Source organism: Methanothrix sp. (assembly GCF_016706325.1).
Lineage (GTDB): Archaea > Halobacteriota > Methanosarcinia > Methanotrichales > Methanotrichaceae > Methanothrix.
The window spans coordinates 230,686-461,371 of record NZ_JADJJX010000002.1; the positions used below are offsets into that span (position 1 = coordinate 230,686).

At 52.4% G+C, this 230,686-nt stretch carries 212 protein-coding genes, 2 tRNA genes, 8 pseudogenes and 4 CRISPR repeat arrays (2 of these 226 running past the window's edge); of the genes and pseudogenes, 119 read left to right on the forward strand and 103 right to left on the reverse strand.

Annotated features, from left to right (window positions below; translation table 11 throughout):
- The 6 genes from IPI63_RS10760 to IPI63_RS10785 form a co-directional block, all read right to left on the reverse strand.
- Positions 1-1,260, reverse strand: the 5' portion of a protein-coding gene (locus tag IPI63_RS10760) for a heavy metal translocating P-type ATPase (RefSeq protein ID WP_292478381.1). It extends 225 nt beyond the left edge of the window; the window shows 1,260 of its 1,485 coding nt (coding positions 1-1,260); it begins with the start codon at positions 1,258-1,260; its stop codon lies off the left edge, out of view.
- On the reverse strand, positions 1,232-2,284 hold the full coding sequence (locus IPI63_RS10765) for a copper ion binding protein (protein ID WP_292478383.1): 1,053 nt from the start codon (positions 2,282-2,284) through the stop codon (positions 1,232-1,234). Before IPI63_RS10765 ends, IPI63_RS10760 begins: the two co-directional genes overlap by 29 nt.
- 25 nt (positions 2,285-2,309) lie before the next feature.
- Positions 2,310-2,840, reverse strand: coding sequence for a ferredoxin-thioredoxin reductase catalytic domain-containing protein (locus IPI63_RS10770; RefSeq protein ID WP_292478384.1), 531 nt, complete (start codon positions 2,838-2,840; stop codon positions 2,310-2,312).
- Positions 2,837-3,115, reverse strand: coding sequence for a glutaredoxin family protein (locus IPI63_RS10775; protein WP_292478385.1), 279 nt, complete (start codon positions 3,113-3,115; stop codon positions 2,837-2,839). Before IPI63_RS10775 ends, IPI63_RS10770 begins: the two co-directional genes overlap by 4 nt.
- Positions 3,116-3,400: 285 nt before the next feature.
- Positions 3,401-4,069 (reverse strand): hypothetical protein, encoded by a 669-nt coding sequence (locus tag IPI63_RS10780; RefSeq protein ID WP_292478386.1) that lies wholly within the window; start codon positions 4,067-4,069, stop codon positions 3,401-3,403.
- Between the two features lie 89 nt (positions 4,070-4,158).
- Positions 4,159-4,818 (reverse strand): transposase, encoded by a 660-nt coding sequence (locus IPI63_RS10785; protein ID WP_292478387.1) that lies wholly within the window; start codon positions 4,816-4,818, stop codon positions 4,159-4,161.
- A gap of 730 nt (positions 4,819-5,548) precedes the next feature.
- Here IPI63_RS10785 and IPI63_RS10795 point away from each other — a divergent pair.
- The 5 genes from IPI63_RS10795 to IPI63_RS10815 all read left to right on the forward strand — a co-directional run bounded on the left by IPI63_RS10795 (position 5,549) and on the right by IPI63_RS10815 (position 11,009).
- Positions 5,549-6,712 carry an Nre family DNA repair protein gene (locus IPI63_RS10795; protein WP_292478389.1) on the forward strand — a complete coding sequence of 388 codons (1,164 nt, stop codon included), beginning with the start codon at positions 5,549-5,551 and terminating at the stop codon, positions 6,710-6,712.
- Positions 6,713-6,798: 86 nt separating this feature from the next.
- Complete coding sequence (locus tag IPI63_RS10800) at positions 6,799-7,674, forward strand: hypothetical protein (protein WP_292478390.1); 876 nt, start codon at positions 6,799-6,801, stop codon at positions 7,672-7,674.
- A 146-nt stretch (positions 7,675-7,820) separates the two neighbouring features.
- Positions 7,821-8,960 (forward strand): inositol-3-phosphate synthase, encoded by a 1,140-nt coding sequence (locus IPI63_RS10805; RefSeq protein WP_214080021.1) that lies wholly within the window; start codon positions 7,821-7,823, stop codon positions 8,958-8,960.
- A gap of 208 nt (positions 8,961-9,168) precedes the next feature.
- Positions 9,169-10,374 carry a radical SAM protein gene (locus IPI63_RS10810; RefSeq protein WP_292478391.1) on the forward strand — a complete coding sequence of 402 codons (1,206 nt, stop codon included), beginning with the start codon at positions 9,169-9,171 and terminating at the stop codon, positions 10,372-10,374.
- Positions 10,371-11,009 (forward strand): DUF4130 domain-containing protein, encoded by a 639-nt coding sequence (locus tag IPI63_RS10815; protein WP_292478392.1) that lies wholly within the window; start codon positions 10,371-10,373, stop codon positions 11,007-11,009. The genes IPI63_RS10810 and IPI63_RS10815 overlap by 4 nt, the downstream gene beginning before the upstream one ends.
- Before the next feature lie 95 nt (positions 11,010-11,104).
- On the opposite strand, the gene mgtA is transcribed toward IPI63_RS10815, so the two are convergent.
- A complete protein-coding gene (gene mgtA, locus IPI63_RS10820) occupies positions 11,105-13,621 on the reverse strand; it encodes a magnesium-translocating P-type ATPase (RefSeq protein WP_292478394.1) in 2,517 nt (838 codons plus the stop codon).
- A gap of 215 nt (positions 13,622-13,836) precedes the next feature.
- Positions 13,837-14,961, reverse strand: a complete 1,125-nt coding sequence (locus IPI63_RS10825; protein ID WP_292478395.1) for a hypothetical protein — start codon at positions 14,959-14,961, stop codon at positions 13,837-13,839.
- A gap of 163 nt (positions 14,962-15,124) precedes the next feature.
- Between IPI63_RS10825 and IPI63_RS10830 the strand changes: the two genes are divergently transcribed.
- On the forward strand, positions 15,125-16,009 hold the full coding sequence (locus IPI63_RS10830; protein WP_292478396.1) for a fasciclin domain-containing protein: 885 nt from the start codon (positions 15,125-15,127) through the stop codon (positions 16,007-16,009).
- Positions 16,010-16,201: 192 nt separating this feature from the next.
- Here IPI63_RS10830 and IPI63_RS10835 read toward each other — a convergent pair whose 3' ends face one another.
- Positions 16,202-17,032 (reverse strand): hypothetical protein, encoded by an 831-nt coding sequence (locus IPI63_RS10835; protein ID WP_292478398.1) that lies wholly within the window; start codon positions 17,030-17,032, stop codon positions 16,202-16,204.
- Positions 17,033-17,168: 136 nt separating this feature from the next.
- A complete protein-coding gene (locus IPI63_RS10840) occupies positions 17,169-17,567 on the reverse strand; it encodes a hypothetical protein (RefSeq protein ID WP_292478399.1) in 399 nt (132 codons plus the stop codon).
- 141 nt (positions 17,568-17,708) lie between these two features.
- Between IPI63_RS10840 and IPI63_RS10845 the strand changes: the two genes are divergently transcribed.
- From IPI63_RS10845 to IPI63_RS10860, 4 genes are all read left to right on the forward strand, one after another.
- A complete protein-coding gene (locus IPI63_RS10845) occupies positions 17,709-18,317 on the forward strand; it encodes a 7-carboxy-7-deazaguanine synthase QueE (RefSeq protein WP_292478400.1) in 609 nt (202 codons plus the stop codon).
- 268 nt (positions 18,318-18,585) lie between these two features.
- On the forward strand, positions 18,586-18,969 hold the full coding sequence (locus IPI63_RS10850; protein ID WP_214064931.1) for a cyclophilin-like fold protein: 384 nt from the start codon (positions 18,586-18,588) through the stop codon (positions 18,967-18,969).
- A gap of 93 nt (positions 18,970-19,062) precedes the next feature.
- Entirely contained in the window at positions 19,063-19,191 is a 129-nt protein-coding gene (locus tag IPI63_RS10855; protein ID WP_292478401.1) for a hypothetical protein, read from the forward strand.
- A 34-nt stretch (positions 19,192-19,225) separates the two neighbouring features.
- Positions 19,226-19,297: transfer RNA gene (locus IPI63_RS10860), tRNA-Gly, on the forward strand.
- Between the two features lie 12 nt (positions 19,298-19,309).
- Here the strand turns inward: IPI63_RS10860 and uvrC are convergent.
- Positions 19,310-20,869, reverse strand: a complete 1,560-nt coding sequence (gene uvrC, locus IPI63_RS10865; RefSeq protein ID WP_214064932.1) for an excinuclease ABC subunit UvrC — start codon at positions 20,867-20,869, stop codon at positions 19,310-19,312.
- Positions 20,870-21,294: 425 nt separating this feature from the next.
- Between uvrC and IPI63_RS10870 the strand changes: the two genes are divergently transcribed.
- Positions 21,295-21,654 (forward strand): hypothetical protein, encoded by a 360-nt coding sequence (locus IPI63_RS10870; RefSeq protein WP_214064933.1) that lies wholly within the window; start codon positions 21,295-21,297, stop codon positions 21,652-21,654.
- A 58-nt stretch (positions 21,655-21,712) separates the two neighbouring features.
- On the opposite strand, the gene thiE is transcribed toward IPI63_RS10870, so the two are convergent.
- From thiE to IPI63_RS10895, 5 genes are all read right to left on the reverse strand, one after another.
- Positions 21,713-22,312, reverse strand: a complete 600-nt coding sequence (thiE, locus tag IPI63_RS10875) for a thiamine phosphate synthase (RefSeq protein WP_214064934.1) — start codon at positions 22,310-22,312, stop codon at positions 21,713-21,715.
- Positions 22,309-23,103: a hydroxyethylthiazole kinase gene (gene thiM, locus IPI63_RS10880; protein WP_214064950.1), complete on the reverse strand. Its 795-nt coding sequence runs from the start codon at positions 23,101-23,103 to the stop codon at positions 22,309-22,311. Before thiM ends, thiE begins: the two co-directional genes overlap by 4 nt.
- Positions 23,104-23,262: 159 nt before the next feature.
- The gene (gene serA / locus IPI63_RS10885; RefSeq protein ID WP_214080017.1) at positions 23,263-24,840 is read right to left on the reverse strand and encodes a phosphoglycerate dehydrogenase; all 1,578 of its coding nucleotides are present in this window, start codon (positions 24,838-24,840) and stop codon (positions 23,263-23,265) included.
- A 290-nt stretch (positions 24,841-25,130) separates the two neighbouring features.
- On the reverse strand, positions 25,131-26,363 hold the full coding sequence (locus IPI63_RS10890) for a DUF4139 domain-containing protein (RefSeq protein ID WP_214064936.1): 1,233 nt from the start codon (positions 26,361-26,363) through the stop codon (positions 25,131-25,133).
- Between the two features lie 87 nt (positions 26,364-26,450).
- Positions 26,451-28,382, reverse strand: a complete 1,932-nt coding sequence (locus IPI63_RS10895) for a S9 family peptidase (protein ID WP_292478402.1) — start codon at positions 28,380-28,382, stop codon at positions 26,451-26,453.
- 767 nt (positions 28,383-29,149) lie between these two features.
- Here IPI63_RS10895 and argS point away from each other — a divergent pair.
- From argS to IPI63_RS10915, 4 genes are all read left to right on the forward strand, one after another.
- Entirely contained in the window at positions 29,150-30,832 is a 1,683-nt protein-coding gene (gene argS, locus IPI63_RS10900; RefSeq protein ID WP_292478403.1) for an arginine--tRNA ligase, read from the forward strand.
- Between the two features lie 398 nt (positions 30,833-31,230).
- Positions 31,231-31,926, forward strand: a complete 696-nt coding sequence (locus IPI63_RS10905; RefSeq protein ID WP_214064940.1) for a PspA/IM30 family protein — start codon at positions 31,231-31,233, stop codon at positions 31,924-31,926.
- On the forward strand, positions 31,923-32,201 hold the full coding sequence (locus IPI63_RS10910) for a hypothetical protein (RefSeq protein ID WP_292478404.1): 279 nt from the start codon (positions 31,923-31,925) through the stop codon (positions 32,199-32,201). The genes IPI63_RS10905 and IPI63_RS10910 overlap by 4 nt, the downstream gene beginning before the upstream one ends.
- A gap of 31 nt (positions 32,202-32,232) precedes the next feature.
- Positions 32,233-33,168, forward strand: coding sequence for a cation diffusion facilitator family transporter (locus IPI63_RS10915; RefSeq protein WP_292478405.1), 936 nt, complete (start codon positions 32,233-32,235; stop codon positions 33,166-33,168).
- Between the two features lie 103 nt (positions 33,169-33,271).
- Here IPI63_RS10915 and IPI63_RS10920 read toward each other — a convergent pair whose 3' ends face one another.
- Complete coding sequence (locus IPI63_RS10920; RefSeq protein WP_292478406.1) at positions 33,272-34,612, reverse strand: NAD(P)/FAD-dependent oxidoreductase; 1,341 nt, start codon at positions 34,610-34,612, stop codon at positions 33,272-33,274.
- 346 nt (positions 34,613-34,958) lie between these two features.
- Between IPI63_RS10920 and gatC the strand changes: the two genes are divergently transcribed.
- The 6 genes from gatC to IPI63_RS10950 all read left to right on the forward strand — a co-directional run bounded on the left by gatC (position 34,959) and on the right by IPI63_RS10950 (position 40,458).
- Positions 34,959-35,240, forward strand: a complete 282-nt coding sequence (gatC, locus tag IPI63_RS10925) for an Asp-tRNA(Asn)/Glu-tRNA(Gln) amidotransferase subunit GatC (protein WP_214064944.1) — start codon at positions 34,959-34,961, stop codon at positions 35,238-35,240.
- Positions 35,241-35,242: 2 nt separating this feature from the next.
- On the forward strand, positions 35,243-36,661 hold the full coding sequence (gene gatA, locus IPI63_RS10930) for an Asp-tRNA(Asn)/Glu-tRNA(Gln) amidotransferase subunit GatA (protein WP_292478408.1): 1,419 nt from the start codon (positions 35,243-35,245) through the stop codon (positions 36,659-36,661).
- Positions 36,662-38,077 (forward strand): Asp-tRNA(Asn)/Glu-tRNA(Gln) amidotransferase subunit GatB, encoded by a 1,416-nt coding sequence (gene gatB, locus IPI63_RS10935; RefSeq protein ID WP_292478409.1) that lies wholly within the window; start codon positions 36,662-36,664, stop codon positions 38,075-38,077. It abuts the gene before it with no gap.
- 63 nt (positions 38,078-38,140) lie between these two features.
- Positions 38,141-38,476 (forward strand): heavy-metal-associated domain-containing protein, encoded by a 336-nt coding sequence (locus tag IPI63_RS10940; protein WP_292478411.1) that lies wholly within the window; start codon positions 38,141-38,143, stop codon positions 38,474-38,476.
- 240 nt (positions 38,477-38,716) lie between these two features.
- A complete protein-coding gene (locus IPI63_RS10945; RefSeq protein WP_214064946.1) occupies positions 38,717-38,914 on the forward strand; it encodes a hypothetical protein in 198 nt (65 codons plus the stop codon).
- Between the two features lie 764 nt (positions 38,915-39,678).
- Positions 39,679-40,458: an ABC transporter permease gene (locus IPI63_RS10950; RefSeq protein ID WP_292478412.1), complete on the forward strand. Its 780-nt coding sequence runs from the start codon at positions 39,679-39,681 to the stop codon at positions 40,456-40,458.
- Positions 40,459-40,553: 95 nt separating this feature from the next.
- Here IPI63_RS10950 and IPI63_RS13015 read toward each other — a convergent pair.
- Together IPI63_RS13015 and IPI63_RS10965 are read right to left on the reverse strand one after the other, a co-directional pair.
- A pseudogene (locus IPI63_RS13015) lies at positions 40,554-40,975 on the reverse strand (restriction endonuclease); the annotation flags it as partial.
- A 481-nt stretch (positions 40,976-41,456) separates the two neighbouring features.
- A complete protein-coding gene (locus tag IPI63_RS10965; protein WP_292478416.1) occupies positions 41,457-41,750 on the reverse strand; it encodes a ribbon-helix-helix domain-containing protein in 294 nt (97 codons plus the stop codon).
- A 319-nt stretch (positions 41,751-42,069) separates the two neighbouring features.
- On the opposite strand from IPI63_RS10965, the gene IPI63_RS10970 reads away from it, so the two are divergent.
- Positions 42,070-42,246, forward strand: a complete 177-nt coding sequence (locus tag IPI63_RS10970; RefSeq protein ID WP_214064948.1) for a hypothetical protein — start codon at positions 42,070-42,072, stop codon at positions 42,244-42,246.
- A 5-nt stretch (positions 42,247-42,251) separates the two neighbouring features.
- Positions 42,252-42,548, forward strand: coding sequence for a type II toxin-antitoxin system RelE/ParE family toxin (locus IPI63_RS10975; RefSeq protein WP_214064949.1), 297 nt, complete (start codon positions 42,252-42,254; stop codon positions 42,546-42,548).
- 760 nt (positions 42,549-43,308) lie between these two features.
- Here IPI63_RS10975 and IPI63_RS10980 read toward each other — a convergent pair.
- The 11 genes and pseudogenes from IPI63_RS10980 to IPI63_RS11030 all read right to left on the reverse strand — a co-directional run bounded on the left by IPI63_RS10980 (position 43,309) and on the right by IPI63_RS11030 (position 53,054).
- Entirely contained in the window at positions 43,309-44,862 is a 1,554-nt protein-coding gene (locus IPI63_RS10980) for an MBL fold metallo-hydrolase (RefSeq protein WP_292478417.1), read from the reverse strand.
- A 15-nt stretch (positions 44,863-44,877) separates the two neighbouring features.
- Positions 44,878-45,042 carry a hypothetical protein gene (locus IPI63_RS10985; protein ID WP_292478418.1) on the reverse strand — a complete coding sequence of 55 codons (165 nt, stop codon included), beginning with the start codon at positions 45,040-45,042 and terminating at the stop codon, positions 44,878-44,880.
- A gap of 121 nt (positions 45,043-45,163) precedes the next feature.
- Complete coding sequence (locus IPI63_RS10990; RefSeq protein WP_292478419.1) at positions 45,164-45,424, reverse strand: type II toxin-antitoxin system mRNA interferase toxin, RelE/StbE family; 261 nt, start codon at positions 45,422-45,424, stop codon at positions 45,164-45,166.
- Positions 45,425-45,429: 5 nt separating this feature from the next.
- Complete coding sequence (locus IPI63_RS10995; protein WP_292478420.1) at positions 45,430-45,594, reverse strand: hypothetical protein; 165 nt, start codon at positions 45,592-45,594, stop codon at positions 45,430-45,432.
- 59 nt (positions 45,595-45,653) lie between these two features.
- Positions 45,654-46,088 (reverse strand): annotated as a pseudogene (locus IPI63_RS13020) (restriction endonuclease); the annotation flags it as partial.
- A 436-nt stretch (positions 46,089-46,524) separates the two neighbouring features.
- Positions 46,525-46,782, reverse strand: coding sequence for a winged helix-turn-helix domain-containing protein (locus tag IPI63_RS13025; RefSeq protein ID WP_366851058.1), 258 nt, complete (start codon positions 46,780-46,782; stop codon positions 46,525-46,527).
- Between the two features lie 89 nt (positions 46,783-46,871).
- A complete protein-coding gene (locus IPI63_RS11010) occupies positions 46,872-47,315 on the reverse strand; it encodes a PIN domain-containing protein (protein WP_366851060.1) in 444 nt (147 codons plus the stop codon).
- Positions 47,303-47,593, reverse strand: a complete 291-nt coding sequence (locus IPI63_RS11015; protein WP_292478423.1) for a hypothetical protein — start codon at positions 47,591-47,593, stop codon at positions 47,303-47,305. Before IPI63_RS11015 ends, IPI63_RS11010 begins: the two co-directional genes overlap by 13 nt.
- Positions 47,594-48,009: 416 nt before the next feature.
- A pseudogene (locus IPI63_RS13030) lies at positions 48,010-48,419 on the reverse strand (restriction endonuclease); the annotation flags it as partial.
- Between the two features lie 398 nt (positions 48,420-48,817).
- Positions 48,818-49,948, reverse strand: coding sequence for a hypothetical protein (locus IPI63_RS11025; RefSeq protein ID WP_292478426.1), 1,131 nt, complete (start codon positions 49,946-49,948; stop codon positions 48,818-48,820).
- 19 nt (positions 49,949-49,967) lie between these two features.
- Positions 49,968-53,054: an Eco57I restriction-modification methylase domain-containing protein gene (locus tag IPI63_RS11030; protein WP_292478427.1), complete on the reverse strand. Its 3,087-nt coding sequence runs from the start codon at positions 53,052-53,054 to the stop codon at positions 49,968-49,970.
- A 96-nt stretch (positions 53,055-53,150) separates the two neighbouring features.
- Here IPI63_RS11030 and IPI63_RS11035 point away from each other — a divergent pair, with 96 nt between their 5' ends.
- The gene (locus IPI63_RS11035; protein ID WP_292478429.1) at positions 53,151-53,462 is read left to right on the forward strand and encodes a hypothetical protein; all 312 of its coding nucleotides are present in this window, start codon (positions 53,151-53,153) and stop codon (positions 53,460-53,462) included.
- A gap of 16 nt (positions 53,463-53,478) precedes the next feature.
- On the opposite strand, the gene IPI63_RS11040 is transcribed toward IPI63_RS11035, so the two are convergent.
- Positions 53,479-53,691, reverse strand: a complete 213-nt coding sequence (locus IPI63_RS11040) for a hypothetical protein (protein ID WP_292478430.1) — start codon at positions 53,689-53,691, stop codon at positions 53,479-53,481.
- Between the two features lie 152 nt (positions 53,692-53,843).
- Here IPI63_RS11040 and IPI63_RS11045 point away from each other — a divergent pair, with 152 nt between their 5' ends.
- The 8 genes and pseudogenes from IPI63_RS11045 to IPI63_RS11080 all read left to right on the forward strand — a co-directional run bounded on the left by IPI63_RS11045 (position 53,844) and on the right by IPI63_RS11080 (position 61,850).
- Positions 53,844-55,274 carry an MFS transporter gene (locus IPI63_RS11045; RefSeq protein WP_292478431.1) on the forward strand — a complete coding sequence of 477 codons (1,431 nt, stop codon included), beginning with the start codon at positions 53,844-53,846 and terminating at the stop codon, positions 55,272-55,274.
- A gap of 195 nt (positions 55,275-55,469) precedes the next feature.
- Positions 55,470-56,774, forward strand: a complete 1,305-nt coding sequence (locus IPI63_RS11050) for a phenylacetate--CoA ligase family protein (protein WP_214065696.1) — start codon at positions 55,470-55,472, stop codon at positions 56,772-56,774.
- 68 nt (positions 56,775-56,842) lie between these two features.
- Positions 56,843-57,277: an ACT domain-containing protein gene (locus IPI63_RS11055; protein WP_214065697.1), complete on the forward strand. Its 435-nt coding sequence runs from the start codon at positions 56,843-56,845 to the stop codon at positions 57,275-57,277.
- Positions 57,278-57,385: 108 nt separating this feature from the next.
- A pseudogene (locus IPI63_RS11060) lies at positions 57,386-58,478 on the forward strand (IS1 family transposase).
- A gap of 80 nt (positions 58,479-58,558) precedes the next feature.
- Positions 58,559-60,229: a 2-oxoacid:acceptor oxidoreductase subunit alpha gene (locus IPI63_RS11065; protein WP_292478433.1), complete on the forward strand. Its 1,671-nt coding sequence runs from the start codon at positions 58,559-58,561 to the stop codon at positions 60,227-60,229.
- Positions 60,226-61,077 (forward strand): thiamine pyrophosphate-dependent enzyme, encoded by an 852-nt coding sequence (locus IPI63_RS11070; RefSeq protein WP_214080494.1) that lies wholly within the window; start codon positions 60,226-60,228, stop codon positions 61,075-61,077. The genes IPI63_RS11065 and IPI63_RS11070 overlap by 4 nt, the downstream gene beginning before the upstream one ends.
- A 35-nt stretch (positions 61,078-61,112) precedes the next feature.
- Positions 61,113-61,274, forward strand: a complete 162-nt coding sequence (gene rd / locus IPI63_RS11075) for a rubredoxin (protein WP_292478435.1) — start codon at positions 61,113-61,115, stop codon at positions 61,272-61,274.
- A gap of 54 nt (positions 61,275-61,328) precedes the next feature.
- Positions 61,329-61,850 carry a ferritin gene (locus tag IPI63_RS11080; protein WP_214065684.1) on the forward strand — a complete coding sequence of 174 codons (522 nt, stop codon included), beginning with the start codon at positions 61,329-61,331 and terminating at the stop codon, positions 61,848-61,850.
- A gap of 72 nt (positions 61,851-61,922) precedes the next feature.
- On the opposite strand, the gene IPI63_RS11085 is transcribed toward IPI63_RS11080, so the two are convergent.
- A complete protein-coding gene (locus IPI63_RS11085) occupies positions 61,923-62,360 on the reverse strand; it encodes a hypothetical protein (RefSeq protein WP_214065685.1) in 438 nt (145 codons plus the stop codon).
- An 84-nt stretch (positions 62,361-62,444) separates the two neighbouring features.
- Between IPI63_RS11085 and tgt the strand changes: the two genes are divergently transcribed.
- The 16 genes from tgt to IPI63_RS11165 all read left to right on the forward strand — a co-directional run bounded on the left by tgt (position 62,445) and on the right by IPI63_RS11165 (position 76,391).
- Positions 62,445-63,806, forward strand: coding sequence for a tRNA guanosine(34) transglycosylase Tgt (tgt, locus tag IPI63_RS11090; protein ID WP_214080495.1), 1,362 nt, complete (start codon positions 62,445-62,447; stop codon positions 63,804-63,806).
- Between the two features lie 80 nt (positions 63,807-63,886).
- Positions 63,887-64,630, forward strand: coding sequence for a VUT family protein (locus tag IPI63_RS11095; RefSeq protein ID WP_292478438.1), 744 nt, complete (start codon positions 63,887-63,889; stop codon positions 64,628-64,630).
- Positions 64,631-64,824: 194 nt separating this feature from the next.
- Entirely contained in the window at positions 64,825-65,679 is an 855-nt protein-coding gene (locus IPI63_RS11100) for a bifunctional 2-polyprenyl-6-hydroxyphenol methylase/3-demethylubiquinol 3-O-methyltransferase UbiG (protein ID WP_292478440.1), read from the forward strand.
- A 321-nt stretch (positions 65,680-66,000) separates the two neighbouring features.
- The gene (locus IPI63_RS11105; protein ID WP_292478442.1) at positions 66,001-66,633 is read left to right on the forward strand and encodes a tetratricopeptide repeat protein; all 633 of its coding nucleotides are present in this window, start codon (positions 66,001-66,003) and stop codon (positions 66,631-66,633) included.
- A gap of 26 nt (positions 66,634-66,659) precedes the next feature.
- Positions 66,660-67,229, forward strand: a complete 570-nt coding sequence (locus tag IPI63_RS11110) for a tetratricopeptide repeat protein (RefSeq protein WP_292478444.1) — start codon at positions 66,660-66,662, stop codon at positions 67,227-67,229.
- 109 nt (positions 67,230-67,338) lie between these two features.
- Positions 67,339-67,959 (forward strand): hypothetical protein, encoded by a 621-nt coding sequence (locus tag IPI63_RS11115; protein WP_292478446.1) that lies wholly within the window; start codon positions 67,339-67,341, stop codon positions 67,957-67,959.
- Positions 67,960-68,032: 73 nt separating this feature from the next.
- Positions 68,033-69,259 carry a lyase family protein gene (locus tag IPI63_RS11120; protein ID WP_292478448.1) on the forward strand — a complete coding sequence of 409 codons (1,227 nt, stop codon included), beginning with the start codon at positions 68,033-68,035 and terminating at the stop codon, positions 69,257-69,259.
- A gap of 157 nt (positions 69,260-69,416) precedes the next feature.
- Positions 69,417-69,863 (forward strand): MBL fold metallo-hydrolase, encoded by a 447-nt coding sequence (locus IPI63_RS11125; protein WP_292478450.1) that lies wholly within the window; start codon positions 69,417-69,419, stop codon positions 69,861-69,863.
- On the forward strand, positions 69,857-70,078 hold the full coding sequence (locus IPI63_RS11130; protein WP_292478452.1) for a hypothetical protein: 222 nt from the start codon (positions 69,857-69,859) through the stop codon (positions 70,076-70,078). Before IPI63_RS11125 ends, IPI63_RS11130 begins: the two co-directional genes overlap by 7 nt.
- Positions 70,079-70,218: 140 nt before the next feature.
- Positions 70,219-70,794 carry a lipopolysaccharide assembly protein LapB gene (locus tag IPI63_RS11135; RefSeq protein WP_292478453.1) on the forward strand — a complete coding sequence of 192 codons (576 nt, stop codon included), beginning with the start codon at positions 70,219-70,221 and terminating at the stop codon, positions 70,792-70,794.
- A 14-nt stretch (positions 70,795-70,808) separates the two neighbouring features.
- Positions 70,809-71,705 carry a tetratricopeptide repeat protein gene (locus IPI63_RS11140; RefSeq protein ID WP_292478455.1) on the forward strand — a complete coding sequence of 299 codons (897 nt, stop codon included), beginning with the start codon at positions 70,809-70,811 and terminating at the stop codon, positions 71,703-71,705.
- Between the two features lie 518 nt (positions 71,706-72,223).
- Complete coding sequence (locus IPI63_RS11145; RefSeq protein WP_292478457.1) at positions 72,224-72,445, forward strand: hypothetical protein; 222 nt, start codon at positions 72,224-72,226, stop codon at positions 72,443-72,445.
- Positions 72,446-72,471: 26 nt separating this feature from the next.
- Positions 72,472-72,699: a hypothetical protein gene (locus IPI63_RS11150; RefSeq protein ID WP_292478458.1), complete on the forward strand. Its 228-nt coding sequence runs from the start codon at positions 72,472-72,474 to the stop codon at positions 72,697-72,699.
- Positions 72,700-73,626: 927 nt separating this feature from the next.
- Positions 73,627-74,259 (forward strand): DDE-type integrase/transposase/recombinase, encoded by a 633-nt coding sequence (locus IPI63_RS11155; RefSeq protein ID WP_292478460.1) that lies wholly within the window; start codon positions 73,627-73,629, stop codon positions 74,257-74,259.
- 422 nt (positions 74,260-74,681) lie between these two features.
- The gene (gene istB / locus IPI63_RS11160; RefSeq protein ID WP_213996866.1) at positions 74,682-75,389 is read left to right on the forward strand and encodes an IS21-like element helper ATPase IstB; all 708 of its coding nucleotides are present in this window, start codon (positions 74,682-74,684) and stop codon (positions 75,387-75,389) included.
- 57 nt (positions 75,390-75,446) lie between these two features.
- On the forward strand, positions 75,447-76,391 hold the full coding sequence (locus IPI63_RS11165; RefSeq protein ID WP_292478654.1) for a bifunctional methionine sulfoxide reductase B/A protein: 945 nt from the start codon (positions 75,447-75,449) through the stop codon (positions 76,389-76,391).
- A 240-nt stretch (positions 76,392-76,631) separates the two neighbouring features.
- Here the strand turns inward: IPI63_RS11165 and IPI63_RS11170 are convergent, their stop codons facing one another.
- Positions 76,632-76,967, reverse strand: coding sequence for a hypothetical protein (locus tag IPI63_RS11170; RefSeq protein WP_214065338.1), 336 nt, complete (start codon positions 76,965-76,967; stop codon positions 76,632-76,634).
- A gap of 167 nt (positions 76,968-77,134) precedes the next feature.
- On the opposite strand from IPI63_RS11170, the gene IPI63_RS11175 reads away from it, so the two are divergent.
- Positions 77,135-77,395 (forward strand): hypothetical protein, encoded by a 261-nt coding sequence (locus IPI63_RS11175; protein ID WP_292478462.1) that lies wholly within the window; start codon positions 77,135-77,137, stop codon positions 77,393-77,395.
- 161 nt (positions 77,396-77,556) lie between these two features.
- Here the strand turns inward: IPI63_RS11175 and IPI63_RS11180 are convergent, their stop codons facing one another.
- A complete protein-coding gene (locus IPI63_RS11180) occupies positions 77,557-77,703 on the reverse strand; it encodes a hypothetical protein (protein WP_292478463.1) in 147 nt (48 codons plus the stop codon).
- Between the two features lie 139 nt (positions 77,704-77,842).
- On the opposite strand from IPI63_RS11180, the gene IPI63_RS11185 reads away from it, so the two are divergent.
- Genes IPI63_RS11185 through IPI63_RS11195 form a run of 3 tightly spaced genes read left to right on the forward strand, consistent with a single transcriptional unit; the run spans position 77,843 to position 80,472 of the window.
- Entirely contained in the window at positions 77,843-79,384 is a 1,542-nt protein-coding gene (locus IPI63_RS11185; protein ID WP_292478465.1) for a hypothetical protein, read from the forward strand.
- The gene (locus IPI63_RS11190) at positions 79,317-79,967 is read left to right on the forward strand and encodes a hypothetical protein (protein ID WP_292478467.1); all 651 of its coding nucleotides are present in this window, start codon (positions 79,317-79,319) and stop codon (positions 79,965-79,967) included. The genes IPI63_RS11185 and IPI63_RS11190 overlap by 68 nt, the downstream gene beginning before the upstream one ends.
- Position 79,968: 1 nt before the next feature.
- Complete coding sequence (locus IPI63_RS11195) at positions 79,969-80,472, forward strand: DUF6125 family protein (protein WP_214065135.1); 504 nt, start codon at positions 79,969-79,971, stop codon at positions 80,470-80,472.
- 25 nt (positions 80,473-80,497) lie between these two features.
- Here the strand turns inward: IPI63_RS11195 and IPI63_RS11200 are convergent, their stop codons facing one another.
- The gene (locus IPI63_RS11200) at positions 80,498-80,965 is read right to left on the reverse strand and encodes a (4Fe-4S)-binding protein (protein ID WP_292478469.1); all 468 of its coding nucleotides are present in this window, start codon (positions 80,963-80,965) and stop codon (positions 80,498-80,500) included.
- A 122-nt stretch (positions 80,966-81,087) separates the two neighbouring features.
- On the opposite strand from IPI63_RS11200, the gene mscL reads away from it, so the two are divergent.
- The 10 genes from mscL (at position 81,088) to IPI63_RS11255 (ending at position 92,237) form a co-directional block, all read left to right on the forward strand.
- The gene (gene mscL, locus IPI63_RS11205) at positions 81,088-81,525 is read left to right on the forward strand and encodes a large-conductance mechanosensitive channel protein MscL (RefSeq protein ID WP_214065134.1); all 438 of its coding nucleotides are present in this window, start codon (positions 81,088-81,090) and stop codon (positions 81,523-81,525) included.
- Positions 81,526-81,763: 238 nt separating this feature from the next.
- Positions 81,764-83,071, forward strand: coding sequence for a hemolysin family protein (locus tag IPI63_RS11210; RefSeq protein WP_214080340.1), 1,308 nt, complete (start codon positions 81,764-81,766; stop codon positions 83,069-83,071).
- Between the two features lie 49 nt (positions 83,072-83,120).
- Positions 83,121-83,783: a 7-cyano-7-deazaguanine synthase QueC gene (gene queC, locus IPI63_RS11215; RefSeq protein WP_292478470.1), complete on the forward strand. Its 663-nt coding sequence runs from the start codon at positions 83,121-83,123 to the stop codon at positions 83,781-83,783.
- Positions 83,784-83,840: 57 nt separating this feature from the next.
- A complete protein-coding gene (gene hpt, locus IPI63_RS11220) occupies positions 83,841-84,407 on the forward strand; it encodes a hypoxanthine/guanine phosphoribosyltransferase (RefSeq protein WP_214065131.1) in 567 nt (188 codons plus the stop codon).
- A gap of 10 nt (positions 84,408-84,417) precedes the next feature.
- Positions 84,418-84,720, forward strand: coding sequence for a DUF357 domain-containing protein (locus IPI63_RS11225; RefSeq protein ID WP_292478472.1), 303 nt, complete (start codon positions 84,418-84,420; stop codon positions 84,718-84,720).
- Positions 84,721-85,003: 283 nt separating this feature from the next.
- The gene (locus IPI63_RS11230) at positions 85,004-85,504 is read left to right on the forward strand and encodes a hypothetical protein (protein WP_214065129.1); all 501 of its coding nucleotides are present in this window, start codon (positions 85,004-85,006) and stop codon (positions 85,502-85,504) included.
- A 56-nt stretch (positions 85,505-85,560) separates the two neighbouring features.
- Positions 85,561-86,967, forward strand: coding sequence for a dihydrolipoyl dehydrogenase (locus IPI63_RS11235; protein WP_292478473.1), 1,407 nt, complete (start codon positions 85,561-85,563; stop codon positions 86,965-86,967).
- Positions 86,964-87,935 (forward strand): radical SAM protein, encoded by a 972-nt coding sequence (locus IPI63_RS11240; protein WP_292478475.1) that lies wholly within the window; start codon positions 86,964-86,966, stop codon positions 87,933-87,935. The genes IPI63_RS11235 and IPI63_RS11240 overlap by 4 nt, the downstream gene beginning before the upstream one ends.
- A gap of 2,354 nt (positions 87,936-90,289) precedes the next feature.
- The gene (gene mtnA / locus IPI63_RS11250) at positions 90,290-91,306 is read left to right on the forward strand and encodes an S-methyl-5-thioribose-1-phosphate isomerase (RefSeq protein ID WP_214065125.1); all 1,017 of its coding nucleotides are present in this window, start codon (positions 90,290-90,292) and stop codon (positions 91,304-91,306) included.
- Positions 91,307-91,391: 85 nt separating this feature from the next.
- Positions 91,392-92,237: an MTAP family purine nucleoside phosphorylase gene (locus tag IPI63_RS11255; RefSeq protein WP_292478478.1), complete on the forward strand. Its 846-nt coding sequence runs from the start codon at positions 91,392-91,394 to the stop codon at positions 92,235-92,237.
- 33 nt (positions 92,238-92,270) lie between these two features.
- Here the strand turns inward: IPI63_RS11255 and IPI63_RS11260 are convergent, their stop codons facing one another.
- The 4 genes from IPI63_RS11260 to IPI63_RS11275 all read right to left on the reverse strand — a co-directional run bounded on the left by IPI63_RS11260 (position 92,271) and on the right by IPI63_RS11275 (position 94,951).
- On the reverse strand, positions 92,271-92,669 hold the full coding sequence (locus IPI63_RS11260; RefSeq protein WP_292478479.1) for a PKD domain-containing protein: 399 nt from the start codon (positions 92,667-92,669) through the stop codon (positions 92,271-92,273).
- Positions 92,670-92,871: 202 nt separating this feature from the next.
- Positions 92,872-93,501 (reverse strand): 30S ribosomal protein S3ae, encoded by a 630-nt coding sequence (locus IPI63_RS11265; RefSeq protein WP_214065122.1) that lies wholly within the window; start codon positions 93,499-93,501, stop codon positions 92,872-92,874.
- Between the two features lie 217 nt (positions 93,502-93,718).
- Complete coding sequence (locus tag IPI63_RS11270; protein WP_292478481.1) at positions 93,719-93,994, reverse strand: protease inhibitor I42 family protein; 276 nt, start codon at positions 93,992-93,994, stop codon at positions 93,719-93,721.
- A 45-nt stretch (positions 93,995-94,039) separates the two neighbouring features.
- The gene (locus IPI63_RS11275) at positions 94,040-94,951 is read right to left on the reverse strand and encodes a C1 family peptidase (protein WP_214065120.1); all 912 of its coding nucleotides are present in this window, start codon (positions 94,949-94,951) and stop codon (positions 94,040-94,042) included.
- Between the two features lie 260 nt (positions 94,952-95,211).
- Between IPI63_RS11275 and IPI63_RS11280 the strand changes: the two genes are divergently transcribed.
- From IPI63_RS11280 to IPI63_RS11290, 3 genes are read left to right on the forward strand one after another with little or no spacing between them, the layout of a single operon-like run.
- The gene (locus IPI63_RS11280) at positions 95,212-95,424 is read left to right on the forward strand and encodes a cation transporter (RefSeq protein ID WP_292478483.1); all 213 of its coding nucleotides are present in this window, start codon (positions 95,212-95,214) and stop codon (positions 95,422-95,424) included.
- An 18-nt stretch (positions 95,425-95,442) separates the two neighbouring features.
- Positions 95,443-95,988 (forward strand): hypothetical protein, encoded by a 546-nt coding sequence (locus IPI63_RS11285; RefSeq protein WP_292478484.1) that lies wholly within the window; start codon positions 95,443-95,445, stop codon positions 95,986-95,988.
- A gap of 17 nt (positions 95,989-96,005) precedes the next feature.
- Positions 96,006-98,864: a lipopolysaccharide assembly protein LapB gene (locus IPI63_RS11290; protein ID WP_292478486.1), complete on the forward strand. Its 2,859-nt coding sequence runs from the start codon at positions 96,006-96,008 to the stop codon at positions 98,862-98,864.
- 153 nt (positions 98,865-99,017) lie between these two features.
- Here IPI63_RS11290 and IPI63_RS11295 read toward each other — a convergent pair whose 3' ends face one another.
- Positions 99,018-101,174, reverse strand: a complete 2,157-nt coding sequence (locus IPI63_RS11295; RefSeq protein ID WP_292478487.1) for a DHH family phosphoesterase — start codon at positions 101,172-101,174, stop codon at positions 99,018-99,020.
- Between the two features lie 76 nt (positions 101,175-101,250).
- On the opposite strand from IPI63_RS11295, the pseudogene IPI63_RS11300 reads away from it, so the two are divergent.
- From IPI63_RS11300 to IPI63_RS11325, 7 genes and pseudogenes are all read left to right on the forward strand, one after another.
- A pseudogene (locus tag IPI63_RS11300) lies at positions 101,251-101,820 on the forward strand (tRNA (cytidine(56)-2'-O)-methyltransferase); the annotation flags it as partial.
- A 155-nt stretch (positions 101,821-101,975) separates the two neighbouring features.
- Complete coding sequence (locus tag IPI63_RS11305) at positions 101,976-102,365, forward strand: hypothetical protein (protein ID WP_292478491.1); 390 nt, start codon at positions 101,976-101,978, stop codon at positions 102,363-102,365.
- A complete protein-coding gene (locus IPI63_RS11310; RefSeq protein ID WP_292478656.1) occupies positions 102,260-103,051 on the forward strand; it encodes an ATP-grasp domain-containing protein in 792 nt (263 codons plus the stop codon). Before IPI63_RS11305 ends, IPI63_RS11310 begins: the two co-directional genes overlap by 106 nt.
- A 145-nt stretch (positions 103,052-103,196) precedes the next feature.
- Entirely contained in the window at positions 103,197-105,212 is a 2,016-nt protein-coding gene (locus IPI63_RS11315) for a CHAT domain-containing protein (RefSeq protein ID WP_292478492.1), read from the forward strand.
- 22 nt (positions 105,213-105,234) lie between these two features.
- Positions 105,235-105,558: a tetratricopeptide repeat protein gene (locus IPI63_RS11320; RefSeq protein WP_366851062.1), complete on the forward strand. Its 324-nt coding sequence runs from the start codon at positions 105,235-105,237 to the stop codon at positions 105,556-105,558.
- Positions 105,491-105,697, forward strand: coding sequence for a tetratricopeptide repeat protein (locus tag IPI63_RS13035; RefSeq protein WP_366851021.1), 207 nt, complete (start codon positions 105,491-105,493; stop codon positions 105,695-105,697). The genes IPI63_RS11320 and IPI63_RS13035 overlap by 68 nt, the downstream gene beginning before the upstream one ends.
- Positions 105,694-106,665 (forward strand): tetratricopeptide repeat protein, encoded by a 972-nt coding sequence (locus tag IPI63_RS11325; protein ID WP_292478493.1) that lies wholly within the window; start codon positions 105,694-105,696, stop codon positions 106,663-106,665. Before IPI63_RS13035 ends, IPI63_RS11325 begins: the two co-directional genes overlap by 4 nt.
- 34 nt (positions 106,666-106,699) lie before the next feature.
- Here the strand turns inward: IPI63_RS11325 and IPI63_RS11330 are convergent, their stop codons facing one another.
- Positions 106,700-106,828 carry a hypothetical protein gene (locus IPI63_RS11330; RefSeq protein WP_292478495.1) on the reverse strand — a complete coding sequence of 43 codons (129 nt, stop codon included), beginning with the start codon at positions 106,826-106,828 and terminating at the stop codon, positions 106,700-106,702.
- 60 nt (positions 106,829-106,888) lie between these two features.
- Between IPI63_RS11330 and IPI63_RS11335 the strand changes: the two genes are divergently transcribed.
- The 5 genes from IPI63_RS11335 to IPI63_RS11355 are packed head-to-tail and all read left to right on the forward strand — an operon-like array spanning position 106,889 to position 109,761.
- Positions 106,889-107,440: a hypothetical protein gene (locus IPI63_RS11335; RefSeq protein ID WP_292478497.1), complete on the forward strand. Its 552-nt coding sequence runs from the start codon at positions 106,889-106,891 to the stop codon at positions 107,438-107,440.
- A gap of 28 nt (positions 107,441-107,468) precedes the next feature.
- Entirely contained in the window at positions 107,469-108,134 is a 666-nt protein-coding gene (gene tpiA / locus IPI63_RS11340) for a triose-phosphate isomerase (protein WP_366851063.1), read from the forward strand.
- Positions 108,135-108,137: 3 nt separating this feature from the next.
- A complete protein-coding gene (locus tag IPI63_RS11345) occupies positions 108,138-108,404 on the forward strand; it encodes an acylphosphatase (RefSeq protein ID WP_214065917.1) in 267 nt (88 codons plus the stop codon).
- Positions 108,405-108,418: 14 nt separating this feature from the next.
- A complete protein-coding gene (locus tag IPI63_RS11350; protein WP_214065912.1) occupies positions 108,419-108,589 on the forward strand; it encodes a 4Fe-4S binding protein in 171 nt (56 codons plus the stop codon).
- Complete coding sequence (locus IPI63_RS11355; RefSeq protein WP_292478502.1) at positions 108,586-109,761, forward strand: NAD(P)/FAD-dependent oxidoreductase; 1,176 nt, start codon at positions 108,586-108,588, stop codon at positions 109,759-109,761. Before IPI63_RS11350 ends, IPI63_RS11355 begins: the two co-directional genes overlap by 4 nt.
- 58 nt (positions 109,762-109,819) lie before the next feature.
- Here the strand turns inward: IPI63_RS11355 and IPI63_RS11360 are convergent, their stop codons facing one another.
- Positions 109,820-110,143: a hypothetical protein gene (locus tag IPI63_RS11360; protein WP_292478503.1), complete on the reverse strand. Its 324-nt coding sequence runs from the start codon at positions 110,141-110,143 to the stop codon at positions 109,820-109,822.
- Positions 110,079-110,369, reverse strand: a complete 291-nt coding sequence (locus IPI63_RS11365) for a hypothetical protein (protein WP_292478505.1) — start codon at positions 110,367-110,369, stop codon at positions 110,079-110,081. Before IPI63_RS11365 ends, IPI63_RS11360 begins: the two co-directional genes overlap by 65 nt.
- A gap of 376 nt (positions 110,370-110,745) precedes the next feature.
- Between IPI63_RS11365 and IPI63_RS11370 the strand changes: the two genes are divergently transcribed.
- The gene (locus IPI63_RS11370; RefSeq protein ID WP_013720576.1) at positions 110,746-111,123 is read left to right on the forward strand and encodes a hypothetical protein; all 378 of its coding nucleotides are present in this window, start codon (positions 110,746-110,748) and stop codon (positions 111,121-111,123) included.
- Between the two features lie 131 nt (positions 111,124-111,254).
- Here the strand turns inward: IPI63_RS11370 and IPI63_RS11375 are convergent, their stop codons facing one another.
- Positions 111,255-111,515: a FeoA family protein gene (locus IPI63_RS11375; RefSeq protein ID WP_292478507.1), complete on the reverse strand. Its 261-nt coding sequence runs from the start codon at positions 111,513-111,515 to the stop codon at positions 111,255-111,257.
- A 483-nt stretch (positions 111,516-111,998) separates the two neighbouring features.
- On the opposite strand from IPI63_RS11375, the gene IPI63_RS11380 reads away from it, so the two are divergent.
- Positions 111,999-113,246, forward strand: a complete 1,248-nt coding sequence (locus IPI63_RS11380) for a Glu/Leu/Phe/Val dehydrogenase (protein ID WP_214065916.1) — start codon at positions 111,999-112,001, stop codon at positions 113,244-113,246.
- 74 nt (positions 113,247-113,320) lie between these two features.
- A complete protein-coding gene (gene hisF, locus IPI63_RS11385) occupies positions 113,321-114,154 on the forward strand; it encodes an imidazole glycerol phosphate synthase subunit HisF (RefSeq protein ID WP_366851065.1) in 834 nt (277 codons plus the stop codon).
- A gap of 226 nt (positions 114,155-114,380) precedes the next feature.
- Here hisF and IPI63_RS11390 read toward each other — a convergent pair whose 3' ends face one another.
- A complete protein-coding gene (locus tag IPI63_RS11390; protein WP_292478509.1) occupies positions 114,381-115,412 on the reverse strand; it encodes a hypothetical protein in 1,032 nt (343 codons plus the stop codon).
- An 11-nt stretch (positions 115,413-115,423) separates the two neighbouring features.
- Complete coding sequence (locus IPI63_RS11395) at positions 115,424-115,666, reverse strand: hypothetical protein (protein ID WP_292478511.1); 243 nt, start codon at positions 115,664-115,666, stop codon at positions 115,424-115,426.
- A gap of 574 nt (positions 115,667-116,240) precedes the next feature.
- Between IPI63_RS11395 and IPI63_RS11405 the strand changes: the two genes are divergently transcribed.
- Positions 116,241-117,059 carry a tetratricopeptide repeat protein gene (locus IPI63_RS11405; protein ID WP_292478513.1) on the forward strand — a complete coding sequence of 273 codons (819 nt, stop codon included), beginning with the start codon at positions 116,241-116,243 and terminating at the stop codon, positions 117,057-117,059.
- A gap of 129 nt (positions 117,060-117,188) precedes the next feature.
- Here IPI63_RS11405 and IPI63_RS11410 read toward each other — a convergent pair whose 3' ends face one another.
- Complete coding sequence (locus tag IPI63_RS11410; RefSeq protein ID WP_292478514.1) at positions 117,189-118,121, reverse strand: ribose 1,5-bisphosphate isomerase; 933 nt, start codon at positions 118,119-118,121, stop codon at positions 117,189-117,191.
- 252 nt (positions 118,122-118,373) lie between these two features.
- Between IPI63_RS11410 and IPI63_RS11415 the strand changes: the two genes are divergently transcribed.
- Positions 118,374-119,660 carry a HEAT repeat domain-containing protein gene (locus IPI63_RS11415; protein WP_292478516.1) on the forward strand — a complete coding sequence of 429 codons (1,287 nt, stop codon included), beginning with the start codon at positions 118,374-118,376 and terminating at the stop codon, positions 119,658-119,660.
- 164 nt (positions 119,661-119,824) lie between these two features.
- Positions 119,825-123,235: a CRISPR direct-repeat array (repeat unit 37 nt; unit sequence GTTTCAATCCTTGTTTTCGTGGAACTTGCTCTTGATG).
- Positions 123,236-123,402: 167 nt separating this feature from the next.
- Here the strand turns inward: IPI63_RS11415 and IPI63_RS11420 are convergent.
- The 4 genes and pseudogenes from IPI63_RS11420 to IPI63_RS11435 form a co-directional block, all read right to left on the reverse strand.
- Positions 123,403-124,053: a CRISPR-associated endonuclease Cas6 gene (locus IPI63_RS11420; RefSeq protein ID WP_292478517.1), complete on the reverse strand. Its 651-nt coding sequence runs from the start codon at positions 124,051-124,053 to the stop codon at positions 123,403-123,405.
- A 27-nt stretch (positions 124,054-124,080) separates the two neighbouring features.
- On the reverse strand, positions 124,081-125,196 hold the full coding sequence (locus tag IPI63_RS11425) for a hypothetical protein (protein ID WP_292478663.1): 1,116 nt from the start codon (positions 125,194-125,196) through the stop codon (positions 124,081-124,083).
- A gap of 171 nt (positions 125,197-125,367) precedes the next feature.
- A pseudogene (locus IPI63_RS11430) lies at positions 125,368-125,907 on the reverse strand (DEAD/DEAH box helicase); the annotation flags it as partial.
- 170 nt (positions 125,908-126,077) lie between these two features.
- Positions 126,078-126,737 (reverse strand): CRISPR-associated endonuclease Cas3'', encoded by a 660-nt coding sequence (locus tag IPI63_RS11435; RefSeq protein ID WP_292478660.1) that lies wholly within the window; start codon positions 126,735-126,737, stop codon positions 126,078-126,080.
- 291 nt (positions 126,738-127,028) lie between these two features.
- Here IPI63_RS11435 and cas6 point away from each other — a divergent pair, with 291 nt between their 5' ends.
- From cas6 to tnpC, 3 genes and pseudogenes are all read left to right on the forward strand, one after another.
- Positions 127,029-127,967, forward strand: a complete 939-nt coding sequence (gene cas6, locus IPI63_RS11440; RefSeq protein ID WP_292478519.1) for a CRISPR system precrRNA processing endoribonuclease RAMP protein Cas6 — start codon at positions 127,029-127,031, stop codon at positions 127,965-127,967.
- A gap of 574 nt (positions 127,968-128,541) precedes the next feature.
- Positions 128,542-128,841, forward strand: a complete 300-nt coding sequence (locus IPI63_RS11445; protein WP_292478520.1) for a hypothetical protein — start codon at positions 128,542-128,544, stop codon at positions 128,839-128,841.
- A gap of 1,183 nt (positions 128,842-130,024) precedes the next feature.
- A CRISPR array of direct repeats spans positions 130,025-133,252; the repeat unit is 35 nt; unit sequence TGCAAAGCACATCCCGACGAAAAGGGAATTGAAAC.
- A gap of 102 nt (positions 133,253-133,354) precedes the next feature.
- Positions 133,355-134,200 (forward strand): annotated as a pseudogene (tnpC, locus tag IPI63_RS11450) (IS66 family transposase); the annotation flags it as partial.
- Positions 134,201-134,317: 117 nt separating this feature from the next.
- Positions 134,318-137,323: a CRISPR direct-repeat array (repeat unit 37 nt; unit sequence ATTGCAAAGCACATCCCGACGAAAAGGGAATTGAAAC).
- Positions 137,324-137,359: 36 nt separating this feature from the next.
- On the opposite strand, the gene cas3 reads toward tnpC, so the two are convergent.
- The 4 genes from cas3 to IPI63_RS11470 are packed head-to-tail and all read right to left on the reverse strand — an operon-like array spanning position 137,360 to position 143,082.
- Entirely contained in the window at positions 137,360-139,753 is a 2,394-nt protein-coding gene (cas3, locus tag IPI63_RS11455; protein ID WP_292478522.1) for a CRISPR-associated helicase Cas3', read from the reverse strand.
- A complete protein-coding gene (cas5, locus tag IPI63_RS11460) occupies positions 139,716-140,462 on the reverse strand; it encodes a CRISPR-associated protein Cas5 (RefSeq protein ID WP_214064982.1) in 747 nt (248 codons plus the stop codon). Before cas5 ends, cas3 begins: the two co-directional genes overlap by 38 nt.
- Positions 140,463-140,471: 9 nt before the next feature.
- Positions 140,472-141,557, reverse strand: coding sequence for a type I-B CRISPR-associated protein Cas7/Cst2/DevR (gene cas7i, locus IPI63_RS11465; protein ID WP_292478524.1), 1,086 nt, complete (start codon positions 141,555-141,557; stop codon positions 140,472-140,474).
- Positions 141,558-141,570: 13 nt separating this feature from the next.
- Positions 141,571-143,082 carry a hypothetical protein gene (locus IPI63_RS11470; RefSeq protein WP_292478526.1) on the reverse strand — a complete coding sequence of 504 codons (1,512 nt, stop codon included), beginning with the start codon at positions 143,080-143,082 and terminating at the stop codon, positions 141,571-141,573.
- Positions 143,083-143,216: 134 nt separating this feature from the next.
- Between IPI63_RS11470 and cas1 the strand changes: the two genes are divergently transcribed.
- From cas1 to cas4a, 4 genes are read left to right on the forward strand one after another with little or no spacing between them, the layout of a single operon-like run.
- Positions 143,217-144,230 carry a CRISPR-associated endonuclease Cas1 gene (gene cas1 / locus IPI63_RS11475; RefSeq protein ID WP_292478527.1) on the forward strand — a complete coding sequence of 338 codons (1,014 nt, stop codon included), beginning with the start codon at positions 143,217-143,219 and terminating at the stop codon, positions 144,228-144,230.
- 31 nt (positions 144,231-144,261) lie between these two features.
- Positions 144,262-144,540 carry a CRISPR-associated endonuclease Cas2 gene (gene cas2, locus IPI63_RS11480; RefSeq protein ID WP_292478529.1) on the forward strand — a complete coding sequence of 93 codons (279 nt, stop codon included), beginning with the start codon at positions 144,262-144,264 and terminating at the stop codon, positions 144,538-144,540.
- A gap of 7 nt (positions 144,541-144,547) precedes the next feature.
- Complete coding sequence (gene cas4, locus IPI63_RS11485) at positions 144,548-145,159, forward strand: CRISPR-associated protein Cas4 (protein ID WP_292478531.1); 612 nt, start codon at positions 144,548-144,550, stop codon at positions 145,157-145,159.
- Positions 145,160-145,190: 31 nt separating this feature from the next.
- Positions 145,191-146,138: a type I-A CRISPR-associated protein Cas4/Csa1 gene (cas4a, locus tag IPI63_RS11490; protein ID WP_292478532.1), complete on the forward strand. Its 948-nt coding sequence runs from the start codon at positions 145,191-145,193 to the stop codon at positions 146,136-146,138.
- 224 nt (positions 146,139-146,362) lie between these two features.
- On the opposite strand, the gene IPI63_RS11495 is transcribed toward cas4a, so the two are convergent.
- From IPI63_RS11495 to IPI63_RS11535, 9 genes are all read right to left on the reverse strand, one after another.
- Positions 146,363-147,469, reverse strand: a complete 1,107-nt coding sequence (locus IPI63_RS11495) for a class I SAM-dependent methyltransferase family protein (protein ID WP_292478534.1) — start codon at positions 147,467-147,469, stop codon at positions 146,363-146,365.
- A gap of 20 nt (positions 147,470-147,489) precedes the next feature.
- Entirely contained in the window at positions 147,490-148,068 is a 579-nt protein-coding gene (locus tag IPI63_RS11500; RefSeq protein WP_292478536.1) for an FmdE family protein, read from the reverse strand.
- A 13-nt stretch (positions 148,069-148,081) separates the two neighbouring features.
- Positions 148,082-149,794, reverse strand: coding sequence for an ABC transporter ATP-binding protein (locus tag IPI63_RS11505; protein ID WP_292478538.1), 1,713 nt, complete (start codon positions 149,792-149,794; stop codon positions 148,082-148,084).
- Entirely contained in the window at positions 149,788-150,810 is a 1,023-nt protein-coding gene (locus tag IPI63_RS11510; protein WP_292478540.1) for an ABC transporter permease, read from the reverse strand. Before IPI63_RS11510 ends, IPI63_RS11505 begins: the two co-directional genes overlap by 7 nt.
- Positions 150,800-151,786 carry an ABC transporter permease gene (locus IPI63_RS11515; protein ID WP_292478541.1) on the reverse strand — a complete coding sequence of 329 codons (987 nt, stop codon included), beginning with the start codon at positions 151,784-151,786 and terminating at the stop codon, positions 150,800-150,802. The genes IPI63_RS11510 and IPI63_RS11515 overlap by 11 nt, the downstream gene beginning before the upstream one ends.
- A 73-nt stretch (positions 151,787-151,859) precedes the next feature.
- Entirely contained in the window at positions 151,860-152,291 is a 432-nt protein-coding gene (gene tsaA / locus IPI63_RS11520) for a tRNA (N6-threonylcarbamoyladenosine(37)-N6)-methyltransferase TrmO (RefSeq protein ID WP_292478543.1), read from the reverse strand.
- Between the two features lie 200 nt (positions 152,292-152,491).
- Complete coding sequence (locus IPI63_RS11525; RefSeq protein WP_292478545.1) at positions 152,492-154,075, reverse strand: ABC transporter substrate-binding protein; 1,584 nt, start codon at positions 154,073-154,075, stop codon at positions 152,492-152,494.
- A 157-nt stretch (positions 154,076-154,232) separates the two neighbouring features.
- Positions 154,233-155,006 (reverse strand): hypothetical protein, encoded by a 774-nt coding sequence (locus tag IPI63_RS11530; protein WP_292478547.1) that lies wholly within the window; start codon positions 155,004-155,006, stop codon positions 154,233-154,235.
- 213 nt (positions 155,007-155,219) lie between these two features.
- Positions 155,220-155,387, reverse strand: a complete 168-nt coding sequence (locus IPI63_RS11535; RefSeq protein ID WP_214065416.1) for a hypothetical protein — start codon at positions 155,385-155,387, stop codon at positions 155,220-155,222.
- 465 nt (positions 155,388-155,852) lie between these two features.
- Here IPI63_RS11535 and IPI63_RS11540 point away from each other — a divergent pair, with 465 nt between their 5' ends.
- Together IPI63_RS11540 and IPI63_RS11545 are read left to right on the forward strand one after the other, a co-directional pair.
- Positions 155,853-156,386, forward strand: coding sequence for a heterodisulfide reductase (locus IPI63_RS11540; RefSeq protein WP_292478549.1), 534 nt, complete (start codon positions 155,853-155,855; stop codon positions 156,384-156,386).
- A 1-nt stretch (position 156,387) separates the two neighbouring features.
- Complete coding sequence (locus tag IPI63_RS11545) at positions 156,388-157,758, forward strand: (Fe-S)-binding protein (RefSeq protein ID WP_214065418.1); 1,371 nt, start codon at positions 156,388-156,390, stop codon at positions 157,756-157,758.
- A gap of 55 nt (positions 157,759-157,813) precedes the next feature.
- Here IPI63_RS11545 and cofE read toward each other — a convergent pair whose 3' ends face one another.
- The 5 genes from cofE to IPI63_RS11570 form a co-directional block, all read right to left on the reverse strand.
- Entirely contained in the window at positions 157,814-158,968 is a 1,155-nt protein-coding gene (gene cofE / locus IPI63_RS11550) for a coenzyme F420-0:L-glutamate ligase (RefSeq protein WP_292478551.1), read from the reverse strand.
- A 4-nt stretch (positions 158,969-158,972) separates the two neighbouring features.
- Entirely contained in the window at positions 158,973-160,178 is a 1,206-nt protein-coding gene (gene folP / locus IPI63_RS11555; protein ID WP_292478552.1) for a dihydropteroate synthase, read from the reverse strand.
- 152 nt (positions 160,179-160,330) lie between these two features.
- Positions 160,331-161,116 carry an ABC transporter permease gene (locus IPI63_RS11560; protein WP_292478554.1) on the reverse strand — a complete coding sequence of 262 codons (786 nt, stop codon included), beginning with the start codon at positions 161,114-161,116 and terminating at the stop codon, positions 160,331-160,333.
- On the reverse strand, positions 161,100-162,080 hold the full coding sequence (locus tag IPI63_RS11565; protein ID WP_292478556.1) for an ABC transporter ATP-binding protein: 981 nt from the start codon (positions 162,078-162,080) through the stop codon (positions 161,100-161,102). Before IPI63_RS11565 ends, IPI63_RS11560 begins: the two co-directional genes overlap by 17 nt.
- A gap of 39 nt (positions 162,081-162,119) precedes the next feature.
- Positions 162,120-163,118 carry a hypothetical protein gene (locus IPI63_RS11570; RefSeq protein ID WP_292478557.1) on the reverse strand — a complete coding sequence of 333 codons (999 nt, stop codon included), beginning with the start codon at positions 163,116-163,118 and terminating at the stop codon, positions 162,120-162,122.
- Between the two features lie 473 nt (positions 163,119-163,591).
- On the opposite strand from IPI63_RS11570, the gene IPI63_RS11575 reads away from it, so the two are divergent.
- Positions 163,592-164,686, forward strand: a complete 1,095-nt coding sequence (locus tag IPI63_RS11575) for a hypothetical protein (RefSeq protein ID WP_292478559.1) — start codon at positions 163,592-163,594, stop codon at positions 164,684-164,686.
- A gap of 272 nt (positions 164,687-164,958) precedes the next feature.
- Here the strand turns inward: IPI63_RS11575 and IPI63_RS11580 are convergent, their stop codons facing one another.
- The 7 genes from IPI63_RS11580 to IPI63_RS11610 form a co-directional block, all read right to left on the reverse strand.
- Positions 164,959-165,765, reverse strand: a complete 807-nt coding sequence (locus IPI63_RS11580; protein WP_292478662.1) for a metal ABC transporter permease — start codon at positions 165,763-165,765, stop codon at positions 164,959-164,961.
- Complete coding sequence (locus tag IPI63_RS11585; RefSeq protein ID WP_214066348.1) at positions 165,765-166,526, reverse strand: metal ABC transporter ATP-binding protein; 762 nt, start codon at positions 166,524-166,526, stop codon at positions 165,765-165,767. The genes IPI63_RS11580 and IPI63_RS11585 overlap by 1 nt, the downstream gene beginning before the upstream one ends.
- Positions 166,523-167,449, reverse strand: coding sequence for a metal ABC transporter solute-binding protein, Zn/Mn family (locus tag IPI63_RS11590; RefSeq protein WP_292478561.1), 927 nt, complete (start codon positions 167,447-167,449; stop codon positions 166,523-166,525). The genes IPI63_RS11585 and IPI63_RS11590 overlap by 4 nt, the downstream gene beginning before the upstream one ends.
- 362 nt (positions 167,450-167,811) lie before the next feature.
- On the reverse strand, positions 167,812-168,729 hold the full coding sequence (locus tag IPI63_RS11595; RefSeq protein ID WP_292478562.1) for a hypothetical protein: 918 nt from the start codon (positions 168,727-168,729) through the stop codon (positions 167,812-167,814).
- Positions 168,730-169,167: 438 nt separating this feature from the next.
- Entirely contained in the window at positions 169,168-170,823 is a 1,656-nt protein-coding gene (locus IPI63_RS11600; protein ID WP_292478564.1) for an agmatine deiminase family protein, read from the reverse strand.
- Entirely contained in the window at positions 170,738-171,157 is a 420-nt protein-coding gene (locus IPI63_RS11605) for a nitrilase-related carbon-nitrogen hydrolase (RefSeq protein ID WP_292478565.1), read from the reverse strand. The genes IPI63_RS11600 and IPI63_RS11605 overlap by 86 nt, the downstream gene beginning before the upstream one ends.
- A 456-nt stretch (positions 171,158-171,613) precedes the next feature.
- The gene (locus IPI63_RS11610; RefSeq protein WP_292478567.1) at positions 171,614-174,025 is read right to left on the reverse strand and encodes an ATP-binding protein; all 2,412 of its coding nucleotides are present in this window, start codon (positions 174,023-174,025) and stop codon (positions 171,614-171,616) included.
- A gap of 494 nt (positions 174,026-174,519) precedes the next feature.
- On the opposite strand from IPI63_RS11610, the gene IPI63_RS11615 reads away from it, so the two are divergent.
- A complete protein-coding gene (locus tag IPI63_RS11615; RefSeq protein WP_292478568.1) occupies positions 174,520-175,914 on the forward strand; it encodes a cyclic 2,3-diphosphoglycerate synthase in 1,395 nt (464 codons plus the stop codon).
- Positions 175,915-176,207: 293 nt separating this feature from the next.
- Here IPI63_RS11615 and IPI63_RS11620 read toward each other — a convergent pair whose 3' ends face one another.
- The 5 genes from IPI63_RS11620 to IPI63_RS11640 form a co-directional block, all read right to left on the reverse strand.
- Positions 176,208-177,410, reverse strand: coding sequence for an iron ABC transporter substrate-binding protein (locus IPI63_RS11620; protein ID WP_292478570.1), 1,203 nt, complete (start codon positions 177,408-177,410; stop codon positions 176,208-176,210).
- Positions 177,411-178,598, reverse strand: a complete 1,188-nt coding sequence (locus tag IPI63_RS11625) for an ABC transporter substrate-binding protein (protein WP_292478572.1) — start codon at positions 178,596-178,598, stop codon at positions 177,411-177,413.
- A 64-nt stretch (positions 178,599-178,662) separates the two neighbouring features.
- On the reverse strand, positions 178,663-179,610 hold the full coding sequence (locus IPI63_RS11630; RefSeq protein ID WP_292478573.1) for an ABC transporter ATP-binding protein: 948 nt from the start codon (positions 179,608-179,610) through the stop codon (positions 178,663-178,665).
- Between the two features lie 5 nt (positions 179,611-179,615).
- On the reverse strand, positions 179,616-180,698 hold the full coding sequence (locus IPI63_RS11635; protein ID WP_292478575.1) for an iron ABC transporter permease: 1,083 nt from the start codon (positions 180,696-180,698) through the stop codon (positions 179,616-179,618).
- Positions 180,699-180,904: 206 nt separating this feature from the next.
- Positions 180,905-181,942: an FmdE family protein gene (locus IPI63_RS11640; RefSeq protein WP_292478577.1), complete on the reverse strand. Its 1,038-nt coding sequence runs from the start codon at positions 181,940-181,942 to the stop codon at positions 180,905-180,907.
- A 366-nt stretch (positions 181,943-182,308) separates the two neighbouring features.
- On the opposite strand from IPI63_RS11640, the gene IPI63_RS11645 reads away from it, so the two are divergent.
- On the forward strand, positions 182,309-182,554 hold the full coding sequence (locus IPI63_RS11645) for a hypothetical protein (RefSeq protein ID WP_292478578.1): 246 nt from the start codon (positions 182,309-182,311) through the stop codon (positions 182,552-182,554).
- Positions 182,555-182,595: 41 nt separating this feature from the next.
- Here the strand turns inward: IPI63_RS11645 and IPI63_RS11650 are convergent, their stop codons facing one another.
- From IPI63_RS11650 to IPI63_RS11660, 3 genes are all read right to left on the reverse strand, one after another.
- Positions 182,596-183,483, reverse strand: a complete 888-nt coding sequence (locus IPI63_RS11650) for a sulfide/dihydroorotate dehydrogenase-like FAD/NAD-binding protein (protein ID WP_214066000.1) — start codon at positions 183,481-183,483, stop codon at positions 182,596-182,598.
- Between the two features lie 2,966 nt (positions 183,484-186,449).
- Positions 186,450-186,605 carry a hypothetical protein gene (locus tag IPI63_RS11655; protein ID WP_214083709.1) on the reverse strand — a complete coding sequence of 52 codons (156 nt, stop codon included), beginning with the start codon at positions 186,603-186,605 and terminating at the stop codon, positions 186,450-186,452.
- A gap of 632 nt (positions 186,606-187,237) precedes the next feature.
- A CRISPR array of direct repeats spans positions 187,238-188,016; the repeat unit is 36 nt; unit sequence GTTTCAATTGGGCCACGACTTTTCAGCCATGGAAAT.
- 470 nt (positions 188,017-188,486) lie between these two features.
- Entirely contained in the window at positions 188,487-188,639 is a 153-nt protein-coding gene (locus IPI63_RS11660) for a hypothetical protein (protein ID WP_292478579.1), read from the reverse strand.
- A gap of 410 nt (positions 188,640-189,049) precedes the next feature.
- On the opposite strand from IPI63_RS11660, the gene IPI63_RS11665 reads away from it, so the two are divergent.
- The 5 genes from IPI63_RS11665 (at position 189,050) to IPI63_RS11685 (ending at position 193,812) form a co-directional block, all read left to right on the forward strand.
- Positions 189,050-190,126, forward strand: coding sequence for an ABC transporter substrate-binding protein (locus tag IPI63_RS11665; RefSeq protein ID WP_292478580.1), 1,077 nt, complete (start codon positions 189,050-189,052; stop codon positions 190,124-190,126).
- Between the two features lie 116 nt (positions 190,127-190,242).
- A complete protein-coding gene (locus IPI63_RS11670; protein WP_214065002.1) occupies positions 190,243-191,088 on the forward strand; it encodes a class I SAM-dependent methyltransferase in 846 nt (281 codons plus the stop codon).
- Between the two features lie 29 nt (positions 191,089-191,117).
- Positions 191,118-191,900, forward strand: coding sequence for a slipin family protein (locus IPI63_RS11675; RefSeq protein WP_292478581.1), 783 nt, complete (start codon positions 191,118-191,120; stop codon positions 191,898-191,900).
- Positions 191,897-193,027 (forward strand): iron ABC transporter permease, encoded by a 1,131-nt coding sequence (locus IPI63_RS11680; protein ID WP_292478582.1) that lies wholly within the window; start codon positions 191,897-191,899, stop codon positions 193,025-193,027. The genes IPI63_RS11675 and IPI63_RS11680 overlap by 4 nt, the downstream gene beginning before the upstream one ends.
- A complete protein-coding gene (locus IPI63_RS11685) occupies positions 193,024-193,812 on the forward strand; it encodes an ABC transporter ATP-binding protein (protein ID WP_214066389.1) in 789 nt (262 codons plus the stop codon). Before IPI63_RS11680 ends, IPI63_RS11685 begins: the two co-directional genes overlap by 4 nt.
- Before the next feature lie 113 nt (positions 193,813-193,925).
- Here IPI63_RS11685 and IPI63_RS11690 read toward each other — a convergent pair whose 3' ends face one another.
- Entirely contained in the window at positions 193,926-195,866 is a 1,941-nt protein-coding gene (locus IPI63_RS11690; RefSeq protein ID WP_292478583.1) for a cation-translocating P-type ATPase, read from the reverse strand.
- A gap of 770 nt (positions 195,867-196,636) precedes the next feature.
- On the opposite strand from IPI63_RS11690, the gene IPI63_RS11695 reads away from it, so the two are divergent.
- The 9 genes from IPI63_RS11695 (at position 196,637) to IPI63_RS11735 (ending at position 206,894) form a co-directional block, all read left to right on the forward strand.
- Entirely contained in the window at positions 196,637-198,289 is a 1,653-nt protein-coding gene (locus IPI63_RS11695; RefSeq protein WP_292478585.1) for an ABC transporter substrate-binding protein, read from the forward strand.
- A gap of 4 nt (positions 198,290-198,293) precedes the next feature.
- Positions 198,294-199,157, forward strand: a complete 864-nt coding sequence (locus IPI63_RS11700; RefSeq protein ID WP_292478586.1) for a class I SAM-dependent methyltransferase — start codon at positions 198,294-198,296, stop codon at positions 199,155-199,157.
- A 37-nt stretch (positions 199,158-199,194) separates the two neighbouring features.
- Complete coding sequence (locus IPI63_RS11705) at positions 199,195-200,193, forward strand: ABC transporter permease (protein ID WP_292478588.1); 999 nt, start codon at positions 199,195-199,197, stop codon at positions 200,191-200,193.
- Positions 200,190-201,173 (forward strand): ABC transporter permease, encoded by a 984-nt coding sequence (locus IPI63_RS11710; protein WP_292478589.1) that lies wholly within the window; start codon positions 200,190-200,192, stop codon positions 201,171-201,173. The genes IPI63_RS11705 and IPI63_RS11710 overlap by 4 nt, the downstream gene beginning before the upstream one ends.
- Positions 201,173-202,906, forward strand: coding sequence for a dipeptide ABC transporter ATP-binding protein (locus IPI63_RS11715; RefSeq protein ID WP_394357590.1), 1,734 nt, complete (start codon positions 201,173-201,175; stop codon positions 202,904-202,906). The genes IPI63_RS11710 and IPI63_RS11715 overlap by 1 nt, the downstream gene beginning before the upstream one ends.
- A 251-nt stretch (positions 202,907-203,157) precedes the next feature.
- Positions 203,158-204,144 carry an ATP-binding cassette domain-containing protein gene (locus IPI63_RS11720; RefSeq protein ID WP_292478592.1) on the forward strand — a complete coding sequence of 329 codons (987 nt, stop codon included), beginning with the start codon at positions 203,158-203,160 and terminating at the stop codon, positions 204,142-204,144.
- A 5-nt stretch (positions 204,145-204,149) separates the two neighbouring features.
- Positions 204,150-204,920 carry an ABC transporter permease gene (locus IPI63_RS11725; protein ID WP_214066394.1) on the forward strand — a complete coding sequence of 257 codons (771 nt, stop codon included), beginning with the start codon at positions 204,150-204,152 and terminating at the stop codon, positions 204,918-204,920.
- Positions 204,913-205,935, forward strand: a complete 1,023-nt coding sequence (locus IPI63_RS11730; protein ID WP_292478593.1) for a ketopantoate reductase family protein — start codon at positions 204,913-204,915, stop codon at positions 205,933-205,935. Before IPI63_RS11725 ends, IPI63_RS11730 begins: the two co-directional genes overlap by 8 nt.
- 53 nt (positions 205,936-205,988) lie before the next feature.
- Positions 205,989-206,894: an EamA family transporter gene (locus tag IPI63_RS11735; protein WP_292478594.1), complete on the forward strand. Its 906-nt coding sequence runs from the start codon at positions 205,989-205,991 to the stop codon at positions 206,892-206,894.
- 66 nt (positions 206,895-206,960) lie between these two features.
- On the opposite strand, the gene IPI63_RS11740 is transcribed toward IPI63_RS11735, so the two are convergent.
- From IPI63_RS11740 to IPI63_RS11770, 7 genes and pseudogenes are all read right to left on the reverse strand, one after another.
- Complete coding sequence (locus IPI63_RS11740) at positions 206,961-207,482, reverse strand: hypothetical protein (RefSeq protein WP_292478596.1); 522 nt, start codon at positions 207,480-207,482, stop codon at positions 206,961-206,963.
- Between the two features lie 68 nt (positions 207,483-207,550).
- Positions 207,551-207,697 carry a hypothetical protein gene (locus IPI63_RS11745; protein ID WP_292478597.1) on the reverse strand — a complete coding sequence of 49 codons (147 nt, stop codon included), beginning with the start codon at positions 207,695-207,697 and terminating at the stop codon, positions 207,551-207,553.
- 502 nt (positions 207,698-208,199) lie between these two features.
- Positions 208,200-208,634 carry a hypothetical protein gene (locus IPI63_RS11750; protein WP_292478599.1) on the reverse strand — a complete coding sequence of 145 codons (435 nt, stop codon included), beginning with the start codon at positions 208,632-208,634 and terminating at the stop codon, positions 208,200-208,202.
- 76 nt (positions 208,635-208,710) lie between these two features.
- On the reverse strand, positions 208,711-209,190 hold the full coding sequence (locus IPI63_RS11755) for a peptidylprolyl isomerase (protein ID WP_292478600.1): 480 nt from the start codon (positions 209,188-209,190) through the stop codon (positions 208,711-208,713).
- Between the two features lie 53 nt (positions 209,191-209,243).
- The gene (locus IPI63_RS11760) at positions 209,244-209,795 is read right to left on the reverse strand and encodes a peptidylprolyl isomerase (protein WP_292478601.1); all 552 of its coding nucleotides are present in this window, start codon (positions 209,793-209,795) and stop codon (positions 209,244-209,246) included.
- 84 nt (positions 209,796-209,879) lie between these two features.
- Positions 209,880-210,131, reverse strand: a complete 252-nt coding sequence (locus IPI63_RS11765) for a PRC-barrel domain-containing protein (protein WP_214066400.1) — start codon at positions 210,129-210,131, stop codon at positions 209,880-209,882.
- 80 nt (positions 210,132-210,211) lie between these two features.
- Positions 210,212-212,424, reverse strand: a pseudogene (locus tag IPI63_RS11770) (CDC48 family AAA ATPase).
- A gap of 158 nt (positions 212,425-212,582) precedes the next feature.
- Here IPI63_RS11770 and ade point away from each other — a divergent pair.
- From ade to IPI63_RS11795, 5 genes are all read left to right on the forward strand, one after another.
- Positions 212,583-214,298 carry an adenine deaminase gene (ade, locus tag IPI63_RS11775; RefSeq protein WP_292478602.1) on the forward strand — a complete coding sequence of 572 codons (1,716 nt, stop codon included), beginning with the start codon at positions 212,583-212,585 and terminating at the stop codon, positions 214,296-214,298.
- Between the two features lie 64 nt (positions 214,299-214,362).
- A complete protein-coding gene (locus tag IPI63_RS11780) occupies positions 214,363-214,638 on the forward strand; it encodes an amphi-Trp domain-containing protein (protein WP_214064613.1) in 276 nt (91 codons plus the stop codon).
- Between the two features lie 113 nt (positions 214,639-214,751).
- Positions 214,752-215,021: an amphi-Trp domain-containing protein gene (locus tag IPI63_RS11785; protein ID WP_292478603.1), complete on the forward strand. Its 270-nt coding sequence runs from the start codon at positions 214,752-214,754 to the stop codon at positions 215,019-215,021.
- Positions 215,018-215,263, forward strand: coding sequence for a hypothetical protein (locus IPI63_RS11790; protein ID WP_292478604.1), 246 nt, complete (start codon positions 215,018-215,020; stop codon positions 215,261-215,263). The genes IPI63_RS11785 and IPI63_RS11790 overlap by 4 nt, the downstream gene beginning before the upstream one ends.
- Positions 215,196-216,119, forward strand: coding sequence for a TIGR04013 family B12-binding domain/radical SAM domain-containing protein (locus IPI63_RS11795; protein ID WP_292478605.1), 924 nt, complete (start codon positions 215,196-215,198; stop codon positions 216,117-216,119). The genes IPI63_RS11790 and IPI63_RS11795 overlap by 68 nt, the downstream gene beginning before the upstream one ends.
- On the opposite strand, the gene IPI63_RS11800 is transcribed toward IPI63_RS11795, so the two are convergent.
- Positions 216,116-216,442, reverse strand: coding sequence for a hypothetical protein (locus IPI63_RS11800; protein WP_292478606.1), 327 nt, complete (start codon positions 216,440-216,442; stop codon positions 216,116-216,118). The genes IPI63_RS11795 and IPI63_RS11800 overlap by 4 nt on opposite strands.
- Before the next feature lie 50 nt (positions 216,443-216,492).
- Positions 216,493-217,854, reverse strand: a complete 1,362-nt coding sequence (gene mmp10, locus IPI63_RS11805; RefSeq protein ID WP_292478607.1) for a methyl coenzyme M reductase-arginine methyltransferase Mmp10 — start codon at positions 217,852-217,854, stop codon at positions 216,493-216,495.
- 882 nt (positions 217,855-218,736) lie between these two features.
- Here mmp10 and IPI63_RS11810 point away from each other — a divergent pair.
- The 3 genes from IPI63_RS11810 (at position 218,737) to IPI63_RS11820 (ending at position 220,186) form a co-directional block, all read left to right on the forward strand.
- Complete coding sequence (locus IPI63_RS11810; RefSeq protein ID WP_292478608.1) at positions 218,737-219,219, forward strand: metal-dependent hydrolase; 483 nt, start codon at positions 218,737-218,739, stop codon at positions 219,217-219,219.
- A gap of 44 nt (positions 219,220-219,263) precedes the next feature.
- On the forward strand, positions 219,264-219,524 hold the full coding sequence (locus IPI63_RS11815; RefSeq protein WP_214083658.1) for a winged helix-turn-helix domain-containing protein: 261 nt from the start codon (positions 219,264-219,266) through the stop codon (positions 219,522-219,524).
- Positions 219,525-219,868: 344 nt separating this feature from the next.
- Positions 219,869-220,186, forward strand: a complete 318-nt coding sequence (locus IPI63_RS11820) for a hypothetical protein (RefSeq protein WP_292478609.1) — start codon at positions 219,869-219,871, stop codon at positions 220,184-220,186.
- A 259-nt stretch (positions 220,187-220,445) separates the two neighbouring features.
- Here IPI63_RS11820 and IPI63_RS11825 read toward each other — a convergent pair whose 3' ends face one another.
- Positions 220,446-221,285, reverse strand: coding sequence for a CPBP family intramembrane glutamic endopeptidase (locus IPI63_RS11825; RefSeq protein WP_292478610.1), 840 nt, complete (start codon positions 221,283-221,285; stop codon positions 220,446-220,448).
- Between the two features lie 145 nt (positions 221,286-221,430).
- On the opposite strand from IPI63_RS11825, the gene IPI63_RS11830 reads away from it, so the two are divergent.
- Positions 221,431-222,915: a glycoside hydrolase family 57 protein gene (locus IPI63_RS11830; RefSeq protein WP_292478612.1), complete on the forward strand. Its 1,485-nt coding sequence runs from the start codon at positions 221,431-221,433 to the stop codon at positions 222,913-222,915.
- Complete coding sequence (locus IPI63_RS11835; RefSeq protein WP_292478613.1) at positions 222,912-224,768, forward strand: amylo-alpha-1,6-glucosidase; 1,857 nt, start codon at positions 222,912-222,914, stop codon at positions 224,766-224,768. Before IPI63_RS11830 ends, IPI63_RS11835 begins: the two co-directional genes overlap by 4 nt.
- A gap of 241 nt (positions 224,769-225,009) precedes the next feature.
- Here IPI63_RS11835 and IPI63_RS11840 read toward each other — a convergent pair whose 3' ends face one another.
- The 8 genes from IPI63_RS11840 to IPI63_RS11875 form a co-directional block, all read right to left on the reverse strand.
- Positions 225,010-225,696, reverse strand: coding sequence for a HEPN domain-containing protein (locus IPI63_RS11840; protein WP_292478614.1), 687 nt, complete (start codon positions 225,694-225,696; stop codon positions 225,010-225,012).
- Positions 225,697-225,901: 205 nt separating this feature from the next.
- Positions 225,902-225,986, reverse strand: a tRNA-Leu gene (locus IPI63_RS11845).
- Between the two features lie 47 nt (positions 225,987-226,033).
- Positions 226,034-226,828: a DNA-directed RNA polymerase subunit D gene (locus tag IPI63_RS11850; protein ID WP_214080006.1), complete on the reverse strand. Its 795-nt coding sequence runs from the start codon at positions 226,826-226,828 to the stop codon at positions 226,034-226,036.
- 3 nt (positions 226,829-226,831) lie between these two features.
- On the reverse strand, positions 226,832-227,221 hold the full coding sequence (locus IPI63_RS11855) for a 30S ribosomal protein S11 (RefSeq protein ID WP_214064782.1): 390 nt from the start codon (positions 227,219-227,221) through the stop codon (positions 226,832-226,834).
- A complete protein-coding gene (locus IPI63_RS11860; RefSeq protein ID WP_214064783.1) occupies positions 227,222-227,758 on the reverse strand; it encodes a 30S ribosomal protein S4 in 537 nt (178 codons plus the stop codon).
- The gene (locus IPI63_RS11865) at positions 227,667-228,311 is read right to left on the reverse strand and encodes a 30S ribosomal protein S13 (RefSeq protein ID WP_292478616.1); all 645 of its coding nucleotides are present in this window, start codon (positions 228,309-228,311) and stop codon (positions 227,667-227,669) included. The genes IPI63_RS11860 and IPI63_RS11865 overlap by 92 nt, the downstream gene beginning before the upstream one ends.
- A gap of 181 nt (positions 228,312-228,492) precedes the next feature.
- Positions 228,493-228,915 (reverse strand): UPF0158 family protein, encoded by a 423-nt coding sequence (locus IPI63_RS11870; RefSeq protein WP_292478617.1) that lies wholly within the window; start codon positions 228,913-228,915, stop codon positions 228,493-228,495.
- A 65-nt stretch (positions 228,916-228,980) separates the two neighbouring features.
- The gene (locus tag IPI63_RS11875; RefSeq protein WP_292478618.1) at positions 228,981-229,790 is read right to left on the reverse strand and encodes a class I SAM-dependent methyltransferase; all 810 of its coding nucleotides are present in this window, start codon (positions 229,788-229,790) and stop codon (positions 228,981-228,983) included.
- A gap of 268 nt (positions 229,791-230,058) precedes the next feature.
- On the opposite strand from IPI63_RS11875, the gene IPI63_RS11880 reads away from it, so the two are divergent.
- Positions 230,059-230,686: the start of an FAD-dependent oxidoreductase gene (locus IPI63_RS11880; protein ID WP_292478620.1), read on the forward strand. Its footprint extends 779 nt past the window's final position; 628 of the gene's 1,407 nt are visible here — the first part of the coding sequence; it begins with the start codon at positions 230,059-230,061; its stop codon lies beyond the right edge, outside the window.

Here is a 230,686-nt window from a genome sequence, read left to right on the forward strand (position 1 = left end):
TCTGGATATGACCTTGCGGCTGAGTTGAATAGCAGCCACAGCATCCAGGAGGTCATCTTTCATCAGCACGACATCCCCGGTCTCAATAGCCACGTCAGTGCCGCTGCCTATGGCTATTCCCACATCCGCCTCTGCCAGAGCGGGGGCATCATTGATCCCGTCTCCCACAAAGCCCACCCGGCTTCCCGCCTCCCTCAGCCTGCGCACCTCATGAGCCTTCTCCTCAGGCAGGACCTCAGCCAGGGTCTTTTGAATGCCAATCCTCTCTGCCACCCTGGCCGCGCTGCGGGGATTGTCTCCGGTGATCATCACCACCTCCAGATCCATCCCCTTCAGCTCCTCGATCGCAGAAGCAGCCGAGTCCTTCAGCTGGTCGGATATGGCCAGGACGCCCCCCGCCCTGCCATCCATGCCCTCCCTGCCTTCCACAGCCAGCAGCATGGCCGTCTTTCCCTCCTCCTCATAAGCAGCCGCCTTCTGGAGGAGGTCATCAGGAAAATCGATATTCATCTCCCCGAAGAGGATCCGGTTTCCTGCCACCACTCTCTTTCCGTCAACTCTGGCAACCACCCCCTTTCCAGGGAGGGCCCGGAACTGCTCTGCTGGAATGAGATCAAGCCCCTCTTCCTGGGCCCGGCGGACCACCGCCTCAGCCAATGGATGCTCACTGGGCCTCTCCGCCGAGGCGGCAAAGAGGAGCAGCTCTCTCTCATCCATCCCGAGAGCGAAGAGATCGACTACATCCGGTCGGCCCACAGTCAGGGTCCCGGTCTTATCAAATGCCACCAGGCTCAGCCTGTCTGCCGCCTCCAAAGCCTCGCCGCTCTTGACCAAAATACCCAGCTCAGCTCCTCTTCCAATCCCCACAGTTATTGCCGTGGGTGAGGCCAGCCCCAGGGCACAGGGACAGGCCACCACCAGGACGGATATGAGCGCAGTTAAAGAGAATAGAAGGGTATTGTGGGCAATGAGATACCAGTAGACAAATGCCGCAGCAGCGATTGTCAGGATGGTGGGGATGAAGTAAACCACCATCCGGTCTGCAATCCTCTGCATAGCAGGCCTTGAGCCCTGCGCCTCCTGGACCAGTGCTATGATCCCCGCCAGGACGGTATCCTTTCCCACCCGGGTAGCCCTGAAGGTCAGAGAGCCGTTCTTGTTGAGGGTCCCGCCAACCACCTTCTCGCCGGCGGACTTGAAGGCGGGGATGGGCTCTCCAGTGATCATGGACTCATCCACGTAGCTTTCTCCCTCCACCACCAGGCCGTCTGCTGGAACCCTTCTCTCCCGGCCGGACTAAGACCAGGTCGTCTACCATGACCTCTTCTGCCGTCACCTCGATCTGCCTACCCCCTCTCAGGATTGTAGCCTTCCTCGGCTGCAACCCCACCAGGTTCCTGATGGCCTCGGAGGTGCGGCCCTTGGCATTGGCCTCCAGGTAGCGGCCTAAAGTCAGGAAGGTGGCGAGCATCACTGCTGTCTCATAGAACATGAAGTCAGGGGTGAGAACGATATTGAATGTCCCCAGAATGCTGGAGACGTAGGCCACCCCGATGCCCATGCCGTACATGACATCCATGTCCAGGGTTCGATTGGAGAGAGCCCTCAGGGCGGCCTTGAAGATGGGATAGCTGACATAGGCGAAGACAGGGAGGGATACCACCAGCATGATCAGGTTCATGGGATTGGGCAGGGCAGTGAATATCCAGGGGGGGATGATCTGATGGAGAGGAAGATGCATCATGGCCATGAGAAGAATGCTGGCCGCAAAGCCGATGATTATCCTTTGCTTTTTCTCGGAGAGGTCCTTCTCCCGAAGCTCCTGTTCTCTTTTTGCTGCCTCTTCCGTCTCCTCTCCGGCAACTCCCAGGAACTGGTACCCGGAGTCGATGATGGCCTTCTTCATCTCCTGCAGGCCGACCATGCTGGGATTATAGGTGACATAGGCCTTTTCCGCCGCCAGGTTCACCCTGGCCTCCACCACGCCATCCAGGTTGCTCAGGGCTGCTTCTATAGCCCCGACGCACATGGCACAGGCCATTCCTCCTATCTTCAAGATGGCCTGCTGGTCGATCACCTCGTAGCCCAGATCGCGAATCACGCCCTCGATATCAACGAGCTTCAGCTTCCTGGGATCATACTCCACTGCAGCGCTCTCGCTTCCCAGATTGACCTGGACCCGGGAGACTCCATCCAGGTTCAGGAGGGCCTTCTCGACGGCTGATGTGCAGGCGGCACACATCATCCCTCCCACCTTCAGATCTGCCCTTTTTCCTTCCACCATGAACAGCCCTCAGCTCTCATCAGCCTTAAATGAACCTCTCAAATCTCTCCTTGCCCGCTTTGCAGATGGGGCAGATCTCGGGAGGAGCCTCTCTGCCGCAGAGATAGCCGCAGACAACACACCTCCAGACGGGATAGGATAGCTTCTGGCCAGGCAATCCGGCCTCTGCTCCTGATGCCTGTTTCCTGGCCTGCAATCTCTGCCTCTCCTCCAGTGATGGCCTCCTCTCGGGGATGGACCTCAACTCCTCCTCCCCCTTCAGGACGGCATTGGAGACATATAGAGCACAGTAGCAAGCCCCAAAATCGGTGATATCCGCATCTCTATAGTCGCAGGGGCAGATGATATCCAGATCCAGGGACTTATCCCCTTCAGCCAGCCGGCAGGGGCAGGCCTGATAGCCGTACCGCTGCGTGTTCACAATCAGCCCCTTCACCAGGCCCTTGACAAAATCCACATCAGGGTTGAGGTTGTACCCCCCCTGCTTTGCATCCTTGGCCAGGCGGGAGTACAACTGCTCTATCTCCTCCTGCGTGGGCTCATCAGACTCGCTCATATTCCCAGAGCCTCCTCGATCTCCTTCTCCCGAAAGCCTACGATCACCTTCTCTCCGACCACAAGGGTGGGAAATGAGGTGCTGGAATTATACTTCCTTAGATCGGCAATGGCCTTTGTCCTCTCCTCGCCTTTCAAAAGGTCCACATAAATGTAGTCGAAAGCGACGTTCTTTGAAGAGAGGTATTCTTTTGTCTTCTTGCACCAGATGCAGGTGCTCAATGCATACAGCATGACCTTGCCCACATCCCTGCCGGCTACATGTTCGAGACTCATAAAATCACTTTAAATCTGAAAATTATCTTGGGTAGATAAATAAGTGATTATTACAAAGGAAATCAGTGACTATCACAAAGGGATAAAAATATGAAATTAAATTATAAAAATAATAGCCTGGGAGAAAATATCACCTGCAGCTCAAGTAGCTGCAAGCGAATTCTTGGGGTCGGTCCCGCTCTTGGGAACAGTTCTGCCCTCGGAGATTCTCGGCGGTTTTTTTTCTCTTGAGGCCTCTAAGAACACCTCCAGCCTATTCGATGCTGCATCCTCATGCCTCACAGCTCACTTATAGGAGCTGCCTAGCTGGACGGAGGAGGAGGATGAATAGCTGTAGACGGATATCATCGGCTCCTCACGGTACGAATAGGGATATGGATAGGGATAGGGCGAAGGGCTGGGGGCAGGATTGGGGCTCACCCAATGACTTGGGCCGCTGACGTAGATGTAGGCATAGTTGCTCCAGCCGTTGCAGTAGAACTGGAGGATGTGCCAGCCAGGAACATCGGCGAAGAACCATCTCTTATACCAGCCTGGATTGTAGACATTTCCGGCATAATTGGTGACCAGCGCTCCATTTGGATACCACTCATAAAACCAGATGCTGCCCCTTCCCGAGATCTGCATCCATAATGGCAGGTTGGCATAAAGGTAGCATCCGGCGACGGTCTGAGGAGCATAGGAGATATAGAGGTTGTTTTGAGAGACCGCTCCTGGTGGATAGGTCGCCTTGGGGTAAGTCGGGCTGGTGGCAGTGGATCTCAGGCCCTGGGGGGCGGAGGAATAGGCGGCCTGCTCAGTTGACCTCATTAAGGTCTGACCGCTCTCCTGCACAGAGGGGGCCTGGGCGGATGTCGTAATAGATGTCGGAATCTCCACTCCAATGGCCTCGGGGCTGGCGGGCGCCGCCGGAATGGGCGCACCCCCCGTTGTGGTGGTGGAGTAAGCTGTCATCTGGCCTTGCGATGCAGTGCAAAGTAGCATGATCAATGCTATTGCTAATGCAGTCAATTTCATCTAGGATCACCTCTGAAAGTTGTGAACTACTGCGTCCTGAAGGGCGCAGCTTCCCACTTCATCGCCAAAGCTTGCATCACTGATATGCGATGTAGCAGTTTTGGTTCTATGGGCACTACGGGCTGTTCCATCCCTGTGATGAGTATGTTCATGGAAGCATTGCTCTCTCGATCACAGGAGGAGCCGCAATAAGGGCACTCATGTGATCGTATTGACGAATCTTTTTTTCCGATGCTTCCCCAGGCAGAACACCATTTAGTGGCATCTTTGAGATCCACCTTCATCAGCTTCCGGCCAGCGCCTTGAGCCTTGTGCGAAAGCGTGAATATGAGCTCTGACCAGGACGCATCATGAATACAGCGATGCATATCACTGTTAGGGCCTTTCTCTTCTAGACCCTTGATATCAAGATCCCCAGCACAGATGAGATCAAAGTCATTGATATAGGTGCAAGATGACTTCTGAAGGAGATCATCTCCCAGCCAGCCGATCCTAATTATGACATCTTTGATGTGACAGTTCACAATCTGTAGGACTTTGGAATAGAGCAGATTCAACCTTGGATTCACGAGCTTCAGAGAAGGAATCATGTTCTGGGTATCGCGGGTCTTGAGTTTGATGTCTTTTTCTCTTGCTTCATTCAGGTCCTGGAGAGGCCGATTATAAAACCACCTGCAGGCATCCAAACCCTCCGCTAACTTACATTGGGTCACCCAGCTCAGGATGATGGAATGGTTGGTGGGATGATGAGATGCCTGCAGCTTATAATCATACATTCTCCATTACCTAAATATGTATCACATTATTACTTTAAATAGTTATTGTTGGATCGAAATCGTCATGCCTGATCAGGCACCCATGAGGCATGAGAATGGATCCCGGCACAAGGCATACCCGGAAGGACTCCATTTTCATTCCCACCCTGAAGGAGGGGAAATGCTGCTCCGTCCTTTTCCATCCTGAAAATTAAATATATTTAAATAAACAGGGGGGGGCGGCGCGGGGTGGGGGCGTGTCCCTACAATTTCCATTGCATGAATCTTGTAGCCTTGTCCATGCAAAAATTTCTAAGATCAACTCGCATCCTTTTTAACTGCCTATCGTAGAATATTCTGTACCTAGGCACCATTACGATGTGGTAGGTTATGCCATAGCCATGGCTAAAACTGCGCCCAAGCTTATCACATCCTAGCCAAGGTGGCTGGCACCACCTTGGCTAAGGTTAAAGCCTCATTTAAAAGAAGAACGGTTTATTGAATTAGATAACAAGGCCTCCTGTAATAACGTTGCATTTTCCTGATAAAATCTATACGAGACATTACATGAGACACATGAGACACATTGCATGAGGCACATGAGACACATTCGCTCTGCATCCATCATACTTTTATTCGAATCATACCTGACCGGATATCTGTGATCAAAGGCAAGGAAGCCTATTTGAAAAAATTGACCGCCAGCATGTACATCCCCTCACAGGATGTGGGAAGGGAGCTTGAGGGCAGTACACCCCCTTCAGTCTTCATTGGCAGTTGGAACTATCCCCGCGTCTATGCCGGACCCATGATCTCTCCGCAGCATGGGGATACAATGATCATGGACCGACCTGAGTCCTGGATACCGGAGAAGAAATCCCAAGAAGAGATCATAAGATACCGGTTGAACCTGATAAGGGGCAAAAGAGAGGTGAAGGTCACAGAGCTTGACTGCCGCTTTTCGGAGATGCTTCGCGACATCTCCCTCTCTGCCTCCTCAATAGAGAGCGAGGCGCAGTTCATTCAGGCTCCCAGAGGGATGTCGTTTAGCGATGAGCATACCCCATTCGGCCCCAGTGCTCCTCTGGAGAGATTTGAGATCGGCAACAGCAGATGGGACCGGGATCTAGAGAAGGTTTACTACGATGGGGATCTGAAGGCGGCAGATGCAGTAGAGGATCTCCACCACAGCGGCCTGCCCTTCTCCAGCATCCAGAAAGCCTTCTCTGTTGGGGCCATGGGCACAAAAAAGAGGAGGAGGCTGGTTCCCACCCGCTGGTCCATCACCGCCTGCGACAGCATTTTAGGCGACCGCCTTCTTGGCAGTGTCAGAGACTATGACCCTATTGACTGCTGCCAGGTGAGGGAGTCTGCCGGCCTGAACAACTACTATGCAGTTATTCTTCTTCCCACCACATGGCAGTATGAGTGGATGGAGGCCTTCTTACACATCATGGGCAATGAGGAGCTGATGTTCTCTGATTTTGAGGGCAACAGCGGCAAGAGAGGCTACTCCCGGGTGGGGGGATGCTACTACTCCTGCAAGATGGCAGTCCTGGAGGCGCTGGCGAGAGAGAAGAAGCAGGCAGGAGCGATAATCCTCAGGGAAGCCTATAGAGGTTATGTGCCGCTGGGGGTGTTCAATGTCAGGGAGAACGTGAGAAATGCAATGCAAAAGAAGCCCCTTGAGTTCGAAAGCCTCAAAGCAGCACTGGGATATGTATCCACCCGGCTTGAGCTTCCCGTAAAGCAGTTCATCCGCCAAAGCGACCTTCTCAGGGAGGAGCTGAAAAGCCAGCAGACCACACTGAGCTTTTTTTCTTGATGCCCCTCTCACCATACACCATAGCCCTGATCGAATCGCCCCTCTGGCCGGAAACCTACTTTAAGCCCATAAGAGAATTACCTTCTATGCCATTCGATGCTACCAGGATAATGAGCGGCGATATGCCACCAGAGCTGAGGGAGAGAGTGGACCGAATCGCCGATGAGTTCTTGGCCATTCTCGATTCTCTGGTCGATGAACGCCATCTTCAGAGGGGAATTGCCAGAATCCAGTTGCCGTGCAGTATAGTGTTCATCCTTGACCGAGACTCGCTCTTTATCCTGGGCCAGTTCAGGATGGAGAACCGGATTGCAGGCTACTATCATAGGCCGGATACATCAATGACCCTTCAGAAGGTAGCCAGCAGCGCTAGATGGGAGTTCAATTTTGAGGATGCTTTTATAATCCAGCTTCCCGCCGATCTATTAGAGAAGAGCACTGAGCAGAGGCATAGCTCCCTGCAGGAGATTGCCTCAAAACATATCGATGCTGAGTTCCTGAGGCTGGCTCAGCTCCTGAGCCTGATACGCACCAGGCCGATATTCGGCCAGGCCATTCATCCTATGCAGCCTGGGAACATTCTATTGCTCCTTCCCCGTGATGAAAAGGCGAGAGAGAATGCCGATCGGATCAGGAGAGCAGTAGAGGCCAGCGGCCTATCAGGCGAGGAGAGCGAAGATATCAGGAACGGGAAGGCAGCCGTTCGTAATATGTGGCAGCGTATCAATCAAGCAGCAGTGATCTTGGCTGATCTGACGGGAACTGACCCCCAGGTCATGTACAGCCTGGGCATCGCTCATACCCTGGGCAAGGATACCATCCTCATTCACCCGCAAGGCTCAAAATACCTGGTCGATATTCCAAGAATAGAAAGCATAGTGTATGAGGATAGTGATCAGGGCAGGGAGAGGCTGGAGGAGCAGATCGGCGAGACTCTGCGCTCCATAACGGCTTCCCTTTAGGATTAATCGGACTTGAGCTCACCAGGATTCCGGGGCGGGGCATAATCATCAAAGCCTATAACGTTAAATATGTCCTGCCTTTATACGAAACTCCGAATCCTAACTCAGGTCTCCAGGCTTCACATGACCCAGGAGGGGAAAAGAGGTTGAAGAAGATAAGGTTGGCAATCGCGGGCATAGGAAACTGCGCAAGCTCCCTAGTTCAGGGTATTGAATATTACAGACATATTGGCAAAGAGGATTGCATCGGGCTGATGCATTATGATATCGATGGCTATAGAGCTGGTGATATTGATATCGTCGCGGCATTCGACATAGACGCCCGAAAGGTAGGAAAAGATGTGAGCCAGGCCATATTTGCCAAGCCCAATTGCACCCATGTCTTCTATCCAGATGTCCCCATAAAAAATGTCAAGGTCAAGATGGGGCCGGTCCTGGATGGCGTTGCCCCTCACATGATGAATTATCCTGAAGAGAGAAGGTTTATGGTGGCTGATGCTGAACCGGTGGACGTCAGCCGGGAGCTGGTGGAGAGCGGTGCCGATGTGCTGGTAAACTACATGCCCGTTGGATCGGAGGAGGCCACAAGATTCTATGCTCAGGCCGCTCTTGATGCCGGGGTGGGATTTGTCAACTGCATGCCCGTATTTATAGCATCCAATCCCGAATGGGAGAAGAAATTCCAGGAGGCAGGGGTTCCAATCGTGGGCGATGACATAAAATCCCAGATAGGAGCGACTATTGTACACCGTGCTCTGACCCAGCTCTTCAAGGACCGGGCCTGCCTCATGGACAGGACTTATCAGCTTAACATCGGCGGCAACACTGACTTTTTGAATATGCTCAATCGCGAGAGGCTCAAGTCCAAGAAGATATCCAAGACCGAGGCGGTGCAGTCCATCCTGGACAGCCCCCTATGTGATGATGATATTCATATCGGCCCCTCTGATTATGTGCCCTGGCAGAGGGACAACAAGGTCTGCTTCCTGAGAATGGAGGGCAGAATCTTCGGTGACACCCCCATCAATCTCGAGCTGCGCCTATCGGTTGAGGACTCACCCAATAGCGGAGGGAGCGCCATCGATGCCATCAGGATCTGCAAGCTGGCCAAGGACAGGAAGGTGGGCGGGCCGCTGCTGGCTATATCTGCCTATACCATGAAGCATCCTCCAGTGCAATATCCAGATGAGCTGGCACGGGAGATGGTAGAGAAGTTCATCCGGGGCGAGATCTCTGATCAGGAGATCGTTAGGCCAAAACTGAGGCAAGCAGCGACCGCTCGGTGATTGGCGCTTGATGATAGATGATTGGCCCGATGGGGGATGATTCTCTCGATGATGGGAATAAATGGGATCGATGGGGGGATGATGGGGCTACAGGCCCGTTCTGATGTGGAACACCATCATAATCATCATCTGTCTCAATAGCTTTTTTCCTCTCACTTTCGCTCCACAGGCACATCGGTTATAATCCATAAACCCCAATTATTTCTGAATGGTCACCCTGGAGAAGATCGCTCACCTGGCATCTGATTGCCAATTTGACTCCTTCGGCTCGGTCGACTCCCTCAGCCCGGGCAGCAATATAGACCTGGAGAAGCTCTCCATCCTTGGTGAGGGGACCCGGCATGATGTATGCGCATCCACCTATTCCCCCCGGAAATCCCCTCTTCCCGGAATCTGTCATGCCTTCACCCAGGATGGCAGATGTGTGAGCCTATTCAAGACCCTTTACACCAATCACTGCAGCCATCAGTGCAACTACTGCATCAATTCCACCAACTGCAGCCACAGAGTTCAGACCTTCTCCTACACCCCTGATGAGCTGGCAAGGGTCACCCTCTCCTTATATCGCTCCAACTACATCGAAGGGCTATTTCTCAGCTCAGGCGCGGGCAGGAATGAGGATCTGATCATGGAGAAGATGCTGGAAACGCTGGAGAGGCTGCGAAGGCGGTACGGCTTCTCCGGATACATCCATCTCAAGATTCTTCCTGGCTCCTCCCAGGCCCATATTAAAGAGGCTATGGAGCTGGCGGATCGGGTGAGCATAAACCTGGAGGCTGCAAGCGCCTCTCAGTTGGATGAGATCTGTGCCACAAAGAGCTACGAGAATGATATCCTGAAAAGGCAGAGGTATATTCGCGACCTGAGAGGGGAGGAGAACCTTCCCGCCGGCCAGACCACCCAGCTGGTGGTGGGTGCTGCAGGAGAGAGCGATCAGGATATCCTTGATAGGATTCTGTACGAGTACAGAGAGATCGGAGTGAGGCGCACCTACTTCAGCGCCTTTTCTCCTCAGAAGGGGACGGCCTTCGAGTCCCGCAAGGGCCAGCCCCTCTGGCGAGAGCACCGTCTCTATCAGATGGACTGGCTCATTAGGGTCTACCATTTCCCGCCCGGGGATATCAAGTGGGCATTTGATGAGGAGGGCTTTCTCTTCAACTCCGATCCCAAGCTGGCCATAGCCAGGGAGCTTTTGGACTCTCCTTTAGACCCCAATGAGGCCCCCTACCGGGATCTTATCCGGGTGCCAGGCATCGGCCCCCGGAGCGCAATGAGGATTGTGGCCCTGAGAAAGACCAGGAGGATCGCGGCCAATAGAGAGCTTGAGGCTCTGGGGGTGGTGGTCAAGAGAGCCGCCCCTTTCTTGAAGATCAACGGCTGGAGGGATGCCACTCTGAAGATGTGGTCTGGATGAGAGTCCCGGATGATCATTGCCGCTACCTGGCGATGCATGCAAAATCAAGCGAAAGGCTCCTCGCCCGGGCGAAGGGCTTCAAGGGCATGGATTTGGAGCTCACGGCCGATCCGGAGGGCGTACGCCTCAAAAAGATGGTCCGCGCTGTCAGGGGGGAGATATACAGGATGAAGGGCTTCATCAGGCTGAAGCCCCTGGGAGGCCAGGTCCTGTGGGGCTACATGAAGCCCAGGCATAGGATTGGAGAGCTTATCTGCGAGCACTTCGCCCGCAGGAACCCCGGGGTGATAGTGGTGCTGGGATACGGCAGCGAGAGCTGGACGGCACTCCTCTGGCAGGGCAGGATGATGCAAGACCGGGGAGCGGGACTGGATGAGACCTTAGGCAGGCTGAAGGCCGCCCTCAGGATACCGGAGAAAGAGAACGGGGAAGATGCAGATGGCGCCAATCAGGAAGGGAGCGATGCGGGCGCTCTTGATATGGATGACATCTGGCAGGCCTATTATGACAGCCAGTACTGTCCAAAGAGAAAGAATCTGCAAGCATTCCAGCAGAGGATGCCGGCAAGAGATCAGCAGTCTGCCGGGCTCAGACTCGTGCAGAGAAGAAAGGAGATGACCCTGGAGGACTTCTGATCAGACCAGCTTATTCTCCTCATTCTCCTCCGCCATGCTCCTGCCTCCCCAGACCGACTATGGTTAAGGCCGGAAGCTCTCTGAAGCCTGAAGCCTCAAGGAGGGTTCATCCGGTAGAAGATCCTCTTCGCCAGTTCAGCCGCTCCAATGTAAGCTCCCACAATGAGAGATATGACCAGGAGGAATTGAGGGGGGACCGATACAAAACCGAAGGGATCGGCCAGACCGCTGTAGGGCAAGAGGAGAGCAAGAACGCCGGATAGAAGGGTCATCATCAGCAGGGGCCTTCCCGGCCGGGAGGAGAAAAATGGCCTTCTGGTGCGAATGATCAGCACAACGAAGCAGGCTGAGATCACCGACTCCATAAACCAGCCGGTTCTGAACTGATCCACACTGGCCTGCAGGAGGAATAGCAGGGCGCCAAAGGTGATGAAATCGAAAAGGGAGCTGAGAAGGCCAAAGGTCAGCATGAAGTTCCTGATAAATCCAATCGACCAGCGCCTGGGGCTAGATATCAATTCCAGGTCCACTCGGTCCCTGGCTATGGTCATCTCCGGCAGGTCGGTCAATAGATTGGTGAGGAGCACCTGGGTGGGAAGAAGGGGGAGGAAGGGAAGGAATAAAGAGAGCAGGGCCATGCTGAACATATTCCCGAAGTTGGCAGATGTGGCCATGAATACATACTTCATGGTATTGGAGAAGGTCTTTCTCCCCTCTACCACCCCTTGCTTCAGGACGCCGAGATCCTTTTCCAGGAGCACTATATCTGCAGCTTCCCGGGCCACATCAACCGCCCCGTCCACAGATAGCCCCACATCGGCTGCATGCAATGCTGAGGCATCATTGATCCCGTCGCCCATATAGCCCACGACGCATCCGCTCTTTCGCAGAGCGAGGATAAGCCTCTCCTTCTGGTTTGGCTCCACCTCAGCGAAGATATCCACCTGCTGCACTATCTGTTGCAGAGCCTCATTGCTCTCCCGATTGATCTCAGCGCCGGTCAGGATCCGGTCTTTAAATAGTCCGATCTTGCTGCCTATACTCTTCGCCGCGAGCTGGTTGTCTCCGGTTATTATCTTGAGGTGAATTCCCATCTGGGAGAGCTCATTGACGGTCTCTTCAATCCCCTCCTTGAGAGGGTCGTAGAATATGAGAAAGCCTAAAAATGTCATGTTCTCTTCATCTTTGGCCTGGAGGACATCGATCTGGGAGAGCTTTTTGGCCAGCCCCAAGACCCTGTATCCCTGGCTGCTTAAATCCTGGAACCTGGACTGAACACGATCCTCGACCAGAGAGATATCCACCACCTCCTGGCCCAGCAGGGCGGAGGAGCAGACCTGCAGGACATTTGCCAGAGCTCCCTTGGTCAAAATGAGCTTCTCCGAGCCCATCGATACCAGGATGCTCAATCGCTTGCGGTTGAAATCATAGGGTACCTCATCTATTTTTTTTATGCCGGAGATCTCAGGCTGGCGGAAGCCCAGGATGGCCTGATCGATGGGATTGGAAAAGCCGGTCTCAAAGAAGGAGTTGATGTAGGCCAGGGCGAAGAGCTCCTCGCTCTCCCTGCCCTCAATATCCTGAGCGGAGTGCATCCTCACTCTTCCTTCAGTTAAAGTACCAGTCTTGTCGGTGCATAGAACATTCATGCTCCCAAAATCCTCTATCGATGCCAGGCGCTTGACTATGACCTTATGGGCGGCCATCTGACCTGCTCCATGGGCCAGATTTATGCTGATTATTGCCGGCAGGAGCTGGGGGGTCAGGCCGACTGCCAGGGCCAGGGAAAAGAGAAAAGAGTCTATGATGGGGCGGGAGAAGTAGACGTTTATGGCGAATATGGCCACCACCAGTATCATCGTTATCTCCAAGAGCATGTGGCCGAAGTGCCTGATCCCCCGTTCGAACTCTGTCTCGGGCTCCCGGACCTTCAGCCGCCCGGATACCCTGCCGAATTCGGTATCCTTTCCAGTGAGAACCACCACCGCTCTGGCGCTCCCGCTTACCACATTCGTCCCCAAGAAGAGGCTGTTGTTCCTCCTGGCAAGAGGGGTATCCGGCTCCAGCGTCCTTTCCATTTTCTCCGCCGGATAGCTCTCCCCGGTAAGAGCCGCCTCGTTGAGATAAAGATCCTTGGACTGGAGGATGCGGCAGTCTCCAGGGACTATATCTCCCGCTTTTAATATTATTATATCTCCAGGGACTATGCTCTCCACCGGGACCTCCATATCCTTCCCATCCCTGAGAGCAGTGGCTTTGACCTGGATTATCGAGAGGAGATCGTCCATGGCATCCGCCGCCTTTCTCTCCTGCCAAAAGCCCAGCAGGCCGCTTATGAGCAGTATGAAGAGGATGATTGTGGCACCTGTAACCTCATGGAGAAAAAAGGAGAGTACAGAGGCAAATATAAGCAATAGAATTATCGGGCTGCTGTACTGAGCCAGCAGCAGATGAATGGAGCTGGACCTCTTGCGGGGTTTGATCCGGTTTGCACTGTATTGCTTGAGTCTCCTTTGAGCCTCTGCCTCCTCCAGCCCCTCCTCTCGCGCATCAAGTGATCTGAGCAGCTCCTCAGAGGGAATGGACCAGAAGGCGGATAGATCAGGGCTCATAGACTCAATTCTCTATTCCATCTCTGAGGGGATAATCTTTTTCCAATGGCAGTCCATTGCCCAAGGCAAACCGATCTCTGACATTCGATATTCGATAGCCGCTATTCGATATTCGATATTCGATAGCCGCTATTCGATATTCGATATTCGATAGCCGATATTCGATATTCGATATCCGATATCCTGCAAGACAGAGCGAGAATGACAAAGCAGTATCAGCCTTCAGAGAGCAGATCACCTGATGCCGGCCCTCTCCTGGCGGTAGGAAGGAAGCTCGCTGCAATTCCCAGAATTGGGCCCAGGATCATTCCCGATCCTCCCAGAAGGGCTATGGTTCCAATCACTGCCAACAGAGATCTCTGCAGTATTCCTGCCTCTCCCCTGGCCAGGCGGATGGAGGCCACCCCGAGAATTGCATGGAAGAGGACTGTGGCCATGGTGATATAGATCTCTGGACCAAAAGGAGCGCGGGTGAGGCTGAAGACCATCTGAGTGAGGATCAGAGAGCTGGTGCCGAGGAACAGAAAGCCGGCCAGAGTTCCGGTCAGACTGAACGGGCTGCGGCGGCTTGATCGCCAGTATATGAGAAAACCGGCAATTATTGCCACCAGATAGGGGATGAGGATCATGGTAAGGCTCTGCCCCTCCCAGATATAGACCGATGCGATCCGGATTGGAGCTATCATCCTATCGGTGAAGCTGAACTCCTCCCGGTATCCTACCGCCAGGCTGTAGTGCCCGCCCCTTTTTCCGCCGGCTGCCCCTTCTGCTGCTGATGCAGCTGCCATTGATGCATTCTCTCCTCTGCCGCTTTTGTTGCTCTCATAGACCACAGCATAATACCGCCCTGTCCGGGGTGCAGAGATGTTGATCTCTGCCAGTTTTATGCGGCTGCTGGGCCAGAAGGGCTCATAGGTTGCCTTCTCCTCCCTTCCCTCAGCCTCCAGGACTCCCAGATCCTTCAGGGCCTCATGAGCTACAGAGCTGGCAAAAGGAGAGGAGGCATTGCCTTCTGGCTGCAGGGCAGATGAGCTCCCTTTACCCTCTATGCCCGGCCCTATCAAAAGCAGCTTTGGGAGGAAGCCCTCATCCTCCGGATCTGTGGATTTGAGCAGCTCAAGATGGATTCGAGCCCCCTCTTTGAGATCAAAGTCAAAATAATGAGCCGTTCCGTTCTCCAAGACGGCATGGATCGCCCATAGCTTTGCTGGATTGGAGATATGCAGGGAAGAGGATAGATCCTCATTTCCCCCTCCTATGAGTGGTACCTGGCCGGCGGCAGTGAATGCTAAGAGCAGCGTGGCCAGCGATAGAGCTAAGATGTTCTTGAGGGGCAGCACATCCTTCCGGTAACCAGTCTATCAGTATTGAATATTTCGGCTATGCAGAAGGTTTATCTTTTAGCCAGTTGATAAATTATTCAACGAAATGAGTGGAGGTTATGATATGGCAGGAAAAAATTGGATATTCCTGAGCCTGTTGTTCATTGCAGGATGGCTTTGCATGGGTTCATGTCTCGCGCAAAATAATACAACTGCTTATGGCGTTCTGGATGTCGCTGGAGAGATGGGCCTGACGGAGTTCTCAGAACTGGCAGAAAGCATCGGCCTTGCCAGTACACTTGACAATCAGGGGGTTCTTCTCATCGGCCCCGGATCGTTTGTGATCTTCGCCCCCAGCGATGAGGCTTTTGCCGCTGTTGATGATGCAGATATGAATGCCCTTATGGACAACCAGACGGAGCTGAGAAGGGTGCTCTCCTATCATGTAGTCTGGAATAGCGGCTACTTTGAGGATATCTCCGATCTGCAGAGCGCAATGACCCTGCAGGGAGAGAACCTAAGCATCAACAGAACCAATGGCCTGCAGGTCAATGGGGCCAATGTCACAGGGAGCACAAAATATGATAACGGCATCATCTATGTGATAGACAGAGTTCTCATGCCCAAGAAGAGCTCCATGGCAGGCGCAGCCGAGGCGGCAAAGGAGCTGGGAGCGAAGGATTTCGCCTCTGCCATTGTCGCTGAAGGGCTGGAGGAGAGGCTGAACGGCCAGGGGCTGATGGGAATAACAACCCTGGCGGAGGGGCCCTTTACTGTATTTGCCCCCAGCGATGGAGCATTTGATGCCTCCAGATCCACCATCGATGCAGTCAAGAAGAGGGATATGGGAATGACAGACCTGCTCAGTTATCATATGATTGAGGCTAAGGATCTTGTCAATATGACTGAATCCGGCTCTGTCAAGAGCCTGCTGGGAGAATCACTGGCCATAAACAGCAGCACAGGCTATGTGGGCACAGCCAGGGTATCGGGATCAGAGAGATACGATAACGGAATTATCTACCTGATAGACCAGGTCCTGATGCCGATAAGCCTGAGCGTGTGAGATCCAAATAGCTGGCCCTGAGCCTTTCATAGGTGGCGAGATCGGGACTGGATAGCCTGGAACTGCAACCGTCCATGATCTCAATCGCCCATGATCTCGCTAGATTGGATCCTGATTGGTCATGATCTATATCGATATCGACAGTGATCTATATCGACTGTGATTCAGATCGCTCATCTATCTTTTTTCAGTTCAATTGTATTTGAGGCAATTGAAGAGATCATCTGCCCTGATCGGCCTAGTCTCTGGGGGAATGAAGCTCAAATAGATGCTCTCATGGCCCAGCCAACCTAGCTCTTCCCTCTTGATGATGTGCTTGCTTTTGATGGTCATATTCTTTTTTATCTGAAATGTGCCGATGTACTCTTCTTCCATCTCCAGTGCCGGATCTTTCCAGGGCTTGCTTGCTTTGCCGCCGGCGATCTGGCCCGTCTCATCCTCAGATGATAGATCGGCCTGAAAAACGCCAATTCTCATCTTCCCTTCAGTGACAGTCTCATCGATCTGCATGCCAATGGAGGTCGAGGCCGTCCTGGTGGAGTCCTCCCCCCGGTAGCTTCTCTCTGATACTGTGTACTCCGATGAGCCTGAGATCGCCTGAGCGGACTGGATGAGGTGATGCAATGAGGCAGCAGATGAGCCCTTGTTGAGCACCTGAGTTCGTCTGGAGAGGGGAGAGTATAGGGCCAGGGGATTTGACGAATAATATCCATTGCCAGCTATAACCCTCACGGACGAATCGCTGTTATTGCTCTGGGTGAATAGCTGAAGATGAATAACTGAGCTGTTATATGAAGAATTGACAGCAGGCGAATGATGCTCAGATGAGGCGGCAGCTCCTTTCAGCAGCCCCTCTCCCAGCGCCTCTGCACAGCCCATCTGGGCTGCAGCCGGTGCCCCCAATGCACAAATGAAGAGTATGATGAGTATGATGAGAGTGCACTGCATTGCTTTGCGCCTGCCCGTCCAGACCATCTGGAGAGGATCAAGGGGGATCTTTCCTCTTCTTGCCAATTGCCTCATCCGCCAGTACTCTCTCTTGCTGGACATATATTTTGATCGGTCGGGTGCAGGGCTCCTGTGAGGGAGAGGAGGCAGTAATGAGAGGAGAGTTCGAGAATGGATTTGACAGGTGATTGTGGATCGATCTCCCAGAGGATCAATGATCGATCCAGGAGGGATAGATGACCAGATTTCTCTCGCGCGTCAGCATCTTTGATATGATCCAGTCCATCAGGTCTGGCAGCCGGCGGAGAGTATGCTCAAGGCGCGGGGATATGGGATACTCCTTCTGCCAGGAGGTTTGCCTCTTCCATTCATAGCCTGTTAAAATAGAATCGTTGATCCCGTCATCGAAAATAGATCTCAACTCCTTCTCTTCGGTCAGGGCGAGGCCGTCGATCATATGCGTTCTCACATCATCTCCCTGAGAGTCGCAGGTTTGTATGCACAATGCAGCCCGGCCGCCCTCAGATAGAATAAAGAAGTATCGGCCAGGGTTGTCTAAAAGGTCGTTGAGCAGCTTTCTGCGGCTGACCTCGATTCCTATCCTTATCATGATCCCCAGACTCCGTAGCTAAAAATATAACAATAAATGATGATCAATCAAAGGTTATATGTTTTTTGGTCACCGCCAATAGTGCTAATATATTTATATAAGTTTATAAGAAAAGCCTCCAATGGATGAGGATTTGATGGAATGAGGCTGATTGAGGTCTTCCGTTCGATTCAGGGCGAAGGACCGGCCATGGGAAGGCCGGCTCTCTTCATCAGGCTCTCGGGCTGCAATCTGAGGTGCGAGGGATGCGACACCGATCTTAAGCCATCCCTTGACCTCTCCGTCCGCGAGCTGCTGGAGAGGGCTGAGGGGGAGGAAGGAAGGAGGGTGATCATAACCGGGGGAGAGCCGACACTGCAGATGGATGAGCTGGGGGATCTGATCGGCGGCCTTCACCGCCTGGGGCTGGAGATACATATCGAGAGCAATGGCACCAATATCATTCCCCAGAAGATCCTGGAGAGGATTCACTGTGCAGTGATCAGCCCCAAGAGGGGATCGAACTGCAACCTCCCCTTTTGGGCCTGCAAGAGCAATGTCCACCTCAAATTCGTCCTGGGCAAGCCGGACTGGTGCTGGAGGGATGAGGAGCTGACAGAGCTCATATCCACCCTTGACCGGGAGAGGGTATGGATAATGGCCTATGGTGCCGAGCAGGGAATGAAAAATGCCATAGATGCCTGGAACCTGGCCCTGAGGCTGGGGGTAAACTACTCTGACCGCCTGCATATAAGATTGAGACAGAGATGAAAGGGGATGGACCCGCCCGCAGGGAGTAGTAAAAAGGGGTTTTTAGGCTCGGGCGGTCTAACTGATGATAGTACCGGTGGCTATGAATAGATTGGCCGTGCAGGGTGAAAGTGTCTCCAGTCAAATGGAATGAGAGAATGAGGTGGGTTCTATGAGGATGGAAGGGTTCCTGGGGAGGAGGGGGGGCTGGGGGGGAGGGGAGGGGGAGGGTCGGGGATGGGGAGGGTTCTAGGGGATGGGGAGGGTTCCAGGGGATGGGGAGGGTTCTATGAGATCAATAACAATCGAGGTCAAGGGCAAGGGAGAGGCTCTGGCAGAGCTGGATGAGCGCAATCCCATCATCAGAGAGGCCATATGGCAGGCTCTGCCCATAGAGGGGCGGGCCATCCTCTGGGGGGAGGAGGTCTACTTCGATCTGCCTATGCCGTTGAAAGATGAGAATCCATCACCTTCATCGCAGGCAGGAGATATCTGCTACTGGTCGCCCGGGCCAGCGCTATGCATATTCTTTGGCCAGACCCAGCCCTATTCCAGGGTCAATCATATTGGAAAGGTGGTGGAGGGCCTGGAGCTGTTCGAGGGGGTCAAGCCCGATGACATCATCATCCTGAGAAGAAGAGAGCTTCAGGCCAAGGGGGGCATGCAGATCTGAGCCCATCTGGAGCCATCACAGTCACAGAGGATATCACCAGAGGCTTGCGGGTGCACAGAGAGCCTCATTGCCCTGCCCCGGGCGGGAGCATGAATGAGCAAGGATGAGAAAGGACAAGCAAGGGCAGGCAAGGGCAGGCGAGGGCAGGCAAGGACAGGCAAGGACAGGCAAGGATGCGATAGGCCAGCGAGAGAGGAGATCGATTTAAATATGGGAAGCTGAGAATGGAAAGCACCTGGCAGGTCTGCAAGAAGGAGCGGCTGTGGTCCAGCGGTTATGACATGAGCTTCCCAAGCTCGTAACCCGGGTTCGAATCCCGGCAGCCGCACCTGTTTTCATATCATTCAGATAATGCCTTCTTCCTCAGCAGCCTGTTATAGGCCAGTGCGAATCTGTGCGCTTCATCCCTTATCTCCTGGAGGTATAGGGATGCTCTCTCACTCTTCTTGATATTCAGGGGCTCGGCCAGCCCGGGCAGGTAGATCTCCTCCTCCTTTTTGGCCAAAGATATGATGGGAACCTTAACTCTCATCTCCCTCAATTCCTTCAGGGCGGAGCTCAGTTGGCCTGCACCCCCATCGATGACGATCAGATCAGGAAGCTCCTTGTTCTCCTTTTTCAGACGGGAGTAACGCCTGCGCACCACCTCGGCGATGGAGGCGAAGTCATCTCCTCCCTGGACATCCCTGATCCTGAAGCGGCGATAGTTGGTCTTGTCCGGCTTTCCCTTCCGGAACTGGACCATCGAGCCCACAGCGAAGGAGCCGGCCAGATGGGAGATATCAAAGCACTCTATGACCTCGGGCTTCCTGGGCAGGCGCAATGCCTCCTGGAGGGAGACCAGCTTGGCCTGGTCGCCAAAGACACTGATCTCCAGGTTCTTTTCCGCCAGCAGGAGAAGCTCTCTCTTCTCTCCCTGCCTGGGGATGGTGACCCGAGCTTTCTTTCCCTTCAGATGAGAGAGAAAATCCACCAGCGAGCCGTCGATGGCCTCCGAGACGATCAGCTCCTCTGGGGGCTCGTTCTCAGAGTAATACTGCACAATAAACTCCTCTAAGAAGTCGTCGCTGGAGGGAAATTGATACTCCTCCTTTCCCGTCAGTGTGCCCCGATAGACCTTGAAGAGCATAAGGTGGACGCTCTCGCCATCTATCAAATAGCTGAGGACATCCTGGTCGTACTTGCGGTTCTGCTCCACCCTCTGCCTCTCCTGAAGGTGCTCAAGTGCATTGATCTCATCCCGCAGCTCCATGGCCCGCTCGAAATCCTGCCGCCCAGCCCGGATCGCCATCTCCTCTCTCATAGAGCCGATCAGCTCCGCCGTCCTGCCGCTCAGGGCGGATTTGGCCCGCTCTACCCTTGCCTGATAGTCTCTCTTGCTTATCTTGCCTATGCAGGGGCCTGAGCAATGGCCGAGATGATAGCGGAGACAGGCCCTTTTGGGAAGGCGCCTGCAGGTGCGCAGGCCGAAGGCTTTGCGAACGATCTGATAGACAAAGCCCCTCTCCTTGGCGGATACAAAGGGCCCGTAGAATGAGCCCTGGCCCTGGCCTTTGCGGGAGATTCTGATCCTGGGGAACTGCTCATCAGTCAGATGGATGGAGGCATAACGGGAGGAGTCCTTGAGCTTGATATTATAGCGCGGCTGATGCTTTTTGATCAGGGTGTTCTCCAGGAGCAGTGCCTCTACCTCAGTGTTGGTGACTATGAAGTCCACTCCCTTTATCGCCGCCACCAGGGCTGCCATCCTCGGACTATGGTTCTGCTTTTGAAAGTAGTTGGCCACCCTTTTTTTGAGGTCCCTGGCTTTGCCTACATAAATGATATTGCCCCATTCTTCGGGGCTATCCCGGAAGAGGTAGCAGCCGGGAAGATGAGGAAGAGAATCTAAAGATACCATTTCCGTTCTTCCATTAGTCGCTATTTCTCAATCCACTTAAGGCCTTTGCCTTTTCCTCCTTCAGCAAATGCCGGTCGTGAATCGATATGGATTGGCATTCGGCCTGCTGAAGAATTAGGCCTTATTGAATGCTCATTTGACCAGAATATCCCTCTCGGGCATGTTTTCCCTGCACTCTGATATTTCGCATTCCGATTCCATCAAGCTCAAACTTCATCTGCCACTGCTATAAGAAACGGCCCATAGCCTATATTATGGGCTTTGGGGCCGGTGAATTGCCGAGAATGAGTCGTTTTATTATCGATGGACAACCTCTGTTCCCAAGATATCGATCTTCATTCAAAGACTTTATATCCTATAATTTCTAAAAAGATGCCAAATATGATCCGATATGTAATGGAGGGGTAAAAATCGAACCAGATAATATGGATCCGGAAGAGAGATTTAGCGGAACATATACAGATGGACTGGGGTTCATAAGGAAAAAAAGGAATAACATGGGCATCGTCTTATGGATTGCAGTCGGTATTGGAAACCTGTTATTGGGATTTTCTCCGAGCAAATATTATATTTTGGAAGTTCTGTCCTGGCCTGTCTCGGCCTACTTATTGCTCATAGCCATACAGATGGCAAGCAGCCATGATATTAACACCTGGAGAGGAACTCCGTGGATCAAGCTCTGGATATTCCTGGGCAATTTGATTAGTGGACTGATTGGATTGATCATATATGCACTGCTGAAGTGGCGGGAGAAGAATTATCTCAAAAAGATGTTGAGGCAATAGGTAGATGCCAAGCGAATCCCGCCCGATAGATAGAGGCCACCAGATATCATTACAGCCTTCAGAACAGATCCTGGAACCTCTTGATCTGGGCGCTCACATCATCGCTGCCAACGACACAGGATATGGCACACAGTCCATCTGCTCCCGCTCTGATGACCTCAGGGGCATTGAGGAGATTGATCCCCCCAATGGCGATTAGGGGAATTTCGACCTGCTGGCGAATCTCTTCGATCAGAGATAGGCCTGCCGGCTTTCCTGCATCGGGTTTGGTCATCGTCTGGAATATGGGCGAGACCCCCAGGTAATCGGCTCCCAGCCTCTCTGCTTCCACTGCCTCTCTCAAATTGTGGACGGTCACCCCTATGATCTTCTCCCCCCCCAGAAGCTTGCGGGCAGTGGTGCAGGGCATGTCCGACTGGCCCAGGTGGACGCCATCGGCATCAACCGCCAGGGCGATGTCTATTCTATCATTGATCAGAAAGGTCAGGTCCTGGCAGATCTCCCTCAGACGCCGGGCCTCCTCATACATCTCCCTGGTCTCAGCACTCTTATTTCTGTACTGGACCACCTCAACCTTGCAGGCAGCAGCCTCTATCACATCGCTGATGTTTCCCGCCCGGCTCAGTACCGAATCGGTTATGAAATAATATCCTTTCACCCTTCAATCCTCTGCATACTTCTTACGATCCGGGAATCCATATTGTAGACGGCATCATAAAGGTGCTCCTTGAAAGATCCCGGTCCCGCTGCCAGCAGAGCGGCGAATTCCGCTGCCACCTCAAAGCAGACCAGCCCGGAGACAGAAGCGGCAACATAGTCCGGTTCGACAGCGGCAAACGTCCCAATCACCGATGTGGCCATGCATCCTGTGCCCACCACATCGGCCATCATGGGGTGGCCGTTATGCACCCATACTGCTCGATTCCCATCGGCCACAATATCGTCCTTGCCGGTGATGACCACAGTACAATCCCTCTCCCTGGCCAAAGATCCGGCCACCTCCTTAAGGTCGGCTCCGGTATCTACAGCATCAACGCCCCTGGTCTTGACATCCTCCCCGGCGATACGGGCGACCTCAGATGAGTTGCCCTTGATGATGCTCACATCGAGCTCATCCAGGATCTGCAGGCATTTCTCATCCCTGTACCTGGTCGCTCCTGCGCCGCAGACATCAATGACCACTGGTATCCCTTTCTCATTGGCGCTCTTTCCAGCGAGGAGCATGGCCTCAATGAACTCAGTGTCGAGGGTGCCGATGTTCAGGACCAGAGCAGAGGCCATCCTTGCCATATCGGCAACCTCCTCTATGGCATGGGCCATGACCGGGGAGGCTCCAAAGGCCTTGACGATATTGGCGCAATCGTAAATGGTGACCAGGTTGGTCAGGTGATGTACCAGAGGCTTATCCCTTCTCACCCTTTCCAGAGCTTCTGATGCATCTGCTATCATCTCAATAGATCCTATCTCCGCCTTCACTGATATATCCTATCTTCGCCCGAAATAAGAAGCGTTCGCCCTCAATAAGAGACGGGGAGAGAGCTTGCACTCTCCTCAGGCTTTTCCCGCCGGGCTCAGCAGCCCTCTGCTGCCCAGCACTCCAAAGCCGGATTACAGCTCCACCATCTTGGCGCTCTTCACCCCAGGGACCTGCAGGAGCCTTTTCATGATATCATCGGGTACCATCTGATCGACGCTCAATACCATAAGCTGTGGCTGGCCCTCATCCATGCGCCCCACATGCATTGAGCCGATGTTGATATTGCCCTCGCCCAGGACAACGCAGCAGGGGCCGATGATATTCGGCTTGTCATCGATGACGGCTATCACCATATCGCCCTCAGTGGGAATAAAGGTCCGGTAGGCATCAAACTGCACAATACGCTTCTCCTTGTTTCCGGTGACCGTCCCCTGAACCATATTGATAACCCCTTTCTTTCCCAGCCTCATGGTTATGGCATTGCTGTATCCATTGACCGACTCGGTCTTGCTCTCCAGCAGCTTTACGCCCATATCCTTCAGTATCCTTGAGGCATTGACGAAGTTGACGCTATCTGCTCCCATCAGGCACTCCAGCAGGCCTTTAATGGCGGAGATGGTCACCGGCCTGGTATCCTTCTCAGCAAGGGTTCCGCTGTAGATCATCTCCAGGCTCTCAAAGCCGCTGCCCACCATCTGCCCGAGCAGAGAGCCCATCCTTTCGGCCAGCACCATATAGGGCTCCATGACCGCCAGGGCCTCAGGGGATATGGCAGGCATATTGATGGCATTGGTGGGCAGTCCGCCTCTGGCTATGGCCAGGATCTGGTCCGCTACCGCCAAGGCGACATTGATCTGGGCCTCAGCAGTGGAAGCTCCCAGATGAGGAGTGGCTATGATCCCGTTCTGCTCCAGCAGGGGATTGCCGGTTGGCGGCTCCTTGGTGAAGACATCGACTGCTGCCCCGGCGACCTTTCCCTCGGCCACTGCACGGGCCAAGGCAGCCTCGTTGATGATCCCTCCCCGGGCGCAGTTCACTATCCGCACCCCGTCCTTCATTATCTTGAACTCATCCTCGTCGATCAGGTTGCGGGTCTCATTGGTCAGGGGAGTATGGACGGTGATGAAGTCAGCCTCTCGCAGAACTGTCTCCAAGGGGGCTAGAGTCAGTCCCATGTGCTGAGCCTTCTCCTCAGTCACAAATGGGTCATAGGCCAGGATCTGCATTCCAAAGGACTTCATGCGAGAGGCAACCTCTGCCCCCACTCTGCCCAGCCCGACGATGCCCAGGGTCTTATTGAAGAACTCGACGCCCGTATACTTCTTCCGGTTCCACTCCCCCTGGCGCAGAGCGGAGTTGGCCTGGGGGATGTTCCTGGCCAGTGCCAGCATCATGGCAATGGTGTGCTCGGCTGCGGAGATGGTGTTTCCACCCGGTGTATTGAGAACGATGATCCCCTTCTTCGTCGCTGCCTCTACATCCACATTGTCTATGCCCACGCCCGCTCTGCCTATAACCCTGAGCCTCCCGGCGGCATTGATGACATCTGCTGTCACCTTGGTTCCGCTGCGGATGACCAGGGCATCGTACTCTCCGATCTTCTGGATGAGCTCCTCCGGGGAGAGGTTGGTGATGACATCGACATCTGCACCAGTCTGCAGTCTCTTCACGCCTTCCTCTGCTAAAGAATCGCTGACAAGAACCTTCATGAATATTCCTTCTTTCCGGCCTAAAGACCTACAAGCATTTTATCCTTTCGAGAGCATACCTTCTGAGGATATTGGACCAAATCGGCCGCTGGATTGAGCCCTCATACTGCGAATGCCTGCAAACTACATATCAGCCCCCCCGGCCTTCGATACAATCCCTGAATCCTCAGAGAAGAGCTTCATCTCTGTCGTTCAGCTTCTGCAACTAACTCACTTGCAATAGACAAAAAAGGGGATGAAGGCCTCGAAAAAGGAGAGGTCTAAGAGAGGCCTGCAGCCGAATTGTGTCCTTATGCCTCCTTGAGGCTCTCCGTCGTCTTCACCTGGTAGGCATAGTTGATCTCCGTCTCCTGGCGGGGCGACAGATCCAGCTTCCACTTCAAAGTGGTGGCTGTTCTCTCATCCGGCTGGGGCGAGATCGAGACCACCACCGCCTCCTGGGGTACGTAATCGATCGCCTCCAAAGTCGCCGCCCTGTCCAGATTGCTCTTGATCTTCAATCGGTAGCTCCAGGTCTGGATGATCTCTTTGACAGTGCGGTTCCCCTCCGGAGAGCCGACCGCCCTGATCTCCTCCGTCTTATTGTAGTCGGAGAGCTTTCGCTCCAGCTTCAGATCGGCAGAGGTTCCAACCACAATGGAGGCATTGGTGCCCGCCGGGGTGTAAGGCATCTGGATGGTGGAGACGTACTCGCCATTCCGGTAGAGCATAGCCCTCCCCTCCGGCCAGGGGCTCTTTTGGGTGTTGTTCACCCGGATCTCCTCATCCGCCGGGCCTTCAGGCTGCCAGCTGGCATCCCAGGTGTAGATCCTCACCAGCGGAGAATCCTCTTCGAAGAGGGGAAAGCCGATCTCCTTGTTCATAGCTAGATCCTTCCGTCCCTCCAGCTCGAAGATATAGAGAGTCTCCAGTTCTCCCGTGGACGGAAGATCCCCGGCGGCTTTAGCCTCAAACGCCCCCTTCATGACATAACTGGCACCTTCAGCATTGGCAGCAGCCCTGGGGGCGGGATAGACGGTCACATCCGAAGATAAGCCGGCCACCAGCTTGAGGCGCACGTTCTTCAGATCCTCTCCACCCTGGTTGCTCACCACGGCATTGGACTTCACCAGCACCCGATCCTCTGAAAGGTGCAGATCGTATATGGGCTTCCAGGCAGCAGAGCGGTACATGAGATAGCTCAGATCGAATCTCTGCGATCCAGGGGAGGATATGTTCAGTGTATAGATGGGATCGGCCTCATAGACCACCCTCTCGATGCTGGCATTGCTCACAGAGAGGAGAACTGAGCTCTGATCGGCCTTATCCGGCACATTCACCACGAACTTGTGGGCACCCTCAGTCACATCCAACAACCCTGTCCTCTTGACTGTCATCAGGCCATCAGGATAGATGGTGACGGAGTCCACAGGAAGGGTGATGGCGGTTGTGGCCTCGACAGAGGAGCCATCGGCTGCTGCCAGGGCGGCTGGCAGACAGAGAGATGGCAGCATAAGCAGCAGGAGCGCTGCAATGGATTTCAAGTTTGACACCTCCTTATAAAATTGTGTCTCATTGCTATTATAGCTTATCAACGATAGAGAAAAAGAGATGTTTGAAGATATGAGCCGCTAGTAGTTCTCTATCGGCACTGGCTCTATGCTGTCAGCAGTCTGAAAGCGGAAGACCCGGGAGTAGAAATACAGCTCCGCATCCAGGGCCCTTTTGATGTTCTCTGCCCTCCTGAAGCCATGCTGCTCCCCCTCGAACTCGACTAAGGCAGTGGGCAGGCCCCGGGCTCGCAGGGCATCGAACATCATCCTGGCCTGATTGGGGGGGACGATCCTGTCCTCAGTCCCCTGGAAGAAGATCACCGGGCAGGAGAGCTTCTCCGGGAAGTGGATGGGAGAGCGATCCCGGTAGATATCGCGACGCTCGGGGTATGGGCCCACCAGGCCATCCAGATATCGCGATTCAAACTTATGGGTCTCCCGGGCGAGAACCTCCAGGTCGCTCACCCCATAGTAGCTTGCCCCGGCCTGGAAGGTACTGCGAAAGGCAAGAGCGGCCAGGGTGGTGTACCCGCCGGCACTCCCGCCGCGGATGATCAGGCGTTCGGAATCTACATCGCCCCTTTCTGCCAGAAAGGCGGCTCCATTTGCGCAGTCATCGACATCAACTATCCCCCATTTGCCCTTGAGGCGCTCTCGATAAGCCCTGCCATAGCCGGTGCTGCCGCCGTAGTTCACATCAAGCACTGCAATACCCCTGCTGGTCCAGTGCTGGATCATCAGGTTAAGGGCGCTGGAGGCTGCTCCTGTGGGGCCGCCGTGGCTGATTACCAGCAATGGTGGCCGCTCGCCGGGAGGGGCCTGGAAATCAGCATTCTTCGGCCGGTAGAAGAAGGCATGAGCCAATAGGCCGCCCCCGGTGGGGTAGTCTATCGCCTCCGGCCGGGAGATGTATCCCCGGTCGACATCCACCCGCCCCGAGCGGCGCAGCACTTCGATCTCGCCTGATGAGAGATCAAGCTTCACCACCGAGGTGGCCAGATCGGGAGAGCCGGCGATGAAGAGGGCATGATCCCGGCAGGCCTCAAGATAGGAGATCTCAGTGAAGGGCGTCTTTATTGGGTCGATCTTCAGGCAGGATGCGTCCAGGCGGGCCAGCTTCCAGATTCCGTCCTGAGCATAGGTGCAGATGATGCGGTCAGGGGTGAGAAAGGCATAAGTGGAAAAGCCGAATCGCCACTGGGGCCTGGACAGCTCCGCCTGGATATCGGTGAGGGCTAGGGCGTGGCCGTCCTGCCAGCAGTAGAGGTTGGACCAGCCCGTCCGGTCGGAGACGAAGTGAAGGACGCCGTCAGGCGACCACTGCGGCTGGAATATGGACTCTTCGGACCCTCCGGCCACCCTTTCCACGGCGCCCAGTGAGCCGTCCTTCTCCAGCTCGCCCGTCCACAGCTCAGTCCCATCCCAGGGCATCTGGGGATGATTCCAGGCCAGCCAGGCCAGCCTTCTTCCGTCCGGGCTGATGCGGGGAGAGGAGTAGAAGTCATATCCCTTTGCCAGGACCTGCATCTCCACCTCGCCATCCAGATCGATGGCCACAATGGTATTGAGAGCCTCTCTGCCCGGCAGGCGGTGATCCTCGCAGACGCATATGATGCGGCTGCAGCGGGCATCGATCACCCCGTCGGCATATCGGCGCCCGCCGGCGGGGGTGATGGGGCAGGGGGCCGAGCCCTGGTCAAGGCGGTAGAGCCGTTGATCGGCGAAGTTGGAGAAGATGAGAGTGCGAGCAAAGACCGTGTATGCCCCTCCGCCGTACTCATGCACCCGGGTCCTGGCATTGAGGGGGGCGGGTGTAATATCCTCTACCTCCTTTCCAGGGCTCTTTCTCACGATGACATATCTTCCACCCTCTGTAGGGCGCGATTCGATCCAGTAGATGTCCTGGCCATCATAAGCGACCTCTTCCAGGCCTATTGTCTCGGATGCGATCATATCAGAGGTGATGGGCGACTTCCATGAGCCATATGGGGCGAGCTTTTGCATGGACATCCTTTTTGCTTTTTTGTTTTGAATTGTGCAGAAGCCGTGGCCCCAATAGTTAAGTTTATAATTCATTTCCGGAGTCCATTTTTTTTCCAGTCTTGAACTTTTATGAATGTCCCATCGAAGTGCCCGAGATTTTCCTTGTGAGAATGTAGCGCAGGACCCTTTATTTAATACACAAACTATCAAGAATTCTGCCATCAGGTTTGCTGAACGGCCAAATGGAACAGGATTTAAGTTTGTCAGCGTCTTCACCTGTATGGTATGCATTTTATTAGCATCTTGGCTGTAGATAACTAAATCAATCCCCTTAGCATTTCTGCTGGTTGGCAGGCAATTCCAACCTTCTCTTGAGAGTACATAGCAGACATAGAAAAGACCAATATTTCCTACAAGCTGGTTCGGCAATTTTGGCAAGAGTTCATCATGCATAATTTTAGCTCCTTTGGCACTAAAGCCCGTTCAATATACATAGTTATAGGAAAGTTAAATCAGTGACCAATCTGATATCCTTCTCAGGATGATTGCCGCCATTAAGATTATTTTAAGCAGAAGGATTCGATCCAGCATATGGAGGCCTCATGGCCCTGATTTTGCCATATAGGATAATTATCTCTTTGCCAGTTCCAAGCGACGATTCATCCCATATGAATAAATCTTCTATAAATACAATTCTATGTTAAATATCCCATTAGAGGCTCTATATGCCCGCCAACGTAATCCTTATATCGATTCATCCTTTCTCTGAACTCAGATCTAATCATGGTGTTCACATGTTTCTTGATTTTATGAGCGAGGTCGAGGGCCTGCTGAAAGGCGCCCTCGATCGCTGCGGCTTCAATGTAGAGGAGGGCATAAACAGCCTGGGGCTTGATCTCTGCCCTCAGGCCGACCTGGCCTCTTCCGTCGCCTTCCGCCTGGCACCGGTGTTGAAAAAGAGCCCGGCTGCCATAGCAGAAGAGATCTATCAGGCGATCTGCTCAGAATACTGCAACGTGGAAAAAGTGGAGATTGCCGGCCCCTACCTGAACTTCTTCATGAACCAGAAGTTCCTGCACACGGTCTTGGAGCAGGCCCTGGCCGATGACGCCTGGACTGGGAGGATGAGAGAGAGGGTGATAGTGGAGCACACCTCCGCCAACCCAAACGGACCGCTCCATGTGGGCCATATCAGAAACTCAGTGATCGGCGATACCCTGGTCAGAATACTCCGCCGGGCGGGCTGCACCGTCGACGCCCAGTACTACATCAACGATATGGGCCGGCAGGAGGCGATGGTGGTGGTGGGCTGCGATCACTTCCAGCTCGATGATAGCAAAGCCGATCATGCCACCGCCCGGGTCTACATCGCTGCCAATAAGGAGATGGAGACGAACCCCGCCATCCGGGAGGAGGCTGACCGGGTGATCCAGCTCTATGAGGCAGGAGATCCAAAGATCACCGCCAAGATCCAGTCTGCCGTCCGCTATGCCATCAGCGGAATTGAGGAGACCCTCGAGAGGATGAACATCCGTCACGACAACTACCACTGGGAGTCGGAGTTCGTGCGGGATGGCAGTGTGGCCGAGATCCTGAAGCGGCTGGAGAAGACCGGCCTGGTGGCCTGGGAGGAGGGATCGCTTCAGCTGGATCTGAGCGAATACGGTTTTAAGAAGAAGTTGGTCTTGAAGAGGGGCGATGGAACCACACTGTACATCACCCGCGATCTGGCCTATCACCGCTGGAAGTCGGCCCACTCCGATCGTGTGGTGAACATCCTTGGAGCGGACCATAAACTGATCTCCGGACAGCTCAAGGCTGCCCTTCGCCTGCTGGGAATCCGCGAGCCGGAGGTGGTGATATTCGAGTTCGTATCCCTGCCCACCGGCTCCATGAGCACCCGCAAGGGAAAGTTCATCTCCGCAGACGAGCTGCTGGATGAGGTGGAGAAGCAGGCCTTCCTTGAGGTCAAAGCCCGCCGGCCGGATGAGAGCGAGGAGTTTTTGAAGGAGGTGGGCCGGCAGGTCTCCAGTGGCGCAGTGCGCTACGATGTGGTTCGTGTCTCCGCGGACAAGGCCACCACCTTCGACTGGAAACAGGCCCTGGACTTCGAGAAGCTATCTGCCCCCTTCATCCAGTACTCTCATGCCCGCGCCTGTAGCATCCTGCGCAAAGCGGATTTGAAAGAAGAGCTCCAGATCGATCTGCTGACCAGCGAGTACGAGGTCGCCCTGATCAAGAAGATCGCCCAGTTCGACCTGGTCATCGACAGAGCAGCGCGGGAGCTGAAGCCCCATCAACTGGCCACCTATGCCCGTGAACTGGCAGAGAGCTTCAATCTCTTCTATCGCTACAGCCCGGTGCTGGATGCCGCCCCTGAACTCCGGGATGCCAGGCTGGCTCTGGTCAGGGGGGCCAGAAATGCTCTGCGAGCCACCCTGGAGACCCTGGGAATATCCCCTCTGGAGAGCATGTAAGGCTCACTGAGCCGGTCTTGGGCCGGGGGGGGGGGGGGGGGGGGCACCGGTGCTATGAGAGGCGGCTCAGGATCACAGGTGTGTTTTGAATTGGGCTTGCTTCTTTGTTTTTTTATGATCTTCAAATCATCCGTGCTCGGATGACAAAGAGGGACAAAAGCAGAGTCAATATGATCTTTTTCATCTATTCACCTCCAGGTTCAATTCCGTCTCATCGTAGTTCATCCTTTTCCTCAATCCAGCCTCATACTATGCTCAGATGTTCAATTGCCCCACCTTGTGCACAGATGGCATCATACGCACAATAGCCTATAAATATCAAAAATAACATAAGTATGCGCAATTTGCATTCAATCATAAAAACAATGGAGAAGAGATAGACTGAATGGAGAATTGATATGGGTTTCTTAGATCGGATGAGCACTGTCGTGCAGGCGAAGATGAATAAGATCATGAACAGGATCGAGGATCCCAGAGAGGTCCTCGATGTCTCTTATGAAAAGCAGCTACAACTGCTGCAGAATGTCAAGAGAGGAGTGGCAGAGGTTGCCACCTCCAAGAAGAGGCTTGAGCTGCAGAAGGCCAAGCTGCAGATGAGCATCGATAAGCTTGACGGCCAGGCCAAGGAGGCCATCTCCGCCAACCGGGAGGACCTGGCGCGAAAGGCCCTGGAGAGCAAGGCCATGATGCAGGCCCAGTCAAATGCCCTGGACAGGGAGATCGCTGAGCTAAACAATCAGCAGCAGAAGCTGCAGGCTGCTGAGAGCCGTCTGGCCACCAAGGTGGAGGCCTTTCGCACCAAGAAGGAGACCATCAAGGCCCAGTACTCAGCCGCCGATGCTCAGGTCAAGATCACCGAGTCCGTCACCGGCATCAGCGAGGAGATGGCAGATGTGGGGCTGGCAGTTCAAAGGGCAGAAGAGAAGACTGAGGATATGAAGGCCCGCTCAGCCGCTCTGGATGAACTCCTGGAGTCCGGGACCCTCACCGATTACTCGGGTGGAGATGAGATCGAGGCGGAGCTGGCGCGGGTCAAGGCCAAGAACACAGTGGATGAGGAGCTGGCCAGATTGAAGGCGGAGATGAACAAATGATCATCAGAATCCTGGGAGAGGGTCAGTTCAGCTTGGATGAGAGCCGTCTGGGCGAGCTGAACATTATAGACAACAGGATCGTGGATCACGTGACGAGAGGCGATCAGGATGGCTACAGGAAAGATCTGGCCAGGATGATCGCCATGGTAAAAGAGCTGGGGAACCTGATCAGCGATGAGGAGATCGTCCCCTCGGACATCATAATCCCGCCCGCGGATCTCTCCTTTGAGGAGGCAAAGGATATCTTCTGCCATGATGGGCTGATTGAGGGCTAAAAGAGCCTGCTCGCATCCGGATGATCAAAGGATGAAGAACCACGAGATCAAGACAGTCGAGCGGCGGTTTCTCTTCGCCATCCTCCTCACCCTTGTCATCCTCATAGTGGAGCTTGTAGGCAGTTGGTGGACAGACAGCCTGGCCCTGCTCTCCGATGCCGCTCATGTCTTCCTGGACATATTCGCCATCGGCCTCAGCTGGCTGGCCATCCGCCTCTCGACCATGCCGGCGAACGAGCGCTATAGCTATGGTTTTCACCGTTTTGAGGTGATAGCCTCTCTGGCCAACGGACTGACCCTGGGATTCGTCTCCCTGGGGATACTGGTGGAGGCCTACCACAGGCTCTCAGAGCCAGCAGCAGTCAAAGGGCTGGACCTTCTCCTCCTGGCCATCTTCGGCCTGGCAGTCAACCTGATTGTGGCCTATATCCTGGGAGGCGGCCACCTCCACCGCCATGATCACCAATCCCATTCTGAGGACCTGAATATCAGGTCAGCGAGGCTCCATGTGCTGGGAGATGCTGCCGCCTCCCTGGGAGTGATCGTCGCTGGAATTGTCATCTGGCAGACAGGCTGGACCCAGGCCGACCCCATAGCCAGCATAATCATCAGCCTGATAATATTCATCAGCTCCTACCGGCTGATCAGAGACTCGCTCCGCATCATGATGGAAGGTGTTCCGGCATATATCAACCTGGAGGATGTATCCCGGGCCATCGGCAGTGTTCCCGGTGTGCTCCAGGTCCATGACCTGCATGTCTGGGGGGTATGCTCTGCTCACACCATCCTCAGCGCCCACGTAGTGATCAAGGACCAGATGCTCTCTTCGGGGGAGAGGATATTGGAGGGGATCAGAGAAAATCTCCATGAGCTCTTCGGAATTGAGCATACCACCATCCAGCTTGAGTGTGAGAGCTGCGGGCAGGGGAGCGTATCCAGGGCTTCTCTCGCCGAAGGTGAAAGATGAAGCAAGCACAGATAATGCCTAGATAATGCCTAGATAATGCTTGAGGGCTGAGAGGCTGCTGGCGGGGGCTGCATGGATGTGCCCCCAGCTGATCCTACTGATTCTAATGCAGCGCTCCGTCCGATCTCATGAGATCAAGACATCTGAGAACGGAGTAAGCTGAGCGGTTGACCCCGGCGCTCCTCTTCTCGGTGTCAGTTCCCACGCAATAGAGGTTCTTCACCGGGGTTCTCACATCCCCGAAGCCCAGGTTCAAGCCCCAGGATGCTTTCTCCGGTATAAGCTCCTGGTAGTGAATCATATCTATATAATCCTCTATATTCGGGACCTTCTGGATGATGGACTGGAAGGCCTTCCTCTTCATCTCCTGTATATCGTACTCCCCATCCAGGGTGAATGCTATGCCCACGAGCTGATTGCCCCTTGGGGCCAATGTGGGATCATAGTTGGTGGTCGGAACCACCCAGGCATATGGGTCTGAGTCCACCCACATCTCAGAGCCGTATTTGGGAAATAGCCTTCTGGTCAGGCCCAGCCATATGGTCAGGGACCTGACCTTCTTGATCGTGGAGAGGTTCTCAGTGTATTCCGCAGGCAGGCCGTCGACCAGAACGGGCAGCTTGGAGGAGAAGCCCGAGTACACCACCATATCGCATTCATAGCTATCCCGATTGCTGATAACCCGATCCGCCCGGACAACCTGATCTCCTCTCCTGGCTCCGTCGATCTTCAAGACCCTCTCATTTGTGATTATCTTCACCCTTCCCTCGGGGAATGAGGAGATGATGGAGTTGATTATTGATTGGAGCCCGCCCTTCGGATAGCCCTGATCCTTGGCTCCCTCGGTTATGAACAGATCGTACAGCTTTCCCACGTAGGGCACAGAATGGGTATTGTGAATCTTGTTGTCTATGAACCGGGAGATGGGAGCATTATCTGCTGATGTGCCCACCATGAAGTAGCATAGCCAGTCCAAAAATCTCCTGGTGGTGCTGGATAGATCATTGGGAAGAACGGCAGATAGGGGTATATTGGAGAAGTCCTTGCCCGAGTGCAGGAGATAGAGGGTATTGAAGAGCGCCCTCATCAAGAGCAGCCTGTCTGTCATGGGAATCAGGCTGAATGTCAGCCAGGAGTTGATGCTCCAGGGAAAGGGTTTGATCTCATCGCCCATTCGCACATAGTACTTTCCAAAGGGGACAAACTGAGGGACTACGCTGAAGTACCTGTCCATCAGCACCTTTAAGGGGCCGCTTTTCAGCCTGGTTATGGCATGAGGGCCGGTATCCAGGCGGTAGCCGTCCACCTCATAAGATCTGCAGACTCCGCCAATATGGTCCTCCTTCTCCAAGATCAGTACGTTCTTCCCTTCCCGGGAGAGAGCGAGTGCTGTCAACAAGCCGCTGATCCCTGAGCCTACGACCACAACATCATTCTTTTTCATAGATCATTATCCAATTTTTAATATCGCCTTCCACCTTATTGTATCAGTATGCTTAAGCCTTTTGGCCCGCTGGCAGGTTTCAGTGCAGGTCTCAGGCCGTCTTGGGCCGTCACAGGCCGCGGATCGCCTGGTGCAGGCAAAGCTGAGGAGGAAGATCGCATTTTTTCTGGAGATCGCAGGACTGGCAAAAAGAGCATTTATATCCAATAAGGTGATCTTTGGCCTGAAGGGATGGAATAGAGAAGAGATGGCATAGCGATCCGGCCTTCATAGGCAGTTCGTATCACTCTAAAACGAGAATCAAGATTCAGATGGAGAATCTAACGGGTTTAATGCGTGGGATAACATGATCACCAGGGAAGATGTGGAACACATAGGCTGGCTTGCCAGCATCAAGATCGAAGAGGAGGAGAAGGATGAGTTGGTGGAACAGTTCAATACCATTCTGGATTTCTTCCATCAACTGGATATGGTGGACACAGAGGGAGTGGAGCCCACTTACCGGGCGGTTGACCTTGTCAACATCTTCAGAGAGGATGTGGTAAGAGCCTCTCTCACCCAGGAAGAAGCACTTGCCAATGCGCCGCGACGGGAGAATGGCTACTTCAAGAGCCCGAGGATAGTGTGATCATGCTCTCCGATCTGAAGGAAAGCCTGCTGGCCGGTTCGGCGGAGGAGTATCTCGCCCGGCTTTATGAGAGGATAGAGAAAAGTAAGCTCAATGCCTTCACCACTCTGGCCAAAGAGAGGGCTTTGCAGGAGGCAAGAAGCTTTGATAAAGAGCCGGGCAACGGTCTCCTGGCTGGAGTTCCCATCGCCATCAAGGATTGCATATCCACCAAGGGAATCGAGACCAACTGCAGCTCCAGGATCCTGCAGGGATACATCCCCCCCTTTGATGCCCATGTGATCGAGAGGCTGAAGGCAGAGGGAGCGATAATCATGGGGAAGACCAATATGGATGAGTTCGCCATGGGGACCTCCACTGAGAGCAGCGCCTTCGGCCCAACCAGAAACCCCTGGGACATCGATTGCGTTCCGGGCGGCTCCAGCGGGGGGAGCGCAGCCTGTGTCGCTGGCGGCGAGGCCCCCTGTTCTCTGGGCTCGGATACAGGCGGCTCAGTGCGCGGCCCGGCATCGTTCTGCGGCATAGTCGGCCTGAAGCCCACTTACGGCCTCGTCTCCCGCTATGGCCTCGTGGCCTATGCCAACTCCTTAGAGCAGATCGGTCCTCTGACCCATACAGTAAGTGATACCGCTCTCCTCCTGGAAATCATCGCCGGCTATGACTGGCGGGACTCCACCTCCGCTGAGAAGGGAAGCCTCCTGCCGGACCGGGACCGGGAGGTCTCCGGCCTGAGGATCGGCATACCAAAGGAGTACTTTGGTGAAGGGGTAGATCCAGATGTAGAGAGAGCGGTCTGGGATGCCGTATCCGTCCTGGAGAGCCTGGGAGCGAGCTGGCAGGAGTTGAGCCTTCCTCATACCCAATATGCCCTGGCTGCCTTTTATATAATCGCCATGTGCGAGGCCTCATCCAATCTGGCCCGCTTTGACGGCCTGCGCTATGGCCTTCGCCTGGCAGGAGAGGACAGCGACTGGCATACCACCTCCTCTGAGATTCGCAGCAAGGGCTTCGGCCCGGAGGTGAAAAGGCGCATAATCCTGGGAACCTATGCCCTCTCCGCAGGCTACTACGGCCGCCACTATCTCAAGGCCCTGAAGGTGAGGACACTGATCAAAGAGGATTTTCTGCAGGCCTTCAAACAGGTCGATCTCCTCGTCAGCCCGACCATGCCCACCCCCGCCTTCAGGATCGGCGAGCGCATAAACGATCCCCTCTCCCTTTATAAAGCAGATATGTTCACTGTGCCCATCAATCTGGCGGGGCTGCCGGCCATATCCCTGCCCTGCGGGTTTGCCGGCAGGCTGCCCATAGGCCTGCAGCTCATCGGACCCCACTTCGGCGAGAGGGCCATCCTGCAGGCGGCACAGGCCTATGAGGAGGCGACACCATTTCATCAGAGGAAGCCAGAGGAGGTGGTCTAGATGGATGATGTCATCATCGGCCTGGAGATTCATGTCCAGCTCAACCGGCTGGAGTCGAAGATGTTTTGCGGCTGCTCGACCAAGTATCATAACTCCCCACCAAATACCCATACCTGTCCGGTCTGCCTGGGCCTGCCCGGATCGCTGCCGGTGATCAACCGCAAGGCAGTGGAGAGCGGCATTAAGGTGGGATTGGCTCTGAACTGCCATATCGAGGAGGAGACCCTCTTCTACCGCAAGAACTACTACTATCCAGACCTTTCCAAGGGCTTCCAGATCAGCCAGTATGACTATCCTCTGGCCACCAATGGCCACATCATGATCCTGGGCGATGATGACATTGAGAGGAATATCCGCATCAACCGGGCTCATATGGAGGAGGACCCGGGGCGGCTGGTGCATGCCGGGACTATAGATCGAGCCAAGTACACCATGGTGGACTACAACCGCTGCGGCATGTCCCTTCTGGAGGTGGTGACCGAGCCCGATCTGCGTTCTCCAAAGGAGGCGCGGGCATTCCTGGATAAATTGAAGAGCATCCTCGAGTACCTGGATGTCTTCGATGGCTCACTGGAGGGGGCGATGAGGGTGGATGCCAACATCTCCCTCCGGGGTGGGGATCGCTCTGAGGTCAAGAACATCTCCGGATTCAAAGGGGTGGAGAAGGCTCTATCCTATGAGATCACCCGCCAGAGGAACCTGGCCCGGAGGAACATCAAGGTGGTGCAGGAGACCAGGCACTTCGATGAGCTGCGCAATATCACCGTCTCCATCCGGAGCAAGGTGGGAGCACATGACTATCGCTACTTCCCCGAGGCCGATCTGGTCGCTATGCGCATCGCCTCCTGGGTTCCGGCGATCAGGGATTCCCTTCCTGAGCTGCCTGATTCCAAGAGGGAGAGGTTCGTCCGCCAGTACGGTCTCACTGATGATCATGCCAAATCACTGACCACTGAGATCAAGGTGGCCGATTTCTATGAGCTTGTGGCTGCAAGGACGGCACCGAAGATGGCAGCAGTCTGGATCGCCGATGTCCTCAAGGGGGAGCTGAACTACCGCAATCTGGGGATAGAGAGCTTCGATCCCGAGCACATGGTACAGATTGTGCAACTGCTGGAAGGGGATGAGATAACCGAGCACAGTGCAGTGGCAGTCATCCGCGACCTCCTGGACAAGAAGGGCAGCTCCCCCCAGGAGATCATAACCTCCCGCGGCCTGGGGAAGGCAGAGGATGATGTGGTCGAAAAAGCAGTGGCAGAAGCAGTGGCGGAGTGCAGTGCGGCCGTTGCAGACTACAGAGCGGGAAGTGAGAGGGCTTTGAACTATATTGTGGGGCAGGTGATGAAGAAGACCCGGGGGAAGGCCAGTCCGGGTGAGGTACATGACCTGGTCCGGGCCCGGGTGGAGAGGCTCTAGAGGGGATGGCAAAAGAAGGATAAAAGGAGACGGAAAACCCTCCTTTGCCATGCTCTCTCCTTGGTGAGGCCTAAGCATAACGATTTAACACAAAGGATTAAGGGCACAAGGGCAGAAGAGGGATATCGTCTCCGGCCAGCCCATAAGAGGGCAGCGAAGAGACCGAAAAAGGTAGGATTGGATATGTCTGGAAACAAGAGGATCGAGCTGAAGATCTCTGGGATGGCCTGCGGCGGATGCTCGGCTGCAGTGGAAAAAGCCCTCGCCGGGCTTGATGGCGTCAGCAGCGCCAGGGTTGATTTGGGAGAGAAGACCGCTTATGTGGAGTACGACTCAGCAAGACTGTCTGAGCAGGACTTCAGGCGGGCGGTGGAGGCTGCCGGATATAAGGTCGAATGATTCAGTGATTCTCTGAGAGGATGGCTTCGCTCTGGAACTGAATCCCGGGGCGGCAGCCGCATTTTTGTAGATTCCAATCTGGAGGCTATGGATGTATTCGGCATTCGGATGCATCTCAGCTCCCAGAGTTCAGACTCCTTTTAGTTGTTAAAGCAGCAATATGCAAACTTCTCGCAATACAGCCTTAACCTGGCAATAGATAGTTACTTATATGCCGGATCGCCTAATATTGGCCTGAAAATGGGATTTCTACTGGGAATGACATTGAGTGCCGCAGGCCTCTTGCTGCTGAACAGAGTCTTCAAAGAGAGCTTGGGCTCTCAGAAGGAAAAAGAGGGCGGCAAATCCAGGAATAGAGTCATCGAGATCCATGATTATGAGATCCTGGACGACATTCAGAGCCGGGCTTCTGAGGGCTACAAAGTGAAGATAACTTGAGACTTGGGACTAATAGAATCACACTCAGCCATATTTGATTTGTTATCTGCGGCATTGCTGACGAGGCTTGGATTCTGTTTCTCAGAGCCTATAGCATGGCATGCTGCAGGTTTAGGATTAATCACTGCTTTCAGGCCGTTGTCCACTTCGCCCGAAATGCAAGCTATAAGGGATTTCTCCACAGTTGGGAGTCTATCCAGTATTATAACTGAGTCGGATAGTAGCGTAGCCCTGTACTGATAAAAGAAGATCGGGTTTTGGGAATTAAGACGTCTTCCGGTGATATATAGCCTGGGCTGAGACTTTCATAGCAGGCGAGAGCCCGCCATAGCCTGCAGCCAGCAGCGGCTGCACCACCAGATGCATAGAGAAGTGATATTTTAATGTAAAAATTCTCCGGGCGGGCTCAGGCCAAAGCTTGAACTGCGTTTAAAGAAATTCAGCCTGCTGTTATGGCTAATTTAATTCAACGCAAACTGTTTTTTAGGCGCTGCGAGTCGGGCCTCCGCCCCTCCCGCGGGGCCTTGACCTCTTAAGGAACAGCAGACATATATGCATTCCAACCCAGCGCCTCTATGGCCTCAGCGACAACAGACTTCATAATCCATAGCCATTGATTACTCTCTTTCCTAAAATCAACAAGAACACTTGCTTTATATTTTGGAATGGGCTATCCGATGGGTTCTAGCTGCACCATCATATTTTTGAGAGCTTATTAGTATGAAAGATTATGGTATTGCCGTGAATAAAGATATTGAGGATGAATGAATCTGAATAGAATTAATCTGAATAATTTGCGGGTTGGAGCAGAGGGGGCTTATGCCATCCTCTGGTCCGACATGGTGGCATTGCGGCGCTGCCTCCTCAACTACCTGATAGCGACAGTGGTTGCCCCCCTGCTTTACATCGCTGCCTTTGTCTTCGGTTTGGGCAGGGATATCCAGATGGACGGCCAAAGCTACCTGCAGTTCGTGATACCGGGAATTATCGCTATGACAGCCATGAACAGCAGCTTCAACGGGGCTGGAACCAGGCTGGTCATAGATCAGATCCACTGGAGGAGCTTCGATGAGGTTCTCATGGCTCCCATCGGCCAGGTCTGGCTGCTCCTCGGCAAGGCATTGATCGGTGTTCTGAGGGGAATGGTGAGCTCAGTGGCATTTCTCGTCATGGCCGCGATCATGAGTCCCGGCTTTCATATCGAACCCCTCTTCTTCATCAGCCTTCTGCTCTGCTGTCTGATCTTCTCCTTCCTGGGAGTGCTCTCAGCCCTTTTGGCCCGCACCTATGATGATATGATAGTATTCAGCACCATCTTCATCATGCCCATGGCCTTTCTTGGCGGAACCTTCTTCTCCCTGACCTACCTTCCCCCATACTTGAAGTACGTCATCTACCTGCTGCCTCTAACACATGCAAGCATTTGCCTGCGATCCTCGCTCCTGGGGCAGACAGTTCCTGATGCCTCTCTTTTTGCCCTGGTAGCCTTCTTGACCCTCTTTTCTGGAGCATCTCTTCTGGTCTTGAGAAGGAAGGACGCCTGAGATGGGGAATAAGTCGATCGCGATATCTTCCTCATCTCATGCTGCTGCAGGATATCCCAGCACTGCTCCTCGGGATATTCCACTTCCAGGAATGGCTACAGATACTCTCGATATCTTCTCAGGATCAATATTGTCACACCAATTCCGTAGTCTATCATGAGCTCTGCAAGCTTCTCCCCGTTGATCAGAACGATCTTCTTCTCAATCCTGGTGACGTAATCCAGTGCATCCGCTGAATTGGGATGTCGTGATCAGCACACCTTTTCTGGCTTTATGCCCCTCCAGGCTGCCGGCAAAGGCCTGCACCACCTCTCTGCCACAGTTCCCTACCATCTCTTGGCCTGCAGATAGATGGCATCCAAACCGAGCCGGTCCTCTTTGATGATGCCGTCCACACCTCCATCGCCGCTTCCACCCGCTTTCCACCCTTCCACCCGCTTCCCTCCGCGTCTCCGGCGTCCTTGAGAGAGCCGCCGTAATCCATGGCCATCAACAGCTCCACCACCAGATGCTCAAAGAGGAATATTTTAATGCAAAAATTCTCCAGGCGGGCTCAGGCCAAAGTTTGAACTGCACATAAAGAAATTCAAGCCATTATTATGGCTAATTTAAATCAACGCAAGCTATTTTTTTACTGGGCGACGCGAGTTGGGCCTCCGGCCCTCCCGAGCTAGTGCCCTGGGCCCCAAGAGCGCTCGGGAAGGCTTGGATACAATCGAGGTGAGCCGTTGATGGGTGTCGATATACTGGAGATAATATTCTCCGATCGGGCTCAGTTGAACTGCAAGCTTGCTTTAAAAAGGATCGTCGCTTTGGCATTTTCAACCAGAGTAATGCTCTGAGCCTTGTGCCTGCCTGTCTTCACAATCACCCGTGGTCCCTCTATCTTTCTGGCCTCGGCATATATCTTCGAGCCGTGCAGAGCATCGCCTATATCATAATAATCCCCTATGCTTCCACCAGCCTGCCTTCCTGGCGCAGCTCTCCAGTCGCTTTCATCACCAGATCAAAATCAAGCTCAAGATCCCTTGCCGCTTCATCTGGATAGGTTTCCCTCTGGACCTGTAATAGCCCAAAATCTCTTTCTTGGCCGTCTGAAAATCGACTTCCCTGCATTTGATGATCTTGATTTCTGACAGTCTGTGCCGGATGGCGTCTCTGACAAAATCGGACTCGTTAAGGTACACGCCTGCCTCGATCAGCTCCCGGATCTGCGCTGCTTCAGCAGAGGCGATCTTAGCACCTATTGATACTGATGAAGGTTGAGGCTTTCTTTTATTCGAAGCGCCCATATGTTCTCTATGGTGAAGTCTGGTTAAAAAGGATAGCGTTCGGATCTTATACCAAGCTCAGAATTTCAACTGCAAGCTACATGCATCTTATTCGGGCAGGGTCAGGCCATCACTTAGGTGATCGGCTGAAATGAAAGGCGTTTGTATCGGCAATTGACGCATAGTATCATTTTCCCTCCTACATCCAATTGAATCAGGATACGAGGACTCTAAAATTTTACAGCATTATGGCTCGCTGCCCAGGAATACATTTAGGGATCTATAAGAAGGGACCATAAGCCGAAAAGGATATATCCGTTTCAGTTAGGATTATCTATTCATGGCAGAGGCAAAGAACCAAGAAGTCAACCATGAAGTAATCCCGGATGCAAACGATGCCGCCTTGCGGGAGTTTGAAGCGGGCCTTGCCCGAAGCATCAGTCAATACAAATCTGGTTTAGTTAAGACCTTCAAGACGAAAGAGGATTTCTTAGACCATTTGAAGAATCTTGAGTAAGCCTCATGGAATACGACTCCACGCCTGAGTTTGATGGGCAATTTTCAAAGCTCATCAGGAAGAACAGGGCGCTGGAGGTGCGACTTCTCAAGAAGATAAGGCAAATCCTTGATAATCCATCAATCGGCATCCAAAAGCGTCACCAGCTTAGACACGCTCGCGGCTCCCACGTGGATCCCTATGTAATAGTCTATGCAGTCAAAGGCGACATAATCACATTTTTATATGTAGATCATCATGATTTGGTCTATCAGAAGGCATCCGAAATCATGGCAAGATGGGAAAAGGAAATCGAGGATTAAACAATAATTTATGGAATATATGCAGAATACAATGATCTCCTTTAGCGCCTCATCCTTCAGGTCTCTGTTCTTCTTGGTCAGGCACTTGAAGTTCTAATCAAGCCGGGGCGATGAAAGCGGAATGTACGCCATAGAAATCTAAAGTTTTTCTACATGATCTATAAACTCATCTGCATTGCGAACTCGCTTCCCCAGACCGGCTCTGGTCTCATACCTGGGTTCCGGCCACTATTCTCGCATTCTCCTCTGGCGGCACCATCTTCTGTCCTGGCGAGAGCCGCCATAACCCATGGCCACCAGCAGTTCCATCACCAGATGCTCAAAGAACAGGGGCGATATTTTAATGCAAAAATTCTCCCGGCGGGCTCAGGCCAAGCTTGAACTGCACATAAAGAAATTCAAGCCGTTATTATGGCTAATTAAATCAACGCAAGCTATTTTTTTACTGGGCGACGCGAGTTGGGCCTCCGGCCCTCCCGCGCTAGTGCCCTGGGCCCCAAGAGCGCTCGGGAAGGCTTGGATACAATCGAGGTGAGCCGTTGATTGGATCGAGACATATCTGATATGATATTCTCCAGCTGGGGAGCATCTCCCTTCGATCGGATTCGGTTTTATTGAAATGGTGGTAGAGTGCATCTTCCCTCTCTGATCCCAAATGCTATTTATCATGCAGCTTACTTTTTTTGGCGCATTGTCTGATGTGGCCAGCAATTTGCTTATCCAAGAATAATGGGGAAACCAAGAAAGTCGTACCCTGTTCTCAGAAGTCATATGCTATCCCTTCATCTGCCAATTTTACATTCTCAAAATTTTTGACAAACCACTCTCTTGATTCTGTATGAATTGGAACTAAATAATCTGGATCTACTTGATCAATAATCCATTTAAGATCCTCGCAAGATACATGGCCAGAAGCATGAAATCGCTTATCAAAGGTTGGATAGTAATTACCACCATCTTTTTTCTCCACAGAAAACCCAACCGGATCTATCTTGAAATGATCCAGCCAATGCCAAAGCCGCACGAAATCGATCTCCATTTCCTCGCTGAACGCTTCGCAAGCAGAGTAGATGTAAGTGCCGCCATTCGGTTTTATATCGAGAAGATGTTTCATATCGAAGAATGAAAAGCAGAGAATAAAGTTATCGGGATTCTCTCGTATCGTTTCATGGTTAACATATTGATCAAAGAATATCGGTTGAACTACTTCTTGCTCCCACTTTCGCGACTTATTTCCAACCTCACTGTATACCCGCAAGGAATTCATTTTGCCTGCATTATCGATGCAAGCAAGAGCCTGGAGCATGTAAATGTCCTTAGCTAACACTACAAGCTCTCTGCCCATCTTCTCTGCAATATTTTGGAAGGATTCAAGACGCTCAAAGTTCCGGGCGGAGAAATCTGCGATAATAAGGCCTGACGCAGACTCTACCTCGTCTCTGCAAGCTTCACATACGGACTTCTCTGATGTTATTTCGTTATCTGGTGAATCATTCCGCCCGGCACGAGTTCCCTCTGTGATGAAGACAGATGCGTCTTTTGCCTTTTTAACAAAATCGCGAGTTGCGTCTCCATTCCTCCCGTGTAGCCTGAAGTCTCCTGTATATGCTACTGTAGTGTCTCCTTGCAGGATATAAGCGGTTGCCCCAAAGATGGAGTGATCCACAGGATGTGCTGAGATCTCGAATGGGTAGGCGTTATTATCATAGAAGCTGCATGTTCCAGGCTCCAATTTCTTTGCTCTCCTGCCGTCTTGTCCTGGCTTTCTTGATAGAAAGTTGGTCAACTCCTCGGATGGCTCCTTGGTGCAGCAGAAGTCTCTGCCCTGGTAGTTCATAGTGGCAACTGAAGAAAGATACAAACCCATCTCATCGGACGGCTGCCTGGGAGAAAAATAAGCTGTCTCTGCTTCTAAGGATGTGCTGGCGGTATCCTGCATTCCTTTCATGATGGCTATGGTTTCCGGCGAAGCTACAACAGGAATATCTTTTCGAAGCATTCCGATGTTTCCGCAGTGATCCATATGGGCATGAGAGAGGAGAACAGCGGCAACATTTAATGAGGGGTATTGGCTGATAGAAAGGTCGCTGGGAATGAGGTCCTGTCGATAGATATTGAGCTTAGGCACGAGGTCTAGATAAATGAGGTCATGGATACCGCGAGTATCACGGTTCTTTAGGAACTCTTCGTAGAAGGCTCCATACTTCCCGAAGTTTTTCCCAAAATCCAGAAAAACTCCTTTACCTTTTTCTTCAAGATAGAGCTTGTTTCCTCCTATGCCATTGGCTCCGTCATAAACCGTAAGTGATACCACTTTGTTTCCTCCTGATTACTTCGTGCTGTCTTCAACTATCTTTTTTTCATCCTCCGTCAGCCCATAAAGCTCATAGACCAGGGCGTCTATCTGCCTGTCGGTGGCCTCGATCTGCCGCTGGAGGGCGATCTCGTCATGGGGGGTGCGGGCCTCATGGAGCTGCTTGTGAAGGGCGAGCATCCGATCCACCAGGGAGACCAGCGGATCGTGGCGGGCGACATCGGCGGAATCGGTGCGATCAATTGATGAATTTAAAGATTACAGAATCTGCTTAATATTTGATGCATGCTCTCACTATATCTCATATTTCATAAGCATAATCATGATGATCAAAATTGACAAACCAGATTTCTGTGCCAACTGTTTTATAAATAACGATCCAATTTCCCACATGGCAACTCCGATAACCGGCTAAACTCTGGCTTAAAGTCTCTCCGATTTCGGGATTTTCCAGGATATCTCTGATCTTCTTTTGCACCCTATCCTTCAGGTCTCGGTTCTTCTTGGTCAGGCGCTTGAAGTTCTTATCGAAGCGGGGTGATGAACGCGGAATGTACGCCATCGAACCTAAAGTTTCTCTAGATGATCTATAAACTCATCTGCATTGCGAAATCGCTTTCCTAAACCTGCTCTGATCTCAGACTCTCCCTCCAGGGTGCCTGCCACTATTCTTGGATTCTCCTCTGGCGGTACTGCTTTCTTTCCAGGCATCTCGGCAACTTTCGCATTCATCTATCTAATCTTCAATCCAATTCGTTAAGCATTTTTCGGTGCTGATGCTAAGGGCTCCACTATGATTCCTCTTCAAAATGGTCCGCATCCAGCCTGTTGATCTCATAGGTCACCTCAACAGTCACACCAATCCCATAGTCTATCATAAGCTCTGCAAGCTTCTCCCCGTCGATCAGCACGATCTTCTTCTCGATCCTGGTGACATAATCGAGTGCATCCAGGCTAAATTGGGATGTCGTGATCAGCACACCTTTTCTGGTTTTATCCCTATCCCCCTCCAGGCTGCCGGCAAAGGCCTGCACCACCTCTCTGCCACAGTGGCCTTTCATCTATTGGCCTGCAGATAGATGTCCTCCAAACCGAGCCGGTCCTCTTTGATGATGCCATCGATTCCGCCATCGCCGCTTCCACCCGCTTCCCCCCGCTTCTCCGGCGTCCTTGAGAGAGTCGCCATAGCCCATGGCCACCAACAGCTCCACCACCAGATGCTCAAAAAGGAATATTTTAATGCAAAAATTCTCCCGGCGGGCTCAGGCCAAGCTTGAACTGAGCTTAAAGAAATTCAAGCCGTTATTATGGCTAATTAAATCAACGCAAGCTATTTTTTTACTGGGAGACGCGAGTCGGGCTCCGGCCCTCCCGCGCTAGTGCCCTGGGCCCCTCAACGCCGGGGTGGCTTGGATACAATTGAGGCCGGCCGTTGATGGGTGTCGATATACTGGAAATAATATTCTCCAGCCGGGCCAGGTGAAGATGAAGGCTTGCCCAAAGTCCAGTCCATCGCCCTTATTCTTCCATCGGCAGGGTCGTGTCCACCACCTGGCCTACCTGCCACTCTTGGCTTGTGTGTCCACCACACCTCCCCCGGCGGGGATCGTACTTCAGGTGAGATACTGTGCCTTTGGAAGAACAGATTTCTGCTACGGCATCTCATGATCTCTCGTGGGGTTCGAGCTGCATCGATGCCTGGATCATCGTGATTCTCACTTTGTCTTGATGGCCGGCGAAACTGGCAGAATTCTGGGTCGCCATTTCAAGATATCTCGCCTTTCTCAGGTTGACGTTGGCCCAGGCGATGCGGTTGTCAAACCGGGTCTGTCTTCCGCTGGGGAGCATCTCCCTTCGATCGGATTCGGTTATACTGAAATGGCGGGTGAGGGCATCTTTTGCCTCTCTTTGGTTGTGCAGGCCTTCTGGAGATGCTTATTGAGGGTGAGCATTCGATCCACCAGGGAGACTAGCGAATCGTGGTCAGCAGATTCCTTGACTTCGGGATTTTATGTGCCTATCACTTCAAGAAAATCTACTCGCTTGAAATCAGAATCGAAGGTTGCTATCTTGGCTATCTCGTGATATTTGCATGAAGCTGCAATTGCTGCATCTGCGGGCAATAGTTTGTAATTCCTTATCATATCGAGAATCATGGCTGGATCACCAGGAGGTGATATAACCCCTATTTGCATACTTTCTAAAAACGAAACCAATCCCTCTAAGAAATTAATTGATTCCTCATTCAGCCCTTTCTTTAGCTCGTCTCGAAGCTTGAAACCCCTGCAGCCATATATGATAGATAGGCCTACATAAGCTGATTCCTCGAAAATTCCCACTGTAATAAACATCTCTTCTTCTTTCAGAAGCTCGAATGCCGACCTTGCTTGACCTATTTTTTCAGAACGGTTTAGAATGGTTATTATTATATTGGTATCGATCAGTACAGCCAGTTGTCTTCCTCCAGATCTAAAATCTCTTCAGATGTAAGCGATTTGCTTGGCTTTAATATGCCTATATAGCTCTCCAGAATTGTCATCCTATCTTTTTTAAGACGTCTCTCTGCATTCTTCATGTCTCTCAATGACTCCGAAGCGATTTCTTTCTTAAGCTCCGGTTTTTTCATAAGAAGAGCCTCGATAGCATCAGATATAACTTCCTCTCTGGAGCTGTAGCGCTTTGATCTGATTAATGATTTTATCTCGTCTTCGGTGGAAGCCACAGTGATCAATTCTAGGTTAATGATTTAAAGGTATTTCAAACTATCTTAAAGGTAATCTGGATTGAGCTAGCAGACAACGGATATTATGTAGCGCCCTTTTGGCCGTGCGGGCCTCCATGCTCCCATAACACCGCGTCCGCGAGGAACAAACTATGCTGCTTTGCTCTTTATTCCTGGGCTGATTCGGATAATATCCAGACAGAATCGCCCTGAAGGGCAAATGCTCTAATCCAGTTCAACCGTATGCAACTAAAGTATCCGAAGCCCGCCTGGTGTCCAGCCTGCTGATACCAGCAGCGTACGAGGCCCCGAAGGGCAATCTCGCGGGCGTTCAGTAGGAATGTGCTGAAGTTAATGCTGAAAACCGAGCAATGTGTGAGGAGGCACATTGATTGTCTTCTTTCTGCCTGACCTGCGACGCCAGATCATAATTCCTCCTCAAAGTAGTCTGCATCCAGCCGTTTGATCTCATAGCTCACGTCAGAGGCCACGCCAATCCCATAGTCTATCTGCAAGCTTTTCCCCGTCGATCAGCACGATCTTCTTCTCGATCCTGGTAACGTAATCCAGTGCATCCGCTGAATTGGGATGTGGTGATCAGCACCCCTTTTCTGGCTCTATGCCCCTCCAGGCTGCCAGCAAAGGCCTGCACCACCTGCCTGCCAACAGTTACCTACCATCTCCTGGCCTGCAGATAGATGGCATCCGAACCGAGCCGCTCCTCTTTGATGATGCCATCGATTCTGCCATCGCCGCTTCCCCCCACCGCCTCTCCAGCATCTTTGCGAGAGCCTCCATAGCCTGTAGCCAGCAGCGCCACCACAAGATGCTCAAAGAGTAATATTCTAATGCAAAAATTCTCCAGGCGGGCTGAGACAATAGTTTAAACACCAGGCTGCTATATGACTAATTCAAAACCACACAGATTGTTTTTTACTGGGCGCCGCGAGTCGGGCCTCCGGCCCTCCCGCGGGAGCGCTCTGGGCCCCTCAACGCCGGGGAGGCTTGGATACAAACAAGGGAGGCCGTTAATGGGTATTGATATATTGGAGATAATATTCTCCAGCCGGGCCGAATTGAACTGTGGTCTCGCCCGTAGATCCAGTCCATCGTCCTTATTCTTCCACCAGTAGCGAACTGTAGCAGTGGCAGCATGAAGCTCTGATAATCAGGAACTGCCATTATCATACCTCATGATTTGAATAAGTTATTCTTGAGGACATGCAAACCTTCTTATTTACCGTCAATTGATCCAAAATCCTCACTAAAATTCTCTGCAATCCTGGTTATCCTTTCCAGGATTAACTCAATTACATCATTGGCCTTATCAAGCGTCTGGATATCTAATGTCGAGGTGAGAGTTTTCTTGCCGGTTTCCTTGAAAATGCCCGTGGACAATAATTGCCGACGCAGATCTTCCGCTAATTTTTCTGATATTGGGAGTTGGGCGAAATAGAAATAGAATGCGCCCTTTGGTGAACAATATATTACGCTTGCATACTTATTGAAAAAAGGAAAATACTTCCGCACAGAAAAGCCTGTTTTGGCCCAGTAAATCGAAAATATCTTTTCATTCGCCTGCTCTATCACCTTTTGGAAAAATGGTGCAAATTCACTCGGACATTTTTCCATGAATCCTTTTTCAGTGAGAACAGCTCCCTTTGCAGGCTTCTTATCCACAGGGCTCATTCCTATAACTCTGGGCACCATTGCCTTTTGTCCTTCTCCAAGATACTGCTTGATCTCGACAATAAGCACCTCAACATCCTTCATCTGCCTATTGAGAAATTCCACCAATCTTCGCAGTTCCTTTGGAGGATTATCGGTAACAAAAAGTAGCCTAACTTTATCGAATCGAAGATTTTCCTCAACCTGTTTCCAATACTCCTCAACATCGCCCTCATCTGAACCGAGCAGCCGCTTTATCTCCTCGTCAAGAGATTTGCTGCGATTGCCCGCCGTTTCAGCTGCAGCTTGACGGAGCCGGTCAATGCTCCAATACTCGATTCCGTTGGCAGCATAGTCGAGCATTTGGGCCACAATCTCCCTGCGAGCCTGTGTATTCGAAGATCGCTTGCACTCAACGAACGTGGGTATTCCATCCTGATCAAGGAATAAATGATCCAGACTCCAGCGATCAGCTTCAGCAATACCACCTGGTACTCCCAATTCGCGCGTGACAAGCAACCATTGGCGAGGATTCTCTGGATCTATCTGGTCCCCGGGCAAAAGATCAGGATAGCGAGCAAGCAAAATCTGCAGGTTTTCTTCAGTTACGAAAGGTGTCTCAACCATTTGCATCAGCCGATCTCCGTCATCATCCACAAGAAATATTTTTGCATTACTCATCTTGCATCCTCTCATTAATCTAAACTTTTAGATCTCATCTGGCTTGAGATTGTACCCCTTCCACAATCCTGATCTCCTCCTCCGTCAGCCCATAAAGCTCATAGACCAGAGCATCTATCTGCCTGTCGGTGGCCTCGATCTGCCGCTGGAGGGCGATCTCGTCATGGGGGGTGCGGGCCTCCTGGAGCTGCTTGTGAAGGGCGAGCATTCGCTCCACCAGGGAGACTAGCGAATCGTGGCGGGCGACATCGGCGGGGTCTGAAAAATCGATGGTGCGGATGGGTATTTGCGAAACATACATCGGCTTGTACTCAAAGTAGCCTCCCTGTTTAGTGGAGGAGATTGAATGGATAATGATATCCGCCACTTTTGAACTTAATATACCCAATAGATAAAGATCATCTGTGGGAATGATCGAAGTCTTATCGTTTGAGTAAATTCCCAATCGATCATAGGCATAAGATGCCGTTCTCACAATGGCAGGAACTATAATTTTTGGCTTTTCAAACTCTTCGTAGTAGTTAATCGTATCCTGAATTTCGTACCACTTATATGCTCCTGGTTTTCTTCCACTCCATGCTCCGCCCTTCCAGTCTTTTGGCCTTGGCTGGAGCCTCTGCTTGAATTGACTCAGGTATTTCTTGATTGCCGGATAATCATCAATGCTTATTCCGTGCCTGGTGAAAATCAGATACTTATCACCGATTGGTTGTCGGTATCTCTTGATATCCCTGCCTGCCAGGAAGGGCTTGATCAGCTCAGCGCTCTTCGGATCTTCCGCTATCAGTCGCTCTCGTGTTTGGGCATCGATTACAAAGGCTTCATTGAGGCCAGTCTTGATGCCATAGTAGATCTTTCCCCCAACATACTCGCCCAGGGGCACGCCCTTACCCTTCAGCTTGTCCAGCAGGGCCTGTGTGGCTTCATCTGCCAGCGACCAGCCGGAATCATCAAGAGTCAATTGATTAACTTTGTAGCTGTTCTCATTGACGTATTCGCCCAAATCATTGAATCCCAATGTCTTGACCTGCGTTGCCTGGAAGCTCGCCTGAGGTGGCCTCCTGACAATGCGTATTATGCATGGATAGGTGGTCGCCCCAAGGAATACGGGCAGATCTCCAAAATCGATTATCTCCTCAATGCACTGCTCTTTTAGCCATCTCCTCAAGGGCAGGCCGTAGTTCGCTCTCATCCACTTGTTGGCCACGATGTAAGAGAAGATGCCCCCTTCCAAAAGGAGAGAGACGCCACGCTCCATGAAGTATGCATACAGGTCTGCCGTCCCCTGATAGACCTGGAAATGCTTCTGGAAATAGCCTTTGAACTCTCCTAAACTCTCCTGCCGGACATAAGGCGGATTGCCTATCACCACATCAAATCCGCCCCTGGAGAATACCTCCGGATACTCCGCTCTCCAGTCAAAGGGATTGATCCTCTCGATCTCCTTCTGCCCCAGATTCGGATTGTCCTCCAGGATGTCCCAGCCGATCAATGAATTGCCGCACTTGATATTCCTGCTCAAATCCGGCAGCGCCCTCTCCGAAAAGAGGGTGAGCTGCTTGGAGATCGTCTCCTCATTCTCCCCCTCCAGCACCTTCAGGAGAAGCGAGAGCTTGGTCACCTCCACCGCCTGGCGGTCGATGTCCACTCCATAGATGTTGTTCAGGAGAATCCTCTTCTTCTCGGCGGTGGTCAGCCTCCACTCCCCGCCCCGGCCCTGAAAGATGGGCAGCTCCGGCCCCTTCTCCTTCTTCCTGCCCTTACTCGCCCCCTCATTTCCCGGCAGCATATGCCTTATCTGGACGGACGAGGGCCGAAATCCGCTCTGCAGCAACGGCACAAGCTTCTGCCCGTACCACTCTCTATGCCAGTCCAGAAGATGCTGGTAGGCCACAATCAGAAAGGAGCCCGAGCCGCAGGCCGGATCAAGGACGCTGATCTTCGACGCATCGGAGGGCGTCTTATCCTCCAGGGCCGGGCCCAGTGTGTTTTTCACAATATAGTCCACGATATAGGACGGGGTGTACTTGACCCCGCCCGCTTTTTTCACCTCGGGCTTGTCCTCCACCACCGCCCGGTGGCCGTCGGTGAGGCGAATGACCTTTCCTAAAAACTGTTCATAGACCTGGCCTAAGATCTCCGCCGGCAGGACAGAGAACTCATAAGGGCTGTCCGGATAGTAGAGCCGCCGGATAATGTCTTTTAAAGGTTTGTCATCGATATTCAGCCGCAGGCTGAGGGTATCCGGATTCTCCCTACCCTCCTCCTTCTCGAAATGGAAGATGCTTGAATTATAGCGCTCGTCCGCCCGCCTGAACAGCTCACAGAGCCTGGGGTAGACCCTCTCCCCTGAGAGGAGGTCCTCCATCTTCATCAACTTCTCAATTCCCCGGTCCTCACAGATCCGCAGGAAGATGATGCGGTTGACAGTCGCCTGGACGACATAGTTGAGGTCTTTGGTGTCAAGCTCCGGATTTCGCAGGGCGATATTCCTGGCCAGGACCTCCCTCCAGCCGGCGATCTCCTCCAGGAAGGCAGAGTCCACCTGGGCGGTTCCTCTCTTTCCCCTTTTATCTTGAGCATACCTGTCAAAAGAGCCCTTGAGGATGGCGTTCTTGGAGAATATGGCCTCGATCTCGTCCCACTGCTCCAGGTAGTCTTCGTAGGTCAGATAGAGTATCCGCCCTTTGGAGGGCTTATCCCTTTTATCCGGCTTTATGGTGCAGTCGTAGACCGAGAACTCCTCGAAGTCAGTGAGAATGGACAGGGGCAGCTTTGCCGTCCAGGCATAGCGCCGCAGCTGGAAGGCGGGGTAGATGTCCTCTTTTATGTCCACCGAGGGCTTCTTGGTCTCCAAAAAGAACTTGCGCTGGCCGCCGATGCGAAAAGAGTAATCCGGAGCCCTGGTGGTGCCGCCCACCTTGATGGCGTCCTCGTGGATCACATCCTTGTAGGCCTCGGCAAATCCCTGCTCGTTATCGATATCCCAGCCCAGGGCCTTGAAGAAAGGATCGACAAACTCCCTTCGCACCTGGGTCTCATTGTAGTGCCCTGATTTGTAGGCATCTCGATTATTCTGGAACCTCTCCACAAGCTGGACGATCTCTTTGGGTGCCGGCAAATCAGTCTCCCTCAAATGCCCCAACTACCTCACCCACAAAAAACCTTTTGGTTGCGCTTCCGAAGAAATGCACTATTTTGGCTCCTTTGAGTCGAGATGAAGGCCGGTGTGCTCAAAGGCCAGCTCCCCCCCCAGCCCTTCGCCCGCGGCACCGATCCGGTGAAGATGCTCTGGCTCAGATCAGGGTCAACACTCTGCTCATTATCTCCGGCTATGCGCTTCCCAGCAGGATCTGCGAGAGCGGCCGGCACTTACAGCTCTCAGGCTGATGCCTTAGAGGAGCTTTATGAGCAGGCCCAGAGGACGGGAGCAGAGGCGGAGTATGCGGAGGAGTATGTGGAGGAGTATGTGGAGGAGTATGTGTTCCTTCGTACTATTGGCAGCGTGGGGGCGATACTGCGCCATTGAAGGACTCTTCGATCCACTACCTCAATCCAATGGACCGGCAAAAATCGCTATAGGACCGGCCCTTGATGGCCAGGTGCATGAATATGCCTGACCATGCCCATACCGCCAGGGCAAAGACAATGGTGAACATGAGAAAGAATGTCATCATGATCAACAGGCCGAGGATGAAGAGCAGAATGGATATGGCAGCATACTTCAGGCGGGTGATTCTATCTACCTTTTCATACATCTGTTCTCCTGAATGGGAGATTGCAGGCTATCAACTTTACGGAATCCTCCCCATTCCCATCAAACATCCCATCCATTCGGGGCTTGATGGGAAAGGTGATTTAAGCCCTTGATGCAAGGCCATTCTGTATGGGATCGGGCTCTGCGGATTTGATGGATGAACATCAGGATAAAGAGAATGAATCAAGCAGCAAGGATCGCTACTTCGTCTTGCTCTTGGTCTTGACGGGCGTCTTTATGTCCGTTCTCGATGGCTCTGTGGTCAGCATCGCCCTGCCCACCATCACCCAGTACTTCCATGTGAGCATCGCCCAGTCGCAGATGATCATGACCGGCTATCTGGTGACGATCACAAGCCTGCTATTGATATTCGGAAAGATGGCAGAGCGCATGGGAAAGGCGCGGCTCTTCTCCCTTGGAATCGCCATCTTCACCGCCAGCTCTCTGGCCTGCGGCATCTCCACCAGCCTGGAGATGCTGGTCTTATGCCGGATCTTCCAGGCCACAGGAGGGGCGATGATGTTCTCCATCAGCGCAGCCATAATTTTCCTCGCCTTCCCCAAGAGCGAGCAGGGCCGGGCCATGGGCTACATCGGATCGACAGTGGCAATAGGCAGCATCCTGGGGCCGACTCTGGGAGGATTCATCGTCGACCTACTGGGCTGGAGCTACATATTTCTCATCAATGTGCCCATAGGAATCGCTCAGATGCTCCTATCAGCCAAGTATCTGAAGATCGAGGAGAAGAGGTTGATAGGGCTGGAGGCGGACTGGATAGGGGCCCTGACCCTGATCACCCTTATCGTCTCTCTGATGGCATTTCTCGGCCAGCTCTCATATGGCCTTGCCCCGACCCCGGCCATGCTCCTCTTGGCCCTGATCTTTGTCCTTTCCCTGATCGGATTCATCATCAACGAGTCCAGGGAGAAGGCTCCCCTGCTGGACCTCTCCATCTTCCGGTATCCCATGTTTGTCCTGCCCAGCATCAGTCTGATGCTCTATTTTGTGGCCAACCTGATGGTCTCAGTTCTCGGGCCGTTCTACTTTGAAGGGGTGAGAGGCTACACAGCCTCCCAGGTGGGACTGATCTATCTCATCATCCCCGCGATCACCGTCTTCGGAGCGCCCCTGGCCGGGATCGTATACGACAGGCATCAGTTCAGATACCTGGCCGCCCTGGGAATGTCGATCATGTCCCTTGCCATGATCATGCTCGGATACCTGGCCTCCAGTATGACGACCGATATCCGGCTGCTTTTGACCTGCTTTGTCTTCATGGGATTGGGCGGGGCATTCTTCCAAAGCCCCAACAACACCGAGCTGATGAGGGCCCTGCCCATCTCCAAGATCAACATCGCCTCCAGCTTCACCGCTACCATCAGAAACCTGGGAATGGCCCTGGGAGTCTCCCTATCCGGCCTTTTGGTCTCAATGCAGATGGCCCAGTCAGGCTACTATGGAAGCATATCCGAGGCCTCGCCCCTGATCCTCGCGAGCAGCATCAGTGATGTGATGATGATCGCCGGAGGCTTATGCTTCATGGGCGCCACTGCAGCCGTATACAGGGGGATGAGATCAGAATGATTCTCAGGCCAGGGGCCTTTGAGACTGAAGCCATTTCCAATATCGGTCTTCAGCCCCCGTCCAGTTGATCGCTCAACTGTTTCCGATTGCCAGGAGAGATGCAGCCCGGCAATCGCAAAATTCGCCTGGTCATGAGAGGAGATCATCGATTCCTTTTTATCCGCCCTTGCCCTCATCCAATCAGGTTGATCATCAATGTCTGGTTACTGGGACCCTCATATTGAGCGCATGCCCCTGGAGAACCTTCATTCCCTCCAGGAGGACAGGCTCAAGTCCGTAGTGCGCTACGTCTATGACCACTCCGCTTTCTACCGGCAGAGGTTCAAGGAGGCCAACATCATGCCAGAGGATATCAAGAGCCTGGCAGATGTGACCAAGCTGCCCTTCACCAGGAAGGCAGATCTACGGGACAACTATCCCACAGGCATGTTCAGCGCCCCTAAGAACCAGTTGGTGCGCTACCATGTATCCAGCGGCACCACAGGCAAGCCCACAGTGGTCGGCTACACCAGGGGCGATATCGAGACCTGGTCGGAGTCCCTGGCCAGAGCCCTGACCTCCCTGGGCCTTTCCCGTGATGATGTGGTTCAGGTGGGATACGGCTACGGCCTTTTCACCGGCGGCCTGGGGCTGCATTATGGTGCAGAGCGCATTGGTGCTGCCGTCCTGCCCGTGGGCACCGGCAACACTGAACGCCAGATCGAGCTGATGCAGGATCTGGGCACCACCGCTATTGCCTGCACCCCATCTTACTTCCTGCACATGATGGAGGTGGCGGAGAGGATGGGCGTCTCCATCAAGAATGATACCCGTCTCAGGGTGGGCATATTCGGGGCGGAGCCGTGGTCCATAGAGACCAGGGAGAGGATCGAGAGCAATACGGGGATTGATGCCTATGACATCTACGGGACGAGCGAGATCTCCGGACCTTTATTCACTGAGTGCCAGGCGAAGAATGGTATTCACGTCTGGGGAGATATGTTCCTGACTGAGGTGGTGGATCCGAACACCGGCGAGCCAGTGGCCGAGGGAGAGAGGGGGGAGCTGGTGTTCACCACATTGCACAAGTTCGCCCTACCCCTCATCCGTTATAGAATTGGTGACCTCTCTGCAATAAGCTGGGAGGCCTGTGAGTGCGGCCGCACCCACCCGCGGATCATGAAGATCATGGGCCGGACGGATGATATGCTCATCATCAGGGGCATCAATGTCTTCCCCAGCCAGGTGGAGTCGGTGCTGATGAGTATTCCCGAGGTGGGGGATCACTGGGAGATAGTCGTCGACCGCAAGGGACCTTTGGATATGATGACTGTGCGAGTGGAGCTGACTGAGTCCGGCTTCTCCGATAAGATCGGCGACCTGATGAGGCTGGAGAATAAGGTCTCCAAGGAGCTGAAAGGGGTGCTGAACATAGCGGCAGAGGTGGAGCTGGTCGAGCCCGGAACCATCCCCCGCTCCATGGGCAAGGCCAAGAGAGTGACTGACAACAGAAAGGTTTAGGATACATTCTGATTCATTTGGAATAGAGGTCATGATAGTTTAGGATAAGGTTTGGGAGGTTACTGGAGATGTCAGAGATAAAGCAGATTTCGCTCTTTGTGGAGAACCGGCCGGGACGGACGGCCAAGGTTGCCAAGACGCTATCGGATGCCGGGGTGAACATCCGCGCCCTAACCATCGCCGAGGCGGGCGATTTCGGTGTCATCCGCATGGTCCTGGATGATGCCGAGAAGGGATATAAGGTCCTGAAGGAGAACGCCTTTACGGTCTCCATGACCGATGTCCTGGCAGTGGAGATGAAGGATCAGCCCGGTGGGCTTTATGAGATCGTCAATACCCTGGGAGAGAACGATGTGAATGTGGATTATGCCTATGCCTTCGTCACGGCAAAGGCGCAGAGGGCCATGCTCATCCTGCGGGTGGACGATATCGCCAAGGCCCGCAAGGTTCTGGATGATAAGAAGATCAAGATCGCCACCAAAGAGGAGATCCAGGCGATCTGAGATCCTGGATTCATATTTTTTTTGTCAGGCTTCATATTTCGGTCGTGAATCTACAATCGGCTGTTATTTATATAACCTATTCCTATATGCTACATGGGGTGTAGCAAAATGGGCAAAAGAGGTCCAAAGCCTCGATTCTTGGATGTAGCATGCCCGAATGAGCAGTGCAATCTATTTGGAATTGCTGGGAAAGGAAACGTCACTGTGTACGGAACTTACAAGATAAGCTCCGGCAAGGTCAGGAAATATATTTGCCACACATGTGGTACCAGATTCTGTGATAGAACTAACACTGCATTCTATGACACAAGAACAAACGAAGAAAAGATCAAGCTGGCTCTAAAAATGGCCATGCGTGGAATGAGTGTCTTAGGAATAGCTGAGATCCTTGAGTCAAAACCATCTACTGTAAGCACTTGGATCTCGAAAGCAGCAAAGCATAGTGAAAAAGTCAATGAAGTTGTCTTGAAGGATGTAGAGACCCCAAAGGTAGAGATGGACGAGGCATGGACTTTTGTGGGGAAAAACACTACCCAGAGAAGGTGAATACGAAGATAAAGGAACTTGGATCTGGATAAGCATGGCTGCAAATTGCAGGTTGGTGCTTTCACATGTTATCGGTGAGCGATCTCAGGAAAATGCAGATCAGCTCGTTTCAAATACTGCCAAAAGACTCAGATCAATGCCGCTCTTTGTGACAGATGGATTAAGACTATATGCAGCAGCTCTTCGAAAGCAATATGGAAAACTACAGCCGTTCGCACCAACAGGCAAGCGAGGGCGACCTCGAAGTCCTAAATTAATCGTAGATGAACTATTACAATATGCTCAAGTCATTAAAATGAGGGTCAACGGTAGACTAAAAAAAGTGGTCAAAGAGAATCATATTTGGCAAAGATATAGACCACAAAATGATATCTACCAGCTACATTGAACGGCAAAACCTGACATGCAGACAAGATAATAACCGCATATCAAGGAAAACCATAGGTTTCTCTAAGGAGACTGCAGAATTGAATAACCAAATGACCCTATATTTCGCGCACTTCAACTACTGCCGAAAGCATCGTGCTCTAAAATATAGAAATGAGATGGGCATAACGAAGTTCAATAGTCCCGCAAGCAAGCTGGCTTAATCGATCATGTCTGGAGCTTGCAGGAACTCTTGACTTTTCCATATTACAAAACTCAAACCCATTAGAGGCTCACGACCGATGCGAGGGCTTTATATGATCAAAGACAATTACAGATGTGATAGATGAGGGAAATAGGGAGGATCAGATGGAAGAGTTTTCAGTTCTCATCGGCGGCATCGCCGGTGATGGCATAAACGAGGCCGGGCAGACAGCCGCCCGGCTCATGAGCCGCCAAGGCTATCGCATCTTCATGTACTATGACTATCCCTCGCTGATCAGGGGCGGGCATAACTTCTCAATAGTCCGGGCCTCGTCAGAGAGGACTGGGGCCTGCAGGGATGAGGTGGACCTGCTCATTGCCCTCAATCAGGATACCCTGGATAGACATGCCAGCCGCCTCAAGGAGGATTCGATCATCATTTACGATGCCGATAAGGTCAAAGATAAGGTTCCGGGAGAGAGGAGTTGCGCCATTCCCGTAACAGAGATCCTGAAGGAGGAGCAAGCTCTGCCGGTGATGAAGAATAGCTGCATTCTGGGGTCCTTCTGCCGGTCCACGGGCATAGGCTGGCCGGTCATGGAAGAGGTCTTGAGAAAGCATATCCCAAAGAGGACGGAGCTGAACCTGAAGGTCGCCCGGAGGGGATATGATGCTGCCAGCGAGTTCTGCAGGATCGATAAGCTGGCGGGCAGTCCGGAGCCCATCGCCTCCGGCAATCAGGCCATCAGCCTGGGCCTGATCCGGGCGGGCCTTGAGGCCTATGTGGCCTATCCCATGACCCCCTCCTCATCCATCTTAGACAGTATGGCCCACTGGGCAGAGGAGTTCGGCCTGAAGGTGCTTCATCCGGAGAGCGAGATCGCTGTGATCCTCATGGCAGAGGGATTCGCCTATGCCGGGCGGCGATCAGCAGTGGGAACCTCGGGAGGAGGATTCTGTCTCATGACCGAGGCCCTCAGCCTGGCAGGGATGGCTGAGATCCCCCTGGTCATCGTCATGGTCCAGCGGACTGGCCCCTCCACCGGCCTTCCCACCTATACTGCTCAAGGCGACCTGAATTTCGTTATCAATGCCGGTCAGGGGGAGTTTCCCAGGCTGGTGGTGGCTCCCGGCGATGCCGAGGACGCCTACCTCTGGTCTGCCGCCGCCCTGAACCTGGCCTGGAGGTATCAGGTTCCCGCCTTCATCCTCTCGGACAAGATCGTCAGCGAGAGCCTGTACAGCCTCCCCTCAGACCTTGTCGCAAAGGCTGAGCCTCCCGCAGCGCCACTGCTCTGGGATGGGCAGGGGATCTACCATCGCTACCGCCACTCCGGTAATGGGGTCTCCCCCCTGGCCTATCCCCCTCAGAGGGGGCAGGTGATAAAGGTGGACAGCTACGGCCATGATGCTGCAGGCATCACCACTGAGGAGGCGCAGATAACCAGAGAGATGAGCGAGAAGAGAAGGCTTAAGGCCCTCTCTTTGGCAGCGGAGCTGCAGGGGTACGAGACGGTAGCGCTCTTCGGGAAGGAGGAGGGGAAGACATGCCTATTGTTCTGGGGCTCGAACAAGGGGGTATGCAAAGAGGTGGCAGAGAGAAGGGGACTGAGGGCAGTTCAGATGCTGGTTCTCTGGCCGTTCCCTGAGAAGAGAATGAGAGAGGTCCTTCAGGGCGTGGAGAGGCTGATTGCTGTGGAGTGCAACTGCACCGGCCAGATGGCGGCTTTATGCCGCCAGCATGGCATCGATGCAGACGATCTTATCCTGAAGTATGATGGCCGCCCCTTCTCCCCGAAGGATCTTGAGCTCGAGCTGGAGAGGAGGGGAGCATGAAGCCCCAGGATCTATCCACTGCCGCCCGCAATACCTGGTGTCCGGGCTGTGGGAACTTCTCCATTCTGAATGCCATAAAGGCAGTTCTGGCCGGCATGGATGAGGAGGGCTATCCCATAGAGAATACAGTGCTGGTATCGGGCATCGGCTGCCACGGCAAGATCGTGGACTATCTGAATGTGAACAGCTTCTACTCCATTCACGGCCGGACCATTCCCGTGGCCACGGGCATGAAGCTTGCCAACCCCGATCTGAATGTGATCTGCTTCTCTGGAGATGGAGATAGCCTGGCAGAGGGCATAGGCCATCTGATCTTTGCTGCCAAGAGGAACATCGATATAACCCTGATCCTGCATGACAACCGGGTCTACGGCCTGACCACCGGCCAGTATACCCCCACCTCACCGCCTGGATTCAAGGGCAAGTCCACTCCAGCCGGATCTATCGAGCAGCCCGTTAACCCCCTGGATCTGATGCTCTCTGCCGGGGCCACCTTCGTTGCCCGGGGCTACTCCCACGGGATCGATCAGCTCCAAAGCCTCTTCAAAGAGGCAATAATGCATAAGGGCTTCTCCCTTGTGGATGTCTTGCAGGTCTGCGTCTCTTACTTCAATATGTATGAGAGCTACAATAAAAGAACCTACACTGTGGAGGGAAATGATATCACCAGCCTGGCGGAGGCCAAAAAGATTGCAAGAAGTTGGAACTACAATGATCTAAACTCTCCGATACCCCTGGGCAAGTTCTATCAGGTTGATGCACCTCGGTTCGATCAGGCCTTCAGCGGGACGGGGCCGCTCATGGCAAGAGAGGATAAGATCAGCTCCAAGCTGGAAAGTTTCATCTAGCTAGAGGCGGAAAAGAGAGGAATGGTGAGGAAGATATGGATAAATACGTATGCACTGTCTGCGGATATATCTACGACCCGGAGAAGGGAGACCCGACCTCTGGCATAGCTCCAGGCACCTCATTTGAGGATCTGCCCGATGACTGGACCTGCCCGGAATGCGGCGTTGGGAAGGAAATGTTCAATAAGGTGGAGTGAGGGCGGGAGAGTGAGACTGCAGCTTGGGCTGCTTTGAGCTTGGAGGATCAAATCATGCTCAGCGAGAGGATGAATGAGGCCCTGAATGTGCAGGCAAACCGGGAGCTGTACTCCTCGTACCTGTACCTTTCCATGTCCTACTACTTCCGGTCCACCGGATTTGAGGGGTTCGCCGGCTGGATGAGGGTTCAGGCAGGAGAGGAGCTGGTTCATACCATGAAGCTCCTTGACTACATTGCCGCCTCGGGGGGCAGGGCGAAGATGCTGGCGGTGGAGGCACCTCAGCAGAGCTGGGAGTCGCCCCAGCAGGCATTTCAGCATGTCTGGGATCATGAGCGGGCGGTGACCAGGATGATTCATGAGCTGGTTGCAGTGGCAGAGAGCGAATCGGATGCTGCGACCAGAGGCTTCCTGCAGTGGTATGTGGACGAGCAGGTGGAGGAGGAGGAGTCCTCAGATGATGTCCTGAAGAGGGTGCTGGCCGCCGGGAGCGATCCCGCTGCCCTCAAGGCGGCGGATGAAGAGCTGGGCAAGAGGGGCTTCAGGTTTCCCCGAGGCTTTCAGATGTTTCCCTGATACAGAGATGATATGAGGCATCTTTTCAGCCTCAAATCAACATCTGGATCTTGATTCTTTTTTTCCCGGTATCTAGATCAGCCCAGGCTGATCGGCTGGAACGACCACATGCCACCGATCGTCTTCCAGGCCGTTGCCCCGGACATCGCCGGGCGAGCTATCCTTGGAATAGAGGTAGAGCGGCCAGTTTTTAAAGGTGGTCTGCTTTGAGCCATCGGCTCGCTCGATGACAGAGAAGTGGTATGGATTGAGGCTCTCAGGCAGGCTCAGGTTCTCGACATAGAAGGGCGGCCACATCTTCGCACACTCATCATCACAGGCGCTCATTCCATGGACATTGCTATCGTTCAGATAGTAGTATAGGGAAAACCCCGTCTCATTTACCAGGTAGCTTCCCAGGAACTTGTTCACAGAGATATTCACACTATAGCTCTCATCCTCTGCCAGTGCACCGATAGAGAGAAGAGATATGCACAGAAGCAGGAATGCAACCGTTCGACTCTTTGACATGTATAACACCTCCCCATCATAATTCATACTGATAATTAAGCCTGACGAATACATTAATGATATGTCAGAGGGATGCAGACCGGGATGAACGGATTTTCCTTTGAGATCCTGGATCGGGATCGAGAAAGCAGCGCCCGAGCAGGTCTGATAAGAACCCGGCGGGGTGATATCCCCACCCCCTATCTGGTTCCTGTGGCCACCCTGGCCAGCGTGCGCGCCCTGGGCTCAGATGATCTGGCCTCATTGGGAGTCTCCTGCGCCCTGGCCAATACCTATCATCTTCATCTGAAGCCCGGGGATGAGCTGATCCGCCGGCTGGGGGGGCTGCACCGGTTCATGGGATTCTCCGGGCCGCTCTTCACCGACTCGGGCGGCTTTCAGGCCTTCTCTTTGGGCTTTGGCAGGGAGCATAACATCGCCAAGATAGGCAATATATTTCCCCAGGAGCTGGACCCCACTCCTCAGAAGAGAGGCTCTCCGGCCATAGATGGCGAAGGAGAAAGCAGGATGGATCCTCTGGAGGGCGAGATTCCCAGATCAAATCACGGTGAAAGCTATACAGGAGCTGGGGAGAGGGGCGGGGTCGGAACCACAAGATCAGAGGGCAAGGAGCAGGAGAATGCCAGGAGGGAGAATCTGACCCTGATCACTGAAAAGGGAATATCCTTCAAGTCACCAGCCGATGGGAGCTGGCATTTCCTGGATGGGAAAAAGTCGATGCAGATCCAGTCCAATCTGGGTTCAGATATAATCATGGCCTTTGATGAGTGCACCTCTCCTCTCTCTGACTACGACTATACCAGAAGAGCGATGTACAGGACGCATGAATGGGCAGTGGAGTCCATCCATCACCATGACCGGAGCCAGGCCATATATGGCATAATTCAGGGGGGATGGTTTGAGGAGCTGAGGCGCATTAGCACCGACTTTGTCATCTCCCAGCCCTTTGACGGCATAGCCATAGGTGGATCTCTGGGCAACAGCAAGCAGGATATGCATCAGGTCCTCGACTGGACGGTCCCCAGGCTGGACGATCGACCCCGGCACCTCCTGGGGATTGGGGAGATAGATGACATCTTCGAGTGTGTGGCCAGGGGAATAGATACCTTCGACTGCGTATCCCCCACCAGGATCGCCCGCCGGGGGAGCCTCCTTCTCTCCCCCCAGTCCGGGGGATCGCGGCAGAACAAGTTCCGCCTGAACATCAAGTCCGCCCGGTTCAAGGAGGATGATCTGCCCATAGATCCTGCCTGCTCTTGCCCCACCTGCCGCAGGCATTCCCGAGCCTATCTCCGCCATCTGTACGTATCAGCAGAGCTCTCCTACTTCCGCCTGGCAACATTGCATAACCTCCATTTCATGCTCCGCCTCATGGAGAGCATAAGGGAGAGCATAAGAGCTGGCAGCTTCATGGAACTCAAAAATAAATGGTTGAGAAATGGTTGAGAAATGGTTGAGAAATGATCGAGAAATGATCGAGAAATGGTTGAGAAATGATCGAGAAATGATCGAGAAATGGCTGAGAAATGGCTGAAAGGGATTTAGCGGGAGAGATTCTGGAACGGAATGGATCCGGGCTTGCTGGAGGGTGGTGGAGGATCGATAAGACTCAGGCTACCATAATCCTCTGCGGCTTTTACCTCTTCTTCTCCCTGGCCGGCAACATCGCTGCCACCAAGGTCACATACTTCGGCAGCCTGGTGATGGATGCCGGGTTCATCTACTCTCTCACCTTCACCTGGCGGGACCTGATCCACAAGCAACTGGGGGAGAGGGCAGCCCTCACCACCATCTGGCTGGCGGCAGGCTTCAATCTAATTGCAGCTATGTATTTTCAGCTCGTGGTCCTCCTGCCCGCCCAGACCGATTGGGCAAGCAGCGGCGGACAGGCAGCCTGGGCCTTTCTCTTCGGGATTCTGGACCCCTCAGGCCAGGGGTGGCAGTCCCTATTTTCACTGCAGATGAGAATCGTCCTGGCCTCCATCCTCACTGCCCTCCTAGCTGAGCTGATCGATACCAGAGTCTATCGCATCTGGACCCAAGGAAAGCGGAGAGGCTGGCCCCAATGGACGCGGGTCTTCGCCTCCAATGCCGTCTCCATACCCTTGGATAGCCTCCTCTTTCCAGTAATCGCCTTCACAGGGATTGTGGGAGCAGAGGGGCTGATGCAGATGGTCTGGACCAATATCTTCGTCAAGGCGGCGATCACCCTTCTGGTCTTCTGGACCATCTACCTGGTCCCGGAAAAGCCGATCTATCAGGAAGGCTGACGCTGATCTGCATCAGTGATCGCTTCGCCCTCATCGATGCCATCTCTTTTTCATCGATACCATCCTTCTCGCCCTGATTGGCGTATTGGCCCCGAGCGCTGGCTATAATTCCCTAAAGCCCAATAGTGCCGGCCAGATGAGGCCTAATTCACCATTTCGTGCTACGGCCTGGATGAGCAGAGGATGCTGGTATTATGATCAACCCGGAGAAGGATATCGACTGGAATGAGATCTGGAAGAGCCAGATGAAGCAGAGCAGAGAATCAAGCCCAGGCAGGGATTGCGCCTGCATCTGGAACAGCCGGGATAGCGCTCTTAAATTCTGGAATATGTGCCAAAGGGAGCAGAGCCGGATTGAGAGAACCATCTGGGAGACAGAGATGACAGATAGATCTCGCATTCTGGATATCGGTGCCGGCCCCGGCACCCTGGCCATACCCTTCGCCAAAAAGGCAGCCCACGTAACTGCAGAGCCGGCAGATGGAATGTGCACAGTAATGAGAGAGAAGATGTCCGAGCACTCTGTCGAGAACATCGCCATCGTCCAGAAGCGCTGGGAGGAGGTGGATGTGGCCCATGATCTGGAGGCTCCATATGATGTGGTGATAGCCTCCTTCTCTTTGGGGATGTTCGACATCCGGGATGCTGTGGAGAAGATGATCCAGGCATCGTCAAGATACATTTATCTGTATCACTTCGCCGGGGAGACCTCCTGGAGCCGGCAGTGGAAGGAGCTATGGCCCAGGCTGCACGGCCGGGATTATATCTCCGGCCCGATGAGCGATGTGCTCTACAATGTGCTCTATCAGATGGGCATCTATCCCAATATCATCACCTTCCAGATGAGGCATGATCAGCGTTATCATACCCTGGAGGAGGCAGTTATTGAATTGGCACCCCAGGCCCGGGCAGAGACCGAAGAGCAGAAGGCTGTGCTGCGGGATTACCTCGAAAGGGCAATGAAATGGGAGGAGGGGGCTTTTGTGTTGCATGGCTCATCGACCCGGGTGAAGATGTGGTGGGAAAAGCAATCGGATGACAATAAATGAATGAGCGAAAATAAATGATTGAGTAAGTGAATGAACGAATAAGTGACCGGGAGAATAAGTGATTGAGCGAATAAGTGAATGAGAAAACCCCTTAAATTGACTCGCAGGCCGATGCAGAACGCCCCAACACCATGTCTTATATATCTCCGCCTCGAAGATATTGCCCTGGAATAGGAATGAGAGATGATCGAAAGGGAATGGAATGGGCATGGAACTGCAATCCTCCGAATTGCTCATCTCCCGTTCAGATCAATCAGCTGACAGTGGGGGATGCCTATTAAATCCGGTCTCGTCTGTATCATATCGATCGCTGTGGCGATAATGGCTTCGATCCCTGGCTCTGCCAGTGAAAAACATGAAGAGCAGACTGCCGAACATTGGAGCCGGCTGGGAGAGGAGTTGCTGAGAAATGGCTCATATTACGCTGCCTTGGAGTCCTTCAATCGGTCGATTCATCTGGATAGTGGGAATGCCACCACCTGGATGAGAACGGGCCAGGCATTGACCGGCCTGGGCATGTATGCCGAGGGGCTGGGGGCTTATGATCGATCAATAGAATTGGAGCCATCATTGGCCGAGGCCTGGTACCTCAAAGGCCTTCTTCTCAACCGGATGATGATGTTCAATGCCTCCATTGAGGCTTTCGAAAAGGCCACTGATCTGCAACCTGCAGGCGCTCTGCCCTGGTACAACAAAGGCCTCGCCCTGGCAAACCTCGGCCGCTACAACGAGTCCGCCATCGCCCTGGAGAAGGCCACTGAGCTGGATTGGGATCTTCCTGGGCCCTGGTATGCAAAAGCACTGGTGTTGACGGAGCTGGGACGAAATGACGAGGCTTTAGAGGCATTGAATAGAACAATTGAGATTGAGCCGGAGAACGAGGAGGCCTGGTACAATACGGGCCTGATACTCCTCAATGTCGGGAGATTGGGGGAGGCCCTCGGGGCCTTTTGACCGGGTGATAGAGCTGGACCCGGGGCATGCCAGAGCCCTGGATGGGCAGGGGGGAGATATACTCCGTGGAGGGAAGATTCGATGAATCAATAGCTGCCTATGACGGCGCCATTCAGGCAGCATCAAATGAATCTGAAGCCTGGGCAGGAAAAGCCCTGGCCTATCAGGGTCTGAATAATTACAGTGCATCCCTGATCATGATTGATAAAGCAATCGAGATCGATGGAGGGAATGCCAGATACTGGAGCAGCAAAGGCCTGATTTATAAAAAAATAGGCAATGACAGCGAGTCGGCTGCAGCCTTCAACAGAGCAGCTCAGATCGATCCAGACTGTGCATCATGCTGGAATCATCTGGGTCTGGCCCTTTACAGGCTGGGGAATTACACCGATGCATTAGATGCCTTCGAGAGGGCTATAGAGATCGATCCAGACTATCTTGATCCCTGGAACAATAAAGGGATCGCTCTGGTTAAAGGATTCGCCGATCTGGAAGAGGCAATCAGATGTTTTGATCAGGCCATAATGATCGATCCCGACCGGATGCAGGCTTATGTCAACAAAGCCAATATCCTCTACCTGAGAATCGCACTTTGAGGCAGATGAGGTCATGCAAAAGGCCAGAATGCTGGGCTATAAGGGCTGATTTGCAGATGCAATGCGCTTCCCAAAACAGCTTTATAATCATCCCGACCATTAAAAAGCTATGAGAGCCAATCATTTCCTTCTTCTTCTGGCCATCTTTCTATCTTTCGCAGGCCAGGCAAATGCATCGTACTGGTTTAAAGTGATCGATATCACACCAGTGGATATGCTGGCAGATAGCCAGTCCAACTTCACTGTATCGGTCAAGGGATTGGGCAGCGAAAGGGCCTATGTGGAGCTGGTCTTCAGGAATGTCTCCGAAGGGCTGACCATCATCTGCCCCAAGAAGATCCAGAACGTCTTTCCTCAGGGGGTGACTGAATATGACTGCATTGTGATGGCGGGAGATCTCGCCCCCGGCAACTATTCCTTTGTAGCGGATGTAGTCGCCGCCGGCGCCCCTTCCGGAAAGATGACCGGCTACGTCAATATAATGGGAGAAGATGGCAGTTATGCCGGCGAGACTGTGAGAGGGGATCAGGCAGCCCTGAGGGGAGCTGAAGAACTAAAAGAGGCTGAGGAACCTGAAAAAGCAGAGGAACCTGGAGAGGCCGGCGAGAATGCACCAGAGCCTGCTGCCCGGCCCATTGAGAGCGAGAAGAAGAGCCCCTGCTTCAGGGGCGCTGGCCGCAGGTCTCGCCCTATTCCTGGCCTCTTGGAGGATGAAAAGATAAAGATGTGAAGGGAGAGTGATCCATTGCCTGGCCTCACCCAGACCAAAAGCTCCATCAATCTCCTCCGTCATCCTTCCTGCCATGTCTATTCACCCCATGGAGTTCAGATATGGCACAGAGGAGATGAAGGCCATCTGGGAAGAGGATTTCAGGCTGCGCTGTCTCTTCCGGGTGGAGGCCGCCCTGGCCCGAGCAGAAGAGGAGCTGGGAATGATTCCTCAGGGAGCGGCAGCTGAGATCGCCCGGGCAGCGGAGATCACCCCTCCCCAGAGGGCAAAGGAGATCGAGGATGAGATCGGCCATGATATGATGGCCACGGTTCTCGCTTTTAGCCGAGAACAGCCCAGCTTTGGAGAGTGGATCCACCTGGGGCGACCTCCACGATATCCTGGATACTGCTACCGGCCTGCAGATCAAGGCCTCCCTGGATATCCTGGAGGAGAAGCTGAAAGAGCTGCTCTCCTCCTTCTTGACCTGGCCATGAAAAACAAGGATCTGGTCTGCGCCGGCCGGACGCATGGCCAGATTGCCGTGCCCACCACCTATGGACTGAGGTTTGCTATCTGGGCCTCAGAGGTGGGGCGCCATATCCAGAGGCTAGGGGAGCTGCGACCCCGGGCGGCTGTGGGCAAATGTCCGGGTGCAGGAACCCAGGCCGCCTACGGCCAGTTCGGCATGGATATTCAGGAGAGGGTTATGCGTCACCTGGATCTTTTTCGGAGGTGGATGTATCCAATCAGGTTGTGCAGAGGACCGGCATGCAGAAATGATCTGCTGGATGGCTCTTGTTGCCTCCACCTGGATAAGATCTTCATAGAGATGAGGACCCTGCAGAGAACGGAGATCGCTGAGGTGGAGGAGGGCTTTGGCAAAAAGCAGGTGGGCTCCTCGACCATGCCTCACAAGAGAAATCCAATCAAGTCTGAGCAGATCTGCGGCCTGGCAAGGGTGGTGCGGGCGCAGCTCATCCCCGCCTTCGAGAACATCCCCTGGGACGAGCGCGACCTGACCAACAGCAGCTGCGAGAGGGTGGTCTTCCCGGAGGCCTTCATCTTCACCGATCACATTCTCACCCTGGCTGCTCGTACCCTGGCCAGTATGCATCTCAGGCCGGATAATATCGAGCGCAACCTGATGCTTCTGCGCGGCCTGAACATGGCTGAGAATGTGATGGTGGAGCTGGCTCGGAGGGGGGTGGGCCGGCAGCAGGCTCATGAGATCATGCGTCAGAGCAGCATGATAGCCTTTGAGGAGAGAAAGGACCTGAAGGATGTCCTGCTGGAGAACGAGTCGGTCAGGGATGCCTGAAGCCCGAGGAGATCAGCTCTCTGTTCGACCCCATCAGTATATCGGCACTGCAGTCCAGCAGGTGGAAAGGCTCAACGATAAATTGAGGAAGCTCTACCTGGCTTGAGCGAGCGCCGGCAAGGCGGGCCCGGGCCGGGATGATTTGAGTGCAGGTGGTATGAGATCCGATAAGATTCAGCCGAGGGTCTATCTTCTCAAGACGGGATCGATCCTAAGGGACCAGGCGGGCAATATCCTGGATGCCCGCTCCTCAGTGACTCTGATTGAGAGCGAGAGGGGAAGGATCATAGTGGACACCGGTCAGGAGGGGGATGGGGAAGAGATACTGAAGGCCCTGGCTGAGCTGGGGCTGGATGGTTCGGATATCGATATAATTGTGAACACTCATTCTCATCCCGACCACTGCGCCAACAACTGGCTGTTTCCCCGGGCTTTGAAGATATCTCCCAATGATGGGGAGGAGATCGCCCCCGGGGTTAGAGCCCTGGCCACCCCTGGCCACAGCCCGGATAGCATATCCATAGTGGTCGATGCTGCCATCCATCATGCTGCCAGCCATCTCCCGAAGGGGATGAAGCGGAGCTGGCCACCCAGAGGGTGGTGATAGCAGGAGACGCCCTGCCCACATTGGGCAACTTCAAAGAGGACCCTCCGGCATTGCACTACGACCGCCTCCTGGCTGTGGCCAGTATGGATAAGATCATAGCCATTGCGGATATGGTCATACCTGGCCACGACCGGCCGTTTTATGCAAGGGAAGGGGAAGGAGGGTCTCTTTCCATTGAAAAGCATTTAGCTACTGAGGCCGATCGTGACTGAATTCTATAAACTGGAGGCCAGGAGAAAAGATCTCAGAGATCATTGAGAATTGCTTTTCGATGTCCTTCGACTAAAAAAGTCTTGGGGTTGCGCATAATCGAAACATTCAAATAGGAAAAACGGCAATAGTCATGATTAATATGGATAATAAAATGGGTAAGGAGATCATTAATAACTACCGCAAGTATTTTAATGAAATAAATAGTGGCGAATTATACGAAGCTGAAAATACTCTAAAGTCTATTGTAAAAAAGGAAGAGGCTGGAGAAGGATACCTCAATGCCCGCAGATACCTTGGAATGCTCTATTTAGAGATGGAGAACTTTGATAAGGCAATCTCTGAACTGTCAATGATTGTTAAGATAAAAGAGGCAACTAAAAAAAGAAGTTTCGCAATCTGGCTAAAGAATGTCCTTGAAGGTTTTGATAAGGAAGAGGAGGAGAGAGGTCATTTAGCTTGGGTCTATCATGATCTAGGGATGGCTTATCTGGGAAAGGCAGACTGTGAAATGGCAGAGAAATACCTCTTGAAAGCTTATGATATATCTAAGGATAAGAAGAATATATTCAGAAACGATCTTGGCTGGCTATACTACAAATGGAACAAGCCCGAAGAGGCGATAGAGAAGTTTAAAGCATCTGTCAATCAAGGAGATAACAGTGGTTTTCCCATTTTTATCTCGGCCTGGCTGAAATCAAGGCCGGGAGGCTTGTAAGTGCTAAAGAGTGGTTGAATGAGGCAATCAGCATATTTGATACAAATGCGCATGACCCCTATGATAAATCAAAACGCATCTTCTATGAGCTGATGAAGGCCTCCGCTCTTAATAACTTGGGCCGGATCGAGATGGACAATGGAGAGTATCGAAAATCTAAGAGACTCTTTCTCGAAGGCTTAGCCATCTGTGAGAGACAGGAGTGTCAAGAATACATCAAAGGGCTTTCACCTCGCAGAAAGACGAAAGAGAGCATAACCATCGCTGCACTTCATAACAATTTAGGGCTTTTGCATTATAAACAGGGATTTCTGGACGAGGCGGAAAAAGAGTATATCGCTGCATTGAAATTCGAGGAGCTTCCTGAGACCTATAACAATTTGGCAGTGGTATATCATGAAAAGGGGGTGAAGGAAAAAGCTGAGAGCTACCTCAAAAATGCTCTGCGATTGGACTCACAGACAGAGGTTGCAAGAGCCAATCTAAACCGGTTGGTGGGAGGGGGTGCAAACTGGTGGGATTGGTGGTTCAAGCCAGGAACATCGGGATCCAGTTTGCATAAGGGCGAGTGGCCTCGGAGGATTGTGGGATCTTTCCTGGTCTTTGCCCTGCTGGTTATGGTTTGTAGCATGGTGTGTACCTCCTTTTCTGGATCAGAGATATCAGTTCTTGGAATTAGCCTATTGTCCTTTGGCGAACATGGGGTAAATACGGTTCAAGAGGATATCTATAGCTATAAGGTTGGCGACAATAGCACTTCACGAGTCAGGGAGACTACTAGCACCAAAACAACAACTACCACTACTGCTAAGAATGGATCAAATTTGATTGATAAGATTACGATCGCAGCACTGTTATTCTTCTTCTTGGTTCATCCACAGATTAAGATTTTTTTCGTTTGGAGCGGCTAAGTTCGAGATGGAAACGGCTAGCATCTCGGGATCCCCCCATGTGTTGCGCGGGCACACCATCCAGTTGCTACAATTGGAGATATTCAAAGATGCTTCAGATTAAGAATTTATTGGAGATTTCAATGGAAGTAATCGCCGACGGATGTCTGGAAAACGGAGCGATAGTCGCCGCCAATTCATTTAAAATTATTATTCTTCAGAGGCTAAAAACTATTTCATGTTTGGCCCAGGGACGGCTCATACATATCAATCGCATCTGATATACTAGGGCTTGAAACATCCAAGAAAATTTTTTAACTGGTGTCTCAAGAGGGCGGAGGGTTTCAGGGATTCGGGCCTGTTTTTTGAAAGTATATGTGAACGGGCTCAAGGCCCATAATGGCTTCCCAACCCGATCAGACAGGATCTCATCTTTCGCCCTGTGGCACCACTATCAAGACAACCTTGAAGATGCCAGGAAATTCGAGGACCTCAAAAAAAGGAGCTGATGGGCTTGCACGGATCTGAATGCAGACTGCTTGGATCTGGTGGCAACCGATCTTTGGGAGGAGAGGCTTGCTTTTCCAGACCTTGCAGAGAACTTCACTTACTCTCTTGCCGCTTGCATAAGAGGGCTCAAATGCGCAGGTGAAATGATCCCCGAAGAGGCTGATAAGTGGTGGGAAGTTGCCGAAGAGATGAGAATGAGACTGGACGAGCACTTCATTGATGACCATTTTGTCCGCCCTTTGGAAAGCTGATTGACAAGCGGATCGATGCCTCAGTCTTGGCCCTCGTCTATCCATTTGCGATATACGAGGCCGATGCCCCCGAAATAGTCTCCACTGTCAAAGAGATCGAAAGCCGTCTCGTTGTTGATGGCGGGGTGCACCGCTACGAGCATGACGAGTACGATGGCTGGATGTTCGAAGGGATGCACCGAAAGAAAGGAGCTGGTGCCTGGCCGATCCTCAACTTCTGGCTCTATATATTGGATCCAAAGAGGCGATACTAGAAGAGCGAAGCAGTTTTACGACTGGGTCATTGAAAGGACGGACGGACATATCCCAGAGCAGATTTTCGACAATGGCATTCAGATTCTCAGTCTCCCCCTTGCTCTGGTCTCATGCGATGTTCGTTATAGCGTCCAGCTTGGGATACAGGTGAATTACCTCGTGCTAGGAGGCGGCCGTCCGGATCGAGCTGCTGAGGAGAAGGATCCCAAAGAGACTCGCATGGAGATTCGCAGGGATTCACAGAGGGACTTGAGAGACAGCTCATGATTGACAGCCGTACAGCCGGAAATCTATAAACAATATCCTGGACGATAATAAGCTTATGAGAAGAGAAGATGCCTCCCAGGATTCCAAAGCAGTCTCCAAGAAGAGACTGACGCCCTGCAGTATCATGTCACCCAGAGGGCGGCACTGAACCCCTGTATTCGCCGACTCAATTTGACCCCCCTATTTGAAACCCATCGTTTGACCCCCCAAAAGGAGCCTCCCCCCTCCAAGTACTCTGAGAGGGGCGGTAAGGTGAAAACGATGGCAGATGTACGTAGAATCGTAGACCTGTACGAACCCATAAGTCCTACAAAAGTAGTCCGCGAACTGAACATATCCCGAACACTGTGAAAGTATTCATCAGGTCAAAGATGCAAGAAGGATTGGCGGAGGAGATCATTCCCAAAACCGAAAGATCGTTCAACCCTCTCGCTCACTGATCTTGTCCGTCAGAAGATACATCAATATCTTGAGTCAAACATGGGATGCCCCAAAAACAACGACTCACGGCAAAAGAATCTGGGAGCTTCTCGTCCAGGATGGTCATAAAATAGGTTATACCACGGTCAAGGACGAAGTTGTCCGCTGGAAACGCACTAATGCACCCCGAGAGGTTTATCTTTGCAGGAGCCGCGCATTGGTCAGCGTGCAGAATTCGATTGGGGCGAAGTCACACTCAAATCGCCGGAGTATGGCAGAAATTCTACCTTGCGGTCTTCGTCTTGCCCTTCTCGCTCTATCGATTTGCTCGCCTCTATAACAGATCAACCCGTCTGGAAGTGATCCAGGCCCACATCGAATTCTTCCGCGAGATCGGCTCAGTTCCCGAGGCGATATTCTATGACAGAATGGCTGCTGTATACGATTCTCGAAAGCAGCAGTTCAATGATAAATTTCTGGAATTCTCTATGCATTTCGGTTTTCAGCCCTGTGTCTGCAATCCAGCTTCACCTAACGAGAAAGGGACAGACGAAGAAAGTGTAGGCTATGTCCGGCGTGCCACTTTCAGCGAAAGGAGTTCATTTGCATCCATAAATGAGGCTGCTGAATGGCTAAAAATGCGCCTTGGCGAGATAAACGGCCATCCTGTCTATCGTCGATCCGATGTGCCGGTCCAGGGCCTTGATCAAGAGCGAGCCTTGATGCATCCATTGCCAACACTCGAATTTGAAAACTGCGAACTGAAACGTGCAACTATTTCGCGGTATTCATTGGTAAAATTTGACGGGAACTTCTACTCACTCGGATACATACCGTCCTCGATATATTACACTGAAGATGTTGGTGGATAGGATCGAGTTCCTTGATGGAAACGATATCATTGCAGTTCATCGTCGATTGGCTGGGAATCAGAAGTATTCGCTTGATATCGCTCATTACATCAAGACTTTTCATCGCAAACCGGGTGCGCTCCCAAATTCCAGAGTTTTAGCTCAGGCAGATGAACTGATTCGGGATGCTTTCAATCGCTATTATGCGAATGATCCAAAAAATTTCTGCCTATTCTTGACCTGATAAAAGAGACCTCCCCTGAAAAATTTTCAACCGCTCTTGCGATCCTAAAAGAACAGAACATCCATCCGACCAGCGATAGCATTCGGTTTTGCTTCATCAAACCAATGCTCTGATGGTTGAGCCCTTTGACATCGAGGGTGGTTTCGAGGTCCTGGAGCCGGATCTCACCATATTCGATCAGTTTATGGAGGGATAGACTGTGGAACCGAATCTTGCAGATCTATGTAAACAGTTGCGACTGAGCGGAGTCTACAACTACGTCCTGGACTATCAGCCTGATAATGAGGATATGCTGCAGTTTCTGACTTCAGCATTGCAGTCCGAACTCGACAAGAGACATCTGAACCGCCAGATGAGAGCGCTTCGGCAAGCCGGCTTTCCGACAAAAAAGAGGTTCGAGGATCTATTGATGGATGATTTGCCGCAAGATGGGCGAGAGGCTATTCCTGAACTAAAAGCGCTTGCGTTTCTTAAAGAAAGGAGGAATGTTATTCTCATCGGAAATTCAGGAACCGGCAAGACTCATATGGCTATTGCGGTAGGGATCAAAGCATGCGAGGAGAACTATCGAGTTGTATTTCGCTCCGCAGCGGCATTGGTCAATGAGATGATCGAAGCGAGAAAAGATAACAGGCTCTCAATTTATATCAAACAGTTTAAAAAGGTTGATCTCCTCATAATTGATGAGCTTGGGTACGTAACATTTGATCTCGCTGCTGCTGAATTGCTATTTCAGTTGCTTGCAGCACGATATGAGACTATGAGTACTATCATTACCTCGAACCTGGGATTTTCAGATTGGGTGAAGGTATTCCATGACAGGACTCTAACCGCAGCAATTCTGGATAGGATTACCCACCACGCGCTGATACTGAACATGAACGGAGAGAGTTTCCGCAGAAAGTAGCGAGACGAACTTTATACTCTATGAGTTAGGTTAGTCGTCTAAGGGGGTCAAAATCGGATCGGCGCGGGGGTCAAATTTGGACCGGCGGATACAGAACCCCCCTTCCAGAACGAATTCTGGAACAATAAAAGGCCTGGCATCTATGTGGATGTGGTCTCGGGAGAGCCCTTATTCAGCTCAAAGGATAAATTCGATTCCGGGACAGGATGGCCGAGCTTCGCAAAGCCGCTGAAAGAGGGGAGCATAGAAGAGAGAGTCGATACCAGTTATAATATGAGGCGGATTGAGGTTCGCAGCAAAGAGGCCAACTCCCATTTGGGCCATGTATTCGATGACGGCCCCGATCCGACGGGTCTGCGCTACTGTATCAACTCTGCCTCCCTGCGTTTTATACCAGTGGAGGATCTGGAAAAGGAAGGATATGGAGAATACCGGCCCCTCTTCCAGGAGGATGAGCCCCGGGGCGGGCAGAGGGAGGCTTCCGGGAGAGCCGATCAGGGCTATGAGATTGCCACCTTCGCCGCCGGCTGCTTTTGGGGAGTGGAGGCGCTCTTCCAGCAGATCCGCGGAGTGCTTCGGACAACTGTGGGATACACAGGAGGAACAGTCCCTCATCCATCCTATGATCAGGTTTGCACCGGGACTACAGGCCATGCAGAGGCTGTGCAGATAGAGTACGATCCCCAGATCGTATCCTACAGAGAACTGCTCAGCTTATTCTGGAGAATGCATAATCCCACCACACCCAACCGCCAGGGACCTGATATAGGCACCCAATATCGATCGGCCATATTCTACCACAATGATGAGCAAAAGGCAGCAGCAGAGAAATCACGGGATGAATTCGATAGATCTGGTGCCTATCCAAGAAGATCTGTCACTCAGATCGTTCCTGCATCTGATTTTTATGAAGCGGAGGAATATCATCAGCATTATTTCGCAAAGCGGGAAGCAGCAAAGCAGAAAGCAGCAAAGCGGGATCAGAATAATGCCATGTATTAAGAAAAAGAAAAAAGTAGGGCCCAGGGCAGAAGCGTTCATCTGTTGATAATATATTTATTTTTTCACACTTGCTGCCATGCGCCATGCTTCCATTGCTCACGCTTCTGGTCGTCATCATTGCTATCAACACTATACTGCATATCCGATCTGTTCGCGCATCAGCGGATATGCATATGGCCGGTCTGAGTATGAGGATTTCGAGAATTAATAGAATTATGGATAGAAGCGGTGCAGAAGTGACTACTCCTCGATTTCAATTCCACGATTCTGAAAGAACTCTCTTAACGCCTCTTCGATCACCTGGCTTTGAGCACGCATGCTGCTTTTAGTTTGAACAGTATAGATCTTCAAGGCTTTTGCGACTGGTTCTGATAAAGTCAAGGTAGTCTTTGGCATAGCCCCATAATTAGTTCTTACACATATATACTTTATGGTATATTGATTTATACTGTGCAGGCTGCTGCTCTTACCCAGGCATTCAATAGCGTTTGATGAAAATAGACTGCAAGCATATCGATGCAATCTCTCCTGCATTCGATTGTCGTCTTCGAGAATGCCTTCCATGCCATGGCTCATTTTCAAGCCTCATGGGTGCCCGGCCAGGTATGACGGTTTCAATGGGCGCACTGAGACCTCTTTGATTCCAGGGCCATCATTATCCCGGAAGAGGGTTTCTGGATGCATCTGCCCATGTCCTGCAGTGATCTGAAAAGCTTATCAATCTAAAGCGACTTGCAGTAGATATGAGACTCAATAACCAATCCAAGGTCGGCCTGACATGCGTAGCCTGCCTGCTTGTCCAAGGTTATATCTTCACCTATGTTCTTTTTGTTGAGCCTCATCCTTTGCTCTCAATTGTCCCCCTGTTCCCCTACCTTGTTTATGTCTATGCGCGAGGAAAAAGGACGTGGTACTTCAATAAACCCTTCTACTGGATAGGATTAATAATAGCCATAACATTGCTTGATATTCTGCCTTTTGCAGTGGCTTCTATGCGTGCCTGATCATCATTCCCGGCAGAGGCTTGGGCTCTTTCTCATTTTCTGTGCAAGAGCCTGGAGATTCCGTCTCTCGCATCTCGCACCTTTGTGGCTCAGATCCTACTTGATGAAATCAAGATGCTTGGGCCTTACCAGAGACAGGAGTACAAAGGAAGGGTAAATATTCATAATATCACTAATACTGCCTTTGCTTTTGAAAGATAGCGACCATTTAAGAAGAAGCGGAATTTCAAGGAGGAGGATAGGACTTGAAATACCGCTCCTTTGCATTTTATACGATAATTAGGAGGCCTTTTTATTATCTCATCCATCTAATCACACCTCATTATATTTAACTTTATTGGTATATTAAATTAGTATGAATTATACCCGGCGGCGAATGACTCTTCCAAAAAGCGAAGGATAAATGTAGCAGCATTTATGATTGATATCATCCAAAATTCAAAGAGGTTGAGCGGCATTAAAAGAACAAGATCGATTGATGCTGATGGCATCGCAGAGTATGAAAAGGCTCTGGAGATATGCGAGAGGATGCTGGCCTTCAAGATGGACCCAGTGCAGGAGAGCAATATATACCGAAAGATAGGCGACAATTGCCTTGGGATATTCATAGAAAATAATGATTTACAGAGCTGCGATCGTGCCATTCAAGCCTATAAAAAGGCACTTGTGGCCTATACCCGGGAAAGCTACCCCTATCTTCGTGCCCGGACAATGAAAAGCCTGGGATTTGCTTATATGAACTTTTCCGATCTTTTTGATCGAAAAGAATGCCTAAAGCAGGCCATCAGTCTCTGGCAGGAGGCCCTGACCATCTTCTCCAGGTCGATCTACCCCTTGGACTACGCCTCTCTTCAGGATGAGCTCTGCATTGCCTATCGAAAGCTGGCCGAACTGGAGGAGGGGATGGCTAACAGCCAGCAGGCAATTGAGGCTGGCAAAGATGCTCTCAATGTCTACAACTCAAAAGATCATCCTCGAGCGTTCGCAAGAGCGATGGCAAACCTGGGCAGCGCATATCTGACCCGCGCCCAGATCGCGAACAGGCCCCTAGATCGGGCAGATGACTGCAGGCAGGCCATTGCCTCCTACCAGGAGGCTCTGATGGTCTATAAGCTCGATCGCTTTCCAGAGGAGTTCGCCCTGATCAAGAACAATCTGGCTATAGCCTATCTCGCTCTCTCCGATGCCCTGGAGGGAGGAGGCGGAGAGAGGAGGGGCGAGGATAGAGCGATCGATGTGCGGGAGGGAGAGGGGAGAGAGGTAGAGGAGAAAGAGGGCGAAGAGAGAGTGATAGAGGATGAGGAGGCCGAAAGGAGAGAGGTAGAGGGAGGAGAGGTAGAGGGGGGAGAGGCCAGAATAGAGCTCTGCAATCAGTCCATTCAGGCATGTCGCGAGGCTCTTCTCATCCGGACAGTGGAGAATATGCCACTGGCATATGCTGCAACCCAGAACAACCTGGGCAGTGCCCTCCTTGCCCTGGCTGAGGAGGTAGAGAGTCTGGAGAACTGCGACCTTGCCCTGGAGGCCTTCGGGAAGGCTCTTGCAGTCTACAAGAGCAGGCAGAATCCAACCCTCCATACAGCCACCTTAAACAATTTGGGAAGCGCTTATCTGCTCCGAGCCCAGGTCCTGGATCGCTCTGATAACTGTTTGAAGGCCATTCGCGCTGCTCAAGAGGCTTTGAGTATTTCCAGCCAGGAGAGCTCCCCAGGAGGCTATGCTGAGTCGCAGAGAATTCTATGGCTGAGCTACCTCACCCTGGGGGAGACCGAATGCCGGGCTGAGAGCTGTCTATTGGCCCTGGAGGCCTGCCAGAAGAGGCTGGCAGTCTATTCTGCGAAAGATCAACCCTGGGATTTTGCCTCCTGCCAGAAGGAGCTGGCCATCACATACAGCATGCTCGCAGAAGCGGAAGACTCAGTTGAGGCCAAGGCAGAGGACTGCAGGGAGGGCACAGGCAGCAATAGAAGCTCTGGCCTTCTTCACTGAGAGGGAACATCCCCATGAGCATGCTGAAGCGCAGCTCCTTCTCTGGTCGGCATATTCCGCTTTGGCAGAGGTCGAAGATAAGGTGGAGAACTGCCGCCTGGCAATTGATGCCTGCCGGGCGGCTATCCGGATCTATGAGGGGCATAGCCCGGCAGAGCATGCTGATGCTCATAAGAGCCTGGGATACAGCTTCATCACCCTGGCAGAGGCAGTGGACAAGGCGGATAACTGCCGAAGGGCGATTGACGCCTACAGTGTGGCCATGGAGTATTACACTGCCGATCTGGCGCCAGGAGAGCATGCTGAGATCTTAAGAGACCTGGCTTATGCTTACATCACCATCTCTGAGGTGGAGGATCGGGAGAAATGGGGCAGAAAGGCTCTTCGAGCCTATAAAAAGGCCTCCAGGATCTTTGAGGCTCTTTCCCTGGAGCTTGAGGCAGAAAATGACCCAGAATCCGCAGAAATGAGGAAATGTGCCGAAAGATGCCGCCGTTCTATGGAGTCCTGCAAAGGAATTCTCAAGGCCAGCCGGAGAACGGGGAGCAGAGCTTCAACTGCAGGAAAGCAAGGGAGCGGGTAACATGAAGGATTTGACAGAGATGGATAAGACGGAGTACTTCCGCCGTTCCTACCGGGCGGTGGACGGCCTCTGGTTCATGATGATCGAGAAGAAGCATGGATTTGATGAGGCGCTGGAGCTGGACGAGGCGGTCTGGCGGGTCCTGCCCAAGATCCAGGCCCGGAGCATCAAGTCCATGCTGAATCTGGATTATGGACTTGACGGGCTGAAGGAGGCTATTGCCACCCGTCTGGCCCTGGAGGAGTTCGATTACGATCTGGAACCAGAGGAGGACGGATTTACAGTGGAGATCCGGCGCTGTCCCTGGCATGATATCATGCTCCGCTCAGGCAGAGAAGGGCTCTCAGAGAGGGTGAGCGAGGTCATCTGCCTGGCGGAAAACCAGGTCTGGGCGCAGGAGTTCAGCCCGAAGGGCATTGAGGGGGAGGACAAAGAGATAGGGTTCGAGAGGAGGGAGAGGATCTGTCAGGGTGGCAGCAGATGCAGATTCCGGTTCGGCTGGTAGGTGGAAATAGCCTGCCGGAGCCATCTCATCCCCGGCCTCTCTCTGCATCATCGAAGTCCGCATTGATGTGGCTTCCATCGCAGAATGGCTTTTTCCTGGAGGCTCCACACCTGCACAGGGCATAGACCCCCTCCCGTGCTACCTCATCGCCACTGGAATTGAGCAGGCGGCACTTCCCTTCCACCAGCAGAGGGCCACTCTTCACCACCTTGATGGAGGCATATGTACCATCTGATACATCCCCTTCCCCGGGCTGGGGCCCCTCCTCCTCGAGCGGGGGCTTTCTTTGTTTGTAGCTCAAAGCACCGGAAGGGCAGCGGTCTATCACCCTCATGATCTCCTCCAGGCTTGCGCCCCGCATATCTATCCAGGGTTTGCTATCGCGGTTGAAGACACCAGGCAGTCCCTTTATGCATTCCTGCGCATGTATGCACTTTTCCGGATTCCATTGCACTGTCAGCCCTTCACGGGTGTACTCTTTCATTGCCATCATATGGGCCCTCTTTCTACTTGGCCTTTCCGGCAATTCAGAAATCAACATCAGCTTTGTCCAAAAGGATTTATATCTTAAGAGAAGGAAACAATATAGTGTTTCATCTATTGGAGTGATTCTCTATGGGAATTATTAGCGAATTTAAGGAATTCGCAGTGAAGGGCAATGCTGTGGATATGGCGGTGGGCATAATCATTGGGGCAGCATTCGGCAGCATAGTCAATTCGCTTGTGAATGATATTATTATGCCGCCAATTGGCATGCTGACCGGAGGGATAAACTTCGCCGACATGTTCGTGGCTCTTGATGGTAAGACCTACGCCAGCCTGGCAGAGGCGCAGGCGGTATCTGCTCCCACTCTCAATTATGGTCTATTCATAAATGCAGTAATCAGCTTTATCATAGTGGCTTTTGCCGTGTTCATGCTGGTGCGACAGATAAATGCTCTGAAGAAAGCACCGGCGCCTGCTGATCCTACCACCAAGGAATGCCCGTACTGCAAAGAGAGCATCGCCAAGACAGCGACCAAATGCAAGTACTGCACCGCCGATCTCAAATAAATCGGCCCTTTTTATTTTTATTATTTTTGACTTTTATTTCTCCTTTTTATTTTTCCATGAAGATCTTCGATACCAATACAACCGGTCCGCCCTCGGGGGATTGGCCCTCTGTTCAGGTAAGTTATAAATAACCATCAGATATCCAGTCCTGTCAAGATGAGAGAATCAGCTCATGATCTCGGGGAATTATACAAATCATGAATAGACCGGACGCACTATCATGGAAGGGTATTAGCCCATGTTGCATGAGATCTTAGTCATCATCATTCTTATACTGGCAAATGGCGCCTTCTCCATGGCGGAGATGGCAGTCGTCTTATCGCGAAAGACCAGGCTCCGCCAGATGGCAGATCAGGGGGATAAGGGTGCCAGCATCGCTCTGGAGCTGGCAGACAACCCCAATCTGTTTCTCTCCTCTGCTCAGACAGGGATGACTCTGATAGCCACACTTACCGGGGCCTTTGGAGGAGCGACAATATCCGATGAGGTGGCTGGATATCTGCTCATAATTTTTCCCGCTCTGACCCATTACAGCCATGGAATTGCTCTGGCTTTAGTAGTCCTGTCTATTACCTTCGTCAATCTGGTCATAGGAGAGCTGGTACCAAAGAGGATCGCCCTCTCCAATCCGGAGCGAATTGCATCCTGGTCGGCATCTCCGTTGAGTACTTTTTCCAGGATTGCATCCCCGGTGGTTCTTCTCCTGAGCAAATCCACAGAGTTTGTCCTCCAGGCCCTGGGGATCAATTCCAATGCCGAGCCGGAGGTGACAGAAGAAGAGATAAAGATCATGATAGACCGGGGGACAATGGCCGGGGTGATCGAGGAGGATGAGCAGGACATAGTGGAGAGGGTCTTCTCATTGGGAGAGAGAAAGGTCAGCTCCATTATGACCCCCAGGGGAAAGATAGTCTGGCTTGACGTTCATGAGAGCCTCCAGGAGATCCAAAGGAAGGCTGCCAGTGTGCCGTACACCATCTTTCCGGTCTGCAGCAGGAAGCTGGATAATGTTCTGGGAGTGATCCAGTCCAAGGATGTTCTGAACTGCGAGCTCAATAGAAAGCCGATCGATCTGAGGCCATTGCTGCTGCCACCCCTATTTGTCCCGGAGAGCATGAGGGCTTTGAAGGTGCTGGAGAAGTTCAAGCAGACGGGAATCCATCTGGCCATTGTGCTGGATGAGTATGGCACAGTGCAGGGGGTGGTGGCGCTGGTGGATCTTCTGGAGGGGCTGGTGGGAGATATCCCCCATATCCATGAGCTGAGCGAGCCCCAGATCCTGCGCAGAAGCGACGGCTCCTGGCTGGTGGACGGGGTTATGCTTGTGAGCGAATTCAAAGATAAGCTGGGCATCGAGAGGCTCCCTGATGAGGATGATGGAACCTATCAGACCATGGGCGGTTTCATGATGACCCACCTGGAGAAGATCCCTGTCACAGGAGACAAATTCGAATGGGGTGGATATCGCTTCGAGGTCGTGGATATGGATGAGCGCCGGGTGGACAAGGTGCTGGTAGCTCCTCTTGCTCAGGATGTGGCCGGCTAGGGCACCTGGATGGCAGTCTTATGCTCAAGAAAAGGGAGATAGGAATGAAATGAAGGCGGTTTTAATATACTCCGGTGGTCTGGATTCGAGCACATTGCTCTACAGATTGCTGGCCGATGGCTATCAGGTTGATGCCCTCACCTTCAACTATGCCCAGAGGCATAAAAAGGAGATAGAGTGCGCAAGAGTCATCACCTCCAGGCTGGATATCACCCACCACATCATCGATCTCTCCTCTCTGGCTGCATTTCTGGGGCAAAGCGCACTCCTGGGGAAGGGGGAGGTGCCCAGAGGTCTTTATACTGAGGAGTCTGCCAGGCAGACGGTAGTGCCAAACAGAAATATGATAATGCTCTCTGTGGCTGCGGGCTATGCCGAGGCCCAGAGAATCCCGGAGCTGTTTTATGCCGCTCACAGGAATGATCTGACGATCTATCCCGACTGCCGGCCGGAGTTCGTTGATGCCCTCAAGCCCGCCATAAGGCTGGGCACAGCCTGGCATCCCGTCCAACTGCGAGCACCCTTTTTGGATATGACCAAGGCAGAGATCGTGAGGATGGGCCTTGAGCTGCAGGTTCCCTATGAGCTCACCTGGTCATGCTACCTGGGAATGGATAAGCCCTGCCGCTCCTGCCCCACCTGCATTGAGAGGGAGGAGGCCTTTGCCCTATGCGGTTGCCGGGACCCTCTGGTGGAGATGGACGGCGCATAGCCCTGTTCAACCCTCAGATCGAAAAAATATAAGATGGTGTAACGCATAGGCCCGAATATGCTGGATAGGCTTAGGAGATCATTGCTGGAGGCCCCGGTATTCAAGCGGGGAGGGTATGATTACTTCATTCATCCAATCACAGACGGCGTTCCTGAGATCAGGCCGGATCTGATCCGGGAGGTCACGGCTAACATTGTGCGGATCGCCAATCTGGATGTGGACAAGATTGTGACAGTTGAGGCGATGGGAATTCCCATTGGCATAGTGCTTTCCATTCTCTGCGATATTCCCCTGGTGATTATCAGAAAGCGTAAATACGGCCTGCCGAATGAGATCGAGATAGATAAGGCTACCGGCTACTCCAGGTCTCAGCTCTTCTTGAATGGCATAAAGAAGGGGGATAGAGTGATTGTGGTCGATGATGTGATCAGCACTGGCGGAACCCTCAAGGCCACACTGGACTCGCTCAAGATGGCCGGGGCAGAGGTGATGGATGTGGTGATTGTGGTGGAGAGAGGTGATGGCGCAGAGCGGCTGAGAGCCCAGGGCTATGAGCTGAAGACAATGGTCAGAGTCAAGGTGGAAGATGGCCGGGTCTCTGAGGTCATAGAGAGCAGAAGATAGAGATGATACAATGGAAGGCCCGGATGGTAGAAAGAGGAACCTGGAAGCTGACCTTTTAAACGAGACTGCTAAGTGGCGGGAGAGGGGAGAGTCTCTCTTCGAGCAGCTATCCGGGGATGAAGATATGCTGGAGAACATCTCCGCCTATCTATCTGATTCTCACTATTTTCTGGAACAGGATGATCTGATCAGAGCCTTTGAGGCGGTCATCTGGGCCTGGGCCTGGATGGAGATCGGCCTGGAGAAGGGTCTATTGCATCAGGACCAAGCTGAAGGAGGATCTGCTCTTGCAGAGACCTCATTGAAGGGCTGATGGGAGGCCACTCTTGAAGAATGATCCAGTCTGACCTCCCATCCAGTCTGACCTCCCATCCAGTCTGACCTCCCATCCAGTCTGACCTCCCATCCAGTCTGACCTCCCATCCAGTCTGACCTCCCATCCAGTCTGACCTCCCATCCAGTCTGACCTCCCATCCAGTCTGATCTCTCATCCAGTCTGACCTCCCATCCAGACTGACCTCATCCAGACTGACCCGGATTTATACTAACCTTAGGTTACTATTATATACTTAGACGTAGCCACATAGTGGCTTGAAATGAGAACTGATTACATCGGCCGCCTGGATGAGGCAAGATCCCTGGCGGACATATTCGAGGTGGTAAAGGCCCTGGTAGAAAAGAGCATGGGCAAATGTAGGGGCGGATTGATGCTGGGCATGGCAAACCTGGGAAATGATCCCCAGGGCTTTCTGGGTGGCTTCTTCACCACAGGCTCCAATGTCATTGTCCTGAACAAGATACCACTGCAGAGGATTATGGAGACCCGCCCCGAGCTTTACAAGCCCTATGCATTCCATGTTCTCCTGCATGAGTACATCCACTCCCTGGGCTATCTGGACGAGTCTGAGGTGAAGAGAATGGTCTATCGGATCAGCAGGGAGGCTCTGGGCGAGGAGCATCTGGCAACCCAGATCGCAGCCAGCACATCTGGGTTCATCAAGCATCTCACCTATCCCCATGTATCCTGGAAGGCGGACGATGAGGGAATCGAGCTGGTGGCGGGCTTCGACCGCTCCAGCACCTCCTATATCGCTTAGATTGGCTCATATTTTTAAGCGATCAGCGCCATTTAGTATCCGATATCATGAACAGCATGGAAAAATTTGATCTCATAGTCATCGGCTCGGGCGCTGGGGCACTGGTGGCAGCTCAAGCAGCTCGCGCGGGAAGAAGGACGGCATTGGTAGACCAGGGCCCGATGGGCGGGACCTGCCTGAACAACGGCTGCATTCCCTCCAAGATGCTCATCCATCCGGCGGACATGATCAGGAGCATCCAGGAGGCGGGGGCGGTGGGGGTGCACGCCAGGATCGATAAAATCGATTTTCCTATGATCATGAGAAGGATGCATCAGGTGGTGGATGGGGGGCGGGCTCATATGGAAGAGACCATCAGCTCCAGGAGCAATCTCACCTATTATAATGAGAAGGCAGAGTTCATCGAGGATTATATCCTTAAGGTGGGATCGAAGACCCTCACCGCCCCCCAGTTTGTCATCGCCAGCGGTTCTCGCTCCCTTGTTCCGCCCATCCCCGGCCTGGAGGAATCGGGATATCTGGACAATGTATCTCTTCTGGAGCTGAAAGAGCCCCCCAAAAGCCTGATCATCATTGGAGGAGGCTATATTGGCTGCGAGTACGGCCACTTCTTCTCTGCCATGGGAACTGAGGTCACCATCCTGGGGCGTGGCCCCCGGCTCCTGGGCAACGAGGATCCGGAGGTCTCAGAACGGCTGCATGAGAGCCTCTCCCGCTACTGCCGGGTCCTCACCGGCCATGAGGTCCTGATGGTCGAGAGAAGCGGGAAAGGCAAGGTCGTCTCGGCAAGAGAGGCCAAAGATGGCCAGATCAAGCAGTTTGAGGGGGAGGAGGTCCTCCTTGCCGCTGGCCGCCGCTCCAATTCCGATCTTCTCCATCCAGAGGGGACAGGGGTGGAGACCGACCGGGGAGGATGGATCAAGGTGGATGAATACCTGAGGACCAGCAAGGAGGGCATCTGGGCTCTGGGCGATGCCACTGGCAAGCACATGTTCCGCCACACCGCCAACTATGAGGCCCGCACTGTGGCCCACAACATCCTCCAGGCGAAGGATGAGTCCGGCTGGATAGCAGCAGACTACCATGCTGTTCCTTATGCTGTATTCTCCCATCCTACTGTGGCCGGTGTGGGCATGAAGGAGGAGGAGGCAGCAGCCAAAGGCCTGAAGGTGCTGGTGGAAAGGGCGAAGTATACCGATTCGGCCAAGGGAGTGGCCATGGCTGAGGAACAGGGCTTTGTCAAGATGATCCTGGAGGAGGAGACAGGAAAGATCCTGGGGGCGAGGATCATCGGCTCCTCCGCTCCGGAGCTGATCCAGCAGGTGGTATATCTGATGAACACCGACCGCCAGGACCTGGCAACTGCAATGAGCTCTCAGATCATCCATCCCACCATCAATGAGGTTTTGGGAAGGGTTTTCGCCAGGCTGGAGCGCTCCCTTGTCCGAGAACCATTATCATGAGATCGTTCTCCCCCCGGCTGGCGGCCAGGGCTCTGTGGCAGATGAGAGTCAGAAGAAGGCCCTATGTCCTCTCCCATGGGGTCAACGCCCGCTGCAACCTCAGATGCTCCTTTTGCCAGTACTGGAAGCATCCCGCAGGGGAGATGAGCCAAAAGGAGATCTTCAGGATGCTGGATGAGGCAAGCTCCTTTGGCATTGGAGTCTATAATGCCTGGACCGTCGAGCCCCTGCTGCGGGAGGATCTGCCCCGGATTTTAAGATACGCCAAATCCCGCGGCCTCATCACCAGCCTGGTCACCAACGGCCTTCTCCTGGCCAGAAGGGCGGATGAGCTTTCTGATCTTGATTATCTCTCCGTCTCTGTGGACGGTATCAGGAGCTACAAAGAGCTGCGGGGGGTGGAGCTGGAAAACATCCTGGCCGGGATCAGGGCGGCAAAGAGGGCGGGCCACGAGATTCTGATCAACTGTGTTATAAGCAGCAAAAATGTGAGCGAGCTGGAGGATCTGGTCCATCTGGCAGAGAGGCTTGGCACCTGGATCTCCTTTGAGCCATTGCATGAGTCTGCTGGGATCTCTGACTCCGTCTGGAGGGATCTGGGGATTCGGGATCGATCCGGATATGAAGAGGCAGTGAACGGATTGATGGATCTGAAGAGAGCTGGTGCACCGATCATCAACTCCCTGACCTACCTGGAGATGATATCCCATCTGCAGCCCCGGTTCAGGTGTCATGCCAGCGAGATCATCCTCCATGTTGCGTCCGACGGAAGCATCGAGAACTGCCGGGTGCACAGCCAGCCCCTGGCCAATGTGAAAGATGGATTAGCGGAGGCATGGCGGGCCTCAAAGAAGGGAAGGGAGGAGATCGCTGGATCCTGCCCAGGATGTCTGTTCTTCGGGTATGCGGAAAACAGCCTCCTATACGAGTTTGTGCCTGAGGTTTTGAGGCATTATGAGTGGATGTAGCTTCATGGAGAGAGCCATAGGAGCATGATGATAGGAGAATGATAGATCTGTCCAATTCAGGCAAGCTATCGTTTGCCCTTGACTATTGCCTCGACCTCGTCCATGAACTCGGGCTTTTTTCATCTCCTCCAATTCCTCGATCGTGAAAAATTCCTGCCATTTCTTATAGGTCACTATCGAAACGGAACGCCCATTTCTGATGTCCTTCTCGATCTTTATCAGTCCGTCACGCTCCAGCCGCTTTTCGGAAGAGTAGACTTTGCCATGGGACCAGCTTATGGACTTTGCCAGCTCATAAGCTCATATATACTGTAACCGGAATGACTTTCTATCCATTGATAAAGCTCCTAATCAACAGCCTCGGCCAGCTCAGGACGCCTTCGAACGTTAATTGTGGGCTCCGGGATGGGTAGTTCTTCCCCTCCGGCCTAGAGACGGGATTCTTTTGCCTTTTTCATGAGCCCCTCAATCTCGTCTTCAGTCTCGCGGCGGCGACAATGCTGGGAGCACATTCATCAAGAGCTAAACCGACATCTGTGTAGTCTTAAATGTTTTCGGGACTACACATTGTTATTTGGGTGAACCGCACCTCATTTGCCCTGGGATTGAGTCCAAGTATAATTATATAAATTCGCCTGCTTATAAGCAGTGTGAGTATAGCGATCCAGAAAAAGGCTTCAATCACTTGCGGATTAGTCGCAGGAACCACATCTAGCTCATACTTGCTATTGAGTTCCTTGAACAATATCTCAATTTCCCATCAGGCACCCACTATTCAATAGCCATGGTTGCCGTCTCCCCGGCCAAGCTGGCGGCATAAACAATCGAAAAAGGGATGACACGGATAGGATGGGGCAAAGGATATCCCCGCATCAACTCCCGAAGGTATGAGCTATCCAGTCCGCCATCTCGTCCCTGACTCTCCGGAAGGCGAGAAGCTGTTTCCCCTTTGATCCCGTAGCTGCCGTCGGATTCTCAAAAATTCTGTTCATGACCTCTGGCCTTCGGCAAGTTGCTGGGAAGCTCAAGCCTGGTGCTGCATTTGGGGCAGGCCTCCCTGGCCCGGGCGCAGCATGCCAAGACGTCATTTGAGATACAAAAACTATAATTATCATATGATACAACTTTGGCCAAAAACAAAGTGATCGCATTTATGCGATTTTGCAGAAAAATCGTTATCGGGAAAATTGACAAGAGTTAGAGGTTACACATGCGGGATGTGGGCTATAAAAGATAAGACATAATTTTAATTAATTATGCCTCCAAGTTCCCTTTTCATATCTAAACGCTAAGTTTAATATGAGGGTAACAATCAAGAAGATCCAAGCTACGGAATATGTTGCACCAATATACCAATAAATTGTACAGGTTATTAAAAATATCATAAAATATTTAAATGTGGTTCTTGTTGATGTAACATGCGTTTTATATTCGTGGTTCAACATCACATCCCATGCCCAATAGAAAAAATATATTATTGGAAAAATGGCTAAATAAAGCAAAGTATTACTCCTGGTGTATATGAGTGCTGCATATAAAAATACGATTGCGAGGTCCATGAAGAACCGCCTCGATCCCCCGATGCCAATCTTAAATGGATATTGCTCCATTGTTTTATGATAGCCGATCCAACTCAGTATGATTGAAATGTATGCAACAAATAGGGCGAAATTGGAAATGGTAAATATATAATTGGAAATGGTAAGGATATTGACCCAACTATTAGGAATTGTTATATTCGTGTCGATACCAAAAACGGTAGGGATACTCAATCCAAATACAACGCCAAAGACAATATCAACTAGAGATACCAAACGATCAGATAATTTTTTTTCCAATGAAAGACTATCAAGTTCTGTCATCTTTGTACGCTTCCCCACAATACACACTAATGCTATTTAATGCTACGGGAGCGCGGAGGGTCACGAATTCTCCATCCTTTAGGTTGGGGATGAAGTGAACCCTCGCCTGGATTTCATGTTTTATTGAGATCGATTAGCAGGGCCATCGTGCAATCGAATGCAGATACGCAATTATTCTTATGATCATATCCAGGAAGCCGGAGCTTCAGTTGTTTCTGAAATCCGGCCAACCTGGGCGCGCGGCCCGAAGCATACCCCATCCCTTTAGGATGGGATGGCCGCGTGCAGTTTAATTTTATGAGTCTTTAATAATTGCATCTCGGCGGAATCAAAGTCTCCGGCAGCTTTTGGGCAGAAAGTCATCTCAGACCGACTGACAGTTATGGCTTCCGCTCAACCGCCCGTCCGGCTCCCTTCCGCCTCCTTCACCAAAGCCAGGTCAAGCAAAAAATAATAATATCAGTATGACTATTATCTATTGGTGAACTTCCTTTGCATTCGACCGAGCCCAGAACCATCTGGTGGGACGAAGGCCTCTGGCTTATCGATCAGACCCAGCTTCCTGAGAGGTACATTCCCCTGAAGATCGAGAGCATAAGGCAACTGGTGGCCGCCATCAAGTCCCTGTCCGTTCGCGGTGCCCCGGCTCTGGGTGCCGCCGGGGCCTACAGCATCGCCCTGGCCGCTGAGAGATCCCATGCCGGCAACGCTTTTGATATGATCGCCGAGCTGGAGGTGGCCGCTGATATGATCCGCCGCTCCCGGCCCACAGCAATCAACCTCTCCTGGGGGGTGGACAGAGCCCTGCGGGAGGCATCGGAGGGAGAGAGCATCGATGAGATCCGCGAGAGGGCCTTGAGGTCGGCAGAAGAGATCGCAGAAGAGGATATTCGCATCAATCATGCCATCGGACGGAATGGAGCAAAGCTCCTGGAGGATGGAGAGACCATCCTCACCCATTGCAATGCCGGAAGGCTGGCCTGCGTGGGCTGGGGAACTGCTCTGGGAGTTGTGCGCTCTGCAGCAGAATTGGGGAAGAGGGTCCAGGTATTCGCCTGCGAGACCCGCCCTCTGCACCAAGGCTCCCGCCTGACCGCCTGGGAGCTGAAGGAGGATGGAATACCTGTAACCCTTATCTGCGAGAGCATGTCCGGCAGCCTGATGCGCAAAGCCAGGATCGATAAGGTCATCGTGGGCGCTGACCGGATCACCAGGGATGCGGTCTTCAATAAGATCGGGACATATAATCATGCCGTCCTGGCCAAACACCATAAGATTCCCTTCTATGTGGCTGCACCCCTTTCCACCTTCGACCGGATGAACGGAGAAGAGGAGATCATCATAGAGGAACGGGATCCGGAGGAGATCTGCACATTGGGTGGAGTGCGCCTCGCCCCCCTGGGGGTCGACGTCTACAATCCGGCATTCGACGCCACTCCCCTGGATCTGGTCTCTGCCCTGATAACTGAGAAGGGTGTCTTCCGCCCTCCCCTCATGCCCCCGATATAGGCTCTATCCTGGCGAGCTGGCGGGGCTGTAACCGGAGTAGATCCGATACGGAAAGGTAGTTCAAGCTTGAAGAGCAGCTCATCTCATGGATGCAGAAATCGCAGTCATCGGTGGAGTGGGCTTCACCTTAGAGGGGGTAGCCGATGAAGTGGAGACCGCTTACGGCCCCGTTCCTGCCTTCCGCAGCAGGATAAAAAACCAAAGGCTCGCTTTCATCCCCCGCCATGGCACTGGACACCTGCCGCCCCATAGGATAGACTACCGGGCCATCATCTCTGCTGCCAGGAAGACCGGCGCTAAATGGGTCATATCAGTCAACAGCGTGGGGGGGATGGCATCCCAGCCTGTGGGGAGCATCTTTTTCCCCTATGACTTTGTCGAGTTCACCAAATGCCGGCTCAACACATTCTTCGAGGATCGAGCAGTGCATATCGACCTGAGGGAGCCCTATTGCCCCCATCTCAGAGGCCATCTTCTCGCTGCTGCCCAGTCGCTTGATCTGAAGACCTCAGAGGGGGTCTATGTCTGCGCTGAGGGTCCCCATCTGGAGTCGCCCGCCCAGATCAGAATGATGCGCCAGTTCGGGGATGTGGTGGGGATGACCGGATATCCAGAGGTGGTCTTGGCCCGGGAGGCGGAGTTATGTTACGCCTCCATCTGCATTGTCACCAACCCAGCCGCCGGTATGGAGGAATCCGGTATGGAGGAATCCGGTATGGAGGAATCCGGTATGGAGGAATCTGATATGAATGAATCCGATATGAATGAATTCGGATCGAAGGGGAGGGGGGGCTTTTCTGCCAGCGATATCCCTGGGCGGGTGGCGAAGTGCCGCGAGGAGGTCCGGGAGGTGATATATCAAGCAGCACAGGGGCTGGAGGAAAAAGGGTCCTGCCATTGCAGGGAATCCCTATCCAGGGCTGCTCTCTGATGGCTGGCAGATATCAGCTCTTAAGGGATCTGTTCACATCACCTCAACCTGAACGCTCCCCTCTCCGGACCTTCCTCTCTCATCTGTCACCTTGAGGATGATGACATGCCTGCCCTTCTCCAGCTTTGCGGGATTGTACTTGAAGGAACGGCTGGTGGAGAGCCTTCCATTGATGCTTGAACTCCACTCATAGCTCAGCTTTCCTTCACCGCCCTCAGCAGAACCATCAAAGCTGATATCCTCTTTGCCTTGGATGATCTGTCCAGCGCCAGGTGAGGTGATGATCACTTTCATTTTCACCGGGCTGCCTGCTCCTGTCGGCTCCGAGGATCCGGCAAGGGCATCTCTTCCATTGCCACTGCTTTTCTCCTGTTCCATGCATCCTGAAAAGAGAAGGGCAAAGCAAATCACCAGTATGACGATCAACTTCATGTGATGTATGATGGCATTAATAGATTATATTTTTTTCTATAGAAGATTTTATAGTTGGAATAAAAGCAATGCTGGCTGTGGTACAGATGACGAATTCTCAGGCCAGCGCGCGCCCCTCTCGCCAATGGCAAGAAAGGCGCCGAGCTGATGCAGAAGGCTCCAATTGGTGAACTCAGGTGAGCTTTGATGGGATCTGGCAGGTTTAAGAGGCCGATGGTGCTGCGGGCGGGACCGGCCCAGAGCCAGAGAGTGCAGGCTCAGTCCTGATCTCAGTCTTTCGCACCTCTACCCTTCTCAGGGGGTAGATCATTTTAGCTTCCTTATAAATGTCCAGGGAGATCTTTCCACCCACAACATCCTGAATGAGCTGGTTCAGGTCCAGGTTCTTTGACCTCTCCACAACCACATTCTTTGAGAGATCCCTGATGCACTTGACCTGGTTGGCCCGGGCCCTCTTCACTGTAAAGCAACTGGGCTTGATCCGGACGGTGTAGCCGTCGGTGGTGGTTACGTCTACTGTGGTGTCGATGCGAGAGGTTCTCCTCTTGACCAGTGAGCGCACATAATCTGTGGTCATCTCATGGCCCAGGAATTTGGTGTATGCTGAGTCGCCAGCCACCCGATCCACTCTGAACTTGAGCTTGGTGTTCTGCTTGGAGAAGTTGTTTGTGAGGTCTCCCAGGGTGGTCTCAATGATCCTCCCCACAATTCTCTCAGGATCGTTGGCGATCGTCTCCCCAAAGGGAACTCTGCCGAACATCTCCGGGCTTACAATCTTATACCATTGTTTGGCCTTTCTGCTATCAGCCTTTCTCTGTGATCTTCTAGCCAATAAACATCCTCCGAGATAATATCAGTCCGAGCTTCGTTCAAGCTCACTATATTTAAACCGATCGCCTAAGAGCCCCTCATCCCGAGGATGGCACCTCCAGGAACAGCGTCTCTCAGGGTCAGTATTCCACCAGGGTGGTATTCCTCAAATGGCGCTCTTTCCAGCGCAGCATTTCATTTATTCAGCCATCTTCGATGCCATTCCCTCCGACTGTATTTCATTTTGCGATCTCGACCGGAATTGATCTCTCCTCCAGGGGGCTGCTCTCCCATGCCCTCTTGCGAACCATAGTGATCTCCGTCTTTCCCGCCTTGATCGGAAGGAAGGTGAATATCTCCATTCCACCAGCACCGACCGATTTTTCATCAAATGCCTTAAAATCCTTTTTTTTCAGATCCAGAAAGGCGCTATCGAATATCGCCTCCCAGACATATCCGGTAGTGGGGTTCGACTCCAGCGACAGCATAAAATCCTCATTCAGTCTCACATTCATCGGATCACCAGAAGGGATGAAGACAAAAAAGAAATGTTCTTTCCATTATTCAAACTCGAACTGCCCGGAATCGACCCAGGATCCCTTTATGAGCGTCCACCAGTCGTCTGCCAGACCGGTCAGGACATAGTCGTATGGCAGCCAACCATATCCACGATCGCCCCAGGATACCCCCCAGGAGTTTCTGATCCTCAGAGCACCAGTGGTCTCTGCGCCACAATTGTTGTTCTTGATCTTTATCTTATCATCATAGCCCATGGCGACGATGGCATGGCCACCCATGACCCTTTCATTCTTGCAGGGATAGGGGATCTTGCCGGTCTTTGCAGCCTGATTGATCGAGTTATAAACAGTGAATCCGAAGATCGCAGGAATGCCCGCAGCCAAATTCGTCTTGATGCTGGCAAGAAGCTTTGTGGGCGAGGTTCTGGGTGGGTCGAGGTTCACATACTTGAGGGCTTTGTAATTGTCTGCAAAACCGAAGAGGAAGGCAGAGGGCTCTTCATCGAACTTCGGTATATCATATGGCCAGTACCTCTCTGGAGGGACGCCAAATAACACCATTGCCCCCATGGTGGTACGGATATAAGCGCCGGTATCTCCTGTCTCCTGCATCAGGTTTCTCGTCACCTTATAAAGGAACAGCCTGGAGGCGTCGATATGGTTTCCGAATGCCCTTCTCTCGAAGTACTCAAAGACCCCCACGCCAGCATTGGCAGTGCACGAGCCCAGCTCTCCTTGATCCTCAATGGGCGAGCACCATTTCTCGAGATTAACCGATGCGGGCAGAGTGGAAACCGCCGCTTTGTCAAGCTTGAGGGGGGCGAGAATATCTGCGACCTCGCTGCTCAGGAGGGTATAATCCCTTAAATCAGGAAGCTCAGGACGCCAGCCCGTCCCCTTTATATTTTCTCCTTCCTTCGGCTCCATTCCTAAATCCGTTAGCAGTATAGCCATTGCTTTTTCACCATCACAGTATTTAGATATTATCACTCATTACTATTTAAATATTTCGAATTGTAGAGGTATCTCGCGCGTAGATATCTGCAAAGAGGCAGAGCAAATGATTGTGCTGATATCTCTTGATCTTTACTGTTGAAGGCTCCTCCATACGGATTGGCATTCAACCATCAGCCTCGTGGCTGAGAAATTATATATCGCATCCGGCTATATCAAGCATGATGGCCTATTATGATACAGTTAGGCGTACTCTGATAATGATATTAACGCTAAATCTATCAGTAGCCCTTCTAAAAGGCAGCTACGGCCTTCTCACCAATTCCCTGAGCATGAGCGCAGACGGCCTGCATTCCCTCTTTGATAGCAGCTCCAACATCATCGGATTGGTGGGAATCACCTTGGCCTTGAGCCCTGGGACGAGGCTGCCCGGGCAGAAAATGAGAAGGTATCAAACATCCACCAACGGATGAATCGCTGAGGTTGAGCAAATGAAAAAGGATATTTTGATTGAGGTTTGGGAGACGGGCACTGCCGCCACCAAAGCCTTTGAATTTAATTTAGCAGTGGAGGGTGAGGTGGTCATGAGCAGAAGGCTCACTCCAGTCCAGACTCTGGAGATCAGGGAGATATCTGCTCAGTATTCCTCATTATTTGCTGGCGGCGAAAGAGGGAAAAATGGCTATCTTCATCTCCTGGGCGAGAGCCTATTCCGCCTCTTTATTCAGCCTGAATGGCAGCAGATAAGCACAAAGATCCCATCTGGGGGGCGGCTGCTGGTGGCATCGAGCATCCCCGAGGTTCTGCAACTCCCCTGGGAGCTTCTCCTCCTTCCTGATGGCAAGGCTCAAACCGCGGGCCTATTCAAGGATTTTGCTGTTCTCCGCCTGCCGGTGCAAAGAGCCCGTCCCTCTTCCTCATCCTCCTCTCAACCATCCTCCTCTCAACCATCCTCCTCTCAATCATCCCTCTCTCAACCATCCTCCTCTCAATCGTCCCCTCTCAACCATCCCCCTTCCTTCCCTCTCATGAGCTGAGAGCCGGTCCCCTGAGAATGCTCTTTTTATCCACCGATCCCCAGCATTTTGAGGAGGAGGATCTGTCTCTTCTCCGGGCGGTGCAGGGACTGGACATTCGTCTGCAGATAGGAGAGACCGCATCCTTCGAGGAGCTCAAGGAGAGCATCAAGTCCCTCCAGCCTCACCTGGTATATCTCTCTGGGGAGGCAAATCTCTCCGCCGGCGCCTCTGGAAGGGAGGCGGGCTTCGCCTTCATGGATCCTGCAGGCAAGCCCGATATGCGGTCGGCAGAGGAGATAGCCCGTGCTCTGGAGGGGGGCGGAGTGGAGTGCATCATCCTCGGCGGGGGGAGAAGGGGGCCCGATCCAGCCCGGGATCTTCTCTGCCAGAGGCTGGCGGAGGATCTGTCTGTGGCAGTGGCCTGGAATGGCTCCTTTGCCCCTCAGGGGATCATCTCCCCGCTTTCACAGGGCCTGGCGGTGCATGAAGCCATTTGGGGCAGGGGTCGGGAGATGCTGAAGAAAATCCTGGGAGGAGATGAGGATGGAAAGGAGGGAGCGATACAGGCATATCCTTTCATCTATCTCGTCCGGGAACCAAGAGGCCTCTTTGATCCCCACAAGGAGAGAGAGGAGGAAGAGGCAGGATATCAAATGCTTCCCCCTATGCCAGGGATGACAGAAGGGCATGCAGGTGGATTTGTCAATAGAAGACGGGATCTGCACCGCCTCTATCCCGATCTGAGGCAGGGTATATCAAACACTCTTATAATCACTGGCGAGCCTGGCAGAGGAAAGAGCGCTCTTGCCAATCGCCTGGCCAGAATGCTTGCCGCCTCCGGCTATCTTGTGATTCCGCTTGGGGGAAGCATCCATAACCCCATAACCTCGGCCCGGATATTGGAGGCGGCAGGCCGGCAGTTGGCGGCAGCAAGTGAGCTTCAGGGGCGGGAGAGAGCGAATGGGCTCTTGGATTCAGCATTGTCTGCCGGCGAGAGGCTGGCTGCCCTGATGGAGCTTCTCCGCTCCAACCGCATCCTCATGCTCTGGGATGACCTCGGCCTGGAGGAGGGGACGGGCATGATCTCCGATCCCCATCTGGGCGAGCTTTTTCAGCAAATGGTCAAGGGCCTGCGTTCCAGCCGGGCGATCATCACCTGCTCTGAGGCCCCGGCGGACGTTCCCATTCTCCCCCGCCTGGCCAGGAGCTGGAGGCTGGATATGCTCTCCCAGGCGGCCTTCCTGCGGTTCGTCCTCCAGGATAGGGCGACAGGCGAAAGATACCGCAATGGTGAGCTCTCTTTTGATGCTCTGGCCGACCTTTACGCCCAATACAAGAGAGATCCCTCTGGGCTGGAGCAGATCCGCAGTGCTCTGGCAGAAGGTCTGCCCTCCGGGGGCGATCCCCTATCCTGGCTCCTTGAGAGCCTAAGCCCTGAATCGCTTCTTACACTGCAGAGGATGGCGGTCTATGATGTGGCCATGAGCGCGGAGGGATTGGCCGCTGCAGCTATGAGCAGCCCTGAGAGGATAATTGAGAGCCTGCCCCTCTGGGAGGGGCTGTCGCTCTGCCATAAGGCCGGTGAGCTGTGGGCAGTTCATTCCTCCGCCCGCGCCGCCCTTCGAGAGGGGCTGAGCCTGGAGGAGAGGAGGGATGCTCATAAGAGGGCGGGAGCATTTCTGGAAGAGATGGCGGAGGCAGGTCGCAGCCAGGACTTATCATTGCTCCGCCTCGATGCCCTCCTGGAGGCGCGGGGACATTATCTGGAGGGCGGCGACCTGGCAGAGGCGAGGAGGGTGACCTTCAGGATCAGCAGCTATCTGGACCGGCGGGGATACCACAGCGAGCTGATCAGATTGAACCGGGAGATAGCAGAGCGGGAGGAGGAAGAGGGGAAAGAGCAGGGGGATGGGCCGGAACCGGATACGATGAACTGGATCGCCCAGGCCTATTCCAACCAGATGGATCTGGAGAATGCTGTCCGGTGGTACAGAAGAGCACTGGATATCGCCCCCAATGCCATCAGCTATCAGGGTCTGGGAATGATCAATCTCAGCCAGGGCGAGTACGATCAGGCAGAGGAGAATCTGCATAAAGCGGAGCAATTCTATCTGAGCCGGAATGACCGGCAGGGGAGGGCAGCAGTTCTGCAGGCTCTGGCCTCAATCGATATGGCACAGAAGAGCGGCTCAGCAGCCAAAGAGAAGCTGGAGAGGGCTGCCCGGATCCTGGAGGAGCTGGGAGATAAGATGGGTGAGGCGGCAGTTTTGCAGAAGATGGCGGGCATTGATATGATGCGGCGCCATTTCGATTCTGCCCGGCCCAGCCTGGCCAGATCCCTGCAGCTGGCAAGAGAGATGGGCGACCGGTCGGGGGAAGCTGTTCTGCTCTTCAATCTGGCTGATCTTGACCGGGAGACGGGAGAGCTGGCCCGGGCAGCTGGGGAGCTGGATCAAGCTCTGGCCATCACCCGGGAGCTGGGCGACAGCAAAGGCACTGCTGCCAGCCTGCACGGCCTGGGAATGATCTTCTCTCAGGCGGGGGAGAAGGAGAAGGCAGCAGAGCATTTCCGCGAGGCCTTGAGCACCTATCAGGAGTTAGAGGACAAGCCGGGCGAGGCTGGAGCCCTCTTCCAGCTCGGCGCCCTGGCGGTGCAGATGGACAGGATAGGGGAAGGGCTCCGCCTCATGGCTCTATCTGCAGTGGTCTTGAGAAGCATCAATAGCGATGAGGTCAAGAGCATCGAGCCGGTGGTGGAGCGGCTGGCCTCGCAGCTCAACTACAGCCAGGATCAGTTTGTAGCTATGCTCCAGGAGGTCATGCATAGCTATGTTAAAGACAGGGGCATGGGGCTGGTGAAGAGGACCTTTGAAGATAAAGGGAGTATCAAATGACCCAGAGCAAATAGAGGCAAACGATAACTATCAAACGATAACTATCAAATGATAACTATCAAATGATAACTATCAAACGAAAACGATCAAACGAAAACGATCAAATGGAGACGATCAAAGGGAGAAGATGCAGATGGTATCTTCAGTTGGCAGTCACATCGCCTCTGCACCCAATGCCTGCGCCTCCACCGGAACCTCCTCCACCGGGCAGGCGGCGATCTTCTCTGCCAGCTTCGCCAGGACCTCTTTTCTCATCCCGCCCACGAACTTGATGGAGCCAACGACTAGATGGCCTCCCCCTGAGACCCCTCCATTGGGGATCTCCTCCATCAGCTCCTTGACCATCTGGGGGATGTTCATCCTCACCCCCCGGCTGCGCAGCACTGCGAAATCCGGGCCGTAACCTATGGTGACCACCGGTTTTCCATCGTACTTCTGGCATAGTCGGTCGTGCACCTCGCCAGAGGTCTTTCCCGGCGGGGGGAAGGTGAACTTATGGGCGAAGTTCTCCACATCCAGGACATTCATGATGATGCCATTGGGAAGCTTGGTGCTCTTGACATTGCCCATGCTCGCCCGGAGCTGCTCGTCTATGGCAGAATTGGCCTGCTCGCATAAAAGCTCCACGATTTTTTGATGGCGGTCGAGCCGGCCAAGGCATAGGATGTCGTTTATCATTCCCCGGCCGTCATTGAAGCGCTGCCAGAAGGCCTCAAAGTCCAGGGCAAGGGCGATCTTCTTCAGATCATCTCTGGAGAAGCGCTCCTCCACCAGGCGGATGTACTCCTCTGCCTCCGGGGCCTCGCTGCGATCGCCCACGGCAGATACGGCAGGGAAATGGAGGATCTTGTTCTCAATCCCGGGTTGGATCATGCGGGCGATCTCTGTGGCCAGCATGCCAGTGGTCAGGCCGAAGTCCCCACCAGCATGGGCGGGATTGACATGGGCCACCAGGAACTGGTCCACTATCTTGTGAGGGTGGTGATGGTCGACCACCAGCATCTCCAGGCCGTAGACCTGGGCCAGACGCATAGCGGGAACATCCTCTTCAGTCGAGCCGTTGTCCATCAGAACGATAAGAGGCATCTTCTGGCCGTGCCGGTTCTGATCCTCCAGAGCGAATGTCAGATCCTTGGTCACATCCTCCAGCTCGTAGAAGGGGGCTTTGCTGGGGGCGCGGCGGTAGTTATGGTACTCGGCATCTGGGCCGCCCACCTCGGCGATCAGAGGGAGGATGGCCATCTCAATGGCCACTGCAGCGGAGATGCCATCGGCATCAGCATGATGGCGGACGACTATTGGCTGGGACTTGAGTATAGCACGGCGGATCTCTTTGGCCACCGCCCTCATCGCCGGACGCAATCTCTCCATGATCTCGCTTTCGACCAGAAACTCCGTCTGCGCCGGCTCGGCCCGAAGATCGATGGCCTTCTCGATCTGCTCTTTCACCTGGGAGGCCTCCCCTCCCCAGAGGCGTTTCATGGATTTTATCTCCACCTGGACCTGGTTGTTGCGCAGTGTGGCCTCGCCGATCACCCGGACCATCATGTCGCTATCGATATCTGAGTAAGCCCGCACCCCGGCCCGCTCGAAGGCGGCGCAGAAGACCAGGCCGCTGTCATCGGCCAGAGTGAATATGGTCGGGCCGCCGGTCTGTTTGACCTGGATCACCTCTCCTTTGATCATGATCGTCTTGCCCACCAGGCGGTGAAGGTCTGCTGCCTTGGAGAGAGGAAGCTCCTTTTCCACCTCCACAGTGTTGTACTCCTTCAGCTCCACCGGCTCCAGCTCGATGTTGCCATTGGGAAGGATGTTCCTCACTATCACCAGGATGCTGTCGCCGGCCTCAGGGCGGCTCTTGAGGTACTTATTGTGGGCAAGGCCGCGCACGGAATCGGACAGATCGACAAAGGCCCCGAAGTTCGCCAGGCCGGAGACCTTGCCCTGATAGATATCTCCCACGGAGATGTCTCTGATATCGCAGGCCGGATCGAGGATGTGAACCAGCGGCTTTTTGGCGCATCGCTCACAGAACTCTTTCTTGCTCTCCAGCTTTGTCCCGCAGACCACGCAGAGATATTCCCGGCCCAGGCCGTGGCATTCAGGGCAGCTCTCGGTGAGGGGGATCTTGCCGCTGCCATGACAGACGCTGCATGTTGCCGAGCCGCTCTCAATCAGAGATTTCATGTCATTGTCCGAAGCCTCTCCCAGGGAGATGGACTCGGTCGTTCCCTTGCCATTGCAGTTGGGACAGGGCTTCTCCCCAATCTTGAGCACTCCACGGCCCTGACATCTCTCACACTGATTCATTGCCCGTGAGATGGTCATAGAGGAATTTATAGCTTCGGGAAGGCTCTAAATAAGAGGGGCCATATTCTTGCCGCCCGTGCGAGCAGTGGTTTTACGCCTGGGGCATCGGCCGGAGAGGGACAAGAGGGTCACCACCCATGTGGGCCTGGTCGCCCGCGCCTTTGGGGCGGAGGAGATGCTTCTTTGCGGTCGCGACGCCCACGTGGAGGAGAGCCTGGATGATGTGGCCAGGCGGTGGGGAGGAGACTTCCGCCTCACAGCGGATGCCTCATGGAAGGGGGAGATGGTGCGCTGGAAGGAGAGAGGGGGAGGGGTGGTTCATCTCACCATGTACGGCTCTAATCTGCCCGATGTGATCGATGAGATCAGAAGAAGAAAGGAGATCATGGTGGTGGTGGGGGCAGAGAAGGTTCCAGCAGAGGTGTATGAGCTGGCGGACTGGAATGTGGCGGTGGGAAATCAGCCCCATTCTGAGGTGGCGGCGCTGGCGGTATTCCTGGATAGGCTCTTTCAGGGGGAGGAGCTGGCGCGGGAGTTTGAGGGAGGCCTGAAGATCGTGCCCTCCCCGCGGGGAAAGGAGGTCCTGTATCCGGAGAACGGCCTCGATGAGGAGGAAGGGGGCAGGGATAAGGAGGAAGGCGGGGATAAGGGAGAGAGGATGAGGGGGGGGATAAGGAGAAGGGTGAGGAGGATGATATGGGCAACGTGGGTGAGGAGGAGGATGGGGACGGAGGCGGAGCGCTCCCGGGCGCAGAGGCCGGCCTCCTCTTATGGAGATAGCAATGCAGTAGTCTGAGAGCGATGAGGCTTCTGATAATTGGGATCAACATCCGGCATATCGCCTGTTCCGCCTGGCGGGCGGGGCATGAGGTCTATGCTGTCGATGGCTACTGCGACCTGGACCTGGAGAGCTGCGCCTGTGATATGGCGCCCTTGTCCAGGGATGGAATGGAGGGGCCAAAGGGAGAAGGTGATCCGGTCTCTGAGCATATCGAGAGGGTTCGCCCTGATGCTATCATCCTTGGGCCGGGGCTGGAGGAGGTCAGGGTCAGGGGGTGCCGCGCTTCGACAATTCGCCCGATAAGGTGCGCAGGATCTCAGACAAGCTCTGGCAGGCCCGCTGGCTGGAGAGGAATGGCTTTCCCTTCATCAGGACAGAGGCCTCTGCAGAGGGGCTGGACTTTCCGGTAATGATCAAGCCCAGGCGGGGGGCGGGCGGTGTGGGCTGCAGAGTGGCCAGGACTCGCAGCGAGCTTGACTGGGGGGAGGGGCTGATCTATCAGGAGGTCGTTGCCGGCCGGCCGGCGAGCGTCTCGGTCATCAGCGACGGAAAGGAGGCGCGGGCGCTGGCGGCGAATGAGCAGCTCATCGGCGAGAGCTGGACGGGAGCCGCGGGCTTTCGGTACTGCGGGAACATCACCCCCCTGGAGCCTCACCCTGAGAGCGATATAGCAGGCATGGCGGAGGGCATCGTCTCCCGGCTGGGGCTGGTGGGCAGCAACGGGGTAGATTTACTGATCACTGAGGAAGGGGCGGTGGTGGTGGAGGTCAACTGCCGCTTTCAAGCAAGCCTGGATTCTGTGCAGTGCGCCACAGGGGTCAATCTCTTCCAGGCTCATCTGAATTCCTTCCGGGGAGTGCTGCCCGAAAGGCCCGCCATCATCTGCTCTGCTGGAAGGGCGATCCTCTACGCCTCCCGCCCTCTGAAGATCAAAGAGAGGCTGCTTTTTCCCTGGACGGCAGACGTCCCCCGCCCGGGATCGAGAGCGGAAAGGGGCGATCCCTTCATCTCCGTCCTGGCCAGGGGGAGTAATAGGGAAGAGGTTGTCAGCAGATTGAGAGAGAGGGGGGATTTGGTCAGGAAGGCCCTTCACTGAAATATGCGGGCGATGTATTGCAGACAGGGCGAAAAGATAAGTTAGAGGCAGATCAGATCTCATCCTCTATCCATAATCTGGACGGGCGCTGGCCCATCAGATTGAAGATATCAAAGGGAAGTATACTTGCAATTCTGGAGAGCGGATGCCCTTGGACCCAACCAGCGGTGAGAATGCGGCCCCTGGATCAGAGAGCATCATCATTCAGGCAGAGAATGTGATGCTTCAGGCGGCCCAGCAGGCAAAGAATGAAGAGCGCGACCCATCCAGTATGCTCCGGGTGCTGGCCCTCCTGGCCGCTCCCGTCCTTGACCCAAAAGATCCTGCCCAGCCTCCTATTCCACTGGATCTGCACCAGGAGTGGCATGTCCTGGCTCATGAGGTGCGGCAGAGCAATGCTCCCATCCTGCTGGCCCGGCTGCAGCCTCCTACATTGCAGGCGCTGCGATCTGCTCTCTCCCCCAGGGCGGGGATGCAGGAGCTCTTTCCCCATATCCTCCACTTCAGCGGCCATGCCTGGAGGGAGGGGCTTCTTTTAGAGGATGATCTCGGCCAGGTCCATCCCGCCAGCACCGGGGAGATACTGGATGCTCTGAATGGTCTTCCCCAGCCCCTGGACCTGGTGGTGCTCAACGGCTGTGAGAGCGCCGCCGATGCCCGCTCAGTGGCACAGGCCCTGCTGGATGGCGGACGGGCCAGGGCGGTGGTGGGCCACGAGCGCCCTGTCCTCGACTCTGAGGCGGTGGCCTTCGCCGGCCGGCTGTATGCAGAGCTTACCGGCGGCTTTCCTCTGAAGGATGCAGTTGATCAAGCCCGCAGAAAGGTGACCACTCACGAGGTTATGCTGCTGGGGGATGACGGACTGCGCTTTGAGATGCTGAACAGAGGAGAGCCGGTGATTGACCGCCGGCGGGCGGCCGCGAGCCTCCTCTCCGCCCAGATCGGTCCCTTTCTGGGCAGGGGGAGTGACCTGGTGCAGATCTCAGGGATCTTGAGCCATCCCCCGGCGGTCGTTGTTCTCTTTGGCCCGCCGGGCATCGGCAAGACCAGCCTGATCCTGCAGGCTGCTCTTCGCAACCAATGGCGCTTTCCCGGCGGGGTGGCATATGCCTGCGGCCCCAGGTCCGGAAGCGGCACTGCTACCGAAATGCTCAGGGATCTGGCAGGCGGTCTGGGGCTTTCCCCTCCCGCAGGCAGGGAGGAGGAGGTGCTGCGGATACACACTGCCAGCCATCCCACCCTCATGCTATTGGACAACCTGGAATCCCTCCCCCAGGAGGAGATGGAGCAGTTGAGCGATTCTCTGCGCCATCTGGGAGGGGAGAGCGCAGCCCTGCTCGCTCTGCGGCCATCCAGCCAGACTCTGGAGGATCTGCCCCTGGCCAGGTCCATATCTCTGCATCATGGGCTGGCCGGGGCAGAGGCAGAGAGATATGCCCTCTATCTTGCCAGGCAGAAGGGCATTCCCCTGGACGGGGCCGACGCCCGGCTAATCGCCTGCTCTGTGGACGGCCATCCTCTGCTGATAGAGAAGATTGTGGCCCAGGCGAGGCGGGGAGACCTGAAGGATCTGCTGGATGATGTGATGAGGCGCCAGGGCGATTTTGCCGCCCAGATCGGCAGAGTCTATAAGTGGTGCCAGGATCGCCTCGATGATGAGCGAAGAGATGCCTGGGCCTCTCTGCCCCTATTTCCTGCCGGCGCTGCTCCGGAGACTCTTTTAAAGGCGGCAGCCGGCAAGGGCGGCCCTCAGGCCCTGAGGGAGGCAGCCCTGGCGGACTTCGACCCCGAGGGGCAGGCCTGGCGGTGGCATGCCACTGTGGCCGAGTACGCCAGCAGCCACTGGCCCATCCCTCCCGAGGAGAGGCAGAAGCGGCTGCTGGCGCTCGCCCCTGCCTGGACATTGTGGCTGGAGCGGCTTTCCGGTGGGGAGAAGAGCATATCGAGGATTGAGGATCAGCATCTCAACCTGGATTTGATGGTCCAGGCATCTGCCGGCGGCTGCCAAGAGTGCCGGCCATTTCTGGAGGCACTAAGAGAAAAGCTGCCCCCGCCGGATCGCACCCCTGATCCTGAGGGAGCTGATAGCCAGGCTCCGCCAGGCCAGACTGGAGGGGCTGGAGCCTGGGGAAGAGGAGGAGAGGGCCAGACGGCTGAATGACCTTGGAATTGCCCTCTCCGCCCTGGGCCGGCGGGAGGATGCGCTGGCCTCTGCTCAGGAGGCCGTTGAAATCCATCGCAAGCTCGCCCGTTCCAACCCTGCTGCCTTCCTGCCCGACCTGGCCACAAGCCTCAACAACCTTGGCAACCGCCTCTCCGCGCTGGGCCGGCAAAAGGAGGCGATGGCCTCCGCCCAGGAGGCCGTTGATATCCATCGCCATCTCGCCCAGTCCAACCCCTCCGCCTTCCTGCCCGACCTGGCCACAAGCCTCAACAACCTTGGCGCACCGCTTCTCCGCGCTGGGCCGGCGGGAGGAGGCGCTCGCTCCCGCCCAGCAGGCCGTTGAAATCCTTCGCAAGCTCGCTCAGTCCAACCCTGCCGCCTTCCTGCCCGACCTGGCCACAAGCCTCAACAACCTTGGCATATTCCTCTCCGCACTGGGCCGGCGGGAGGATGCGCTCGCTCTCACCCAGGGAGGCCGTTGATATCCCTTCGCAAGCTCGCTCAGTCCAACCCCTCCGCCTTCCTGCCTGACCTGGCCACGAGCCTCAACAACCTTGGCACATTCCTCTCCGCGCTGGGCCGGCGGAAGGATGCGCTCGCTCTCACCCAGGAGGCCGTTGATATCCGTCGCAAGCTCGCCCAGTCCAACCCCGCTGCCTTCCTGCCCGACCTGGCCCGGAGCCTCAACAGCCTTGGCAACCGTCTCTCCGCGCTGGGCCGACTGGAGGAGGCGCTCGCTCCCACCCAGGAGGCCGTTGAAATCCGTCGCAAGTTCGCTCAATCCAACCTCGCTGCCTTCCTGCCCGACCTGGCCACAAGCCTCAACAACCTTGGCGCATCCCTCTCTGATCTGGGCCGGTGGGAGGATGCGCTTGCTCCCGCCCAGGAGGCCACTGAAATCCTTCGCAGGCTCGCTCATTCCAACCCCGCCGCCTTCCTGCCCCACCTGGCCACAAGCCTCAACAACCTTGGCGCATTCCTCTCCGCGCTGGGCCGGCGGGAGGATGCGCTCGCTCCCGTCCAGGAGTCCGTTGATATCCATCGCCAGCTCGCCCGTTCCAACCCCGCCGCCTTCCTGCCTGACCTGGCTGGAAGCCTCAACAACCTTGGCGCATCCCTCTCTGATCTGGGCCGGCGGGAGGATGCGCTCGCTTTCGCCCAAGAGGCCGTTGATATCCGTCGCAAGCTCGCCCAGCCCAACCCCGCCGCCTTCCTGCCCGGCCTGGCCAAAAGCCTTGGTGCATTTGGCAGTGTATTGAGCTCCCTTGAGCAGCACGAGAAGGCAACCGGGATCTTTGCCGAGGGATTGCAGCACATCGCACCCTTCTACCAAGAGCATCCCGATGCCTTTGCCCCCCTGGCCGGGTCCCTGCAGGATTCCTACCTCCAGTCATGCCGGGAGGCGGACATCAAGCCGGATGAAAAGCTGCTAATTATGAGAAAAAAATAGTTAACTCTCGATCAAACCACTAAGAGGCAGAGTGCTACCAGGATATGACCCTGTAGACCCAGTTGGCCAGCAGCGTCCAGGCCTTGACGCAACCTGAACCCTTCTCCAGCTTCTCTTTGTCTTTCTCAGAATACCTGACCTTATCCTTCATCCATGAGTCCATGATGATCTCTCACCTCTCATTTGAATATAACAATATCGGTTCACAGGAGAGAGCAGGCCGGTGCAAGAAGAAAAATTCATCTCCTGGAAGGATCATAGAGCCGAGAAGATGAACGACCTTGCCCCTTCCGCAGATCTCATATCCCTGGCGCAGGAGTCTCTTGCCAGCAGAGAAGAGGCGATGAAAAGAGAGCTGGCGGCAAAATACCTTCTCTGCGAGGATGAGGCCTCGGATATAGTCTCCTCATTCTTGCAGAGGTCTTATGGCCCGGCTTTCGCCCTAACGGAGGAGATCGCCAGAAGAGAGGGAACGGTGCTGCTTTTCATCGGCAGAAAGGACTGCGCCATCTGCCAGCGCTGCCAGCCGATATTGAACGAATTCATCCTCGAGCACAAGGATATTGAGCCGGTGATCCTTGACTACTCCCAGCCCGAGGGGTTGCTCTATCACCTGATCCATAGAGATGAGCAGGGAATGCTGCCTCTGATTGCCTTCATCTCCTGCGGCAAGATAATGATGAAGAGCTGCGGGGAGTGCGCCGCCATTCAGATTTATGACGAGCATTATCGCAACATGAGTGAAGAGTGCAGGCAAAATATATATGTTCACTGAGATCGCACCGATGGGTGCGAGGAAGAATATGACCAAGATTGTGCTCAACTTCAAGACCTACCGTGAGTCAACCGGCCGGGAGGCCCTGCGCCTGGCAGAGATCTGCGAGGATATCTCTCAGGACTATTCTGTGCAGATGATAGTGGCACCGCAGGCGGCAGACATTCGTGCCCTATCCCAGGGGGTCAGAATCCCGGTCTACGCCCAGCATGTGGACGGCGTCGGCTACGGAGGATACACCGGCCACATAACTGCTGCCTCCCTGAAGGCTGCAGGGGCCAGTGGAGCGCTCATAAACCACTCTGAGAGAAGGCTCAAGCTGGCGGATATGGAGGCCTCCCTCTCTGCTTGCCGCGACTTTGGCCTCAAGAGCATCATCTGCACCAACAATGTGGCCACCACCCGGGCGGCAGCAGCCCTTGAACCCGATTATGTGGCAGTGGAACCCCCAGAGCTGATAGGAAGCGGCATTCCTGTATCCAAGGCCAATCCCAGTGTGATCAGCGATTCAGTCAGCGCAGTCAAGAGGATCGCCCCTCAGGTGGGAGTCCTGTGCGGCGCGGGAATAACCCACGGAGAGGATCTGAAGATCGCCCTGGATCTGGGATCGGAGGGCGTCCTTTTAGCATCGGGGATCATAAAGGCCAAAGATCAGCGTCTGGCTTTGGAAGACCTGGTGACCGGGGCAAAATAGATGATGGCGGTGCATGTCAGAGTCTCAGGCCGGGTGCAGGGGGTCTATTACCGCGCCTATACCCGCGACCGGGCCAAATCCCTGGGAGTCAACGGCTGGGTGCGAAATATCCCTGGCGGAGGGGTGGAGGCGGTGCTGGAGGGGGAGAGGCATCAGGTAGGAGAGCTGCTCCGAGCTATGAAGACCGGGCCTTCCGGCTCTGCAGTCCTGGGAATGGAGCTCTCTGAGATCGAGGCCAAAGGCTATAATGATTTTGAGATAAAATATTAATCGGATGTGATCTATTGCTTACCATCAACAGATACAAGTGCTGCTACTGTGGTGCCTGCGTCAGTGTATGCCCGACATGCGCCCTGGAGCTGGTGGAGACCTGGCTGGAGATTTCCGCAGACTGCAAAGAGTGCGGCATCTGCACCAAGATATGCCCGGTGGGAGCGCTGGAGGTCGAGGCATGAAGTGCGATGTGATTGTAGTGGGGGCGGGCCCGGGCGGCTCCATGGCTGCGAAGACGGCGGCAGATGCCGGCCTTAATGTGGTCCTGCTGGAGAAACGGCAGGAGATCGGCGATCCGGTGCGCTGCGCTGAGGGGGTGGGCAAGAGGTCTCTGTGCAAGATGGTCAAGCCCGAGCCGGGATGGATTGCTGCTGAGGTGAAGGGGGCTAAGATCTTCTCTCCGGATGGAAGCCATATAGTCATGTCCGAGGACAGGAGCGGCAGCGAGGTGGGCTATGTTCTGGAGAGGAAGGTCTTCGACCGGGGCCTGGCCATGAATGCCGCCCGCGCCGGAGCACGGGTGATGGTCAAGACCCGCGCCACCGGCCTGCTGATGAGGGATGGCGTTCCTTATGGGGTCAATGCCCTGCAGGTGGGAGAGCCTTTGCAGATCGAGGCCCCGATCATCATCGGTGCAGACGGCGTGGAGTCCAAGGTGGGCCGCTGGGCGGGGATTGACACCACCCTCAACCTCAAGGACATAGAGTCCTGCGCCCAGTTCCTGATCTCAGATCCCGGTGTGGACAAGGACTACACCAGGTTCTATCTGGGAAACAGCATTGCTCCATCAGGGTACGCCTGGTCATTTCCCAAGGGGGAGGGGCTGGCCAATATCGGCCTGGGCGTGCTGGGAAGCAGGTGCAAACCTGGCGAAGCAGTCCGCCTGCTGCAGGAGTTCACCAAGACCCACTTTCCCAATGGCAAGATCGTGGAGATGGTGGTGGGCGGAGATCCCTGCTCCGGCCCCATCGAGTCGACCACTGCTGATGGGGTGATGCTGGTGGGAGATGCTGCCCGGCAGACAGATCCGCTGACCGGAGGAGGGATCCTCAATGCCATGCAGGCAGGGGTCATCGCAGGGGAGGTGGCAGCAAAAGCCATCGCCGCCGGCAATGTGAGAAAGGAGGGGCTGAAGGAGTATGAGGAGCGCTGGCGGGAGAGCATGGGCAAGCATCTGGCCAGAAGCCTGGAGTTCAAGGAGTTCTTTGTTAAGCTGACCGACAAGGATCTCAATATGCTGATCGGCTCTCTGGCAAAGGAGGACATGTCCAAGATGGACCTGCCCGGTCTCCTGCGGGTGCTATTCCGTTTGAATCCCAAGCTCCTCTGGGAGCTGCGCCACCTGATAACATAGACTCAGCAATCCTTCAAAGATCGAAGATCTGGCTTTTAGGGATGAATTTGGCTTCGGCCTACTCCAGGGTGGAGCTGCCGTCTGCCCTCTTTGGCAGCCTCTCCAGGTCAAAGCCGATCCTTATCCTCTCCTTATCTGCATCGAGCCTTGCCACACCCATATGGAAGATGTAGCGCATTGTCCGGCGGCCATCGGGGATGCGCAGCCTGTGCTCCCGGCGGAGGATCATAGCACTGGCGGCCTGCAGTGCCGGGCCGCTCTGCAAAAAGAGCAGACCGGGAAGGTTGAGACGCTGATGGCCAGTGGTAGGATATCGCTCATCCATCAGCTCGGCCAGCTCTTCGCGACGGATCCAGACCACTTTTTTCGCCGCTTCTGACAACGATCTGCCCCTCGTCGGCATGCACCTCATCGATATGGGAGTGAAGGGCACAGAGAACATAGCTATTCCCCCGCCCCCTGTTCTCTGGGGGCAGGAGGGCCTCCAGCTTATTCATAAAGGGCTTGAGGAGGGGGCTGGCCCCAGAAAATAGTGCTCCCGGGAGGTTTTTAACCTTGGTCTTTGTCAGCTCATCCAGATCCCTTCTGCCAATCTCGATGGCTATCATAGAGATCTACAGGCCCTCAGGGCATATATCCATATCGGGATGAATAAATTTTAGATATAAAAAAATTTACATGTTCATACTAAATTATTCTCCCTAAATTAATTATTTAACTCTATTCAGCAGTTCCTTTCGCAAAAATGGCAAAAAAAGGCCTCAATTCAAGGGATCTAATGGCCCCATCTAAAAATTTTCATAATTATAAATTCTTAATATGGATGATCTCATCTTTAAAAACCAACAAAATGAAAATGTCAATTGCTTTTTGACTTATTATCTAAAGTATTAGTCTAAATTAGAAAGATTAAAAGAGCAAGCCTTTCAAAACAAATTATTTATATCATTAAGTATTAGTGGCAAGAAAAATATGGTGACGATTATGAGAGAGTCGACTGTAAAGATCCTGGATGATAAGGATATGGAATTTGTGGAGACGCTCCGCTCCCTGGGAGTGCCACGCAATGTAGCAACTCTTATCACATTCCTGGCCAATGTGGATGAGGCCTCCTCAAGGGAGATTGAGATGGGCTCCGATCTTCGGCAGCCTGAGGTGAGCATTGCCATGAGAACCCTGCGCGACAACAACTGGATAGAGGAGAAGGAGATCAAGCGCGAGGGCAAGGGAAGACCGATGAAGGTCTATTCATTGAAGGCGGGCATTGAAGAGGTCATAAAGCACTTCGAGGAAGAGAAGCTGCATGAGTCCGCCCAGGCCATGGAGAGCATCCAGAGGCTCAAGCAGCTCATATCAACATAAATATCCAGGATCGATTATTGTCCGATCGAGGATTGTTCGATCGAAGATTGACCAATCGAGGATTGTTCGATCGAAGGCGGTTCGATCGAAGATCGCCGGATCGAATACTGCTCGATCGAAGGATGAGGCTTTCAGATCTTTTTCTTGACCTGAGGAGATGAGAGCACCTCAACCTCAATTTTTGCTGCTATTCCCCGCCCCAGAGAGATCTTCGAACCGTTAAGCTCGATCACCACCGGCCCGCCAAAGGGATGGCAGGTTATCTTGCGCACGCGACTGCCTCTTCTTATTCCCAGGGAGTCAAACCTCCTCTGCCAGCCGTACTCGCCTTTGATGGAATGAATCTCCAGGGTCTGGTTGCAAGGGGCCTTTGAAAGCTCTATATATCTCATCTCTGATCATCAACCTCATCGGCTTCATCTCCAGAGCAGCGGATAAATCTTGCGCAGCAATGATACAGTGTGGTATACTGTTCTATTAATATCTCATTTGCGCTATTAATATCTGATTTGCCGTCTATTCATGACCATTCATAATTTCAGTCCGTCCGGCGGAAAATACCTTCCTGCGAAGCAGCCTTCTGGCCGGGTGCATGAACGGAGAGCTCCATTAATTCCTTTTTTAATATGAAAATTCGTTTCATCATAATTTTCATATCCTTGAAGCTTTTCGGGGGCCTGACTTGCAAATCAATTTTTAATTTATTTTCTGAGATTTATTTACTGAAAATCTTCAAATAGGTCGACAATTCGCCTCCGTCCCTCGTAATTGTATATTAATTTAACTCACAAGGATTAAATAGACAACGATGGAGATCATCCACCACCAGCTCATAAATGAAGATTTGGGTAGCTGCTGAATGGAGATGCAATATAATGTCCAAATCGAATTCTTTTGAGATAGCTCAAAGACAGCTTGACGATTGTGCAAAGATCCTGAAGCTCGATCATGGAGTGCATGAATTCCTCCGTCACCCCCAGCGAGAGTTTCATGTATCGATTCCCGTGCGTATGGATGATGGCAGCATAAGGATCTTCCAGGGCTTCAGAGTTCAGTATAATGATGCTCTGGGCCCCTGCAAGGGCGGCATAAGATACCATCCGGATGAGACCATAGATACCGTAAGGGCTCTGGCCGCCTGGATGACCTGGAAGACCTCCCTTCTCGGCCTGCCCCTGGGCGGTGGCAAGGGCGGAGTGGTGTGCAATCCCAAAGAGCTATCTTTAGGAGAGCAGGAGAGGCTCTGCCGGGGCTATGTCGATATGATCTGGCAGAGCATCGGGCCGGAGAAGGACATTCCTGCTCCTGATGTCTACACCACCCCCCAGATGATGGCCTGGATGATGGATGAGTACTCAAAATTGACCGGCTCGAACAGCTTCGGCTGTATCACCGGCAAGCCGCTATGCGTTGGAGGCTCCTGTGGCAGAAGCGATGCCACCGCCAGGGGAGGGATGTATGCTCTGAGGGAGGCGGCAAAGGAGTTCAAAATCGATCTATCCCGGGCCACTATAGCCATTCAGGGATACGGCAATGCCGGCAGCTATGCTCATAGCCTGGCCAAGGAGCTTCTCGGGAGCAAGGTGGTGGCGTTGAGCGACTCCAAAGGAGGGGCCTTCAATCCCGCCGGGATAGAGCCAGCAGAGGCGTCGAGCGTAAAAGCGGGAACCTCCTCGGTGGCCAATATACCCGATGCCAAGAAGATCAGCAATGAAGAGCTCTTGGAGCTGAATGTGGACATTCTCATCGCAGCCGCTTTGGAGAACGTCATCACCAGGGAGAACGCTGGAAAGATCAAGGCCAAGATCGTCTTGGAGCTGGCCAATGGCCCCACCACCCCGGAGGCAGATGAGATCCTCTTCCAGAATAAGATACATGTCATTCCCGACTTCCTGGCCAATGCAGGCGGTGTCACTGTATCCTACTTCGAGATGGTGCAGAACATCATGCGCTACTGCTGGTCCTTCGAAGAGGTCTACCAGAGGCTGGACGAGAGGATGACCATGGCCTATCAGGGTGTCCTGGCCGCCTCCAAGCAATATAATATCAACATGCGTCAGGCAGCCTACACTGTGGCCGTAGCCAGGGTGGTAGAGGCCATGAAGACCCGCGGCTGGGTATAAGAGGGGTATAAGAGAAGATCTCAATGGATGAAAGATAAGAGTATATCGAAATAGGTCCACAGGAGGAGTCCGTCATATTCGATAATAAGGGAGATAGTTATGCTAAGATCGTCCCCTGCCTGGACGTCAAGGTGGTGGATGGCCGGCCATCGGTGGTCAAGGGTGAGAAGTTCGTTGATCTGAAAAGGCAGGGCGATCCAGTGGAGCTTGCCCGGCGTTATCAGGATCAAGGGGCTGATGAGCTGATCTTCCTGGACATCACTGCCTCTCACGAGGGCAGAAAGACCATGGTGGATGTGGCTCGCAGGGTGGCAGATGCAATCGATATCCCCTTTGCTGTAGGAGGGGGCATCTCCTCTCTGGATGGGATCGAGCAGATCCTGGAGGCGGGAGCAGATAAGATAGGAATCAATACCGCTGCAGTCAAGAACCCCGATTTTGTGAAGGAGGCTTCGGCTGTTTTTGGATCAGAGAGAATAACTGTGGCTGTGGATGCTCGCCGGAACACGAATATCCTGTCAGATGTCAACGTTCACCAGATGGAAGACGGCACCAGAGCCTGGTTTGAGCTGGTGATCTATGGCGGCAGAGAGGCTGTGGGGATAGATGCCATCGAATGGTGCCGGAGGATGGAGGAGCTGGGCGCGGGGGAGATCCTGCTCACCAGCATGGACCGGGACGGGACGAATATTGGATACGATCTGCCCCTGACCAAGGCCATCTGCGAGGCTGTGGCCATCCCGGTCATAGCCAGCGGTGGGGCCTCCACACCGCAGCATATCCTGGAGGCCTTCACTGTGGCCAGGGCCGATTCAGCACTGGCTGCGGGGATGTTCCACCGGGGCGAGTATACTGTGGGCCAGGTAAAGGACTACCTGGAGAGCAGGGGAATCAGGGTAAAAAGGTAAGTCAGGATCTGACTCTAATTTAGAAAGGATGATTCCTTCCATCTTCAAAAGAGCATGAGTCGGCGACACCGGCCATTGGGAGAGCTGGCCGATGTCCCATCAAGCCTTTTCCGATCATTCCTTTTCCGGTCATTCCTTTTCCGATCATTCCCGGATGAGGTGAGCTGCCCGGAATGCTCTACGGCCCGGCATGCTCTACGTCTGCAGAGCCGCCCTTGCCTATACCCTACACCGCCTCCACATAGATCTCTTTGGGCACTCCCGCCTCGAAGTATATGCTGTTCTCAAACATCCAAAAGCCATCCCAGACGCTTATCACGTGACTCTTGCCTCCTTCGAGGCTGAGGTTGTATATGCCGTCATATCCAATGCCCACCAGCGCTCCATCCACATAGACCTGGAAGGCGGTTTTGGCCGGATAGAGGATCGATACTGGTGTATTGCCTGCTGAGGGTGTGGCTGAGGGGCGTGCTGCTGGTGCTGCCGGGATATACTGTCCAGATTGCCCTGTTGCTGCAGGATAGGCGGACGGCTGAGATATCGGGGCCTGAACAAAGGCATCGATCACTATGACATTGCTTGGCTGGTTGTTGACCACAAAATAGAGCATATGCCTGCCCACCTCATCAGGGCGGTATTTCATGCTGTTGTATCCCGGCTGGAACTGATAGAACCTGGAATTTTGGATGCTTGTTCCATTGGAGATGATCTCAAAGAATTCGCCAACCCCCCCTGAGGGAACGTTGCCCACCAGCTCCAGAGCGACACCCACCGGGCTTACCAGATACTGGGTCCAGTTCTGTGCTCCCCGGATCCAAAGGTCATTGGCCTGAGGAGAGGTGATCAATAGATACTGAGAATAAGCCAGCCCCTGGCCGCTTCCATAGTGCAGATAGGAGGGTGGCGAGCGGGCTATATCGAATTTGGCCGGATTGCTGATTATCTCGCTATCCGCTGGCATGGCCTGCCTTGAATAGTACTCTTCATAAGGAGCGAATGCCGATGGTGCTATCATCTCTCTGAATACAGTCGGGTTTACGTCATAACGGGGGTAAGATGGAGCTGGAGCATCCAGCCAGCGAACCATGCCTGCAATACCAGGGTCCATCAATGAAGCCCGGTCGATGGGGGTGACATATGCTCCTTCCAGCCAGTCCACTGGATATAGCTGGCCTACAGTCGGGGCTGGTCCGCCGTCGGCAGACAGCGCCTGAGGAACAATCATTGCGGCGATCAAGGCCGTTAATATCAATTTCATGAAGATCGATCTCATATTTTAACCTCATTTGCATCAAAATTCTTAAAAACAGTGCAGCAGGCATGACCTGAAATATGGAATACCGCAGGAGGCGTGATAGGGGCGTGGCAAGGGGCATTGTATGCAGTAATGATCCCTGAGTTATCGATCTCTGAGTTGCTATTCCCAGAGTTGCTGATCCCAGTGTTTCTGAAGAGATAGTTGAGTTCAAGATCGGCAGCATAACGGGTCGAATTGCTTAGTATATCTGCCATAGTTTCTGACTCCTGCTCTTGCTTTTTTTCAGAGTATTGGGCCTGCAGAAGCTATCTTCAGCTTTGCATGCAAATCTCCACTCTCAGTTTTAGGGCATTATATGTCAGATTATTCAATAATGCCCAATTATTACTGGTTCGCTTGGACTTCATCTAATTTAAAACTATTCTATTAAAAATTTTTAAATGTATTGAAGGAATTGATATATATTCGGAGTTAGTGTCCCGAGATTGCTGTAATCTTGTAGCTATCCTGAATCCTGCTATCATTACTCTAAGTTCATCGTTGAATACTTTTCACTGTTAACCACCCTTCATTTATTTTCATCATGATATGTCCTGCTGATCTCATCAGGGATTGTTCGCTCGGGAATGTTCCTCAGGTCTGCTTCCGCCCTTCAAATCCTTATTGATGCGCTCAATATGTCTGCTATCGAAGGTTCACTGCACCACCGGCTGCCCTCTCTTTCTCTCCCATTGAGATAAAAACAGAAGTTGGAGGGTGCAGAAATTATTTCCGTCAAAGATGCCAATTGGGCTTTTATGGATCTGGCGGCGTTCTCTTGGAGAGAAGATGATGAAAGAAGCTCATAAGGCCTCCCCCACTGCCCGGGAATGGACCGCTCTGGGGGACGACTTATACCGGCAGGGATTGTTTGCCGAGTCTGCAGAGGCATATGAGAGGGCTTTGGAGATGGATCCGGAGGATAAGGAGTCATGGAACAGCAGAGGCCTTGCCCTCTGCCGCCAGGGGATGTTGGACAGGGCGGTGGAGTCATTTGAACGAGCGATCGAGATCGATGATCAATACCTGGATGCTCACAACAACATCGGCGTAGTTCATTATCGGAATCATAGTCACCAAGAGGCCCTGGAGATATTCGATACCATCCTGAAAAGGGATCCAAAATACATCAGAGCCTGGTACAACCGGGGGGTGGTCTTGGAGAAGATGGAGAGGTTTAAAGAGTCCATAGAGAGCTACGATAAAGCGATTCAAATAGATGCCGAGAAGCCGAGGATCTGGAACAACCGGGGAGCAGTCCTGGGCAAGATGGGCCGCTATGATGAGGCATTGATCTGCATTGACCGGTCGCTGGCCCTCCAGCCGGAGAACGCTGAGGCCTGGAACAATCGAGGTGCGGCACTCAGTATGCTGGGCAGATATGATGAGGCATTGGAGGATTTCAACCGGGCAATAGAGATCGATCCTGAGGATTGCGAGGCTTTATGCAATAAAGGCGAGGCCTTGCGCCAACTGGGCCGGCATGCTCAAGCATTGGAGTGCTTTGAAGCCGCCATCAGATTGGATCCAGGCCATCAGAGGGCACGCAATGGAAGGCTGCTGGCTCTGAGAGAGGCACGAGAGAATGAAGAGCTGAAGGCCTCATAGATTGAAGATCGAAGATCGGAGATTGAAGATCGAAGATTGAAGAAAAAGGTATTCTGTTCAGCTTTATTCTCAGATCCCCCATTCTCAGATTCTCTCTTCTCACATCTTCCCTTCCCAGACTCTCTCCTCTCAGATGCTCTCCTCTTCCATATCCCAGCCCAGCCGCTCCCGGATGATCAGATAGCTCATCTCCGGCGGGATTGCTCCTGCCTCGGTGCAGATCAGGTCGATATACTGATGAGGGGTGACATCGAAGGCTGGATTGCGCACCCGGACGTGGCGGTACCTGGAGATGTCGGCCAGCACCTCCGTCGCCTCTCTCTCCTCGATGGTGACCAGCTCTCCCAGGATGGTCATTGGGCTGAACTTATAGGTCTCGGCGGCCACCATGAAGCTTGTTCTGGCCTCACGGGCGCAGAGGGCGATCTGGGCGGTGCCGATCTTGTTGACCAGGGTGCCGTTGGCAGTGATCACATCCGCCCCCACCACCACCAGGTCCACATCGTTCATGACTGTTCTCACTGCCGAGTCCACAATCAGCTCCGTCTCTATGCCCATCTGGTCGAGCATGCCGATGGTGGTGATTCCCTGAAACCGGGGGCGGGACTCTGTGGCGATCACCTGGATATTCTTCCCCGATCTGTGGGCAGCGCTGATCACAGAGATGGCAGCATTTGAGTTGCAATGGGTGAGAATGGTATCCCCATCTCTGATCCTACGGCTGCCGATCTGGCCGATCTTTTCCACAGCCCTCCGGGAGTTCTCAATGAAGCGGTCGGCATTGCTGGCTATGGCCTGCCGGGCGTCATCGATCTCCTCTGCCTCATACTTCATCACCATTCTGATGGCATTGGAGAGGGAGACGGCTGTAGGCCTGGTCTTGAGGAGCAGGTCTGCAGCCTGGGCGGCCTTCTGGTTGAGGTCATCGAGGCTCTCCGCCTGGACGGAGAGAGCATACTCCTTTAGAGAGGCTGCAGCGGCGGTGGCTATCCGCCCTGCTCCTCTGATCTCCATGCTGCTGATCCTCTCTGCAGTCTCCCTGACCTGATCTATTGGCTTCATTCAAGGGTTATCTTCGCGGGATGAGGTTAAATCTATTTCCTGTGGTCAGGATTCCCCCCGCCGGCCAACGGGGTGTTCGCTTTGAGAATAACGGGGGAAGAGTGTAAAAAGATATATCAACATTGAAGTTACATTATGTGATGAGGGATCTTTATGAGAATGGTAACTGCACTGACTGCAATTTTTATTCTATTTGCATGCATAAATGTATGCTCTTCGACAAATCAATATGATAGTAAAATATTATCAAACATGAATAATTCCAATACCGCGACAAAGCTCCTGGCATTTGCATCAATTGCAGATAGGGGTGATGCTGGCCTTGATCTAATGGCCCGGGGGTTCAATTCAGATGATGTGGATTTCAAGGCTTCTGCCTTCATCTGGATGAACATAGTGGAGATGGATAATCCCAGGGCATTGGAGCTTCTGGCCGAGTCTCTATCGGGCGGAGATGAGGATACAAGGATTCTGGCAGCTCTTTCTCTCGGCTGGAAAAGAGATCCAGCGGCTGTGGATTCTCTCATAAAGAGCCTTGAAGATGAGAGTGTTGCTGTCCGAACTCTCTCAGCTATATCCTTGGGATGGATGAGAGATCCTGCGGCTGTTGATCCTCTCATAAATGGCCTGCAGGATGAGGATGATGATATGCGAATTGCCTGTGCCATGGCTTTGGGCTGGATTAAGGATCCAAGGGCAGTAGATCCACTCATAAAAAGCCTTGGTGATGAGAATAATGCCATCTGTATCTCTTCGGCTATGGCCTTGGGATGGATAAGAGATCCAAGAGCTGTCGATCCGCTCATAAATGGCCTGCAGGATGAGGATGATGATATGCGATCTGCTTGCGCCATGGCTCTGGGCTGGATTAAAGACCCAAAGGCGGTCGATCCCCTCATTCAAGGGCTGACGAATGAATCCTCTCCTCTATGCATTGCACCGATCTCTTTAGCATTCATCAATGATACCAGAGCAATAGAACCAATGATTGAGTTGCTTGGCAGTTCAACATGCAATGATGATATGATTGCAGGGGCTCTGGCATTCATGGGTGAGCCGGCATTGTACCCGTTGATAGATGTATTGAGTGACATCGATGAAAATCCTGAGAAGAGAGCTGCTGCAGCCTCTGCACTGGGGGCTTTAGGTGATATCAGGGCGGTGGATGTCCTTATTCAATCGCTCACAGATGATGAGAGCAATATTCGAGCCAGCTCTGCAAAAGCCCTGGGCGATATTCGAGATAATCGAAGCACTGATGCATTGATTTCAGCACTGGATGATGAATACTGGTTCGTCAGATCCAATGCTGCTATTGCCCTGGGAATGATTGGCAGCTCCAAAGCCTCTGATGCATTGATTGATCATCTCATGTATGATTCTGATCCATTCGTCAGAGTGAGTTCAGCAGAGGCATTAGGGAGGATTGGCGGCCCAAAGGCAGCAGATGCGCTCATTCAATCGCTCCAGGATGAAGAGAGCTATTATGTCAAATCGAAGCTCTCTGTGGCATTAAAGAATATAGTGAAAAATATGTAACTACATTCAACCCCAGGTATGAAGCAACCCAGGTATGAAGGGCCACTGATATCAGACCATGACCTGCCTTCGGGCGGAGATGAAGTGGCCCCTCTATTTTTTCATTTTTCATTTTTTTAAATATCTTGCCGGTTTATTCCGGATTCGATTTGAAAGGGGCTGCTGTTTCAATCCTTGTTTTCGTGGAACTTGCTCTTGATGGATAATATCATCGAAATCGCGAAGGAGAATGGAGGTTTCAATCCTTGTTTTCGTGGAACTTGCTCTTGATGCCACAAGGCCAACACCACAATCTCCAGAAAAGAGAGTTTCAATCCTTGTTTTCGTGGAACTTGCTCTTGATGTGCTATTGTCCGTTCCGATTGAGGGTCTTTTACTGAAGTTTCAATCCTTGTTTTCGTGGAACTTGCTCTTGATGACGGTGACACGCGGTTAGAGAACGCTGGATACGTGAAGTTTCAATCCTTGTTTTCGTGGAACTTGCTCTTGATGCTAGCCGTTGGACTGGTAGGGTGCAATTTATCGTGGTTTCAATCCTTGTTTTCGTGGAACTTGCTCTTGATGACGGTGACACGCGGTTAGAGAACGCTGGATACGTGAAGTTTCAATCCTTGTTTTCGTGGAACTTGCTCTTGATGACGGTGACACGCGGTTAGAGAACGCTGGATACGTGAAGTTTCAATCCTTGTTTTCGTGGAACTTGCTCTTGATGTGAATTTATACCTGATGGTGCTGATATGCCGTAGTAGTTTCAATCCTTGTTTTCGTGGAACTTGCTCTTGATGCTAGCCGTTGGACTGGTAGGGTGCAATTTATCGTGGTTTCAATCCTTGTTTTCGTGGAACTTGCTCTTGATGTTGAGCGCCCAGGAGCTATATGTTTTATCTTTGTTACGTTTCAATCCTTGTTTTCGTGGAACTTGCTCTTGATGCCTATACTGCTTCCATACTGACTTACGACATCCGAGTTTCAATCCTTGTTTTCGTGGAACTTGCTCTTGATGCGGGAAAATACATGAATTTCATTATCCACATAGATGTTTCAATCCTTGTTTTCGTGGAATTTGCTCTTGATGATTGATAGGTGGTGATCAAAATGAAAAAGGAATCTGGAAAGATGTTTCGATCTTTGTCTTCGGGGAACTTGCTCTTGATGTTCCGGTTTCATACATCAATATATGCGTACATACTAGTTTTAATCTCTGTTTTCGTGGAACTTGCTTTTGATGTGGGTTTGTTACCTGTCCTTATTGTCATACCAGCGGTTTCAATCTTTGTCTTCGTGGAGCTTGCTCTTGATGATGGGCGGACGGAATTCGAAATTTATGGTGAAATGGAGTTTCAATCCTTGTTTTCGTGGAACTTGCTCTTGATGCTTTCTTGGGTTGGAAGAAGCAGAGGTTGAAGAATTGTTTCAATCCTTGTTTTCGTGGAACTTGCTCTTGATGGTTATTGTTGGGTATGCTCTACCACAGGAGGAGTGAGTTTCAATCCTTGTTTTCGTGGAACTTGCTCTTGATGAAAGGCGTTTATATTTTACGGCCCTGGACGCAGCGGGTTTCAATCCTTGTTTTCGTGGAACTTGCTCTTGATGAGCGTTTGCAGGCCAACCGGGGGAGGGAGAGGGTCATTGTTTCAATCCTTGTTTTCGTGGAACTTGCTCTTGATGTTGATCACCAGCCAATCCACCCTTTTCGTGAATCTGAGTTTCAATCCTTGTTTTCGTGGAACTTGCTCTTGATGGGAAGGTATTGGCTGGTGACAAATATCTGTATATGATGTTTCAATCCTTGTTTTCGTGGAACTTGCTCTTGATGCTCAGGTGATATAGCTAGTATACCAAATGCTGCCAGAATGTAGTTTCAATCCTTGTTTTCGTGGAACTTGCTCTTGATGAGACGGGCAACTGACCGCAGAAGAGTGGGCGGGGATGTTTCAATCCTTGTTTTCGTGGAACTTGCTCTTGATGGAAAAACGGGCAGCACTGATGACCGATACGGGTCTGGTTTCAATCCTTGTTTTCGTGGAACTTGCTCTTGATGCGTGGAACTGGGGCCGCCTTGTGCCAACTGGCTGTGTTTCAATCCTTGTTTTCGTGGAACTTGCTCTTGATGTATATAAAATACAGCTACATACAATATTGCTAGGATGTTTCAATCCTTGTTTTCGTGGAACTTGCTCTTGATGGGTGGCCGCACAGATCGCCAACAGCGACCTCTATGGTTTCAATCCTTGTTTTCGTGGAACTTGCTCTTGATGCGAGAAGCTCCGAGACAGCGCACGCTCCGGAACGATGTTTCAATCCTTGTTTTCGTGGAACTTGCTCTTGATGATTTTCATTAAATCTTCATTAATATAATATTCCATAGTTTCAATCCTTGTTTTCGTGGAACTTGCTCTTGATGGTCAATGGATCCCTGACAGCAACTGGGTTCGTTGTGTTTCAATCCTTGTTTTCGTGGAACTTGCTCTTGATGATTTGACATGTTTACACCATTTACACACCAAATTGGTTTCAATCCTTGTTTTCGTGGAACTTGCTCTTGATGTATAGAGGAAGGCGATCTAGAGAATCTTAGGATCGAAGTTTCAATCCTTGTTTTCGTGGAACTTGCTCTTGATGTTGACGACAATTTTCTGCATTGGCTCTTGCATCTGACGTTTCAATCCTTGTTTTCGTGGAACTTGCTCTTGATGGGGAACATCTCTACGCTGAAGTCCCCGATCTTCATAGTTTCAATCCTTGTTTTCGTGGAACTTGCTCTTGATGGGGAACATCTCTACGCTGAAGTCCCCGATCTTCATAGTTTCAATCCTTGTTTTCGTGGAACTTGCTCTTGATGCTTTGCCTCCGAGGCATGGCAAATCTCAGATCATTTGTTTCAATCCTTGTTTTCGTGGAACTTGCTCTTGATGACATTCACGCTATCATTTCCAGAATCGAGAGCTTCAGGTTTCAATCCTTGTTTTCGTGGAACTTGCTCTTGATGGCAAGATATTACTTCTCGTGCAGGAATAGGAATTAGTTTCAATCCTTGTTTTCGTGGAACTTGCTCTTGATGTTTGGGCATACCCCAAAATACCGAAAGCAGATTTCTCGTTTCAATCCTTGTTTTCGTGGAACTTGCTCTTGATGGATGGACTCCGGAACCAGGCAGCGTCTGCAAATATTGGTTTCAATCCTTGTTTTCGTGGAACTTGCTCTTGATGTGATGTCTATATGGATGGCGGCGTTTCAAACGTAGAGTTTCAATCCTTGTTTTCGTGGAACTTGCTCTTGATGGCAAGATATTACTTCTCGTGCAGGAATAGGAATTAGTTTCAATCCTTGTTTTCGTGGAACTTGCTCTTGATGTTTGGGCATACCCCAAAATACCGAAAGCAGATTTCTCGTTTCAATCCTTGTTTTCGTGGAACTTGCTCTTGATGGATGGACTCCGGAACCAGGCAGCGTCTGCAAATATTGGTTTCAATCCTTGTTTTCGTGGAACTTGCTCTTGATGTGATGTCTATATGGATGGCGGCGTTTCAAACGTAGAGTTTCAATCCTTGTTTTCGTGGAACTTGCTCTTGATGAGCAGCTTTTTTTCGTCCTTTTCCTCATTTGACCCCTTTAAACCCTCCTTTTTCAGCCCCCTTCTGGCATGAATGTAATTTATCAGATGCCTTATAAATTCGTTCCGGCCAGGGAGCCCCTTAATATACTCGGCCCGTAAAAGAGGTTACATGTTGCATATATCTATTTAAGCCTCAAGCAGGACAAAACCCCCGGAGCCCGCCCTTCCCAGCCCCATGTGATCAGGAATAGCAAAACAGGTTGTGAACTCTCCTCGAAAGCCTGTGACCTTAGTTCCCTTGAGCATACAGATCTCATCCTTCATCATCCCCAGGTCAAGCCTGATATGCTCCTTTGCCACATACCCCAGGCCTTTGGACGCTGAGAGGATATTGCCCACCAGGATCCTCCTCAACAAATCCCTCTTCTCCTCCTCTGACGCTTCCTTATACCTGACATAGTTCTCCTGGCTGAGGGCTATCCATGGAGTTGCAAACCTGTAGCTGAGAATCTCTTCTGTGCAGCCGAACTCCTCGCTCTTTACAGTCACCCCCCTCTCCATAATGCAGTAGCAGCGATCTCCCAATTTTATCTCTTTGAATTTATTATATATCTCTTTCAGCACCTCCGCCCCTTCATTGATCCCCAGCACTAAAGGAGAGCCATTGAGCATCTTGTATTGGATCAGAGGATAGCGATAAATCAGCTTATCTGTGATATGCTGATGCAATGAGGGATATTCATTGAAGCTGGTGGCGAAAAACCCGCGCAGCTTTGCCCCATCCCCGCGCATGGGGGTGTCGGAGTGAAGAGTCAGACGTAAGATCTTCAGTCTCATCTTATTGCCTTCCTTTTTGCCAGGGGCTCATATTATCATGGAACCTTCCCCTGCCCCCTCCCGTTTGAAGCCCGTTTCCATATCATAGTAGTAGGGAAGCTCTGCTTTAGATATATATCCGATCTCCGAATCTTCATAGACAAGAGAGCGGGCAAATTTCTCTGGAACTGATATCACATATTCACTGAATTCCTTCTTAATCCTCAGCTTCTTGTCGATTCTTTCTTTGAGATTCTTTTCCATTCTCATATCCAGATATCTTCTCCAAATGTCTTCCGCCAGATCATCAACCTCAATAAATACATCCACCCTTGGATAATCCTCCTCGATCAATTTAAATCTCTTGCTCAAATCCTTGAAGGCAAGCTGGGAGAGACATGAGAGGTTCTCTTGCGACTTGCCATCACCCATACCCTTCTTTACTGCTTTGAAATATCTATTATTCAGATCCAGGAACTCTGATTCTCTAATTGGGTCGCTTACCTGCTTTAAGATATCAAGAGTCTTGTCTATTAAAAAAGGATCATAGATGTATTTATGGAATTCTCTTCTATCATCCCTTAATATGAAGACTGAAACCGTCCCCTTATGAGATCCAGAGTTTCTGTTGCACCTTCCTGCTACCTGATTAATAGAGTCCATGGGGGCGAAATCCCGATAGACGAAATCGGCATCAATATCCACGCTCGCTTCAATGAGCTGAGTGCTTACGATGACCTTTCTTCTCCTTGAAAGGCCGTCAACTGCCCCTCTCCCTGAAGATCTCTTTATATCCTTTGTATCCTTTATATCCTTTGTATCCTTTATATCCTTTGTATCCTTTATATCCTTTGTATCCTTTATATCCTTTGTATCCTTTATATCCTTTGTATCCTTTATATCCTTTGTATCCTTTATATCCTTTGTATCCTTTATATCCTTTTTATCCTTTGTATCCTTTATATCCTTTATTCTCTGTATCCTCTCCTTTGGAACTACATTTGTAGATAAGTAAAAGGTCTCTGTATCCTCAAGCTGCAGCCCTTGCACAGATCTGTAAACCTCACTGGCCGAGGATATCGTATTCAGAACAATCAGGAAATCCTTATCAGGATGGGCGATCAGCTCCTCTCCGACCAGAGCCTTGAACTCATCAAGATTCAAAGACCTATCAATCCTGAGAATCAGTTCAATCCTGTCCAGCCCCTGGAAGTACTCATTCTTTTTCTGCACAATCTCCTTTATCTCCCCGCCCGCCTCATCGAAGATGAGCGGCTCAGTTGCAGTGACAAAGATGACATAGCTATTGAATTTTTCACAGAGAACAGTTATGGCATCATGAATCAGCTGCCAGTATTGATGAGGGACCGCCTGCACCTCATCCAGGATGATTATGGAGTTAGCGAGCTTATTGAATTTTCTGATCAGCTTGTTCTTATTGGAGAAGAGGGTGTAGAAATACTGCCAGAAAGTGGTGACTATTATCTCTGCATTCCAGCCTTCCAGAAGCAATAAGCTTTCATCGCTCTTATACTCCTCATTATCTGCTCTCTTATAGCTGACCTCCGCCAGATGATGATGCTTGAGAAGGAGCCTGGAATCCTCTTGATATCCTCCCCGAGCCAGCACATCTTCAAAGACGCTGTAGTTCTGATCTATTATGCTCAAAAATGGCAGAGCATAGATTATCCTGGGAGTGTATCCCTTCTCTTCATTCAGCCTCCCTCTGAGCTTAAGGGCAAAGGAAAGAGAGGTCAATGTCTTGCCAGTCCCTGTTGGAACATTCAAGGAGAGCACCCCTGTCCTCCAGGTCCCAACCCCTAACCCCAGCCATAGCATCCTCATATATCTGATTCCGCAGAGGATTGATGCCATTCATATTGGAGATAAATCCCCTGCTCTCTCTGTACCTGTCCACTAGATCTTCTGGAAGCTCTAAGCGATCTGAATCTGGATCTGCTTCGCCTAGACCAGCATCAGTCTTATCTGCATCTAAAAGGACGGAATAGAGAAACTGAAACACAAAATAAAGCTGCAGATCCGTCTTATCTCCCAGTCTCCTTATAAGCCGCTTCTCCCTTTCTGCCGATATCCCTGATAGCGCCTTTTAAAATATAAGATGTTATACTTTCCAAATCTATTTTAAAATTTTTTAAATGCATCCCCTCATCGGAGATGAGCCGCCTGAGAATCTCATTCAACTCAGCTTTATCATTATCCATCGATCTGATCTGCTCTTCTGCTACCCTTATAATCCTCTCTCCTTCAGAATCCACCTCTTTCACCTCATCCATAGCATTGATGAGGTTCCCGTGATGTCTTCTCACTGCAAGGAAAGAGAGGACCGGCAGGTAATCTGTCATCCCTCCATCTCTCTTCAACTGAATGCTCGATACAGCCTTTGATCCTGTCTCTGATTCAGTCTTTGATCCTGTCTCTGATCCTGCCTTTAACTCAGATTCAGCTATTAATTGATTCAGATATTCTTTTATTATTGCATATGTAAAAAATGCCGATAAGAGGCCATGACGGGTGGTCTCCTTGGATCGCATGGATCTCTTTTTTCTCTCATCCTCCTCTTGTATATATTCCTGAAAAAAGCGAGTGGCTTTTCCCAGGTCGTGGGTCACGCCCATGAGATATGCCACATCCTCCAAGATCTCCTTCTCCTGATGCCCCAAATTGAGGGCCCTCTCTCTGATCATACCTCTGCTCAATCGCCCTACCCGTCCGAGATGATCCACCAGGAGCTTGTCCGGATGAGACCTGAACTCAACCGCAGGCCAATGGATCACTGGCCCCGGCACGGTATCCCATTCCGGCTGGAGTAAGGCTCTAAGGTCTCAGTGGAGAAGATTATCTTTTATCTGGCTTTCCGTTCGCCTCGTGTGAGCCCTTGTCTGGGCTGATGAGCGTTTCATCGCAACATTTTTGCCCTCTTAAATCATCCTCCTCTCATGGGTGATCTCTCGTTATCTCAGTTCGAGGCAAAGATAATGTTCAGCTCGGAGGCCGATCTCTCCCGCTGGTCGGGAAATACATTACGCAGCGGCTTTGGTGCCCATCTCAGATCCCTGGTCTGCATCCATGGGGCTGAAGCGGGGGAAAGAGAGGCAGCAGCTTGCGAGAGCTGTCTGCTCCAAAGGTCATGTGTTTATGATTTCTTCTACAACAGCCGCCCTCCGGAAGGAGTGAAGGTGCTGCGAAAGCAAAGTGATATCCCCCGGCCATTCGTATTCGACCCACCGTTCTCTGGCCGGCATTCTGCTGGATCGACAAACGACTTCAGGTTCACCCTGATTGGGCGGGGCATGGAGTATCTCCCCTACTTTCTGCTCGCTCTGCGGAATCTGGGCGAGAGCGGAATGAGCCGGGGATACCGTCTGGGCTACGGCAAGTTCTGCATAGAGGCTGTAGATTGCATCGGCTACGGGGCCCGCAATGAGATCTTCTCCGGAGATACTGTCTACAACCGGGCGATCCCCATGAGCTATCAGGAGATGCTCAAAGCCTCTGCCGAGCACAGAGGAGATCTCACAGTGCGCTTTACGACTCCGGCACAGATCAAGGAAGGGGATAGATACACTGCTGCTCCCAGCTTTCGGGGGTTGATCTCCAGGCTGCTCTTCCGGGCCAATGCCCTGGCGGAGTTCTATGGATCGGGAATGCTCTATGACAACGAGCAGGTGCTATCCATCCTCGGCCACTGCCGGCAGGTGAGCATAGCCAGGGCCAATACCGAGGAGATCAGGACAAAGAGATACTTCCACAAGCAGAAGATGAAAAAGCAGAATCTTCCCCCATCCTTCGTCGGCGAGATAACCTATCGGGGAGAGTTCCCCCGGGAGGTCATGGCTCTTTTAGAGCTGGGCAGGCTCATCCATGTGGGGAAGATGGCAACCTTTGGGAATGGTATGTATGAGGTTGAGGTTTGATGCACAGAAGATTTTTTGTATGTGTTTAGCTGGCCAGTCTTATGGTCAGCATTTGGAGATAATTCAATTCTCACTGCCCCCATGCTGGATTATAATTAAAGCAGATCTATTCAGGCTATTTTTGTGGGTGCCGCAGGTTGATCTGCAGCCTTCTCTCGCTAATGACTGCATCTTCTCAAATCCGGGAAGGCCTGGATATATACGCCCTTATTGTTGATGTATTTATATTTATTTTAAAATTATTATTTTAAGCGAAGCCCGATGCTGAGCTGTCTCTGCTCTGGAAGGAATCCATAACGCATGAATCTGTTCCAGGGATTCATAGAGGCTATAGATATTGATTACAAATGCCCTTCGCCAGAGTTTAAATACCCCCTTGCATTCAATAGGCTGGCGAAATGACCCCTATTAAAAGGACCATCCAGGCGTAAGGTTTAAGCCAATTGGGCTCTTTTGAGGGGCTATTGCAAAGCTCATCCCGACGAAAAGGGAATTGAAACGCGCGACTCAAACAGGTCGTGCTTATGCTGGAAATTGCAAAGCTCATCCCGACGAAAAGGGAATTGAAACATGAATGCCATGGCTCGCTACTCCAGAAAGGATCTTTATTGCAAAGCTCATCCCGACGAAAAGGGAATTGAAACATATTCCGAATCCATTCAGTAACCTAAGAAGCATTGCAAAGCTCATCCCGACGAAAAGGGAATTGAAAACTAGAACCATGGCATCGCAGTTTCGGACTGTAGATATTGCAAAGCTCATCCCGACGAAAAGGGAATTGAAACTTGTACTGCGGACCGCGATCCACGCTCAGTACGGCATTGCAAAGCTCATCCCGACGAAAAGGGAATTGAAATTTACCGGCCTAAGATGATCCGCCGACAGGCTCCAATTGCAAAGCTCATCCCGACGAAAAGGGAATTGAAACTGGTTAATGTCCATTTATTTAGAAAAGGTGCAACCCGCGTGATTGCAAAGCTCATCCCGACGAAAAGGGAATTGAAAACATTGAAACATGCATTTGAAACACTATAGGTGAGAATTAATTGCAAAGCTCATCCCGACGAAAAGGGAATTGAAACGAAGTCCCTCGGATCTAGGTTCGTTACCAACTTCCTGTTATTGCAAAGCCATCCCGACGAAAAGGGGAATTGAAACATAGTGTTATAACAGTTAGCCTGGCGCTATTATGTTGCAAAGCACATCCCGACGAAAAGGGAATTGAAACATCTCACTTTATCACCTATCCGATATTTATATCTCTTCATTGCAAAGACATCCCGACGAAAAGGGAATTGAAACACACTGCGAATGCCATAATATTCATACCGAAATATATAAGATTGCAAAGCACATCCCGACGAAAAGGGAATTGAAACGGGAACCGCGGGGGCCATTAGATCTTTGGCTGAGAATGATTGCAAAGCACATCCCGACGAAAAGGGAATTGAAACTATTATTCGACGAGTGGCACTCCAGGTGGAAAGATGCGTGGATTGCAAAGCTCATCCCGACGAAAAGGGAATTGAAACTAGTATCCATCGAAATCACAATTATAGAAATAGCAGTATTGCAAAGCTCATCCCGACGAAAAGGGAATTGAAACTGCGGGATTCGGGATGTATTTCGTATTTTAGCATTGCAAAGCACATCCCGACGAAAAGGGAATTGAAACGCTATCGCCCCATTTGAAAATATCCAGATTAGATACATTGCAAAGCACATCCCGACGAAAAGGGAATTGAAACTATATTGGTGATAGACAGCTTTTGGGTCAATGGCCATTGCAAAGCACATCCCGACGAAAAGGGAATTGAAACGTTTTCTCATGCCTATTGCTCGAAGAGCATCGCGATATTGCAAAGCACATCCCGACGAAAAGGGAATTGAAACCTGGAACGATTGCCACACATGACGTTAAAGATATTATTGCAAAGCACATCCCGACGAAAAGGGAATTGAAACTAGTATCCATCGAAATCACAATTATAGAAATTTTCCATTGCAAAGCACATCCCGACGAAAAGGGAATTGAAACAGTAATGCACAAACCCAGCAGAGCTGCATTGACATCACGAAAAGGAATTGAAACTTTCAAGCGTGAGGCATACGAACTCATAGGAAGAAATTGCAAAGCACATCCCGACGAAAAGGGAATTGAAACCCTAAATTAAAATGTCTATCGTTCGTAAATGTCAACATTGCAAAGCACATCCCGACGAAAAGGGAATTGAAACTAAGAAGTTGCACCTGTTATGTCCATTGCACAATGAATTGCAAAGCACATCCCGACGAAAAGGGAATTGAAACTATTCTAGGATGCTGGCAGATTGGACACTGTATCTCTCCGAATTGCAAAGCACATCCCGACGAAAAGGGAATTGAAACTAACCATCTTATGTCATTTTATCTTTAAGTTCAAAGCTCATCCCGACGAAAAGGGAATTGAAACCGAGAGGCGTATATCGCGGAACACGACGATAAAAATATTGCAAAGCACATCCCGACGAAAAGGGAATTGAAACTTAGTCTCCTTATACCATCAATATTAACATTCATCATATTGCAAAGCACATCCCGACGAAAAGGGAATTGAAACTGTCGCTGACTACATCTTGGTCAAGCTCCATTAAGATTGCAAAGCACATCCCGACGAAAAGGAATTGAAACAGCCACCAGGAGGGAAGGCAGGGCCGGGGAGGGATTGCAAAGACATCCCGACGAAAAGGGAATTGAAACTTATGCCGGCTGGAGGCGACTGCTAAATGGCCGGGCATTGCAAAGCACATCCCGACGAAAAGGGAATTGAAACCTCTTGATCACTGCTTCGAAGTATTTGTACTCTGCAGTATTGCAAAGCACATCCCGACGAAAAGGGAATTGAAACTGTAGCAGCCCAGGTACCCCCAAGTTTCTAATGAGTCTGATTGCAAAGCACATCCCGACGAAAAGGGAATTGAAACGGTCGCAGTTTCAAGGGCCTGGTTCAATAGCCGGGCCGATTGCAAAGCACATCCCGACGAAAAGGGAATTGAAACATTTTATGCGCTTCCGACTGAGCATTAAACTTAGCATTGCAAAGCACATCCCGACGAAAAGGGAATTGAAACAATTGGAAAGATACTGGCATTAGGCTATCTCCACATTGTATTGCAAAGCACATCCCGACGAAAAGGGAATTGGAAACTTGGACAGGCGATGAGAGCTTGTTTCCGATCATGGTAATTGCAAAGCACATCCCGACGAAAAGGGAATTGAAACTTTAATGCTACTTATACGGAAGTAGAATATAAATAATTGCAAAGCACATCCCGACGAAAAGGGAATTGAAACGACTACATCCGATGGTTCAGGCAAGGTATGCCTAGGATTGCAAAGCACATCCCGACGAAAAGGGAATTGAAACATCAGGCAATTCGGGATGAATATGATATTACAGATTTCATTGCAAAGCACATCCCGACGAAAAGGGAATTGAAACGTTAACAACTGTGATGCGTGTGAACCCAACGATCCTGATTGCAAAGCACATCCCGACGAAAAGGGAATTGAAACTTCAATGTGTGCCGATGACGATATTAATATAAAAGAGGATTGCAAAGCACATCCCGACGAAAAGGGAATTGAAACTGTTGATAACATCTAGCATATGATGATACATTTCTTCGAATTGCAAAGCACATCCCGACGAAAAGGGAATTGAAACGAGGAGTTCCAAGTCGCCATTAACACAAATGTTACGGATAATTGCAAAGCACATCCCGACGAAAAAGGGAATTGAAACATTCCCGCCCACTCAAATACGCCTCAAGCGCTGCGATTGCAAAGCACATCCCGACGAAAAGGGAATTGAAACCAAAAATAGCCCCAAGCGCCACAACTCGACTGGTGCTATTGCAAAGCACATCCCGACGAAAAGGGAATTGAAACCTGAAGACCATCGACCAGGAGGATAAGTACTTCACAATTGCAAAGCACATCCCGACGAAAAGGGAATTGAAACTATAGTACTCTTTATTCTGGTGCCATACTTGGAGAAATTGCAAAGCACATCCCGACGAAAAGGGAATTGAAACACTGTATACCTCGATGCCAGAGGCATACAACGGCATAAATTGCAAAGCACATCCCGACGAAAAGGGAATTGAAACGATTGGAACTTCAAATTGTAATCTGTAATTATATATTGCAAAGCACATCCCGACGAAAAGGGAATTGAAACCACACGCCGATTTCAGCTGAGTCCCCATTTGGGTAGTGAATTGCAAAGCACATCCCGACGAAAAGGGAATTGAAACGCTCCATTGAAGCCTCAGCTATCTTCCTTGAAGTTTTATTGCAAAGCACATCCCGACGAAAAGGGAATTGAAACAGCTTTAGACGCTGGAGTCGAGACGCGCTCATGGCATTGCAAAGCACATCCCGACGAAAGGAATTGACAACCCGTTGATATCCACTTCAGCCCGGGAATTGAAACCGAATACAGCTCCTGTCTGAGGCGGTTTCGTATTGCAAAGCACATCCCGACGAAAAGGGAATTGAAACGGTGGAGCCGTCAGGGCTATGCTGGATTTTTACGTCTATTGCAAAGCACATCCCGACGAAAAGGGAATTGAAACGGAAGTGGCCATAATGTCAATGGATATCGAAATTATAAATTGCAAAGCACATCCCGACGAAAAGGGAATTGAAACGGAGACAAGTCCGGTACTGGTGGCTGCGCCTAACCCAATTGCAAAGCACATCCCGACGAAAAGGGAATTGAAACGGCCTCCAGATGATATGATCAGGAGCATTGAGGAGATTGCAAAGCACATCCCGACGAAAAGGGAATTGAAACGACCCTCCCGGATGCTGATAGGCGCCTCTCTGGATATTGCAAAGCACATCCCGACGAAAAGGGAATTGAAACCATGATTACATATGCTCCGGTTGATGAAACTACGGATAATTGCAAAGCACATCCCGACGAAAAGGGAATTGAAACTCTAATCCTAGATTTTACACTATTTATCTTGATAGTCTTATTGCAAAGCACATCCCGACGAAAAGGGAATTGAAACCTTGTCCATTCTGTTATATTGCTGTGTCTATTTCCAAGGATTGCAAAGCACATCCCGACGAAAAGGGAATTGAAACGGAAAGATGTACGGCGTGGTGGTATCCTGGCTGAAATTGCAAAGCACATCCCGACGAAAAGGGAATTGAAACGATCACGACAATGGCTACATATCCCACGAACCACATTATTGCAAAGCACATCCCGACGAAAAGGGAATTGGTACGTGTTTAGCTCTCACATGGTTCTTAATATTTTCCCACCACGCCGAAATAAATTAGACCGGAAAAATTAAGTAATATTATGTCAATAATCTTTAATTGAGAGTATGGACCAATCAGAGATCATCCGTCAACTTCAAGCTCAAAATGAGCAATTAAGGCTTGAGAATGAATTTCTCAAAGCCAGGATCCGTGAGCTGGAAGCCCGTTTAGCTCAATATGAAAATGCCCATACTCCGCCAAGCCTGCGACGTGGCCGCAATCGCAAAAAGGATAAGACCAACAAGGAAAGCCGGAGCCAAAAGTCGGGCGGTAACCAGACCCTCAGCTATCCCGGATAGCCAGGTTGAGGTTACAGCCGATCGATGCCCGGATTGCGGAGCAAAGCTTGCCCTTCCTTTTCGATTTGAGTCTAAGATTATCGAGGAAATTCCTGAACCACAGCCTGTCACAGTCACTGAATACAAAATAGCCCATTACGTTTGTCCATGTTGTCGGAAGGAGGTCGTTGCATCCGATCCAAATTGCCCACATGAAGGCAAATTCGGAAACAACGTTATTGCGCAGGCGACGCTTATGAGATACGCGGATAGGTTGCCTCACAGAAAGATTCAGGATGCTCTGAAGAGAATGCATGGCCTGGTATTAAGCCCTGCTACGATATTTGATCTGACTCGTCGCGCTGGGGAAGCAGTTAGGCCGGAATACGATGCCATCTTGGAAAGGATTCGTGGTGCTCCGATTCTTTACATAGATGAGACGGGGATTCATGTTCAGGGAGAAAAGCACTGGATCTGGGCGTTTACTACTCCGTTTGAGACCTTTTTTGTCATTCGAAAGAGTCGAGGAACGAATGTCCTGATAGAAGTCCTTACGCGGAAGTTCAAGGGGATAATTGTATGTGACGGATGGAAACCTTATGCTAGATTCACAAAAGGTTGCAGCGATGTTGGCTGACAACATGGGGACAGAGAGGATTGGATTGCCTCCAAATGCTAACCATAAGGCTGGCCAGCTAAACACGTACGGGAATTGAAACCTCTCCATCCCGAGGGTAACAAATGCCGCCAATTGTATTGCAAAGCACATCCCGACGAAAAGGGAATTGAAACTATTTGTAATGTTGATGTTACTTCAGAGTTTACCTGTGAATTGCAAAGCACATCCCGACGAAAAGGAATTGAAGACGAGTCTTAGCCCACGATTGCAAAGCACATCCCGACGAAAAGGGAATTGAAACTGCACTTGCAGGCCTGGAACCCCGCGCGTCTATGCGATTGCAAAGCACATCCCGACGAAAAGGGAATTGAAACAGGTCCAACATATTTTGAACTGTATCCGCATTTAGCATTGCAAAGCACATCCCGACGAAAAGGGAATTGAAACTCGTCTACAAGTTGGCGACCTGGCGTCTGGCAAAGTCATTGCAAAGCACATCCCGACGAAAAGGGAATTGAAACTAGACCCAACAATTGCCGCGATGTGACAGATTGTATTATTATTGCAAAGCACATCCCGACGAAAAGGAATTGAAACATTTCCCGTCGAAATTGGCCCAGCGTTCACGAACTACATTGCAAAGCACATCCCGACGAAAAGGAATTGAAACCAAATCTGGAGTTATCTTGTCAACAAGCTTACGCTCCTATTGCAAAGCACATCCCGACGAAAAGGGAATTGAAACTGCGTTGTTCCTTTCGCAGAATGTTTATGTGCACCACCTAATTGCAAAGCACATCCCGACGAAAAGGGAATTGAAACTTTTTTCCAGTGGCATACAAATGAAACCAACTCTGGTGATTGCAAAGCACATCCCGACGAAAAGGGAATTGAAACATGAATTGGCGTTCCCGAAGACACGCCAACTATCAAGTCAATTGCAAAGCACATCCCGACGAAAAGGGAATTGAAACGCGAATATTTTTGATGTATCCAGTTTTCAAGTTTATATTGCAAAGCACATCCCGACGAAAAGGGAATTGGAAACTTTTTTCCAGTGGCATACAAATGAAACCAACTCTGGTGATTGCAAAGCACATCCCGACGAAAAGGGAATTGAAACATGAATTGGCGTTCCCGAAGACACGCCAACTATCAAGTCAATTGCAAAGCACATCCCGACGAAAAGGGAATTGAAACTGGATGATCCGCCATTGTCCTTGAACCCTTGGAATTGACCGATTGCAAAGCACATCCCGACGAAAAGGGAATTGAAACAGAAATATCCAATCGGCAGGATAAAGAGAGACTCTATTGCAAAGCACATCCCGACGAAAAGGGAATTGAAACAGATGGTCTGAAGGCTGATCACGCAAACCTCTTGGTACCATTGCAAAGCACATCCCGACGAAAAGGGAATTGAAACACCTGCTTGCCGCAGACGTCTTCCGTATCTACAAGAATTGCAAAGCACATCCCGACGAAAAGGGAATTGAAACGAGGATCCAAAGGCTATACGGATGTTGCCCAGGTGCTCGATTGCAAAGCACATCCCGACGAAAAGGGAATTGAAACTTGTAAGGATCCTTGGTAATGCTTACGATTTTGTTGAATTGCAAAGCACATCCCGACGAAAAGGGAATTGAAACGGCCCGACCTCATAGCCCATATACAGGCCAAAACAGGATTGCAAAGCACATCCCGACGAAAAGGGAATTGAAACGTGACGTGTTCAAGATCGCCCTGCCGAACGTGATCAGGATTGCAAAGCACATCCCGACGAAAAGGGAATTGAAACCTTCGAGCTGGCTTGGCGACAAGCCGCTCAATTGCTGAAATTGCAAAGCACATCCCGACGAAAAGGGAATTGAAACTTTCTTACTCACCTCATAGATGATCTTTAGATCTTAAACATTGCAAAGCACATCCCGACGAAAAGGGAATTGAAACTGGCAACTTCTGTGGCTTGTTTGATGAGCACCGCCGTTCCGGATTGCAAAGCACATCCCGACGAAAAGGGAATTGAAACGCCCGTATGGCTATTATCCCGGATACGGCAATATTATCTATTGCAAAGCACATCCCGACGAAAAGGGAATTGAAACGATGACTCCGGGACAGACATGATAACCAAAGGGGTGAATTGCAAAGCACATCCCGACGAAAAGGGAATTGAAACTATGAGTTGAAGAACGATAAAAGTTAATGCGGTTATCATTGCAAAGCACATCCCGACGAAAAGGGAATTGAAACTCTTCTGCAAGCAGATGCGCTTACCCTTTCCGAAGCTAATTGCAAAGCACATCCCGACGAAAAGGGAATTGAAACTTCACGTCGAGGTCGCATACGACACCGACACCAGGATTGCAAAGCACATCCCGACGAAAAGGGAATTGAAACCCGTGGAGAGTGGAGGATATGCCTCGGAAGAGGCAATTGCAAAGCACATCCCGACGAAAAGGGAATTGAAACTCAGTTGTATAAGACCGTACAAAGTTCTTTACTTCAACATTGCAAAGCACATCCCGACGAAAAGGGAATTGAAACAGGTACCACGAGGGGATGATGGGCGGTATCTATGGCATTGCAAAGCTCATCCCGACGAAAAGGGAATTGAAACTTTGGCTGTTAATAATGGCGTTCACTTTTGGTTTTGTATTGCAAAGCACATCCCGACGAAAAGGGAATTGAAACATCGTTCCAAGCCTGGAGGTTTTGCCCGCGCCGGCCAGATTGCAAAGCACATCCCGACGAAAAGGGAATTGGGAAAATAGGCGTGCTGTAGCGCGCCGGCTCGATGATTGCAAAGCACATCCCGACGAAAAGGGAATTGAAACTAATATCCCAGATGGAGGACCAGTAATGAGTGTACCATTGCAAAGCTCATCCCGACGAAAAGGGAATTGAAACGGATTCAAGGCGATATGAATCACGGGATCGATGCCATAATTGCAAAGCACATCCCGACGAAAAGGGAATTGAAACAACACAGCAACAATCCACAGCCGGACACTTATTCAGGAGAATTGCAAAGCACATCCCGACGAAAAGGGAATTGAAACAGATCTTCTTATCCTCCCTGGCTAATCTGGATCTCAACATTGCAAAGCACATCCCGACGAAAAGGGGATTGAAGCACCGGGAGGGGGATGAGCACAGACAACCGAATTATTCTAACTGCGCCTCAAGTCAAGGCCAAATTCTGAGCTATAATCGGCATCAACAATCTTTATCTTTCTATCATCATCTTCGTGGGCCTGTCCTTTATTCTTTAATCGCATAAACTGGCTCCATCGAATTGAAACAAGCATCTGGCTTGCCTCTAATGGGCTGTCTTCAAGAGCTTTGTCGTATTCGCTCGATAGACATGCAGGTAATACTTCAACACTATCAAACGCTCGATAAAACTCATCCTCTAGCCCTTCATCTGAATTGAAGGCACGAAGATTAAGCAGAACGCCTTCCCAAAACTCATTATACGTATCCTGGTATTCATTATTCCAATCTTCTGCAATTTCGCCTTGATAGATTTCATCAAGCCAATCGGACAGTTTGGCTTCGTCGATAAGCATACCGTTATTTTTTTCCAGAACTTTCAATGATGCTTGTACCAATGCTTCATCATAGATCATCTGACCATCTGCAGGCTCTCGGAAGACATAAACCGGCGAGAACGATTTCAATCTCCGTCGATTCACCCGTCCAAAACGTTGCAGCAATGCCTCTAGCGGAGCAGGATCCGTATAAATCACATCTAAGTCGATATCCAGGCTGACCTCGACGACCTGTGTTGCTATCAGTAAAATCGCTTCTCTTTGGCTAGAATTCGATCCAGTAGCCTGGCGCACTTTTGTCTCCTTGTCCAGCCGATCCTTCCCATTGAAACGACCATGAAGCAGGACGATCTCAACTTCAGAACCTGATTTCTTTAGTATATTATTAAGCTCGGTATATGCGTCCTGCGCTCTCCTAACCGTATTGCAGCATACCAATATGGATTGTTCTTCTTGGATAGACTTGGCGATTTCATTTAATATCCCTGGACTTAGCAGATCACCATCCCTCAGTACGAGTCTATGGCGCTGAAATCTAGCATATAAGTCCGCCGATGCATGGCTCATGGAACATTCTCCCAGGGCATCCTCCAAACGATTGCGCAATAGGCTTGGCAGAGTTGCGGACATTACTAAAAATCTGGCACCAAAATTTTCTCTGAGATATTTTACAGTGGCGAGGATCAATGCCAATCGCTTAGCTTCATAGGCATGAACTTCATCTAAGATGAATACTGCATTAAAACAATCTGAGAGCAATGATTCATATCCCTTTAGGCAATAAGGCCCTTTCAGAATCTGGTAAGGGCTTAGAACACGAACCGGGTAATAATTTAGACGGGCTAAATTGTTGAGCCATTTTGCAGAACGTGCGGCTTTTTCGGGAGATTTATCTTCAAGCATTCTCCTGTAGTATGCTAATGTACTTCTGCTGTGCTCCAGGCCAACTTGACCAGGGAATACACCATTTTTTGAATTATTCAAACGATCATACATGGCATTCATGCTGGCCTGAAAGGGCAAGGTGTAATAAAGACGGGGAACCGGTTGTCCATTCTCAGCTTGAGCTACTGCCCAAAGCAATGATGCTTCTGTCTTGCCGCTACCTGTAGGCGCCATCAGTATTGCCGATCCATGGCATTTCATACAATCTGTTTGATGAGAATAGGGACTGTAAGACGCTCCTGCTGCAGAGCTCCACAGCTCTAGCAATTTATCGGGTCCAGCCAGGTTTGATGAAGGCAATTCTCCTGTGTGAGCAGATGCGAGATGGTCAGAAGATATGATATACCCTCTCAATGCAATCGTGCTTATGAAAACAGGCTGCTCCCCTCTTCGATCGATGTTTCTGATCCAACGCTGATATGTATTTAGCCATTTTCGGATGCTTGCTGGACCCTGACTTTTTATGATGCCAATTGCCTCAGACTGAGGCGGCAAAGCAATAGCTTTTATTCCTCTTTTATTGAGATTTAGATCATCGATCCAAGTCTGCTGGCATTTTATCAGCCAATCCCACATCCCGATTAATGTAGCATCATCAATTTCTGCAACCATATTAGCCAAAAAATTGTTATAAGGATCGCTCCTTTCGCTGTATGCAAATTGAATCTCCTTTGCATCTTTATGATGTGAAACAATGGCCGCTGCCACCCAAATGCGTTCTTCATCAGTTAACCCTTCAGCTATCCATTCAAGAAACATTAGCGACAGCACTTCATGCCGATGAGGCCAACGCTTGCCACCTCGCAGCATTTCCTGAAAACCCTTTGCAGCCTTGCCAAAGTCGTGAAGAAAACCCGCCCAGAAAAGACAGTTCCAGAGATCTGGAAAGCCAATTTGCTCTGGCAAATTTGGGCGCAAATAAATTGTCTCTGATAATCTCTCCAGCAGGCTCCAAGTATGTTGGGTCAGAAGCTCTGGCTTTTCATCCCGCCCCTTCAATGCACTCTTTGCCCAGATGTCACTCATTCCATCAGGCCAAACTCGGCTGATCATCATATTCTCCAACAAAATTATGGAACCACAATCCAAGATGAGCATTTTCTATTTGTGGCGAAGTGGGATCGATCAAGAAATTGTTATACTCTGGATGATCTTCGTATCGAATAAATTCCGTATTATTTATACGGCGGTTGAGTATCACGTACCTTGCAAAGGTTGGCTGCCTGCCGTTTGCATAGTCGAGATATCGAGGCATTAATGCCACGTACCCTCGCCCCATCCTGAGCATCATCTTGTAGGGCGCAAGAGTGTGTTCAAAATAGGCTCTCTCCGCCTTTTCCAGTTCTAATACGCTAACGCTGGTATACGAAAATAAATCCTGCGATCGTCCTAAAACCACTGGATAGAATGGGCTTTTAAAAGCGCATTGCCATTCAGGTTTATTTAAGTATAACACCAATTTGGGCTTGAAAAGCATACTTCGCTTAAAAGGATTGACTGTACCCGCCAGAACCTTTGGAGTCTTCGTTCCAGGAAGGTTTCCAGTGGACGGCGCCAGTACGTGAATATGTTCAACATCATCAAACGAGCCTTTATGCGAAAAATGATAGGCAAACTCTATCCCATTTGGCTCGATCCACTCGCCCATTGCACTGCATATAAGCCCATAAATGGTTGCAGGTGGTGGCATTTCGAAAGTAGGATGGATGCCCTGCATGAAATGAGGGTAGCGGAAAGATGTCGTCAATCCTTCCGCTACTATCTTTAATACCTTCATCTGAGACCCTCATTCTAACCAGACTGAGTTTTCTGGTTTTTTCATTTCTGCAATCAAGTTTTTAAAGGCTTCACGCGGATGGCCCAGTTTTATCTCCTTTCCATTTTCAGTTTTAGCCTCTGTAGTTTTTGCGAAAGCCTCGATCTTATTTCGTTCCTCCTCAGAATATCCACGAACCCATCCTATAAAAATATCCGATACTATTTCATCATTGAAGATTTGCAATGATTCTTTTAGCGCCTCAAAATTAACCTCAGGCCGTCCCTTATTCTCACCAATCACATGGCTGAAGATATGGTTGCCGCCCTTTGTTACTGCAAGAATTACTACAACGGGGGAAACATCAGTATAATGAATAGATAGCTTCGCTCCACCCTCTATCTTAGCCATCCCTTCAAATAGCGATGTTATGCGCTGTAGACGTTGATCTTTTGGCAGGCGGTAAGCCTTTTCATCCTCAAGGAGCTCTAAATTTTCTGTTTTTGCCTGATCAATTCTGACATCATCAAGATTTCTGAATCCCGTCTTTTTTTTATACCAGAAAGTGCCGCTCGACTTAAGGCTCAAAGAGAATAATCCTTGAAGAGTAGTGCGGTAAAATTGATGCTCATGCGGCACTGGATCGCCATCTTGTCTGGACATGACACCAAAGTCATTAGTGGGGCGCACTGGAGCTATTGATACGAGCGTGCTCACACGAAAAGGCGAAGTGCGGGTAATTGTATCTGTTGTTTCTGTCTCGCCCATTCTTGAAGAGTCAGCTTCCCTTTTTGCTTTTGCAGATTCGCGTTTAGAGGGTGCTCGCATATATCCAAAGAGATCATCATCCCACCACTTGATTGGATTAGCATCTGTGTATGCGATTTTTTCCTCTCGATAAACTGGAGCCGATTTCCAGCCAAAATCACTTTGTTGGAGTGTCTGCCTTAACCAATAGCGGAATGCTTGAGCGGAAATGTAAGGATAGAAGCCCTCATTGGTTCGAATCACTTTGACGCCAGTACTATTATCATAACGCTCTCCTTCAATGGCTCCGAGGTTATTTAATGCAGATGCATTCGCATCGATTAGGAATAATCCTGTCACGTAGGTCATAATTTAGCTCTCCTTATTCTGACGCATTATCGTTTTTGTCTTCTTCAGACATTTCTCCGACATTCTTTTCGATCCATTTTAGATCGTAGAGGCGTTCAATCATGCGAATGAGAACTAGATCGCGTGCAAGGCGCCAATCAGATCGACCATTATCATCCAGATCCTCGAACACCTCCACAAAAGGATCGAATCCGATAATTGGAGGTTTGCCCTTTTTGAGTCTATATCGATTTACACGAATCAAAGCATTGCGAATAACGTCATAGCGACTCTGCTCACCATAGAATGTCGAGAAAAATTTTTTATCATTCTCTTCATTTATATAATCAGCTAACTGATCGCCAATTTCACGAATACGATTAATTCGGCTTTCTTTCAAATGCATCACCTTCTTCAAGAAAAGCTCAGTGAGTTTCCATGATACAAGACTTGCATCATCCTTGAGTGAGTAAGCTCGTCTGGGATCATCGCTCGATGCATTTCTGGTTGGTATGCGCAGAAAATAGCTGCGCACAAACCTGGGTGCTTCTTGCGGCAACCGGAAAAGATCCTCATAAATATAATTGCGACGACGTAATGTATCTTCTTTCTGCATCTCCCCTTTCTCTTTTTTGCCTTTCTTTGGGCGGGCAAGTTGCCAGGCGCGTTTTGCTACATTATCCCACTCAGACTTGTATTCTCGACTTTTAATAGACCATAAAAAATCTAATATATCCATGGGCAAATGATAGATCTCAAGTGGTGGATTGCGTGCATCAAGGGGATTGGATTGACCGAAATTGCTGAAGTGGTATGCGGTCAAAGATGCAGGATTATGTTCTTTTTCAGCATTGTAGCGCTCCTCATCTGCAAGTAGCAATGTCTCTATCAGAATGGTTTTGGCGGGACCTGCCTCGGGAAGCTTGCTTTCATTTTGCTCATGTGCTAAAGTTAGTGCCTTCCGATTTCTCTTGAGAAATTCTCTAGCAAAAAGTTCAATTATCTCGGAATTATCAGAATGAACTGCCAGAAGCTTGCCACCACATTTGGCGCAGCCCAGTGGCATGGCCTGAATGCACAAAAGAGCCTTGCCCGATATAGGTAAGCCCGAATCTCCATCAGAGAAAAAATTGATCTGACCTTCTCCCAAGACAAGAGGCAAATGCTGCCGGAATACCCTTCCAGGGGGATACCCTTCTTTGTCGCTCAATGCTAGTCCAATTGTTGGCTCTCCAGTAAACACACAACGTTCTTCTGAATTTGTTTCACCTCGAAAGCTTCTTGTGACAAGTTTGGCGTATTCAGATCTTTTTTCAGGGTTCTTTTCGAATGCGGGTTGAGTGAAACCAGAGTTGGGAAATGCTACAGTCAAAAATGATTTCATTGGATTGATAATATATTCTTTTGATATAAAGTCAGCCATCTTGTCGAAGTCGGCTTCATTGAGATCGGAGATCTCCCTATTGTGATTTAATGGAGTCTGGCAGAATGCCAAGATGGTAGCAGCTCCAACATCGAATAATGGGTGCCCAGTATACTTTAGCATCTTACACACCATATTACTACTTTATTATTCTTGCATGACTAACAATTTTGTTTTCAGCTTGCTCATGAAACCAAATAAAACTTTCCCCTTGTCCGCCGAAAGTAATATCCCCTATGAAACCAATATTTCTTCAAATGTCGCGCATCATCCTCTCCGACCGGGGCACCTTCCTGGGCAAATCCAGCGAGCAGTTTCGCATCACCAGAAGGGATCTGCCCGATGTGCTCGTTCCTGCCAGAGGGGTAGAGCAGATACTGGTCCTGGGCAGTGGCATCTCCGTCTCCTCCGATGCCATTCAGATGGCGGACGATCTGGGGGTTGAGGTGGTCTTCGCCAGCTACTACGGCAAGCCCCTGGCCAGGCTCATTCCCGCCAGCTTAGGGGGCACAGTGAGGACCAGAAGGGAGCAGTACTATGCCTACAACGACTCTCGCGGAACCGATCTGGCCTGTTCCTTCGTCCGGGGGAAACTGAAGAATCAGGCCTCCCTCCTGAAATCATTCGCGAAAAAATGGAAAGGCCAAAAGGAGGACTTATGGCGAGAATTTCGCGCGAACTCAAGCCGGATCGAGGAGCTGATCCCCAGGCTGGATCTCATAAAAGGGCAGGTGGAGCTTGTCCGGGGAGAGATCATGGGGGTGGAGGGAATGGGAGCAGAGATCTACTGGAGGACCTGGGCCCGGCTGATCCCGGACGACTGGGGATTCCCCGGCCGGGACTACCCTGCAGCCAGGGATCAGATCAACTCTCTCCTGAACTTCGGCTACTACGTTCTGGAGCAGGAGGTCTGGGCAGCAACCCTTTATGCGGGCCTGGACCCCTATGCCGGCTTTCTACATGCCGACCGGCCGGGCAAGGAGAAGCTGGTCTACGATATGATGGAGGAGTTCAGGCCTTTAGTGGTGGACAGAGTGGTGGTGAGCCTGGCTAAAGAGATGCGGCCCGGCCACTTCCAGGACGACTGTCGCATGACCAAGGATGGCATAAAGATCGCCTCATCGGCATTCTACGGCCGGCTTGATGAGAGCATAACCTATCGGGAGAAGAGGCAGATCTTAAGAAACATCATCCGCTCTCAGGCATCAGCAGCAGCAACATTCCTCCGCGGGGAGAGACCATGCTACGAGCCATTCACCCCTCGATGGTGATTGAGATTGAGGTGATTCTCGGAGGGAGCGGGTGGACACCATAATCATCTACGATATCAGTGAGAACAGCCTGAGGACCCGTGTGGCCAAGGTGCTGCTGGACTACGGCTGCATCCGCATCCAGAAGAGCGCCTTCTGGGGCGTTCTGAATCACAACACCCAAGATAAGCTCCGCCTGCGCCTGGAGAGGATGATGCAGGGAAAAGAGGGAAACATCCAGTTCTATCCGATGTGCAGAAAATGCTTCTCCCTGAAAGAGAGCATCGGCGAGATCTATGAGGTTAAGGAGGAGGACGTCTCCGTCTTCTAGATGAGAGATGATCACAGTAAGCGATGTCAAGCAGTACCTTTACTGCCCAAAGATAATCTACTTCGACCACATCCTTCACATTACCAAGCCTGCTGATGAGAAGCTGAAAACAGGTAAGGATAAGCATGATTCAATCACCGCCAGGGAGAAACGGCGCAAGGGGGCGATCTTCTATGATCCGGAGCTGGACGGTGCAGAGAAGATGTTCCGGGTGGAACTGGAGAGCAGTACCCTCGGATTAAGGGGAGTTTTAGACTACCTGGTGAGAACTGATCGAGAGTTCATACCTGTGGACTACAAGTTTGGCCACTCTCATAAAGGAAGCGTCCAGCTAAACCACAAGTATCAGCTCGCTGCTTATGCTCTCCTGGTGGAGGAGAGCTTCAAGACTGTAGTCCGGCGGGGTTTCATCCATTACAGCAGGGATCCTATCAATGTGCGGATTGACTTAGATGACGAGATCCGCAGGCGCACTCTGAAGGTCATCAGGGAGATAGCTCAGATAATCGAGGATGAGATTGAGCCCGCGGGAACGAGGAATTCTTCCCGATGCATAGATTGCGAATATAGAAAGTATTGCATCGGACACATCTCGCCCAGACCAAATCCGGAGAAATAATAAATTGATCTAGTATATTATTGGAGGGCATATGTATTTCTTTTCCGAAGAAGAGCGGAAATATCTCTTAAAAAAGCTCATCCCGAGCTCTCGGGAGAGTGGAATAGCAGAGGAACTCCGGGGCTGGAACTGGCATTGCTCTGAGCTATCGCCGCCACATGATATACTCCTGCCTGTCTGGGAGATCTCGGACAGATACTGCGAGACCGGTCGGGACACCTATCTGAGGCATGTGCAGAAGGTCAGCGTCCCGGCGAGTGAGGAGATGGTGGCAGGACGCATCTATCATCAGGCCATGGCTGAGCTTTATCCCACTGCCAAGAGGCTCATCTATAAGGAAGGCATGAATATCTGTGCTCAGCTTTCCGATATCCTGATGGGGCGCCTCGATGATGCCTTAGTCGAGGCTGCAGAACAGCTCTCACAGGCAAAATGCTCTTCATATGAAAATATCGGCAAGAGCGTCAGCGATAACCTGAGAAAGCTCTGGTCATTCGAGGTGAGCAGAATTGTCTCCTCCATCTTTTCTTACCTCTCCAAGTACAAGTATCTGAGCGATGATTCTCTGATCAATCACGCTCTGCCTTTTGTGGTGGAGCATAAGCTGGATGGCAAGTATCTGGGCCTGAGCCGTAACCTCTCTGCTGATGCCATAAATATGGGCGGGATGCTGATATGCGACCTCAAGACCGGGCAGCAGAGAGATTTTCACCGCCTTTCTGCCACCGGCTATGCTCTGGTCTATGAGAGCCTTTATGAGGTTCCCATCAACATCGGCTGCACAGTCTATCTGAGCTTCCCCAAAAATCATCCGACTCCCCATATCGAGAGGGATTTCTTCATCATCAGCGATGAGGTCCGTCAGTGGTTCATTGAGGAAAGGGACAGCAAACAAGACCTTATATTTTATGAGCGCGATCCTGGAAGGTGCCCAAATCCAGGAAGCTGCAGGTACAGAGAATTCTGCTTTCAGCAATAGACAAAGCCGATGTGGCTCTCGGATCGGGCAATAAGTAATAAGTCAGCCTGCTCTACTGTTGGCCCTGGCAGTTATGGGTGAAACCCGAGGGCCGCTGCCCATCTCGCCTTTGTGCCTTCAAAAAAAAGAATCATGCTGTTTTGTGGTGAAACCGGAATGCTTGAGCCTCATCACAATGACACCAGGCACAAAGGGAGATTCTCGCAGAAAAGGACCAAAGAATATTAATCCGGATATACAGACTTACACACCCGGAAGTCTATCACCACATTATGCATGTGCGGGGCATAGCTTCTCACCATATTGCAGTAGAGCACCTCCGCTCTTGCTCCCTGCCTCTCCGCCGCCTCCCTGATCAGCAATTCATCCCGGCGAAGATCCTCCTCCGGCGCGATGCAGTAGTAATGGACTGTTCCACCATCCTTCGCCGCCCCAATGGCCGTAGGAAGGAAGAGGGATGCACTATGGGGAAGGTTCATGATCACATGGTCGGCAGCATTCTGGTATTGCAGTGCAATCTCATTTGCATCCCCTTCCAAGATATCGATGTTCTCGATCTTATTCAGGCGGGCATTCTCCTGCAGATATCTGATGGCGACGGGATTCTTGTCCACAGCCACCACCCACCGGCACCTTCTGGCCAGGAGCAGGGCAAAGGGCCCCACCCCGGCGAACATATCCAGCACCATATCGTCCGGCCCGACCAGCCCTGCTACTCTCAACCTCTCCGTTCCCAGGCGGGGGGTGAAGTAGGCCCCCTCCAGGTCGATCCGGTAGCGCATCCCGTGCTCCTTATGGATGGTGGTGGTCCTCTCCTCTCCTGCCACATGCCTGAAGCGGCGGGTGCGATACTCCCCCTCCACATCAGAGAGCGGGGCAATCACCGTCTTGATGCTCTTGTTGCAGGCCATGATGGCCTGAGCCACCCTCTCCCCCTCCGCCTCTGCCCTCTCATGCCCTGCATCCTCTCCTGTATCCTCTCCTCCATCCTCTCCCCCATCCTCTCCTCCATCCTCTCTTGCATCCTCTCCCCCACCCCCTATCAGGGCTATATCGCCCACGATCTCAAAGCTGGGCCGGAAGCCCAGAATATCCTCCGGCTTGAGGATGGGCTCTTCGCTCTCGAAATTCAGCCTGATGATCTCAAAGTCCGCAATCTCTCTCAGCCTCGAGATGGAGGGGCTGGATGCCTCCAGAATGGGCAGATAGACAGAGGATCCGTCCGAGATTATCTTCCGGCTGCGATCAAAGGCCCCCGCCTCCACCAAAGCCCGCCTGAATCGCTCGCCGTGCTCCCGCCCAACCCTTATTCCCGGGGATTCGCCTGCCATCAGAGTGAGCAATTGATCTCTTATCTTGTTATCTTCTCGAAGCAGTCCAGGCATACCACCTTTCCATTGACCGTCCGGCCGCAGACCTCCATGAACCCCTCATGGCAGATCTGACACTGCAGAGAGGGATGAATCTGCGCCTTTCTGGGAGGCGGAATCTGCACTGTGCTCACTGTGAGCAGCTCCTCGTCCGGTGATTTTATGATCCTCTCTATCTCCTGGGCCCTCATGCTCTCAAACTCTCTTTTCTCCTCCGGGGAGAGCTCCCCTTTGAAGTACCGCTCTCTGATCCCATCCATGCCATCGGACAGATCCCCCCTGAAGTAAATTCTCATCGCCCGGCCATCATCTCTGGAGAAGAAGGTGAAGACCTGCTTTCCGTGATCCTTGAAGATCAGATTTCCCTTGCCTGCAGTACACCCTAAAATCTCCTGCACAGCATCAACACTGCAGGATCTGTTCTCAGCTATGCACACCAGCTCCTCATCCTCTGACCGGGGATAGTGCTCACGAATGTACTTTGCCACTCTATAGCCTATGGCCAGTCCCGGACATAGATGCCCGTGGAACTCAACTGCCTGCTTCAAGTCGTCGTCCATAACTCCTCTATATTCATATCTTGATCTCGATCCTCGATCTGGCCGGGGCCAGCTCCAGTGAGCCTCCTCCTTCTCCGGGATCGAGCCTCTCGCTGGCGCTCTCTATCAGAGTCTGGGTGTAGGGATGACTAGCACTGATGAGGATCTCATCTGTAGCCCCTTCCTCCACAATCCTCCCCTTCAGCAGCACCACAATGCGGTCGCTCACCTTCCTGGCCACGGCAATATCATGGGTGACCAGCAGAATGCCAAGCCCCATCCTCTCCTGCAGATTCAAGAGGAGCTTGAGGATCTTGGCCTGGACGCTCGGATCGAGGGCCGAGGTGGGCTCATCTGCAATCAGGAGCTTGGGCCTGAGGGCCAGGGCCCTGGCTATTGCCACCCTCTGCACCTCTCCCCCGCTGAGCTGATGGGGATACTTGGCCAGGAATCTATCGTTTACTGGAAGCTCCGCCTGCCTCAAGACCTGCTTTGCCCTGGCCACCCTCTCCTCCGGGCTCCCCCTCTGCATCACATTCAAGGGCTCGAGGACAGCATCCAGAACAGTCATCCTGTGGCTCACAGACTCCTTGGGATTCTGAAATATCATCTGCACCCGGCTGTAGAAGGAAGCATCCCTCTTCCCCACCCTCTCTCCCTCCAGGAAGATCTCACCTGATCCCTCCTGACAGAGGCCCATGATGGCCTTGGAGAGGGTGGTCTTTCCCGAGCCGCTCTCCCCCACCACAGCCAGAGTCTCTCCCTCATACAGAGTGAGATCCACCCCGGATAGAGCAGGGTAGCTGCCAAAGGAGACGCTGAGCTCTCTGACCTCGAGCAGGGGCACAATCCCTCCCCGGTGGCAGGCGACAAGCCTTCCTCTCACCTCTTCCAGCAGCGGCACCTCGGTCTTGCAGATCTCTATGCGCTGAGTGCAGCGATCATGAAATGGACAGCCTGCCAGTCCATGTCTCATCATTCCCGGAATGCCCTGCAGATCTTTGGCCCGGCAAATGGCAGGATAGGAGCGCACAAGGCCGCGGGTGTAGGGGTGAGCGGGACTTCCCAGGATCTGGGAGGTATCTCCGACCTCCATTATCCTGCCGGCATATAGCACCGCCAGACGGTTGGCAAGCCTTTGCGCCAGCGAGATATCATGGGTGATCAGAAGGGCCATCCTTCCATGCAGAGCCGACTGCAATAAGTGGATGATATCCATCTTGGTCATGGCATCCAGGGATGCTGTGGGCTCGTCCAGTATGATGAGATCGGGATCATTGGCCAGGGCCATGGCGATGCACACCCTCTGCTTCTCCCCCCCGCTCAACTGGTGAGGGTATGACTCTGCCTTCTCTGCACCCAGCCCCACTGCCAGGAGCAGACGCCTCATCTCTTCTGCAGAGGAGGCCTTCCGATGAATGGATATAGCCTCTATGATCTGATCTCCCGCCCTTTGCACCGGATCCAGAGCGTCCTCGATATTCTGGAAGACCATGGCCATCTCCCCCCCGCGCAACCGGCGAAGCTCATCCTCATTGAGCTGGAGGAGATCCCTGCCGTTCAGCAGCACCTCTCCCTTGACCGTCCCCGAAGAGAGCAGGCCCATAATGGAGAGGCCAAGGGTGCTCTTGCCCGCCCCGGACTCGCCGATGATGGCCAGGCAATCACCCTTATCGATATCCAGATCTATTCCCCTGAGGATCTCCGTCCTCCCTACAGAGACCTCAAGGCCTCTGATGCTCAGCATCGTTCGGCCTCCATAAGGGCAGCATTCTCATTCTCATGTGCTTCGATCTCATACTGCTCCATCTCATACAGCCCGATCTCGTCCTCCTGATCCAGGATATCATTCTGATCAACCCCACGCTCATGATCGTACCCCTGCTCACGATCGCATCCATGCTCATGATCGTACCCCTGCTCATGCTCATGCCTGCACAGCCTGGGGTCCACCGCCGCCTCAAGGCCTACGCCCAGGAAGCTGAGGCTCACCAGGGTGAGGGATAAGAGAATGCCAGTCGGTAGCAGCCACCACTTCCATACATCGAGATAGGTGAATGCCAGCGCCTGATGCATCATCTTACCCCAACTGATGATCTGGGGATCAGATACCCCGAGAAATGCCAGCCCCGCCTCCATGAAGACAGCTCTCCTGGCATCCTGGATCATCATGGAGGCGATGATGGGGGAGATGTCGGGAACGATATGATTTTTGAGTATGTGCCTTTGGTCTGCTCCAAAGGTGCGGGCGGCATAGATATGCATTCGTTCCTTGAGGGTGAGGACCTGGGAGCGGACTATTCTCGCCCCCCCCGGCCAGGAGAAGACAGATATCAGCAGGATCAATAATGGCAGGCTTGGCCTGAAGTAGGCAGCAATCAGAATCATCACTATGATGGTGGGAAGGGAGATCATCACATCCACTGCTCTCATCCAGAAGCGCTCATAAAGCCCTCCTACTAAAGCGGAGGAGGCTCCAATGAGGACGCTCAGGGAGGAGGCGATCAGGGCCACAGATACAGCCACCAGGAGAGAGGTTCTCGCCCCGAAGAGCAGTCTCGCCCATATATCCTGCCCCATGGAGTCGGTGCCAAAAAAATGATCCATCGAGGGGGGATTGAATATCCTGCCGGTGTACTCAGTGGGAGAGTAGGGGGAGAGCAGGGGGGCGAAGACGGCCATGAACAGGATGAGAGCCAGCACCAGGATTCCCAGGAGCGCCATCCTGTCATGCCTGATCTCATGGCGGATATCAATGTGCATATCTCACCCTCGGATCAAGCCTCTGATAGATACGGTCGACGAAAAGGTTGGCGGTGAGGACGGTGATCGTCACCAGCAGGAGTATCCCCTGGATGAGGGGGTAGTCTCGGGCATCCAGTGCAGTTCTGAGCATCAGCCCCAGCCCGGGATAAGAGAAGATGATCTCGATGAATAAGGCACCGGTGAATAGCTGGGGAATGCGCAGGCCGGTGGCAGTGGTCACAGGCAGCAGGGCGTTTCTTCCGGCATGGCAGTAGCGCAGACAGAAATCAGAGCAGCCCTTGGCCCGGGAGGTGAGCATGAAGCCCTCCTTCAGTATGGTGACGACTGTGTTTCTGGTGAGAAGATAGATGCCGCCCAGATCCACCAAGACCAGCGCCGCCAGGGGGAGGGCAAGATGTCTGGCGATATCCATGAGCAATCCCAGACCTTCCAGGCCGGAGTAGGGGGTAATGGCGCCAGACAGGGGAAATAGGTTCAGGCTCACCCCGAATATGAGGAGCAGGACGATTCCCAAGAAGAAGTCGGGAAGGCCGCCCAGAAGCATGAGCCCGGCAAGCAGCCACCGGTCTATTCGCTCCTTCCGGCGGTATCCGGACTCGATTCCCAAGATCACCCCTGCCACTGTGGCGATCAGCAGCGAGAGGCCGACCAGGAGGAGTGTCCAGGGCAAAGCCCCCATGATGACTGAGGAGACATCATCCTTATAGTAGTAAGAGAAGCCGAGGTTGCCGTGAAAGAGGGCGATGACATAGGCGATCAGCTGTTCGGACCAGGATTTGTCCAGGGCGAAGAGCTCAATCAGATGCGCCTCCATCTGAGGGGTCATGGCCACCAGGGCCTCTTCTCCGTAGATGGCCTGCAGAGGATCGCCGGGCATCATGCGGGGCAGGATGAAGTTGAGGGCAAATATCGTCAGCAGAGCTATCAGGTAGCTCAGAGTTCCTCCCCCTCTTTTAGATCCATTATTCTGCATCTCTCAGGGATCACTCCCGTCCGGCATTATTCCCCGCTGAAAAGCCATCGCCCTTCTGACCTATCCGCCCTGTTCAGTCTGCTTTTTTCTGCCAGCCAACTCGAGCATCGGCAATGGAGTCCATATCTGTGAAGTAGGGCTTGATGTCCAGGAGGACAGAGCCATCAAGGGCATCCATTCCCTTCACTGTGAGCCGGCTTCCCTCAACGCCCAGAAGCTGAACGATATCAATCGCAATTGGATTAGGCCTGTTGGGAGAGCGGGTGGCAAATACTCCATGCTCTCTGTCGCTGATCGGCGGGGTGGCAAGGAGCCTCTTTCTATCCCCCAGATGCAGCCAGAATAAGACGAAGAGGTGGGTGCACTGATCGACATCCTTTAAACCCTCCTCAAAATCAGGAAAAATCTCGATCTGGCATATCTCCTCGGAGAGACGGCCCTGGCGAGGGATATCCTCCCGTCTCTTATAAGGGGTATGGATCACTCCTATAGGAATGAGCTTCATGGGACTTATCTCTTCAGACATTTGAATCATCGTTCTTGTTTTTTATGTGAATGTTCCCTTGAAATTTACATTGATTGCGATCAACAAAATGAATTGGGCTATCATTTAAGACTTTCGAGGTGAAAATGAAGTCCGCAGCTCAGAGAAAAAAATATGCTGCGGCCTGCGCGCCGCAGTCTCCTCGCAATAGCCTCTCTGCACTAGACGAAGGCCATCTTATTGATGGCAATGGGCACTCCGCTTCCAACCCCGCCATAGGTGAAGTAGAAGCGCACCAGATCATTTGAGGCCCAATAGCTATTGGTATAGTAGAGGGGCAGGGCAGGAAGATCCTCAGCGATCAGCTCCTGAGCAGAGTCGACCAGATCCTCCCTCTTGGCCGGATCCATCTCTGCCAGCTGCTCATTCAGGACATCATTCAGCTTCGGGTCCTGATCGTACCGGGCGCTGTTGAAGCTGTTCATATCCAGCACCACCTTGTTCAGGACAGCCGGATCGGCGCCCAGACCGCCATGTCCGCTCAGGGCAAGATCATACTTCCACTCCATGACCAGGCTATCCAGGGTCTTGGAGTCGACGCTGCGCAGATTGATCCTGATGCCGGCATCATCTAGATGCTTTCTGATCAGCTCGCCCTGGCGCTCTGTATCTGCAGTTACCAGAAGCTCTATCCCATCCGGATAACCCTCGATGGCATACTGGCCCTTTTCATCCCTGGCATATCCCATCTCCTCTAGGAGTTCGCCTGCTGTTGCCGGCTGATAGGGATACTGCTCCTGGCCCGGATTGTACCACTCATTATCCGAGGCGTAAAGGCCAGCGCTCCCTTCCAGGCCAAAGCCTCTCAGGCCGGTCTGGACCAGGTCCTCTCGATCGATGGCATAGTAAAGGGCCTGCCTGAATTTGACATCGGAGAACGGCTCCTTCCTGTGGTTTACCATTATCTTGGCCAGCCAATCGTGATGGCCCTCGATTACAGTGAAGCCCTCATCCCTGAGCTTATCCACCATCTCCCCGGGAACAGAGGCTGCATCCACATCTCCCTTCTCCAGGCTCGCCGATGCCATCTCCTGGCTCACTTTAACAAACCTTATCTCCTTTGTCCGGGGGGAGCCCTGATAGTAATCCTCATTCGCCTCATAAAGGTAGCTGCCTTGAGCCTTATCATAGCTCTTCAGCTTGTAGGGGCCAGTTCCGGTTAGGGCTTCGGAATCGGTGAAGCTGGCCGGATCGCTTACCCCCTCATAGACATGCCTGGGAAGGATGGGCAATGTTCCAGCCACCTGATCCAGGAAGGGGGCATACTCCCGGGTTAGAATGATCTTGACTGTCTGCTCATCTATGACCTCTGCTGACTTTATGATCCTCGAATCAACCCACTGATAGGGGTGATCGCTGAAATAGCCGATTGTGAAGGCCACATCCTGGGCGCTGAACGGCTCCTTGTCGTTCCATGTCACCCCCTCGCGAAGATGGAAGAGGTAGGCTGTCTCATCCGGCAGATACTCCCAGCTTGTGGCCAGGGCGGGGACAAATCCCTTCTCATCCTTCCAGATGAGGGTATCGAAGATCAGGCTCATGCGGATATAGCCTGGTCCGCGGGAGTAGTGGCCGAAGGGCGAGGGATAGCCCCAATCTCCAGTGGAGTCGGCTATGGTGATAGGCTGAACTATCTCATCATCTGCCCCTTGAGCTGTGCCCAATACGAGCAGCACCAGGGCTAAAGCAGCCAGGATAAAGGTGGCGGGCTGCCTGCTGCAAAGGGTTTTGATGGTCGAATTCATAAGTCGTGCTAATTTCATTTAGATTTCTCCTATGATAAGATAGTATATTCATCATCCATAAGAGTTTTTCTAAAATCTCAGATATTTAAAGATAAATCGTATTTCAATCAAAGCTTATTTTAAAAAATATAGTTGAAGATGCTCGCCGAAGGCCTTCTCAACTCTTCTTTGCCACAGGCAGCACTTCGCTGAGGGATTGAATGGTATTGGTAACTGATGTGTTGGCGAAATTTCTAGCCCCCTGAATTGCGGACCCTATCGTCTCCAAGTTCTCCTCGATCTCTGCGGAAAGGCGCAAGATCTCCCCATAAGTCTCATCGGTCTTATTCAGGAACGCCGACGCCTGGGCGGCACTGGCTGCAGATGCTTTCGCCTCGGACTCTGCCTTCTTCTGCATGGACTGAATGCTCAGCTCCTTCTCATTTATCTTCTCCAATAGCTCCTTTGAATTATTGATCTCCGCCAGCACAGATCTGCTCTTATCGATCTCCTCCAGCAGCTTCCTGGTCTCGCTGTAGATCATCATCGTCTCATTGCGCAAGAGCATTGCCTCTTCTCTTGCCGCTACGGCTTCGTCTCTTGCTGCTATTGCTTCATCTTTGGCCGCTACTGCCTCTGCCAGTATGATCTTGGCCTGATTGACCATCAAGCTGCTGCTCAAGGCCATGGTCTGAGGCTTCTTGGGAGAGACATAGCCGGGAGATGAGAAGCTGTAGTTCAAGCTGGTCAGCCTCTTCGCTGAGCTGAGGTTTACGGGAGATGAGAAGCTGTAGTTCAAGCTGGTCAGCCTCTTCGCTGAGCTGAGGTTTATGACCTGCTCTCCCAGTCCGCTGCCCAGATGGACAGGCTCTCGATGAAAGAGCTCAGCTCCTGCGGATTGCCAGACCATCGCGAGAAGCACCAGGATCGATACCACTGTTTTAAGATTCATATCAGGATTCACCCATTTCACATAGGGTTTTTTCTAGTACATAAATATTTTTATTATTTGCATGTAATTAATAATTTTCCCTTTACATATATGGGCGAATCCTGATAGCTATCGCAAAAAAGTGGTTGGAATTGGCCTTTTCGCAAAGAGTCATTGAGGTTATTTCTGAGCCTTAACAGACTAATTAATAAATTATCATCCATCACTATCTATTTAAGTTATCCGACTGGGTAGACCCTGGTCCTTGCAGGTCGATTGAGATTGGATGGCGGCCAGGCTATTGAAGGCAAAGCAGCCCTGCAGCTCTCTCTTCTGGACCAGCAGCCACTGCGCGAGAGATGCATATCTGTCCGCTCTGGAATGGATGGGCTTATTTGGCATTCGGCCTCACTTGTCACTGCTGATTTCAAAGTTTTCTGAAGCTGGAGGGTGGAGAAAGAGGCGATCCTCATCTCATACATATAAGGATGCCACATTCTTACTTCAGATAGGTATATTCTTCAATCCCGGATAGGATTTCAGCCTACGGCTAGGGAATTATTTAAGTATTAGTTCTCAGGTAAATGGGTCACAAATGATGGTCGTAACGCATCGATATAGCGATAAATACCATGAGGAGGATTTGAGATGGCATTCTACACGTTGGGCCTTACCTTTGAAATTATGATACTCCTGACAGTCACTGTTCTTGCTGTTTGGGCATATGGTATATATTTTAACTTTAAGAGATGGGGCCTCGGATCCACTGGCTACCACGACCCGTTGCGCAGAAGCTTCTGGCTATTCCTTGCTACCTGGATTCATGAGGCATTTAAGGACGGTATTTGGGTATTTTTAAGGACAGTAGTGCTTGATGTTCTTCTTCTCAGAAGGACTCTTGCCAGGAGCCCGGTGCGCTGGGTCATGCATATGTCCATGTTCTATGGATTCCTGGTTCTGGCGGCACTCTCCGGTATCAGCCTTCTGCTCGATATTGTGGAGCACTATAATCTGGCCGGATATGGCCATGAGGCAGTGATGGCCAAGGATATGATGGCACTGCCTTTCGATATATTCGGATATCTACTCTTAATCGGTGCCACCATTGCCATATCCAGGAGGATCCTGATCAAGTTCGTGCGGGATAACACCACAGCATACGATGCCCTCTTGATCGGCTCTGTCTTCTTGATTACCGTCACTGGATTTTATGCTGAATGGATGCGCGGCAACTCTTTCCTGGTCGGGGATATGTTCGAGTATTCCATCTACGCGCCCCACTTCGCACTGATCCACACCCTGCTTGCCCTTGGTCTCTTCGCCTTCATTCTGCCCTGGAGCAAGTATATCCATGTGATTGCCACACCAATGACCCTGATCGCCAACCGTGGAGGAGAGTAAAATGGCAGATAACAGAGAATCAAAGCCTTTGATGACGGGCTATATGATGTCCACCCAGCTCTTGGAGGTAGATGGCTGTAACCGTTGCCAGGAGTGTATGAAGTGGTGCCCCACCTTTGCTGTGAGACCGGACCGCCCGGGCATCACCCCTATGTATAAGAATGCCCGCTGGAGAGAGCTATTGGCCAAGAACCACAGCCTGCGGGCGAAGATCTTCGGCGGCAAGCCGCTCAACGATGATGAGATGAAGCTCTTCACCGATGATACATACAACTGCACCACCTGTGGCGTCTGTGGAACGGTCTGCGAGGCGGGGATCAGGACTGTGGATCTGTGGGAGGCAATGAGGCCCAACCTGGTGGACAGAGGAGATGGCCCGGTGGGAAAGCAGTCCTTCTTCCCCAAGCTGGTCAAAGCCGACAGAAATCCCTATCAAGCCAAGCAAGATGACCGCCTGTGCTGGGTTCCCAAGGATGCCAAGGTCGACCAGTCCGGCGAGATAGTGTACTTCGCAGGCTGCACTGCTGAGTTCAGGCAGCAGGCCCTGGCTGTGGCCACAGTGAGGATCTTGAACAATCTGAATGTGGACTTTGCGATGCTGGGCAAGGATGAATGGTGCTGCGCCTCCGCCATGGTGAGAACAGGCCAAAGAGAGGTGATGGCCGAGCATGCTGTGCATAATGTCGATGCCCTGAAGGATGCAGGAGCGAAGACCGTCCTATTTGCCTGCGCTGGCTGCATCAGGAACTCCACAGTTGACTGGCCCAGGTGGTATGAGGGCTACATCCCCTACAAGAGCACGCCCCTCTCAGTCTTCCTGAGGGAGAAGCTGAGAAAGGGGGAGGTGAAGTATAAGATTCCCCTGAACTACACTGTAACCTATCACGATCCCTGTCATAACGGCAGGCATCTGATGCACGAGATCGGAAGGGATTGGGCCTATGAAGCATCCAGGGATTGCTTGCAGTCCATACCCGGATTGAAGCTGGTTGAGATGGTACGCAACCGGGAGCTGCAGAGATGCTGCGGTGCAGGAGGCGGGGTCAAAGCAGGCATTCCCGATCTGGCACTGGATATGGCCAAGGCCAGAGTCGTCGATGGGGAGCAGGTAAATGCCGATATCATCGCATCCACCTGTCCCTTCTGCAGAAGGAACATCATGGACGGCAGGACTGATGCCAAGTCCAGTATAAAGGTCCTGGACGTGGTTGAGCTGATGGCAGCATCCATGGGGCTGGACATGACCATCCCTGAGAACCCCTACACCAAGTACCAGGAGCAGGATATCCTGGTCTGCGGACCGGAGAAATGCGAGGTTGATACCCTGGAGCGGCAGGCCCCAGGCAAGGATCTGGTGGGCGAGGCTCACTGAAGAATATCAGGATGCCGGAGCTCCCGGACATCCCTTTATTATTTTTAAAATAATCTTACTTGAAGCACCGACCGGTAAAGGCCTGAGGAAGAAGGTCGCTGGTGGAAGCTGTCAGTGCGTCCCCTTTGCAGTTGGCCATTATCACCAGTATATCCTCACCGAACTCTATCAGGCTCTGCCTGCAGATGCCGCAGGGTGATACAGGCTCGCAGCCATCTCCAACAATTGCCACTGCCTCGAATTCCCTCTCTCCTGAGGCTATGGCCTTGGCCATCGCTGCCCTCTCTGCGCAGATGCCCGCCCCGGTGGAGGCATTCTCTATGTTTCCTGCTGAATAGATGTTTCCGCTCTTGGTGAGGAGGGCAGCGCCCACCCGGAAGGAGGAGTATGGAGCGTAGGCTCTGGCCATGGCTTGGCCGGCGCATTCAATCAGCCTGTCATACCCTCCAGAATAAGGCCGGGGGCCGATGCCCAGAGCGCCGATGTACATGCATTCTGCTGGAGGGATGGTGGGAATCTCCCCGCCCGCCTCATTGATGGGCACGCCGGAATCCCTTATTATCGCTGCTGGAATCCCCTCATCCCCCTCTCCCATCACAATCTGAGCCGCTGAGACCAGGTTATCAGCTATGGCCTTGCGGGTGATCTTGAGCTCTCTGCCGAAGAGGTCCTTCTGCCCGCGGGCGTCCTCCACCGCCTCCAGCCCGGAGCAGGCCAGGGCCACACCAACGCAGCCCAGCCGCAGAGGATGAGTTCTGCTGTCTCCGATTATCACCCCAATCCTCTTCCCTTTCCCCATCCTCTCCCTGATGGCCGTGGCAGATCCCTTGGGGTCAGCAGGAAAGAGGACCACATGCCCCGGCGGTGCATTGGAGCTGTCTATTCCGGCATTGGGAAATAGGAATCCCTTGTTCAGGGTCAGGACCACCCCCGGAATCCCTCCCACGATCTCATCCGACTCCCTGAGGATCAGCTCCATCTCTCGGGGGTCTTTCTCATACCGGCTGGCCAGGGATCTGGCTAAGTCTCCGGGCTTGATCTCTTCCAGATTGACCACCCTTCCCTCAGAGGTGGCGACGATGCTCTCCGAGATCACCAGTATATCCCCATCCTGCAGGACCTGAGCAGACCTATTCATCGCTCGGGTCAAAAATTCCACCAGGTCGTCCCCTGGCCTTACCAGATCCGTTTTAATACCTAAAACCTGCAATAGATCACCTGTAACGTTCTGGGCTGTCTATCAGCTCTAAAGATTCCTTTATGATGGCGGCCAGTTGGCTCAGCCGGAAGGGCTGCCTCTTCAGGTTTCTGATCAGGCTTGATATTTGAGCATGAGTGCCGAGGATTAAAATCTCTTGCGGCCGCTCATCACAGCGCAAAGCCAGCTTGGGGATGGCGGCATCTCCTCCCCGGGCGAGCATCTCCTGCTTGATTATCAGGGCCTCCATGCTGCTCAAGCCCCGCACCATCAGGAGCCGAAAGGAGCCCTTCCGGGATAAGAGCTGGTATGCGCCCTGCTCCACCTCCATCCTCTTCAGATGCTCTGCCAGGTCCATGCCCTGGCCAAGATAGCCCAAAACCTCGACCTCTAAATCTCCACTGGAGGCCTCTGCCGGGCGGCCGCGGATGGCTGTGGCCATGGCGATAGCCTCCCGGCTGGCGGATATATCATGTGTGCGCACAATATGGGCTCCCTGGTATACTGCCACAGCCGTCGCGGCCAGGCTTCCAGCGAGCCTCTCTCCCGGATCTGGTATCTTGAGGCTCTCTCCGATGAAGTTCTTGCGGGATAAGGCGGCCATCACCGGCCGTCCGATGATACGCAGCCGATCAAAGCCATCCAGAATGGCCAGATCCTGAGCGGCCGTCCTCTCGGGCATCCACTTGCCGATTCCAGGATCGATTGAGATCTTATCAAGATCAACTCCCGCCCTTGTCGCCTCCCTCACCCTCTCTCCCAGGTGGGGGATGATCTGACTCAGAGCAGGCAGGTCTCCTGGCCTTTGATCAGAGGCCATGATGATCAGAGAGCCATCATATTCTGCCACTTTAGAGGCCATATCGGGATCGTGCAGGCCAGATACATCGTTGATGCAGGCAGCGCCACAGGCCAGGGCCTTCTCTGCTATCTTTGCCCTCTGGGTATCAGCAGAGATGACGACATCCAGATTGTCAGCGATCTCCTTCAGGGAGGGAAAGAGCCTCTCCCTTTCCCTCTCTTCGCTTATGGGGGGAGAGCCAGGGGCAGTGGAGACCGCGCCCAGGTCGATGATTTCTGCTCCCTCCTCCTGCAGGCGCCTGGCTGCTGCCAGAGCCTCATTCGGGCTGACCACTGAGCCCTTGTAGAACGACTCCTGGCTCAGGTTGATGACCCCCATCAGCCGCACAGGCTCAAGATCTCCAACCTTTATCCAACCCATCAAGCCTTCAATCACTTTCAACACCACTAGCACTATACACAGTCGATACACATCCGATGGCTATCTGATCCACATCCGGTGGCTATCCGATGCACATCCGACGGCTATCCGATGCACATCTGATGGATATCCGATGGATCTGTCCGGATCTCCTATTCTGAGAGCCGGAGCAGAATTCCTGTTCTCCTCGCCCGGTTGATGGCCCGGTCGAAGAGGATGAGCCCCAGCAGCAGATATAAAGCGGCCAGGGATAGGCCAACAATGAGATGATGAGGTCCGGGGATAAATACTGACCTGTAATACTCCAGGAAATAGGTCAGGGGGATGGCTCTGGATACCGACTGCAGGAAGGCAGGGAGGACATCCACTGGATAGTATATGCCACTGAAGAGGAGGATAAGGCCGCTCAGGCTCCAGGCAGCGACATCAGCCTTCTGGCCGAAGATGAGGATGGATATGCAGACCACAATTCCTATGATCGCAGCCATGGCAAAGACCCCGATCAGGAATATAAGAGGCGGGATGAGGCCGCCTGTCTGGAACTTGAATCCAAAGAGATAGAAGCTGACTGATGCCAGGATGGCAAATACCACTGATCCTCTCATGATGCCGAAGAGCAGTGATCCGAAGATCAGATGCCAACTGTGCACCGGAGCGATGAATGTGTTCTTGATGCTCTTGGACCACATATCAAAGAGGAGGACATAGGCCACATCCATCTGCGCTACCTGGTGAATGGTGAGGGCAATGGAGCCCACCAGGAGGAAGGAGACCATTGATTCGTCCACCATCAGGAATCGAGTGAGCAGGCCTATGGATAGCAGACTGACCAGGGGCCAGAAGAAGATCTCAAAGAGGGTGAAGGCATTTCTTTTGGTGATCACCCAGTTCTTGTAGGCAGAGGCCAGATACCGGTTCAGCTCACCTTGCCAGTTCAATGAAAACATCCTCCAGATCAGGCTCATCTACATCGATATCCAGAATTTTAGCATCTTGAAAGCTTTTCAAGATCCTGTCCAGGCAGTCCTCCTTCCTCTCGATCAAGATATCAACCCTTCTCTCCAATCCCTCACCTGCCCGCTCATCCATCTGTCCACCTATTATCCAGTGACTGCCATTGACCCCGATGACCCCCTCAAATCTCCTGATGGCTTCAAGGTCAACCTGGCCCCTATACCTTATCCTCACCCTCTGCCCCAGGCCAAGGTGGTTCTTCAGATTCTGCGGGGTATCCATGGCTGCTACCTCGCCCCCTCTCAGAAAGGCTATCCGGTCGCAGAGCTCTTCCGCCTCGGGCATGTAGTGAGTGGACAGTATAACTGATATCTGCTCCTCCTCATGGATCCTCTTGATCAGTTTGCGGGTCTTGGCTGACATATGCGGATCCAGGCCGGTGGTCGGCTCGTCCAAAAAGAGGAGACGGGGGTGGTTTAGCATGGCCTTGGCCAGGGAGAGGCGTTGCTTTAATCCTGTGGAGAGGTTCTCGAACTTCACATCCCTGTACTCGCCCAGCTCAAAGGCATCGATCTGGTCATCCACCATCCGGGTGAGGGCAGAGCCATAAAGGCCGTAGAGCATCCCATAATGGACCAGGTTCTCTCTTATCGTCAGGCTCCAGGGGAAGTTGGGCTTGGCAGTACAGATATTGATTATCTTTCGAATCTCTCCTCGATCCCTTCTGGCGTTCAATCCCAGTATGGAAAGGCTTCCCTCCTCCGGGTAGATCAAGGTGGAGAGTATGGAGATGAGGGTGGTCTTCCCTGAGCCATTGGGGCCGAGCAGGCCGAAGATCTCTCCCTGTTCTACATCCAGGCTTATCCTTTTGAGGGCTATCTTGGTCGGGCCAAAAAGGCTCTTGTATCTCTTGCATACACCCTTAGCCTGGACCGACATCTCTCTCATCCTCCCAATCAATCCTCCTTATTCTCCACTCTGATGCCTCTATAGCCGCCTGATTTTTCTCTTCCGACCATAAAGAAGCTTCTGTCTGCCGGGAATGATAACAGCCGCGGCCAGAAGGATCAGAATGGCCAGAAGGGCCAGGGGGGCGATGAAGGGGAGGGCCCGGTGCAATGAGAGGCGGCCTGACCCCCTCAAGCTAATCTGGAAGGGGAGGACCAGATCCATCTCCTCCGAGCTCAGGCTCAGGCCGAGTTGATACCTATCCAGGCTGGCATTTCCATCCACCCCCACCCGGAAGCTGGTCAGGGCCATCTTCCCAGGCGCCAGGTCTCCCAGGGAACAGTCAGGCCCGATGGCATGAAAGGGGGGGGCGACCAGAAGGCGGGCTGAGCAGTTCGAGAGGCTCTCCACTCCAGTGTTCTCCACCACAATCAGCAAAGCCCCAGATCCTCCTGGATGAAGATCAGACTGCACTCCTGCAATGCGCAGGTCGCCTCCGTCCTCTGATATGTAAAGCCGCAGGTTCAGGCTCTGGTCTGCTGGCTGCAGGAGAGGAAAGGCCTGGCCATCGCTCACGCTCACATCCACCTGACGCACATACTCCACCCTCAGGGGGAGGTCATACCAGCCACTGGCCCTCTGATCGATGCTCAGATTGAACTGCAACTGCTCTGCCTCTCCTGCCGGGAGAGCGGCGATATACTGAGGGGCGGAGGTCACATTGATGGGACCTGCGGGCTCAAGAGCCGCCCTGATCTCCATGGCCCGGGAGCTGTTCATCTCCTCCTTGATCTCCATGAGGATATCATCGGCTGAGCCGCTGCTGCTCACCGGTATGAGCTCTTTGATCCCGCCCTGGTTGGCAAGGCTCACCTTGAGGATGCGATCTCCCGGTGCCAGGGCGGGATTCACAGCAGAGGCATTGAGCAGGACCTCGCCCGAGGACTTGTAATGATCATCGGCAAAAAGGATGATATCCCCTCCCTGGCTCCCTCCGAGCAGGATGAGCAGAATGCAGATGATCTTCAGTGGCGTCATCCTTTCTCGGATAGGTTTGCATCCTTAATTAAGTCTATCTGAAGGGCAGGCTGGAAGGGGAACAATTCCGCCATATGTCGTAAGATTTAACATCATCGCGCCCATACGAAATAATAGATGTAATAATGCCTGTTGGCTGCAGCGAGCACTATCATAAATCATTGATAAAAGCCTGGAAGACGAGAAATAAACAATGTGAAATATTGGTTAGATGAACAGATAAAGCCACGAAAACGCTAGCGTTTGAGATGAGCGAGCGGCTGGTAAGCGAGTGAATGATGAGCGATGATTATATAACAATATTCCCTGATCCCAGAACCACAGATTAAGAAGTGGACCATGTTAGCTGAACAGACCATTGGGGCAAGCGACATATGCCGTCATTCAAAAATGCATCCGAAATCGGTGAAGGCTTTAGGTGAAAATAAGGTTTCAGGAGGACTTTAAAAAAATAAATTATAAGTATTATATAAATGCTAATGGAGAAGGCAAAAATGGTTTCATTACAGCAATATTCACCAACAATGACCAAAGATTACAGCCGGATTTCAGATACGGCCCGGGCAATGAATGCTATGGTACTACCGCGAATGCTGTCTTACATACGGCGTATATCGCCGCAGATAGCTGCCATGAGTGCCGACGAGATGTTTGTGATCTCCGATTTCGGCGCTGCGGATGGTGCTAATTCGAGCAAACTATTTGAAGCAGTCATTCGCCGGATCCACGATGTGAATCCAATGTTGACCATCAAATTGGTCTACATCGATCTGGCGAATCCAGCCAACTTCGAGGCGTTCTGGGAGACCTCGACATTAGCGAAATTAAATAACGTGGAGGTCCAATATATCCAGCGATCTTTTTATGAACCCTTTCCTGAGATAGAAAATAAACTTCGGATCGGTTTTTCATCTACTGCTCTGCACTGGATGAATGCCAAAACGGTTGGAACTGACTATTTCCAGCATCCTCTTTGTATACAGCCCAACCAGTTGCCTGATCTAGAAAGAAGGAAATTTGCAGAAAAATGGATCGCGGATTGGCGATCGTTCTTGAAAAAATGCTCGACGTCTCTGGTTAAAGGTGGTGCTTTATTTTTTGCTAACCTTGCCAATCTGGGTGATGGCCGGTGGCCAGCGTCATCAGGATATAACAATCTTATGAAGATTTGCCAGGAGCTATTTGAAGAGAAGAAGCTTTCCGAAGCAGAGCTAAATTCCATTTTCATACCAAATTACTTTGCCACACCCCATGAAATGTCACGTTTGCTGAATGAAGACGATCTCAAGTGTTTCGCCGTCAATGCCTGTGATTCCTTGACAGTCCCGTGTGCTTATTTTACCAAGGCGCAGCACAAGCTGGACAACCCACAGGAACGGTCTAGGCTCGCCGCTACATTGGCTCATGTAACCAGAGCCTGGAGTGAATCTTCTATGCGGATCGGACTTAAAGCAGATAACAAAGAATTGATAGAAGATATTTATCAACGGTTACAGCAGAAATTTTATGAAAAACCCGAGGGCTTGTCATATCAATACTGCCTGCTTGAGCTGGTAAAACAGATCTGACGAGAACGATTGAAATTTGGCGACCTTACCATTCCCTGTACACCCCAGCATATGGCGACGAGTAATGGATGCTGCGGACCATACTATCTCCCGTCTCTTCCAGCGGGGGAGATCAAAAGTCAGCTTTTTCCGGTTCTTATTGAGCAGCGCCAAAGAGCTCATATAATCATGCTCGCAGTAGCCTTGCAGCTCCATCGTAGGTGTGAGACTACTCCACTTCATACCCCAGGTGGCTTTGCAGCTCCGCCTAGAGCCCATCGATTTTCGTCACTCTATCTCGAATACACTGTGCTCAGGAAGAAGAATGCTGCCGCAGTGAGGATTATAGTCGCACCTGATGGCACATCCAGCAGGTAGGATACCAAAAGGCCCACAGTCACGAATATCGCCCCCAGGACCACAGATCCGGCCATGATGGCGGGCAGCTCCTTGAGATGCTGCCGGCTTATGGCCCCAGGGATGGTGAGAAGGGCGATCACCATTATGATCCCCACGATCTTGATCAATACCACAACGCTGAAGGCCACCATGGCCATGAGCAGGAGCCTGAGGCTTTTTACCGGCAGGCCGATGGCCTCTCCGTAAACCGGATCAAAGCTCATTATCAGGAATTCCTTGTAAAGGATATAGGTCAGGAATAGTATGACCAGGGTGAGAGCGGATATCAGCAGAACATCATTCACAGTCACAGCCAGTATATTGCCGAACAGATAGCCATAAAGGTCTCTGGCATAACCCTCAGAGAGGGTGAGGAGCATGACCCCCAGGGCCATTCCCGTGGCCATGAAGACACCAATGGCAGTGTCCTCGGATACCCGCGCCCTCCCGCTCACCATTCCAATGCCGATAGCAGTCAGAATGGCCGAGCCCACACCGAATAGCAGGGGGTCGAAGCCCAGGAAGTAGCCCAGGCCTATGCCCCCAAAGGCAGCATGGGCTATGCCATCGCTGATGAAGACGATCTTATTTAAAATGACATAGATCCCGATTATGCCGCAGAGAACGGCGCTCGCCAGGCCGGCTGCCAGGGCCACTCTCATAAAATCATACTGGAAGATATCCAACTGCAGCTCAATCATCAATCATGCTTCCTCAAGACCCGGTGGGGCGTTCCATGAGCAATCAAATCCACTGGACAGCCGTAGGCCTTCTCTATATCCTCGCTTGTCAGTTCCTTTGATCCATGATAATAAAGCCTCTGGTTCAGACAGGCGATCTTGCCCACATATTTGGAGACGGCTGTGATATCATGAGAGACGAGGATTATTGCTATTCCCCGGTCCTGGTTGAGGTGGCAGAGAAGCTCATAAAACTCCGCCTGTTGGGCGGAATCAATACCCGCCGTGGGTTCGTCCAGGAGGAGCAGCTCCGGATCAGATACCAGAGAACGGGCCACAAATACCCTCTGCTGCTCCCCTCCGGAGAGGGCGCCGATCTCCCGCTCAGCCCGGTCCTCCATTCCCACCGCCTCCAGGGCACGGAGTGCTGCATCGCGATCAGCAGGGCCGTAGCGGCGGAAGAGGCCTGTCCGGCTGAACCGTCCCATCTGGGCCACCTCCAGCACCTTGACCGGAAAGCTCTGATCGAAGATGGTCTTCTGGGGCAGGTAGCCTATCATTCCCCGAGCAGCCTCTGGCTGCTGGCCGAAGATTCTGATCCTCCCTTTATCCGGCTTTATCAAGCCCAGCATCAGCTTGAGAAGGGTCGATTTTCCTCCCCCATTCGGGCCGATCAAGCCCAGATAATCAGCCCGGTTCAGCCTCAGATTTATGTCCTCCAGAATGACATGCTCACCCCGGAAGAGCCAGAGGTTCTCGATGGAGACGATTTCCGAGGTCATTTCAGGCTCTTAGAGATCTCCTCTCCCGTATGGCGCATATTCTGCAGGTAGTCCTCTGCTAAAGGATCAAGGACCACTATCCTCGCATTCATCTCTCTGGCTATCACCTCTGCCGATTTGGGATTGAACTGAGGATCAACGAAGATGACAGAGATATTGTTCTCTCTGGCCATATCGATCAGCCCTGCCAGGTACTTGGGACCGGGCTCCTTCTCCTCCTCCATTATCGGCACCTGGACCAGGCCGTAGTCCCGGGCGAAGTAGCTCCAGGCCGGGTGGTAGACGATGAACGTCCTGTTCTCTTTGGCGGCAAAGGTCTGCTTCAACTCCCTGTCCAGTGCTCTCATATCCTCTAAAAAGCTATCTTTATTCTGGCGGTAGTATTCAGCGTCCTTCCGGTCGAACTGGATCAGAGCATTGCATATGTTCTCCACCTGAATGGCTGCATTCTCCAGAGACATCCAGATGTGGGGATCGGTGTGCTTGCCATCCTCATTCAACAGCTCCACCCCTTGGGAGGAGTCGACAACCAGCATATCTTCATTGACCAAGAGAGCCTTTTCCATCCAGAACTCCAGACCTGCGCCGTTCATGATGTATATGTCAGCATCAGCGATCTCTTTCATCTGGGAGGGGGCGGGCTCATAGGCATGGGGTTCGGCCCCGGGCGGGACTATCACTGCTACTCTGACTCTGTCTTTTCCCACGGCGGAGATGAGGCCTGCCAGGGGGGCGATGGTGGTGGCGGCGGATATGATATCATTCTTCCTCTCATCTCCGGCGCCTTTGAGGCTCTCATCTGCTGTAAATCCAGTAGACTCTTCCTTCTCTGAGATGCATCCGGATAGGATGACAGCAGCGGGAATGATGGCAGTGGCCAGGATTATAATAAATAATGATGATTTTTTAAAATCGCTCAACATATTACTCCCTATTTGCTCTCTGTGCGTCAATCAGATGATCTAGATGATCTTGAAACGCTTTTGGAATCACAATTTTCTTATGTAATTCGCTTTAAATAAAGATATTGGCCAATGATAAGGTAGAAGGTAGAAGCTAGATATTCCAAAAGGTGAAGGATGCGGCTAATGAGCGAAGCTCGAGATAGGAAGATGAAGCGCAAACGCAAGCTGGACGAGTTGAAGGCAGAAAAAATATTGAGAGCATGCAAAAGGCCGGTGATCCGCAGAGTTTGCTGATAGATAGGGCAGCCGCCCTTTTTTCATTGTTGAACTCAATCTTTCTCATTCAGGGCAAAAAAGTGAGTGCAGCGGAAGGTGGCGGCCTAGATATGGGCCGTTGTTCCCTCTTCCACATAGATGGTCTTGGTGCTTCCCGGCTCGAAGAACATGATCTTGGGATAATTGGATTGACCATCATAGACCCTCACCAGATGGTTCTTGTTTCCGACGACCTTGAAGCTGAACCTTCCATCCAGGGCATCTCCTTCTGTTCCCTCAGTTCCAATGTAGACCCCATCCAGGAATACCTGATAGCCGCGCATTCCCTGAGATACTATTATGACTGTGGAATCCCCAGTGGTTGGCGCGGAGGGTGCAGTGGCGGAGGAGGGTTCTGGAGTGGTTATTGGGGCGGCAGCAGAGGAGGGGAGGGGGGCCGCGCTTGCATACTCAGGAGAATAGTATTCACTTGCAGCCGGTGATGTAGTTGGTGCTGCAGTGGGTGCTGTGGGCGGTATTGCTGGTGCTGCAGTGGATGCTGCGGGCGGTGTTGTTGGTGCTGCAGCGGGTGCTGCGGGCGGTGTCGCCGTCTGCATATCGGTGGGCCCTGCTGATATAGTGGTTGCAGCTGGCGGGGAGGGGGTATATGCCACTGCTCCTAATGGATAGACCCTTATCGAGGACTTGGTCTGAGCATATTCCAGCGTCTTGGCCCAGTCCTTGCTGTATACTTGCCATCCCGCTCCATAAATGGGTGTCCAGCCTGCGGCGGAGTAATAGTAGGAAGGATAGTATGTATATGCTGCATAGGGAAGGGAGTAAGCTGATCCTTCTGCAGTGTACAGAGAATAGGTGGGATAGGGATAATCCAGCCATCTCTTCAAGCCAAAGATGGAGGGATCATCGTAGGGACCATAAGAGCTCACATAACCTCCAACCAGCCAGTCCTGTCCTTCTGATAAGCCGATGATCAAGCATAAGCCCAGGGCTATCAGATATGATGAGGTTTTTCTATTTATCATATTATCTCACAGAGGAGCATCAGCCCTTATGGAATTTAATACTATCCATAACTTGTGTTAACTGATTATTTAATTTATTTGATATAATTCAGGGAGGATACTTTGCATATTGCTTCAGATTGGAAAATCTATTAAAAATACTGTCTGCTGGCTCTTCTTCAGTTGCTGACTCTCCTCTGTTTGTTGACTCTCCTCTGGTTGCTGGCTCAGCTCTCCAGAAAGCAAACTCAATGCCCCCCTGCAACCTTTGGTCCCTCTCAGCACGGATTTATGGGATTGCCCTGTCCTGTGCCATCTCCCCACCAGTTGTTTGCGGACCCCTTATCCTGGCTCTCCCCGCCTATACAGGCATATTTCCGAGCAGAAGCAAGCTATTGTGGATGGAAATTCGCGAAATAAAACCCTCTCCTGTCCCCTCCCATCCACAATTCCTGCCTCTCACTTAACCCTTGGCTGCTGCTGGCTGATGCAGTGAATGGTACCCAGCCCTTCCACCAACTCGCGGCAGTCGATTCCCACCACCCTACGGTCCGGGAAGAGCCCCTGAATGATCTTCAATGCCTTCTGGTCGTTCTCATCCCGAAACTGTGGAACCAGGACGGCATCGTTTCCGATATAGAAGTTGGCATAGCTGGCAGGCAGCCGGCCGCCATCGTTCTCCACTGGACTGGGCATGGGCAGCTTGATGACCTTCAGGGGATTACCATCCTGGTCGGTCTCTCTGGAGAGCTGCTCGTAGTTCTCCTTGAGGGGCAGATAGTTGTCATCATCAGAATCCTCCTCATAGGCACAGAGCACTGTGGTCGGATCGACGAACCTGGCGATGTCATCCACATGTCCGTCTGTATCATCCCCTGCTATCCCCTCCTTCAGCCAGATGATCTTTCTCACTCCCAGGTACTCCTGCAGATATCTCTCTATCTCCTCTTTGCCAAGGCCTGGGTTTCTGTTGCGGTTGAGCAGGCACTGCTCAGTGGTAAGGAGTGTGCCCAGGCCGTTCACATCGATGGATCCTCCCTCCAGGACGATTCCCGGAACGAAGCACTCCATCTTGAGGTCGTCATTGATCAGACAGGGGATTTTGGTGTCCCTCATCAATCCAGGATACTTCTCCCCCCAGGCATTGAATGTCCAGGCGACCATGGCGATCCTGTCCCCTGCCGGGCCGTCCCCACGAGCCACCACGAATGTGGGTCCATAATCCCTGAACCAGACATCGGCATAATCCATCTCATGGAATCTGATCCGGCGCAGGTCCACATTCCACTCTCTCAGCCGCTCGACAACGGCGCTGAGCATCATATCATCCCTGACCAGAAGATTGACGATCTCGCTCTTATGTATGGCCTTGATGATGGCGAGGTATGCCTCCTCCACCCTCTCTATCTGAAGAAAGGTATCCTGGTCGTAGGGCCAGGAGAGCCAGATCGCTTCATGCTCCTCCCATTCTGCCGGCATATGAAATCCAAGTTGCTGGGGCGTGTCCACCAGGCAGAGCTCCTCACCTTTTGCTGGCTTTCTCTTCAGGCCGGTCCCCTCTCCTTTCTCAGGCGCAGCTTCCCTCACCATCTCGATGATGGGCCAGTAGATATCAGGCCGGCGGTTTCGGAAAAAGCCCCAGCCCTCCCGGACGGACTGGTTCTTGGAGAGATCAAGATCTGCCAGAAGAATCTCCTCCCTCTCACTGCTTGCCTTTGCCAGGATATTGCCGAATGAGTCGGCCACAAAGGAGCCTCCCCAAAAGCACAGGCTCTCCTCTCTGCCCACCCGGTTTACAGCAGCGACGCATATGCTGTTGGAGATGGCATGCCCCCGCTGTACAGTCTCCCAGGCATCATGCCAGTCTCCTTCTGGCGGCTCCCCCTGGTCTGTGATATGGCCGATGGCTGTGGGATAGAAGATGATCTGGGCACCGCCCAGGGCGGCCACCCGTGCGGGCTCCGGGAACCATTGATCATAGCAGATGAGAACGGCAAACCGGGCATGGCGGGTCTCATAGACCCTGATCTCATCCCCTGGCGAGAAGTAGCTCTGCTCGTAAAAGGGGGTCGTAGGGGATGTGGGTCTTGTGGTAGGTCTCCAGAAGGCTGCCATCGGAATCGATTACAGCAGCAGAGTTATAGTAGTCGTCCTCCGTCTTTTCATAGATCGGGATGATGATCACTATCCCAAGCTCCCGGGCGAGGGCGGAGAAGGCCTCTGTGGACTGGCCTGGAATGCTCTCTGCCAGACCTGAGGCATCCATTTCATCCCACTGGGGAAAATAACGGGTTCGGTAGAGCTCAGGCAGGCAGACGATCTTTGCACCCTTCTTCGCTGCCTCTCTCGCCATCTCGATGGCCTTTCTCAGGTTCAGCTCTCTGTCCTCGGAGATGGTGCTCTGAATCAGTCCTATGGTGACCCTCTCGTTCTTACTCTCTGCTGCCATTCCTCTCCTCTCCTCAAATGGTCTTGATCTGTCGGATATATTGCAGAATTTTCTGGGAGAAGATGTACATCAAAGTATATCAAAGTATGTCAAAGAATATCAGGATATGGGCGATGTGGTGTGATGAGGCCTCCTCAGTGCCTTCAATGCTCTTCTCACCTTCCCACTTGCTCTTCTTCTTACCTTATCTTTTTCTCACCTTACCATCTTCTCACCTTACCATCTTCTCACCTTATCATCTTCTCACCTATCACCTATCTGCCAGATCTGGAGCTTGAACTCCCCCAGCTGTCTTATGGCGATGAGGAGAAGGACCAGGGCCAAAGCTATTATGGATAGGTCAATGGCATCGAGCATTCAGGATCCTAAAGCCCCCCCGAGAGGCGGCATTGGCGGCAATATCAACTGCCCTCTCTTCCTCTCGCTCTCGCTCTCTCATAGCAGCTCAGAATTCGTTTATCCCACAGGAATCCACAGGACGCCCACCTCTTCCACATCTATGTCTGTCTTTTCCAGGGGAATCTCGATCTCTTCGATCTGACCTGCCATGCCTTTCCACCGATCAGAGATGGAAGAGATATCCTCTGCCAGCCTGTTCTCGAGCTCTTCCAGCTCTATCTCCCTCTCCTTCTTCTTCTCCTCTGCAGAGCGCAGCCGCTCCTGAGTGCGGACTGTCATTGAGCGCCGGGAAGCTGCCCGGCCCAGGTTTATGGAGCGGCGCCGGCCGCCCAGAAGTCCTGAGAGCAGATCGCCTGCACCGCCAAAGATCTCCTCCTGCTGCCTCTGGCGGGCGTCTGCAGAAAGCTCTCGAACCCTTCTATCGGCATTGCTGAGCTGGGACTTCATCCGGCTGAAGGAGGCTGCATACTTATCTTTCAGCTTTGCCATCTCTCTGTCTGCCTTATCCTCTGCCGCCGCAGCACACCGTCTCTCGAAGTCAGGCCGGGGCTCGCCCACCCTGGAGTACAGTCCCAGAGCAGGGTTGCGGAGGATACTCATTCTGCGATTCCTCAGGAGGTGCTCTCGCAGAGAGGCCTTGACCTCTTTGAAGTAGGAGGGCCTCTCCAGATCTGCCCGGGGCAGGATGTAAACGGCCTTTTCAGGTGGCAGACTGGAGAGATCTCGATTGTCATAATCGACGTTAATCGCCTTTCCCGGATCGAAGCGTTTGCTCAGAGGAAAGAAGACCGCCTCCCACTCCTCTGTATGATTGACTGCTGCTTTGCTGTCATCAAATGTGAGATGGACGCGGGCGACAAGGCCTGCTTCCAGCCTCCTCCCGCCGGGCACAGACCCGACCTGTGATGCCCAGGGTGCAGATGAATTCAGATAGTAGACTGCAGTGGCCGGATCCACCCGCGGTGCCACCTGGCTCTCATCCCCGGCAGTCTCCTCCTGGAGAGCGGGATTCATTGCCCAGGCCTCAGCGGAGGTCCTCTCTCCTCCTTTCTCCAAGCTGCGGGCCAATCTCTCGATCTGGGTTCTATCCAAAGGTCCGGCCAGATAAGAGATCGACCAGCGGCTGGTGAATACCACTGGCTCTTTGAGCCTGGCTGATTGAAGCACGAACTCCCGCTTTCCCAGGTTTGAGATCAGCCGGTCGAAGAGCCTGATATCCGTCTGGCCGGAGACGGACTTCATCCCCTCCAGGATTCTGGCCTTATCCCTCTCCGTCTGCAGCCGGCCTATCATCCATGTTCCGGCGTTGGACATCGCTTTGTAGTCCAGGTCGACAGGATTCTGGGTGGACAGAAGCATGCCCACTCCATAAGCCCGCCCCTGCTTGAGAATAGTCAGGATCTGCTTTTTTGAGGGCGGCTCGGCTGTAGGGGGAGCGAAGCCAAATACCTCATCCATGTAGAGCAGCGCCCGGAGATCGGGGCTGCCGGGCTGTCTTCGCATCCAGGTTATCAGCTTGGAGAGGATCAGGGTTACCACGAACCCCCTCTCGGCATCGGAGAGGTGGGCCAGGTATATTATCGAGGCCTGGGGCAGGCCCTGGGGATTGAACAGCATCCTCTCGATATCAAGGGCCGGACCCTGCAGCCAGGCGGCAAAAGAGGGTGAGGCGATCAGGCCGTTGAGCCTCATGGCCAGGCGGTCTCTCTCCTTTTGAGGATAGAAGCTCTCCATCTCGAAGACCCCCAGCTTTCTCATGGGCGGATGCCTTACCTGGGCGATGAGGGAGGCCAGGTCCATGTCCCTCCCCTCGCTCCAGGCCTTCTCAATGATATTTGCCAGCAGGATGTGCTCCGGGCTGGAGATGGGGTCGGCATCGATCCTGGCCAGCACCAGCAGAGAGGAGACCAGCCCCTCGATCTCATCCCTCCCTATCTCCGCCTGGGAGGATACAGACCAGTCCAGCCTCGGGGCAATAAGCGATCCCACCACATTGACCGGAATCCCTGATACAGAGCCCGGTGTGTATATGACATAATGCGAGGATTCGGCAAGCTCCTGCATTCGCTTGGGGCCTATCCCCCACTCCTCCAGCCCGGATCTCCAGCCGGCAGCGGTCTCCATTGCCAGTTGCTCCAGCTCGATTCCCCGCCTCCGGGCCTCAGCCGGGTCGATCCAGGGGAGGAAGTCGGAGGGAGAGAGGGAGGGGAAGTTCAAGAGCAGGTTGCCCATGTCGCCTTTTGGATCCAGTATCAGACAGGGGATGCCCGAGGCCAGGGCTTCCTCCAGCATGACGATTCCAAGGCCTGTCTTGCCCGAGCCCGTCATTCCTACGATGATGCCATGTGAGGTCAGATTGCGGGCATCATAGATGACCTCGCTATCAGTGCTTCTGCCGCTGGCCGGGTCGATGCCCCTCCCCAGATACATCTCACCCCGGCGACCACTTCCCATTGCTCTTCTGGTCATGTCTCTCTTATCTCCCTCTCTCTCTTCTCTTGCATCTCCCTTCTCTTCTCTTACATCTCCCTCTTTCTCTTCTCTTACATCTCCCTCTCTCTTCTCTTACATCTCCCTCTCTCTTCTTACATCTCCCTCTCTCTTCTTACATCTCCCTCTCTCTTCTTTCTTTTATTTTTTATGTCACCATCTTTGCGCATGCCAGAGCAGGCCTCTTCAGGCGCCGTCCGCCTGCTCTCATCAAAGATCGCTCAATTCAGCCGAGCTCCTTTTTTTTGTTAAGATCAAAAGCCTTTTGGCGATAGGTTAACCCCACCCCGGATTATGATATTTGAGTGCCTCCCGGCGATTGATCCCGAGCGTCCACCATCCAGGAATGGTCCATGATAATTCAAAACAAAACCTATATTATTATCAGAGGAGGCTACTATTTAATAGCATTTAATAGCCTATGAGTGCATTGCCGGCCTTGCAAGATGGCCAGATATCGATGGAGGATGTTGATGGATTTCGGAAACGAGAAGAGAGAGCGCATTCTCATCCTGGGCGCTGCAGGCAGAGACTTCCATAACTTCAATGTATTCTTTCGCAGCCAGCTCCAGTTTGAGGTGGTAGGATTCACTGCAGCTCAGATCCCCCATATCGCCTGCCGCCTTTATCCTCCAGAGCTCTCCGGCAGCCTCTATCCGGCCGGCCTTCCCATCTGGCCGGAGGATGCCCTCGATGAGATAATCATCAAATGCCGGGTGGATAGATGCATCCTCTCCTATAGCGATCTGAGCCACCAGGAGGTGATGCACCTGGCGGAAAGGGTGCTGGCCAGGGGGGCGGACTTTGGATTCCTGGGACTGAAAAATACCATGCTCCGATCTACAAAGCCAGTGATAGCAGTCTGCGCAGTCAGAACCGGTGCGGGAAAGAGCCAGGTGGTAAGATACATTGCCGAGATCATCCGCCAGGCCGGGCTGAGAGCAGTTGTGGTAAGGCATCCCATGCCCTATGGGGATTTGGCCCGGCAGGCGGTGCAGAGATTCTCCTCCCGGGCGGATCTGGATGCTGCTGATCTGACCCTTGAGGAGAGGGAGGAGTACGAGAGGCATATAGACAGAGGGACAGTAGTCTATGCGGGAGTGGACTATCAGAGGATCTTAGACCAGGCCCAGAGCGAGGCGGATGTCATTTTATGGGATGGGGGAAACAACGACACCCCATTCTTCCAGCCAAATCTCTGGATCACTGTCGCCGATGCCCTCCGGCCGGGGCATGAGATATCCTATTATCCCGGGGAGACGAACTTTCTGGCGGCAGATCTCATCCTGATCAATAAGGCCAACTCAGCGGCTGAGGAGGATATCATAGCCATCCAGGCCAATGCATCCAGGCTGAACCCGGGGGCAGAGGTGGTGGTGGCTGGATCAGAGGTCAGGGCAGTGGATCCAGGGATGATATCGGGCAAGAGGGTACTGATAGTAGAGGACGGTCCCACCATAACCCATGGGGGAGTGGCCTATGGCGCGGGAATGGTGGCGGCGAGGAGGTACAATGCCGCAGAGATAATCGATCCCCGCCCTTATGCCACGGGATCGCTAAAGGATATCTTCATCCAGCACAGACATATTGGGAGGGTTCTTCCTGCTATGGGCTACTACCCCCAGCAGATCAGGGAGCTGGAGGAGACCATAAACAACGCCGATTGCGATTCCGTAATCATCGGATCTCCGATCGACCTGGGCCGCCTCATCGAGATCAATAAGCCCTCCACCTATGTTCTCTACGATCTGGTGGACATGGGCCGGCCGTATTTGAGGGAGAGGATTGAGGAGTTCATATCCCAATCAATGCAGAGGTCTGCAGAAAAGGGGGTTGAGGCTGGCAGGATCGAGGGATCTTGCCCTTGACAGAGACCTTCACCACATTCTTTATGGGAGCCCAGCAGGCCCAGGCGATCTCACCTTGCAGCACAATTACCCGCACAATCTAGAGAAGGGCCATTAAGTGGATGGAGACTCGCATCCACGCACGTTCGCCCTTCCCTGGATAAGAGCCTCTCTTCAGATGCTCTCTTTGGAATCTTATTCAGAAGCTTTCTTCAGACTATCTTTTCAGATATTCTCTTCGGAAGCTCTTCAGATACCCTCGTCAGAATCTCCTTTCAGAGTTTCTCTTCAGAAGTTCTCTTCAGATACTCCCTTCAGAAGCCCTCCTCCTCCATCCAGTCGAGCCATTGAACCGAGCGGAGCTCTCTGGCGGTCGCCTCGTCAACGCCGTAGACCTGCTGATAGAAGTCCAAAGACCATTCAGCTACGTTTATGTCTGCAAATCGTTCTGGATAGGCGGCCTTGGCGATGATCATGGCCTCGATCGGATACTCCAGGCGCTTTGCCCAGTTGTAGGGAGTCCAGGGCAGAGCATAGACGCGCCCGTTTTTCACTGCTGAAAGCTCCTGTAGATTCTGGTAGTAGGGAGCAGTATACAGCTCGCTCGCCGGGTGGTAGCCCTGGGCGGTCGGGAGGACTATGACATCAGGATCCATATTCAGAATTTGTTCTGTGGAGACCACAACGAAGGCGCCCGTCCCATCGTATGCATTCTTGGCATTTGCAATATTCTCAATGAAGTACGACTCTATGGTATCCAGGCCCCAGGCCATGCCGGCACCCCCTCCCTCCCTTGCCCTTGGCGAGAGCCCCAGCTGCATCATACGAACCTTCTCATCCTCTGGAATATCCTTGGTACGCTTGCGTATCTCATCGATTTGCGATTCCAGGTAAGAGGCGATATCACCGGCATCCTCCTCTCGAGAAAATACCTCGCCCACCAGCCTGATCTCATCTCCGATGCGATCCACTGTTGGCTGCTCCTGAAATGGCGGGCCGACCAGCACTACCAGCGGTATTCCGAGTGATTCAATCGATGCGATGGTCTTCTCGATCTTCTCATCAGATCCCGCAGAAAATGCCCATGACCCCTCCCGGAGGAAGACCACATCCGGTTCCAGGGAGGCGAGTGTCTCATAGTTGACGGCAGTTGCGCCCTCGACCAGGACCGGGAGTTCGACCAGTTCGGGTATGAGGTATTTGACAGGATTCATGCCATTCTTGAATTCGTAGCTGCGGCCGTCCACCGTCTCGAAGGAGTAATTGAAGTCGGTCCGGCAGCAGGGAGCGCCCAGAGCTACAATCCTGTCCTGGATGCCCAGACGGTACATGATGCCCTCGACAAAACCATCATCTATGGCGATCACCCGTTCGATGCTCAATGGAACTTCAACATTCCGTCCGAGCATATCGGTTACGGTCTTGTGCTCCTCTGCTGAGATGGGCAGTGCCAGCGAGAGGCCCATTATCATCAGAAGAAGCAGAAGCAATTGCGTCTTTCGGTTCTTTATCATCATTCATTCCTCCGTTGTCCAGTCCATCCACTGGGCTGATCGCAGCTTTTCAGCTGTCTCCCGGTCCACTCCATAGACCTTCTGGTAGAAGTCCAGCAGCCACTGGGTCAGGTCTATGTCCTGGAATCGGTCCGGGTATGCAGCCTTGGCGATGACCATAACATCGATTGGATACTCCAGCCGCTTGGCGCAGTTGCATGGAGACCAGGGAAGAGCAGTAACATTCCTGTCCTGCACCGCCCTCAGCTCTTGCAGGTTCTGGTAGTAAGGGGCCTCATAGAGCTCTCGCGGCGGATGATATCCGGATGCTGTGCAGAGAACTATGGCATCGGGATCCAGGGCCAAAAGCTGCTCGGCATTAAGGGTCTTGAAGTAGCCCGGATCCCGGAAGGCATTCTCAGCGTGAACCAGATCCTCAATGAAGTAGGACTCTATGGTATCCAGGCCGAAGACCTGTCCTGCACCGCCCTCCTTCCGGGCAGAGGGAGACAGCCCCAGGATGAGAACTCCAGGCTTCTGCTCTTCTGGAACATCCGCAGTCCTCTCTCTCACCAGATCCACCTGGCTCACCAGATATTCCGCCAGCTCATCTGCCTCGCCCTCCTTGCCAAATAGGCTGCCTATGATTCTGATCTCATCGGATATGGTGGAGATGTCCTTATGCTGCTCCTCATTGAAGTTGTGAGCATAGAGCACCACCAGGGGTATTCCTAAAGACTCGAAGCTGGATATGGTCTTCTGGGCGGCCTCATCATTGTACCTTAAGGAGCAGTCGCCTGCTCTAAGGATAACCACATCCGGCTCCAGCTCGGCGATGGCCTCGAAGTTTGGTGCGGCATCGCCTTTGGCGACAATTGGAAGCTCTCTTAAACGGGGATACAGGAAGCTGACTGGATTTTCCCCATCCTTATAGACGATGGGCTCGCCTTTCACGCTCTCATATGTGTAGTTCCAGATCCTGGGAAGACAGGTGGAGCCTATGCCCACGATCTTATCCTCCTCTCCCAAGACCAGCATCGTCCCTTCTATCAGGCCGTCGCTGATGGTCACCACCCGATCTATCTCTGCCGGAACGGTCACATCCACGCCACGGCCATCCACAACTGTCCTCGTCCCCTCCGCTGCCAGGCAAGTGCTCATTAAAAGGAATGCACAAGCCAAAAAGACCGGCCATTTCTTCAGCAGTCTCATTCATCCCACCTTCTTTGTCTCTTGATCCGCCTCGACTGTTCCTTTTCCCTCAGATCCCGCGCCTTCAGGCCTCTCCAGAGCGGATCTGCCTCTTATCAACCCCACACTCCCCCAATCGATGGCTCAGGGTCTGAGAGAGGATAACACTCTCCTTTTTCCCGCCCCGCTGCAACCGATCCCAACCCTCATCAGAGGCCCCAATCATCCCCACAGCTCTCTTTCCAAAGCCTCTCATCTCCTCCCGGAGCGCCACATCCCTCGGCAGCACCACTCTTATCCCCCCAAAGCTCCTCACAGAGCGGACATCCTGATAGATCTCATCCATCGTCTCCTCGGTGATGACATTTCTTGAGGATCCTTCCTTGATGATGCGGTTGTCCTTCATCACCACCACCTTGTCGCAAAACCAGCTCACGTGATTGGGGTCGTGGCTGCAGGCCAGGATGGTGACTCCCCTCTCTGCGACCATCCTCATTATCCTCCAGATTCTGATCTGGTTGCTGAAGTCCAGAGCTGATGTCGGCTCATCCAGGAACATGAGCGGCGTCTCCTGGGCGATTGCCCTGGCCATCAGTATCATCTGGCGCTGGCCTCCTGATAGCTGATTGTAGGGATGATCGGCAAGCTCTGTCAGCCCCAGAAGATCCAGGGCCTCAGCAGCCTTCATCTTATCATCCCTGCTGATACCAAAGAATCCATTCAGCCGGGGGGTTCTGCCCATCAAGACCACCTCCCGGGCCAGATAGGGGAATGGAGGCTTATGCTCCTGGGGAACATAGGCCACTATCTTGGCCATGTCCTCGACCTTCAATTTCTTGATATCCTTTCCGTCCATACGGATAGACCCGCGATTGGACTTCAGAAAGTTCAGGCAGCACTTGAATAGGGTTGTCTTTCCGCAGCCATTGGGGCCAAATAAGCCACATAGCTCACCCTCGTTCACCTCAAAGGACACCCCCCTCAATACCGGGGTGTCTCCATAGCTGAAGTGAAGGTCTTTGACATCGAGCATTGGCGTCATCCCAGCATCGCCTTGCCTCTGGTCCTGAGAAGATAGAACAGGTATGGTGCTCCGAGGATGGAGGTGATGATTCCTACTGGGATCTCAGAGCTGGTGAGCGTTCGCGCCATGGTATCACAGACCAGAAGATAAGATCCCCCAAGAATGGCCGATGCAGGGATGACATATCGATGATCAGGTCCCAGCATCATTCGCGTGGCATGGGGCATCATCAGGCCCACCCAGGCGATAATTCCCACTGTGGACACTGCCAGGGAGGTTACAAGCGTGGCCAGGGTGATGAGGATGAACTTGTACTTCTCTGGGTTGACTCCAAGGGCTCTGGCCTCGTCATCGCCCATGGAGAGGATGTTCAGCTTCCAGCCCAGGGCCCACATGATCAGGAAACAGGGAATCATGATCGGAGCGAGAAGGCGGACGTCGCCCCATGTGGCATAATAAAAGCCACCCATCAACCAGAAGACGATCTCCCGCAGGGCAGCATCTGTGGCGATATACTTTAGGATGGAGACCATTGCAGAGAATATTGAGCCGATGATCACGCCAGCCAGGATCAGAGTCACTATGGGCGTCTCTTTCCTGACGCGGGCCAGGAAGTATGCCATGGCCACGGCCAGAGAACCAAAGATAAATGCAGAGAGCTGGATGGACAGGAAAAAGCTGGAATAGACTATGCCCATAGCGGCGCCAAAAGCAGCCCCAGAGGAGATGCCCAGGATATAGGGCTCGACCAGCGGATTTCTGAAGCAGCCCTGGAAGACTGCGCCTGCCGTGGCCAGGGCTGTGCCTACGATCACTGCCAGGAGGACTCGGGGAATTCTGAGTTCCCAAACGATGGTGTTATGAAGCTTGGTGACGCCGGTCACATCTGCAAAGGGAGATATATGGACCAGTACGATTCGATAGACATCGGCGATGGAGATGTTATAGGCTCCAAAGGTTATCGCCACCCCGACTGTGATGAGAAGAAGTATCAAAAGAGCTGAGAGTATCAGGATCTTGCGGCCTTCCGAGTAACCAGATGAGATATCGAAGCCCAGCCGCTCCAGCAAGCCTATTTTCCTGATTGTATCTGCCAATATTGCACACCATCCCCTTTTTCAAATCCGGTCATGATCACAGCCACAGCACACTTCTTATAATGATTAACAATTGATGTGAATCATGCCAATTATAGTAGCAAAAGATGCTTATTTCATATATATAAGGCTGCTGCTGAATGCCAAAACCGCCATGAATTGAGCAGTTTCATAAAAAAAAGAAAAAATGGTCGGCTCAACAACCCTCAGGTTAAGACTCCAAGGACCTTCAGGGGATGGACTCCAGCGCTCTGGAGGGCGACAAGCTCGTTGTTATTCGAGAGGCTGAACTCCTTGATGGTGGAGACGAAATCCTCTGGAGAGTCGATGGCATCCATCAGGACGACGTCCTCCTTCAGCCTGTAGGCCCAGCTCGGCCAGATGTCTGCATTGCTCATGCTCTCTGCCTTGCTGAAGTTGAACCCGAGGACCAGGCCGTCACCGGACTTGGATGATGCATCCCAGCGGATGAATATCCCTGCGACTCTGGTGCCGTTATTTTTCTCGGTCAAAGCGCTTGTCTCGTCTGCAGTGAGGGACTTGACGAAGAGGCCGCTCTTTCCAGGAGTGCAGTCCCAAGCTATCTGGAAGTAGTCATCTTTGCACCAGTTGGGACAAGCGATCACTGAGTAGCTCTGGCTGGCAGGATTCTCTATTGGGAGCTCCCTTTCCATATATTTCGCAAGCAGGAGGCCACTGGAGACTCCAGGGCAGAGGTGGTCATGGAGCTGGACGGACTTCATGAAGGTGTATGAGGTTTTATCATGAGCCCAGATATTGGCGATGGGCAGCATGTGGCTGAAGTTGCCCGGATCCCAGCTATCTACATTGGCGAGGATGGTCTCGGTATCGATCTTATCCTTATCCTGGATCTCGAAGCCGGAGGCGTCAGCCTTCACCTTCATGTAGACAGCTTCTCCGGTGTTTTTATTGAAGAAGCCGAACCAGAGGGGCTTCCAGGGAGCACTCAGGATGTTGGCCAGGTTCTCCTTTCCAGGAGTGCAGCCGGAGATCTCCATCACAGCATCAAGGCACAAATCTGTTGTCTGGCCATTGATCACCGGGTATCCGGCATTGGTGACGGCCAGGACGTTGGCATCTCCCTTCTCGAATCCCAGTTCTGTCATGGCGTAGTTCGTTGCATCAGCTCCTAGCTGGTACATATCCACCCCATCTCCCAGGGCCAATCCTGGCACCAGGAACATCAGGAGCAGAACAGTTACTGCAAATCTGTTTATTCTCAATTTATCTCCTCATCTTGTTCTGATAGCCTGCAATCAGCGAAGAGTTGCAGGTACAGAGATCCTTATATCACTGCAGGTTTATAACTTTTATGCAGATTATTCATACAAAACATGTCTTTATATAGATATTGTATATCGAATTCAGGCCAATGTAAACCGCAAAGGCGGCTGAGAGATGACCGCCCAGGCCTGCCCCAGAGTGCAGGGAAGGGCCCCTTGCAGAAATCACCTGCTATGAGTGCTGAAGGCGGCGATTTCATCATATAGTCAATTGTATCTTAGTTGTACTTTTTATTATGTAAAAATGGTTTATTGATATTGTTTTTCAGCAAAGGTACTTATCCTTATACGTAGTAGTTGATCTGCATGGAAGGACTGACTGCTGTCATGGGGAAGCTGGCTCGCCCCCAGAGATATCCCGTCGACCGCCGGGCAGATCAGATGGCTTTGGAGCTGCAGGCGGCAAAGGAGATCCTGGCTGAGGTCTTCAGAATAAAGATGACGGAGGTGGATGAGATGATCCTGTCTCGCCTGGATGAGGCCACAATCCCCCGGGACCGTCCAGAGGGGGATGGGCTCTGGCCGCGGGAGTTCCGGCTGGAGGATGGCTGAGGGCTTTTGGCCGCCGATTCCGGCCGTTCTCATCCTCAGCCCTATTCCAGCACCATCTCTCTCTCCTTTTTTCTTGCCTCCTCTTCCATCTTGCACTGATGGATCTCAGTGATCCCGTGGACCTCCAGAGCCTGCATCTCCTCATCCCGGTAAGAATGCAGCCTCTCCATGAGCAGATCGAAGTTCACCTTGTGGCCATCGAACTCCGGCCCCTCCACACAGGCCAGCCTCATCTGGCCGTCAACCTCCACCCGGCAGCTTCCACACATTCCCGTGCCATCGATCATGATGGGATTCAGGCTGACTGTGGTCTTGATCCCGAGGGGTTTTGTGATCTCGCTTACCCTCTTCATCATGGGGACCGGGCCGATCGCCACCACCACGTCCGGAGTCTCCCTCTCCAGCACCTCAGCCAATAGGTCGGTGACCAGGGCATTGCGTTCGGTGGTTCCTGTATCTGTGCAGACCAGCAGCTCATCTGAGACCGCCTCCATCTCCTCTCGCAGGATGATCAGCTCCTCATTTCGTGCGCCGATGATGCTTATCACCCTGCTCCCCTCGTTTTTGAGCTTCTTGGCAATGGGATAGAGAACGGCAACCCCCGTCCCCCCGCCAACGCATATCGCTGTGCCCGCCGCTTCCACCTCAGTGGGCCGGCCAAGGGGCCCGACCACATTCTCATAGGAGTCTCCTACCTGAAGGGTCTTGAAAAGGGCAGTGGACCAGCCCGCTACCGAGAATATGATGGTTATTGTCCCTTTGCCGGGATTTATATCCGAGATGGTCATCGGTACCCTCTCCCCAGACTCATTTGCCCTGAGCATCACAAACTGACCGGGCTGGGCCACCCGGGCGATCTTCGGGGCCTCAATCTCATTGAGGACCATCCTGCCCCCTGCCATCTCCTCTCGCCTAACTATCCTGTTCATCCTGCCACCTGTGATCCATCTTTCTGCTATTACGATTACTACAGAAGAGATGAAACCGATTCGATGATTTAAAAGTAGTGTATCCCGTCATTGGATATAACAATTGGCCTGGATTGAAGAGAAAAGGAAGCGGTGCGAGGATCATGCTGTGCGATCGCCTCACCCTAAAGGGATCAGAGAGCAGAGGAAGATCCTCTTCTATGCCGTGGCGAGCCTTTATTCCCTGGCTGGACGACAGAGAACCCTGATTATCCGTCAAAGACAGAAATTCATACAAATCGACACGATATAGTTAATTGTGATCCCGTAAGAAGCCATTGGAGAAGCATATTCTGCGTACTGATATCCTTTGTTGCATCCTTAAGTGCGGCCTCGGGCGATCAGTATGATGAGAGATCTGCATGATTGCATAAATAAGATCAAAGAGGAGGTCGATAAGATACCTCTTGATGATAGACCTCGTGTCCTCGTTGCCCTGCCCCAGCCCGGCGGGTGGGCCCGGCTGAAGGTTGGAATAATATTTAAGAGATCCTGGCTGTTATCGAGGTTGATTCGAGACCATACAGACTGTTTTTTTCTGGGTGCCGCGAGTCGGCCCTTCGGGCCTCCCGCGCTAATGCCCTGGGCCCCCTCAACGCCGGGGAGGCTTGGATACAATCGGAACTGGCCGTTGACCGGTTCGAAATGAAACAATACAAACATTAATTGTATGTGAAATGAACGAACAATGTGAAAATTGATGATAAGATATAATGCCATCACATTTTACAATTAGTATTAAATTCATAAGGTGGACTGGGCCACGACTTTTCAGCCATGGAAATTCAGCCGGAGAACGGGTAAGTCAGAATCCAACTTACGGTTTCAATTGGGCCACGACTTTTCAGCCATGGATACGGCAACTGTACGCAGGGTACTCAATGCGCCATGGTATCGTTTCAATTGGGCCACGACTTTTCAGCCATGGATACAAAAGAGACGGTGGTATGGATGATCCAAGAAGTAAAGTTTCAATTGGGCCACGACTTTTCAGCCATGGATACAGCCACCATATTTCGGCCTTTACTGCTATCGAAAAAAAGCCGATTTTCACGAACCTCCTTGACTTACACCTATATCTTAATGGAGTTGACCTTGTCAAAGAGGCTTTTTCGATATGCACGGACGTTTCACGCACCTCCCAGGGTTTCAGACACCACCCAGGTGCGTGAAACAGGGACGTTCTCCGTCCCAGAAATCCATCCGTCTGGCCCGGATGGCCCTGCTGGGCAGGGGGCCTGCTCCCAAATTAAGCAGTTCTGTTCTTATTTCTCAATGTTTAAATCTGTTACGGTTGCTTTTTCTGACGATCAGACGACAATCGCTCCTCGTTCTGATTCTTGTGGAGTGACTCCGATAGATCCGGCTCTGCCCATAACTGTACCATCCTCCGGCCCAAGGTCAGTAATCATAATCCTATCCTGATCATGTCTTATCAACTCAAACAGTGCAGCCTATGTCTCACCGGTGAGGGCCGATCATCCCGATATCACCACAGGGAAAACAATGGCACATTTGCTGGAAATAAGTTGCCTGGAGCTGGAACTTAAGTATTATAACTTGTAAAACCTCAGAAAATATCGCATATTGATGGTTTCAGGGTTGTTATATATTAATGCAAAAATTCTCCGGACGGGCCCGGTTGAAGGTTGGAATAATGTTCTGGAGATCCAGGCTGTCATCTAGGCTGATTAGAAACCATACAGACTGTTTTTTTTTCTGGGTGCCGCGAGTCGGCCCTCCGGGATGCTGATGAAGGGGCCCCACGAAGCCAGACAGATCGGACTGAGGAAGTCGATGGTTTTAGGTTGCGATATATTAATGCAAGAATTCTCCAGGCGGGCCCGGCTGAAGGCTGGAATAATATTTAGGAGATCCAGGCTGTAATCGAAGTTGATTCGAAACCATACAGACTGTTTTTTCTGGGCGCCGCGAGTCGGCCCTTCGGGCCTCCCGCGCTAATGCCCTGGGCCCCCTCAACGCCGGGGAGGCTTGGATACAATCGGAACTGGCCGTTGATCGGTTCGAAATGAAACAATACAAACATTAATTATATGTGAAATGAACGAGCAATGTGAAAATTGATGATAAGATATGATGTCATCACATTTTACAATTGGTATTAAATTCATAAGGTGGACCGGGCCACGACTTTTCAGCCATGGAAATTAAGTTCATGGACTCGATGCAACCTCTACTGCAATCGGTTTCAATTGGGCACGTCCTTTCAGACATGGATAAAATAACGTCCCTCTATTATGGGACGACTCATGTTCTATGTTTCAATTGGGCCACGTCCTTTCAGACATGGATACTATATGCAGCTAGCTATGGCTGCAGGCAACACTCCGGTTTCAATTGGGCCACGACTTTTCAGCCATGGATACGTCGGGAAATGGAAAGTGTCAAAGATCCGAAAGGTAAAGTTTCAATTGGGCCACGTCCTTTCAGACATGGATACAGAAATAATAGTTCTTTTGAGGTGAAGATAAAAGAAGTTTCAATTGGGCCACGTCCTTTCAGCCATGGATACAGCCGCCATTTTTCGGCCTTTGCTGCTATCGGAAAAAAGCCGATTTTCGCACATACCGTCAACTTTTATGAATACTTTTAGAAAGTAGGTCTCTGTTCAAGACCATTATCGATATGTGCTGGCCTTTCGCGCATCTCCCGGGGTTTTGGACACCACCTCGATGTGCGAAATTCGTTAGAAAAACGGTTATAATTTTACCCATCCGTCTGGTCGAATGGCCCTGCACAAATAGGGTGCCTGCTCTCCAGATACCTGCATTCTATTATTTCTCCCTGGGGCTATATATTAATTGTGCCACGATCAATGTAGCTGCAGACCGGACTGATTGCAGGTACGATTTAGCTCAATCAGCCGGATATCGCAGTGATAGATGATGATTATATGTTTTATGGCCTCAGACTATGACTGCTTTGGGCGAGGAATCCTCCGCTCTAACCCCGATGAACTCAATTCTATCATCCGCTCCGCCATCCGCCGGTCCCAGATCAATGATCATGATCCTGTCCTGGTCATGCTTGATGAGGCCAGTAAGGACAGCGATCAATTCCACCCGGCCTCTATCGAGGCTGATTCAAAGCTATGAAGGCTGTTTTTTCTGGGCGCTGTGATTCGGCTCTCCGGGATGCTTGTTAGGGGGGCCCACGAAGCCAGACAGATCGAAATGAGGATGTCGATGGTTTCGGGATGCGATATATTAATGTGAGAATTTTCCGGACGGGACTGGCTGAAGCATCGAGGCTGATTCGAAACCATACAGACTGTTTTTTCTGGGCGCCGCGAGTCGCCCCTCCAGGATGCTGATGAAGGGGCCCCATATAGCCAGACAGATCGGAATGAGGATGTTGATGGTTTTGGATTGCGATATATTAATGCAAAAATTCTCCGGGCGGGCCTGGCTGAAGGCTGGAATAATATTTAAGAGATCCGGGCTGTTATCAAGGCTGATTCGAGACCATACAGACTGTTTTTTCTGGGCGCTGCGAGTCGGCCCTTTCGGGCCTCCCGCGCTAATGCCCTGGGCCCCCTCAACGCCGGGGAGGCTTGGATACAATTGAAGCTGGCCGTTGATCGGTTCGAAATGAAACAATACAAACATTAGTTGTATGTGAAATGAACGAGCAATGTGAAAATTGATGAGAAGATATAATGCAAACGCATTTTATAATTAGTGTTAAATTCTTAAGGTGGACTGGGCCACGACTTTTCAGCCATGGATACAGGAGGATAAAGATGAGAACGATGATCGTCGGAGCGCTCGTGTTTCAATTGGGCCACGACTTTTCAGCCATGGAAATCTCAGGCGAAATGATGAGAGCATCTATGGATTTAACCAGGGTTTCAATTGGGCCACGACTTTTCAGCCATGGAAATTGGGATTTGGTAAGCACCCATCCTGAGATCGGTGACTTGTTTCAATTGGGCCACGACTTTTCAGCCATGGAAATGATGCCTCTTTTGGGGCTGATAGAAAAAAGTCTCTCCAGTTTCAATTGGGCCACGACTTTTCAGCCATGGAAATGAAAGAGGATGGCCGCCAACCCAACTAACCCAGTGATCGTTTCAATTGGGCCACGACTTTTCAGCCATGGAAATATTATTATATCATCTCAGATTTCCGAAATATAGCTCATGTTTCAATGGGGCCACGACTTTTCAGCCATGGAAATTCTTAAGAGCCTGGGATACGTCTTTGTGCTCTTCAGAGAGGTTTCAATTGGGCCACGACTTTTCAGCCATGGAAATTAGTAGTACATATCATGTACTCGCTTGAACTGGTAATAGTTTCAATTGGGCCACGACTTTTCAGCCATGGAAATTCGTCAACGGCGTGGACAAATCCACGTCAACAATAAGTTTCAATTGGGCCACGACTTTTCAGCCATGGAAATATAAAAACAAACTGGATTTCAGTCAAACGACGATAAGTTTCAATTGGGCCACGACTTTTCAGCCATGGAAATGGCGGCCATTTTTCGCCTTCTACTGATATCGAAAAATTGGCCATTTTCGAGAGGTACGCCAACTAACGTAGAGTTGTTTACAAAGTGCGTCAGTCATCACAGGAGTAATCGCTATTGGGGGACGCTTCGAGCGCATCCCGGTCCTCCCGGAACCACCTAACCTCTCGAAAGACCTTTTGCTATTATTATTATCTTTCGCTTAAGTGATGTACAACCCGGCTCCAGGAGGCGCGGGAGACCTCGCAAAAGAGAGAATGCAGGCATCCAGTGGATCTGAGCCCAGCTCTCCTCGCAGGCGCAGATGCGCGAGAGCCTCTCTGGGCGGGCCAAGAGAGATCTGGCTGTGGTGTGATATATTCCTAAACGGCCTGATGCCGGCTATGATAAGCATCATCGGGGCGGTCCCCAGGCGAAGGGGCCAAGGCCGAAAATGGGCGCCCTGGCCAAGCTCGATTGAGGCTCTTGCTGCCTCAGAAAGCTCGATTTTTGATTCCGAATCCATAGCCATCTTCGCTCTCAATCCTCTTTCCCTCCCCCTGGTCATGGGTGCTTTTCCAGCTTCCAGTTGAAAGCGGGGGGCAGACCCGGCCAGGGCAGCCCTCCCGGAAGAGACCTCTGCTCAAATCGCCCTAAGCATTCTCTTGTCTTCCTGGCCCGGCCATTCGAATATCCGCCCGGGATCAGAAAGCCTGCCCCATAATCAGACCCATGCCGCTCTCGCCCCGGAGAGGCAAAGACAGGCTGAATGGAGATTGTGGCTCCAGGTCAGTCCACAGGAGAACAGAGATGCCTGTCGATCTCTGCGCTCAACTAATTTCACTATAAGATTTCAAACTTTATCTATCATGATAATGTATTAATAACGAAAAGTCTTAAGTACAAGCTATAATTTAACATCAACCAGGTAATATTGCAGATTTCGGATGACTGTTGTGCTCCGGCAATCTGATTGTAAAGAATTGGAGGAAGATGGATGAAGAAAAGAAACCTTTGGAAGCCAATATTGGCAATGCTGATATGCTCTTTATTTTTCATGAGCTCAGCTGCCCTGGCATCGTACCCCAAGACCTTCACCGATACCCAGGGCCGGGAGATCACCCTGGATGAAGCCCCGCAGAGGATAATCACCAGAGCTCCGGACGAGGCGAGAGTCGTAATCGCCCTGGGATACGGGGACAAGCTGATCGCCGGGGAGCAGGCCACAAAATCCTGCCTCTGCCCCATGACATTCGGCAACGTCGCTGAAGGATGCCTGAACTGCTATGAGACGATCATCGATGGGCGAATGCCCGACCTTCCCGAGATCAGCACCAGATACGATATCTATTTCGAGGAGATCGCCAAGCTGAAGCCTGATCTGATCTTCTGTGGAAATCTGAAGGATGCTGAGGCCTTTGAGGACAAGATCGGCTGCCCAGTAGTGGTCCTGGGCGGATCGGGATGGAACTTCGGCGAGGATGGCTATTACGATAGCATCCGTGTGGCCGCCGAGGCCCTGGATGCCGAGGAGGAGGCAGAAGAGCTGATCTCTTTCGCCCTGAACAAGGTAGAGATGATCGAATCGGTGACAAAGAATGTCGATCCCGAGAAGAATCCAAAGGTCTACTTCGCCTCCAGAGGCGCTGGAACGGGATTCTATGATCCCAAAGAGGGAAGGGACTTCACCAGAACCGAACCCAATTACGATCCCCTGGTCATGGCCGGCGGCAGGAACGTCGCCTCTGAGATCGAGGGCAACACAGTGAATGTTCCCCTGGAGCAGATCATAGCCTGGAATCCCGATTACATATTCATATCCAACAGCGCAGCCGGGAACAATACAGGGCTTGAGTTCATCAAGAACAGCCCCGATCTGGCCTCCATCAACGCCATAAAGGAGGGCAACGTCTACAATTGCTTCTATCCCCACTGCCGCGGACAGCCTCCAGACAGAAACCTCCTCAATATGATGTACATGGCCAAGATCATGTACCCGGAGGAGTTCAAGGACCTGGACCTGGAGAAGGAGGGCAATGAGATATTCAAGGCCTTCTTGGGAGTGGACGGGGTATTCACTGAGTATGCCGACTATATGGTCTGGCCCAGAGAGTACCTGGACAGCCTGAAATAGGTGCAGTAGGTGCATTAGGTGCAGTAGGTGCATTAGGCGCAATAGACGCAATAGATGCAACAGATGCAATAGATGCAACAGGTGTAATAGGTGCAATAGGTGTAATAGGTGCTATCATGCCGGGAATCATAGACTGGGATGAGCTGTGGAGGGCCACCCATGCAGGCGGATTTCACCACCATCATGGCCGGGACGGCCAGGATCTGGTATCCCACTGGGATAGCCGGGCCCGGGGGTTCAACAAGAGGGTGATGAAGAACACAGAGAGGGCGGCAAGCCAGGTGGCCACCCTCGGCCTCCTCCCCCATGAGACTGTTCTGGATGTGGGCGCCGGCACAGGAAGGCTGGCGATCCCCATGGCTCGATTGGCCAAAAGCGTGACCGCTCTGGATCAATCCATAGGAATGCTGCAGTGCCTGGAGGAGAACATGGCCAAAGAGGGCATAGAGAACATTCGCTGCATCCATAAGAGCTGGGAGGATCTGGCTGAGGAAGAGATCGAGCCACATGATGTGGTCTTATCCTCCAACTCCCTTGGGGTGTTAAATCTAAAGGAGTCCCTGGCCAAGATGGACTCCCTGGCCAGAAGAGCAGTCTATATCTTCACATTCGCCGATCGGAGAAGAGATGATGGGCTGGCCGATTTTCTGAGCCGGGGAAAGAATGTCCGGCGCCGCCATAGCGGTCCTGCCGACTATCTGGTGATATACAACCTTCTTGCTGATATGGGAATCTACGCCGACATCAAGATCTTGGACTGGCAATCCTCCGAGTACTACTCAAGCCTGGATGAGGCGGTTGCGGATCTGCGGGAGATGTACGAGATACCGGCAGAGAGAGAGGCCGAGCTGCGAGAGTTCCTATCCGGGAAGCTGACCCAGAGCGAAAAAGGACTGGGCATGCACCGCCGTCACCGCCAGGCTATGATCTCCTGGCAGAAAGGGGAGCCTGTCTCCACTTAATGTGATTGTATGATTTTTAGGAGGTAAAAATGGTCTCTATTCCCGTTCTGGCCGGATCGGCTCTTTTGATAGTGCTGCTGGCTGCATCCATCCGGGTGATCAGACAGTACGAGAGGGGGGTGATATTCCGCCTGGGCAAGATCAAGAAAGAGAGAGCTCCAGGCCTCTTCGCCCTCATCCCTCTGGTGGATAAGATGGTCCGGGTGGACATGAGGGTAAGAGAGCTTGATGTCCCCAAGCAGACGGTGATCAGCCGGGACAATGTCACCCTGGAGGTGGATGCAGTCATCTACTACAAGGTGACTGATGCCTCGAGGGCGATCGTCGAGGTGGAGGACTTTGAGGCGGCCACTCTTCTTCTCGCCCAGACCACTCTGAGGGATGTCCTGGGGCAGAATGAGCTGGACACCATCCTCTCCGACCGGGATGATCTCAATATGAGGATCAAGGAGATCCTGGACTCGACCACTGTTCCCTGGGGGATGCACGTGGTGATGGTCACCATGAGGGATGTCTCATTGCCTGAGAACATGCTGCGCGCAATCGCCCGCCAGGCAGAGGCGGAGAGAGAGAAGAGAGCCCGTATAATCCTGGCAGAGGGAGAATACCAGGCCTCAATGATGATGAACCAGGCTGCAGATATGTACGAGGATAAGCCCAGCGCTCTGAAGCTGAGGGAATACCAGACCCTGACTGAGATCGCTAAAGAGAAGAACTTGATTGTGGTCTCCACTGGATCGGACGATGGCTGCAAGAACTCAGATCTTCCCTTTTTCTTGGGCTTGGCCAGGGCGGCTGTGAGCAATAAATGACCAGCTTTCGGGCACTCTTCTTCCGGGGCAAGCCCGATGCTGGCCACACTCGGTCAAGAAGGTCAGGCAAGAAGAGCAGCCACGAGCTAGCCCATGAGAGATTCAAGTTCATCAGAATCTTATTCGTGCTGGGCATCGTTGCTCTCCTGGTCCTCCTCACAGGGATAATAATCACCCTCGGCCCCCTGAACATATCGGTGTCCGACTCCTATTATGCCCTTCTGGGGCGCTTTTGGCCGCAGCACTTCTATGTGGATGAGCTCACCAGCCGGGTGGTCTGGAACATCCGCTTTCCCAGAATCCTGGGGGGGATAATGGCCGGCTTCGGGCTGGGGATATGCGGCTGTGTGATGCAGGCGGTCTTAAAGAATCCTCTGGCCAGCCCCTTCACCCTGGGTATCACCGCCGGAGCGCAGTTCGGCATATCTGTAGCTGCAGTTGTGGGCTTCTCCTTTCTGGCCGGCCCCTACTTCATCATCGGCAATGCCTTTCTCTGCGCCCTCTTCTGCTCTCTTTTCATCATCGGCCTGGCCGCCATCAAGGGAGCGACCTCTGAGAACCTGGTCCTGGCAGGGATCGCTGTCAACTACTTCTTCACGGCTGTAAGCCAGCTTCTCAAGTATTTCTCCACCGACGAGCAGCTCCGCCTCATGACCAACTGGGGAATGGGGGATCTGGCAGCATTCTCCTGGACCAACTCCCAGATACTATTGGCAGTCTTCATCATCTGCATCCCTCTGCTTATGACCAAGTGCTGGGACCTGAACATCATGACGGCAGGAGACGAGACCGCCAAGAGCATTGGGGTCAATGCCGAGAATACACGCATATTCATAATGGTGGTCAGCAGCCTGCTGGTTGCCACCATCGTCTCCTTCATGGGGACCATCGCCTTTGTGGGGCTGGTTGCCCCTCACATGGCCCGGATGGTCATAGGGGGAGACCACCGTTTCCTCATTCCCGCCTCCGGAGTGCTGGGCGCACTGGTCCTTATGTCTGCCGATGCCGTGGGAATGAATCTGATCGCCCCTACCATCATACCCACCGGGATCATGACATCGATCGTGGGAGTGCCTTTCTTCATGTATCTGATGATGAAAGGAAAGAGAAAGGAGTTTTGGACATGATGATCAAGCTTCAGGCCAAAGATATAGATTTTGGCTATAGCAGCAATAAAATACTTGAAAATGTGAACTTCGAGATCGCCCCCTCAAAGCTGGTCACAATAGTGGGGCCCAATGGCTCTGGCAAGTCCACTCTGATCAAGTGCATAGATAGAATCCTTGCCCCCCAGGGCGGGAGCATTCTCATCGACCGGAAGGATGTGACCAAGATGGACAGAATGGATATGGCCAGGTATCTCTCCTATGTCCCCCAGAGCTCAGTGAGGATCTTTCCCACCAATGTCTTTGACACCATCCTGATGGGCAGAAGGCCTCATATCGGCTGGCTGGGAAGTGAGAGAGATGAGAATAAGGTCTGGGAGGTGATGAGGCTCCTTGATATTGAGAAGCTGGCCATGAGCAACTTCAGCGAGCTCTCAGGCGGCCAGCAGCAGAAGGTCCTGATCGCCCGAGCATTGGTTCAGGAGGCAGAGGTGATGCTCCTGGATGAGCCCACCAGCAATCTGGACATCTGGCATCAGCTGGATGTGATGAACATCATCCGGGATGTGGTCAAGAAAAAGGGGATCACTGCCATCATGGCCTTGCATGATCTGAATCTCGCCTCCTACTACTCCGACCGGATCATCATGATGAAGAGGGGCAAGATAATAGCTGCTGGCGATCCCCAAACGGTGATCACCGAGGAGAACATAGCAAAGGTCTACCGGGTGGAGGCGGCGATAAGGAGCATGTCCGACCGGCCGGTGATAATGCCCTTGCGGCAGATCCGGGGAGCAAGGGCCTGATTTTTCTTTTTTCTCTTTTTTCTCTCGTTTCTCTTTTGTTTCTCTTTGTCTCTCTCTCATTCCTTTTTTTCTTTTTTCCCTCTTTCTTTTTCCCCCCCCTTTCTTTTTCTCAATCAAGCCTTCGGCCCATATGCAATGATCCTCATGGAATTCATTATCACCGGGATGGATGACAGCTCATGCAGGAGGGCTCCGGAGACCGGATTGAGAACTCCCGGCACTGTCAATACAACTGCTACCGCCAGCACCCCAAGGGAGAATACCAGGTTGTGCTTAATGGTCTTGATCGCTTTTCTTGAGACCTTGATCAGATGGGGCATCTTGGAGAGATCATCTGAGAGAAGGCCAATGTCCGCCGTCTCCATGGCCACATCAGTTCCAGCAATGCCCATGGCTATTCCCACATCTGCCTGGGCCAGGGCCGGCCCATCGTTCACCCCCTCGCCAACAAATGCCACCTTGCGCCCCCTGGATTGCAGCTCCTTTACTATCTGAACCTTCTCCTGTGGCATCTTCTCGAAGAACAGCTCCCGGACCCCGATTCTGCTGGCCACCCTTTCTGTGGCTGCCTGGTTATCGCCGGTGACGATCACCACATCCAGGCCCAGCTTCTCCAGCTTCTGCACGACATCATCTGCCTCCTGCCTCAGCTCGTCCTCGAATACAAAGAGCCCCTCTGTCCGGCAGCCTGCAGCCATCAGTATAACGCTGCAGCCTGCAGCCTCCAAAGATCGCGCCCTCTCTTTTACATCCTGATCGACGCTGATCCCCTCCCGTTCCAGGCTGCTCGCCCCCCCTAAAAAGATCTCCTCGCCCTCCACCCTGGCCCTTACCCCCAACCCGGGCAGAGCCTCGAAGGACTGGGGATCGAGAGGATCCAGGCCTCTGCTCTTGGCCTCATCTACCATTGCTCTGCCCAGGGGATGCTCGCTGAACTTCTCTCCCCTGGCCGCCTTCTCCAGCAGCTCTTCTTGCGATGACTCTCCCAGGGGCACAATGGAGAGAAGCTTCGGCTTTCCGGCAGTCAATGTCCCGGTCTTGTCGAATATCACTGTATCCACATTGGATAGAGCCTCGATCGTCGCCCCCTTCTTGACGAGGCTTCCTCTCAGGGCGGCATTTCCAATGGCGGCAACAAGGGCCGTCGGCGTGGCCAGCACAATGACGCAGGGGCAGAAGACGATGAGCATGGTGATGGCTCTCATCACATCCCCGCTCCACCACCACAAGAGCCCCCCGGCGATGAGGGCTGTGGGCATATAGATCTTAGCATAGCGGTTCAGCAGCCTCTCTATGGGCGGCTTGTGGGCCTGAGCCTCCTCGATCAGAGTGCGGATCTGGCCCAGGGTGGTCTCGCTTCCTGTTCCAGTGACGAGCACCTCAATCGCCCCCACCTCCAGAAGGGTTCCGGCAAAGACCTTATCCCCTGTCTTCTTCTCCACCGCCAGGCTCTCCCCAGTTATAGCTGCCTGGCTGACAGAGGCCAGTCCGGAGATGACCTCGCCGTCCACTGCAATCCTCTCCCCGGAGCGGACAAGAAGAGTATCCCCCGTTTGAATCTCCTCCAGGCAGACGATCAGATCCCGGCCCTCTCTGCGCACTGTGACGCTATCGGGCAGGAGGCGGGAGAGCGATTCCAGAGATTGATTGGCCCGGGCGGCGACGAACTCCTCCAGAAGGCCTCCTACGAGAAGGAGGACGGCCACCACCGCTGCTGCTGCATACTCGCCGATGGCAATCGCGGCCATAGTGGCAATGGATACCGGTATATCGGCGGTGAAGTCCTTCTCTCTTATGCCCTGCAGAGCAGACCACCAGATATAAGAGGAGCCGACCAGGGCCGCTGCCAGATAGAGGATGCTTCCACTCTCATGCACCTCACCATGATACAGGCCGCCCGGATCGGTGATCACAGCCAAGATCAGGAGAATGCCGCTGGCTAAGGTGAAAATGGTTCCGGGATCGACAAGAAAACTCCTGTAGCGATGCAGCCAGTGCCTGCTCTTGCAGGTAGCGGCTCTGGAGGCCGGATCATTCATATTATTGTCAAGCATCTTATCTTAATCTCCTATATCTCCTGATTCCCGTATGCTTTTATATTACGTCTGTTGATGGCCGTAACAATCAGGCAGGAGACGGCTTGATAAATAGTTATCGAGAAACCTGGCTGCATTGCGCCTGCAACCTTCATAGGAGCATACTGGCTTTTTTCATCGGCTGTTACCGCTCCCGGCGGTGGTTAGAACTGGAACGTCGGCATCCCCTTCTCAATTCTGAGATCCTGCATCGCCCCCTGGGCGGCACTGCCCCTCAGCGCTTCCATTGCTGCATTGTCTGCCATGGCCAACCGGAATCAATGCCAGTAGAAGGATCATGTTACTGTCTGATACCTTATTTTCCGGCGAATTCCTTCGCCGATATTCATATGGTATTGAGTTATTTAAGATTTTTGCTTATATTTGTATTACAAAGTGAATGCAATGAGTTAAGGATAATATGGAGTTGATACTTGCTGTATAGAAGTTGATACTTGTTGTATAGAAATTGATATTTGTTGTATTTATAGCTGATATTTGCTGTATAAACGCTAATAGTTGCTGTATTTATAGCTTAAATTTGCTATATTTTGTTCATAAAACTGATTTTAATATATCATTTTTAAATTCATATAAAAAATAAGTGGGGCCAATAGCTACTTTCTACAGAAAAGTTAATAAAGATTGGGTTGAATCCACAACCATTGTGTGTCGTAATCACAAAAGTGAACAATTGTAAATAAATTGTGAAAACAGTCAAAAAAGGTTGATTAGAAGAGAGGAGAAGGATGATGATGCATAATCTACCAGATGCTAAGCCCTGCAATCTATGGAAAGAGGCCTTAATCGGAGTCGTACTCGCCTGCATCTGTGCGGCACTGATCTGTCCAGTATGTCTGGCCCAATCAGGCGATGCGAAGGGGTCATCCCCCAGGAGCGTGGATATCATTCACCTGAGCGGTGGTGACTCCGGCTATCCCACGCCATTCATGCACTATCCCCGAGGTCCTGGAATATACAAGATGAACCTGATCTTCGATTGCCTGATAGAGAGGGATGATAAGGGCCTGATCCCCTGGCTGGCAGAGAGCTGGGACATCAGCTCTGACGGGAAGGAGTATACATTCCATCTGAGAGATGATGTCAATTGGGCTGATGGCGAGCCCTTCACTGCAGAGGATGTGAGATTTACCATCGAGTACGAGAAAGAGCACTCACCAGCATCAGCCTATGATCTCTCATTGGTCTCGGATATGAAGGTGATCGATGAGCACACCATCAAGTTCATCCTCAGCCAGCCCATGGCTCCTTTCCTGGACGAGATGGCCTCAGTGCGGATAATCCCCCAGCATATCTGGGAGAAAGTTGATGACCCCAACGCCTTCGACGCTCCAGAGGCGGTAATTGGCACCGGCCCGTATACACTTGAGGAGTACAACAAGGAGCACGGCACCTACAGATTTGCCGCTAAAGAGGACTTCTGGGGACCGACCCCCAGGGTAAAGAGCATCGAGTTTGTGCCCGTCAGCGATGCCACAGTGGCCTTCCAGCAGAGTGCAATCGACTTTGTGGGCCTCTCTGCTGACCTGGTGGATATGTTCAAGAGCGACCCTGAGGTCTACATCTTCCAGCAGCCGGCCGTCTGGGGATATGAGCTGACATTCAACATGGCCAAGAATCCAATTCTAAAGGATAAAGCAGTACGCCAGGCATTTGCCTATGCCATCGACCGGGAGGAGCTGGTGGAGAAGATCGGAAGGGGTGCGGGCAAGCCAGGAAGCATGGGAATTCTGCCCCAGGATCATATCTGGTACAATCCAGATCTGCCCGAGTATGAGCACAATGCCGAAAAGGCGATGAAAATCCTGGAAGAGGATGGCTGGAAGGACAGCGATGGCAATGGGGTGATGGATAAGGATGGACAGGAGCTCTCATTCGATATAATCCTCTCCAGCGACCAGGCGAGAATCGGCGAGCTGGTCAAAGAGAGGCTGAAGGAGGCTGGTATCAGTGTCAACATCCAGGCGATCGAGAGCAAATCCAGAGATGCAAAGCTTGGCAGTGGCGACTTCGAGATAGGGATCAACGGCCATGGTGGCTGGGGATTTGATGCCGACTACCTGAGAGCCAAATTCTGCGGCGAGTCATTTGGCATAGAGGGAGCAGGCCACGGAAGGCCGCTTACCGGGTACCAGAACGATAGGGTGGATGAGCTCTGCCTGGCCCAACTGGGCGAGATCGATGAGCAGAAACGCAAAGAGATCGTCTATGAGATTCAAGAGGTCCTGGCAGAGGATGTGCCGAGCATTCCCCTCTATTATACTGCCAGCTACAATGCCTATCGTCCCGCAGTCTATGATGGCTGGATGAACATGTTCGACCATCATGAGATGACTCACAGCAAGCTGTCATATCTTGACCGCAGCGAATTGGAGAATTGATGAGATGGTGGGTGCAAACGAAAATACTGCCTATCTGGCTGAGCACTGGAGAAACCTGACACAAAACAGGAGAAGAGGGCCTCATTCCGCCCTCTTCTGGGACAGAAGAGCAGAAGGATACTCCCGGGGTGTCTCCAAGGAGAGAAAGCAGAATAAGTCGGATCAGTTCTTCGATCTGATAGCCAGCACCGGTCTATCCCTGGATGGAGCTGAGGTTCTCGATATAGGCTCTGGGCCGGGGACCCTCGCCCTGCCTCTCGCCGAATTGGGGGCCAAGGTGACAGCAATCGACATCTCAGAGCAGATGCTGGCCCACTTGAAGAAGAGAGCGGCAGAAGAGGGATTGAATATCGAGAGGAGCATTCACTCTGGTTGGAGTGAGATAGATATCGATTCCCAGGGATTCCGGGGTCGCTTCGACCTGGTGGTCGCCTCCATGACCCCCGGGATCGATGGTCCCGATTCCTTTGAAAAGATGATGGCCGCATCGAAGGGCGTATGCTACTACAGCAACTTCGTCGCCCGGAGGTGGGACCCTTCCTACTACGAGCTATACCGGATGCTCTTCAATGAGTCGTATCCAGAAGGAGGCTATGGCTTTTCCCTGCCTTTTATGTATCTGTACTCCATGGGCTACAGGCCTGCCATCAAGCTCTCCAAGAGCTCTTGGAAGAACGAGGAGACCGTCGAGAATACAGTGGAGACGGTATCTGGATTTTTCAGCAGCAGCAAAATTATCGATGAGGATATGAAGCTCCGGATCAGAGAGTACTTCGAAAAGAGAGCAGAAAACGGCCTCGTTCAATCCACATCTGACAGCATAATAGGCATGATGGTATGGAAGAAGGATCAATTATCTGATATCTGATGACATGGGGATCATGATTCCGAATGGGGTTTAAGGGATGAGGTCAAGAGAGCGAAAGGGCATGGCGGTTCAATACGCCACCGTCCTTTTCATCATCCTTGTGCTGAACTTTTTTCTTCCCAGGATGATGCCAGGGGATCCATTTCTGATCCTGTCTGCAGATGCAGAGAACGAGGTCGTATCCGTTCTGACTGAGGAGCAAAGGGAGTATTTCAGGAGCTACTATGGACTGGACCGGCCGGTCCACGAGCAGTTCATAAGCTATCTGGGCTCGCTGGCCAGAATGGATCTGGGAGATAGCATCTACTACAAGGTGCCGGTCAGTGATGCAATATGGTTGCGCCTGCCCTGGACGGCGCTGATCGTTGTGGGAGCGAGCATCATAAGCACTCTCGTCGGCATACTCCTCGGCCTTCTCTCTGCCAGGAATCGAGAGAAGGCGGGCGACAAGCTCCTGCTCCTCGGCCTGATCAGCTTTTCTGAGATCCCCTCATTTCTGCTTGGCCTGATCATCCTTTTGGCATTTGCCGCCCGGCTGAAGATCTTTCCCCTGGCAGGGGCGGTGACCCCATTCGCCAATTACTCCGGGCCGCTGGATGCCGCCTGGGATATCGGGTACCATGCCGCCCTTCCCATAATCACCCTCTCCCTCACCCAGCTGACTGGAACCTTCTTGCTGGTTAGAAATACTCTGGTCACTGTGATGACCAAGGATTACATCAGGACGGCCAAGGCCAATGGAATAGGAGAACGTCTGGTCTGGACCAGGCATGCCCTTCGCAATGCACTTCTGCCTGTGGTCACCCGGGTTGGGTTCATGATCGGCATGCTCATGGGCGGGTCGGTACTGGTGGAGAATGTCTTCTCCTATCCGGGTGTGGGAAGCCTTCTCAGGGAAGCTGTAGTTGCCAGGGACTACCCCCTCATCCAGGGGATCATGCTCATAATGGCAGTGAGCATCCTCTCAGTCAACTATCTGGTGGACATCATCTATGAGCATCTGGACCCAAGAGTGGCAAGCTATGAGGCGGCATGACCTTCGACTCCTATAACCGGCAAAAGGATGCTGCTCTGCTGAAGGCTGCCCGAAAAAGCAGCAGCGCCTGGCTGCAGCAGCATCTTCAATACCACCGGCAAAGCCAGCGCCCGTGGAGCAGAATCATTGGATCGATGCTCTGCACATTCGGCAAATTCACTATGGCAGGAAAGATAACCCTACTCGGCCTGCTTCTCATTGTATTCGTGGCCGTATTTGCTCCATTTATAACCATCTACGAGCCATCGGCCATATCTGGAGGCTCCCTGGAGCCGCCGGGGCCAGAGCATATCCTGGGAACGGATGAGCTGGGAATGGACATCTGGTCTCAGATATGTTACGGAGCCAGGATGAGCCTGATCATCGGCCTGGCGGTGGCGCTGATATCCGGGGTTGGAGGAGGCGCTCTGGGGCTATTGGGCGGCTATTTGGGAGGGAACTGGGATAGAGTTCTCCTCCGGGCGATTGATATCACCATGGCCCTGCCGAGCTTTCCCCTGTTGATCGTAATAGCAGCATTTCTCAATCCCAGCATCCTCAATGTGATACTGGCGCTCGTCTTTCTGAGCTGGGCTAAGCCGGCCAGGATAGTGCGTTCCTCTGCTCTGGCCATGAAAAAGCAGCATTACATCATCTCCGCCAGGCTCAATGGAGCCAGCCCCTCCTATATCATCAGGAGGCACATCATGCCCGAGGTGCTGCCGGTCCTGTTTGTCAGCATCCTCAATATAGCATCTTATGCCATTGTGGCCGAGTCGGGCCTGGCATTCCTGGGGCTGGGAGATCCCACTTCCAAGAGCTGGGGCATGATGCTCCACTATTCAACCAGCTTCCGCTCGATCTACTTCACCCCCTACTGGCAGTGGTGGCTTATACCACCATTAGTGGCACTGATATTTCTCCTCCTCTGCCTGGCCTTCATCGGCAGGGATATGGAGAGGGTCATCGATCCAAAGCTGAGGATGGGAGGCCGATCATGATGCCGCTGCTCCAGATCAATGATCTGTCCGTTGATTACCTATCAGAAGGAACAGCGGGCAGATCCTTCCGAGCAGTGGATGGAATCAGCTTTGCTTTGGAGAGAGGGGAGATGCTTGCCGTGGTGGGGGAGTCTGGAAGCGGCAAGACCACCCTTGCTCTGGGAATCATGAGGCTTCTTCCTGAGAATGCCAAGGTTACGGGGTCGATAATCCTCAAGGGCAGGGATTTCAATTCTATGTCGGAGGAGGAAAAAGACCAGATCCGCTGGAAGGAGATTGCTGTTGTATTTCAAAACAGCCTTGAGGTCCTAAATCCGGTGATGAGGATGGAGGATCAGATATGTGAGCCCATGATAAAGCATCTGCATATCGAAAAGGACGAGGCAAAAAAGAGAGGCTCAGAGCTCTTCCGCCTGGTTGACCTGGATCCGGTCTGGCTGAAGGCCTATCCCCACCAGCTCTCCGGCGGGATGAGACAGAGGGCGCTGATTGCCATGGCTCTATCATGTCAACCCGAAATTCTGATCCTCGATGAGGTGACATCGGCTCTGGATGCCTTCACCAAAGCAAAGATAGCCGATCTGCTCAGGAGGCTGCAGAGGGATTTTGGATACAGCATGATACTGATCTCCCATGATATCAGCTTTCTCTCTTCCCTCACCAACAGGATGATGGTGATGTATGCCGGCCGGGCTATGGAGCGGGGAGATACAGATAAGATGATAGACCATCCCCTGCATCCTTATACCAGGGGGCTCATCAACTCCACACCTGGCATCTTCCTCTACCGAGACCTATGGGGGATACCGGGAGAGGCTCCATCAGGAGCAGTGCCGGGCTGCCCGTTCTACTCCCGTTGCACCCAGAGAGTCGATCTATGCATGAGCAGCTCACCGGCTCTGCAGCCTGTGAACAGCGAGCGGGAGGTGGCTTGCCATTTGGGTGGGGTTGTCACCCTTCTCTCCGCCTCGGGGATGAACTACTGCTACCGCCTGCCCGATGGAGGGGTGCTTGATGCCGTAAAGGACGTCTGCCTGGATATCAGTGAGGGTGAGGTCCTGGCCATCGTCGGCCAGACGGGCTCGGGAAAGTCAACCCTCGCCCATATGCTGGCCGGGGTGATGGGCTCTGGGGTGGGGGAGATCTATTTCAAAGGAAACAGGATGAATGGAGAGGGATATGGATCTCAATATGGCGGGATTCAGATAGTCTTCCAGGATCCGGTCAACGCCACCAGCTCCAGGTTCACCGTTCTGGATGCAGTGAAAGAGCCTCTGGATATCAACCATCTGCAAAGGCCAGAGGAGAGGGTCGAGCTGGCGAAGGCAGCTCTTGCTTCAGTTGGCCTTTCCAGCTCTGAGCAATTCCTGAACCAATACTGTGGGAGGCTGAGCGGGGGCCAGAGGCAGAGGGTGGCCCTGGCCCGGGCGCTTATAATGAAGCCCAAGCTCCTGATCGCCGATGAGATCACCTCCTCTCTGGACGTATCCACTGCCGCCAATGTCCTCCGGATGTTGAAAGGGCTGCAAAATTCCCAGGGGTTCGCCATGATCTATATAACCCATGACCTCATGGTCGCCCTCAAGGTGGCAGACAGAATCGCCATCATGGAGAGGGGTAGGATCATCGAGATCGGCAATTCTCATCAGGTGATTCTTCATCCCCAGGAGGAGGCGACAAGAAAGCTGGTGGAGACGAAGATGAATCGAGAAGAGCTGATTCCTGGTGGCTGATAAATAAAACCCCATTAGGGAGCTTTGATGTTGATGGCCCCTCTGGTATTTATGAGCCCTCTGTGATGTTGATGGCCCCTCTGGTATTTATGAGCCCTCTGTGATGTTGATGGCCCCTCTGATGTTTATGAGCCCTCTGTGATGTTGATGGCCCCTCTGATGTTTATGAGCTCTCTGTGATGTTGATGGCCCCTATGTGATATTTATGGGCCTTGTGATGTTGATGGCTCCATGATGTTGGTGAATGAAAAGTGGCATGTGCAATTGATGTAAGACAGCTCTCGAAGCTCTATAATGGCGGGATCAAGGCCCTGGACGGGCTCGATCTAAGGGTAAAAGCAGCGAAGGTATTCGCCTTTCTGGGTCCAAATGGCTCAGGCAAGACCACCCTGATGAGGATACTGACCACTCAGATCAGGCCGACCTCAGGCTCGGCATATATCTTCGGCCTGGATACAGTCAAGAGCGGTCAGGAGATCAGAAAGATCATCGGCTATGTGCCTCAGGAGACCAGCGTCTGGCTGGATATCAGCGGATATGAGAATCTGCTGATCTACTCCAAGATCTACGGCGTTCCATCCAAGATGAGAGAGAAGAGAATCCAGGATACACTGCAGAGCATGGGCATCGAGGAGGTGGCGGACAGGATGGTCAAGAGCTACTCCGGGGGGATGGTGCGCAGGCTGGAGATCGCCTGTGCCCTGCTCGTCGGGCCCAGGATTCTGTTTCTGGATGAGCCGACGATAGGCCTGGACCCATCGGCAAGAAAGGCGGTCTGGGAGAATCTGATATCATTCAAGCAGGAGTACGGCACCACAGTCTTCTTCAATACTCATTACATGGATGAAGCAGACCTCTACTCCGATGAGATAGCGATAATAGACAAGGGCAGGATTGTGAAATCCGGAACGGCAAGTGAGCTGAAGCAGTCTTTGAGAAGCGAGATCATTCAGGTTTATTCACATGACCGGATCGGGGGAAGGGTACTGAAGAGCATCAGGGATCTGGCATTTGTCCAGGGTGTCATCGATAATAACTCCCATCTGGAAATAATTGTGGGGGACTCAGAGACCAGGCTGCCTTTGATCCTGGATCTCTTGAGGGGGGAGGGGATCTCCCTTGAGAGGATATGCACTGCCAAGCCCACATTGGATGACGTCTTCCTGAATTATGCTGGCGCCATTCATTTCAAATGCAGGGAAGAGGAAGAACGGGGATCAAAACCGGTGCAGGCCTGATCGATATGGCTCTGAGTGATTCAATCCGGGAGATGTTTGCCATGATCGAGCTGGAGATCAGAAGGCTCAGGCATGACCGCACTGAGATCTATACCCGGGCGGTGCAGCCCATACTCTGGCTTGGCGTCTTCGGGACGATCATGGGCCGGGTCAATGCCATACCCACAGGCGGTCTTCCCTATATCGACTACATCACCCCGGGGGTATTGCTCCAGTCCACCATATTCGTCTCTGTATTCTACGGCCTGACCATCGTCTGGGAGAGGGAGACCGGGATTTTAAAGCGGCTTCTTGTGGCCCCGACCTCCATTTATGCTACTGTAATCGGCCGGTCGGTGGCCTCCGGGGTGCGAGCAGTGGTCCAGGCTCTGATAATATTTCCCGTGGCCATACTGCTGGGTGTCAAGTTCATCTCCAACCCCTTCTACATAGCAGCCGCTTTTATCATCCTATTTCTGGTCTCGGGAGGATTTGCCGCCATCTCCATCCTGGTGGCCTCCATCATGAAGACCAGGGAGAGGTTCATGGGGCTGGGCCAGGCATTGATCATGCCCCTTTTCTTTGCCAGCAACGCCCTTTACCCCGTGGATATGATGCCTTCTGCTCTGCAGATGTTCGCTGTGCTCAATCCCCTCACCTATGCAGTGGATGCAGTAAGGGGCCTGATGATCAGTGGGGAGTTGAGCAAGCTGTCCATCGATCTCCTGGCCATACTGATCTTTGATGTGGTGGTCTTCACCCTTGCATCGCTCAGCTTCAGGAAGATTATTGAGTGAGAAGGGGAGACTGGATGGGGAGAGGGTTCAATTGACCGACGGCAAGACAGAAGCCAAGAACATCCTGATATGCGGCGCAGGGGCGATAGGATCTCTTATGGGTTATCTTCTCTCCGATCCGGCTCTTGAGGATGGGGCGGCGATCAAGAATGTGGCCCTGCTGGGAAGGATGGGGCATATGGAGAGGATCAGATCTGAGGGATTGGAGGTGGAGGCTCTCGAGGGCACAAAGCGGCTCTATTTCAAACATCTGTTCTCCAGGCTGGAGGAGCTTGAAGCCTCCGATTTCTGTCCACAGATGCTGCTGATCTCCGTCAAGAGCTATTCTCTGAAGGGCCTCTGCGAGGAGATCGCTCGATCCGGCCTGTTGGAGGAGAGGCTGAAGGCCTCTCGCTTCCTTTTGCTGATGAATGGCATGGGAAATGGAGAGCTATTCCGAACCCTCCTCCCGCAGGCCTCAGGAAGGATCTTTGAGGGGATCACCTCAAACGGGGTCAAGCTCGCCCGGGAGGGCAGGATCGAGCTGAAGGGCAGGGGGCCAACACTGATCGAGCAGGGTCTCTTGGGGGAATGGGAGCAGTTCATGAGAGCCCGGTTTGAAGCACGGGGATTTCAGATCGATTTCGTCCCGGATTTCAAGAGGCAGCAATGGAATAAGCTCTTTATCAACTCGGTGATAAATCCAATAGCCGCCCTGGCCCGGCAGCAGAACAGGGTCATCCTCTCCCCTGTTCTGCAGAGCACTGTGGAAAGGGTGGTCAGGGAAGGGGTGGCGGTGGCCGGCGCTGAGGGGCTGGAATTTGATCCCGAGGCGGTCTTTGATCTGGTCTTTTCTGTGGCCGAGAGGACGGCAGAGAACAGTTGCAGCATGCTGCAGGATCTCCTGAATGAGAAGAGCACTGAGATCGATTCTATAAACGGCTATATCGTCCGCCTGGCCAAAGAGCATTCCCTTGCCGTTCCCGTGAACGAGGCATTATACAGCCTGATAAAGGCGGCTGTTAGAGGACCATAAGAATCGAATTTCAGTTGGGAGATCTATAACAAACCCCTGGCAAGAGAGGAATTGTGGACTGGTTCTCTTTCTCTATTGCTGGAGCCGCCTGCCTGGCGGTCACAGGGGTCATCGATAAGTTCTACCTGGGCAGATATGTCCGCAACAGCCTGGCTTATCTCTTCGTCCTGGTGGTGATCCAGCAGATCTTCCTCCTGCCCGTCTTGGCCTATGCCGGCCTCGTGTTCATCTATCCGCATAGCCTTTATGCTCTGTCGACCGGATTGCTGCAGGTGATCCTCTGGGCAGCATATCTGTCTGCCCTCAAGGTCGAGGAGGCGAGCAGGATCGCCGGCCAGGTCTATGTCTTTCCGGTGTTCGTCTTCCTGGGGGAGTTCTTCATATTGGGCGAGACCTTGCGCCCCTCGGACTATGCAGGCGGTGCCCTGCTGCTCTTGGCCGGCCTTCTCATCTCCTACCGCCCGGCCTCAAACCCTGGGAGCAGAGGCGAGAGGGGCAGGATCTCTCCCGCTCTGAAGTATATGGTGGTCTTCTGGATCTTCGCTGCCGCCTACTCCCTGGCCTCCAAGCATCTGCTCGACTATGTCATTGAGTGGCATCTGATCGTCTGGTCGTCGCTTGGCAGCCTGATTGCAGTCTGCGCCCTCCTGGTCAATCGAGAGCTCCGGCGGGAGGCGAGGAGCTACTTTCGTTCCAGCCCAGCGCGCCTCTCAATCCTCTTCTTGAATGAGCTCTTTGATTTCCTGGGCAGAGGGGCCTTCATCTTCGCTTATGCCCTGGGCTCTGTGGCCCTGGTATCCAGCGTCTCTGCCCTGCAGCCCTTCATCACCCTGGTCTATGTCCTGATCCTGGGTGTCCTGGTCCCTGGAGCACTGGTGGAGGAGATGGACCGCCGGGCAGCTGGGATGAAGATTGCAGCGGCGGGGCTGATCATTGCCGGGGTGTACCTGGTCTCCTGAGGGTGTCTATCAGCTCAGGTCAAGCGGAAAGCCAGTGAAAGAGCTGGAGGGCGGAGGAGCACGGGACTATATCCGTAATGATTCTTTAAGCTGCCTTTTTATCTGGGAGAATTCCTCCTCGCTGATGCAGAATGATTCGATCTTCGAGCCGCTCCACCAGTCGAACCTGGCCTCATTGAGAATGCTGAGCAGCAGGGCATGGGTCTCAAGCCAGTCATAATCTATGCCTTGCTCTCTCAGTGCCCTGGTGAACTGGGGGCAGATATAAGCTATGCATTTTGGTGTCTTATGAGTCTGGAGGATGCAGCCTTTGTCGCTGGAGTAGGGGCAGGATCTCTTTGTTATGTCGCCCCTTCCGTAAATCCTCTCTCTCTCTGCATCCAGCTTGCTGCAGCCAGTGGCGCTCTTGGGATATAAGACGACATTCTCATTGCAGCAGCCATTGCAGGTGATGCCATAGTTTTCCTTGCAGTAGCCTGTACCCTCGAAAAAATCATGAAGCAACGACTCCAGCTCCAGATATCTGGCCAGGGGCTCTCTTAAATCGGGCAGGGGGCTCTCTGGCAGAAGAGCCCTCTCTCCGACCATTGGAATTGACTCTGAATGCAATTATCCCACCAGCTTCTTCTGCCCTTATTAAACCTGATACTTAATAACTATTCCTGATATACTGTCGGCAGAAACTTCCGGCCAAGATAGAAATGGCCCATCCCCCGGCCGGGGAGGGGCACGGGCCTCGGGTCGATATCAAACTCCGCTGCCCTGATGCCGGCCACCGGCAGAGAGTGAGCGCCTTCGCCCATATGGAGGGCAATGCACCCAGTATCACTATGAGGGATCTGCAATCATCCAATTGGCTCCAAGATATAGGCTGCCTTAGCAGGCTGCCAGCCCTACCTCACGCCAGCGCGGGTGTCAGACCATTTATTCAGACCCCAGGGCAATAAAACCACCATTGCTCCAAAGAGGATTATTGCAAATATTTGGGACATCACATCCATGCATCATCACCTCCTCTCTATTCCTTGACGGGTCCCATTGACAATTCAAAGCTATAAATGCTGCGGTCAAATAGTAAAAAGATCTGCTGGATATTGCCTTAAAAGAAAAAGAAATGCCTTAAAACTGAAAAGTTTGGCATATTTTGGGCTGGTAAATCAACCAAAAAAGGAAAATAGGTGAATTGGCAGAAAAGGTAAATAACCGGGAAAAAATGGACTGCCCTCTCCTTCCTCTCTTCCGATCCGCCCCTGCCTGGAGGCTCAGGCAGCCTGAAGGGATCACTCCCTCTGGGCCAGAGCAGGCTCAATATAATCTGCGCACCACATATTCGCCGTATAAGTAGCCAGGGGGATAGTAGTAGAGGCCAGGGTAAAGGCTGCCAAAGGAGTATGGATACCAGTGGCTGTATGGAGGATACCACCTGCTTGCATACGGGGGCTTTCCTCCCGTCCAGTAGCCTGTGCCGTTCTCCGACTTCCAGGTATAGCGCAGATCCGGCAACAGATAGCCATTGACTGCAATGCTCCCTTTCGGGCCGCCGCCCCAGTACCACAGATCGCTATAAGTGCTCTGGGCGGGGGCTGTGATCCTATGGCCAAGGCTGTCCAGCCATAATCTGCCGTACTCGCCGCCCACATATGGGGCGTAAGCTATGCTCTGTGCATAGCAGCTCTCTGCCAGTGAAAGTACCGCCAGCAAGAAAATCAGCGATACTATTATTGCTGTTATTGTCTTCATCCCAACTCTCCGCTTAATTATGGGTCGCGGATCGATAAAAAACTTTTGATTAAAAAAAGGTTCAGGTGTCAGGTGGTCAGGGGACCACTCTGGCGCTCAGGATCCTGACCTCTTTTGCCGGCCGGTCCATAGCTCCGGTCTTCACCTTGCCGATCCTGTCCACCACATCCATCCCCTCGATCACCTTGCCAAAGGCGGGGTGTTTGCCGTCCAGGAAGTTGTTGTCCACCAGATTGATGAAGAACTGGCTGCCTCCGGTGTCGGGCCCGGCATTGGCCATGCTGATGGTCCCCCGATTGTTCTTGCTGCTGGGGGAAAACTCGTCCTTGATGGAATAGCCCGGCCCGCCCCTTCCCGTTCCGGTGGGGTCTCCGCCCTGGATCATGAAGCCATCGATGATCCGATGAAAGATCACTCCATCATAGAAGCCCTTCTCCACCAGCTTCTTGAAGTTGCCTGCAGTGATGGGCATATCCGGATAGAGCTGAATGGTGACATCGCCCATGCTGGTGTTGAGCAGAACCTTAGCTCCTGCCTCTGTGCTATCTGCTGTCATTGTCAAATCATCTCCATTGTCAAATCATCTCCATTATCAATCTACTCCTGTGATCAGCTGATTCGTTTGGCCTTAATGATCACGACCTCCTCTACAGGTCGGTCAGCGCTGTCCCTATTGACCTTTCCGATCCTGTCCACCACATCCATGCCCTCTATGACCCGGCCGAATACCGGATGCTTCTCATCCAGGAAGCTGTTGTCAGCCAGGTTGATGAAAAACTGGCTCCCCCCGGTCTCGGGTCCGGCATTGGCCATGGCTATGGTGCCGCGCTCATTTCGATTATGATCGGTGAACTCATCCCGGATGGTATAACCGGGCCCGCCCCTTCCCGTTCCGGTGGGGTCTCCGCCCTGGATCATGAAGCCATCTATAACCCGGTGGAAGATCACACCATCATAAAAGCCCTCCTCCACCAGGCTCAGGAAGTTGCCTGTGGTGATGGGCATATCACTGTAGAGCTGAAGGGTGATGTTGCCCATGCTGGTCTTCATGAGGACCTTTGCATCTTCAGCACCCTTCTCACTATCCTCGCCCAGGCATCCCGCCTGGATCACGGCCAGCACCAGAATGCCGACAGCCAGATAAGATCCAAGTTGCATCATCGAAAAATGGAGGACCTGAGGAGAAATAAGCCTTCCGGAGTGAGAGGAAAGGGGAAAATAAGCGATCTTCGGAGCTGAGCCCGGCTATTTCATGGCCCGGCTCTCATCCACCACAATGTAGTCTTTTATTGCTACCACTGAGCTGTATGGTATCAGCACATACTTGCCATCCTCTCGATACCTGCTGCGATCAAGGCCCGAGTTGGGCTTCACCACCAGGTCCACCAGCTTGCCGGTCATGACCTCGTAGATCAGGTTCTCCAGATCTCCCAGCACCCGGCCATCGACGTTTACGATCTCCTTATCTGCAATGCTTCCTGCGAACACCTTTCCCATGCCTCTTAGACCCCCTATCTTGAATATCCAGATCCAATCTCAGATCCAGACCTGAATCCAAGCACCAGATGCGGACCAGGTCATCTGTAGCCGGCGAGCGAGGTCGGCTCAACCTTGATTCCGCCCTTGAACCTCTCGCCTATGCGCTCATAATAGCTGAGCATATGCTCCTCCACGCTCGGCCTCACCTTCTTCAAAGCCTCCCGGTAGTGCCTCATCTCCACTCTGTCCAGCCCCTCCCGCAGAGCGAGCATGGCCCCCTCCCGGCAGAGGTTATCCAGATCTGAGCCCACATAGCCATCGGTCAGCTCCGCCAGCTCATCCAGGCTCACATCCTCTCCCCTGGGCGTCTTTGCGGCATGGATCTTGAGGATCTCATATCTCCCCTGCCGGTCGGGCGGCCCCACCAGTAGCATGCGGTCGAACCTTCCCGATCGAAGCAGCGCCGGGTCAAGGATATCGGGCCGGTTGGTGGCGGCGATCACCATAACATCCTTCAGGCTCTCCAGGCCGTCAAGCTCTGCTAAAAGCTGGTTTACCACCCGTTCCATCACCCTGCTCCCCTCTTCCACCCCTCTCATAGGGGCGAGGGAGTCCAGCTCATCGAAGAATATGATCGCCGGCGAGACCTGCCTTGCCTTGCGGAATATCTCTCTTATCGCCTTCTCTGACTCGCCCACCCACTTGGAGAGCATCTGCGGGCCCCGGATGCTTATGAAGTTGGCAGATGTCTCATTGGCCACCGCCTGGGCGATCATGGTCTTGCCTGTACCCGGCGGCCCGTAGAGGAGAATTCCCTTGGGCGGCCTTATGCCCATCCTCTGGAACTTCTCCGGGTGTTTGATGGGCCACTCTATGGACTCGATCAGCTCCTGCTTCAAGGATCCCAGCCCGCCCATATCCGTCCAGTTGACTCGGGGCACCTCCACCAGAACCTCTCTCATGGCCGAGGGCTCGATCTCCTTGAGAGCTTCCTCGAAGTCAGAGCCCGTGACCTGCATCTGATCGATGATCTCCCGCGGTATCTCATCCTCTGAGGTGAGATCGGGCAGGTAGCGGCGGAGGGCCTTCATGGCCGCCTCTTTGCACAGGGCATTCACATCCGCCCCCACAAAGCCATGCATCCTGTCCGCCAGCCCTTCCAGGTTGACGTCATCTGCCACAGGCATATTCTGCATATGGATCTGCAGGATCTCCACTCTCCCCGCTCTATCCGGGACCCCGATCTCGATCTCTCTGTCAAACCGCCCCGGCCGGCGAAGGGCGGGGTCGATGGCCTCCTCCCGGTTGGTGGCTCCTATCACCACCACCTGCCCCCTCTCCTTCAGGCCGTCCATCATGGCCAGAAGCTGGGCCACCACCCTTCTCTCCACCTCTCCTGTGACCTCGCCCCTCCGGGCGCAATGGAATCGATCTCGTCGATGAAGATGATGGAAGGGGCGGACTTCTGCGCCTCCTCGAAGATCTCCCTCAGCCTCTGCTCGCTCTCGCCATAGTATTTGGACATGATCTCCGGCCCGGCGATGGAGATGAAGTTCGCCCCGCTCTCATTGGCCACTGCCTTGGCGATCAGGGTCTTTCCTGTGCCCGGCGGGCCGTAGAGAAGAACCCCTTTGGGCGGCTCGATGCCGAGCTTTTGGAATATCTCTGGATGCTTTATGGGCAGCTCGATCATCTCCCTTACCCGCTGCACCTCTGAGCGCAGGCCGCCCACATTCTCATAAGTGATTCCAGTGGCCTTGACCGATCGAACGCTCTTGGCCGGCTTCTCCAGGAGAACGATCTCCGTCCTCTCGCAGATCACCACCACATCATCAGGATGGGTCTCTGTCACCACCAAAGGCACTGGCTCCATCCGCCCCGCAAAGGGATGGCTGCCTGCGCTCATGATGGGGAGGATATCCCCCGCCACCACCGGCCGCTTGAGGGTCTGGCGGCGGATCATATCTGCAGCCTCATCCCCGTAGTGCATATGTGAACCTGTGGGGGGAGCGAGGACGATCCTCTGCGCCTCGGCATACCTGGCCTTGCGGATCTTCACCTTGTCTCCGATGCCAACCCCGGCATTCTGGCGGATGAAGCCGTCTATCCTGATGTAATCCTGAGACCAGTCCTGCCGGTCGGCCCGCCAGACCTTGGCTGCAGTGAGCCTCTTCCCCTCAATCTCAATGATGTCTCCCGGGCTGAGCCTCAGGGTCAAAAGGGCATTGGGGTCCAGGCGAGCGATGCCCCGGGCAGAGTCATTGGGATAGGCTTTGGCCACCTTTAAAGCTATATCCTTGAATTCACGCACAGTTTCAGTCTATCTATGCTTCTCGATTTAAATCTATCTGGTGTCGATGGGTTTTTTTTTTATTCAAAAAAGGAACCGATCTCTCTATTCCATTGGGCCGGTTGGACTCTGACTGCTGGAATGTCTCTTTTAAATAGGATCGACTGCAATTGATTGTCATGGTCCAGAAAGAGAGTATGGAGGAGCTTATAGCCGCGGCCAGAGGCGAGATCGAGGTCGATCTCCTCCTTCTCGGGGGATCGGTCGCCAACCTCATATCGGGCGAGGTTCGCAGAGCAGATGTTGCTGTGCACAGAGGGATGATCGTGGGCTTTAGTTGCAGCAGTGCTCGCGAGACTGTGCATTTGGATGACCTGATCCTGGCCCCGGGGTTCATCGACGGCCATGTCCATATTGAGAGCAGCATGGTCACCGTTCCAGAGTATGCACGGGCAGTGGTCCCTCATGGAACCACCACAGTGATCGCCGACCCCCATGAGATCGCCAACGTCTGGGGCGAGGAGGGGGTCCGCTATATCCTTCATTCAGCGAGAGATGTTCCTCTGAACGTCTTCGTCATGCTCCCTTCCTGTGTCCCGGCCACTGACATGGAGACGGCTGGAGCTCTCCTGGGGCCTGATTCTCTGGCCGGGCTATTGAGGGAGGAGGGGGTGATTGGCCTGGCCGAGGTCATGAACTATCCTGGGGTCATCTTCCGGGATCCGCAGCTCATGGATAAGATCCGGCTGGCAGGGGGACGGCTTGTGGACGGCCATGCCCCCCGCCTCTCCGGCCAGGATCTATCCGCTTACATCTGTGCGGGCATAAGATCGGATCATGAGTGTACCACCCTGGCTGAGGCGGATGAGAAGCTGTTCTCAGGGATGTTCATCATGCTGCGGGAGGGAAGCGCCGCCAGCAACCTCTCAGAACTCCTGCCTCTGATCACGCCTGAAAACTCCCGCCACTTCCTCTTCGTATCAGACGACCGCCACCCAAGGGATATCCTCCTGGAAGGGCATATCGATTTTATGCTGAGAAGAGCAATTAGAGAGGGTCTTGATCCCATCGTCGCCCTGCAGATCTCCAGCCTCAATGCCGCCCGCTACTTCGGCCTGGCCGACCTGGGGGCCATAGCACCCGGCTACCGGGCGGACATCGCCGTCCTGGACGGCCTGGAGGAGCCGAGGGTGGTGCAGGTATTCAAGGACGGCAGGCTGGTGGCCAGGGATGGCGATCTCATCGTCCGCATGAATAAGCCGGCCCGGGCCCTTCATAAGCCGATGCAGATCGCTACCCTCAGCCGCCGATCTTTTGAGATCCGGGCTGGGAAGGGGCCTGCCCGGACCATTGGCATCGTCCCCGGCCAGATCATCACCCGATCTCTGTCCCTCTTCCCCCGCATCCGGGATGGGGTGGTGCTGCCGGACATTGATCAGGATATCCTCAAGCTGGCAGTGATCGAGAGGCACAGGGCCACGGGCAATGTGGGCCTGGGTCTGGTGCAGGGCTTCCGCCTAATGAAGGGCGCTCTGGCCACATCCGTGGCCCACGACTCCCACAATATCGTCGTGGTCGGGACCGGGGATGAGGAGATGCTGGCTGCAGTCAGTGCCATCAAGGGGATGAACGGCGGTCTGGTGGCAGTGGAGGGGGGCCGGGCCCTGGCCTCTCTGCCTCTGCCTGTAGCCGGGCTGCTCTCAGAGAGCCATATGCAGGAGGTGGCAGAGGGGATTGATGAGTGCATCGATGCAGCGAAAGGATTGGGCTGCTGCCTGAAAGATCCCTTCATGGCCCTCTCCTTTCTCTCTCTGCCTGTGATCCCGGAGCTGAAGCTCACCGACAGGGGGCTGGTGGATGTCCCGGCCTTCCGGCTGGTTCCCCTGTTCGAATGATCCGGAAACCCGCCAACGGGAAGTCTTTTATGGAACCAGACTCAATTCAAATCGGTGATAGTAAATGGTAAGGATAAGTGGAAGATCGGGCAGGACCAAGGGCTCACCCTCGGGAGGAGATAAGTTCGAGCAGGAGATCTACATGACTGCTGGCGAGATGGCAGATATGATGCGCGGTCTGGCGAGCGAGATCGAGAACAGAGGGAGGGTTGAGGCCTCTTATGCTGATTGGACTTTGGGAGTGAATCCCAATGAGCCCCTCAAGGCAGAGATACAGTTCAAGCACGATCCGAGCAGAAGGGAGCTGGAGGTTCAGTTGAAGCTCAAAGAGTTCCCGTGAATAAAACAAAAGCGGTTTTGGGAGTTAGCACTGAAATCATAACCAGAAAACCTGCCAATAGCAAACTTTTTATGGAACCGGATCCATTTACAGGTCGGTGATAGAAAATGGTAATGATCCAAGGAAGACCAGGCAGAACCAAGGGCACCCCCTTTGGAGGAGATAAGTTCAAGCAGGAACTTTATATGAATCGTGCCGAGATGGCAGAGATGATGCGCGGTCTGGCGAATGAGTTCGAGGGCGGAGGACGGGTTGAGGCCTCTTATGGTGGATGGACTTTGGGAATGACTCCCAATGAGCCCATGATGGCAGAGGTGAGGTTTGATTCTGAACCGGGCAAAAGAGAGTTCGAGATTCGGCTGACCCTCAAAGAGTTTCCGTGAAAAAATGGTTTCGCCAGAATAACAAGAATTCTTATAGCATTGCCGCCCTCATGCCCCTGCTCCGGGCCGATCTGGCCCCGGGGCCGAGGGCGGGAATCATGCTCTACAGTTTTGCCACTCCCCAGGCTGGGGAGGTTTACCACGAGGTCAACCAGGCCCGGGAGGCGGGGCTGGATGCCCTCTTCGTCGCCGGCGGCCCTCATCCCTCTGCCCTGCCCGGCGGAGGCCCTGGAGTATTTTGATTATGTAGTCATAGGGGAGGGAGAGGAGACCCTGCCCGAGCTGATAGATGCCATAGAGACGGGCAGAGGGGCAGCTAGTGTCCGGGGCATAGCCTACAGAAGAGGGGAGGAGGCGATCTATACCGGGGATAGGCCGCCTGTGGATCTGGACTGCTATCCTCCTTTCAGCAGCATCCTTGCCCCTATAGAGATCACCCGCGGCTGCCCCTGGGGCTGTGCCTACTGCCAGACCCCCCGCCTCTTCGGGCGCTGCATGCGCCACCGCTCCATCCCCGTCATCTCCAGATTCGCCCGCCGCCATAAAGATATCCGTTTCACCTCTCCCAACTCTCTCGCCTATGGCTCCGATGGCAGGCGCCCCCGGCTGGAGAAGGTCAGCGCCCTGCTGGAAGCCCTCCGCGGGCAGAAGAAGCCCATCTACTTCGGCACCTTTCCCTCTGAGGTGAGGCCCGATTTCGTATCTGATGAGGCCCTGGAGATCATAACCCGGCACTGTGCCAACAGGAGCATCAGCCTGGGAGGTCAGTCCGGCAGCCCAGCCGTCCTGGAGAGGATTGGAAGGGGGCATGGCAGGGAGGAGATAGAGTCTGCCTGCGAGATCATCTTAGAGCATGGCCTCATTCCCCAGGTGGATCTGATATTCGGCCTGCCGATGGAGTCTGCAGAGGATCAGCAGATGTCTCTGGACCTGGTCAGATGGATCGAGGGAAAAGGAGGAAAGGTGCGGGCGCACCGGTTCATGCCCCTGCCCGGAACTCCTCTCTGGGAGGAGACCCCCTCTCCCCTCTCCAGAGATGCAGAGGCTCTGCTGGGCAGCCTGGCTCAGAAAGGCCGCCTGTCAGGCAGTTGGGGCTAGAGGTAAAACTGCCGGAAAGGCTTGCGGTATTCGTCTTGCAGCTCATATCTTATTATCATCTTATCGGGCAGCACCTGGATCTCCCTTACAGACTGTGAGAACAGGAACCAGATGAAGCCCCTGTCCGGGAGCCTGTACCGGTCTGGCAGGGTGGAGGTGAACTCGGATTCGCCCAGGATATAGGTTCGCAGCAGCTCGCTTCCGGAAGCGAAGAGGAAGGGGAAGCTTACATTCTCAATCTCCCTTTGGCATGTGCCCTTCAGCCTCAGGCGGTCCGCCAGGAAATTCAGGTACTCGTCCTTGTTTATCACTAACTCTCTCATCTCGCTCAATCAAGTCACCATCGGTGGACTGGCGGGGATAAGAGATAAAATTAATCGTCAGAGAGCCATTGGGCAGCGATCTCAACCTCCTCATTCTCTTCAGATTCAATAGAACTCTCCTGGCAATGAGGTCCATCGCCGCTCTTCAATCCATATCGATCTTGAAGCTGCCTGCCGGACGAGGATTCCTCCAGATCCCCTCCCAGCTCATTGATCTGGAATATCAGGCCGCTGAATGCCTCCAGCTCTCTGGCTATGACCTCCTCCCGGGTCAAGTAGATGCTTCTCTCCGATTCGACGGTGAGGGCATCTGGCCCTCTGAAGACCAGCCTCCGAACCCCATCCCGGCGAAGCGCTCGGCGAATCTCTCTGTCATGGGCTAAGACCATTCCCGGGATGAGCACCGTCTCCTTTATGTCCTCCAGGTCCAGGCGGTTGAAGTCCTCAATGGTGATGAGGCCGCCGATCTCCTTATTCACTGCAACCACATTCACAGCCTCCCCCAGCTCCTCGAATATGGCTGATAGGAGTGGATAGGCCACAGAGCTGGTGATGATGGTAGCGCTCCTCTCTATGGCAGGCAATCGATCCAGCTCCTCTTTATGATGGGCCAGGGCGAAGGGCGCTCCCGTCAGGGGATCCCAAAGGGGGGTCCCTATGACCCTCATATCATACTGCTCATAGATCTTGGTGGCAATTCTGCTGATCTCCTCTACCGAATATGGAATTATGCCCGGCATCACTGGATCGTTTCCAAAGATGAGCCCCTGCTCTTTGCTATTGGCAAATGACATGAGCATCAGGCCTTTTGCCCCCATATCGCTTAGATCCTGACAGGTCTTCTCCAGCTCAGGGCCATCGTTTATCCCCGGTATGAGGACGATCATGGCATAAAGATCGGCCCTCTCGCAGAAAGTGCTGAGATTTGCGAGCACTGCCTCAGGATGTTTATCATTCACATATCTGCGGCGGAGCTCCGGATTGGTGGAGAAGACAGAGAAGCTGATCCTCTTGAGGCCGGCGTCGACCAAGGGGCCGGCCTCATCTCCCCGGGAGAAGCCCTTTCCACTGGTGTAATCCAGCTGGATTGGGATCTCGCCATTGCTGAGGGTTTGAACCAGTTTGAGCAGGTCTGGATGAAAGCTGGCATCACCGTTTCCTTTTATGGTTATAGCATCTGGCCGGGAAAAGGTGCATTGTTGGGAGGCTTCGAATATCAGTTGGTCCAGGGACTTGAAGCCGGGCTGGATCTCTAAGATATATCTAGAACAGTAATCGCATCCTTTTTTATGTGGTGCGCACTGTTTGCAGCCCAGCGGTTCTATCCAGTTTACCCCTTTGAAATAACAGAAGCTACAAAATCCCCCGCAGTCAAAGCCCGGCCTACCTCCTACATCAACGACTGCTTCCATGGTCTCTTATTTGTTGTAAGGGTAATTAAATCTTATGTTAGATTATGAGATAAGTTTCCAGATAAAATACAGCAAAACATAGCGTATATCTGAATAATTAATTAAACGGATCCTAAATTATAATTAAATGTAAGACATATACATTTTAATAATAATTATAATTAAATAAATAATCTCTGTGACAGCGAACCTCGTGAAAAGCAGGTTCTTCGCTGAATCATGTGAGCGATGTACTGCCGGGTGGAGTGGGCCCCTGACAGTAGAAAGGTAGTTAAACCCCCATGAACAATGGCTTTCGAGGGATAAGCGAATTCTTTTTCATGCAAATGATATTTGAGCAACCTTCACTTCGAAATGAAGCGGAGATCTGCAATTAAGAGCTGAATGAAGCCTTGGGTTGTGCACATTTTTCAATAAAATGACAGGGCTCTCAGCTGCGGCTCGAGCCCTGTTAATCCCTCAGTTATAATCTCTCCATAGGTGCAGCCAACCTCTTTTCGTATGAAAATATGCAATTTCATTTTCAACCATTGCTTGCCAAAAGATTGATTCCCTGTTCTGGTTTATGCGGAATACATCTATGTAACACGCTATATATTTTATGTCCTTTTCATTTCACTCCGAATAGCGATATCATTTCAATCTTCTTCCAATTTTTTAAATTATTTATAGATGATAACTTAAAACTTTCGGTAACGTCCAGAAAGGCCATAATCTCGTAGCCGTTACGTATCCTACTATCGTTACTCTACGTCCATGCGGATAATCTTTTCAAACAAAGATTTTTAATCAACTCCCCTATCTCGATAGCGCGAATATGGACTGCATAATATGGGATGAACAGCAAAATAATTTTATATCTTTCCTTCAGACACATCTCCAATGCTCCTCTTCGCCCATGTGGGCCTTGCCCTGGCCACTGCCCGCCTCAGCAGCCGACTGGATCTGATGTTTCTAGCCCTGGGATCCATGCTCCCCGATATCCTGGATAAGCCCTTAGGCCTGCTGGTATTCGGGAGCGCGAATATGGGAAGAACATTCGCCCATACCCTTCTTTTCCTGATCATTCTGGCAGCTATCTCTTTTCATCTGCAGGATATCAAAATGGCCTCCCTCACCTGGGGGGTTTTGGTGCATCTCATCTTGGACTCCATGTGGAGCTCTCCCATCATCCTCCTCTGGCCGCTTCTGGGTGGATTTCCGCGCGCCCCCTATATGGATACATTGAGCTACTTACAGATGCTTCTCACGGGCCTGGAGGATCCCGGAATCCTTATCCCTGAGCTGCTGGGCCTAGGCTACCTGCTCATCCTTATCTATCAAAAAAGGAGCTTGATTCTGGCAAAAGCACAGATCTGCGAATAATTATAAGTATTAGGAACTTATATAATTTTTTGAGATGATATGTTATGAGGGAGCGAAGGAGCAAAGATCAGATCGTAGTAGAGATCTTGCATCTGTGCGAAGACGGGGAGAATATAACCAGAATAGTCTATCGAACCAATACCAGCTTTGCCATCGTTAAGGCATATCTTCACATCCTCATGAAAAACAATCTCCTGGAATTTATTGAGGCCTCCCCCCGGCTCTACAAGACAACGAGAAAGGGCCTGGAGATGCGGGACCGGCTGGAGGGCCTCCATAAGCTGATGGAGGGCCTCAAGGTTTAGGCTGATCTATCAGCGAGGGCCTCGCATCGGCATTATGGGACTGCGCAGGCCAGAAATCTATAAGACAGGGGGCATGGAGATATCTTTTACCTCTATATAAGCTCAGGGATGTCCACCATTGCTGGACCTATAGAAAAATTTTGTAGAATACAGCCGTCCTCTGAGATAAAAATAGCCCGTATGGTTGGTATAACGGCTAGATCCCTTAATTTACAAATAGATTTTTTATATAGTTCTCCCGCTTTCAAGGGACATCTTTAAATATCCATAAAGATAATCCATTTCCAGTCGGTAACAACCAGGCATGGAATATTGATAACCAAACCAATAAAGAGAGATATGATATGCTTTCATCGATGTTGAGTACAGTCAGCAGCACCATGAGTGCGACTGCAGCAGCCAGTGCAACCAGCACATTGAGCGCCACCAGCTCCATGAGCACCACCTCTGCGGTAAGCACCTTTGCCACAGTAGGTGTCGCCGATATCAGCGTTGTGAGCGTCCTGTGCCTCATCGCTCTCCTGAGTGCCTCGGAGATATTATCTGCCTCATCCTACTGGCACAGGCGCCTCTCTACGCTGCTTAACATCTCAATCGCTCCCATGGTCATAACCTTCTTCTTAATTGTAGGCTATAAGGTTATGGAGGTCATCGGCGGCTAGAAGGACCTGGCCGTTGCTGATTGCCTCCTCCATGATAACTTCTATTGTGTTTTTATAAATCAAGACTGTATTTTTTTCTTTATATCATCCTTTTATATCGTCCCTTTTACATCTTCCCTTTTACATCTTCCCTTTTACATCTTCCCTTTTACATCTTCCCTTTTATATCTTTTCTCTTCTATATTTTTTCTCTTTCATATCATTTCTCTTTTACATCATTTCTCTTTTACATCTTTTTTTCCTGATAAAACTCAAATGGTCAAACGTGCCCTAGCCTCTTCAGGGCATAAGCATAAAAAAGAAACAGGAATAGAGGTCCGATGATCAAATAGGGCAGCATCTCCTGCTTGAGGGGAGCGATGAGGAAGAGAGATATATTGGTGATCCCGTGGGCCAGGGCGATTATGGGAAGACTCTTTGAGAACCAGAATAGAATCCCAAAGGCCAGGCCGGCTATAGTCACATAGAATAGCTCCAGAGGCAGGCGGTAGCCACTATGCATGAAACCGAATATCAGACTGGTCAGCAGCAGCCCTGACACAAGGCCGATCCTCTCCTGGAGCACCGTCTGCAAGGCCGATCGGAAGACGAACTCCTCCACCACCCCCACGAATATGATCATGGTCAGGACTAAGATGAGAATGTCCTGGAGATCATTCTCCACTGTCAGCATCTGGGGCTTGAGAACCAGATACTCCCCCCACCCCAGGACCAACCCCAGGGATACGGATAGGGGCAGATAATACCAGAACCTCTCAAAGGTCAAACCCGCCTCCTCTCTGGTTATGAATTTCTCCTTCAGTATCAGATAGATGGGAATGAACATGGGCGCATAGACCAGAACATAGGAGTAGAGGGTCAGATGGAAGAAGACGGGCATCGCGACATTCAATAGCCGGAATAAAGGCAAGAGCATGAGGGCGGGGTAGGTGCGGTTTCTAATGAATATCGATGATAGGCTGAGGAAGATCAGGTTCAATGCATGAATGTACATTGCTGCCTCAGAGTGGCCGAAGAAGATCAGAAGTTCGGCTGACATTATTAAAAATACGGGAAATATCAGGTCCAGATAATATCTCTCTGCGTTCTCAAGCTTCATGTGATTGGCCAATGATTGCCTAAAAGATTTAAGATATTCCCTCGGATCGGTTCGATGCAGCCACGTGAGGTGGCCCTCCTTCTGCCTGGTCCTGAGGGGGATGAAATGCGAAGGATGTAAATAATTTGCAGCCTGAAAGGATAGCATGACTCTTGTCTCCCTCTCTTTTGAGGTCCATCAGCCAATCCGCTTGAGGAAGAACTTCTTCTGGGACGGCTACCTGAACCGGCAGGTGGTACCTGATTTATCGGCATACTACTTCGATGAGCCAGAGAACCGGAGGATCTTCGACCGGGTATCTGACAAATGCTACCTGCCCGCCAACCAGGCCATCCTGGAGGGGATAAAAAAGCTCAAGGAGACGGACAGGCCCTTCAAGGTGGCCTACAGCTTCTCAGGGGTATTCCTGGAGGAATGTCAAAGGTACCGTCCGGATGTCCTCGACTCCTTCTCCGGCCTGGTGGAGACGGGAATGGTAGAGGTGATGGAGCAGACCTACTATCACAGCCTGGCCAGCCTTTATGATGATCCCGGAGAGTTCATCGAGCAGATCAAGATGCATCGGGAGCTGATCTGGGATATTTTCGCCCTGCGGCCCACGACCTTTGAGAACACTGAGCTGATCTACAGCGATCAGATCGCTGAAATAGCAGACCGGATGGGCTATAAAGCCATATTCACAGAGGGGGTGGTTGCAGATCCCAATTATGTCTACCGCCCGCCAAACACCAGCATCAGCCTCCTTTTGCGAAACTACCAGCTCACCGATGATATCGGCTTTCGCTTCTCCTCTCACAACTGGGAGGAGTACCCCCTCACTGCAGACAAGTACGCCTACTGGCTGTCAGCAGTCAGGGGCAGATGCATAAACATCTTCTGCGACTACGAGACCTTCGGCGAGCACCAGTGGACAGATACCGGGATCTTCGAATTCCTTCGCGCCCTGCCCGAGCAGATTCTCCGCCACGAGAGCCTTCAGTTCGCCAAGCCCAGCGAGATAGCCAGACTCATTCCACCGGAGAGGGAGATCTCAGTAGAGAGGCATGTCTCCTGGGCGGATCTGGAGAGGGACACCAGTTGCTGGCTGGGGAATGCCCTTCAGCATGCCTGTTTCATCTATCAAAAGAGGTTGGAGGCCCCGGCTAAAGAGAGCAGAGATCCCGATCTTTTGGCCATCTGGAGGATGCTCGGGCTCTCCGATCACCTCTACTATATCTTCACCCATGGAGGGGGGCCGGGCGAGGTGCACAGCTACTTCAGCCCCTATAGCTCTCCCTATGATGCTGCAGTCACCTACTTTGCCGTCTTATGCGACCTGCATGGCCGCCTGAGCAGGAAGACCCATCTGGCCGACTCTCCCTTCCGTTTTGCCACCGGGATAGACCAGTTCACCGGCGAGTTCGCCTGGACGCTGATGGGCCTGGAGGCCATCTTGGGCCAGATCCCCCTCCCCTCCCTGGAATACCATAACGTCAAGGGCGATTATGTCCTCTGGGCGGAGACCAGCCTGGGCGACAGAGCTCTGGCGGAGAGGCTGGCCGGGATGCAGAAGCTCAAAGGGAGAAGGCTGAGAGAAGGCCTTATCCAGGCGGTGGCAGCTTCGCTGGCCGGGGAGGGTGATGGAAGATGACTGCAGGATCAGATCGACCCTTCCGGCCAGCGGACTACTCTCAGGGCACCTCGCGGGAGTGGCTGGTGGCCAATGGTCTGGGCAGCTATGCCTCCTCGACAGCCAACTGCAGCAACAGCAGAGCCTATCACGGTCTTTTGGTGGCGGCCACCGATCCGCCTGCCGGGCGCAGGCTGCTGCTCTCCAGCCTGGACGAGGAGCTGGGCGAGTACCGTCTGAGCAATCATCAGTATCCGGGGGCGATCTATCCTCAGGGCTTCACTCACCTGCGGGAGTTTGCCACTGATCCCTTCCCCAGGTTCTGCTATCAGATGGGCCAGACGACTCTGGAGAAGACTGTCTCCATGGCCAGAAATGAGAACAGCACAATCGTCAGCTACAGGGTCAGGAAGTACTCAGGGCGGCTGTGCATCGTTCCTCTGATCCACGATCGCAGCTTCCATGCCTCAAGCGAGCTTCCCCCTATGCATCAGGAGGCCTGGGAGAATGGAACGGCAATCGTCTCCCAGACCCGCTTTTTCATCTTCTCTGACCTGGCCCGCTATATCCCCCAGGAGAGCGTCTACTACAATTTCGAGTACGAAGAGGAGCGTCGCCGGGGCCTGGGCTGGAAGGAGAACCTCCTCTCCCCCGGTCGTTTCGAGATAGATGTGGCTGGAGAGGCCGAGTTCGCCATCATCGCCTCCACCTGGAGGAGAGAGATGCCCGATTGGAGGGGGGATCTGGATAGGGAGAGGGAGCGCTTGAGGTCATTGAAGGCGCCCGTGCCCTCTCTCGCCCGGGCGGCAGACAGCTTCCTGGTGAAGAGGGGCAATGCTCTGAGCCTCATCGCCGGCTACCACTGGTTTGATGACTGGGGAAGGGATGCCATGATCGCCCTCCCCGGCCTTCTCCTCACCACCGGCCGATTCGAGGAGGCAAAGCAGGTCCTCAGATCCTTTGCCAGGGAGATGAAGGACGGGGTATTGCCCAACGACCTTGGGGCCCGGTCCTATAACACCGTCGACGCCTCTTTGTGGTTTATCCAGGCAGTGGGCAGATACTATGATGCAACAGAAGATCTGGAGTTTCTGGCCGAGCTGTGGCCGGGGCTCTTAGAGGTGGTTGAGAGGTACTCCCAGCCGGGCGAGGACTTCGGAGCAGACGAGGACGGCCTGATCATCTCCGGTCCGGCCCTCACCTGGATGGATGCCAGGGTGGAAACGAGGCCTGTCACCCCCAGGAGGGGGAAGTGCTGCGAGATAAATGCCCTCTGGTACTCCGCCCTGAGGAGGATGGAGTGCTTTGCCCAGGCTCTGAGGGTGCCCCTGGATCCGGGGATTGCTCAGCTTGCAAAGAGAGTTCAGAGCAGCTACCCCCGGTTCTGGAACAGCGAGAACGGCTGTCTTTTCGATGTTATAGATCATGAGGACGCCTCCATCCGCCCCAATCAGATCATTGCAGCAGCAATTCCCGATCTTCTGCCTGATGTGATGAGAAGGAGCATTCTGGAGGTGGTGGAGCGAGAGCTGCTCACCCCCTTCGGCCTGAGGACCCTCTCCCCCCGCGATCCCCGGTATGCTGGCCGGTATTCTGGAGGCCCTTCAGAGAGGGACAGCAGTTATCATCAGGGCACAGTCTGGCCCTGGCTCATCGGCCCCTATATCGATCTCCTCCTGGCGGTGAACGGCAGGACGGCCGAGGCTCTGAAGGGCGGATTGGAGGCCTTAAGGCCGCTGCTGGATCTGGCTGATGAAATGGGCACCATCCCCGAGATCTTCGATGGCGAGCTGCCCCAAAATTCAGGGGGATGCTTCTCCCAGGCCTGGTCGGTGGGGGAGCTGCTCAGGGCTTATGAGGAGCTGCAGGGTTGAACAGATATGCCTGAAGAGACATCTCCGGCGGAGACGATGAGATCTTGGCGTTTGGGATGAGGGAGCAGGCCAGCCCGGGGTAAGAAAAAGACCTATCATACATTTGAATTTTCCTGTGCCGAAAGGTGGACTACTTCATGTACTTAAAGATCTAGGATTGAAAATCTAACGAAGCGAATAATTTGAATAATAAAAAATTAGGAGAAACTTGGAAAGTACAGGATCTTATTTAAACTAACGCTTACGTTTTAATGATTGGTGATCGCTCGCCGAATAGATAACTACCTTTGCCGTTCGGTTTGAGCGCTTCTACATCAAATTTTTCGTTATCAATATTACCGTCGTGAAATATAAACGATTGAACAAGGGTGCCTTTACCAAAGACTCGAATTTCGGCGCAGGGACTTTTTTCTTTAAATAAGGTCCCCCTATCATAATCTCCAAAGTAGCAATTTTTGGTCAATAAAATTGGGTTTCCGGTCTTCAGAAGAGATTCAATCGTTGTCTCTACTTTTTTGCCTGCCACTTCAAAACTAAACAGCTTCTCAATCTCATATACAGTGCGATCTAATTCGGCTAGCAATTTCGTTTTGCAGAGTACGATATTAAATCCCGTTTTCAATTCATCTGGATATCTCAAAGAGTATGACTTAAACAGTAATGCAAGATACTCCTCATTAATTCCCAACTGCAATCCTTTATCTTTTTTTAGCTTTTCATAAAGAATGCATACATCATGGCCTTCATAACCTCTTGGAAATTGTAAATCGTAAAAAAAATAAAGGGTTTTAAGATACTTTTCAATAGTTGTGTTTGATAAGCCACTTCCCTGAACAAGCAAATTGTTTAAAAAAAGTAGTCTAGCTGCAATATAATCATTACCAGCCCATTCAAGCCACCTGAGCATCAATTCTCCTTTATCAGTCATAAATTTGAGTATAAATTTCTGATATATACATTTTTCCATATTTACGGGGAGGCGTATATATAATCAGCAAGTTACACGTATTTGATTTTGTGATAATCTCTTCTTATTTTTGGAATTTCTCATTTTCATCAGTTTTTTCATAACCTGCAATTTGCATTTGGCCAAAGCCAAAGCCCAATAAACGATATCAAGAAAGAGAAATTAGTGCGGGGGACGGGATTCGAACCCGCGAACACCTGCGTGACAGGGCCCTCAACCCTGCTCCTTTGACCTGGCTTGGAAACCCCCGCTCGAGATATCGGTTATAGACCGGCTTTGTCTTGGCCGATCCAGGGCGTTAAGATAGCTCTGTCAGCTTAGCATTCAGATCAAGAGCCCTTATCTTGATCTCATCTGCAGCCTTGGCCACAAGATCTCTGGCAGGAATCGATCCACTGCTCTCGATTGAGATCACGAAGGAATCCCGAATGGGCTTGAGATCAATTGCTGCGGCCTCACAGATGCCAATGCAGAGCTTGCACAAGGAGCATTCCAGTATATTTGTAGCTTTCGCTCTGCCCTCCTCTATTACCAGAATATTGCGGGGACAGACCTCAACACACAATCCACATCCGTCGCAGGCTTCACCGATCATTATGCTGGGCAGATTCTTGTAGCCGCACAGAGTGCCTGCATTCCACTTGGAGTGCTCTTTGCCTACTCGCTTGGTGGCATAGCCCTCCATCACCAGCTTCTCCCCCTCGCCCAACACCACCAGGGGGATCCTCTCGAAGGCCGGCCTTACACCGGGATCGGTGAACTGAATGTCCTCGGAGTAGACCATGCCGGGGCCTTCTTTGGAGATCATGAAATCCACCCGGCAGCCTGGACAGCCTGTCCCGTCGCACTGACAGTCCTCCGGCTGGGAGAGGAAATCCAGCTCCTCTGCCACCAGCGGAACCTCCCCCAACCTCAATGCTATCTGCTCATCGAAGAGGACGGAGGTGTTATCATAAAGGCTGATCTCATCTATTGCCAGTATTGGAACCTCGCTCATGCAGGTCCGGCGAATGGCATTGGCGAATGCGGCGCTAACGCCGCTGAGGAGAAACCGGATCCGGTCCTCCCTCAGCTCAATCAACTCGAACTTCAAGCTTTACACCCTTCGACCCCTCTTCCCCCCTCTGGGCTTGGTCCCGTCGTGAGGTATGGGGGTCGCATCTTCTATCCTGCCGATCCTCAGCCCTGCTCGCGCCAGGGCCCTGATGGCCGCCTGAGCGCCTGGTCCTGGAGATCTCTGCCGGTTCCCGCCGGGGGCACGCACCTTGACATGCACTCCGATGATTCCCTTGTCCTTCACAGCATCAGCGACCTGCAAGGCCATCTGCATGGCTGTATAAGGTGAGCTCTCGTCCCTGGCTGCCTTGACCACCATTCCTCCAGAGATCTTGGCCAGAGTCTCCGCTCCAGTCTGGTCGGTGATGGTGATGATTGTGTTGTTAAAGGACGAGAATATGTGGGCAATGCCCCATTTTCCTTCTGCCATTTATCCTTCCACCCTGGGTGTTCTGGATGCCCTCTCCGGATGGCCCTCATTGGCCATGGGAGAGCCCATGTAATAGTCAATACGCATCTCCTCGCCCCTGGGCACGAGGTAGCCAGGAACATCCACCCTCCTTCCTGACACCTGTATGTGGCCGTGGACGATGAACTGCCTGGCCTGCTTCAATGAGTTAGCCAGCCCCTGCCGATAGACCTGGGTCTGCAGCCTTCTCTCCAGAATGTCATTGACCTTCAAGGATAAGATGGCGTCCAGATCTCCGTCCTCTTTGAGCATTCCCAGCTTCTTGAGGCGTTTGAGGACGGCCTGAGCCTGAGGAGGCTCCTCCCCCAATGAGACTGCTGCCAGGAGCTTTCTGCTTGCCTGTCTGTACTTCTTGAGCACTGCCTGAGCCTTCCATAGCTCCCTCTTATTCCGCAGTCCGTAGGCCTTAACTACCTCCACCTCTCCTGCGATCCTCTCCGCCTGCCAGGGAGTACGTGGCCTGGCATACATCTTCCGGCTCTTGCCCGGATATCCCATCTCCTACCACCTTCTCCTTTTTATTGCTTGATGCAGCAGCTCCTTCTCTCCTTCTGCTGACGCCCACAATGGCACCCGTGCGTCCAGTGGACCTTGTCCTCTGGCCTCTCACCCGCAGGCCCCTTTCATGTCTGAGGCCCTTGTAGCTCCTCATCTTCTTCATGAGGTCAAGGTCTTCCCGGAGGGTCATATTCAGTTCTACGCCCATGATATGGATATCCTTGCCAGTCTCAATATCGCCACGCCGGTTGACCATCCAGGCGGGCAGGATATCGATGGCATCCTCCTCCACGACCTTCTTCAGCTTATCGATCTCGGCATCAGGAAGCAGGCCGAGGGTAGCTCTCGGGTCCACTCCTGCCCTCTCAGTGAAGATCTTGGCGCATCTGCGGCCCACACCCTTGATGCCCGTCAGGGCCATGTGGACCTGCCTTTTGCCGTCCAGGTCGGTATTCAAAATGCGAACTATATGCCTGAGCTCTTCATCAGAGCCCTTCTTAGGCTTCTCTTCAGCCTTCTTAGGCTTCTCTTTTCCTGCAGTTGGTCTTGCCAAATTAGTCCTCCAGGGAACTTTATTCCTCTGGATCAGCCCCGGGTCTGAGCCCGACGCCGCCCGCTTAACACATTGTGGGGCGAATCAATCCAATGAGCCAAAGTGAAGTTATGCTTCTCGTATAAAAGACTTATGAGGATCAGGCCTCTTGGATCAGGCTGCTTGGGTCAGGCTGCTTGGATCAGGTTGCTTGCGATTCCAGCTCGATCTCATTATCCTTGGCCCACTCCCTGAGCGCCTCTCTCTGCCTGGCGTTCTCATAATCATACCAGGTCTGAAGAAGGCCTCTCTCATCAAACAGGTCTTTGAGCTGTCTATATGCCCCGCGCCGGCCAAAGATCCTCCGAATAGTATTCAGATCATCAGGCAGATGCTCTTCTGCAAATTCGATAACGAGCATCTGTCCCAGGTTGAGTTCGTTCTTATGAGGGATCGGTATGAAGTGATCGCATTCGAACTCATCCTCGTCCTTTGGATCATCCCATTCGGATTGATAGTAGATCTCGCCATTATCAAGGCACAGGAATGCTCTATTCATACCGTACTCGGCCGAACATACATAAAGGAATGCATTATGAATCTCGTCGAAGGTGGTCATATCCATTCTCTGATCTTTTAAATTTGCTTATTTCCTTTTTTCCAGACCTTCCTAACTGATCTGAAGCTCGATCATCCTTTTTTTATTCCAACGGCCTTGAAGAATGTATAGCAGAAAACACCATCCTCTTCTGCTGTCCGGTATAGATCCCTTATCCCCTCATCAAACGTCTCCGATTTTATCATCCCTGACCCTATCGCCGCTTCGCGAACCCCCTCGATCATGGCAGTGAAGGTGTTCCTGGTGAAGCCCTCCACCATCTCCGGCCGGCTGGAGTCGGCATAGACCATGCGAGGAGAGACCCGGACCGATCTGAAGCCAGTTTTAGAGAGCAGGGGGTAAAGCTCTCTTCCAATCATAGCGTTTCCTCCAGACATTTTCTGCAGCTCCACCAGGGAGGCGATAGCTCTTTTAGCGGCAGTGCTATCAGGATAGAAGTATGCTAAGCCGTGGTCCCCCTCGATCACTGTGATTGTGCCCCCGGGGCGGATGAACTCCTTCAGGGCGGTGACAGCCTCTGCCGGCCGGGGGAGGTGCTCGAGGATAAAGCAGAGGAACAAGTGGTCGAAGGATTGGGCCTCAAAGGGAAGATGGAATATATCCGCCTGGAGAAGATCGACATTCTCAAGGCCTGCCTCCCTGGCCCTTCCTCTGGCCTGGAGGAGGAAGGTACGGGATATGTCCAGTGAGATGATTGATGCCCCCGGACTGTTTTGGGATAGGGTTAATGTCTGCGCCCCCACTCCGCAACCCGCCTCCAGGACCCGGCTGCCAGCAGGATAAGAGGTATCAGAGTGCAGCAGCTCGACCAGGGTGGAAGCCTGATCCTGCAGGCGTCTGCTCTCTTTGGGATCATAGCCGTGGACATATGCACTGCCCATAAAGCAGATGATATCCGAGGTTTGTATTAATCTTAGCGTTTGTATCGATCTTAGCTGTCGAGAGGCTGCATGAGGCAATAGAGTCGAGCAGAGGAGATATATCCAATATCGCGATGGAGATATATGCCGGGCAGCTTGATATTTAAACCAGGCAGCGACCAGGGATATTCCCTATCTCTTTTTGGGGGCAATGCAAAGAGGTTATAAGTATTTCATTTAATCATTTAATAATGTACATCTAATCAATTGATCAGGACAGGTGTGTTAAATGACCAAGACTGCAGTAATCATAGGCGGAGGGATTTCCGGGATATTTGTGATGAAGGATCTCCTGGAAAAGAAAACAGCGGCGAAGGAGGATCTCAAGATCGTCCTCATAAAGCGGGAGGAGAGCGGCTGGGTCTCCGTCTGCGGACTGCCCTATGCACTCCGCGGATGGTATGAGATAGAGAAGGTTGTGATCAACAAGCCTGAGTTCTTCACAGAGCAGGGAGTGGATTTCAGGACTAATACCGAGGTCGAATGGATAAATACCGATGACAAGACCTTGAAGCTGAAGGAAAAAGAGACGCTCAAATACGATTATCTGGTCATTGCCACAGGGAGAAAACCGGCCCTTCCTGAGGTTATTGAACGGTCAACTCTGAAGAACATATTCACCCTGAGCAGCATGGAAGATGCTCTTGAGATCGAGGCTGCCATCAAGTCCGGAACTGTGAAAAACGCCCTTGTTCGCGGGCGGGGGATAATTGCACTGCAGGCTGCTGCTGCGACCTCTGCCAATCATATCAAGACCACTGTCCTTGCAGGTCCTCCCTCATTGCTTCCCGGAGGCCTGGATCCTGATATGGGCGATATGCTCAAGGATTGGATGCAAAATCAGGGGATAGAGTTCA

Coding starts and splice junctions, on each gene's coding strand:
- IPI63_RS10765 (WP_292478383.1), bottom strand. CDS start 2,284: ATGGTGGAAGGAAAAAGGGCAGATCTGAAGGTGGGAGGGATGATGTGT.
- IPI63_RS10770 (WP_292478384.1), bottom strand. CDS start 2,840: ATGAGCGAGTCTGATGAGCCCACGCAGGAGGAGATAGAGCAGTTGTAC.
- IPI63_RS10775 (WP_292478385.1), bottom strand. CDS start 3,115: ATGAGTCTCGAACATGTAGCCGGCAGGGATGTGGGCAAGGTCATGCTG.
- IPI63_RS10780 (WP_292478386.1), bottom strand. CDS start 4,069: ATGACAGCTTACTCCACCACCACAACGGGGGGTGCGCCCATTCCGGCG.
- IPI63_RS10800 (WP_292478390.1), top strand. CDS start 6,799: ATGCCATTCGATGCTACCAGGATAATGAGCGGCGATATGCCACCAGAG.
- IPI63_RS10810 (WP_292478391.1), top strand. CDS start 9,169: ATGGTCACCCTGGAGAAGATCGCTCACCTGGCATCTGATTGCCAATTT.
- IPI63_RS10815 (WP_292478392.1), top strand. CDS start 10,371: ATGAGAGTCCCGGATGATCATTGCCGCTACCTGGCGATGCATGCAAAA.
- mgtA (WP_292478394.1), bottom strand. CDS start 13,621: ATGAGCCCTGATCTATCCGCCTTCTGGTCCATTCCCTCTGAGGAGCTG.
- IPI63_RS10830 (WP_292478396.1), top strand. CDS start 15,125: ATGGGTTCATGTCTCGCGCAAAATAATACAACTGCTTATGGCGTTCTG.
- IPI63_RS10835 (WP_292478398.1), bottom strand. CDS start 17,032: ATGAGGCAATTGGCAAGAAGAGGAAAGATCCCCCTTGATCCTCTCCAG.
- IPI63_RS10840 (WP_292478399.1), bottom strand. CDS start 17,567: ATGATAAGGATAGGAATCGAGGTCAGCCGCAGAAAGCTGCTCAACGAC.
- IPI63_RS10845 (WP_292478400.1), top strand. CDS start 17,709: ATGAGGCTGATTGAGGTCTTCCGTTCGATTCAGGGCGAAGGACCGGCC.
- IPI63_RS10850 (WP_214064931.1), top strand. CDS start 18,586: ATGAGATCAATAACAATCGAGGTCAAGGGCAAGGGAGAGGCTCTGGCA.
- IPI63_RS10855 (WP_292478401.1), top strand. CDS start 19,063: ATGAGCAAGGATGAGAAAGGACAAGCAAGGGCAGGCAAGGGCAGGCGA.
- uvrC (WP_214064932.1), bottom strand. CDS start 20,869: ATGGTATCTTTAGATTCTCTTCCTCATCTTCCCGGCTGCTACCTCTTC.
- IPI63_RS10870 (WP_214064933.1), top strand. CDS start 21,295: ATGGATCCGGAAGAGAGATTTAGCGGAACATATACAGATGGACTGGGG.
- thiM (WP_214064950.1), bottom strand. CDS start 23,103: ATGATAGCAGATGCATCAGAAGCTCTGGAAAGGGTGAGAAGGGATAAG.
- serA (WP_214080017.1), bottom strand. CDS start 24,840: ATGAAGGTTCTTGTCAGCGATTCTTTAGCAGAGGAAGGCGTGAAGAGA.
- IPI63_RS10895 (WP_292478402.1), bottom strand. CDS start 28,382: ATGTCCATGCAAAAGCTCGCCCCATATGGCTCATGGAAGTCGCCCATC.
- argS (WP_292478403.1), top strand. CDS start 29,150: ATGTTTCTTGATTTTATGAGCGAGGTCGAGGGCCTGCTGAAAGGCGCC.
- IPI63_RS10905 (WP_214064940.1), top strand. CDS start 31,231: ATGGGTTTCTTAGATCGGATGAGCACTGTCGTGCAGGCGAAGATGAAT.
- IPI63_RS10910 (WP_292478404.1), top strand. CDS start 31,923: ATGATCATCAGAATCCTGGGAGAGGGTCAGTTCAGCTTGGATGAGAGC.
- IPI63_RS10915 (WP_292478405.1), top strand. CDS start 32,233: ATGAAGAACCACGAGATCAAGACAGTCGAGCGGCGGTTTCTCTTCGCC.
- IPI63_RS10920 (WP_292478406.1), bottom strand. CDS start 34,612: ATGAAAAAGAATGATGTTGTGGTCGTAGGCTCAGGGATCAGCGGCTTG.
- gatC (WP_214064944.1), top strand. CDS start 34,959: ATGATCACCAGGGAAGATGTGGAACACATAGGCTGGCTTGCCAGCATC.
- gatA (WP_292478408.1), top strand. CDS start 35,243: ATGCTCTCCGATCTGAAGGAAAGCCTGCTGGCCGGTTCGGCGGAGGAG.
- gatB (WP_292478409.1), top strand. CDS start 36,662: ATGGATGATGTCATCATCGGCCTGGAGATTCATGTCCAGCTCAACCGG.
- IPI63_RS10945 (WP_214064946.1), top strand. CDS start 38,717: ATGGGATTTCTACTGGGAATGACATTGAGTGCCGCAGGCCTCTTGCTG.
- IPI63_RS10950 (WP_292478412.1), top strand. CDS start 39,679: ATGAATCTGAATAGAATTAATCTGAATAATTTGCGGGTTGGAGCAGAG.
- IPI63_RS10965 (WP_292478416.1), bottom strand. CDS start 41,750: ATGGGCGCTTCGAATAAAAGAAAGCCTCAACCTTCATCAGTATCAATA.
- IPI63_RS10970 (WP_214064948.1), top strand. CDS start 42,070: ATGGCAGAGGCAAAGAACCAAGAAGTCAACCATGAAGTAATCCCGGAT.
- IPI63_RS10975 (WP_214064949.1), top strand. CDS start 42,252: ATGGAATACGACTCCACGCCTGAGTTTGATGGGCAATTTTCAAAGCTC.
- IPI63_RS10985 (WP_292478418.1), bottom strand. CDS start 45,042: ATGCTCGCCCTTCACAAGCAGCTCCATGAGGCCCGCACCCCCCATGAC.
- IPI63_RS10990 (WP_292478419.1), bottom strand. CDS start 45,424: ATGGCGTACATTCCGCGTTCATCACCCCGCTTCGATAAGAACTTCAAG.
- IPI63_RS10995 (WP_292478420.1), bottom strand. CDS start 45,594: ATGAATGCGAAAGTTGCCGAGATGCCTGGAAAGAAAGCAGTACCGCCA.
- IPI63_RS11025 (WP_292478426.1), bottom strand. CDS start 49,948: ATGAGAGGATGCAAGATGAGTAATGCAAAAATATTTCTTGTGGATGAT.
- IPI63_RS11035 (WP_292478429.1), top strand. CDS start 53,151: ATGAAGGCCGGTGTGCTCAAAGGCCAGCTCCCCCCCCAGCCCTTCGCC.
- IPI63_RS11040 (WP_292478430.1), bottom strand. CDS start 53,691: ATGTATGAAAAGGTAGATAGAATCACCCGCCTGAAGTATGCTGCCATA.
- IPI63_RS11045 (WP_292478431.1), top strand. CDS start 53,844: ATGGATGAACATCAGGATAAAGAGAATGAATCAAGCAGCAAGGATCGC.
- IPI63_RS11050 (WP_214065696.1), top strand. CDS start 55,470: ATGTCTGGTTACTGGGACCCTCATATTGAGCGCATGCCCCTGGAGAAC.
- IPI63_RS11055 (WP_214065697.1), top strand. CDS start 56,843: ATGTCAGAGATAAAGCAGATTTCGCTCTTTGTGGAGAACCGGCCGGGA.
- IPI63_RS11065 (WP_292478433.1), top strand. CDS start 58,559: ATGGAAGAGTTTTCAGTTCTCATCGGCGGCATCGCCGGTGATGGCATA.
- IPI63_RS11070 (WP_214080494.1), top strand. CDS start 60,226: ATGAAGCCCCAGGATCTATCCACTGCCGCCCGCAATACCTGGTGTCCG.
- rd (WP_292478435.1), top strand. CDS start 61,113: ATGGATAAATACGTATGCACTGTCTGCGGATATATCTACGACCCGGAG.
- IPI63_RS11080 (WP_214065684.1), top strand. CDS start 61,329: ATGCTCAGCGAGAGGATGAATGAGGCCCTGAATGTGCAGGCAAACCGG.
- IPI63_RS11085 (WP_214065685.1), bottom strand. CDS start 62,360: ATGTCAAAGAGTCGAACGGTTGCATTCCTGCTTCTGTGCATATCTCTT.
- tgt (WP_214080495.1), top strand. CDS start 62,445: ATGAACGGATTTTCCTTTGAGATCCTGGATCGGGATCGAGAAAGCAGC.
- IPI63_RS11095 (WP_292478438.1), top strand. CDS start 63,887: ATGGCTGAAAGGGATTTAGCGGGAGAGATTCTGGAACGGAATGGATCC.
- IPI63_RS11100 (WP_292478440.1), top strand. CDS start 64,825: ATGATCAACCCGGAGAAGGATATCGACTGGAATGAGATCTGGAAGAGC.
- IPI63_RS11105 (WP_292478442.1), top strand. CDS start 66,001: ATGGCTTCGATCCCTGGCTCTGCCAGTGAAAAACATGAAGAGCAGACT.
- IPI63_RS11110 (WP_292478444.1), top strand. CDS start 66,660: ATGCCAGAGCCCTGGATGGGCAGGGGGGAGATATACTCCGTGGAGGGA.
- IPI63_RS11115 (WP_292478446.1), top strand. CDS start 67,339: ATGAGAGCCAATCATTTCCTTCTTCTTCTGGCCATCTTTCTATCTTTC.
- IPI63_RS11120 (WP_292478448.1), top strand. CDS start 68,033: ATGTCTATTCACCCCATGGAGTTCAGATATGGCACAGAGGAGATGAAG.
- IPI63_RS11125 (WP_292478450.1), top strand. CDS start 69,417: ATGAGATCCGATAAGATTCAGCCGAGGGTCTATCTTCTCAAGACGGGA.
- IPI63_RS11135 (WP_292478453.1), top strand. CDS start 70,219: ATGGATAATAAAATGGGTAAGGAGATCATTAATAACTACCGCAAGTAT.
- IPI63_RS11170 (WP_214065338.1), bottom strand. CDS start 76,967: ATGAGCCATGGCATGGAAGGCATTCTCGAAGACGACAATCGAATGCAG.
- IPI63_RS11175 (WP_292478462.1), top strand. CDS start 77,135: ATGAGACTCAATAACCAATCCAAGGTCGGCCTGACATGCGTAGCCTGC.
- IPI63_RS11180 (WP_292478463.1), bottom strand. CDS start 77,703: ATGGATGAGATAATAAAAAGGCCTCCTAATTATCGTATAAAATGCAAA.
- IPI63_RS11195 (WP_214065135.1), top strand. CDS start 79,969: ATGAAGGATTTGACAGAGATGGATAAGACGGAGTACTTCCGCCGTTCC.
- IPI63_RS11200 (WP_292478469.1), bottom strand. CDS start 80,965: ATGATGGCAATGAAAGAGTACACCCGTGAAGGGCTGACAGTGCAATGG.
- mscL (WP_214065134.1), top strand. CDS start 81,088: ATGGGAATTATTAGCGAATTTAAGGAATTCGCAGTGAAGGGCAATGCT.
- IPI63_RS11210 (WP_214080340.1), top strand. CDS start 81,764: ATGTTGCATGAGATCTTAGTCATCATCATTCTTATACTGGCAAATGGC.
- queC (WP_292478470.1), top strand. CDS start 83,121: ATGAAGGCGGTTTTAATATACTCCGGTGGTCTGGATTCGAGCACATTG.
- hpt (WP_214065131.1), top strand. CDS start 83,841: ATGCTGGATAGGCTTAGGAGATCATTGCTGGAGGCCCCGGTATTCAAG.
- IPI63_RS11225 (WP_292478472.1), top strand. CDS start 84,418: ATGGAAGGCCCGGATGGTAGAAAGAGGAACCTGGAAGCTGACCTTTTA.
- IPI63_RS11230 (WP_214065129.1), top strand. CDS start 85,004: ATGAGAACTGATTACATCGGCCGCCTGGATGAGGCAAGATCCCTGGCG.
- IPI63_RS11235 (WP_292478473.1), top strand. CDS start 85,561: ATGGAAAAATTTGATCTCATAGTCATCGGCTCGGGCGCTGGGGCACTG.
- IPI63_RS11240 (WP_292478475.1), top strand. CDS start 86,964: ATGAGATCGTTCTCCCCCCGGCTGGCGGCCAGGGCTCTGTGGCAGATG.
- IPI63_RS11255 (WP_292478478.1), top strand. CDS start 91,392: ATGGATGCAGAAATCGCAGTCATCGGTGGAGTGGGCTTCACCTTAGAG.
- IPI63_RS11260 (WP_292478479.1), bottom strand. CDS start 92,669: ATGAAGTTGATCGTCATACTGGTGATTTGCTTTGCCCTTCTCTTTTCA.
- IPI63_RS11270 (WP_292478481.1), bottom strand. CDS start 93,994: ATGAATGTGAGACTGAATGAGGATTTTATGCTGTCGCTGGAGTCGAAC.
- IPI63_RS11275 (WP_214065120.1), bottom strand. CDS start 94,951: ATGGCTATACTGCTAACGGATTTAGGAATGGAGCCGAAGGAAGGAGAA.
- IPI63_RS11280 (WP_292478483.1), top strand. CDS start 95,212: ATGATATTAACGCTAAATCTATCAGTAGCCCTTCTAAAAGGCAGCTAC.
- IPI63_RS11285 (WP_292478484.1), top strand. CDS start 95,443: ATGAAAAAGGATATTTTGATTGAGGTTTGGGAGACGGGCACTGCCGCC.
- IPI63_RS11290 (WP_292478486.1), top strand. CDS start 96,006: ATGCTCTTTTTATCCACCGATCCCCAGCATTTTGAGGAGGAGGATCTG.
- IPI63_RS11295 (WP_292478487.1), bottom strand. CDS start 101,174: ATGAATCAGTGTGAGAGATGTCAGGGCCGTGGAGTGCTCAAGATTGGG.
- IPI63_RS11305 (WP_292478491.1), top strand. CDS start 101,976: ATGAGGCTTCTGATAATTGGGATCAACATCCGGCATATCGCCTGTTCC.
- IPI63_RS11315 (WP_292478492.1), top strand. CDS start 103,197: ATGCCCTTGGACCCAACCAGCGGTGAGAATGCGGCCCCTGGATCAGAG.
- IPI63_RS11330 (WP_292478495.1), bottom strand. CDS start 106,828: ATGGACTCATGGATGAAGGATAAGGTCAGGTATTCTGAGAAAGACAAA.
- tpiA (WP_366851063.1), top strand. CDS start 107,469: ATGACCAAGATTGTGCTCAACTTCAAGACCTACCGTGAGTCAACCGGC.
- IPI63_RS11345 (WP_214065917.1), top strand. CDS start 108,138: ATGGCGGTGCATGTCAGAGTCTCAGGCCGGGTGCAGGGGGTCTATTAC.
- IPI63_RS11355 (WP_292478502.1), top strand. CDS start 108,586: ATGAAGTGCGATGTGATTGTAGTGGGGGCGGGCCCGGGCGGCTCCATG.
- IPI63_RS11365 (WP_292478505.1), bottom strand. CDS start 110,369: ATGATAGCCATCGAGATTGGCAGAAGGGATCTGGATGAGCTGACAAAG.
- IPI63_RS11370 (WP_013720576.1), top strand. CDS start 110,746: ATGAGAGAGTCGACTGTAAAGATCCTGGATGATAAGGATATGGAATTT.
- IPI63_RS11375 (WP_292478507.1), bottom strand. CDS start 111,515: ATGAGATATATAGAGCTTTCAAAGGCCCCTTGCAACCAGACCCTGGAG.
- IPI63_RS11380 (WP_214065916.1), top strand. CDS start 111,999: ATGTCCAAATCGAATTCTTTTGAGATAGCTCAAAGACAGCTTGACGAT.
- IPI63_RS11390 (WP_292478509.1), bottom strand. CDS start 115,412: ATGAAATTGATATTAACGGCCTTGATCGCCGCAATGATTGTTCCTCAG.
- IPI63_RS11395 (WP_292478511.1), bottom strand. CDS start 115,666: ATGGCAGATATACTAAGCAATTCGACCCGTTATGCTGCCGATCTTGAA.
- IPI63_RS11405 (WP_292478513.1), top strand. CDS start 116,241: ATGATGAAAGAAGCTCATAAGGCCTCCCCCACTGCCCGGGAATGGACC.
- IPI63_RS11410 (WP_292478514.1), bottom strand. CDS start 118,121: ATGAAGCCAATAGATCAGGTCAGGGAGACTGCAGAGAGGATCAGCAGC.
- IPI63_RS11415 (WP_292478516.1), top strand. CDS start 118,374: ATGAATAATTCCAATACCGCGACAAAGCTCCTGGCATTTGCATCAATT.
- IPI63_RS11420 (WP_292478517.1), bottom strand. CDS start 124,053: ATGAGACTGAAGATCTTACGTCTGACTCTTCACTCCGACACCCCCATG.
- IPI63_RS11435 (WP_292478660.1), bottom strand. CDS start 126,737: ATGATCAGAGAGAGGGCCCTCAATTTGGGGCATCAGGAGAAGGAGATC.
- cas6 (WP_292478519.1), top strand. CDS start 127,029: ATGTTCAGCTCGGAGGCCGATCTCTCCCGCTGGTCGGGAAATACATTA.
- IPI63_RS11445 (WP_292478520.1), top strand. CDS start 128,542: ATGCCATGGCTCGCTACTCCAGAAAGGATCTTTATTGCAAAGCTCATC.
- cas5 (WP_214064982.1), bottom strand. CDS start 140,462: ATGAAGGTATTAAAGATAGTAGCGGAAGGATTGACGACATCTTTCCGC.
- cas7i (WP_292478524.1), bottom strand. CDS start 141,557: ATGACCTACGTGACAGGATTATTCCTAATCGATGCGAATGCATCTGCA.
- IPI63_RS11470 (WP_292478526.1), bottom strand. CDS start 143,082: ATGCTAAAGTATACTGGGCACCCATTATTCGATGTTGGAGCTGCTACC.
- cas1 (WP_292478527.1), top strand. CDS start 143,217: ATGTCGCGCATCATCCTCTCCGACCGGGGCACCTTCCTGGGCAAATCC.
- cas4 (WP_292478531.1), top strand. CDS start 144,548: ATGATCACAGTAAGCGATGTCAAGCAGTACCTTTACTGCCCAAAGATA.
- cas4a (WP_292478532.1), top strand. CDS start 145,191: ATGTATTTCTTTTCCGAAGAAGAGCGGAAATATCTCTTAAAAAAGCTC.
- IPI63_RS11495 (WP_292478534.1), bottom strand. CDS start 147,469: ATGGCAGGCGAATCCCCGGGAATAAGGGTTGGGCGGGAGCACGGCGAG.
- IPI63_RS11500 (WP_292478536.1), bottom strand. CDS start 148,068: ATGGACGACGACTTGAAGCAGGCAGTTGAGTTCCACGGGCATCTATGT.
- IPI63_RS11505 (WP_292478538.1), bottom strand. CDS start 149,794: ATGCTGAGCATCAGAGGCCTTGAGGTCTCTGTAGGGAGGACGGAGATC.
- IPI63_RS11510 (WP_292478540.1), bottom strand. CDS start 150,810: ATGCACATTGATATCCGCCATGAGATCAGGCATGACAGGATGGCGCTC.
- IPI63_RS11515 (WP_292478541.1), bottom strand. CDS start 151,786: ATGCAGAATAATGGATCTAAAAGAGGGGGAGGAACTCTGAGCTACCTG.
- tsaA (WP_292478543.1), bottom strand. CDS start 152,291: ATGAAGCTCATTCCTATAGGAGTGATCCATACCCCTTATAAGAGACGG.
- IPI63_RS11525 (WP_292478545.1), bottom strand. CDS start 154,075: ATGAATTCGACCATCAAAACCCTTTGCAGCAGGCAGCCCGCCACCTTT.
- IPI63_RS11530 (WP_292478547.1), bottom strand. CDS start 155,006: ATGAATCTTAAAACAGTGGTATCGATCCTGGTGCTTCTCGCGATGGTC.
- IPI63_RS11535 (WP_214065416.1), bottom strand. CDS start 155,387: ATGCCAAATAAGCCCATCCATTCCAGAGCGGACAGATATGCATCTCTC.
- IPI63_RS11545 (WP_214065418.1), top strand. CDS start 156,388: ATGGCAGATAACAGAGAATCAAAGCCTTTGATGACGGGCTATATGATG.
- folP (WP_292478552.1), bottom strand. CDS start 160,178: ATGGGTTGGATAAAGGTTGGAGATCTTGAGCCTGTGCGGCTGATGGGG.
- IPI63_RS11565 (WP_292478556.1), bottom strand. CDS start 162,080: ATGAGAGAGATGTCGGTCCAGGCTAAGGGTGTATGCAAGAGATACAAG.
- IPI63_RS11570 (WP_292478557.1), bottom strand. CDS start 163,118: ATGACGCCACTGAAGATCATCTGCATTCTGCTCATCCTGCTCGGAGGG.
- IPI63_RS11575 (WP_292478559.1), top strand. CDS start 163,592: ATGCTAATGGAGAAGGCAAAAATGGTTTCATTACAGCAATATTCACCA.
- IPI63_RS11580 (WP_292478662.1), bottom strand. CDS start 165,765: ATGATTGAGCTGCAGTTGGATATCTTCCAGTATGATTTTATGAGAGTG.
- IPI63_RS11585 (WP_214066348.1), bottom strand. CDS start 166,526: ATGACCTCGGAAATCGTCTCCATCGAGAACCTCTGGCTCTTCCGGGGT.
- IPI63_RS11590 (WP_292478561.1), bottom strand. CDS start 167,449: ATGTTGAGCGATTTTAAAAAATCATCATTATTTATTATAATCCTGGCC.
- IPI63_RS11595 (WP_292478562.1), bottom strand. CDS start 168,729: ATGATAAATAGAAAAACCTCATCATATCTGATAGCCCTGGGCTTATGC.
- IPI63_RS11600 (WP_292478564.1), bottom strand. CDS start 170,823: ATGGCAGCCTTCTGGAGACCTACCACAAGACCCACATCCCCTACGACC.
- IPI63_RS11605 (WP_292478565.1), bottom strand. CDS start 171,157: ATGGCAGCAGAGAGTAAGAACGAGAGGGTCACCATAGGACTGATTCAG.
- IPI63_RS11610 (WP_292478567.1), bottom strand. CDS start 174,025: ATGACCAGAAGAGCAATGGGAAGTGGTCGCCGGGGTGAGATGTATCTG.
- IPI63_RS11615 (WP_292478568.1), top strand. CDS start 174,520: ATGGATTTCGGAAACGAGAAGAGAGAGCGCATTCTCATCCTGGGCGCT.
- IPI63_RS11620 (WP_292478570.1), bottom strand. CDS start 177,410: ATGATGATAAAGAACCGAAAGACGCAATTGCTTCTGCTTCTTCTGATG.
- IPI63_RS11625 (WP_292478572.1), bottom strand. CDS start 178,598: ATGAGACTGCTGAAGAAATGGCCGGTCTTTTTGGCTTGTGCATTCCTT.
- IPI63_RS11630 (WP_292478573.1), bottom strand. CDS start 179,610: ATGCTCGATGTCAAAGACCTTCACTTCAGCTATGGAGACACCCCGGTA.
- IPI63_RS11645 (WP_292478578.1), top strand. CDS start 182,309: ATGGAAGGACTGACTGCTGTCATGGGGAAGCTGGCTCGCCCCCAGAGA.
- IPI63_RS11650 (WP_214066000.1), bottom strand. CDS start 183,483: ATGAACAGGATAGTTAGGCGAGAGGAGATGGCAGGGGGCAGGATGGTC.
- IPI63_RS11665 (WP_292478580.1), top strand. CDS start 189,050: ATGAGCTCAGCTGCCCTGGCATCGTACCCCAAGACCTTCACCGATACC.
- IPI63_RS11670 (WP_214065002.1), top strand. CDS start 190,243: ATGCCGGGAATCATAGACTGGGATGAGCTGTGGAGGGCCACCCATGCA.
- IPI63_RS11675 (WP_292478581.1), top strand. CDS start 191,118: ATGGTCTCTATTCCCGTTCTGGCCGGATCGGCTCTTTTGATAGTGCTG.
- IPI63_RS11680 (WP_292478582.1), top strand. CDS start 191,897: ATGACCAGCTTTCGGGCACTCTTCTTCCGGGGCAAGCCCGATGCTGGC.
- IPI63_RS11685 (WP_214066389.1), top strand. CDS start 193,024: ATGATGATCAAGCTTCAGGCCAAAGATATAGATTTTGGCTATAGCAGC.
- IPI63_RS11690 (WP_292478583.1), bottom strand. CDS start 195,866: ATGCTTGACAATAATATGAATGATCCGGCCTCCAGAGCCGCTACCTGC.
- IPI63_RS11695 (WP_292478585.1), top strand. CDS start 196,637: ATGATGATGCATAATCTACCAGATGCTAAGCCCTGCAATCTATGGAAA.
- IPI63_RS11700 (WP_292478586.1), top strand. CDS start 198,294: ATGGTGGGTGCAAACGAAAATACTGCCTATCTGGCTGAGCACTGGAGA.
- IPI63_RS11705 (WP_292478588.1), top strand. CDS start 199,195: ATGAGGTCAAGAGAGCGAAAGGGCATGGCGGTTCAATACGCCACCGTC.
- IPI63_RS11710 (WP_292478589.1), top strand. CDS start 200,190: ATGACCTTCGACTCCTATAACCGGCAAAAGGATGCTGCTCTGCTGAAG.
- IPI63_RS11715 (WP_394357590.1), top strand. CDS start 201,173: ATGCCGCTGCTCCAGATCAATGATCTGTCCGTTGATTACCTATCAGAA.
- IPI63_RS11725 (WP_214066394.1), top strand. CDS start 204,150: ATGGCTCTGAGTGATTCAATCCGGGAGATGTTTGCCATGATCGAGCTG.
- IPI63_RS11740 (WP_292478596.1), bottom strand. CDS start 207,482: ATGGTCGGAGAGAGGGCTCTTCTGCCAGAGAGCCCCCTGCCCGATTTA.
- IPI63_RS11745 (WP_292478597.1), bottom strand. CDS start 207,697: ATGGGCGAAGGCGCTCACTCTCTGCCGGTGGCCGGCATCAGGGCAGCG.
- IPI63_RS11750 (WP_292478599.1), bottom strand. CDS start 208,634: ATGAAGACAATAACAGCAATAATAGTATCGCTGATTTTCTTGCTGGCG.
- IPI63_RS11755 (WP_292478600.1), bottom strand. CDS start 209,190: ATGACAGCAGATAGCACAGAGGCAGGAGCTAAGGTTCTGCTCAACACC.
- IPI63_RS11760 (WP_292478601.1), bottom strand. CDS start 209,795: ATGATGCAACTTGGATCTTATCTGGCTGTCGGCATTCTGGTGCTGGCC.
- IPI63_RS11765 (WP_214066400.1), bottom strand. CDS start 210,131: ATGGGAAAGGTGTTCGCAGGAAGCATTGCAGATAAGGAGATCGTAAAC.
- ade (WP_292478602.1), top strand. CDS start 212,583: ATGGTCCAGAAAGAGAGTATGGAGGAGCTTATAGCCGCGGCCAGAGGC.
- IPI63_RS11780 (WP_214064613.1), top strand. CDS start 214,363: ATGGTAAGGATAAGTGGAAGATCGGGCAGGACCAAGGGCTCACCCTCG.
- IPI63_RS11785 (WP_292478603.1), top strand. CDS start 214,752: ATGATCCAAGGAAGACCAGGCAGAACCAAGGGCACCCCCTTTGGAGGA.
- IPI63_RS11795 (WP_292478605.1), top strand. CDS start 215,196: ATGCCCTCTTCGTCGCCGGCGGCCCTCATCCCTCTGCCCTGCCCGGCG.
- IPI63_RS11800 (WP_292478606.1), bottom strand. CDS start 216,442: ATGAGAGAGTTAGTGATAAACAAGGACGAGTACCTGAATTTCCTGGCG.
- mmp10 (WP_292478607.1), bottom strand. CDS start 217,854: ATGGAAGCAGTCGTTGATGTAGGAGGTAGGCCGGGCTTTGACTGCGGG.
- IPI63_RS11810 (WP_292478608.1), top strand. CDS start 218,737: ATGCTCCTCTTCGCCCATGTGGGCCTTGCCCTGGCCACTGCCCGCCTC.
- IPI63_RS11815 (WP_214083658.1), top strand. CDS start 219,264: ATGAGGGAGCGAAGGAGCAAAGATCAGATCGTAGTAGAGATCTTGCAT.
- IPI63_RS11820 (WP_292478609.1), top strand. CDS start 219,869: ATGCTTTCATCGATGTTGAGTACAGTCAGCAGCACCATGAGTGCGACT.
- IPI63_RS11825 (WP_292478610.1), bottom strand. CDS start 221,285: ATGAAGCTTGAGAACGCAGAGAGATATTATCTGGACCTGATATTTCCC.
- IPI63_RS11830 (WP_292478612.1), top strand. CDS start 221,431: ATGACTCTTGTCTCCCTCTCTTTTGAGGTCCATCAGCCAATCCGCTTG.
- IPI63_RS11835 (WP_292478613.1), top strand. CDS start 222,912: ATGACTGCAGGATCAGATCGACCCTTCCGGCCAGCGGACTACTCTCAG.
- IPI63_RS11840 (WP_292478614.1), bottom strand. CDS start 225,696: ATGACTGATAAAGGAGAATTGATGCTCAGGTGGCTTGAATGGGCTGGT.
- IPI63_RS11855 (WP_214064782.1), bottom strand. CDS start 227,221: ATGGCAGAAGGAAAATGGGGCATTGCCCACATATTCTCGTCCTTTAAC.
- IPI63_RS11860 (WP_214064783.1), bottom strand. CDS start 227,758: ATGGGATATCCGGGCAAGAGCCGGAAGATGTATGCCAGGCCACGTACT.
- IPI63_RS11870 (WP_292478617.1), bottom strand. CDS start 228,915: ATGGATATGACCACCTTCGACGAGATTCATAATGCATTCCTTTATGTA.
- IPI63_RS11875 (WP_292478618.1), bottom strand. CDS start 229,790: ATGGGCAGTGCATATGTCCACGGCTATGATCCCAAAGAGAGCAGACGC.